The sequence below is a fragment of the Vibrio sp. SCSIO 43097 genome (genome assembly GCF_023650755.1).
Classification (GTDB): Bacteria; Pseudomonadota; Gammaproteobacteria; order Enterobacterales; family Vibrionaceae; genus Vibrio; species Vibrio alginolyticus.
In genome coordinates this window covers 230,686-461,371 of sequence record NZ_CP071841.1, presented here as the reverse complement: position 1 = coordinate 461,371, position 230,686 = coordinate 230,686, and the positions used below count along the sequence as shown (strand labels likewise).

Annotated in this window: 221 protein-coding genes and 6 tRNA genes (2 of these 227 running past the window's edge); 88 read left to right on the top strand and 139 right to left on the bottom strand. The window is 43.8% G+C overall.

The features are described from left to right. Positions 1-425, top strand: partial view of a site-2 protease family protein gene (locus J4N40_RS18530; RefSeq protein WP_240703691.1) — the final stretch only. The gene continues 604 nt to the left of window position 1, outside the view; 425 of the gene's 1,029 nt are visible here — the last part of the coding sequence; its start codon lies beyond the left edge, outside the window; it ends in the stop codon at positions 423-425. 74 nt (positions 426-499) lie between these two features. On the opposite strand, the gene J4N40_RS18525 is transcribed toward J4N40_RS18530, so the two are convergent. Next, positions 500-1,288 (bottom strand): M48 family metallopeptidase, encoded by a 789-nt coding sequence (locus J4N40_RS18525; protein ID WP_017634168.1) that lies wholly within the window; start codon positions 1,286-1,288, stop codon positions 500-502. Between the two features lie 201 nt (positions 1,289-1,489). On the opposite strand from J4N40_RS18525, the gene J4N40_RS18520 reads away from it, so the two are divergent. The 5 genes from J4N40_RS18520 (at position 1,490) to cutA (ending at position 4,535) form a co-directional block, all read left to right on the top strand. Then, on the top strand, positions 1,490-1,924 hold the full coding sequence (locus J4N40_RS18520; RefSeq protein WP_005376340.1) for a hotdog fold thioesterase: 435 nt from the start codon (positions 1,490-1,492) through the stop codon (positions 1,922-1,924). A 6-nt stretch (positions 1,925-1,930) separates the two neighbouring features. Further along, positions 1,931-2,164, top strand: coding sequence for a DUF3389 domain-containing protein (locus J4N40_RS18515; protein WP_005376338.1), 234 nt, complete (start codon positions 1,931-1,933; stop codon positions 2,162-2,164). A gap of 79 nt (positions 2,165-2,243) precedes the next feature. Beyond that, positions 2,244-3,953 (top strand): SgrR family transcriptional regulator, encoded by a 1,710-nt coding sequence (locus J4N40_RS18510; protein ID WP_005376336.1) that lies wholly within the window; start codon positions 2,244-2,246, stop codon positions 3,951-3,953. Then, positions 3,937-4,188 (top strand): hypothetical protein, encoded by a 252-nt coding sequence (locus J4N40_RS18505; RefSeq protein ID WP_005376334.1) that lies wholly within the window; start codon positions 3,937-3,939, stop codon positions 4,186-4,188. The genes J4N40_RS18510 and J4N40_RS18505 overlap by 17 nt, the downstream gene beginning before the upstream one ends. A 14-nt stretch (positions 4,189-4,202) precedes the next feature. Continuing rightward, on the top strand, positions 4,203-4,535 hold the full coding sequence (cutA, locus tag J4N40_RS18500) for a divalent-cation tolerance protein CutA (protein WP_005376332.1): 333 nt from the start codon (positions 4,203-4,205) through the stop codon (positions 4,533-4,535). Here cutA and J4N40_RS18495 read toward each other — a convergent pair. Further along, on the bottom strand, positions 4,497-5,093 hold the full coding sequence (locus tag J4N40_RS18495) for a DUF2238 domain-containing protein (RefSeq protein WP_005376330.1): 597 nt from the start codon (positions 5,091-5,093) through the stop codon (positions 4,497-4,499). The genes cutA and J4N40_RS18495 overlap by 39 nt on opposite strands. Before the next feature lie 242 nt (positions 5,094-5,335). On the opposite strand from J4N40_RS18495, the gene J4N40_RS18490 reads away from it, so the two are divergent. Together J4N40_RS18490 and J4N40_RS18485 are read left to right on the top strand one after the other, a co-directional pair. Continuing rightward, entirely contained in the window at positions 5,336-6,175 is an 840-nt protein-coding gene (locus tag J4N40_RS18490; RefSeq protein WP_005386285.1) for an isopenicillin N synthase family dioxygenase, read from the top strand. A gap of 128 nt (positions 6,176-6,303) precedes the next feature. Further along, complete coding sequence (locus tag J4N40_RS18485; RefSeq protein WP_005376328.1) at positions 6,304-6,924, top strand: DNA-J related domain-containing protein; 621 nt, start codon at positions 6,304-6,306, stop codon at positions 6,922-6,924. A gap of 79 nt (positions 6,925-7,003) precedes the next feature. Here J4N40_RS18485 and J4N40_RS18480 read toward each other — a convergent pair whose 3' ends face one another. From J4N40_RS18480 to J4N40_RS18465, 4 genes are all read right to left on the bottom strand, one after another. Further along, positions 7,004-8,659 carry an ABC-ATPase domain-containing protein gene (locus J4N40_RS18480; protein WP_017821933.1) on the bottom strand — a complete coding sequence of 552 codons (1,656 nt, stop codon included), beginning with the start codon at positions 8,657-8,659 and terminating at the stop codon, positions 7,004-7,006. Positions 8,660-8,730: 71 nt separating this feature from the next. After that, positions 8,731-10,644 (bottom strand): bifunctional diguanylate cyclase/phosphodiesterase, encoded by a 1,914-nt coding sequence (locus tag J4N40_RS18475; protein WP_047101140.1) that lies wholly within the window; start codon positions 10,642-10,644, stop codon positions 8,731-8,733. 180 nt (positions 10,645-10,824) lie between these two features. Further along, a complete protein-coding gene (gene fabV / locus J4N40_RS18470) occupies positions 10,825-12,024 on the bottom strand; it encodes an enoyl-ACP reductase FabV (protein WP_250654643.1) in 1,200 nt (399 codons plus the stop codon). 82 nt (positions 12,025-12,106) lie between these two features. After that, on the bottom strand, positions 12,107-12,709 hold the full coding sequence (locus J4N40_RS18465; RefSeq protein WP_250654642.1) for an arylesterase: 603 nt from the start codon (positions 12,707-12,709) through the stop codon (positions 12,107-12,109). On the opposite strand from J4N40_RS18465, the gene J4N40_RS18460 reads away from it, so the two are divergent. The 3 genes from J4N40_RS18460 (at position 12,708) to J4N40_RS18450 (ending at position 17,648) form a co-directional block, all read left to right on the top strand. Then, the gene (locus tag J4N40_RS18460) at positions 12,708-13,400 is read left to right on the top strand and encodes an ABC transporter ATP-binding protein (protein ID WP_033907076.1); all 693 of its coding nucleotides are present in this window, start codon (positions 12,708-12,710) and stop codon (positions 13,398-13,400) included. The two genes, J4N40_RS18465 and J4N40_RS18460, sit on opposite strands and share 2 nt — an antisense overlap. Further along, positions 13,400-15,856, top strand: coding sequence for an ABC transporter permease (locus J4N40_RS18455; protein WP_213987619.1), 2,457 nt, complete (start codon positions 13,400-13,402; stop codon positions 15,854-15,856). Before J4N40_RS18460 ends, J4N40_RS18455 begins: the two co-directional genes overlap by 1 nt. Positions 15,857-16,208: 352 nt before the next feature. Continuing rightward, positions 16,209-17,648: an FAD-dependent oxidoreductase gene (locus J4N40_RS18450; protein ID WP_005376318.1), complete on the top strand. Its 1,440-nt coding sequence runs from the start codon at positions 16,209-16,211 to the stop codon at positions 17,646-17,648. 28 nt (positions 17,649-17,676) lie between these two features. Here the strand turns inward: J4N40_RS18450 and J4N40_RS18445 are convergent, their stop codons facing one another. The 3 genes from J4N40_RS18445 to J4N40_RS18435 are packed head-to-tail and all read right to left on the bottom strand — an operon-like array spanning position 17,677 to position 20,047. Then, complete coding sequence (locus tag J4N40_RS18445) at positions 17,677-18,612, bottom strand: 5-oxoprolinase subunit C family protein (protein ID WP_005376316.1); 936 nt, start codon at positions 18,610-18,612, stop codon at positions 17,677-17,679. After that, complete coding sequence (locus J4N40_RS18440) at positions 18,609-19,292, bottom strand: 5-oxoprolinase subunit B family protein (RefSeq protein WP_005376314.1); 684 nt, start codon at positions 19,290-19,292, stop codon at positions 18,609-18,611. Before J4N40_RS18440 ends, J4N40_RS18445 begins: the two co-directional genes overlap by 4 nt. Next, positions 19,292-20,047, bottom strand: a complete 756-nt coding sequence (locus J4N40_RS18435; protein WP_005376312.1) for a 5-oxoprolinase subunit PxpA — start codon at positions 20,045-20,047, stop codon at positions 19,292-19,294. Before J4N40_RS18435 ends, J4N40_RS18440 begins: the two co-directional genes overlap by 1 nt. Positions 20,048-20,366: 319 nt before the next feature. On the opposite strand from J4N40_RS18435, the gene J4N40_RS18430 reads away from it, so the two are divergent. Continuing rightward, the gene (locus J4N40_RS18430) at positions 20,367-22,325 is read left to right on the top strand and encodes a diguanylate cyclase domain-containing protein (protein WP_005376310.1); all 1,959 of its coding nucleotides are present in this window, start codon (positions 20,367-20,369) and stop codon (positions 22,323-22,325) included. Positions 22,326-22,379: 54 nt separating this feature from the next. Further along, entirely contained in the window at positions 22,380-23,396 is a 1,017-nt protein-coding gene (gene galE, locus J4N40_RS18425) for a UDP-glucose 4-epimerase GalE (protein WP_005386320.1), read from the top strand. A gap of 334 nt (positions 23,397-23,730) precedes the next feature. Here galE and J4N40_RS18420 read toward each other — a convergent pair whose 3' ends face one another. Further along, on the bottom strand, positions 23,731-25,869 hold the full coding sequence (locus J4N40_RS18420) for a TonB-dependent hemoglobin/transferrin/lactoferrin family receptor (RefSeq protein ID WP_053303617.1): 2,139 nt from the start codon (positions 25,867-25,869) through the stop codon (positions 23,731-23,733). Positions 25,870-26,100: 231 nt separating this feature from the next. Here J4N40_RS18420 and J4N40_RS18415 point away from each other — a divergent pair, with 231 nt between their 5' ends. Next, complete coding sequence (locus tag J4N40_RS18415; RefSeq protein WP_017634152.1) at positions 26,101-26,988, top strand: LysR family transcriptional regulator; 888 nt, start codon at positions 26,101-26,103, stop codon at positions 26,986-26,988. A gap of 77 nt (positions 26,989-27,065) precedes the next feature. On the opposite strand, the gene J4N40_RS18410 is transcribed toward J4N40_RS18415, so the two are convergent. After that, positions 27,066-29,699 (bottom strand): bifunctional acetate--CoA ligase family protein/GNAT family N-acetyltransferase, encoded by a 2,634-nt coding sequence (locus tag J4N40_RS18410; RefSeq protein ID WP_250654641.1) that lies wholly within the window; start codon positions 29,697-29,699, stop codon positions 27,066-27,068. A gap of 236 nt (positions 29,700-29,935) precedes the next feature. On the opposite strand from J4N40_RS18410, the gene J4N40_RS18405 reads away from it, so the two are divergent. The 7 genes from J4N40_RS18405 to J4N40_RS18375 all read left to right on the top strand — a co-directional run bounded on the left by J4N40_RS18405 (position 29,936) and on the right by J4N40_RS18375 (position 35,339). Beyond that, positions 29,936-30,505 (top strand): SPOR domain-containing protein, encoded by a 570-nt coding sequence (locus J4N40_RS18405; protein WP_005390018.1) that lies wholly within the window; start codon positions 29,936-29,938, stop codon positions 30,503-30,505. A 149-nt stretch (positions 30,506-30,654) separates the two neighbouring features. Beyond that, on the top strand, positions 30,655-31,644 hold the full coding sequence (locus J4N40_RS18400; RefSeq protein ID WP_017821896.1) for a D-alanine--D-alanine ligase: 990 nt from the start codon (positions 30,655-30,657) through the stop codon (positions 31,642-31,644). A gap of 128 nt (positions 31,645-31,772) precedes the next feature. Then, the gene (locus J4N40_RS18395; protein ID WP_005376294.1) at positions 31,773-32,159 is read left to right on the top strand and encodes a DUF3319 domain-containing protein; all 387 of its coding nucleotides are present in this window, start codon (positions 31,773-31,775) and stop codon (positions 32,157-32,159) included. A 1-nt stretch (position 32,160) separates the two neighbouring features. Beyond that, entirely contained in the window at positions 32,161-32,472 is a 312-nt protein-coding gene (gene yciH / locus J4N40_RS18390) for a stress response translation initiation inhibitor YciH (protein WP_005376292.1), read from the top strand. Between the two features lie 496 nt (positions 32,473-32,968). Beyond that, positions 32,969-33,391: a phage protein gene (locus J4N40_RS18385; RefSeq protein ID WP_069495727.1), complete on the top strand. Its 423-nt coding sequence runs from the start codon at positions 32,969-32,971 to the stop codon at positions 33,389-33,391. A gap of 88 nt (positions 33,392-33,479) precedes the next feature. Continuing rightward, positions 33,480-34,595, top strand: coding sequence for an AAA family ATPase (locus J4N40_RS18380; protein WP_169629165.1), 1,116 nt, complete (start codon positions 33,480-33,482; stop codon positions 34,593-34,595). After that, complete coding sequence (locus J4N40_RS18375; RefSeq protein ID WP_238975290.1) at positions 34,596-35,339, top strand: DUF4435 domain-containing protein; 744 nt, start codon at positions 34,596-34,598, stop codon at positions 35,337-35,339. A 170-nt stretch (positions 35,340-35,509) separates the two neighbouring features. Here the strand turns inward: J4N40_RS18375 and J4N40_RS18370 are convergent, their stop codons facing one another. The 21 genes from J4N40_RS18370 to J4N40_RS18275 all read right to left on the bottom strand — a co-directional run bounded on the left by J4N40_RS18370 (position 35,510) and on the right by J4N40_RS18275 (position 45,724). After that, entirely contained in the window at positions 35,510-35,695 is a 186-nt protein-coding gene (locus J4N40_RS18370) for a hypothetical protein (protein WP_025543506.1), read from the bottom strand. Beyond that, the gene (locus tag J4N40_RS18365) at positions 35,676-35,903 is read right to left on the bottom strand and encodes a hypothetical protein (protein ID WP_025625168.1); all 228 of its coding nucleotides are present in this window, start codon (positions 35,901-35,903) and stop codon (positions 35,676-35,678) included. The genes J4N40_RS18370 and J4N40_RS18365 overlap by 20 nt, the downstream gene beginning before the upstream one ends. A gap of 61 nt (positions 35,904-35,964) precedes the next feature. Next, positions 35,965-36,435, bottom strand: coding sequence for a structural protein (locus tag J4N40_RS18360; protein WP_250654640.1), 471 nt, complete (start codon positions 36,433-36,435; stop codon positions 35,965-35,967). 2 nt (positions 36,436-36,437) lie between these two features. Next, a complete protein-coding gene (locus J4N40_RS18355) occupies positions 36,438-37,562 on the bottom strand; it encodes a TasA family protein (RefSeq protein ID WP_062730602.1) in 1,125 nt (374 codons plus the stop codon). A gap of 3 nt (positions 37,563-37,565) precedes the next feature. Then, positions 37,566-38,306, bottom strand: coding sequence for a hypothetical protein (locus J4N40_RS18350; protein ID WP_169628974.1), 741 nt, complete (start codon positions 38,304-38,306; stop codon positions 37,566-37,568). Further along, positions 38,303-38,818, bottom strand: a complete 516-nt coding sequence (locus tag J4N40_RS18345) for a hypothetical protein (protein ID WP_029826361.1) — start codon at positions 38,816-38,818, stop codon at positions 38,303-38,305. The genes J4N40_RS18350 and J4N40_RS18345 overlap by 4 nt, the downstream gene beginning before the upstream one ends. Then, positions 38,819-39,205, bottom strand: a complete 387-nt coding sequence (locus J4N40_RS18340) for a hypothetical protein (RefSeq protein WP_031380915.1) — start codon at positions 39,203-39,205, stop codon at positions 38,819-38,821. After that, entirely contained in the window at positions 39,190-39,387 is a 198-nt protein-coding gene (locus tag J4N40_RS18335; protein ID WP_005457419.1) for a hypothetical protein, read from the bottom strand. The genes J4N40_RS18340 and J4N40_RS18335 overlap by 16 nt, the downstream gene beginning before the upstream one ends. Beyond that, positions 39,384-39,527 carry a hypothetical protein gene (locus J4N40_RS18330; RefSeq protein ID WP_017636141.1) on the bottom strand — a complete coding sequence of 48 codons (144 nt, stop codon included), beginning with the start codon at positions 39,525-39,527 and terminating at the stop codon, positions 39,384-39,386. Before J4N40_RS18330 ends, J4N40_RS18335 begins: the two co-directional genes overlap by 4 nt. Further along, on the bottom strand, positions 39,527-39,835 hold the full coding sequence (locus tag J4N40_RS18325; RefSeq protein WP_025627790.1) for a hypothetical protein: 309 nt from the start codon (positions 39,833-39,835) through the stop codon (positions 39,527-39,529). Before J4N40_RS18325 ends, J4N40_RS18330 begins: the two co-directional genes overlap by 1 nt. 9 nt (positions 39,836-39,844) lie before the next feature. Next, on the bottom strand, positions 39,845-40,672 hold the full coding sequence (locus tag J4N40_RS18320; RefSeq protein ID WP_169628973.1) for a major capsid protein P2: 828 nt from the start codon (positions 40,670-40,672) through the stop codon (positions 39,845-39,847). Next, positions 40,672-40,800 (bottom strand): hypothetical protein, encoded by a 129-nt coding sequence (locus tag J4N40_RS24565; RefSeq protein WP_005457441.1) that lies wholly within the window; start codon positions 40,798-40,800, stop codon positions 40,672-40,674. Before J4N40_RS24565 ends, J4N40_RS18320 begins: the two co-directional genes overlap by 1 nt. A gap of 112 nt (positions 40,801-40,912) precedes the next feature. After that, positions 40,913-41,671 carry a hypothetical protein gene (locus J4N40_RS18315; protein WP_169628972.1) on the bottom strand — a complete coding sequence of 253 codons (759 nt, stop codon included), beginning with the start codon at positions 41,669-41,671 and terminating at the stop codon, positions 40,913-40,915. Continuing rightward, the gene (locus J4N40_RS18310; RefSeq protein WP_169628971.1) at positions 41,643-42,098 is read right to left on the bottom strand and encodes a hypothetical protein; all 456 of its coding nucleotides are present in this window, start codon (positions 42,096-42,098) and stop codon (positions 41,643-41,645) included. The genes J4N40_RS18315 and J4N40_RS18310 overlap by 29 nt, the downstream gene beginning before the upstream one ends. Then, entirely contained in the window at positions 42,088-42,621 is a 534-nt protein-coding gene (locus J4N40_RS18305) for a hypothetical protein (protein WP_169628970.1), read from the bottom strand. The genes J4N40_RS18310 and J4N40_RS18305 overlap by 11 nt, the downstream gene beginning before the upstream one ends. Next, positions 42,614-42,925 (bottom strand): hypothetical protein, encoded by a 312-nt coding sequence (locus J4N40_RS18300; protein WP_005457413.1) that lies wholly within the window; start codon positions 42,923-42,925, stop codon positions 42,614-42,616. Before J4N40_RS18300 ends, J4N40_RS18305 begins: the two co-directional genes overlap by 8 nt. A gap of 3 nt (positions 42,926-42,928) precedes the next feature. Further along, positions 42,929-43,123 (bottom strand): hypothetical protein, encoded by a 195-nt coding sequence (locus tag J4N40_RS18295; protein WP_169628958.1) that lies wholly within the window; start codon positions 43,121-43,123, stop codon positions 42,929-42,931. A gap of 17 nt (positions 43,124-43,140) precedes the next feature. Next, complete coding sequence (locus J4N40_RS18290; RefSeq protein WP_169628969.1) at positions 43,141-44,958, bottom strand: replication endonuclease; 1,818 nt, start codon at positions 44,956-44,958, stop codon at positions 43,141-43,143. Positions 44,959-44,970: 12 nt separating this feature from the next. Continuing rightward, positions 44,971-45,273 carry a hypothetical protein gene (locus J4N40_RS18285; protein ID WP_169628968.1) on the bottom strand — a complete coding sequence of 101 codons (303 nt, stop codon included), beginning with the start codon at positions 45,271-45,273 and terminating at the stop codon, positions 44,971-44,973. 2 nt (positions 45,274-45,275) lie between these two features. Continuing rightward, positions 45,276-45,536, bottom strand: coding sequence for a hypothetical protein (locus J4N40_RS18280; protein ID WP_025627686.1), 261 nt, complete (start codon positions 45,534-45,536; stop codon positions 45,276-45,278). Beyond that, the gene (locus J4N40_RS18275) at positions 45,533-45,724 is read right to left on the bottom strand and encodes a hypothetical protein (RefSeq protein WP_005455288.1); all 192 of its coding nucleotides are present in this window, start codon (positions 45,722-45,724) and stop codon (positions 45,533-45,535) included. Before J4N40_RS18275 ends, J4N40_RS18280 begins: the two co-directional genes overlap by 4 nt. Positions 45,725-45,871: 147 nt before the next feature. On the opposite strand from J4N40_RS18275, the gene J4N40_RS18270 reads away from it, so the two are divergent. Further along, on the top strand, positions 45,872-46,135 hold the full coding sequence (locus tag J4N40_RS18270; protein ID WP_005390085.1) for a helix-turn-helix domain-containing protein: 264 nt from the start codon (positions 45,872-45,874) through the stop codon (positions 46,133-46,135). Positions 46,136-46,756: 621 nt separating this feature from the next. Here J4N40_RS18270 and J4N40_RS18265 read toward each other — a convergent pair. Next, positions 46,757-46,957, bottom strand: coding sequence for a hypothetical protein (locus J4N40_RS18265; protein WP_250654639.1), 201 nt, complete (start codon positions 46,955-46,957; stop codon positions 46,757-46,759). A gap of 81 nt (positions 46,958-47,038) precedes the next feature. Between J4N40_RS18265 and J4N40_RS18260 the strand changes: the two genes are divergently transcribed. After that, complete coding sequence (locus J4N40_RS18260) at positions 47,039-47,878, top strand: LysR family transcriptional regulator (RefSeq protein WP_005376262.1); 840 nt, start codon at positions 47,039-47,041, stop codon at positions 47,876-47,878. 296 nt (positions 47,879-48,174) lie between these two features. Further along, the gene (locus J4N40_RS18255; RefSeq protein WP_005376260.1) at positions 48,175-48,387 is read left to right on the top strand and encodes a hypothetical protein; all 213 of its coding nucleotides are present in this window, start codon (positions 48,175-48,177) and stop codon (positions 48,385-48,387) included. A gap of 90 nt (positions 48,388-48,477) precedes the next feature. Here J4N40_RS18255 and J4N40_RS18250 read toward each other — a convergent pair whose 3' ends face one another. The 10 genes from J4N40_RS18250 to J4N40_RS18205 all read right to left on the bottom strand — a co-directional run bounded on the left by J4N40_RS18250 (position 48,478) and on the right by J4N40_RS18205 (position 58,327). Continuing rightward, positions 48,478-48,867 carry a universal stress protein gene (locus tag J4N40_RS18250; protein WP_005376258.1) on the bottom strand — a complete coding sequence of 130 codons (390 nt, stop codon included), beginning with the start codon at positions 48,865-48,867 and terminating at the stop codon, positions 48,478-48,480. An 872-nt stretch (positions 48,868-49,739) separates the two neighbouring features. Further along, positions 49,740-49,901 carry a YoaH family protein gene (locus J4N40_RS18245; protein ID WP_005376257.1) on the bottom strand — a complete coding sequence of 54 codons (162 nt, stop codon included), beginning with the start codon at positions 49,899-49,901 and terminating at the stop codon, positions 49,740-49,742. Between the two features lie 41 nt (positions 49,902-49,942). Continuing rightward, positions 49,943-51,064 carry a conjugal transfer protein TraF gene (locus tag J4N40_RS18240; RefSeq protein ID WP_170890095.1) on the bottom strand — a complete coding sequence of 374 codons (1,122 nt, stop codon included), beginning with the start codon at positions 51,062-51,064 and terminating at the stop codon, positions 49,943-49,945. 60 nt (positions 51,065-51,124) lie between these two features. Then, complete coding sequence (locus tag J4N40_RS18235) at positions 51,125-52,006, bottom strand: DUF2861 family protein (protein WP_054700914.1); 882 nt, start codon at positions 52,004-52,006, stop codon at positions 51,125-51,127. A gap of 6 nt (positions 52,007-52,012) precedes the next feature. Continuing rightward, positions 52,013-52,675, bottom strand: coding sequence for a response regulator transcription factor VxrB (vxrB, locus tag J4N40_RS18230; protein WP_005376251.1), 663 nt, complete (start codon positions 52,673-52,675; stop codon positions 52,013-52,015). Next, positions 52,650-54,104 carry a sensor histidine kinase VxrA gene (vxrA, locus tag J4N40_RS18225; RefSeq protein WP_025767766.1) on the bottom strand — a complete coding sequence of 485 codons (1,455 nt, stop codon included), beginning with the start codon at positions 54,102-54,104 and terminating at the stop codon, positions 52,650-52,652. Before vxrA ends, vxrB begins: the two co-directional genes overlap by 26 nt. A gap of 155 nt (positions 54,105-54,259) precedes the next feature. Next, on the bottom strand, positions 54,260-55,636 hold the full coding sequence (gene pntB, locus J4N40_RS18220; protein WP_005376248.1) for a Re/Si-specific NAD(P)(+) transhydrogenase subunit beta: 1,377 nt from the start codon (positions 55,634-55,636) through the stop codon (positions 54,260-54,262). A gap of 8 nt (positions 55,637-55,644) precedes the next feature. Next, positions 55,645-57,201, bottom strand: a complete 1,557-nt coding sequence (locus J4N40_RS18215; protein ID WP_136976384.1) for a Re/Si-specific NAD(P)(+) transhydrogenase subunit alpha — start codon at positions 57,199-57,201, stop codon at positions 55,645-55,647. Between the two features lie 434 nt (positions 57,202-57,635). Then, positions 57,636-57,917, bottom strand: coding sequence for an HlyU family transcriptional regulator (locus tag J4N40_RS18210; RefSeq protein ID WP_170896981.1), 282 nt, complete (start codon positions 57,915-57,917; stop codon positions 57,636-57,638). 41 nt (positions 57,918-57,958) lie between these two features. Then, positions 57,959-58,327 (bottom strand): late competence development ComFB family protein, encoded by a 369-nt coding sequence (locus tag J4N40_RS18205; protein ID WP_005376241.1) that lies wholly within the window; start codon positions 58,325-58,327, stop codon positions 57,959-57,961. 253 nt (positions 58,328-58,580) lie between these two features. Here J4N40_RS18205 and J4N40_RS18200 point away from each other — a divergent pair, with 253 nt between their 5' ends. Then, positions 58,581-59,819, top strand: coding sequence for a GGDEF domain-containing protein (locus J4N40_RS18200; RefSeq protein ID WP_025998618.1), 1,239 nt, complete (start codon positions 58,581-58,583; stop codon positions 59,817-59,819). Positions 59,820-59,985: 166 nt separating this feature from the next. Here the strand turns inward: J4N40_RS18200 and J4N40_RS18195 are convergent, their stop codons facing one another. Further along, positions 59,986-60,945, bottom strand: coding sequence for a GGDEF domain-containing response regulator (locus tag J4N40_RS18195; RefSeq protein WP_005376234.1), 960 nt, complete (start codon positions 60,943-60,945; stop codon positions 59,986-59,988). Positions 60,946-61,218: 273 nt separating this feature from the next. On the opposite strand from J4N40_RS18195, the gene J4N40_RS18190 reads away from it, so the two are divergent. Next, complete coding sequence (locus J4N40_RS18190; RefSeq protein ID WP_005376232.1) at positions 61,219-61,656, top strand: DUF3069 domain-containing protein; 438 nt, start codon at positions 61,219-61,221, stop codon at positions 61,654-61,656. A 76-nt stretch (positions 61,657-61,732) separates the two neighbouring features. Here J4N40_RS18190 and modC read toward each other — a convergent pair whose 3' ends face one another. The 4 genes from modC to J4N40_RS18170 all read right to left on the bottom strand — a co-directional run bounded on the left by modC (position 61,733) and on the right by J4N40_RS18170 (position 65,829). Beyond that, positions 61,733-62,839, bottom strand: a complete 1,107-nt coding sequence (gene modC, locus J4N40_RS18185) for a molybdenum ABC transporter ATP-binding protein ModC (protein ID WP_054575980.1) — start codon at positions 62,837-62,839, stop codon at positions 61,733-61,735. Further along, a complete protein-coding gene (gene modB, locus J4N40_RS18180) occupies positions 62,836-63,525 on the bottom strand; it encodes a molybdate ABC transporter permease subunit (RefSeq protein WP_054575444.1) in 690 nt (229 codons plus the stop codon). Before modB ends, modC begins: the two co-directional genes overlap by 4 nt. A gap of 27 nt (positions 63,526-63,552) precedes the next feature. Beyond that, on the bottom strand, positions 63,553-64,308 hold the full coding sequence (gene modA / locus J4N40_RS18175; protein ID WP_054700905.1) for a molybdate ABC transporter substrate-binding protein: 756 nt from the start codon (positions 64,306-64,308) through the stop codon (positions 63,553-63,555). A gap of 69 nt (positions 64,309-64,377) precedes the next feature. Further along, positions 64,378-65,829: a cobyric acid synthase gene (locus J4N40_RS18170; protein WP_170896982.1), complete on the bottom strand. Its 1,452-nt coding sequence runs from the start codon at positions 65,827-65,829 to the stop codon at positions 64,378-64,380. A gap of 155 nt (positions 65,830-65,984) precedes the next feature. Here J4N40_RS18170 and J4N40_RS18165 point away from each other — a divergent pair, with 155 nt between their 5' ends. Then, complete coding sequence (locus tag J4N40_RS18165; protein WP_005376220.1) at positions 65,985-66,359, top strand: YgiW/YdeI family stress tolerance OB fold protein; 375 nt, start codon at positions 65,985-65,987, stop codon at positions 66,357-66,359. A 154-nt stretch (positions 66,360-66,513) separates the two neighbouring features. Further along, positions 66,514-67,050 carry a hypothetical protein gene (locus tag J4N40_RS18160; protein ID WP_017634623.1) on the top strand — a complete coding sequence of 179 codons (537 nt, stop codon included), beginning with the start codon at positions 66,514-66,516 and terminating at the stop codon, positions 67,048-67,050. A gap of 129 nt (positions 67,051-67,179) precedes the next feature. Here J4N40_RS18160 and J4N40_RS18155 read toward each other — a convergent pair whose 3' ends face one another. The 3 genes from J4N40_RS18155 to J4N40_RS18145 form a co-directional block, all read right to left on the bottom strand. Next, a complete protein-coding gene (locus J4N40_RS18155) occupies positions 67,180-67,863 on the bottom strand; it encodes an ATP-dependent zinc protease family protein (RefSeq protein WP_005388032.1) in 684 nt (227 codons plus the stop codon). 11 nt (positions 67,864-67,874) lie between these two features. Then, the gene (locus J4N40_RS18150) at positions 67,875-69,062 is read right to left on the bottom strand and encodes an amino acid aminotransferase (RefSeq protein WP_025767759.1); all 1,188 of its coding nucleotides are present in this window, start codon (positions 69,060-69,062) and stop codon (positions 67,875-67,877) included. A 155-nt stretch (positions 69,063-69,217) separates the two neighbouring features. After that, on the bottom strand, positions 69,218-70,075 hold the full coding sequence (locus J4N40_RS18145) for an AraC family transcriptional regulator (RefSeq protein WP_025767758.1): 858 nt from the start codon (positions 70,073-70,075) through the stop codon (positions 69,218-69,220). Between the two features lie 120 nt (positions 70,076-70,195). On the opposite strand from J4N40_RS18145, the gene J4N40_RS18140 reads away from it, so the two are divergent. Next, positions 70,196-71,581, top strand: coding sequence for an MATE family efflux transporter (locus tag J4N40_RS18140; RefSeq protein WP_250654638.1), 1,386 nt, complete (start codon positions 70,196-70,198; stop codon positions 71,579-71,581). An 84-nt stretch (positions 71,582-71,665) separates the two neighbouring features. On the opposite strand, the gene nrdG is transcribed toward J4N40_RS18140, so the two are convergent. Both nrdG and nrdD read right to left on the bottom strand, forming a co-directional pair. Further along, entirely contained in the window at positions 71,666-72,136 is a 471-nt protein-coding gene (gene nrdG, locus J4N40_RS18135) for an anaerobic ribonucleoside-triphosphate reductase-activating protein (protein ID WP_017634628.1), read from the bottom strand. A gap of 84 nt (positions 72,137-72,220) precedes the next feature. Continuing rightward, the gene (nrdD, locus tag J4N40_RS18130) at positions 72,221-74,341 is read right to left on the bottom strand and encodes an anaerobic ribonucleoside-triphosphate reductase (RefSeq protein ID WP_213972174.1); all 2,121 of its coding nucleotides are present in this window, start codon (positions 74,339-74,341) and stop codon (positions 72,221-72,223) included. Positions 74,342-74,650: 309 nt separating this feature from the next. On the opposite strand from nrdD, the gene J4N40_RS18125 reads away from it, so the two are divergent. Beyond that, positions 74,651-75,514 (top strand): endonuclease/exonuclease/phosphatase family protein, encoded by an 864-nt coding sequence (locus tag J4N40_RS18125; RefSeq protein ID WP_213972173.1) that lies wholly within the window; start codon positions 74,651-74,653, stop codon positions 75,512-75,514. Between the two features lie 36 nt (positions 75,515-75,550). Here J4N40_RS18125 and J4N40_RS18120 read toward each other — a convergent pair whose 3' ends face one another. The 3 genes from J4N40_RS18120 to J4N40_RS18110 are packed head-to-tail and all read right to left on the bottom strand — an operon-like array spanning position 75,551 to position 76,715. Then, positions 75,551-75,991 (bottom strand): YeeE/YedE family protein, encoded by a 441-nt coding sequence (locus tag J4N40_RS18120; protein WP_053307706.1) that lies wholly within the window; start codon positions 75,989-75,991, stop codon positions 75,551-75,553. A 14-nt stretch (positions 75,992-76,005) separates the two neighbouring features. Beyond that, positions 76,006-76,419, bottom strand: coding sequence for a YeeE/YedE family protein (locus J4N40_RS18115; protein WP_503054846.1), 414 nt, complete (start codon positions 76,417-76,419; stop codon positions 76,006-76,008). 5 nt (positions 76,420-76,424) lie between these two features. Next, positions 76,425-76,715, bottom strand: a complete 291-nt coding sequence (locus tag J4N40_RS18110) for an ArsR/SmtB family transcription factor (protein WP_005376206.1) — start codon at positions 76,713-76,715, stop codon at positions 76,425-76,427. Positions 76,716-76,874: 159 nt separating this feature from the next. Between J4N40_RS18110 and J4N40_RS18105 the strand changes: the two genes are divergently transcribed. Next, entirely contained in the window at positions 76,875-78,578 is a 1,704-nt protein-coding gene (locus tag J4N40_RS18105; RefSeq protein ID WP_017820173.1) for an FAD-dependent oxidoreductase, read from the top strand. 67 nt (positions 78,579-78,645) lie between these two features. Here the strand turns inward: J4N40_RS18105 and J4N40_RS18100 are convergent, their stop codons facing one another. Both J4N40_RS18100 and J4N40_RS18095 read right to left on the bottom strand, forming a co-directional pair. After that, positions 78,646-79,344, bottom strand: a complete 699-nt coding sequence (locus J4N40_RS18100) for an aspartate/glutamate racemase family protein (protein ID WP_115386653.1) — start codon at positions 79,342-79,344, stop codon at positions 78,646-78,648. 139 nt (positions 79,345-79,483) lie between these two features. Beyond that, positions 79,484-80,284 (bottom strand): PhzF family phenazine biosynthesis protein, encoded by an 801-nt coding sequence (locus tag J4N40_RS18095; RefSeq protein WP_017634635.1) that lies wholly within the window; start codon positions 80,282-80,284, stop codon positions 79,484-79,486. 147 nt (positions 80,285-80,431) lie between these two features. Here J4N40_RS18095 and J4N40_RS18090 point away from each other — a divergent pair, with 147 nt between their 5' ends. After that, a complete protein-coding gene (locus J4N40_RS18090) occupies positions 80,432-80,881 on the top strand; it encodes a YkgB family protein (protein ID WP_005376100.1) in 450 nt (149 codons plus the stop codon). A gap of 208 nt (positions 80,882-81,089) precedes the next feature. On the opposite strand, the gene J4N40_RS18085 is transcribed toward J4N40_RS18090, so the two are convergent. Both J4N40_RS18085 and J4N40_RS18080 read right to left on the bottom strand, forming a co-directional pair. After that, complete coding sequence (locus J4N40_RS18085; protein WP_005376099.1) at positions 81,090-81,566, bottom strand: DM13 domain-containing protein; 477 nt, start codon at positions 81,564-81,566, stop codon at positions 81,090-81,092. Positions 81,567-81,761: 195 nt separating this feature from the next. Continuing rightward, positions 81,762-84,086 (bottom strand): FdhF/YdeP family oxidoreductase, encoded by a 2,325-nt coding sequence (locus tag J4N40_RS18080; protein WP_250654636.1) that lies wholly within the window; start codon positions 84,084-84,086, stop codon positions 81,762-81,764. A 666-nt stretch (positions 84,087-84,752) separates the two neighbouring features. Here J4N40_RS18080 and J4N40_RS18075 point away from each other — a divergent pair. The 10 genes from J4N40_RS18075 to J4N40_RS18030 all read left to right on the top strand — a co-directional run bounded on the left by J4N40_RS18075 (position 84,753) and on the right by J4N40_RS18030 (position 98,187). Beyond that, a complete protein-coding gene (locus tag J4N40_RS18075; protein ID WP_017820178.1) occupies positions 84,753-85,637 on the top strand; it encodes a LysR family global transcriptional regulator AcsS in 885 nt (294 codons plus the stop codon). Between the two features lie 53 nt (positions 85,638-85,690). Then, a complete protein-coding gene (gene fdhD / locus J4N40_RS18070) occupies positions 85,691-86,521 on the top strand; it encodes a formate dehydrogenase accessory sulfurtransferase FdhD (protein WP_053349912.1) in 831 nt (276 codons plus the stop codon). Positions 86,522-86,927: 406 nt separating this feature from the next. Continuing rightward, positions 86,928-88,322: a hexose-6-phosphate:phosphate antiporter UhpT gene (gene uhpT, locus J4N40_RS18065; protein WP_021707729.1), complete on the top strand. Its 1,395-nt coding sequence runs from the start codon at positions 86,928-86,930 to the stop codon at positions 88,320-88,322. Positions 88,323-88,460: 138 nt separating this feature from the next. Next, positions 88,461-89,069, top strand: a complete 609-nt coding sequence (gene uhpA / locus J4N40_RS18060; protein ID WP_005388005.1) for a response regulator transcription factor UhpA — start codon at positions 88,461-88,463, stop codon at positions 89,067-89,069. Further along, positions 89,069-90,571 (top strand): signal transduction histidine-protein kinase/phosphatase UhpB, encoded by a 1,503-nt coding sequence (uhpB, locus tag J4N40_RS18055; protein WP_053349913.1) that lies wholly within the window; start codon positions 89,069-89,071, stop codon positions 90,569-90,571. The genes uhpA and uhpB overlap by 1 nt, the downstream gene beginning before the upstream one ends. Positions 90,572-90,577: 6 nt before the next feature. Then, positions 90,578-91,918 (top strand): MFS transporter, encoded by a 1,341-nt coding sequence (locus tag J4N40_RS18050; protein ID WP_115386655.1) that lies wholly within the window; start codon positions 90,578-90,580, stop codon positions 91,916-91,918. Between the two features lie 123 nt (positions 91,919-92,041). Next, positions 92,042-93,259 carry a mannose-6-phosphate isomerase, class I gene (gene manA / locus J4N40_RS18045; RefSeq protein ID WP_115386656.1) on the top strand — a complete coding sequence of 406 codons (1,218 nt, stop codon included), beginning with the start codon at positions 92,042-92,044 and terminating at the stop codon, positions 93,257-93,259. A gap of 354 nt (positions 93,260-93,613) precedes the next feature. Then, complete coding sequence (locus J4N40_RS18040) at positions 93,614-94,876, top strand: hydroxymethylglutaryl-CoA reductase (protein ID WP_250654635.1); 1,263 nt, start codon at positions 93,614-93,616, stop codon at positions 94,874-94,876. Between the two features lie 407 nt (positions 94,877-95,283). Further along, a complete protein-coding gene (locus J4N40_RS18035; RefSeq protein WP_042520959.1) occupies positions 95,284-96,852 on the top strand; it encodes a DUF1800 domain-containing protein in 1,569 nt (522 codons plus the stop codon). 9 nt (positions 96,853-96,861) lie between these two features. After that, on the top strand, positions 96,862-98,187 hold the full coding sequence (locus J4N40_RS18030; RefSeq protein WP_054730250.1) for a DUF1501 domain-containing protein: 1,326 nt from the start codon (positions 96,862-96,864) through the stop codon (positions 98,185-98,187). A gap of 86 nt (positions 98,188-98,273) precedes the next feature. Here J4N40_RS18030 and J4N40_RS18025 read toward each other — a convergent pair whose 3' ends face one another. Further along, a complete protein-coding gene (locus tag J4N40_RS18025; RefSeq protein WP_250654634.1) occupies positions 98,274-99,368 on the bottom strand; it encodes a ketoacyl-ACP synthase III in 1,095 nt (364 codons plus the stop codon). Positions 99,369-99,530: 162 nt separating this feature from the next. Between J4N40_RS18025 and trxC the strand changes: the two genes are divergently transcribed. After that, a complete protein-coding gene (trxC, locus tag J4N40_RS18020) occupies positions 99,531-99,965 on the top strand; it encodes a thioredoxin TrxC (protein WP_005387991.1) in 435 nt (144 codons plus the stop codon). Between the two features lie 176 nt (positions 99,966-100,141). Next, positions 100,142-101,302, top strand: a complete 1,161-nt coding sequence (locus tag J4N40_RS18015; RefSeq protein ID WP_033907039.1) for an MFS transporter — start codon at positions 100,142-100,144, stop codon at positions 101,300-101,302. Between the two features lie 49 nt (positions 101,303-101,351). Here J4N40_RS18015 and J4N40_RS18010 read toward each other — a convergent pair whose 3' ends face one another. Further along, on the bottom strand, positions 101,352-101,741 hold the full coding sequence (locus J4N40_RS18010; protein ID WP_104980715.1) for a nitrous oxide-stimulated promoter family protein: 390 nt from the start codon (positions 101,739-101,741) through the stop codon (positions 101,352-101,354). A 14-nt stretch (positions 101,742-101,755) separates the two neighbouring features. Then, complete coding sequence (locus tag J4N40_RS18005; protein WP_054865303.1) at positions 101,756-102,265, bottom strand: GNAT family N-acetyltransferase; 510 nt, start codon at positions 102,263-102,265, stop codon at positions 101,756-101,758. A 136-nt stretch (positions 102,266-102,401) separates the two neighbouring features. On the opposite strand from J4N40_RS18005, the gene J4N40_RS18000 reads away from it, so the two are divergent. Then, the gene (locus tag J4N40_RS18000) at positions 102,402-102,593 is read left to right on the top strand and encodes a DUF2986 domain-containing protein (protein ID WP_005376066.1); all 192 of its coding nucleotides are present in this window, start codon (positions 102,402-102,404) and stop codon (positions 102,591-102,593) included. A 49-nt stretch (positions 102,594-102,642) separates the two neighbouring features. On the opposite strand, the gene J4N40_RS17995 is transcribed toward J4N40_RS18000, so the two are convergent. Together J4N40_RS17995 and J4N40_RS17990 are read right to left on the bottom strand one after the other, a co-directional pair. Continuing rightward, entirely contained in the window at positions 102,643-104,814 is a 2,172-nt protein-coding gene (locus J4N40_RS17995) for a TonB-dependent receptor (RefSeq protein WP_017634648.1), read from the bottom strand. Positions 104,815-104,903: 89 nt separating this feature from the next. Next, the gene (locus tag J4N40_RS17990) at positions 104,904-105,641 is read right to left on the bottom strand and encodes a siderophore ferric iron reductase (protein WP_042520969.1); all 738 of its coding nucleotides are present in this window, start codon (positions 105,639-105,641) and stop codon (positions 104,904-104,906) included. 419 nt (positions 105,642-106,060) lie between these two features. Here J4N40_RS17990 and J4N40_RS17985 point away from each other — a divergent pair, with 419 nt between their 5' ends. Further along, positions 106,061-107,392, top strand: coding sequence for an anaerobic C4-dicarboxylate transporter (locus J4N40_RS17985; RefSeq protein ID WP_250654633.1), 1,332 nt, complete (start codon positions 106,061-106,063; stop codon positions 107,390-107,392). Positions 107,393-107,477: 85 nt separating this feature from the next. Here J4N40_RS17985 and J4N40_RS17980 read toward each other — a convergent pair whose 3' ends face one another. Then, on the bottom strand, positions 107,478-107,966 hold the full coding sequence (locus tag J4N40_RS17980; protein WP_005376059.1) for a LabA-like NYN domain-containing protein: 489 nt from the start codon (positions 107,964-107,966) through the stop codon (positions 107,478-107,480). A gap of 119 nt (positions 107,967-108,085) precedes the next feature. Between J4N40_RS17980 and J4N40_RS17975 the strand changes: the two genes are divergently transcribed. Beyond that, positions 108,086-108,526 (top strand): DUF4174 domain-containing protein, encoded by a 441-nt coding sequence (locus J4N40_RS17975; protein ID WP_005376058.1) that lies wholly within the window; start codon positions 108,086-108,088, stop codon positions 108,524-108,526. A 16-nt stretch (positions 108,527-108,542) separates the two neighbouring features. On the opposite strand, the gene cobA (J4N40_RS17970) is transcribed toward J4N40_RS17975, so the two are convergent. From cobA (J4N40_RS17970) to nirB (J4N40_RS17955), 4 genes are all read right to left on the bottom strand, one after another. After that, positions 108,543-109,301: a uroporphyrinogen-III C-methyltransferase gene (gene cobA, locus J4N40_RS17970; RefSeq protein WP_115386658.1), complete on the bottom strand. Its 759-nt coding sequence runs from the start codon at positions 109,299-109,301 to the stop codon at positions 108,543-108,545. Between the two features lie 173 nt (positions 109,302-109,474). Beyond that, positions 109,475-110,326, bottom strand: a complete 852-nt coding sequence (locus tag J4N40_RS17965; RefSeq protein WP_025767739.1) for a formate/nitrite transporter family protein — start codon at positions 110,324-110,326, stop codon at positions 109,475-109,477. Between the two features lie 194 nt (positions 110,327-110,520). Next, positions 110,521-110,844 carry a nitrite reductase small subunit NirD gene (gene nirD, locus J4N40_RS17960; RefSeq protein WP_025767738.1) on the bottom strand — a complete coding sequence of 108 codons (324 nt, stop codon included), beginning with the start codon at positions 110,842-110,844 and terminating at the stop codon, positions 110,521-110,523. A 13-nt stretch (positions 110,845-110,857) separates the two neighbouring features. After that, positions 110,858-113,422 carry a nitrite reductase large subunit NirB gene (gene nirB, locus J4N40_RS17955; protein ID WP_115386659.1) on the bottom strand — a complete coding sequence of 855 codons (2,565 nt, stop codon included), beginning with the start codon at positions 113,420-113,422 and terminating at the stop codon, positions 110,858-110,860. Positions 113,423-113,948: 526 nt separating this feature from the next. Here nirB (J4N40_RS17955) and rnk point away from each other — a divergent pair. The 5 genes from rnk (at position 113,949) to J4N40_RS17930 (ending at position 119,335) form a co-directional block, all read left to right on the top strand. Further along, positions 113,949-114,356, top strand: coding sequence for a nucleoside diphosphate kinase regulator (rnk, locus tag J4N40_RS17950; protein ID WP_005390213.1), 408 nt, complete (start codon positions 113,949-113,951; stop codon positions 114,354-114,356). A 238-nt stretch (positions 114,357-114,594) separates the two neighbouring features. Continuing rightward, positions 114,595-115,554 carry a GGDEF domain-containing protein gene (locus tag J4N40_RS17945; RefSeq protein ID WP_025767735.1) on the top strand — a complete coding sequence of 320 codons (960 nt, stop codon included), beginning with the start codon at positions 114,595-114,597 and terminating at the stop codon, positions 115,552-115,554. Between the two features lie 227 nt (positions 115,555-115,781). Beyond that, on the top strand, positions 115,782-116,768 hold the full coding sequence (locus J4N40_RS17940) for an ABC transporter substrate-binding protein (RefSeq protein WP_005376042.1): 987 nt from the start codon (positions 115,782-115,784) through the stop codon (positions 116,766-116,768). 133 nt (positions 116,769-116,901) lie between these two features. Next, a complete protein-coding gene (locus J4N40_RS17935; RefSeq protein WP_226977227.1) occupies positions 116,902-118,107 on the top strand; it encodes a GGDEF domain-containing protein in 1,206 nt (401 codons plus the stop codon). 235 nt (positions 118,108-118,342) lie between these two features. After that, positions 118,343-119,335, top strand: coding sequence for an LLM class flavin-dependent oxidoreductase (locus J4N40_RS17930; RefSeq protein ID WP_005376038.1), 993 nt, complete (start codon positions 118,343-118,345; stop codon positions 119,333-119,335). Between the two features lie 5 nt (positions 119,336-119,340). On the opposite strand, the gene J4N40_RS17925 is transcribed toward J4N40_RS17930, so the two are convergent. Both J4N40_RS17925 and J4N40_RS17920 read right to left on the bottom strand, forming a co-directional pair. Next, positions 119,341-119,414: transfer RNA gene (locus J4N40_RS17925), tRNA-Cys, on the bottom strand. Positions 119,415-119,450: 36 nt separating this feature from the next. Beyond that, positions 119,451-119,537, bottom strand: a tRNA-Leu gene (locus J4N40_RS17920). Between the two features lie 301 nt (positions 119,538-119,838). Between J4N40_RS17920 and J4N40_RS17915 the strand changes: the two genes are divergently transcribed. Both J4N40_RS17915 and J4N40_RS17910 read left to right on the top strand, forming a co-directional pair. Further along, entirely contained in the window at positions 119,839-120,768 is a 930-nt protein-coding gene (locus J4N40_RS17915; RefSeq protein ID WP_025767733.1) for a CHAD domain-containing protein, read from the top strand. A gap of 69 nt (positions 120,769-120,837) precedes the next feature. After that, the gene (locus tag J4N40_RS17910; RefSeq protein ID WP_005375991.1) at positions 120,838-121,626 is read left to right on the top strand and encodes a lipase family protein; all 789 of its coding nucleotides are present in this window, start codon (positions 120,838-120,840) and stop codon (positions 121,624-121,626) included. Between the two features lie 74 nt (positions 121,627-121,700). Here the strand turns inward: J4N40_RS17910 and J4N40_RS17905 are convergent, their stop codons facing one another. From J4N40_RS17905 to J4N40_RS17890, 4 genes are all read right to left on the bottom strand, one after another. Beyond that, complete coding sequence (locus J4N40_RS17905) at positions 121,701-121,955, bottom strand: hypothetical protein (protein WP_005375990.1); 255 nt, start codon at positions 121,953-121,955, stop codon at positions 121,701-121,703. 130 nt (positions 121,956-122,085) lie between these two features. Further along, positions 122,086-123,609 carry an alpha-amylase gene (amyS, locus tag J4N40_RS17900; RefSeq protein ID WP_250654632.1) on the bottom strand — a complete coding sequence of 508 codons (1,524 nt, stop codon included), beginning with the start codon at positions 123,607-123,609 and terminating at the stop codon, positions 122,086-122,088. A gap of 307 nt (positions 123,610-123,916) precedes the next feature. Continuing rightward, positions 123,917-123,990 (bottom strand) — tRNA-Cys (locus J4N40_RS17895). 36 nt (positions 123,991-124,026) lie between these two features. Then, positions 124,027-124,113 (bottom strand) — tRNA-Leu (locus J4N40_RS17890). Between the two features lie 550 nt (positions 124,114-124,663). Here J4N40_RS17890 and J4N40_RS17885 point away from each other — a divergent pair. The 4 genes from J4N40_RS17885 (at position 124,664) to J4N40_RS17870 (ending at position 129,074) form a co-directional block, all read left to right on the top strand. After that, positions 124,664-126,295: a methyl-accepting chemotaxis protein gene (locus J4N40_RS17885; RefSeq protein ID WP_005375988.1), complete on the top strand. Its 1,632-nt coding sequence runs from the start codon at positions 124,664-124,666 to the stop codon at positions 126,293-126,295. Between the two features lie 201 nt (positions 126,296-126,496). Then, on the top strand, positions 126,497-127,726 hold the full coding sequence (alr, locus tag J4N40_RS17880; RefSeq protein WP_225455652.1) for an alanine racemase: 1,230 nt from the start codon (positions 126,497-126,499) through the stop codon (positions 127,724-127,726). Positions 127,727-128,037: 311 nt separating this feature from the next. After that, entirely contained in the window at positions 128,038-128,769 is a 732-nt protein-coding gene (locus tag J4N40_RS17875; protein ID WP_017820197.1) for an AzlC family ABC transporter permease, read from the top strand. Then, on the top strand, positions 128,766-129,074 hold the full coding sequence (locus J4N40_RS17870; protein ID WP_017820198.1) for an AzlD family protein: 309 nt from the start codon (positions 128,766-128,768) through the stop codon (positions 129,072-129,074). Before J4N40_RS17875 ends, J4N40_RS17870 begins: the two co-directional genes overlap by 4 nt. Before the next feature lie 140 nt (positions 129,075-129,214). Here the strand turns inward: J4N40_RS17870 and dld are convergent, their stop codons facing one another. The 6 genes from dld to J4N40_RS17840 all read right to left on the bottom strand — a co-directional run bounded on the left by dld (position 129,215) and on the right by J4N40_RS17840 (position 135,962). Beyond that, a complete protein-coding gene (gene dld, locus J4N40_RS17865; RefSeq protein ID WP_053303669.1) occupies positions 129,215-130,921 on the bottom strand; it encodes a D-lactate dehydrogenase in 1,707 nt (568 codons plus the stop codon). Between the two features lie 382 nt (positions 130,922-131,303). Continuing rightward, entirely contained in the window at positions 131,304-132,206 is a 903-nt protein-coding gene (locus J4N40_RS17860) for a LysR family transcriptional regulator (protein ID WP_017633645.1), read from the bottom strand. 239 nt (positions 132,207-132,445) lie between these two features. Beyond that, positions 132,446-132,521, bottom strand: a tRNA-Gly gene (locus J4N40_RS17855). 37 nt (positions 132,522-132,558) lie between these two features. Continuing rightward, positions 132,559-132,632 (bottom strand) — tRNA-Cys (locus tag J4N40_RS17850). A 204-nt stretch (positions 132,633-132,836) separates the two neighbouring features. Further along, positions 132,837-134,291, bottom strand: coding sequence for an ATPase RavA stimulator ViaA (gene viaA, locus J4N40_RS17845; protein WP_250654631.1), 1,455 nt, complete (start codon positions 134,289-134,291; stop codon positions 132,837-132,839). 9 nt (positions 134,292-134,300) lie between these two features. Further along, complete coding sequence (locus tag J4N40_RS17840) at positions 134,301-135,962, bottom strand: ATPase RavA domain-containing protein (RefSeq protein WP_250654630.1); 1,662 nt, start codon at positions 135,960-135,962, stop codon at positions 134,301-134,303. Between the two features lie 269 nt (positions 135,963-136,231). Here J4N40_RS17840 and J4N40_RS17835 point away from each other — a divergent pair, with 269 nt between their 5' ends. From J4N40_RS17835 to J4N40_RS17815, 5 genes are all read left to right on the top strand, one after another. Continuing rightward, complete coding sequence (locus tag J4N40_RS17835) at positions 136,232-136,747, top strand: NUDIX hydrolase (RefSeq protein ID WP_017820203.1); 516 nt, start codon at positions 136,232-136,234, stop codon at positions 136,745-136,747. A 22-nt stretch (positions 136,748-136,769) separates the two neighbouring features. Then, entirely contained in the window at positions 136,770-137,774 is a 1,005-nt protein-coding gene (ltaE, locus tag J4N40_RS17830; RefSeq protein ID WP_054578964.1) for a low-specificity L-threonine aldolase, read from the top strand. A 78-nt stretch (positions 137,775-137,852) separates the two neighbouring features. Next, on the top strand, positions 137,853-138,173 hold the full coding sequence (locus tag J4N40_RS17825) for a c-type cytochrome (protein WP_017633643.1): 321 nt from the start codon (positions 137,853-137,855) through the stop codon (positions 138,171-138,173). Between the two features lie 212 nt (positions 138,174-138,385). Continuing rightward, positions 138,386-139,918: a putative basic amino acid antiporter YfcC gene (yfcC, locus tag J4N40_RS17820; protein WP_005387492.1), complete on the top strand. Its 1,533-nt coding sequence runs from the start codon at positions 138,386-138,388 to the stop codon at positions 139,916-139,918. Between the two features lie 110 nt (positions 139,919-140,028). Next, complete coding sequence (locus J4N40_RS17815; RefSeq protein WP_250654629.1) at positions 140,029-141,024, top strand: succinylglutamate desuccinylase/aspartoacylase family protein; 996 nt, start codon at positions 140,029-140,031, stop codon at positions 141,022-141,024. A gap of 207 nt (positions 141,025-141,231) precedes the next feature. On the opposite strand, the gene J4N40_RS17810 is transcribed toward J4N40_RS17815, so the two are convergent. Further along, positions 141,232-141,765 (bottom strand): lipocalin family protein, encoded by a 534-nt coding sequence (locus J4N40_RS17810; RefSeq protein WP_017820207.1) that lies wholly within the window; start codon positions 141,763-141,765, stop codon positions 141,232-141,234. 304 nt (positions 141,766-142,069) lie between these two features. On the opposite strand from J4N40_RS17810, the gene J4N40_RS17805 reads away from it, so the two are divergent. Then, positions 142,070-142,450, top strand: a complete 381-nt coding sequence (locus J4N40_RS17805) for a cystatin family protein (RefSeq protein ID WP_172563844.1) — start codon at positions 142,070-142,072, stop codon at positions 142,448-142,450. A gap of 59 nt (positions 142,451-142,509) precedes the next feature. On the opposite strand, the gene J4N40_RS17800 is transcribed toward J4N40_RS17805, so the two are convergent. The 22 genes from J4N40_RS17800 to tagH all read right to left on the bottom strand — a co-directional run bounded on the left by J4N40_RS17800 (position 142,510) and on the right by tagH (position 171,464). After that, complete coding sequence (locus J4N40_RS17800; protein ID WP_250654628.1) at positions 142,510-145,566, bottom strand: AAA family ATPase; 3,057 nt, start codon at positions 145,564-145,566, stop codon at positions 142,510-142,512. A 9-nt stretch (positions 145,567-145,575) separates the two neighbouring features. After that, on the bottom strand, positions 145,576-146,709 hold the full coding sequence (locus J4N40_RS17795) for an exonuclease SbcCD subunit D (RefSeq protein ID WP_005375971.1): 1,134 nt from the start codon (positions 146,707-146,709) through the stop codon (positions 145,576-145,578). Between the two features lie 364 nt (positions 146,710-147,073). Continuing rightward, positions 147,074-147,913, bottom strand: a complete 840-nt coding sequence (locus tag J4N40_RS17790; protein ID WP_115386667.1) for an NAD/NADP transhydrogenase subunit beta — start codon at positions 147,911-147,913, stop codon at positions 147,074-147,076. After that, positions 147,914-148,204 (bottom strand): PAAR domain-containing protein, encoded by a 291-nt coding sequence (locus tag J4N40_RS17785; protein ID WP_005375969.1) that lies wholly within the window; start codon positions 148,202-148,204, stop codon positions 147,914-147,916. Between the two features lie 11 nt (positions 148,205-148,215). Continuing rightward, positions 148,216-150,051: a type VI secretion system tip protein TssI/VgrG gene (tssI, locus tag J4N40_RS17780; protein ID WP_250654627.1), complete on the bottom strand. Its 1,836-nt coding sequence runs from the start codon at positions 150,049-150,051 to the stop codon at positions 148,216-148,218. A gap of 49 nt (positions 150,052-150,100) precedes the next feature. Further along, a complete protein-coding gene (locus J4N40_RS17775) occupies positions 150,101-150,580 on the bottom strand; it encodes an Hcp family type VI secretion system effector (RefSeq protein WP_005375967.1) in 480 nt (159 codons plus the stop codon). 208 nt (positions 150,581-150,788) lie between these two features. Continuing rightward, positions 150,789-153,356 (bottom strand): type VI secretion system ATPase TssH, encoded by a 2,568-nt coding sequence (gene tssH / locus J4N40_RS17770; RefSeq protein WP_017820212.1) that lies wholly within the window; start codon positions 153,354-153,356, stop codon positions 150,789-150,791. A gap of 10 nt (positions 153,357-153,366) precedes the next feature. Next, the gene (tssG, locus tag J4N40_RS17765) at positions 153,367-154,332 is read right to left on the bottom strand and encodes a type VI secretion system baseplate subunit TssG (protein WP_005375963.1); all 966 of its coding nucleotides are present in this window, start codon (positions 154,330-154,332) and stop codon (positions 153,367-153,369) included. Next, positions 154,329-156,152 carry a type VI secretion system baseplate subunit TssF gene (tssF, locus tag J4N40_RS17760; protein ID WP_115386669.1) on the bottom strand — a complete coding sequence of 608 codons (1,824 nt, stop codon included), beginning with the start codon at positions 156,150-156,152 and terminating at the stop codon, positions 154,329-154,331. Before tssF ends, tssG begins: the two co-directional genes overlap by 4 nt. Continuing rightward, entirely contained in the window at positions 156,149-156,613 is a 465-nt protein-coding gene (gene tssE, locus J4N40_RS17755; RefSeq protein WP_017635621.1) for a type VI secretion system baseplate subunit TssE, read from the bottom strand. The genes tssF and tssE overlap by 4 nt, the downstream gene beginning before the upstream one ends. A 7-nt stretch (positions 156,614-156,620) precedes the next feature. Further along, entirely contained in the window at positions 156,621-157,415 is a 795-nt protein-coding gene (locus J4N40_RS17750) for a type VI secretion system accessory protein TagJ (RefSeq protein ID WP_017635622.1), read from the bottom strand. Between the two features lie 10 nt (positions 157,416-157,425). Then, the gene (gene tssC / locus J4N40_RS17745; protein WP_025767712.1) at positions 157,426-158,937 is read right to left on the bottom strand and encodes a type VI secretion system contractile sheath large subunit; all 1,512 of its coding nucleotides are present in this window, start codon (positions 158,935-158,937) and stop codon (positions 157,426-157,428) included. Positions 158,938-158,989: 52 nt separating this feature from the next. Further along, positions 158,990-160,483 (bottom strand): type VI secretion system contractile sheath large subunit, encoded by a 1,494-nt coding sequence (gene tssC, locus J4N40_RS17740; protein ID WP_005375950.1) that lies wholly within the window; start codon positions 160,481-160,483, stop codon positions 158,990-158,992. Beyond that, positions 160,483-161,013, bottom strand: coding sequence for a type VI secretion system contractile sheath small subunit (gene tssB / locus J4N40_RS17735; RefSeq protein ID WP_005387524.1), 531 nt, complete (start codon positions 161,011-161,013; stop codon positions 160,483-160,485). Before tssB ends, tssC (J4N40_RS17740) begins: the two co-directional genes overlap by 1 nt. A 15-nt stretch (positions 161,014-161,028) precedes the next feature. Beyond that, a complete protein-coding gene (gene tssA / locus J4N40_RS17730; protein ID WP_115386670.1) occupies positions 161,029-162,144 on the bottom strand; it encodes a type VI secretion system protein TssA in 1,116 nt (371 codons plus the stop codon). Then, complete coding sequence (locus tag J4N40_RS17725; RefSeq protein WP_250654626.1) at positions 162,137-162,931, bottom strand: PP2C family protein-serine/threonine phosphatase; 795 nt, start codon at positions 162,929-162,931, stop codon at positions 162,137-162,139. The genes tssA and J4N40_RS17725 overlap by 8 nt, the downstream gene beginning before the upstream one ends. A gap of 9 nt (positions 162,932-162,940) precedes the next feature. Then, a complete protein-coding gene (tagF, locus tag J4N40_RS17720; RefSeq protein ID WP_115386672.1) occupies positions 162,941-163,636 on the bottom strand; it encodes a type VI secretion system-associated protein TagF in 696 nt (231 codons plus the stop codon). Further along, complete coding sequence (gene tssM, locus J4N40_RS17715) at positions 163,618-167,136, bottom strand: type VI secretion system membrane subunit TssM (protein WP_115386673.1); 3,519 nt, start codon at positions 167,134-167,136, stop codon at positions 163,618-163,620. The genes tagF and tssM overlap by 19 nt, the downstream gene beginning before the upstream one ends. A 16-nt stretch (positions 167,137-167,152) precedes the next feature. Then, complete coding sequence (gene tssL / locus J4N40_RS17710) at positions 167,153-168,445, bottom strand: type VI secretion system protein TssL, long form (protein WP_033907010.1); 1,293 nt, start codon at positions 168,443-168,445, stop codon at positions 167,153-167,155. 11 nt (positions 168,446-168,456) lie between these two features. Next, positions 168,457-169,782, bottom strand: a complete 1,326-nt coding sequence (tssK, locus tag J4N40_RS17705; protein WP_284694806.1) for a type VI secretion system baseplate subunit TssK — start codon at positions 169,780-169,782, stop codon at positions 168,457-168,459. A 21-nt stretch (positions 169,783-169,803) separates the two neighbouring features. Further along, on the bottom strand, positions 169,804-170,259 hold the full coding sequence (gene tssJ / locus J4N40_RS17700; protein ID WP_005375933.1) for a type VI secretion system lipoprotein TssJ: 456 nt from the start codon (positions 170,257-170,259) through the stop codon (positions 169,804-169,806). A gap of 11 nt (positions 170,260-170,270) precedes the next feature. Continuing rightward, complete coding sequence (gene tagH, locus J4N40_RS17695) at positions 170,271-171,464, bottom strand: type VI secretion system-associated FHA domain protein TagH (RefSeq protein ID WP_005375931.1); 1,194 nt, start codon at positions 171,462-171,464, stop codon at positions 170,271-170,273. Between the two features lie 312 nt (positions 171,465-171,776). Here tagH and J4N40_RS17690 point away from each other — a divergent pair, with 312 nt between their 5' ends. The 3 genes from J4N40_RS17690 (at position 171,777) to J4N40_RS17680 (ending at position 174,935) form a co-directional block, all read left to right on the top strand. Beyond that, entirely contained in the window at positions 171,777-173,927 is a 2,151-nt protein-coding gene (locus J4N40_RS17690; RefSeq protein ID WP_165439090.1) for a serine/threonine-protein kinase, read from the top strand. A 446-nt stretch (positions 173,928-174,373) separates the two neighbouring features. Further along, positions 174,374-174,709, top strand: a complete 336-nt coding sequence (locus J4N40_RS17685) for an Hpt domain-containing protein (protein ID WP_115386676.1) — start codon at positions 174,374-174,376, stop codon at positions 174,707-174,709. Positions 174,710-174,743: 34 nt separating this feature from the next. After that, complete coding sequence (locus J4N40_RS17680) at positions 174,744-174,935, top strand: hypothetical protein (protein ID WP_025767706.1); 192 nt, start codon at positions 174,744-174,746, stop codon at positions 174,933-174,935. Positions 174,936-175,005: 70 nt separating this feature from the next. On the opposite strand, the gene J4N40_RS17675 is transcribed toward J4N40_RS17680, so the two are convergent. The 3 genes from J4N40_RS17675 to J4N40_RS17665 all read right to left on the bottom strand — a co-directional run bounded on the left by J4N40_RS17675 (position 175,006) and on the right by J4N40_RS17665 (position 177,801). Beyond that, complete coding sequence (locus J4N40_RS17675; protein ID WP_115386677.1) at positions 175,006-176,676, bottom strand: SpoIIE family protein phosphatase; 1,671 nt, start codon at positions 176,674-176,676, stop codon at positions 175,006-175,008. 29 nt (positions 176,677-176,705) lie between these two features. Beyond that, a complete protein-coding gene (locus tag J4N40_RS17670) occupies positions 176,706-176,966 on the bottom strand; it encodes a hypothetical protein (protein WP_017820228.1) in 261 nt (86 codons plus the stop codon). 220 nt (positions 176,967-177,186) lie between these two features. Beyond that, the gene (locus J4N40_RS17665; protein WP_005375905.1) at positions 177,187-177,801 is read right to left on the bottom strand and encodes a glutathione S-transferase family protein; all 615 of its coding nucleotides are present in this window, start codon (positions 177,799-177,801) and stop codon (positions 177,187-177,189) included. Positions 177,802-178,085: 284 nt separating this feature from the next. Here J4N40_RS17665 and J4N40_RS17660 point away from each other — a divergent pair, with 284 nt between their 5' ends. Both J4N40_RS17660 and J4N40_RS17655 read left to right on the top strand, forming a co-directional pair. Then, a complete protein-coding gene (locus J4N40_RS17660) occupies positions 178,086-178,661 on the top strand; it encodes a TetR/AcrR family transcriptional regulator (protein WP_005387553.1) in 576 nt (191 codons plus the stop codon). Between the two features lies 1 nt (position 178,662). Next, on the top strand, positions 178,663-179,067 hold the full coding sequence (locus J4N40_RS17655; protein ID WP_042604124.1) for a PPC domain-containing DNA-binding protein: 405 nt from the start codon (positions 178,663-178,665) through the stop codon (positions 179,065-179,067). Between the two features lie 98 nt (positions 179,068-179,165). On the opposite strand, the gene nirD (J4N40_RS17650) is transcribed toward J4N40_RS17655, so the two are convergent. The 12 genes from nirD (J4N40_RS17650) to J4N40_RS17595 all read right to left on the bottom strand — a co-directional run bounded on the left by nirD (J4N40_RS17650) (position 179,166) and on the right by J4N40_RS17595 (position 192,616). Beyond that, complete coding sequence (nirD, locus tag J4N40_RS17650) at positions 179,166-179,501, bottom strand: nitrite reductase small subunit NirD (protein WP_017634206.1); 336 nt, start codon at positions 179,499-179,501, stop codon at positions 179,166-179,168. Further along, positions 179,502-182,021 carry a nitrite reductase large subunit NirB gene (gene nirB / locus J4N40_RS17645; protein ID WP_065275352.1) on the bottom strand — a complete coding sequence of 840 codons (2,520 nt, stop codon included), beginning with the start codon at positions 182,019-182,021 and terminating at the stop codon, positions 179,502-179,504. Between the two features lie 10 nt (positions 182,022-182,031). After that, the gene (locus J4N40_RS17640) at positions 182,032-182,868 is read right to left on the bottom strand and encodes an ABC transporter ATP-binding protein (protein WP_005450080.1); all 837 of its coding nucleotides are present in this window, start codon (positions 182,866-182,868) and stop codon (positions 182,032-182,034) included. 11 nt (positions 182,869-182,879) lie between these two features. Beyond that, the gene (locus J4N40_RS17635; protein ID WP_213972162.1) at positions 182,880-183,845 is read right to left on the bottom strand and encodes an ABC transporter permease; all 966 of its coding nucleotides are present in this window, start codon (positions 183,843-183,845) and stop codon (positions 182,880-182,882) included. A gap of 72 nt (positions 183,846-183,917) precedes the next feature. Beyond that, on the bottom strand, positions 183,918-185,282 hold the full coding sequence (locus J4N40_RS17630) for a CmpA/NrtA family ABC transporter substrate-binding protein (RefSeq protein WP_053349948.1): 1,365 nt from the start codon (positions 185,280-185,282) through the stop codon (positions 183,918-183,920). Beyond that, positions 185,221-185,394, bottom strand: coding sequence for a hypothetical protein (locus J4N40_RS17625; protein ID WP_172677725.1), 174 nt, complete (start codon positions 185,392-185,394; stop codon positions 185,221-185,223). Before J4N40_RS17625 ends, J4N40_RS17630 begins: the two co-directional genes overlap by 62 nt. Positions 185,395-185,547: 153 nt before the next feature. Further along, positions 185,548-186,129 (bottom strand): ANTAR domain-containing response regulator, encoded by a 582-nt coding sequence (locus J4N40_RS17620; protein ID WP_012842515.1) that lies wholly within the window; start codon positions 186,127-186,129, stop codon positions 185,548-185,550. A 73-nt stretch (positions 186,130-186,202) separates the two neighbouring features. Then, positions 186,203-187,120 carry a dienelactone hydrolase family protein gene (locus J4N40_RS17615; protein WP_009704599.1) on the bottom strand — a complete coding sequence of 306 codons (918 nt, stop codon included), beginning with the start codon at positions 187,118-187,120 and terminating at the stop codon, positions 186,203-186,205. A 229-nt stretch (positions 187,121-187,349) separates the two neighbouring features. Continuing rightward, a complete protein-coding gene (locus tag J4N40_RS17610; RefSeq protein ID WP_250654624.1) occupies positions 187,350-188,303 on the bottom strand; it encodes a glycosyl transferase family protein in 954 nt (317 codons plus the stop codon). After that, on the bottom strand, positions 188,300-189,205 hold the full coding sequence (gene cobA, locus J4N40_RS17605; protein WP_213972158.1) for a uroporphyrinogen-III C-methyltransferase: 906 nt from the start codon (positions 189,203-189,205) through the stop codon (positions 188,300-188,302). Before cobA (J4N40_RS17605) ends, J4N40_RS17610 begins: the two co-directional genes overlap by 4 nt. A gap of 20 nt (positions 189,206-189,225) precedes the next feature. Further along, entirely contained in the window at positions 189,226-191,889 is a 2,664-nt protein-coding gene (locus tag J4N40_RS17600) for a nitrate reductase (RefSeq protein ID WP_250654623.1), read from the bottom strand. 292 nt (positions 191,890-192,181) lie between these two features. After that, positions 192,182-192,616, bottom strand: coding sequence for a GNAT family N-acetyltransferase (locus J4N40_RS17595; protein ID WP_031781129.1), 435 nt, complete (start codon positions 192,614-192,616; stop codon positions 192,182-192,184). Positions 192,617-192,995: 379 nt separating this feature from the next. Here J4N40_RS17595 and J4N40_RS17590 point away from each other — a divergent pair, with 379 nt between their 5' ends. The 5 genes from J4N40_RS17590 (at position 192,996) to J4N40_RS17570 (ending at position 199,626) form a co-directional block, all read left to right on the top strand. Beyond that, positions 192,996-194,252 carry an aromatic amino acid transport family protein gene (locus J4N40_RS17590; RefSeq protein WP_005375868.1) on the top strand — a complete coding sequence of 419 codons (1,257 nt, stop codon included), beginning with the start codon at positions 192,996-192,998 and terminating at the stop codon, positions 194,250-194,252. A 612-nt stretch (positions 194,253-194,864) separates the two neighbouring features. Beyond that, the gene (locus tag J4N40_RS17585) at positions 194,865-196,778 is read left to right on the top strand and encodes a tetratricopeptide repeat-containing diguanylate cyclase (protein WP_115386683.1); all 1,914 of its coding nucleotides are present in this window, start codon (positions 194,865-194,867) and stop codon (positions 196,776-196,778) included. A 10-nt stretch (positions 196,779-196,788) separates the two neighbouring features. Continuing rightward, positions 196,789-197,130 (top strand): hypothetical protein, encoded by a 342-nt coding sequence (locus J4N40_RS17580; protein WP_025998581.1) that lies wholly within the window; start codon positions 196,789-196,791, stop codon positions 197,128-197,130. A gap of 249 nt (positions 197,131-197,379) precedes the next feature. Next, positions 197,380-199,158, top strand: coding sequence for a S8 family peptidase (locus J4N40_RS17575; protein ID WP_250654622.1), 1,779 nt, complete (start codon positions 197,380-197,382; stop codon positions 199,156-199,158). A gap of 12 nt (positions 199,159-199,170) precedes the next feature. After that, positions 199,171-199,626: a serine protease external chaperone gene (locus tag J4N40_RS17570; protein ID WP_025767689.1), complete on the top strand. Its 456-nt coding sequence runs from the start codon at positions 199,171-199,173 to the stop codon at positions 199,624-199,626. Between the two features lie 146 nt (positions 199,627-199,772). On the opposite strand, the gene J4N40_RS17565 is transcribed toward J4N40_RS17570, so the two are convergent. The 3 genes from J4N40_RS17565 to J4N40_RS17555 all read right to left on the bottom strand — a co-directional run bounded on the left by J4N40_RS17565 (position 199,773) and on the right by J4N40_RS17555 (position 202,721). Further along, positions 199,773-200,702, bottom strand: a complete 930-nt coding sequence (locus J4N40_RS17565; protein WP_115386685.1) for an SRPBCC family protein — start codon at positions 200,700-200,702, stop codon at positions 199,773-199,775. 137 nt (positions 200,703-200,839) lie between these two features. Continuing rightward, positions 200,840-202,081, bottom strand: a complete 1,242-nt coding sequence (locus J4N40_RS17560; RefSeq protein WP_054576761.1) for a sensor histidine kinase — start codon at positions 202,079-202,081, stop codon at positions 200,840-200,842. Continuing rightward, the gene (locus tag J4N40_RS17555; protein WP_250654621.1) at positions 202,053-202,721 is read right to left on the bottom strand and encodes a response regulator transcription factor; all 669 of its coding nucleotides are present in this window, start codon (positions 202,719-202,721) and stop codon (positions 202,053-202,055) included. Before J4N40_RS17555 ends, J4N40_RS17560 begins: the two co-directional genes overlap by 29 nt. An 89-nt stretch (positions 202,722-202,810) precedes the next feature. Between J4N40_RS17555 and J4N40_RS17550 the strand changes: the two genes are divergently transcribed. From J4N40_RS17550 to J4N40_RS17535, 4 genes are all read left to right on the top strand, one after another. Then, positions 202,811-204,010: a DUF5666 domain-containing protein gene (locus J4N40_RS17550; RefSeq protein ID WP_115386686.1), complete on the top strand. Its 1,200-nt coding sequence runs from the start codon at positions 202,811-202,813 to the stop codon at positions 204,008-204,010. 149 nt (positions 204,011-204,159) lie between these two features. Continuing rightward, positions 204,160-204,456 carry a hypothetical protein gene (locus tag J4N40_RS17545; protein ID WP_115386687.1) on the top strand — a complete coding sequence of 99 codons (297 nt, stop codon included), beginning with the start codon at positions 204,160-204,162 and terminating at the stop codon, positions 204,454-204,456. A gap of 271 nt (positions 204,457-204,727) precedes the next feature. After that, on the top strand, positions 204,728-205,360 hold the full coding sequence (locus tag J4N40_RS17540; protein WP_225473152.1) for a hypothetical protein: 633 nt from the start codon (positions 204,728-204,730) through the stop codon (positions 205,358-205,360). 3 nt (positions 205,361-205,363) lie between these two features. Next, a complete protein-coding gene (locus J4N40_RS17535) occupies positions 205,364-205,642 on the top strand; it encodes a hypothetical protein (RefSeq protein ID WP_080996836.1) in 279 nt (92 codons plus the stop codon). A 476-nt stretch (positions 205,643-206,118) separates the two neighbouring features. Here the strand turns inward: J4N40_RS17535 and J4N40_RS17530 are convergent, their stop codons facing one another. Beyond that, on the bottom strand, positions 206,119-207,168 hold the full coding sequence (locus tag J4N40_RS17530; RefSeq protein ID WP_115386688.1) for a Preprotein translocase subunit SecY: 1,050 nt from the start codon (positions 207,166-207,168) through the stop codon (positions 206,119-206,121). A gap of 439 nt (positions 207,169-207,607) precedes the next feature. Between J4N40_RS17530 and J4N40_RS17525 the strand changes: the two genes are divergently transcribed. Both J4N40_RS17525 and J4N40_RS17520 read left to right on the top strand, forming a co-directional pair. Further along, positions 207,608-208,069 (top strand): hypothetical protein, encoded by a 462-nt coding sequence (locus J4N40_RS17525; RefSeq protein WP_005388493.1) that lies wholly within the window; start codon positions 207,608-207,610, stop codon positions 208,067-208,069. 93 nt (positions 208,070-208,162) lie between these two features. After that, positions 208,163-208,636 carry a copper chaperone PCu(A)C gene (locus J4N40_RS17520; protein ID WP_005375841.1) on the top strand — a complete coding sequence of 158 codons (474 nt, stop codon included), beginning with the start codon at positions 208,163-208,165 and terminating at the stop codon, positions 208,634-208,636. Positions 208,637-208,976: 340 nt separating this feature from the next. On the opposite strand, the gene yegD is transcribed toward J4N40_RS17520, so the two are convergent. The 4 genes from yegD to J4N40_RS17500 all read right to left on the bottom strand — a co-directional run bounded on the left by yegD (position 208,977) and on the right by J4N40_RS17500 (position 212,310). Continuing rightward, positions 208,977-210,329, bottom strand: a complete 1,353-nt coding sequence (yegD, locus tag J4N40_RS17515; RefSeq protein WP_115386689.1) for a molecular chaperone — start codon at positions 210,327-210,329, stop codon at positions 208,977-208,979. 121 nt (positions 210,330-210,450) lie between these two features. After that, positions 210,451-211,074 (bottom strand): hypothetical protein, encoded by a 624-nt coding sequence (locus tag J4N40_RS17510; RefSeq protein WP_005375837.1) that lies wholly within the window; start codon positions 211,072-211,074, stop codon positions 210,451-210,453. 324 nt (positions 211,075-211,398) lie between these two features. Continuing rightward, positions 211,399-211,719 (bottom strand): DOPA 4,5-dioxygenase family protein, encoded by a 321-nt coding sequence (locus tag J4N40_RS17505; RefSeq protein ID WP_115386690.1) that lies wholly within the window; start codon positions 211,717-211,719, stop codon positions 211,399-211,401. A 396-nt stretch (positions 211,720-212,115) separates the two neighbouring features. After that, the gene (locus J4N40_RS17500) at positions 212,116-212,310 is read right to left on the bottom strand and encodes a hypothetical protein (protein WP_147289583.1); all 195 of its coding nucleotides are present in this window, start codon (positions 212,308-212,310) and stop codon (positions 212,116-212,118) included. A gap of 65 nt (positions 212,311-212,375) precedes the next feature. On the opposite strand from J4N40_RS17500, the gene pdhA reads away from it, so the two are divergent. Genes pdhA through J4N40_RS17485 form a run of 3 tightly spaced genes read left to right on the top strand, consistent with a single transcriptional unit; the run spans position 212,376 to position 215,591 of the window. After that, positions 212,376-213,470, top strand: coding sequence for a pyruvate dehydrogenase (acetyl-transferring) E1 component subunit alpha (gene pdhA, locus J4N40_RS17495; protein ID WP_025998586.1), 1,095 nt, complete (start codon positions 212,376-212,378; stop codon positions 213,468-213,470). Further along, positions 213,463-214,446 (top strand): alpha-ketoacid dehydrogenase subunit beta, encoded by a 984-nt coding sequence (locus J4N40_RS17490; protein ID WP_017634235.1) that lies wholly within the window; start codon positions 213,463-213,465, stop codon positions 214,444-214,446. Before pdhA ends, J4N40_RS17490 begins: the two co-directional genes overlap by 8 nt. Then, positions 214,443-215,591 (top strand): dihydrolipoamide acetyltransferase family protein, encoded by a 1,149-nt coding sequence (locus tag J4N40_RS17485; protein ID WP_005375831.1) that lies wholly within the window; start codon positions 214,443-214,445, stop codon positions 215,589-215,591. Before J4N40_RS17490 ends, J4N40_RS17485 begins: the two co-directional genes overlap by 4 nt. A 67-nt stretch (positions 215,592-215,658) precedes the next feature. On the opposite strand, the gene J4N40_RS17480 is transcribed toward J4N40_RS17485, so the two are convergent. Then, the gene (locus tag J4N40_RS17480; RefSeq protein WP_005375829.1) at positions 215,659-216,624 is read right to left on the bottom strand and encodes an electron transfer flavoprotein subunit alpha/FixB family protein; all 966 of its coding nucleotides are present in this window, start codon (positions 216,622-216,624) and stop codon (positions 215,659-215,661) included. Positions 216,625-216,761: 137 nt separating this feature from the next. Here J4N40_RS17480 and J4N40_RS17475 point away from each other — a divergent pair, with 137 nt between their 5' ends. Next, on the top strand, positions 216,762-218,423 hold the full coding sequence (locus J4N40_RS17475) for an electron transfer flavoprotein-ubiquinone oxidoreductase (protein WP_186585234.1): 1,662 nt from the start codon (positions 216,762-216,764) through the stop codon (positions 218,421-218,423). Positions 218,424-218,482: 59 nt separating this feature from the next. Here the strand turns inward: J4N40_RS17475 and J4N40_RS17470 are convergent, their stop codons facing one another. After that, positions 218,483-219,367 (bottom strand): LysR family transcriptional regulator, encoded by an 885-nt coding sequence (locus J4N40_RS17470; protein WP_186585232.1) that lies wholly within the window; start codon positions 219,365-219,367, stop codon positions 218,483-218,485. Positions 219,368-219,484: 117 nt separating this feature from the next. Between J4N40_RS17470 and J4N40_RS17465 the strand changes: the two genes are divergently transcribed. Next, positions 219,485-220,156, top strand: a complete 672-nt coding sequence (locus J4N40_RS17465) for a type 1 glutamine amidotransferase domain-containing protein (RefSeq protein WP_005388562.1) — start codon at positions 219,485-219,487, stop codon at positions 220,154-220,156. An 84-nt stretch (positions 220,157-220,240) separates the two neighbouring features. Here the strand turns inward: J4N40_RS17465 and J4N40_RS17460 are convergent, their stop codons facing one another. Further along, entirely contained in the window at positions 220,241-220,888 is a 648-nt protein-coding gene (locus J4N40_RS17460; RefSeq protein WP_250654620.1) for a glutathione S-transferase family protein, read from the bottom strand. Between the two features lie 118 nt (positions 220,889-221,006). On the opposite strand from J4N40_RS17460, the gene J4N40_RS17455 reads away from it, so the two are divergent. Beyond that, positions 221,007-221,837 (top strand): LysR family transcriptional regulator, encoded by an 831-nt coding sequence (locus tag J4N40_RS17455; protein ID WP_250654619.1) that lies wholly within the window; start codon positions 221,007-221,009, stop codon positions 221,835-221,837. A gap of 9 nt (positions 221,838-221,846) precedes the next feature. Here the strand turns inward: J4N40_RS17455 and J4N40_RS17450 are convergent, their stop codons facing one another. The 5 genes from J4N40_RS17450 to artP all read right to left on the bottom strand — a co-directional run bounded on the left by J4N40_RS17450 (position 221,847) and on the right by artP (position 225,462). Next, positions 221,847-222,419 (bottom strand): dioxygenase family protein, encoded by a 573-nt coding sequence (locus J4N40_RS17450; protein WP_017634242.1) that lies wholly within the window; start codon positions 222,417-222,419, stop codon positions 221,847-221,849. Positions 222,420-222,557: 138 nt separating this feature from the next. After that, positions 222,558-223,226: an arginine ABC transporter permease ArtM gene (gene artM / locus J4N40_RS17445; RefSeq protein ID WP_053303703.1), complete on the bottom strand. Its 669-nt coding sequence runs from the start codon at positions 223,224-223,226 to the stop codon at positions 222,558-222,560. Then, a complete protein-coding gene (artQ, locus tag J4N40_RS17440; RefSeq protein WP_005388570.1) occupies positions 223,223-223,912 on the bottom strand; it encodes an arginine ABC transporter permease ArtQ in 690 nt (229 codons plus the stop codon). The genes artM and artQ overlap by 4 nt, the downstream gene beginning before the upstream one ends. A 1-nt stretch (position 223,913) precedes the next feature. Further along, positions 223,914-224,645, bottom strand: a complete 732-nt coding sequence (locus tag J4N40_RS17435) for an arginine ABC transporter substrate-binding protein (RefSeq protein WP_054579000.1) — start codon at positions 224,643-224,645, stop codon at positions 223,914-223,916. Positions 224,646-224,733: 88 nt separating this feature from the next. Beyond that, positions 224,734-225,462 (bottom strand): arginine ABC transporter ATP-binding protein ArtP, encoded by a 729-nt coding sequence (artP, locus tag J4N40_RS17430; protein ID WP_284694805.1) that lies wholly within the window; start codon positions 225,460-225,462, stop codon positions 224,734-224,736. A gap of 424 nt (positions 225,463-225,886) precedes the next feature. On the opposite strand from artP, the gene J4N40_RS17425 reads away from it, so the two are divergent. Both J4N40_RS17425 and J4N40_RS17420 read left to right on the top strand, forming a co-directional pair. Next, positions 225,887-228,121 (top strand): hypothetical protein, encoded by a 2,235-nt coding sequence (locus tag J4N40_RS17425; RefSeq protein ID WP_250654617.1) that lies wholly within the window; start codon positions 225,887-225,889, stop codon positions 228,119-228,121. Positions 228,122-228,262: 141 nt separating this feature from the next. Further along, positions 228,263-229,258, top strand: a complete 996-nt coding sequence (locus J4N40_RS17420; protein WP_138940348.1) for an ABC transporter substrate-binding protein — start codon at positions 228,263-228,265, stop codon at positions 229,256-229,258. A gap of 82 nt (positions 229,259-229,340) precedes the next feature. On the opposite strand, the gene J4N40_RS17415 is transcribed toward J4N40_RS17420, so the two are convergent. The 3 genes from J4N40_RS17415 to J4N40_RS17405 form a co-directional block, all read right to left on the bottom strand. Beyond that, on the bottom strand, positions 229,341-229,718 hold the full coding sequence (locus tag J4N40_RS17415; RefSeq protein ID WP_031777276.1) for a nuclear transport factor 2 family protein: 378 nt from the start codon (positions 229,716-229,718) through the stop codon (positions 229,341-229,343). A gap of 142 nt (positions 229,719-229,860) precedes the next feature. Further along, positions 229,861-230,592 carry a DUF3726 domain-containing protein gene (locus J4N40_RS17410; RefSeq protein ID WP_161441452.1) on the bottom strand — a complete coding sequence of 244 codons (732 nt, stop codon included), beginning with the start codon at positions 230,590-230,592 and terminating at the stop codon, positions 229,861-229,863. Continuing rightward, positions 230,589-230,686, bottom strand: the final stretch of a protein-coding gene (locus J4N40_RS17405; RefSeq protein ID WP_054576781.1) for a hypothetical protein. It continues 1,639 nt past the right edge of the window; 98 of the gene's 1,737 nt are visible here — the last part of the coding sequence; its start codon lies beyond the right edge, outside the window — the gene reads right to left on this strand; its stop codon occupies positions 230,589-230,591. The genes J4N40_RS17410 and J4N40_RS17405 overlap by 4 nt, the downstream gene beginning before the upstream one ends.

Genomic DNA, 230,686 nt, shown 5'->3' with positions numbered 1-230,686 from the left:
TTTATTGGATGACTGGTGAGGTGATCTTCGCTGGGCTTGCCGTGTTTAACGCCTTGCTAAACCTATTTAATCTGCTGCCTATTTTACCATTAGATGGTGGCCATGTGCTCAAAAGTATTACCTTCTCAATGAATACTTGGGTCGGGTTAGTTGGCAGTATTGCGACCGCTTTATTAGGCATTTTTATCAGTTACTATTTCGGTCTGACGTTGCTAGGGTTTTTATTGTTAATGGGAATGTTGGAAGTGGTGATGGAATGGAGAGCTCGACATCAAAGCCATTTATTGCCATTAACCCGTTATGGGCAGCTATTCTCACTGGCTTGGTACTTGGTCTCTGTCGGAGGTTTTGTTTCTATCATCTGGTATTTTGCCACTCTCGGAGATAGTTTGTTAAGTTTGCCGCTACAGATATTGGGCACTTGATTAGAATCATTAAAAGCTCCCTAGGGAGCTTTTTTATTTGGCAAGCTTAAGTAGTAGACGATAGTAGCAATGAATTAGCCACATCTTGGTGCTTTCGCGTTATACGCAGGCAGCTTATTTATGGTTGCTTGTAAATCTTTAATGCGCGTACTGTGCGATGGGTGGGTTGAGAAGAATTCAGGTGGTTGAGAACCACCTGATGCAGCACTCATATTTTTCCATAAATCGACACTTTGACGTGGGTCGAAACCTGCTTTTGCCATGAATTCCAGCCCGACAATATCAGCCTCAGATTCCTGAGTACGACCGTATGGCAAAATAACACCGTATTGGACACCGACACCAAGTGCCGCCATCGTCATTTGTTGATACTGTTTGTACTCGGAAGCTCCAATGGCAACGTTTGCTAGAGACAACCCGGCATTTGCTAACTGACTTTGTGAAAGACGTTCATTACTGTGGTCAGCGAGGACGTGAGCGACTTCGTGACCAATAACTGTTGCCAACTGATCTTGGTTTTTCGCGACATCTAAAAGCCCGGTATACACGCCGATCTTCCCACCTGGTAGAGCAAACGCATTGACTTGTTCACTATCAAAAACAACGACTTCCCAGTCTTTAAATCCAGATTGAGCGGGAATGGTGTCAGTGATGTGTTTGGCAACGCATTGAACGTAGGCATTCGTTTTGCGATCTTTGCTGATTGGGATATCTTTCTTCATTTGTTCGAAAGATTTAGCGCCAAGCGATGACATTTCCTGATCTGAAAACATCAGGATCTGGTTGCGACCCGTCGGTGATGCGCTACACGCTGTTAAACCCGCGATAGTTAAAAGAGCAGAGGCTTTCATCCATACCTTCATAACAGGCTCCATTTAATTTTTTGTTTTGAAGCAATAGTATATACCCAAATAGTAACATGATGCATGGATCAAGTTATTCATCTGATTAATAAAGAGGGTGAGATGTTACGTCTTGAAGTTATGCCCAAGTAGCGTCTATGCTAGCTTCCTAGCACATCGTTACAACCTAACAAACCAGTTTGTGAAACTAAGAGTAAAACAATGAGTATATGGAAAAAGCCCGTAAGCATAGAGATTCTGAATGCCACGTCAAAAAATACCCTGATCGAGCACCTACAAATTAAATATACAGATTTCACTGACGACTCCCTTACAGCAACCATGCCCGTATGCAGCTTTACTCATCAACCTTTAGGAATGCTTCACGGTGGTGCATCAGTCGTGCTCGCAGAAACATTAGGCTCATTGGCTGCAAACTTCTCTGTCGATGAAGGCAGCTACTGCGTCGGTTTAGATATTAACGCGAACCATGTGCGAGCCATGCGAAGTGGTCATGTGATTGGTACGGCAAAACCGCTTCATCTGGGTATTTCAACGCAAGTGTGGCAAATCGATATCACTGATGAGCGAGGCCGTTTAGTGTGTACCAGTCGCTTGACCATCGCTGTGAAACAACACAAAACAAAGTCGGTATAAACTAAGATGGTGATTGAGTTTTCATTAGGAAAAATCATTGCAACCCAGCGTGAAATAGTGATTAAGCTCTCCGGTAGTGCAATGGTAACCTTGCAAGCGCAAACCGATGCAATTCAGTTGCTGGGTAGAGGAGCGAACGTTGTTTTATCTCATGGAGCAGAGTGCAAATGGTCTATCAAGCTGGACAACGAGGAACAACTGGCTGAACTTTCGCGAGAAATTGGTATCGATATTCAATAATCTATAGTGTGATGTTTGCACTTTTTGGTAAAAATGAGGAAACTTAGCTTATCGACAACAAGATAAGAATTTCCTCTTTATGAGTAGCCCTCGTTTACGTGTTCAGTTCGAAACACTGTTTGAAAAATTTTCCGGTCACGATACGGACGTTCAGCTCGAAGACATCACCGAAGCGTTGTTTTGTACACGTCGTAATGCTCGTATTGTTCTAAATAAACTTGAAGAAGAGGGCTGGATTGAGTGGCATCCGGCAGCGGGTCGAGGAAAGCTTTCGAAACTCGTTTTTAAACGTAATCGAAGCGACGTCAGCGAAAACCTCGCCAGGCGTTATCTCGATGAAGGGAAAATCGGTCAGGCTCTAGATGCGCTTGATAACGATGCGGCACGATTGACGCAGGTTATCCAAGGTTATCTAGGGCTTCAACATCGACAGGGCGAGCAGGTCGTGCGTTTGCCTTATTATCGACCATTGTCGATGTTAAACCCGCAGAAACCGATGCGGCGTTCTGAACAGCACATCGCCAGACAAATTTTTAGCGGACTCACTCGCCTTGATGAAAATGAACAACTTCAACCAGATTTAGCCCACACGTGGGAAGCAATTTCTGATACACATTGGCGTTTTTATCTTCGTCGTGGAGTACGCTTTCATAACGGTGAACCGTTAACAACTAGTTGTGTTCTTGAAAGTGTGCTTGCGTTAAATAGCTTGAACTTGTTTTCTCACATAAAGCGGGTGTCTTCACCACAAGAGTGGACCGTTGATATTGAGCTCGTCCGTCCTGATCGCTACCTTCCTCTGGCTCTGAGTGAGTCGCAAGCAAAAATTTTGCTACCGAGTGCTTTGCGTTCTGAAAGCTTCGATAGACAACCGATAGGGACAGGGCCGTTCCAAGTTAAAATGAATGATGATAAGCGTCTTATTTTGACTGCTTTTGATGGCTACTTTGGTTTTCGCCCTTTACTTGACCAAGTGGAGGTGTGGGTAATCGATGAAGCCTATTCTTCAATGGTTTATCCAAGCCTGTCAAAGCCGAAGATGGATAAACAAGGTTCATCCGATGAAGTCGAGCTGGACCCTGGCTGTACATTCCTATTACTAAACAAAAACACCGGAATTGCAAAAGATCCACGTTGGGCAGAGTTCCTCTCGCAAACCCTCAACAGTCACCAGATTTACGCGCATGTTCCACAAGATAAAGTGATGGAACTGGGAGTATTGCAAGCCTTTGGCCTTAAGCCCGGTTGGATTGATCTCAGGCCAGCGGAAGCGGGCAGCGTACCACAGGCTAATAAGGTAATTTCCGTAGCGTATCAGAAAAAGCATCCGATGTTTCCAGTAGTTGCCAAGGCCATCAAGACACTCTTAAAACCGCACGGTATAGAGGTTGAGTTTATTCGTTATGATTCTCAACCGCCCGCGCCTGGGGAAGTGGATATCTGGGTGAAAGCTATGGGCATTGCAACGAACCGAAATGACGCGTTGGCGGGCTGGCTCCTGGATTACAGTGATATTGAGAAGTTCAGTTCAGGTTACGATTTTAGTGAATGGGCTAAACTTGTCGATCAATGGCGTGCCGGCATGCACACAGACTTTCCTGCGCGTGAGCTAGGACGACAGTTAGTAAAAAGCTGTCAGGTGATTCCTATGTTTCACTGCTGGCTAGGCGTGAATAAAGACCACAGCGGTGCGTTACAAAATGCAAAGTGTAATGCCTTAGGTTGGTTTGATTTTAATAATGTATGGGTCAAACCGGATATAGAAAGTAACCATGGCGAAACCGAATAAAAAACAACCGACGAAAACCGTCGATATCTTTTGCTCTAAATGTAAAACTCAACTATTTAAGTACCGTAAAGGCGGGAAAGGCGCACTGGTTAAATGCTTCAAAGAGCGCATTGTTGACGATTTCACACAAACCCCATGTATTTGCCCCGCTTGCGGACAAGAGTTTGCAAGAGATACTTTAGTAAGAGGAACCCCCGCTTACAAAATGATTGGCGGCAAAGTGACGATGAAATAATAAAGGGCTAGAAAATGAGTATGAAACATGACTATTGCATGGTTTTAAGTACAACCAGTAATGAAAAAAATCGAGATCAGATCATTAAAGGTTTGCTAGATGCTCAATTAGCCGCGTGTATTCAAACGATGCCTATTGAAAGTCACTATGTGTGGAAAGGGGAGATTTGTACTGACAACGAATGGTTGCTGGTGATCAAAACTCGTCGAGAACTTTATGAATTGGTGGAAGAGAAAATAGAAAACCTGCACGAATACGAGGTCGCTCAAATCGTACAGGTTCCAATTGTTGATGGGTTTAACCCTTATTTAGAATGGTTGAGAGAATCGACGTTGAGCCGACATTAAGAATAACGACAACACTGCACCAACGGTATCGCACAACATATCTTTCTGGGCGTCCCATATGTCACCTTGCGAGCCCAGAAAGGCAATTCCCTCATCGCCACCAGCCAACTCCGCATACCACCATTCGATAATCTCATAGCCAGCAGCAAGTGACATGATAGCAAACAAAGCAAACCAGCAAGAGAACGCTTTGTTGAACCGTTTTTTGTTTATCAAGTATTCAGCGATCGGATATGCGTAAAGGCCAATTGAAAAGTGCGCAACGCGATCAAAATTATTTCGCTCTGAACCAATCATGTCGTTAAACCAGTCAAACGGCACTTCGGAGAACGTATATTTCGCACCGATAGTGTGCAAACAGAGCCAGATGAACATTAAAAAGTAAGCCGTATTACTGAACTGATAGCGAATCGAAATCGCCCAAATAGCAACAAGAATACCAATCGCCGGGATAATCTCCGCAAACCAAACTGCGCGTGAGTTAGGTTCCAACGCAGAAAATAAAAACACGATGGCATAAAAAATCGTTAATCCTAAGAGTGTCGAGGTGCTTTTCATAGAGTTATTTGATCCTTCAATTTATCTTACAGTGGGACTCCATAGATTGTGTTAATGATTGCACTTAATTGAACGGTGTGCAATTGATATTTTAATGGGTTTTTTGATCACTGAAAATGTTGATTTATTGGCAAACTGCTCAACATTAAAACGTTTGCGCGTGCACTTTTCATTAAAGTTTGATTTACAACATGCCCATCCATAGAATCCATGATTCAGTCTAATAAAAAAGAAGTAAAGCCATGAAACTGGAAACTGTCGATTATCTTGCTGACGATGCTGCTCAACAGTTCGTTACCTCTCTACGCGAAACGGGGTTCGGTGTGTTGAAAAACCACCCGATTCCACAAGAGCTTGTAGAGTCAATTTACAAAAACTGGCATGAGTTTTTCTGTTCAGAACAAAAGAATGATTTTCACTTTAACGTAGACACCCAAGATGGCTACTTCCCACCTTCTGTGTCTGAAGTGGCGAAAGGGCACAAAGTGAAAGACATCAAAGAGTACTTTCATGTTTACCCTTGGGGTCAGATCCCAGAGCAGCTTAAAGCTGAAATCTTAGAGTACTACGAGCGTGCCAATGCGTTTGCTCAAGAGCTATTAGGCTGGGTTGAAGCGTACGCACCTAAGGACGTTCAAGAGAAGTTCTCTATCGCGTTGTCAGAAATGATCAATAACAGTGACAAAACATTACTACGCGTGCTTCACTACCCACCGATGACAGGCGAAGAAGAGCCAGGCGCTATTCGTGCTGCTGCGCATGAAGACATTAACCTGTTAACGGTTTTGCCTGCTGCTAATGAACCTGGACTGCAAGTAAAGAGTAAAGAGGGTGATTGGATCGATGTACCATGTGACTTCGGGAACTTAATCATCAACATTGGTGATATGCTTCAAGAAGCGTCAGGTGGTTATTTCCCTTCAACGACTCACCGTGTAATCAACCCTACGGGTGGCCGTCAAGAAAAGTCACGTATCTCATTACCGTTGTTCCTGCATCCAAAGCCGGAAGTGGTGTTATCTGAGCGCTACACTGCACATAGCTACCTTATGGAACGTTTACGTGAGCTAGGGGTTATTTAACCTTTACGTGATCTCCTTACAAAGGCCGATGGTGAATGACTATCGGCCTTTTTGCATTTATGCTACAAAGTGGAAACTATGTTTTTTGTGCCGTGAATGGGGCCCTAAACTCGTGTCAGAGAGGATGAATGGAAGGACAACGTACTGTCAATAGTATTGAGCCTCATGCAATAGAAAATCCGCTGCTTTGGCCAATGTTAGAAATTCTGAGAAAACAGCCCTCTAATTGGAAAGTGCACACCTTGGCAAGCTCGTTGGGTGAACAAGGTTATATTTCAAAGCTGGACGACTCTCCCGATAAGGATTTATTCAAAAGAAACTTCCTGATCATGAATGCATTATATCAACTGCAAGACACTCTGTATCCGGATAGCTGGCTTCAAGTCGAAGCCATGGATATTCAGCTCATGTCTTCGATGGAAGCTTTGAGGCATAAGATCGATATTCATGATCCTTTGCGTGAGTATTACTTAGATTGGCGCAATTACGAAGCGGACGAAGATGAAGTGCGTCGACTGTTGAATGAATTTTGGACAACTTATCAAAAGTTCATCGGTGGTTCGTCAGTAGCCAGCGTAGATAAGACAAAGGCACTGTCACTATTTGAACTTAACACTGACGCTACGCCTGCGGAAATTAGAAAACAATGGCGAAAACTCGCGCTTCGTTGGCATCCTGATCGAGAAAATGGCGATGCAGAAAGATTTAGAGTTCTTTGTGAAGCGTGGAATGTACTGAGAAACGAATGATTCGCTAAGAATAAAGATAAAGGAAGGCAGCTAACTATAGCTGCCTTTTGATTGAACTGTCTCTGTCAGCGTATCAAAACTAGCATGATGACTTAAACTGAGATTTTCGCATGCGGTTGAGGGCAGCCATAACGTCTAGTGTGCGTGGTTTGGCTAAGTCGCCTTGTTTAGGAAGAGCGGCATGCCACTCACCAGACAGCATTTCTTCAATCTCCTTCGCCGGATGATTACACCAACCTGGAAGTTGAGCAATTTGGAACCATAACCAGCCAATTGTGTTGACTTCATCGGCTGACTCTATCTGTTCCAAAGCGCTAAGATCAGTAAACTCTTTACCAAATCGAAGTGACTCTTTGCCTTTCGCATTCACACGGAACTTGCCGTCAGTCAGAATATTCATCAACGCAACGCGGTTCAGTGCTCGAGGTGGGAAGGTCTGTAAACGTTCTTCTGACTCGTTATGGCGTTGAGTAGGGTGCTGAGCGATAACTTCTTTCGCTTTTTCAGTCACATCAACGGCTTGGTAGTCGTGCATTTGAATGACGGTATCGGCAACGTCTAAGTAGTCGCCCGACCCACCCATAACGATAATGGTAGAGATATCAAGATCATCTCGTAATTGACCAATGCGGTCGACGAGAGGAGTAATTGGCTCATCACCTTTTGCCACCAATGCCTGCATACGCTCATCTCTAATCATGAAGTTGGTAGCAGAAGTATCTTCATCAATCAATAATGTGCTTGCACCCGCTTCAATAGACTCTTGAAGCCAAGCGGCTTGCGACGTTGAGCCTGATGCGTCTTGAGTAGAAAAGTCCGCCGTATCTTTACCCATCGGTAAATGGTTGATGTAGTTTGACAGGTTCAAGTGGTGTACGCATCGGCCATCTTCGGCACGAATCTTCATAGCCTTGTTATCGGCAACAATGTATTCGCGACCATCTCCTGGAATATGATCGTAAATTGAACGCTCTATTGCATTTAATAAGGTAGATTTACCGTGGAAGCCACCACCTACAATCAGTGTGATACCTTTTGGAATTCCTAATCCTGTGACATGGCCCTTGTTTGGCGCATGTAAAGTGACTTGTAGAGATTCAGGGGCTTTAAACTCAACGGCTTCTTTCATTGGAAGGTCGCAATTACCTGCAATTCGAGGAAGAATACTGCCGTTTGCGACAAACGCGACTAAGTTATTGGCCTCTAACTGTTCTCGTAGGGCATCTTGGTCTTCAACAACTTGGCAGTGCTTAATTAAAGCGGCTTTGTCGAGTTCACGCTCTAAAGTTGCTCGACGGATAAACTTAGGCAGGTGGAAAGTCAGTATATTGTTGGCTTTTTTCCCCAATACTGAACGACCTTCGGCTGGTAAGTTAACTCGAAAACGCAGTTCAATACCTTCTTCAGTAAACAACACCGCGGTGCTATCCAGTACAGTTTGGCCTGTCAGTGAAATTGATACTGAGTTTTCTTGTTTAGCAAACTGTTCAAAACTACGCGCAATAAAATCACGTGCAGCTCTTTGAAATGCAGGAGACTCGTCTCTTAGCCACTCAAGACCAGTCAAAGACCATGCGCGAGTCGCACGAAAACGTGACGCCGATGCATAAGGGTCACCCTGTACATGATCGATAAACAAAGTGAAATCAGTGAAGTCGTATTGACCTTTGATTTGCTGATAAGCTCGGTAGTTCTGCTTTTCAATTTTCTTAAGCGTGGCAGTCAACTGATCCATGAAGATATTGGCCTTTTAATAGAAGCGGGCGGCGATTATAGAAACCACCGCCCTCATAGTAAAGAGAATGCTTAGGAAGAGTAGGCGTATTGCCCGCCAGAAAGGCGCTGATTAAACAAACTTTGCTCAAATTCATTACAAGGCATAGGTTTACCATAAAGAAAACCTTGTCCGATATCACAACCCTCACCAATAAGAAACTGCTCTTGTTGGTGGGATTCAATGCCCTCGATCACTACTTGGAGTTCCAGTTTTTTTGCAATGTGTATGATTGAACAAATGATCTCGCGATCATCATCTGACTTTTCCATTTGCTGGACGAAGCTTTTATCAATTTTGATGGCATCAAACGGATATTTCTTTAAATAGCTGAATGAGGCATATCCTGTACCAAAATCATCAAGTGACAATGTCACACCTAGTTTGTGCAACTTATTTAACGTTGTGCGTGCTACTATTTCATCAGCAATTAGAGCGCTCTCGGTTACTTCGAGTTCGAGAAAGTGTGCTGGCAAATGGAAAGTGTCGAGTAGGTGTTGCACTTGTTCTGCAAAATTTACGTTTTGTAATTGAATGGGAGAAACGTTGACGGCAATTTTGAAGTTATCGATTAACTCAGACCATTGTTTCGCTTTGTCTATCGCGGTACGCAGAACAAAAGAGCCAACTTCAAAGATAAGCCCGTTTTGTTCGGCCATATGTATCAATGCTTCGTTGGAAACGTCGCCAAGTATTGGATGTCTCCAGCGAAGCAAGGCTTCTGCGCCAATCCATTTACGTGTTTTGGAGTCTACTTGAGGTTGAAAGTACAACACTAAATCGTCGTTACGCACCGCTTGTAAAAGGTAACTTTCCAGTTCATTGTGACTATTGAGATCCGCCGAATGATTTTCTCTAAAATAACTAAAAGGTTCGCCGGATTCTTTACATAGAAGCATCGCGTAACATGCATGTTGAAGGATACGCTTAGCATTGCTGCAATCTTTGTAAGCTTGAACTATACCGATATACGTGTGCAAATGTATTTCTGTTTTGTTGAAGACAAATCCATCTACGCTAATTTTAGTGATATCATCTAATAGTTGATTTAACCGAGCTTCAATATCCTCTCCCCAAATCAATAAAACCATGTCATTCGAACTTGGTCTACCAGTGATAAATCCGCTAGCACCGTGTCTGGTTAATCTGGAGTGAAATTCTTTTAAAATGTTGTCAAAGACCTCGAACCCGTGCCTGGTCTGAATACTGCGAGCGTTACTAAAACCAATGTTGATGACCACAAGCGATTGCTGATCACTATCAAGGGACTGTAAGGTGTATTGGACAATGTTCTCAAGTGCAGAACGATTTAGAAATCCAGTTCCCTGATCATGTGTTTTTTGGTAGCTCACTTGTTTTTCCGCGGCTTTACGGCGATCAATCTCTTGTGTTAAGGAGTAACTTAACTGGGCTAAATCCGTGGTACGATTTTCAATTCGACTCTTTAGCTCGGTGTTAAGTCGCTGAAGTTTATGTTGTTGGTACACAACTGAAAGCTGTGCTTCGATTGAATCTTTGAAAGTTTCAAGCAACTGACGGTAACTATCGTTGTACTCGTTTCTCTCAGAGTCAAGCATACAGATTGTTCCAAATGTCTCCCCATTTGGCCAGAATAGCGGTAAGCCGCAATAAGAAATCATGCCTAGTTTGATGTCTGGGTTATTTTGCCATTCTTCATCTTCAAGCGCATTGGGGATTACAAGCTCGCCTTTCTGTTCTATAACTTGCTCGCAATACAAACCGTTACCAAGCTGCTCTGCATCGCCAGTACGATAAGGATTACCTAGAGTTTCGCTAGATGTATTTACTTCTATGCGATCCGGATGGATACGCATAATTAATGTGGTGGGTACGTGTGTTATTTGAGCCAGTAAGTTGACGATTTCTTGCCAACTTCTTCGCATAGACTCAGGGATTTCGTAGTCTAATGTTTGCAATCTCCCCATATAGGTCATCCTTTACGTGGTTTCACTTCCTGTGAATTAAAAATGCAGACTGCTCTATTTTGTTCTCGCTTTTTAATTAAGTATAGGGTGGCTAGGGCTCGAAACAAAAAAAAGTCCTGAAAAGTGTTCAGGACTAGGAATAGTTGTCACATATCTCATCCTTGAAACAGATAACAAGCATCAAGGCTTAAGCGACATTAACGATTCAATAGAAATGTCTTGCGAATAGTCGACATCCTCAAAGTTAAAGCCATTGAGCTTCATAAACTCATCTTTAAAACCTTGGTAATCACCAATCTCTTTAAAGTTATCAGCATTCATTTGTTCTAAAAGAGCGTGGACTTCTTGTTGAACTTGCGGTTCAAGTTCCAAGTCATCTATTCGAATCAAGCGTTCACCGTCAACTGGCACTTTCTCTTGATCGTATAACTTCGTAGTAAACAGCCGCTGCATTTGTTCAATACAGCGTTCGTGAGTACCTTTTTCCTTCATCACTCGATAAAGCGCTAACAGGTAGGGACTTAGCGCAGGGATGAATACACTGGCTTTCGTCACCAACGCCTTACACACGGTTGCGTAAGCACCGCCGTCAAAGTTGGCGAGTTTGAGGTTTAATGAATGACTGGTTTGGTGTAAATCGATTTTCGCTCGACCTAACGTACCATCGAGATAAATTGGGTGCGTAATGTCAGGGCCCATGTAAGAAAAGGCGATGGTTTTGCAGCCGTTTGCAATAGAGTCGTTATTGATGAGTGTGTCAATCCAGCTTTCCCAGTCTTCGCCGCCCATTACTTTAATGGTGGCGTTGGCTTCTTCTTCTGTTGCTGGCGTTAAGGTGGTTTCTATCCACTTATCGTTCTCCAGCATGATAGAAGCGCCAGTGACAGGCTCACCAATCGGTTTAATGACACTGCGCCAAAACTCATCAGATTTAGGTTTAGGTCGAACACCGGTTGCCAAGCTATAGATGACTAAGTCAACTTCACCCTCAAAGTACGTTTCAATGGCTTCAATCACTTGATTGCGCACCGAACCAGAGAATGCATCACCAACAATATTTATTGCGGTATGCCTGGCTTGATTTGCTTCTTGCTTAAAAAAGACGTTGTTATACCAACCCGCACTCCCAACCCCTTTCTCTGAAGGGCCACGCTCAAATGAGACGCCAATGGTATCGGCGTTAGCGCCACCGAACGTTAGGGCGATTCGGGCCGCTAGGCCGAAACCAGAGGAGGCACCAATAATCAAAACCCGTTTTGGGCCTTTTTTGATCTGTGGGGCGCGTTTTACGTATTCAATTTGCTCTTTAATAGATGCATGACACCCTTTGGGGTGCGCAGAGCGAGCAACAACACCTTGAATTAACGGTTCTATTCGCATGTTGTTATCTATCCTCGATGAGTGGAATTGAAAATAGATTAACGTAAAGTTACGTAAAACTTATTGAGCTAGACCATTAAAATTAGAGATGTTTAATTAATTCTTGAGCAACGAAACCTGCGATCCAAGGTTGTGCATCTGGTTTTGGGTGAAGGCCATCATCCATCATCCATTCTGGTTTGGTGACAACATGCTCTAAGAAGAATGGCATCAAGGCAACTTGTTGATGCTGTGCAAGCTTAGGGTAGATATCGTAAAACATATCGCTATAGCGCTTACCATAATTAGGTGGAACCCGAATTTGCATCATGACAACGTCCGCACCAGAATCTTTTATCATGGTAATCATTTTTGAAAGATTCGACATAATAAGTTTAGGAGGGAAACCTCTTAGGCCATCGTTGGCACCTAACTCAATAAGTACCATGTCAGGGCTATGCTGAGTTAGCAACTGAGGTAACCGTGCTAAGCCATTGCCAGTGGTATCGCCAGAAATACTGGCATTAATAACTGTTACATCTTGACCATGTTCTGACAACGCATCAGGGAGTAAGCTAGGCCAACTCTCTTCGATCGGCATCTGATAGCCTGCACTCAAGCTATCACCCAAGACAAGTAGCTTTTCGCTCGCATGTGCAGTAGCGGAAAAACAAAAAAATAGAACTAAGGAAAGTATACGAATCATGCAAACACCTGTACTTAATGCACCTATTGTTCAAGCCAATTTGGTTTCTAAACAAGTCTCTACTAATCAAGAACAATTAACAATCCTCAAAGACGTAAATGTTGACATCCGAAAAGGAGAAAAAATCGCCATCGTCGGAACTTCCGGTGCAGGTAAGTCAACATTGATGACGTTGCTAGCTGGTCTTGATACTCCGACATCAGGCGAAATTACTTTATTAGGTCATGAATTATCAAAACTGGATGATGAAGCACGTGCGAAAGTTCGGGCTGACTCTTTAGGTTTCGTTTTCCAAAGTTTCTTGTTAATCCCGAGTTTGAGTGCATTACGTAATGTCACGCTTCCTTGTCTTTTACGTGGTGAAGCCGAAGATGAAGCAAGAGCAGCGGAATTATTAGCTTCTGTTGGATTGGAAAAACGTGTCGACCATCTACCAAGCCAGTTATCTGGTGGTGAACAACAGCGAGTTGCACTAGCGCGCGCATTTATGACACAACCTGAACTGTTGTTCGCAGACGAACCTACCGGTAATCTTGACCATCAAACCGCAGACAAAGTGATTGAGCTGCTATTCGATCTTAATGAACAGCACGGGACAACTCTGATTTTAGTAACACACGATGGTCATCTAGCAAGCCGATGTGACCGTATTTATCGTATGGAGGCGGGTGAGCTTAAGGAGGAGATGTAATGTCTGCAGTATCATCAAGTGAAGCAACATCCACAGAGCAAAACAGTACAACACAGCACTCGTCGAATAAAAGCTTGATACGCTGGAGTTTCGGCGAAATAAGGCAGGGGAATCTTTGGCCTATTAGCGTTGCTCTTATTCTCGTGATTGCGAGTATCTTTGCGCTTTCTGCATTAGCAGAACGAATGGAGCAGGTGATCGTCAAGCAGGGGAAGGACGCATTAACGGCAGATGCGGTGTTTGTGTCTGCTAATCCCATTCCGGACACGTTGTTAGCCTCGACTGAAAGCCTTGAACGTTCGACGATGACACGCTTTGCCACTATGGCATTTAGCGATAATGGTATGCAGCTTATTTCTGTAAGGGCGGTGGATGATAATTACCCTTTAATGGGAGAGCTCGTTCTTGAAAATAATCCAGCCGGTCGCGTTAAAGAGAACCAACTCTGGCTTGATGAGCGGATTATGACTCAACTAAGCGTAAAGCCAGGTGACAGTGTCACGATAGGCGATGCCGAGTTTACTGTATCAGGCGCAGTATTGATGGAACCAGGCTTGAGCTTTAATCCATTTCAGCAAATGCCTTCTGCATACATTCATCAAAGTGACGTAGATAAAACAGGAGCAATTCAAGTTGGGAGTCGAGTTCAATACCGTCTATTTTTACAAGCCGATGATAAAACACTAAAGAGCTTACAAGATGATACGCAGCTTTCTCCGAGCGATCGCTGGCGCACGCAAGATACTGCCAGTCGTAGTAATGAGGTTTTTGAACGCACGACGCAGTATCTGTCGTTGACAGTAGCAATTGTCATCATTATGGCGGCGACAACATTGGTTCTTACTTGTCAAAATTACGTGAACAGCCGGACACAAACTATCGCGATGTTGAAAAGTCTTGGTGCGAGCCGCCGATGGATTGAAAAGTGGTTATTTATTCAAGTCACAATCCTTCTCATTAGTGCCAGTGTCGTCGGTCTATTGTTAGGGAGCGGGCTAGAATATTTATTACGCATTCCACTCAAAGACTTATTACCCGAGCCACTCCCTAGTTACGGCGTCACACCATTTTTGGTGGCATTTATCTCAGCAGTCTTGATTACGGTGCCTGCTCTCGGTATACCATTGTTAGGCTTGATTAAAACTCCCGCGTTAGAAGTGCTACAGCAGGGTAAAGCGCAACGTTCTTGGAAGCGAATGTTACTTGTTCTAGTTCCCGTTGTTCCACTGCTTTTACTGTATGCAGATAACACCTTAGTTTGGATCGTGCTCACTGGTATAGCGGTACAGTTTGTGGTACTCGCAGCAGTTAGCGTCACACTCACAAAGCTGTTTGCACGTGTGTCAACCCATCCTGCAATGAAGCTTGCGTTGAGTCGTATCAACCGGACGCCAGTAACCAGCGGCCTACAGTTTGGTGCTTTGGCATTATCTTTGATGTTGCTGTCTATCATTTGGCTTGTGCGCAGCGATATTCTCGCGGATTGGGAGAGAACCTTACCTGCAGACGCGCCAAATGTGTTCGCTTTGAACATTGGTGATTATGAGCTCGATAACTACCTAGAAACCCTAGATAAAAATGGAGTTACGCGGTCACAAGCTTATCCAATAATTCGTGGACGACTAACAGAGATTAACGGTCAAAACGTCAAAGAGATTGATTACGAAGGAGAAGGTTCTGACGCGATACGTCGAGAGCTAAACCTGACATGGGGAGATACCCTACCAGAATATAATGATGTGCTTTCGGGTGAATGGACAAACAAAGGGAGTGTATCTGTAGAAGCGGATGTAGCAAATGACTTAGGCATAAAACTCGGTGATACGCTGCGCTTTGTAATAAACAGCCAGAATTACGATGCAGTAGTAGATACCATCCGTTATGTCGAATGGCGTGACATGAAGCCTAACTTTTATTTTATTTTCTCATCTGACGTGATGGCTAATTTACCTGGTTCTTACCTCATCAGTTATAGGATTGAAGAAGGAAATGAAGCGTTGTTGACGTCAATGTCACGTGCTCACCCAACGGTCTCTGTTTTAGATATCCGAACTATGGGCGAGAAAATTCAGGCTTTGATTCAGCAAATCGTATCAGCAATCACCATCCTTGCTCTTTTAGGCGTTGTTGCTGGTCTGCTGCTCATCTTTACGCTACTGAGGTTAAGCTTGTCCCAACGCCAACAAGAGATTCGTTTGTATCGCACATTAGGTTCAAGTAAGAAACGGATCAACACAACCCTGTGGGCCGAATACGGAATTATGGCGTTGATTGCTAGTGGTGTTGCGGTATTTGCTGCGGAAGTTTGTGTGGCCGCAGTCATGACATATGGATTCGATCTCAATGCACAAATTCACCCCGAATTGTGGATAGCTTTACCGCTTGTAACATTTGTTACGTTGGCACTTGTAGTGATGAGTTTGTTGAAAAGATTGTTAACGCCAGTAAACACTTAATCGCAGAGAGTGTTATCAAGTTTGGAACACTCCATGACACTTTTATTTTAGTTATCCACAAAAACAGTGGATAACTTTTGGGATAACTAAATGGGGTAAAAAGTGGGGTGTTTCTGCAGGCTTTGCGCCATGGGTCTTACAGTGAAATTCTTATTCACATAGACACAAAAAAGTGTCTTCTTAACCATGTCGTCAAGTACTTTTTCGCAAATTTTTTCTACTTTAATGCACTTTACAGGCGCTGTTGGATATTTCGCAAACCCATGAACTTTTTGTGATTTTAATCAAGTTCAAACACGAGTAGAATCCACCGTTAGTAAAGAATTTTCCTTATAAAATTTTTAGTGAAGCAATGAAGTCTGAGTTTCCAAGTTATAAAGATAAGCATATCGCTGTTGTTGGTGGCGGTGTAGCAGGTGCAACAGCAGCAATTCATTTTGCGGAGCTGGGTTTTAAAGTTTCCGTAATAGAGAAGGGCGTATCACTAGTAAATGGTCCACCCATTTGTCATTTGCATGCTGGTGGTAATTTATATCGAGAGATTTCCGAGCAACAATGCTTAGACTTGTTAGCACAATCTATTGATACTGTTCGCCTGTATCCGCTTTCACTGAATATTCGTCCGACAATCATCGCGGTTCCTCATTCCGATGGTGGAGACCCATCCACACTAATTCCGCGATTAGAGGTTGTGAAAAGTGCTTATCAGACGCTCGTTGATAAAGATGAGAGTAATAAAGTGCTCGGCGAACCAAGCGAATACTACAAACTGTATTCAAAAGCGGAGCTAGAAGCTCTCGCGCAACGTACTCAACCAAGTCATCCTACAAACTTCGATGAGTGGTGTATTCCTTTTGCTCAACATGCTGATCTTGAAGCGCTAAAGTATCCTGTTGTCGCAGTTCAAGAATATGGTTGGAGTGTTTTTCGCCTCGCCGCAATTGCCAACTTAACACTAGATACGCTTCCTAATGCTTCAGTCTTCACACAAGCAACGTTCAAGCAAGCCGATTGGATGGGGGAACACTGGCAACTTGGCTATGAACGTGAAGGTATCGATTACCTTATGACATGCGACTACTTGGTTAACGCGTGTGGCTTTGAAACAGGTTCAATTGACAACACAGTTGGTGCCAAGCGTGACAGGTTGGTGGAGTTTAAAGCCGCTTACGTTACGAGGTGGGCAGACTGTCAACAACAATGGCCAGAAGTTATTTTTCATGGCCCGCGTGGAACCGATAAAGGAATGGCTCAATTGACGCCTTATGGCGATGGTTACTTTCAACTTCATGGTATGACAAAAGGAATCACGCTGTTTGAAGATGGTTTAGTGGAGAGCACGAACTCATCTGCTCAACCTGAACTGCCTATGCCTTTACTCTCGAAGATCCGTAACGGCTGGAGAGAAGAAGTGTTAGAAGAGCGAACGAACAACGCCATCAAACACATGGCGCAGTTTATTCCCGACTATCACTCTGCTGTAAAAGGAGGAAAAGCATTATTTGGCGCTCAGCAAATTCCCGGAACAGATCCAGTACTCAGAGCGGCAGATGTGACTTTTGAAGATAACCACTACGCGAGAATAGAGGTGGTAAAAGCGTCATCGACACTACTCGCAGCGCAAAAAATGCTTCAATTCTGGTTTGACATCGATCCTAACCAAAATGTGGAAACACAGCATCCGGTCGCTGTAAAGTGGTCTGAACAAGAGGTCGAGCAGTACGCGATTAAACTCACTCAAGAGCGAGGCTATCCACAAGCTTTAGCAGTGCGTTATGGTATGCCTGCATAATCGGCTGTGTTTGGGCTCAGTGGTTGTATTAATACCCAAAAAACTGAGCCCATTGGCACCATACTTCTTGCAAGCCTAGTCTATCTCCTTTCACAAAATTGACTTTTTGTCCGGGTTTCGCCTGTGCCAGTCTAGGTAAGTCAATACGAGCTACGCAGCCAAATTTAGGATACCCGCCAATAGTCTGGTGATCGTTGAGCAGCACAATAGGGTTACCATCGCTAGGTACTTGAATTGAACCTAATGCAATTCCCTCTGATAGGACGCCTTCGTAAGGTGGACGAATGTTATTGCCCTCAAGACGGTAGCCCATGCGATTCGAATTGGGGGAGATGATGAATGCTTTGTTGTAAAATGCTTGGCGAGCGTCTTCATCAAAGTCCTCGTTCTGATAGCCTTCAATCACTCTCAACTTAATGGGTAAGTTGTAATCTGGCTTAAAGCGAAACGTCATTTGCCTTGGTTTACGTTTCGGTAAGTTATGAGGGACAAAGGGAAGAATATCGCCAGCTTTCAAAGCGCCACCATTTGAATCATAACCACCTAGAGATTCTCGCAAGACGGTCGATGCGCTTCCTAAGTGCTGAGCAACATTGAACCCACCTTTAACCGCTAGGTAGGAGCGAAGTCCATTCCTTGCGACTCCGAACTGAAGCTTCTGTCCTTTTTTCAACGTAAAGTCAGACCAATTTGAAATAGGTTCACCATCTATTTTTGCATTTAAATCACCGCCACATATAGCAAGGTGGCAGTTATGCAATGCAATAAAACAAGCGTTACCCAGAGTAATTTCAATCGCAACGCAATTGACTACGTTACCAAGCAAATGGTTGGCCCAACTGTAAGCATAGTCGTCGACCGGGCCACCTTGAGTCACACCGACATGCGCTAAGCCAAAACGACCAAAGTCTTGAACTAAAGAGAGCGGTCCTGGCTTTTCCACCAGTAATCCACCGTAACTCATAGTACGCCTCCTAAATCGATAAACTCTTGTTTTGAAATAGCATTAAAGGTGACCTTGTCACCCACTTCAAACGGTATAAAAGGAGGAGAGTCGGAGAAGAGCGCAAGCGGGCTTTTACCAATAATGTTCCATCCGCCAGGACTATCTGATGGATAGACGGCCGTTTTAGAGTCTGCGATTCCTACACTTCCGGCCGGCACTTGAGTTCTTGGTGTGGCAAGCCTTGCCATGTGCAATTGAGTATCAACGTCAGAGAGAAATGCAAAGCCTGGAGCAAAGCCAATTGCAGAAACCGCGTACTCGGTTTTCGTATGCAGGGTAATAAGATCGTCTAATGACAGACCTCGCTTTTTAAAACGAGATAGATCTAACGCGGTTTCTTCAGAGTAATATACAGGGATAGTAATGTGATTCGGCTGGGAAAGCTTAAGTGATTGAGTATCAAACTGGCTCACGATTTGTTGCAGCTCATTGGCTAAGTTCTTTTCGTTGATTCGAAAAGGTAAGTAATCAATGAGAATAGTTTGATAGGAGGGGACAACGTTCATAACAATTGAAGCGAAAGTTTCTCTTATGCTGCGAGCAAGCTCTCCGACTGCATTTTCAGAAATACTCTCATCAAACTTAATGAAAATACTGCACTCGGAGATCAAAGAGATATTAAATTTCTCTTTATGCATTAATTTCCTCCAGCGTATAGGCTTTGGCGGATCTTTTGGATCAGCGCGATCGACTCTTCATTGTCACCATGAACACAAATTGTGTCGGCTTCCAATAATATGTAACCGCCTGAAGCGGTTTTGACACGCCCAGAGTCAGCTAAGGTCCGGACTTGCTCAAGTATCGCGTGCTCGCTTTTTAACACGGCATTGGGCTGTGTTCTAGGAGTCAGTAAGCCGTCATCTTGGTACAAACGATCTGCAAATGCTTCAAATAGCAAGGGAACATCATAATCGTCTGCGATTTCTAAGTATTTTTCGTTTTCCTGTGAAGCTAGGATCATTAACGGTACTTTGAACAGTGCTGCCGCCTTTACTACCGCTCTAAATATCGCATCACTTTTCATCATGTCGTTGTATAGAGCGCCATGAGGCTTTATGTAACTGATGTCTGTGTATTGCGCCCGGCATAATGCTTGTAAAGCACCAACCTGATATATAACCATGTTCGTAATTTCATCACCCGTCATGCTTATGCTTCGTCTGCCAAAGCCTTGTAGGTCGGCGTAACCTGGGTGTGCGCCAATATCAACATCGTTGTCATTCGCTAGGGTGATGGTGTCGTGCATGACATTAGGGTCGGAGGCATGAAAACCACACGCGATGTTCGCCATATCAACATGGGGCATCACGTCTTCATCTGCGCCCATATTCCAAGAGCCAAAGCTCTCGCCCATATCACAGTTCAATGTAAGTTGCTGTTTATTCAATGCCATACGTTTTATTTCTACACAAGCAATGGGTTTACGATGCAGGAAAATGCATCTAGGTTCAGTGACTCACTTCATTCTTCTATCATGAAAACGAAGCTTTTTGAGCAGATAGCTGACGAAAAAGATCACGTTAGTCCATAAAGATGTTGCCGTTATTTGAGTTGATCCGAATTTTAAGGTATTTCGTTTCTTTTCCATCCAATTTTTGAGAATTTAAGGTTATTTTGCATTAGCATCGTGTTAATCTTGTCGCCCTTCATGGGTGATAGATTGCATAATGGTTCTTCTGTCATTTTTGTGGTTGTCTGCGACAGGAATATATATGTCATTACGAGCGAAGCTTATTTGGCCTCTTCTGGTCTTTTTAACGGCTATCTTTGTTATCTCAAAAGGTTACACCTCGTATACTGTATACCAATCGTCTAAGCATGAACTGGTCGAGCAGACAAGAAAGTTGATTAACAACGTTTCTTTCTCAATTAAAGATGCGCTGACGACAAAGGACAAGCAAAAAGCTCAAACTATTCTCGCCAACTTTTTAAACCAGCCAAATGTAACTCGGGTCAAACTTTATGACCAAGATGACCAACCATTCGCTGTTATGGAGATAAGTGGGGCACTGGCACCCGTTCCAAGTCAAACCGAAAGAAGTAGGTTGCACGCTCTAGGCTATGCCTTATCAACCAAATTTCTTTATGTTCTAGAGCCGATTATCCATGATGGCTATGTCATTGGTAGCATTAGAGTTACGCTTTCTCATCGCCCAATTGTAGAAGCCATACAATCTTTACTTCAAGATGGCGCTTTACTTCTTCTGTTTCTGATCGCTGGTGGCACTGTTTTTTACATAAGTATCGAGAGGCTTGTTCTCAGGCCCGTGATGGAACTCAACCGCGTAATAGAGAATGTGACACACGGACGAAACACGGAAAATCAAGCTCGCTATTACGCCAAGGATGAAATTGGAGACCTCGCGCGCTCTTTCAATCAAATGATGAATAGGTTAACAGTACGTGAGAAGCAGCGGCAACATTCGCTAGACACACTAGAACAAAAGCGCGCATTTTCAGAAGAGGTTATCGAATCTGTTCAGCATGCATTAGTTATTACCGACAATTCCGGACGTGTTATTCATTGTAATACGGCGACCCAGCAAATATTTCAAAAAAAATTAGATGAACTTAAATATGCCAATATTCGTGATCTAATTAAAACCAAAACACCGAATGAGCTGAGTCAGATCCTGAGTCGAGGCCTAGAGTGCGATGATATTCACCTCAAAAATGCAGATAACGAACAGCAGTTGAGCCTAACCAGTCGTCGCCTCTCGACACATGAATACTTACTGTTTTCGATTCAAGATATCACCGAAATTGAAGAAGCCATAAACCGGCAACGTGTTGCGGGACGCGTTTTTGAAAGCAGCCAAGATGGTCTCATTGTTCTTAATCATCGCGGTGTCATTACGATGGCAAACCCTGCCGTCACTAAATTAGTCGGCTTAGAGGTGGATCAGCTTATTGGGAAGTCATTCATCCAAACGCTAAAGTGGCGCAAGTTACAGGAAATGATGCCTAGTATCATCGAGTCGATAGAAAATTATGGCGTTTGGCAAGGTGAAGTTATCGAGAAGAACCATATTGGTCAGTTTGTACCGATGTTTGCTCGAGTCAATCGTATCGTTAAGTGTGAAGACTATGGTTTCTATGATCTGGTTATTGTTCTTACCGACCTTTCCGGCGCAAAAGAGATGGAACGATTGGAGCATTTAGCTCATCACGATGCTTTAACGGGGTTAGCCAATCGATCTAAGTTCCATTTAGAGTTGGAACAACTAGTACAACGCTCTGGATACTTGCGTGACGAATTTGCAGTTTTGTACCTCGATCTGGATGGATTTAAAGAAGTTAACGATACCTACGGTCATGATGCAGGTGATGAAGTTTTGAAAAAAGTTTCCGAGCGTCTAACATCTGCGACGAGACATAGTGATTTAATCGCAAGACTTTCTGGTGATGAATTTGTCATGTTGGTAAATCCCGCCAATCAAAAAGTGGTCACCCGAATAGCAGAACAGTTGCTCGAGAGCATATGTGCTCCAATTGAGTACAAAGGTCACTTACTCAAAGTTGGCGTTAGTATCGGCGTAAAATTAGTCGGCGTAAATGAGCGCGATGCTACTCGAGTTTTAAAAAGTGCGGATACGGCAATGTATCAAGCAAAGAAAGCCGGAAAAGGCCAAGCAATATTAATGGGATGCGAATTACAAGAGACAGTTTAAATCGTAACGTCAAAGCTTTAAACTAACCCAATTCGCGTCAGAAGGAATAATAAAATGAAAGTACTCGTTACGGGTGGTATGGGCTATATCGGTAGTCATACGTGTATTCAAATGATCGAAGCTGGCATGACGCCAGTGATTCTAGACAACCTGTACAACAGTAAATCTACGGTATTAGATCGAATTGAAAAGGTATGTGGTGTAAAGCCAACCTTCATTCAAGCCGATATCAGAGACAAATTGGCGATGGTAGAAGCACTAAAGTCGCACAATATTGAAGCTGTTATCCATTTTGCAGGTTTAAAGGCCGTCGGTGAGTCTGTAGCAAAACCTCTAGAGTATTACGACAACAACGTTAATGGCACGTTAGTATTGGTTGATGCAATGCGTGAAGCCGGAGTTAAATCGTTGGTATTTAGTTCATCAGCGACTGTATACGGTGATCCTGCATCTGTACCCATCACTGAGGACTTTCCAACTAGCGCAACTAACCCATATGGGCGCAGCAAATTAATGGTAGAAGAGTGTTTAACCGACTTCCAAAATGCGAACCCTGACTGGAGCATTACACTTCTTCGTTACTTTAACCCGGTAGGTTCACATCCAACAGGCGAGCTAGGTGAAGATCCTCAAGGTATTCCCAACAACTTAATGCCGTTTGTTTCTCAAGTTGCGGTAGGGCGCAGAGAGTTCCTTTCTGTGTTTGGTAGTGATTATCCGACCAAAGATGGCACAGGCGTACGTGATTATATTCATGTAATGGACTTATCCGATGGTCACGTTGCTGCATTAGAAAAAGTAGGTAGCAAAGCTGGCCTTCATATCTATAACCTCGGTACTGGTAACGGCTACAGTGTACTGGACATGGTGAAAGCATTTGAAGCCGCAAGTGGTAAAGATGTCCCATACCAACTTGTTGAGCGTCGTCCAGGTGATATTGCAGAGTGTTGGGCGGATCCATCAAAAGCGATGAATGAGTTAGGTTGGAAAGCAACTCGTACTCTAGAAGAAATGACTGGCGATACATGGCGCTGGCAGTCTACTAACCCTCAAGGTTATCCAGATGCCTAATCTTTAATTTACATAATAGTAACAAAAAGGCGCATAATTGCGTCTTTTTTGATCCAAATCGGAAAAAATCGTAAATTACTGGTTAAAAGGTAGCAAGTATATATAGAGCTGTTAAACTATGCCCGACTCTTAATTTGGGTTATAAATTTTCTCGTAGCTATTGGGGTAGTTCATGGAACTCGGTCTGATCATCACTTTCATCATTGCAGCAGCAGTAATGGTGAAAAAAGAGATGGCAAAACAGTAAACTTTCATTTTTCATACTTTTCTTTACATTTTTGAAATGAAAGCCATAAAAAAGCCAGCATTACGCTGGCTTTTGTGTTTTTAAGGTTTAGAACTCGTATTTAACACTAATGTTGTAATTACGCTCAGCTTGCGTTTTGTCTCGACTTAACTCAGTCTTACCGCGAACATCGTTCCAAAGATGGTATTCTTCATTCGTTAGATTCATAACACCAGCACGAATGGTTATATCTTTCATTGGTTTGTAGTACGCCGTTAAGTCAACGACTGTCGCAGACGGCAAAGCAACTTGGTCTTTGATTCCGCCTTTATCACCATCAGAGTTGATATCACTGTTCGATTTCTTAGCCGTGTAGTTTACTTTTAGGCTTGTCCCCCAAAGTGCATTTGGTGAATCGTAATTTACAGCAGCTACGGCATTCCATGGGTTTACACTGTTCAAAGGATTACCATCACCATCTTCACCTTCTGTGTATGCTGCAACAAAGCGAGTTGTCACGCCTGATGGAAGACCAGCAATGGCATGCCAATCAAGACGGTTAGAGAGCTCAACCCCTTTAATGTTTGCTTCACTAATATTGATATTTGTGAATTCAGTTAAACCACCATTGTTTGATGACGTTTGCTCAATAAAGTCACTGTAATCACTGTAGTAGAACGCTACTTCAGTTGCAGACGCTGCAGTGTTATGACGGTAACCAAGTTCATAAGACAAACTCTTTTCAGATCCCAAATTTGGGTTAGGGCGGTTGGTATAGCCATGAGCCGGATTATCGTAGGTGTAGTAAAGCTCGTCGAACGATGGCGCTCGGAACCCTTGGCTCACTTGCGCGAAGATCGTGCCAGGTTGCGATACAGAGTAAGTTGCTCCTAAACGACCAGTTAATGCAGAGTCGCTAAACTTCTCGAATGACTCTTCAGAAGTATTTGAAGGATTAGTAGAGAAGTAATCGTAACGCACACCTGGAGTCAGAATTAGCTTGTCATTAAGAAGCGAAATTTCATCTTGCAAGAATAAACCAAAGCTTTCTTCTTTTGCATCCGGTGTGTAAACGTAAACAGTATCTGGCGTGCCAGGATCGGAATTAAACTCGCGATTGGTATTACTGATGTCACTATGTTTGTACGATATTCCGTAAACAATATAGTGATTTTGAATCTCTTTATCTAACTGAGTTTCGAATTCAAATTTGTCTTCAGTATATTCGTAATCTTTTTTCTGTTGGTTGTCACCACTAGGCGGTACGTAAGGTGGGTAACCTGGGCTGGCTTCGATAAAGCGATTAGACACGCCGTTTTCTTCTTTACCAATCCATGTAAGCTTGGACGTGATCGTATCCGAGATAGCTGCATCTGCAAACCAAATGTGCTTGAGCCCAATGCGATTTTGCTTGGTTGTGTCTTCAGCGTTGAAGTTTTTGTAACTTTTATGTGCGATCTCTGAGTCAGTCTCGTTGTAAATAACTTCTCCCAAGAACTCCAAGCGATGAGCGTCATTCAATTGAGATTGAAGTTTTACCAATAGATCGTTTTTGTAATAATCTTGGTTGTCCACAGAATAGTTATCGTAAGGCGCCTTAGAGAAATTTTGTAGCTCTGCACCATCACGGCGTGTAAAGGCTATAAGTGCTTCTGTATTACCGAAACGCTTTGCTAAAGCTACATGCTCACTAAAAGAGTTATCTTCCGATGAATAAGAGAGTTTAGCTTGACCACCAAAGTCTTTACCATCTTTGAGGAAATCCTTCGGATCTTTTGTTTCGAATGCGACAACACCGCCAATTGCATCACTACCATGTAGGCTAGAAGCTGCTCCTTTAACAATTTCGACACTCTTTAGCATATCGGGGTCGACAGTAACGGCACTAGAATTGATAAACGAATATGGTCCACCGCTGAATACACCTGGTTGAGATGCACCGTCTACTAAGATTTTAACTCGTTTACCTTCCATCCCGCGAATGTTAATACTTTGGACGCCTTGGCGTTGAGTGCCATTAACAGTAACCCCTGGCGTATACTCGAATAGATCATTCAAGTCCTTTACCATGTTTTCTTCGATGTCTTTCTCTGATACAACAGCAACAGAAGCAGCAACAGTGTTTATGGTTTGGTTGGTACGGGTGGCCGACACAACGACTTCTTCAAACTTAGAAGCTTCTTCCGCATAAGCAGTATGGGAAAGGGCAACTAAAATGGAGGCTGACAAAATTGATTTTTTATACATTGGCTTCAATACCTTAGATCCATAATAGGTAACAACACGCGGATATTAATGGATCTAAATGGTAATTACTATCATTACCATTGTCATTTATTGATTTGTATTGAATCTTCTTCTTAGGCTATGAGCATTCCTAGTCTTTAGTTATCAATATGTTATATTATTTGTCGTTAGTTCTTGATAAGTTCATCCAAATACAACGAATGTGATGAATGTCACATTAAGAGAGGCCATGTGCAGAGTCCAATTACGTTAGAAGCACTCCATATTCTAGATGCTATTGATCGAAGAGGGAGTTTTGCTGCTGCTGCGAATGAGTTAGACAGAGCCCCGTCATCGCTGAGCTATCAAATCCAGAAACTCGAGCAAGACTTAGACATTATTATCTTCGATCGCTCTGGTCACAAAGCCCATTTTACTGAAGCAGGTAAGCTTATTCTTGAAAGAGGAAGAGCCATTTTACAAGCCAGTGAAAAGTTAGTGAACGATGCAACGTTATTGGCGAATGGCTGGGAACTGGATATTACCATTGCCTTCGATGGCATTATTCCTATATCCAACTTTTTCCCGATGGTTGATGCGCTGGCCGAGGTCAGCTCAACTCGAGTCAGGCTGCAAGAGGAGATTCTGGCTGGTAGCTGGGAGTCGTTGAATACGGGGAGAGCTGATTTACTGATTTGCCCATCACTGGATACGCTTCCTCAAGAAGTTAAGTCAGAAAAAATTGGTAAAATGAGTATGTATTGGGTAGCTTCCGCTGATCACTATGTTCACAAGCGTAGTGGTAAGTTTGATGAAGCAGCGCGAGAAAAGTATCGGATTATTGCTATTGCAGATACCGCACGTGAGCAACCAGCGCTCTCAATTAATATCATTCAAAAACAGCCTCGCTTGACCGTCACCAACTTTACGGCAAAAGTAGAAGCGCTAACTGCAGGTTTAGGCATTGGTACATTACCAAGCCAAATTGCACAACCTCTTATTGATAGTGGTGTATTGAAACGAATCGAAGGCACTGAAGAACAGCCGATGGATATTATTTTGGCATGGCGCCGGAACACTATGGGTGAGGCAAAATCCTGGTGTATTCAGTACTTAAAAAAGAATTGGAAACTAAAGTAACAACGTAACTTTTACTTCTTAGATTCCCATTGATTATCGAATGTAAGAAGTAAAAGTCATCGCTAATGCTGCGCTTTTCAATTTAAAGGGAGCACCATATCTGCCGTACCGTCTGCAAATTGGACATCGATCTCAAACCCCAAGTTCTGAGCCAACATCAACATTCCTCTGTTTGTTGGCATGGTCATTCCAGACATTTGCTTTGTGCCTTTAATTTTGCAATAGCTGATTATTTTCTGCATCAGCACTTTGCCTAAACCTTTTCCTTTCAAATCTGAACGAACCAAAATAGCAAACTCAGCGTCACTATTGTCTGGTGTAATCAATGCGCGGGCTACCCCTATGATAGACGGTCCGTCAGTATTAAACGCTACCGCAACAAACGCCATTTCGCGGTCGTAGTCTATTTGAGTAAAGTTTGCCAAAGCCTCATGGTTGAACTCTCCAACTTCAGAAAAGAAACGCTTATAGAGATCTTCTTTCGATACGCTATTAATGAATTGAGCATGCAGCGGCTCATCCTCAGGCAAGATAGGGCGAAGCAGGATAGGTTGGCCATCTCGAAGCGTCACCGTTTCGACAAACTCTGCCGGGAAAGGGCGAATCGCTAGCCGTTTTTGGGCGTCTCCTTCGTACTTACACAGTGTGACATCTGCATCAAGGATAGTTAAATCGCTTCCGGACACTAGCACTGGATGGATATCCAGTTTTTGTATTTCTGGTAACTCAACTGCCATTTGGGAGATACGAACCAAGAACTTCGACAACTCAGTAATATCGAGCGCATCTTTGTGTTTCTGCAGGCGAATCTTTCCAGACTTTAGGGCAACAACGACAAGGTAGCGCGCAAGCGTCATGTTCAAAGGAGGAAGTGCAGCGACGGCATCTTGGGCGATATTCCACTCAGAGCCGCCTTGACCAAGCAAGATCACTGGTCCAAAGACTTTATCTACTGCAATACTAATCCGTAGCTCTTCAGCGCTGCCGAGCTTTGCCATCCCTTGTACCAACAGCCCATGTACATTGGCGGAAGGGTAGCTGAGCTTTACGGTATCTAAAATGGATAGCGCTGCGTTGGAAACTTCTCGACTGTTTCTTAAATTTAGAGCGACACCGTGAACATCAGATTTATGAGGAATGTCTGGAGAACGCAATTTAACCGCAACAGGATATCCAATATTTTCTGCCATATGAACGGCTTCAATGTCGTCAGATGCAATCCACGTCGGCAAAACGTTAAACCCGAACAGCTTAAATAATGGGCTAGTTTGATGCGTATCTAAGGGGACTGTGTTTTTATCCAGTAGTCGTTCGTTTACCCATTCTTTTGCTGAACTCACACTTCCTGAATGTAATGGCTCTGCCGTCGTTGGCGTTTCCATTAGTTGTTTCTGGTTTCGTCTGTATTCGACCAAGTGCATGTATGCTACAACCGCACTTTCAGGTGTTCTATAGGTTGGAATGCCTGCTTGAGTAAAGGCCAGTCGCGCTTCTCTCGACGTTTGTTCTCCTGACCAGTTGGTCAAGATATTAAAATGCTTATGCCGAGGGTGAGATTTGATTGCATTAATAACGGCTTGAGCAGTTTCAAGAGGATCAGAAACAGCAGAAGGACTATGCATAATCAATATCGCATCTGCACAGTCGTTATTCATCAGTGCGTTAATGGTATCAATATAGCGTTTTTGGGTTGCGTCACCAGACAGATCAATTGGATTTCGAGCACGCCAGTTGGATGGAAGTACTGCTTGTAATTGCTCAATGGAAGCGTCATCAAGCGTTGCGAGTTGGCCACCACGTTCAATCAAAGTATCAACGGACATAACAGCAGGGCCGCCGCCATTGGTGATGATCGCTAAACGCTCTCCACGAAGTGGCACAGAATGCGTGAGTGTTTCAACCGCGGCAAAAAGCTCATGCGTATTGCTGACTCGTAACATACCAGTTCTGCGAATAGCAGAATCGTAAATTACGTCAAGTGTATCTCCGTCTTGCTGCTTAAAAGTATTCATCTCTTTAGAGCGGCCCGCTTTTAGCACCAATATACGTCGGTTACGTGAAGCGGCTCGCGCAGCAGACATAAATCGGCGAGCGTCTTGGATATTATCAACATAAAGCAGAATAGCTTCTGTGTTTCCATCCATACTCAAATAGTCGAGCAAATCTGCAAAATCGATATCCTGTCCACGCCCAATTGAAATGAACGAAGAAAAACCAATGTTCTTATCATTTGCCCAGTCTAAAACCGTGGTACAAACCGCCGCGGATTGTGAGATGAAAGCAATTTTTCCGGGTTTAGCTGCGACAGGGGAAAACGTGCAGTTAAAATTGTGCCAAGGAAGAATGATACCTAAGCTGTTTGGGCCTAAAACTCGAATGTTCAATGATGAGATATCTAAAGGCTTAGGGTCATCAGAGATAACAATCGCAAACGGTGTGCCTCTCTCATCTAGCTCTTTAAGCAATTGCTCGTTACGTGAAACGTTCGTACACAAAATTGCAATATCTGGCGTATAGGGCAGGGAAGCTACATCAGGGTAAGCGATCACGCCAGATACGGCTTTATATCGCGGCGTTACTGGCATAATCGCGCCACCAAATCCACTTTGTAGAAGGTTGCGCATCACAACATGTCCTGCTCGCAATGCTTTTTGAGATGCCCCAATAACGGCCACAGAGTTGGGTTTAAAGAGTTTATTTAGTTTATTCATGCTGACTCCTAGCCGTTTGTAAGTCACGTTGGCTTCTCGGTTTCATATCAATCATAAACGAATAATTTACTGATAAAACATCTTCAGACCAGACATTGCAGAAAATGTGTACGATGCTTATGGAGTTTGTGTTATTCATCACATCAAAATCACAGATTATTGTATTTGATGCTTGATAAACGGCCCTGCTATCGGCATGATTTATCGTAATATTTATCCAGAGCATTTGTTACTTCATGAAAAAAATCGCAATCATCGGCTTGTCAGTTCTGCTTTCTGCTTGTGCATCTGAAACTTACATCACGGATGTGACCTCAGAAAGTTACCGAGAGGACTACAAATCAGATCGTATCTCTAAACCAATTATGGCGTCTGAAAACGCTGTAGTAGAAAAAGACGTACAACCAACTGTTGTGAAAATGACGGCAAAGCCTGAAGAAAAGAAAGTAGTCAAGCTAACGCCAAAAGAGCAGGCGAAGCCAGTTAAGATCGTACCACCAAGTAAAAAGCAAGCTGGCATTCAACGATTCGGCTATACCATTCAAGTCGCAGCTGTGGGTAGCCAAGCTAAAGTCGATCAGTTTGCAAATAAGCTGCCACAGAACGGTCAGCCAATTTGGGAAAACTACAAAGTTGTAAACGGTACTAAGTGGTTCTCAGTTTTATACGGAGACTACGCAACAAGCGCAGAAGCCAAGCAAGCGATTTCGACTTTGCCAGCTCAATTTCAGCAGTTAAGGCCATTTGTTAAAAGCATTGATGCAATCAAAAACTCAGCTTACCCAACGCTTAACAAATTAAATTAACACATAAAATAAGGGAGCGAATAGCTCCCTTATTTATTTGCTCAAATCCTATTCGAACAACATTCCTCACATTAAAATTACTGTACGTCACACTTCAAAGGTTTATCATAATAAATAGTATCTTTTGTAGGTCACGGAAAGATGGATTCATGATTAAAAATATTCTTTTACTATGCGGCGGTGGCTCTTCTGAGCACGAGATTTCATTATTGTCTGCAAACTTTGTCGAACAACAACTAAATCTTATTGAAGACGTTCACGTTACACGCGTAGAAATAAAAAACGAAGGTTGGATGACCAACCAAGGTGAGTTGGTTTACCTGGATCTCAATACCAAGCAGTTGTGCTCAAGTGAATCTAATCAAACCATTGATTTCATCGTGCCTTGTATACATGGTTTTCCTGGCGAAACAGGCGACATTCAATCTCTGTTTGAAATCGCAGGTATTCCTTATCTTGGCTGCGGGCCAGAAGCGAGTAGCAATAGTTTCAATAAAATCACATCTAAGCTTTGGTACGACGCTATCGGCATACCCAATACGCCATACTTATTCTTAACGCGAAACGATGAAGAAGCTCACGTTCAAGCTCATAAAGCCTTTGAAAAGTGGGGAAAAGTTTTTGTTAAAGCCGCTCGCCAAGGCTCTTCCGTTGGCTGTTACAGTGTCACAGAAAAAGACAAGCTTTCTAATGCAGTAAATGATGCTTTTGGGTTTTCTGACCAAGTGTTGGTTGAGAAAGCAGTAAAACCTCGAGAACTTGAAGTTGCTGCATATGAGATGAATGGCCAACTACATATCACTAAGCCAGGCGAGGTCATCGCGCCTGATGGTGCTTTTTACTCGTACGATGAAAAGTACAGCAGTTCAAGTCACTCGCTCACAGAAGTTGAGGCGAAGAATCTAACTCAAGTACAATTAGATTCCATCCAACACGCGTCAGAGACGGTATTTAAACAAATGAATCTTCGTCATTTATCTCGTATCGACTTTTTCCTAACGGAAGATGATGAGATTTACTTAAACGAAGTAAACACATTTCCAGGAATGACTCCGATCTCAATGTTCCCTAAAATGCTTCAAAACAACGGGCACAAATTTCATGAGTTCTTGGAAGATTGTATAAACAGTGCAAAGTGATTAACGTTATCGAGACGCGTTTTATGATACAAGTTGTTTTCTAGAGCAAGGATTATTCAAGCCGTATTTGAATATTGCTCAGTAGCAATTATGATTATATCAACGCATTAAACAGATGACTCAGTGGTATGGCGATTTCAAATTATAGAGGTTTTAACCTGCAGTCAGTCGGATCAGATGGCAGTGTTTGGAAGGTTAAAATCAAGAACCACGTTTTACAGGGCAGTTTGACGGCGGTAAAGAAAAGCATTGATTGGTGGTGTGACACCGCATCGATTATTGATCCCAAAGAGTTTGCTTCACTCGGGCAAAGAGTGCAGCAAACTGGTGTTGCAAAATCAGAGGTCTTTAACGGCTATACTATTCAAAACGATACAGGCCAACCTAACTCTTGGTACTGTATGTTTAATGGTAAACTGATTAAGGGCAGTAAAGCCGCTATTCAACGCCATATCGAAGCTTATTTGGTTGCAAAGCAAAAAGCGATGCAAGCTCAACAACAAAAGAAACAATAGAATGACTCTGGTATATTCAACAGAGACCGGTCGAATTAAACCGGAAGAAGAAAAAGTATCTCGCCCTAAAGGCGATGGTGTTGTTCGGATTCAGCGCCAAACGAAAGGCCGTAAAGGTAAAGGCGTATGCATTGTTACAGGTTTAGACTTGGATGATGCACCTTTAAAGTTATTAGCGGCAGAACTCAAAAAAGTCTGTGGCTGTGGTGGCTCTGTAAAAGATGGCAATATCGAGATTCAAGGTGATGCTAGAGACAAGATCAAGGCACATCTTGAAAAGAAAGGCATGACAGTCAAATTAGCCGGTGGCTAATTTAATATTTCCAGTAAACAAAAATGGCGTCTAAAGAAATAGACGCCATTTTTTATAAGTTGCTAATTGAAGGGCAAGCAATCGTAGATTGATAGATCGATATTAGCTATTTTATGGTAAATAACGATTATGTTTAATGCTCACAGTAAGGCCCTTAAATTTAAAATCTGCAGGGGAATAGGAGCATACTCAGACAGCATTTAGCGTACGACGACATACAATTTAACATAACACATATAATGCGCACTAAGGGGTGTTTTGTTAACAAAGTCTAACTCTTTGATTAAGCCTTTCATAAGTGTCTGATAACCAAGCCGTAAATTTTAATTTTGTGAGTTTTAAACGTTTAAGTCGTTTGTACTATTACTGACGATTGTTTCCCGCAATCTACAAAACTCGCCCAAAACCCGTACCGCCACATTATGAGGCGTTCGGTTAAGGCGAAAAAACAAGAAAAAAATAATTTTAGTCTGTTCATCAAATTGCGAGCGTTGTCATGTTTCACGAATCATTCTGCACTTTATTCTGGCGCGAATTTAAAACCCTTAAGCAAGGCGCCGAGTTTTTTCACGTTACCAAGCCGACGGTTGTTCGTTGGTTAGATGGCACCGTTCCGGTGAATCCGATGGCGGAAAAGCTTCTACTCATCAAGTCACTTGGCTATTTGCCTAATGACATCCGTTGGTCAGGTTTTCGAGTTTGTGAGCAACGAGCTGTGTTAATCACACCATCCGGTCGTGAGTTCAGCCCTAAAGAATTGGAAAGTTTTGTGTTTTGGCGTGACGAACATCGTCAGTTTGTAGAAATGTACGGACACTTTGAATACCCCAAGGTTTATCCTGCGAAAGAAAATTTGCTGCCGTTTCGTGGCGGCCGTCGAATGAAATCGGCTGCTTGGCTGCCCTCGCGACAAAAATAACCACTCATACATATGCTAATCATTTACATGCCTATAGTGTTATATGCTATCATGACGCTATTTTTTAACGCTATTTATAAGTTAATGTATGAAAATAGAATCACTAATAATTCATGGTTTGCATGGTACTGACAGAGTATTAAATATCAAATTTTTCGATGATGTTAACATCATCACTGGTTCAAATGGTGTTGGCAAGACAACCGTACTTAAGTCTGTTTGGTACATAATAAGTGGCAACATTGAGCGCTTACTTCAAGAAGTTAGGTTTGAAAGTTTAAAGTTAGTAACAAACAAATATACATTTTTAATCGATACTATAATTGCGAAGAATAATAAGTTTGTGTTTGCTTTGTCTATCAAGGGAGTGGATGGTGAAACAATTTATACAAAACAAGTAACTGAAGATAGGTTAGAACTTGCAAACGAAGCGAATAAGAAGGTAATCACGCTATCAGAACGTTCGATATACTTCCCTACTTTTAGGCGAATCGAGGGTGGGTATACAATTACTAGCAATGCAGGAAACACTAATTACAGCAAATATTTGAGAAATCGCTTTCCAATAGAAAGTGTTCTTGATGATATTTCAAAAGAAATCTCCGTTGATGGTCATAAGTTCGTCTCATCTGTATCAACTAAAGACATAAAATCGTTAATCTCTCAATTGTTTTCTGAGGCGAACGACCAGTCTGGTAAGCTAACAAAAGAAATGATAGATAAAATTCTTACCCTTACCGAGAACCGTGATGTAATGGCAAAGAAAGATTCCATTAGTGATTTTCTGTCTGCTAATGAAAGCCTTGAGTATATAAGCGAGAGTGTGAGAATTTTTAAGCAGCGGCGTGAAGAAGCGTTTGGGGCAATTAATTATCTGTCGGATTTGGTAAGTACGATATTCAAGCATTCAGGTATTAATTTTAATGAAAACTTTACCTTGGGTTGCTCGGTTGATGCTATTGATTCAGATGCGCTCTCTTCAGGCGAGAAGCAGATGCTCAGTTTCCTCTGCTACAATATGGTATATACTAATTGTCCATTCTTTATTGATGAACCAGAGCTAAGTCTTCACATAGATTGGCAGAGATTGTTATTGAGTCTAATGCTTCGTCAGAAGAGTAACAACCAGTTTATCATTGCTACTCACTCCCCATTCATTTATACATTATTTGAAGACAAAGAAGTTATTATAGGTGGCAACTAAATGGCCAGAGCCCAATTAACAAAAGATGAAATTGTTGCTTCATTGAAAAGAACAAATGTTCCAACTATTCTAGTTGAAGGTAAAGATGATATTCATGTATATAGAAACTTGATTAATGCTATTGATGAACCTTTGTTGTCTATAATTGCTTGTGGCGATAGAGATGTATTATTTAAAGTCTTTAGGGAAATTAAAGAGCTAAATTTGTCAGAAAAAAAGATTGTTTTTATTGCTGACAAGGATAATTACCTATACATGGGAGTTCCAGATGAGTATGAAGATATTATATTTACGAACGGGTATTGTATGGAGAATGACTTGTATGACAGGAGTGACATAAAAGAAAAACTGATGTCAGAAGGTGAAGTTGACGAGTATAGGCATTTGATTGACTTAATTTCTATTTGGTATTCTTTTGAAATTGAGCAGCTAAAGAAAGGATTAGAGGCAAAAACGGGAACTCATATAAACAATGTGGTTCCTATTAATACGACCTCTTTGTGTTCCGACTTTTTATCATCTATAAACTATTCCCCAGCAGATCCTGATTTAGTGGAAGAAATTAAAAAGGAATACTCTAAGAAACTTCGTGGAAAGCAAATATTTCAATGCTTGGCTAGAGTTTTAACAAAGCCGGGGCGATTTGCCAAATATAACGAGAATATTTTAATTGATTTGGCTCTAAACTTCGGTAATGAGAATTTAGAAAGCTTGAAGAATCAAATCTCTCAAAAGATTGTCTAAATAAAAAAAGCCGAACCCCATCGCTAAGGGTTCGGCTTTTTTAGGCTTCTGCTTTGGTGGCGTCATTTGAAGCCTGTCGAGGTCAATCGACCCGCCAAAAGTATCGGCTCCCTACTCGCTGTGTAAATCGTCATTAGTAACGCTTCGAACCAGTTCGCAAGGTTTAAGCCTTAGCTTTCATTGTTGCGCGTGGCCGTTAGAACCAAAACACTTTCTCGTACCTCTTGCAGCCCTTGGGTTAACTGCTTATTGATAGCAATCTGGTATTTCAAGTTCATACCCATCAAAGCAAACAGGACGAGCGATTCAGACGAAAAGCCCAGACCAGATAAGGCGTTAACTAGGGCGCTCTCCATCCAAGCCCCCTACTTTTTTGCTTGGTTTCCACTTGTCCGGTAACGCTTCATAAGCACCAATCACGGCAGGAATCGCTAAGCCAACCGCACCGCCAAAATTGACACCCGTATCGGTCAATTCCACGCTGAATAAATGGCCGTAGCCCGTCGCCGCAGCAATGACCGAACCCAATAACGCAAAGCCTTTTAATGTTGAACGTTCAAACATACTTTTTCCTTAATATAGTTAAACGTCATATGACGCTATCAATGACGTTTTCAACGACGCTTTAAGCTAACTCGACACCTTTCAGCACCGTGTGTTTGCTGTAATGGCGACCCACTTCTATGATGCTCATGGCGTGAAGCACTTCGACCAGCAACGGCTTGTTGTTCACCAAATCAATGCGCTCATCCATACCGACGCCAACGCGACCCGCGACAAAGCGTGCATAGTTGGCGGTGTGGTTTTCGTTTGGTGGCGCAAAGCGGTGAATGATTTCGGTCAGCGTGTGCAGTTCGTGGCGTAGCTGATAGTTACGCAGCAAAATGGCTCCGGCACGAAAGCCCCATTCGGGCGCTTTAAAGGTTTCAAAGGCTTTATCGCGTGACGGCGTCACCTTGCCTTTCCATGCATTAGAGGCAATGCGAATGTTTAGCGGGTTATGAATGCGAATCCCGCGAACGCTTGATGTGGTTGAGGTTGTCATAGTAAAGGCTCCCATCCCTAAGAGTATGATGACAAAGATAAATAGCGGCATAGCTACACCGCTTGATAGTTGGCTGAGCTGAAGTAATTCAAGTGCACAGGCGATTCCGAGTAGTACGCCATGATGACAGTGGTTGCATCAGCAACCGCTCCGCGCACACTGACTTGGTCATAACGGGTTTTCACCACTTCGGCGGGCAAGTTCTGCACGGTGTAATATCCTGGCGTGCCTTTTAAGCTCGCAAAGATAAGGTGCTTTTCCATGCCAAACGGCATCAAAAACTTACTCACGTTGAGGTGGACGCCCGCTTCAACATCTGCTTTGCTGAATTCGCCAAACGACTCCGTTAATCGAAAACGGCGTGTGGCGGTGTCGCTTGGCGTCAAGTCTGGAATGATGTCCAGTTCATCAGGGTTTAAAAATACGCCCGCACTGACTGGGCTTGAGGTGAACTCGCCCAAACTGGTATCTGACTCCACAAAGTAAGCGTACAAACCGCCCGCTTGGAGCTTAATGCCGTGCAACCATGCTTGTGAAAACTGGTTAAACCCTGCTTCGGCAGGAATCTGCGCTTGTGCCACATACCCGACGAAATCGCCGTTTGCATCAAGTTCAAGCAAACCAAAACGCACGGCGGTGTTCTTTTCACCACGGAAAAACAAGCTATACGATTGATTTTCCGGCACCCACGCGGTGCCCTCATCGTTGAGTGCTCGTAGCTCTCGGTCAAAAGGCGCACTGAACACACTGAAATGTAATACTCGGCTGTTTGAGCCTGTCGCCAGTAGATAGGACGCTTTGGCCGTGTAGTCGAACTTCTCAATATCACCGCCAAGGCTTGAGTACGCCACGCTGTGATAATCGCTCACGCCATCAATCGGCACGACTTCGACGCCCCAACCTACGGGAGCCGGACGGCCAAAGCTGCGCCCAAGGTGCATTTGGTTCGCGGCTTGGTCTTTGTAGGTGTAGGCATTGGTGAGCCAACGCAATTGATGCGGTGAACCCATCGCCAAATCAACACCGGAATGCGATAACTCAGGGTTTACCAATAGGTTTTGCGGTGCGTCGCTTGCGCTCTCTGCACTCGCGGCCTTGGCGTCGTCGATGCAATCGGCCAAGTATTCAATTTTGTTGCGTGGGTCACCGTTGGGTAGGTTTTCTCGTACTTGTCCCATGCGTTAAATCTCCATAGTCGTGACGGCGTCACCCGCCGTGCCTGTTAAGGTCATGTCGGCCGTGCTTTCAATGGTGATACGCTCGCCCGCTTCCAGTTCAAACGCATCAATAAACACCGAGGCGCTATTGGCTTTTGCGGCCTTAATCGTGATGGCTTTGCGTGTGGCGTTTTGCGCAATGTTGTGCGGGAACACGCTCACCGCTTCGGTGATGAGGTTTCCACTGACTTGCTCGTTAACTTTGACCACTTGCGCAGCTTCGAGCGTGACCGCGGGCAGTGCGGATACTTCCACCGATGGCAATGATTGAACATTCACGGGTTGCGGCGCTTTGAACTCAACAGGCGGTAAGGCTGTCACCCCCAACTGTTGATTGGCGGCCAACTCAACCGCGGGAAGCTGATTCACTGCCAGTTGTTGATTGGGCGCAATTTCTACCGCGGGTTGCTGTTCAATCACCACGTTCGGCAGTGCTTGAACCACGACGCTTTGACCCTCAACAGGCGGCGTAAACGTTCCAAAACCAAATTGAATTTCAATCTGGTTGTCGGTGCGACTTGAGATAAGCAAACGCCCAAGGTGCTTACCCTCGCCCACGTTAAACACCGACGACTTGCCAAGCGTGACGCGCTCACCGGACGATTCACGATAGATTTCAATCTCAGCTTGCGCCGCTTTCAGATACAGCCAATTACCATCAGGTGTTAGCGGGATGGCTTGACCCGCGATTAGTTGCGTGTTCATCGTTTCTTCACCATTACGTAGCCAAGCACCAACACAAGCACGATTGCCAGAACGACCATCATCTTGCTTGTTTCGACTTGCCCGCCGTCTTGTTTGAATTTCGCCAAGTCCATCATGGCTTGTAGATTCTTCGAGTTTTGTGCCGCTTGGTTGCCCGCCAGTCCCGCCAACATATCGAGGTTTTCGCTGTTGGTTGAGGCATAGGTCGCCAAGGAATCGCCCGCAAAGTCGGCCACTTCATCAATGGCGGTTTCGGCAATGTCGTGCGTGGTGTCCATCGCTTCAAGCGAAATGCGCTCATTGCTGTTGAGCATCTCGCCACCAAACTCAAAGGCCTGTTCGCCAAGCTCCATGGCGGCATTGACTGCGCCGTGGTCGGTCATAGTGGTGTTGATGGTCGAGTTATTAACCCCCGAAATCGCTACACCGAGGTTATCGCCACTAATGGCATTCTGACCGCTGACGTTAGTGGTGTTACTGGTATTACTCGATTTTGATTTAGAACTACCCATTTACTGCACTCCCAAATCCAAACGAATAAAGTCGCCGTCTTGCTTGGCGGTCACGCCAATTGAACGCACTAAACGCGCCACACCTTGAAACGCCGTATCCGCAGATAGCGATTGCATCCCCGCCGCTTTAACGACATTAACCAGTTGTTTGATGCCCGAACGCAGACCACGACCCGCGACGCCCCACAAAAAGTAGTTATCCCCATCACGCTCACCCGCAATGATGAGATCATTTTCATTGCTGATTAGGCGATACAAACTCACGCGGCCATCCTTGACCGCTTTGCACAATTCAACATACGCATCAGGGCAAGCGCGAAACGCGGGCTTGAGTTCCCCAAGCGCACGTTTCGATTGCGTCACGACTTCAATTACTTCTTTTTCCATAGCAACACCGCCGCAATCACAATCACTACAAGAATCATCAACGTGGTGGAATTGCCCCCGCCCATATTGATATTGCCTACCGATAGGCTGCCACTTGATTCGCCATCGGCACCGCTGACCGCGGGACCACCGTTGGCGCTAATTGGCATCGAGCCGGAATTGCCTAAAAGCCCACCAATCATAATTTGAATCCTTTCTTGTACAGGACATAACACACCAGAAGCAGACCGAGCACCCATCCGATGCGGTCAAAACCGCCCGAAACTTTGATGCCCGCCCATACGCCCACCGCACCTGCAATCAGGTATGGAATAAACGGCATTACTTCTTCCCCTTAGCGACGTAGAACATCGCCAATAACAACAGTACGAACAGCATTCCCATCATTAGGTGCGTGGTGGTCACCCCCGCAAACGCGGAGGTGTACACAGGCTCACCCGTGGGTTGTTGGTAGTCGTTATTGTGCTTTCGCTGTTCATCTGGATTGCTGGATTCGACGCGTTGAGCTTCGTTCTCAATCTTCACGCCGAGCCAGTCTTTGCCCAAGTCGGTGACGTCGGTCATCAGCTCGCCGCCCGTTTCTAGGACGCCGTCCCAAATGGAACCCCACATGCTTTGCTCTTGCGCCATAACGCCCCCTTACTGCGCGGTAGGCACCGCCACTTGTTCAATGGCTTCAATCAGTACCGGAATGCTGCCCGGTGCTGTTTTTTCCACTTCAAACGCCAGTTGTTTCATGGCCGCCGTTGGTAAACGTGCTTCGCTACCAAAACCGCAACGCGTGAAGTCCATCGAGAAGAAGCCCGCATTCTGCTCACGACCTGCCGCGGCTAAGTCGTAGGCGTTATCGGCCTTGTTCACGTTGAGTTCTTCACGCTCATCACGCAGGACGCGAACGCGTTCAATGGTGTTGTCTTTGAGGTGCAAACGCTTGATAGACAGCGCCGCGCTACGCTCGGCAAAGTCAAACGGTGTGCGACCACTCGATGAGGCGTACCACGTTTGGGAATAGATGCGCGGCATGTAGATACGTTGGCTTTGTGCCGCCGTGGTATGAGCACGAGCACGAATCATTGGTGCCGCGGCACCCGTTTTAGCTTTTAGCTGGATGTACATGAACCAGATTTCGCCTTGCAGCGTGACTAGCTCACCTGTACGGATACCCAGTTTGGTACGCATCGACAAATCCGAGAAGTTCAGCACGTAGCGACCCGCTTGCACGTATTCTTTCTTGTGCTCTTGTAAGTCGATAAGGTCTTGACCCGTCACGTTGACGATTTCACGGCCGTTCACTTTTACCGTGATGCGCTCGATGTCTGCCGCGTCGAGAATGTCCGTCACCAGTTCAATGTTTTGGTACGTTGGACCCGATACCAAACGCAAGGTGGCTTGGTTGCCCCAGTTCACACCCTCAACAGGGTCAAGCTCACGTGGACGCGGGTTAAAAGGTTGTTTTAGTGCTTCCATTAGAACCACCCATTTTCGCCGTTAAGAGTTTCACGCACTGGGTTTAGCACGCTGATGTTGTTGATAGCGGCAATCACGATTAACGTGATAATCAGCGCCATCAGTAGGTTTTTGTGTTGCTGTTTCATGTTGTCCCTTTCGGTTGTACACGGTTAAAAAGTGATTTCATGAAACAGGGAAACGGACAGGCTTGGAAGTGAGAGCAACCTATAGGTTAAGTGGTTAACCTATAGGTTGGATTTAGCGTTGAAGTGCTCCGGTTAGACAGTTGAATGCGCCTTTTTCGACGTTGCCGATACCGTCACGAACGAGCATATATTCGGCAATGGGTTTGCCAATTGCGGCTTTGTTGTTCTTGGCTGACTTCAAGCCCGCCAAGGTATCGACGCACAAGCCTTTTTTATCCGCGAGCCATCGTGCATCGGCCATCGAGTTAACCGCGCCAATCCACCATACAGGCGATTGCTCGGTCACGGTTTTGGGGACTTCCTGCCCGCGTTGGAAAATCGAATGCAGCACAAGCCCATATTGACGCCCACCGCGCCACAATTCGCCCGCCTTGCCTTTGAGTTTGCCGGACGTTTCCACGCAGCTTGCAAGCTCTTCGATGATCACATGCAGTTGTTTGGCGTCGCCATTACCGACAGCCCACACCGCTGCACTAAAAAATTCAAGTTCCTCACTACACGCGCCATCTTTAGGAATGTACGCCAGTTTGAACGACTTGCCGCGTTTACGTGCCATCACCAAAGCTTTGACGAACGCCACGCGAGAACTGGTTTCAAAGCATTGTTGGCCGCGGAATTTCGCCCCCGCGTAGTTGCGGTAAGGGTCAAAAAAAACCGCTTGCGCGGCTTTTGGCACCAAACCTAAGTGCTTAACGGCGGAGGTTTTACCCCCGCCCGTGCCCGCCACGTAGATGACATGTTCGGCATCGTGTGACGGGTTGGAGTTGACCGGATTGGGGAATTTAAGCGGCGTCTTTTTCTTTTTGCTCACGCTGTTTTTCCTCCTCGATGGCTAATAGCTCTTTTTGATATGCCATGGTTTTCTTGGCACTGTAGACCAGCGACAACACCGCCAAACCGAGCACAGCCTCTTGCATGTAATCACCAAACAGCGACGACACGCTATCACTGTGTTTTTCCAACACAGGCAACGCGGCATCAATCACCGCCGCTTTGCCTTTTTCATCAAACTCAAAATCGACACCGGAAATAATCGACGTCGCTTGTTCAGCAATGGTGAACAGTACCGACAATGCGCCCTCGAACATTTCACCCGCGGGTTGGTTGTTGTCATCGTTGGCCGCTTCGGTTGGTAAGTCGGTTAGTTCGCTGACTTCGGTTTGTTCCAGTCCACTGATAACCGCGGAAAAGTCGCCCCAATCATCTAGCTCTGGTTGGTTTTCCATTTCATCCTGCATTGATTGGCTCTCCCTGTTCGGTTGGTTGTTTGGTTGGCATCAGTTGACGAATCGCCCAAATCAACAAGGCGACAAAGGCTATCCCCGCTAAGACTTTTTTAACCGGAAACGGCGGCTTTTTAACGGGCGTTGGTGCGGGTTCCGGTTCGGTTACTTGCTCGGTTTCAACGCTTGGCGCTTCCACTTGTTCAATTACTTCAACGCTAGGCGTATCAGTGCTTGCAACGGTTTCGGGTACTGGTTCAACCGTTGGCGATTCAGTCTCAATTGTGACGGCGTCACCCACCTCTAACTGTTCAACCGAGTCAACCATGTTGGTTTCTACAAAAGCGTTAATGCTCTTGCTCATTGGGCTGTTGCCACAGCTTGGACACTTGTAATACAGCAGTCCTAAGTTGCGCCCGTTTTTGGTTGGCTCGCCCTCAGCAATCAGCTTGCCCTCACCGACACGATGCACGGTTGAGGGACTTTGGCAAACGGGACACGATACGTGCCCGCGAATTGGGTTTGGGTGTTTACTCATCGGCGGCCGCCTCGACTGTTTCCAATTGCTGCATGTTGCCTTTTACACAACCACGATACTTTTCACGCACCTTGTTGTTGAGCTTGGTAAGCTGCTCGATTTGGTCGAACAGCGTCGGATTTAACCCGAACGCTTCAAGCGAAAAGTTACCCGTCATGAGCATCTTGCTTGCGCGCTTGATAATCGCGTTGGTGTCCATGTTTTTAAATTGGCTCAACTCCTTTTCCACACTGGCGTTGAGTTTGTCGGCCGCATCGAGCGCGGCCATTGCTTGCTGACATTCTTTAAGAGATAGCATTTCCATTGTTTAAGCCTCGGCTAGTTCTTCATCGGTGTTCGGTTTGTTCTGAATCTGTTTGTTGACTTCCTTCATCCAGACCAACATGAGACGCCAAAACACGCCGCCTTTGCTGCGCTTCACTTCGGCTTCCATTTCTTGGGTGATTTTGTCGATGTTGCTCATTGGGTTGTCCTTACCTAGTTGCTGAAATCGTTGTCGCAAGCAATATCCCAAACGGGTTAAATCAGTCGTAATGTGTTGTTTTGTAATTTGATTGAACAATATTGGTCGATGGAAACCGTCGCCCCATTCGCCAACGGCTCTAATAGACATTTCACTCCCTCAAAGCTCCATCCGGTGAGCTTCTTCAACTCTGTAATGAGTGGGGAGTTACAGTTATTTTCAGTGCTCCAAGACGTCGCTCCGCGACTTTTTAAAAGACGCTTTACGTCTTTCGTTTGAACGAGCGAATAGCACTCGCTAGCGGTTTCGATGACTTGACCGCACCACTCAAAACCAATGATTTTTTTGATTGGTTCGCCGTAGTCGTTTTTGTTTTCTTTGTAAGCCAACTTAGCGCCCTTAGCTAACTGACAAAACAGCGCCCATTTGGATGAGTCTGCCGCTTGTCTCAGTTCTTCTAGTTGATCATCTTTTTGGGTTTGTTCGGCTGTCGCTCGGCGCAAACTGCGCCACAAAGAAACAGGCTCACCACCAAATTGCTGAAACTGGCGAATGCGATGCACGGACGCCCAAGCGCGCACTTTAAATGCGCTTTCTTCGGCTTCAGTGTCTGGCATGTGTTTACCGTTGATGTTCTTCGAGACGTACTTGGCAATGTACGCCGTTGCGCCGCCCTTGCTTGGGTCGGCTTCTTTAACGTCGAAGCGTGGCGTGATGTCGTCGCCCAGTTCCTCACGGTCTGGCGCAATCGCCTCACCGCGGAGAATACGAATGATGTTGGCTTTGTCTTTGTGAGAGCAAAACAAGAAATAGTGCGCATGACTGGTTGCGTCTTTGTGTGGCTCGGCTACACGAAAGCCAAAGTATTCAATCTCCAACTTGGCCAACTTAGCGCGAGCAAGTGACCATTGGCGCATTAACTCAGCGTGTCCGTCTTTGACGCTTGAACCGTCCCACTTTGGAGAATTGCGGTGATAACGGCTTGGCAGTGTCCACGTAATGAACAGCGCGGTGTATTCCAGTTCGTCGGCCAGTTCTTCAAAGCCACGAGAGCGAACCATCATTTCAATGCGGCGGTTCTCAGGGTTAGCAATGGTGCGCTTTGCCACTTCCTCTAATGGAAAGTGCTCGCCTGTTTCCTCGTTGTACACGCTCATCGACTTCATGTATTTCTCGGAATCGCGTTGCTTGCGCTTCCAGTTACTAAAGGAAATCTCTGACACGTATTTACTTTGATGGCCTTTGTCACCCACACGGCTCATGGTGATTTGGGCGTACTCGATGTAGTCACCACGCAGACGCAGCAAACGACGTTCGACCCACTTTTCCGACTGCATTTTGAGTACCGCGGCTGTTAGCATTTGCTCTAACACTTCAACGTCTTTCACTTTGAAATTCACGTATGGCGGCTTGATGTGAATGGTCTTAAGTAGCGATTTTTGCTCAGAATAAACCGCGGCCAACGCCTCAACAAAAGAGGCGTAACCCTCGGCATTTAGGCTTGATAAAATCTCGACGCATTGGTCGGCGTACTTCTCCGCGAACTTGGTCAGCGCGTCGTCACGCATCAAGATGTTGTGCGTCAATGGCTCGCTATGCGCGCCCTTTCGACTGTCAACAAACGAGTAACGATTCTCGATATGGTGTGCGCACTTCAGGCCAAATTTCACCGCATCCTTGGCGGTTTTAATCACGTTTTCACGTGTGGCGTTTTGGCGTTGTGTGCGCGCCTCTACTTTACGGCGCACATCGTTGCGAACTATCGCGGGTAAGCGTGGGAAGAATCGGCGTGAAAAGGCACTTTGATGAATGGCATCATTGGCGAACGTCTTGCCCGCCATCTTGATTTCTATGGCTTTGGTGTCGAAGTCCATGCATCCCCCCGATTAAAGGGAAGAATCCGCGCCCACTTGGGGCGCTTCATCTTGCTTGCGGATTTTAAATTCGATTAATTTGCTAGCCAGTTTTTCCGAGCGCAATGCCATCATGGATTTTTCATCAAACGTCAGAAGCCCACTTCTGTGATGAATCCAGCGCCCAATCAATATATCTACCGCATCCTCACGCTCACGATTGTCACTTGCCAATCTCATTGCAAAATTGACCAACCCAACATAGCTGCCTTGCTTCATCAGATTTTCCACATAAAGCATGGCGTCTCTAAAATCTCGGTTACTTGAAATCTTCATGATTACGCCCCCTCAACTTGAGCCAGTGACTCACCGTTATTTTGCGCGCCAAGCGTCGCCATACGTTGAGCCGTGGTGGTAATGTCAGTTAAGGTGTTGTTTTGTGCTTTGATACAAGCGACAAGCGTCATCCCTTGGTAAAGCCAAAGCGAGGCTTCAACGGTTTCAAGTTCGAAACTGTCGAAGTAGATATGAGTTCCATTGTCTTGTGATGCAACAAGTTGGCGCTGATTGCGGCGCGATTTCCAGATACTAAGATTCATGCTACAACCCCCTGACGAAAACGTGTAGGAATGTACGTCTGTTTCTTCTTAGGGAATTGCTCGGCGAACTTCTCGCGTAATTCTGCGATTTTACGCAGTGATTTAGCCGTTTTAATTGGGTCTGGATTTGCACACCCTGCCATATCAGGGCAAGGTAAGTGAATTGGGTTTGAGATTATACGTTCCATGTTCATAGCCTCCGCAAGCTGTCTCTTTTTTGAACATGGCAACCGTAAACGAATTATTTTAAACGTACAAACGAGTTAAACTACTGAAATAGCACGTAAGATGCTCTACAATTTAACAATCTTGTTTCTTTTTTAAACAGTTACTAAATGAACTACACAAACATACTTTTAGACAGAGTAAAAGCTAAGTACGAACTGGGCTCAGACTACAAACTAGCTCAGAAACTTGGCGTTGGTCGTAGTCGCGTAGCCCATTGGCGCGCAGGTAGCTGTTCTATGGATTGGGAAATAGCCTTTAAAATCGCTGACTTACTGGAACTAGATGATCAAAATTTGGTGTTCGGTTTGATAGATGACAAGTACAATAACCCCCGTTTAATCAATGCCTTACAAGCAGGCGCCCCTGTCTAACCTATATTAACCCTTTCACATATAATGCGAACTTAAGGGTTAGAAGATTAGCATTGGTGAAGTCAGTTTAGTTACACCGTATTTGGCTTTTGCTTCCTTGCAAGCTTCATCAGCTGTCTTGTATGGGCCATGAACTTCGATTCCACCACAGCGACCACTTGAACTGTATCTTTGGTTACGTCCGACACCATGCACGTTGGTTTTGCATCTTGCTCATTCAATATGAGTCAACATGGATACGCGTTTGCTTAACCCTAACGTGTAAGTACTAGATTATCTTTATAGGAACAAGGAATCTAACAGATGTAAACTCTCTACTTTTCAATCTATACCTAGATCTTTCTTCATATGTTCACTCAACTCGTTAGTGGTTCTTACATTAATCTTATGTTTGCAATGATGGATTCTCAACTCTTCACCAAATAATTTTACTAGTGATTTGGTATACAAAGTACTAATATTATTTATTATTCTATACAATGTATCTTTCTGATAAACAGATCTTTTCGAATTTTGTACTGCAGTCTTCATATTTAAATATCCTCACACTTTTAACTTTATAATTTAAAGAATCAATTTCAACTTTTATTATTACTTTTTCCGATATGGAATGAGTCATTATCAATGATGCACAATCAACATTAAATCACCCGAATCCAACTTAGTAAGTTCACGAGACAAATTTTTTATTTTTAAATCTTTATTTTCTATATTTAATCCGGTTGAGTTAATTCCTTCAGGATATCGGTTTAACTTAATATCCAATATGGTTTTATTAAGATAGTAGTCTGCCATTATTTCATGACGGCTTTTAAATATCATTGTCCCCCTCCGATGATGCAAGTTATACTTTCCCACCAGTTAAAAGACAACGTGACTCAGAGTTGCAAAAAGGTAACAATCATGGAATTGATGAACAATGAGCTGATCTGCTTTGCAGCCATTTGTAAACGCCTCTCTCTTACAGATGCATCAAAAGAACTTGGAAAGTCTAAAGCTCAAGTCAGCAGGCAGCTAGCAGCATTAGAAAAACAACTTGGCGTAACACTCGTCCACAGAACAACAAGGAAACTCGTTTTAACTGATCATGGCGAAAGCATTAGAGAGCTTGCTATCAAGACGTTAGAGAGTTTGCACGAGTTAAATTACAGAGCTAGCTCGTTGAGTGAATGCATTGATGGAAAGTTTAAAATCACAATGCCCAACTCTATAGCCTCTTCTATTTTTGGTTCTGTTCTTAAAGACTTAAAAGAACGATATCCAAAAGTTGATTTTGAAATATCGTCAAGTAACAATGTAGAAAATTTATTAGAAAGCAATGTAGATTTAGCGATTAGGCTTAATAATGTTATTGATGACACTCTTATTGCACATAAACTTGGTGATTATAGTGATGTTTTGATATCTAGGGTAAGTAATGCCAACCACAAAACACTATTAATCTACAAACATCATTCGAATAAGGAATCAATTAAAAGTCAATATACTGATGTTATCGAAGTTGATAACACCTCTATTTTAATAAACTTTGTTTCTGAGGGAGTTGGGGTTGGTGTCATTCCAAACTATCTTGTTAAAAGTAACTATATAGACAAAAACATCCGAATATCGCAAACTTTTGATATAGAACGTTCCATGTATATGGCCTACCCTTATCAAAACCCTTTGCCAAGAAAGCTAGCCGAGATATCTACTTTTATTAGGTCTGAGTTATCACAAGTATTGAAGAGTGAGTCATTTTAGGGCGGTTGTTCAGATTTAGAATTTTGCGTTGTCTACTCAACTAGGCCTAACGCTAATCTTTGTAACATATTGTTTCGGCGGTATTTATTAACACCCCCATCTTTATGCTTGCTATCACAATGTGAGGTGCTCTGCCGTCTTGTTATCAAGGTTTTGCGTGGAATAAATCACGTGGGGTAAACGATAGATTGACTTACATTAAAATTTTCATCAAAAGCAACTTTATATAAAATTGATTTCATACCAATCTATGTGTATCTTCTACCCATATCCCCACAATAACCAAGGAGAATGCCATGGATAAGCTACTCGCGTCTGCATTAGAAATTAAGCAGCGAACTATGGTGACTGGCTTTTTTGCTAGAAATGGATTCAAAATCGCTATGACCGATTTTGATGATGTCACTTTTGAGCGAGAAGGCGTGCAAGTTAACGTACATTTTGATCTGCAGTCAAACGCGGAGTCTGCATCTGTTTTATCTCATGAGGCATCAATCATTCCTGGCTAAAAACTTTTATTATCACCGATACACCAAGCCGAACATAAAAGTTCGGCTTTTTAGTGACAAAAAATGATGAGTGCGAACAAGAGTTGTCGATCACTCGTCTAAATAGACGATTAATAAATCAGCTTCAACTTCGTTCACAACCTTTGGTATCGATGAAAAAAAGCGACTCAATAAGTTGTGATGATGACCACAGACAACTAAATCTATCCCCTCTTTTTTGACGATTCCCGATAGTTTTATATGAAGATCGCCGATTACTACCATGGTCTCGTTTACTGGGCATAAGCATTTATCAGCGAGCTCTTGCAGCCTTCTTTCCAATTCTTGCTCTTCCTTCGCTTCCATGACTATACGATCAACATCTACGTAAACAAATGAGAGTTTGCTGCTTGAGTTATCCGCTTGCATTATTGCTTTTTCGATAACGGCTTGGCTAGATTTAGATAAGTCGACAGCAACCAAAACGTGCTTGTAACCCATCATTCCTCCCTTGGTTAGTTTTTGTTCTCATATTAAGTCTAGTCCACATAGAGCGAACACAACATCAAAACTACTGCTACATGATAGTTAAAGGAGTTTAGTGTAAAACAGGCAAATAGTTTTCATTACAACCTTGTTGCTTCCTCTCATCCAAAGATCAACGATGTTTTTCCAATTTCTTCTCTAATTATCGGACTATTTAACAGGAAGGACGTCAGGAAACGTTACGTTGTAATAGGCGTTACTGCTCTTGATTTCTACTACTCTTGAGGTTTCATATTACCCACTTCAACGTCGCCTAGTTTAGTAAAACTACTTTAGGTTAAGCGTGTTCAATATGTAACGCTCCGCTCAAATCCAGGAGACGTATTTCGGCTAAAAAAGCAGCTCAATAAGATGAATTTCGATTCATCTATTACATATGTCTGCGAGTGCTTACTGTTCTTATATCGCTTATTTAATAACTCTAGTTTAATTATCGTTATAAGTTACGGTGTCTCTTTTTTCTTTTTTTAGCATAATCTTCTGTCTGAGAGCGAAGCTCTCTTGGGCTTTGTAATTAAATTACAAGATCAATCGCGACCAATATGGTTGGCAGATTAAAAGACCGAGGTAAACAATTGATATTATTGAGTTTAATTTGTTAGTTCTTTAAAAATGCCTAATTACCTGTGCTACGAAAACTAAGGTTAACACGATTAGGTAAAATTTTACTAACTCGCTATTTAGTCTTAAAGGCAATTGAACAAGATTAAAATCATATAGGTATAATAAATTTTAGTTACAGCGTAACCAGGGTGGTGTTTGGGAGTGTAAAGGAATAGAAAATAGAAAGGCAAAAAAACAGGGCGTATGCCCTGTCCATGAATTGATTAGTTTTGTTGCTGTTGTTTTTCTGCGTACTCAGAACGAATCCGTTCGGCAACAATTTTGATAGCTTCTGCAGTGCTTGTGCCCTTCGCCATCAATTCTTGAATTCTCTCTACAGCTTGTTGTTGCTCTTGGTGAGATAGAGGGGGTAAATCGTCAAACATAAAAAGCTCCTCATTTTGAGGAGCTGACTATAACGATTCGATTAATAGGTAGCAAGGAAATTAATGGATGCACCCATAGCGTTCTCGTTTGTGTACTGAGCTGCGATATCCAATTCGAACAACTTAAGTGGAGACAACCCGATACCAGCAGTAATGGTTCCTTCGTCATTACTTCGAGCTAAGTTCTTCATATACCCTGCTCGTAATGCCATTTGACGCAAAATATCAAATTCAATACCGGCTCGAATCATTTGCGTATTATCATCAAAGGATGAAAAACGTTTTTCTTCGTTAAGATCGTAGTCAACACTCATCGTAAAGTAATCGGCAACAATCCCTGCCCCAACGGTGTATACAGGACGCATGCTATATTCGTATGATTTTATCGTATCGCTGCCATATTGGAATGATTTTGTTTTAACGTCTCTTCCGATCAAATTTTTCGCTGAAATACCGAGACGATATGGGCCAAAGAACCAAAGTGCGCCGGCGTCTAAGTTAAACATCGTTTCCGCGGTCTCATTTTCACGTAAGTCTTTAGTATCAAAATTCTGAAAACTCGTGGCGTATGAGTATGTGTATATACGCTGAAGTTTAGGAGTAACACCAAAAGAAAGGTGTTGGTTCATGAAATTAGTGTATTTAGCAAGTGAAATACCTGCTTCAGCCACGCCAATAGAAACACCTTGTACATAGCTATCATCTAATGGATTAGTACCTGAGGTATCAACATTTGGTTGTACGAATGATTCAGTGTATAGCTTACCGTATGCAGTTGCAGATAAGAATTTGTTGGGAATACCAATGGCAACGACACCACCAAGATCAAAGTCTGTCTTTTTCCCATCGATAGCATCCATCGATTTTTTGATTTCATCGACGTCTGTCAATTTGCTGATGCGTTCGATCTCATCAACTAGATCATATTGATCATCGTAGCTGCCACCAAAACTTGGCACGATCATGCCTGCATCGTCATTTCGACGATAAATCGCAGTAAGAGCGGGGTTGAAAAAAGGCGCAGTTAGATAAGTTGCTGATACGGTACCAACGCCACCCATTGCATCACTACGAGCCTCTATCGCATAAGTAGCAGCAGAGGCAGCATTAGCGAAAAGAATAGTAGCAATAGAAGTGGCAAGAATTTTATATTTGTTTTTCATACTACACTTGTGATTTTAGTTCGTCCTGAACCTTTATCGGCACAAGTAGTATTTCTTTAACTATTCTTCCTGGGAAAGATCATAGGTTCGGCTAATAGTTTGAGCCTGCTCAACAATTATATCGCCCTGCCAACGGCGACTATTGATACTTACCGCCAATACGTATCTATCGTTTGGGACACCCGCTAGCTCCAATGAATTTGGATAGTTAGACTCATAAGTCTTTTTCCACATTTGCTCGTACTGACCATCAATGTAGTCATACAAACCAACTTCAAGTTGCGGTAATGGACAATGGGGATTACGAAGTGCGCTCTTTTCTACTTTCCAATTCTCTTTAGATGTCCAACGAACATATTGAGAAGAGTTTGAATCTCCAAGTATTACCCAAGTTCGATACTCTTGTTTATCAGTAGAAACAACGGTTAAGTGATATAAACCAGCTTCAAGCTTGCCTGTTAAGTTATAGCGTTTCGAGTAACTACGCTCGTTGGCAAGTTCTGTCCCGTTCGGCTGTTGTTCATAGCTGAATGAACTGTCCGCGGATATAGAATCATCCACCCATCGATTAAATGAAATATTTTCGATGTCAGTTGTAGCTCTTAGCTTGATCACCAATCTAAATGTATCTCGCCCAGGGCTTTGAATAGTCTGACGAATAACGTTCACACCACTTATCCAATCAGGCAGCGTTACACCAGTGAGAGCCTTGCCACAGTTTTTAGATAGTGACTGACCAAGAAGATCATTAAGGTGAGGAGTCAAATCTTTACTTGGTTCCGTTTGCCAGAGTTCAACAAGAGAGTTGAACATACCCGTAAGATCATCTTCAAGTAAGTGTTGATGTGCCTGTGTTAAAGGCGTGTTAGTTTGAAACCAGTCCATCGCATGGACTGGTTTCACTAACGCTAATGAGACAACTACAGGGAGTAGTATTTTCATTACGACTTATGCTTTCATCTTGTAGCCAACACCACGAAGTGTTTCAATTTCCAGTCCTGGCAGTTTTTGACGAAGCTGTAATACATGTGTATCAACCGTACGTGTTGTCGGGAAGTGATTGTAACCCCAAACGTGGTCAAGTAGCTCATCACGAGTAAACACGCGACCTAAGTTTGACGCCAAAAATAGCAGCAAATCAAACTCTGTTCGAGTAAGCGTAATTAGCTCGTCTTTATAAGTCACTTCACGAGTCGAGCGGTCAATCTCTAAGTCTTTTGTAATCACTTTATCAGCGTTGCTTTGTTCTGCTGAATCCGGTGCTCGTAGCTGTGCACGGATTCTCGCAAAAAGCTCCGCTTCAGCAAAAGGCTTTGTTAAGTAGTCGTTCGCGCCGGAATCAAGGCCTGCAACTTTATCTTTTACGGTAACAAGTGCCGTTAACAAGATAACTGGTACGTCTTTAATCTGTTTCCATTCTGGGAGACATTGTACAGAGTCACCATCTGGGAGTTGGCGATCGAGAATTACCAAGTCAGCTTTTTTCCATTGTGGCTCTACGTCTGCAATACGCTCCACATGTAAACACTCATATCCTGCTTGTTCCAGGCTTACTAACAGGCCGTCAGCCAAGTTTTTATCGTCCTCAACGAGAAGCAGTGTCTGTTTCACAAGGTATCTCCAATATAAAAGTTGTAGGTGGTCCCATTAAGGACATTTTTCCGCCCATGCGGCCTACCATAGATTCAACGATTGTTAATCCAAGTCCTAACCCGCTCTTACTTACGAACGGTTTCTTCAAATTTGCCCAATCTTTAGCCGTTAGGCCTCCTGCATCTCGGACTTGGAATACTATTTTTTCTTCACTAGTTGAGACATCCAATTCAACCGGTGCGACACCGTACTTAAGCGCATTACGAAGCAAGTTATCGATACAAGTTCCTAACCAGTACACATTAACTTTAGCAGCCACATCTTCATTGATGTTAAAAAGCACGGCACTATCAAATTCTTCTTCGATCTTAAATTCTAACCAATCTGCAACGGATGGTACCCAGTCTGTTGCAAGCATTTGGTTATCAGATTGCAAATAATCTTTACTCGCTTCTGCCAATTGACGCAGGCGGCGTGTATCTTCACACAATCTGCGGAATTCGTCATACACACTTTCAGGCAAATGCTCGAACTCTCGACGAAAGCCCTCAACCGTTAGTGATAGAGATGCAATCGGTGTTCTGAGCTCATGCGTTAAAATTTGCAACACGAGCATTCTACTACGTAGTTCTTCTCGCTTGCTATTCCAACGGTACACCGCCCAACCAATCACCAAAAGAATATTGGCGATTACCAGTATGATCATACTGATCCGCAAAACTTGCGAGTGATCTTCTACATCCCAACAAATATTGCCTCGTTTAACAAAGCAACTTTTGCTTTGAGAGGCTAGAGCGTATGACAGACCCGCATTCGCTACGTTCTCTTGCCAGATATCTTTCTCGAAAACAAAGTAACGGTCACCACGTCTTAGCCAAAGTTCGTTACCTTCAATAAACATGCTCGCGCCTGCAATCAAAGCATTAATGGCGTCGTCATCCATGTTTTTCAAGCTTTCTAGCAACTCATCCCCTTCCTCGTTATCACGCTCTTTTATATGCATGTACTGAGATAGTTTGGGTTTGAGTTCTGGATACTTATCCACATAACGTGCCGCGTACGTCCCACCACCAGGGTGAATGAGACCACTACGCGAGAACCAACGAGGTGTCAGCTGCGTCCCTTTGCAAATCGCTCTTGTAAATACCAAAGGCTCAGTAATTAAAGGACTTAATGGTAATTTGCCACGACAAGTATTCGCCAAGCTGTAAAGCTGTTGGATATCTTTTAACGGATAGTCAGACGTTTGCGGCAGAAGCGAATCTGGCGCAAGTAACTTGGTAGGATAATTTGATTGCAGAATACGAATATCGTACGACTTAAGAGCTACTTCATAGTTAAATAGCTCTGTAAACGTATCTATTCTTTCTGGTAGTGAATCGGAAAATGCAGGTGCCGAAAAAAGCGGCAATACAGTTGCAAAACCGAGCAAAAACTTTTTAATCAAACTGTTACCGTCACTTGTTACATTAGCCAAAACTATACATCAATCTACAAGCAATTGACATCTGCTAACAGAAGGATTTGCATTACTATAACATTGAAACGGAACAAAAAAGGGCCAGCGATTGCTGACCCTGTATAGTTTTAAATCAAGAATGGTTAAAGTGCTTTAAAAATAGACTCAACACTTTCTTTCGCATCACCAAATAGCATTGATGTATTTTCTTTGAAGAACAGTGGGTTCTGTACTCCTGCGTAACCAGTATTCATTGAGCGCTTGAATACCACTACGTTTTTCGCGTTCCATACCTCCAATACGGGCATACCAGCGATTGGGCTGTTCGGATCTTCCAGTGCGGCTGGGTTGACCGTATCGTTAGCACCGATAACCAATACGGTATCGGTTTCTGCAAAGTCATCATTGATTTCATCCATTTCAAGAACGATATCATACGGTACTTTTGCTTCAGCGAGTAACACATTCATATGCCCCGGTAGACGACCCGCTACTGGGTGAATCCCAAAGCGAACTTCAATACCTTGTGAACGAAGTACATCAGTAATTTCATGAACAGGGTATTGTGCCTGAGCTACTGCCATGCCATATCCTGGAGTGATGATTACTGATTTTGAGTTCTTCAACATCTCTGCAACTTCTTCAGCCGTTGTTTCACGATATTCGCCCTGCTCTTCGTCACCTGAAATCACTATCTCTTGACCAAAACCACCGGCAATAACACTAATAAACGAACGGTTCATTGCTTTACACATGATGTAAGAAAGAATCGCACCTGATGAACCTACCAAAGCACCTGTTACAATCAATAGATCATTTGCGAGCATGAAACCTGCTGCCGCTGCTGCCCAACCTGAGTATGAGTTCAACATAGAGACAACAACTGGCATATCAGCACCACCGATTGAAGCGACTAAATGGTAGCCGAATGCGAACGCGATCAAAGTCATCACAATAAGAGCGAACATGCTGCCATCTGCTTTTACGAAGTAGATCATAAGAAGCGTAGAAATAACAACCGCTGCGAGGTTCATTTTGTGCTTATGAGGCAGGTTAAGTGGCGACGAAGAAATCACACCACGCAGCTTACCAAATGCGACAATTGAACCGGTGAAAGTTACGGCACCGATGAACACACCCAAGAATACTTCTACAAGGTGGATAACATGCTCAGCATGTGTTGCTGCTTCTGGCGCATCTAGGTAACTGTTGTAGCCAACTAAAACCGCAGCTAAACCTACAAAGCTGTGTAGAATCGCAACCAGTTCTGGCATCTCGGTCATTTCTACTTTCTTCGCATAGAAAATACCGATCGCACCACCTATCGCCATCGCGATAATGATCCAACCAAAACCTTGCGCATCTGGACTAAAGATCGTCGCTATTAGCGCGATCGTCATACCAGCGATACCGTAGTAGTTACCATTACGAGCAGACTCTTGCTTTGAAAGCCCCGCCAAACTCATGATGAAAAATAATGCAGCAACAATGTAAGCTGCTTGTACTAATCCTGCAGACATTGTGACTCCTATTTATCTTTTCGGAACATTTCAAGCATACGCTTGGTAACGGTGAAACCACCGAAGATATTGATACTCGCGATCAATACGGCAATAAAAGATAGGAATGAAACGACGCCATTACCTTGTCCAATTTGCAGTAATGCACCAACGACAATAATGCCAGAGATAGCATTCGTTACTGACATTAGTGGAGTATGAAGTGCATGGGTAACATTCCATACTACGTAGTATCCGACAACACACGCTAGAACAAATACAGTAAAGTGAGAAAGAAACGCTGCCGGAGCAACCGATGCAACCCATGCAAAGGCTCCAACAGCCGCTGCCACACCAATAATTTTCTTCGTTGGAGACGTAGGTTCTTCTATTTTAGGCTCTGGCTTTACAGGCTGTTCTTGTTTCACTTGCGGCTGAGCTGAAACCTGAATTGGTGGAGCTGGCCAAGTAACTTCACCTGCTTTCACCACGGTAACGCCTCGGATAACAACATCTTCAAAATCAATATTGATGTTGCCATCTTTCTCTTTACACAGCAGTTTTAGAAGGTTAACAAGGTTTGTCGCGTAAAGCTGAGAAGATTGTGTAGGCAAACGACCAACCATGTCAGTGTAACCAACAATTTTTACCCCGTTATCCGTCATGATAACTTGGTCTTTCACTGTATATTCACAGTTACCGCCATTAGCGGCTGCCAAGTCAACAATTACACTGCCCGCTTTCATGCTGTCGACCATTTCTTTGGTGATCAACTTCGGCGCAGGTTTACCAGGGATGAGCGCGGTCGTAATAATGATATCAACATCTTTAGCTTGCTCTGCGTATAACTCTGCCGCTTTTTTGTTGAAGTCATCAGACATTTCTTTTGCGTAGCCATCCCCAGAGCCTGACTCTTCTTGAAAGTCAACGGTCAGGAACTCAGCGCCCATCGATTCAACTTGCTCTTTTACTTCTGGGCGGACGTCAAACGCACGGACAATGGCACCTAAGCTACCTGCAGCACCGATAGCCGCCAAGCCAGCGACGCCAGCACCCGCAACCAATACTTTCGCTGGAGGTACTTTACCGGCAGCCGTAATTTGACCTGTAAAGAAACGACCAAACTCATGAGCTGCCTCAACCACTGCACGATAACCAGCGATATTAGCCATCGAAGATAGCGCGTCTAAGGCTTGTGCACGTGAGATACGAGGAACGGAATCCATGGCAAGAACGTTAATGTTCTTACTTGAAAGTTGTTCCATCAACTCAGCATTTTGAGCCGGCCAAATAAAGCTAACCAGTGTTGCTCCATCTTGCAGTAACGCAATTTCGTCAATGCCTTGCTCATCATCCACAATTGGCGCATTAACTTTTAAAATAAGGCCAGATGCCCAAACTTCTTCACTAGAAACGATTTTCGCACCAGCTGCTTCATAAGCGGCATCATCGAAACTCGCTAGCACCCCCGCTTGGGATTCAATCGCGACATCGAATCCCAATTTTATTAACTGCTCAACCGACTTCGGCGATGCAGCCACTCGCGATTCACCCGCGAGTATCTCTTTAGGTACACCGATTTGCAAAACGCATACTCCTTGTATACATATCAATAAATTAGTCCCAAAACAGAGCGTCGCTCTACTCTAATTCTTTTTTATTTCTATCTGTTTACCACGCAAGACAATTGCAAACGAAAGATGATGTTTGGGGACACCCATTTGCACAATAACACCTTGACTAACAGCCCTGTTATTATTCTGTTTGTATCGAACGCGTCTCATTACTTCAAGTGTTTTGTAATTTAAATACTAAATTTCATTACATATAACGCTAAGTAATGAATGATTGTCGCTCTGTGCTCGAAAAATAACAACGCAACACCGTACTAGACTGAGGTCTAACCAGGTAACGATTAAATACTGACTTAACAGAGATTTAAGCGTTAAAAAGAAAGAGCCACTAGCATATACACTAATGGCTCTTTTTAAGATGACTGGAATCAAATTGCAGTAAATTGCTAGTCGAAGATTTTATCGCCCATTTGATCAATAAACATTTGAGATTTCTTCAACATAAGGTCATTGGCATCTTGCTCTGAGCCAAGTAAATCGGAGCGAATAAACCGATGTGTTTTCACTTCATCATTGTCATGCTTTTCTATTCGACCAGCGATGCGATATTGTCCGCCCTCTGAAAGGCTCTCTGGGTAAATAAAGAAACCTTTATACTCAACTGGTTCGATAGTTTTAGCTTCAACCGTTTTCTCACTACCACCAAACAAACGCGAAAAAAATCCCACGATTCCTCCTTGGGTCAACTCACTAGTCAACTGAGCGACTCTTACTTGATATTAACGTTAAGGATCGGTTTTTCATACCAATCCAACTCTTTGTCATCATCATAACTAGTATGGGAAAAAATTACAGGCACATCATACTCTCGGTTCTTGCGCCTGTCTTCTTTCACCATTTCTGCGGCGTTTTTCACCGCTATATCCGCGCTTTGCTTAAACTGGCTTAATTTTTGTTCAGGAAGTGAAGACAAAAAATCAATATCATGACGGATATAGACAGGCTTGAGCTGGATAAGCGCAAGGCAAGCAATATCGGCTAACTGTTCGTTGTCATACTGTTCTAAAAATTCGGGCAAACTGAGAACCTGGCCTACTAATGTTTCCATGTAATTGTGCACATCTGAGCTTATCTGCATCTGTAAATCTCCTTTTTCCTATGAAATGAGTATAGCAACGACTTGTTTATAACAACTTATTGATTGCTCTTAATTTAATCAATCTCTCTCTTTTTGCCATAATGTCTTCCAAAATACTTGGGAAAAGGAACAAATAGACGTATTCTTGCTAGTTCTCAAAGTTCGAAATTCAATAACGGATAAATATCCATATTGATAAAACGATTTACCTAACCAATTATATAGTCAACTATTTTCAGGCAGTTTGTAATAGATGTCCTCATCGTCAATGACTTCATCAGGCTTCAGATTCTTATTCCCTTTTTTGCTACTGGGCATAGTGAGTTCGGGCATGGACAGCATTATTCAGATGACTCAGGCAAACTGGGGCATTGCCGCAAACTTGCCGTACATACTATTAGGTTGTGCGCTACTCCTTTGTTATTCATTTAAGCAAGGCAGAGAGTCCATGGTGTGCTTGGCAATGTTGCTAGCCTACTTCGTGATACAGCACCGCCTACAAGTCCCGCTTCAAAGTGGTACCGCTTTACTTGAGCTAACCATTTTAGCCACGTTACTTCCTGTCTCGTTTCTTACGGTATTTTTGTTTAGTAAAGAAGGTTTTGACTCTAGAGCCATGTTGACTTACATCTTGATGTTAGCAATGTTCGTTCTTTGGTCTTATCTAACGCTAGCATATTACGTTGAAGGAGGGTTTGAACAATGGACAAGCGGTATTTTATTTATTGTACCGACCGTCTCTAAACTGCCTTTAATTCTTGTTTTATATTGCGTGGGTATTGTCTGTTTTCTTGGAATCCTTGTTTTAAAGAAGAATGAAATTATCCATGCGATGACCTACTCTGCCATGGTATTGGCGTCTGCGACGTTCATTTTCTTTGATGTGCAGTACATATCAAGCACCATGTTTACGCTAACAGGGCTGCTTATCATTATTTATGCCGCTTCCGCTAGCCATCAACTGGCTTTCACCGATAGCCTAACGCTGATTCCAAGCAGACGTGCACTTGATCTCGATCTAAAACACATGGGTAAGAAGTTCACGATTGCAATGCTTGATGTTGACCATTTTAAAAAGTTTAACGACACCTACGGTCACGATACTGGTGATGACGTTCTAAAAATGGTCGCTTCGCGCCTCACTAAAACCCCAGGCGGCGCAAAAGTTTATCGATTTGGCGGAGAAGAATTTACCATCGTTTTTAAAGGCAAATACGCTGACGAATGTAAGAACTTTTTGGAAGAAGCTCGCAAATCGATTGCAGAATACGAGATGATATTACGCGATGAAGAATCTCGCCCTGAGAACCATAAACAAGGACAAAAACGTCGTGGTAGCAACAGTTCGAAAAGAAAGTCGGTTTTTGTTACCGCAAGTTTCGGAGTTGCTGATAGCCGGAATGGGCAAGCTCCTCTGGACGTTATTAAATCAGCGGACGAAGCACTTTACAAAGCGAAAAAGGCCGGACGTAACTGCATAAAGCTTCGTTAGACCCTCACCAATCGTGAAAGTTAACAAGCTTGTCTGGGTTTAAAACAAAACCGAACTTCCCCATCAGCATAATAACTGCACTGATCGTTGCCACTATCCCGATGTTATCTATCTAATCAAAGGTATAAGGTATACGCCCGATTGTGACATTCATAAAATTTTGTTTTTAAAGAGAATTAACTAAAGTATGTGTGTTTCTTCCCAAAGACTTCGAGGTATATAGCGCTTTATCAACGGTTGCATACAAGTCTGATTGCACTTCTTTCCCTGTCGGTTGAAAAACAAAAACACCCTGTGACACTGTCACTCTATTTGACACACTAGAATACTCATGTGGGTAATCGAGAAAATACATAGCCTCTTGTATACGCTCGGCTTCTCTTTCTGCTGTTTGAGTGTCGGTACACCCTAGCAACACGACAAACTCTTCTCCACCATATCGACCTACATATTCCCCAGAGCGACAAAAAGTAGCCTTGAGTTGATTCGCAATCGCTTGCAAGCAACGATCGCCTTCAATATGACCGTAATTATCATTAAACGGTTTAAAAAAATCGACGTCCAATAGAATCAAAGCCATTGGCATATTGTGACGACCATGCCATGCAACCATCGATTCCAACTTATGGTCGATATAACGGCGGTTATAGAGTTTGGTTAGGCCATCTTCATTCGCTTGCTGAGTCAAAAGTTGATTAACCTGCTCCAATTGAGCTGTCGCTTGCTTAAGCTCTCGTCTCATATGAGCAATACGCTGCATTGCGATAAGTTTAGAGTTCAGTACCAGTTTATCTACCGGCTTAATTAAATAGTCATCACCGCCCGCATCTATGGCTTTAGCAATCATTTCTGGCTCTTCGTGACTACTCAAGAAAATAATTGGGATCCAATCCGGAAACGTTTCTCTTATATGAAGAGAGACTTCAAAACCGTTCATATCTGGCATTGATATATCGAGTAACACCAGCTCCGGATCAAAACTCTCGTAGGTATTTAACGCCTCTAGTCCACTACCTACGGCTTTTACAATATGTCCAAGTTGCTTTAGACGAATAGCCAACTGCATCCTGTCTAGCTGAACATCGTCAACCAGAAGGATTCGCATCGATGTCCCTGTCGGTTGCATAACGCGTTCCATTTTTAATTATGTCTTTATTAAACATATACCATACTCATAGAGTTGTTGCATTTGACTCATAATTAAGTGCTATATTTTTGTTTGAATATCACGGAATCCATTGCATAAAGCAGTTAGACTGAACGTTACCCTATCTAATCATGGCCTGTGAGCAGAAGCTCAACAAACTCATTCACTTTGGTCATCTTGCGGACTAATGGGTATAGCTATTTGATGCATTTGGTATTAATATTCCCGCCTTTTTGTAATGAGAGACACACCATGTCAGAAGCAACTAACAGCGAAAGCAAAAAAATCGATCTAGCCAGCATTTCTCCAGAGCTACGTAAAGTTATCGAATTTGACGAAGTTCCAGAGCAAATGTTCGAAATGGTTACCTCTATCCATGAAGTGTCTGAAGAAGCGGTACGTGAATCATGGGACGAAATGCCAGCAAGTGCACAGAACATTCTAGACAACTTTGAACAGTTTCATGCTCTAGTTTCTGTAGGCCAAGCATTCGCTGGTATTAATGTGATGGAAGAGTTCCCTACTCTTAATCTGCCAGAAAACATGACAGATGAAGATAAAGAAGAATACCGTGCTCAACTACTTGATAATGTGCTTCACAACTGCGTGAAAGACATGGTTAAGCAACTGAAGAAAGCACGTCGTGACCCACTTCTTAAGCGTGAATTCAAAGAAGTATTCGCGAAGTAATTCCGGCATTCTTCTAGTAAAAAAGGCCGCACTTTGCGGCCTTTTTTGATCATGAAGCGTAAATCAGTCTAAACGGTTAATGAGGCGCTAGTGCCATATCTTTTTGTGTCACACTGACACCTTTAATTTGTGCAAAAACACGGCTACCAACTTTTAGGTTGAGATCGTCAAGGGCCCACGGTGTGATCGTTGCCCACAAATAACATTTCTCGTCTAGCTTGAGTGATACATTAATACTCTGTTTGTCATCGGCTGCGTTAAACACTTCGATGGAATCGACAATAGCAGGCAGAATATTTCGAATCGACGTCGCCTTGGGCTGCTCGAGCGTGATAGAAACGTCATTGGCACGCACTTGCAAGCGTATTGGCGTGTCTGGTGTTCCGTCAATCTTTTGCACCCACAGGAATACATTAGGTGCAAGGTTGATACAAGTCAGTGCATAACGTTCATGATGTTCAGCAATCCGGCCTTCAAATAAGCTGCTTTGGTCTGAGAAAGATTGCCATGGACGCATAGCATGAGAAGCCCACACTTCCTCAAGCTTACCTGAACTCGAAATTTTACCTTGGTCAATAATTGCAAGGTGCTGAGCAAGCCTTAAAATTTCCTGGAGACTGTGTGTGACATAGATAATAGGGATATTTACCTTCTCCGACAACTCCTCGAGAAAAGGCATTACCTCACGCTTTCTTGGCATATCGAGTGAGGCAAGTGGCTCATCCATCAAAAGCAAATTGGGCTTAGATAGCAATGCGCGCGCAATCGCAACACGTTGCTTTTCACCACCAGAAAGTGATACCGGAAAGCGCTTTAGTAACGGTTTGATAGACAAGAGTTCGGTGACTGCATCAAAATACTCGTCATCTTTTTCTTTAACGCCATACAACAAATTGCCTTGAACCGAATAGTGAGGAAACAAACGTGAATCCTGAAACACATAACCAATGCCACGCTTGTGCGTTGGTAGGTTTATTCCCTGTTCACTGTCAAACAAAACATGCTCACCAACCGCAACATACCCTTGCCTTGGAGTGACCAATCCGCTGATGATGTTAATCAACGTCGTTTTACCTGCACCAGATCGTCCAAACAAGGCACTAATTCCATTACAGGGTAACTTAAGTTTGATGTCGAAGTCAGTCTCACCAAGCATTTGTTTAAATTGGACTTTAATCGTCATTGCTTCGCACCCAATCTGCTTGCCGCTTTACGATTTAGCCATTCAGAGATCATTAATGTAGACAAGGCTAACGCGATAGAAATGATACACAGACGAGCCGCCTGCATTTCTGCACCTGGCGTTTCAATAAAGTTGTACATTGCCAGCGGAATCGTTTGGGTCTCACCCGGAATGTTAGAGACGAAACTGATCGTCGCCCCGAATTCGCCAAGACTACGAGCAAATGACAGCATCGTGCCCGTAATAATTCCGGGAATGGTCAGTGGTAACGTGATGGTGAGAAACACTTTTAAAGGAGAAGCGCCTAACGTAGAGGCTGCGTGCTCCAATTTAGGGTCGACGCTATCTAAGCTTAAGCGTACTGAACGAACCATCAAAGGCAAAGCCACGACAATACAAGCGACTACTGCCCCTTTCCAATTAAAGCTAAATACTACCCCTAAGTTTTCATAGAGCCACTTTCCAAGGACCCCTTGTCGTCCTAAAGAAATCAACAATAAATAGCCGATTACCACTGGCGGCAATACCAGTGGTAAATGAATTAAGCTATCGAGAATCGATTTACCAAAGAACGTTTTTCGAGAAAGTAGCCAAGCAAGAAAAACGCCGAGAGGAATCAGCCAAAGTACTGCGTACGCGCCTACTTTGAGGCTTAACATTAAGGCTTGGTATTCCAGTTCTGTCACGCTTCGTTCCTATAATTGAAGGCCGGTTTATTGCTGAAAGCCATATTGAGCAAAAACGCGTGCGGCTTCGTCCGATTTTAGGTATTGGAAGAACTGCTCCGACTCAGTAGAATCATTCACAATTGCAGCCGGGTACACAATAGCCGCATGCGTATCAGTCGCAAATTCGCCGACAATTTTGACTTTATCAGTTAACTGAGCATCGGTTTTGTAGACCACACCTAAAGGCGCTTCTCCACGTTCAACCAACGCCAAAGCTAAGCGCACATTCTTTGCTGGTGCGACGTGAGTTTGAACCGCTTTCCATACACCCAGTGTAGTCAATGACTCTTTCGCGTACATACCAGCAGGTACTGACGTCGGATTGCCTAAAGCAAGACGATTTCCATGCAATGCCTTCTCCCATGCCTTTGCATCAGAAAAGTTAAATGAGGTTAATTCTGAAGACTGGGGAGCAATCAACACTAAGCTATTGCGCACTAGATTTGTGACATTGTCACGAAAAATGACGTCTTTATCGACCAAATAATCCATCCATTTCGTGTTCGCAGAAATGAATACATCCGCTGGTGCGCCATTGATAATTTGTCGAGCGATAGAAGAAGAACCACCATAAACGGGAGTGATAGAAACGTCATACTTTTCTTCAAAGTTTTGCGCGATCTCGTTAATCGCATTCGTCATAGAAGAGGCTGCATACACTTTTAGGTTCGTTGCTGCGTTTGCTGAAAATGAAATGCTTAATACTGCCGCAAGGCAAGCATGCTGTTTCCATGCTTTCATAGAGATACTCCAATACAAGGCAAGCGAAAGAACAGGTTATTTGAATATAAAGTTCAATCAGTTAATGTGCTATTTAAACAAAAAATCAAGGCGCATATGTTGTTCTATCGCATCTGCGATGCGATTAATGCCTTGCTCCTTTAACTCTTCAAAGTCTTGTTGTTTGATTTGGGTGCCGTTTACCCATTCTGATACCAGGCTTAAGACATCTGCCTCGTCAAAGAACCCGTGAAGGTAGGTTCCCATGATTTGGCCACACTCGCTGATCGCCCCCTCCGCTTCACCGGAACTGAATGTAAGAGGTTGCAGGCCCCGTACTTCACTTCGCCCTACGTGGATTTCATAACCCTTTACATTGGCTGTTTTGCCGTTAAGAGAAAGCTGTGCTTGTGTGTTTGTAAGCTGTTTGCTGTTAGTTAGCGTCGTAGTGATATCAAGCAACCCAAGTCCTTCGCTTTGACCTGGTTGGCCTTCGACGCCGTTTGGATCATCAATCAAGTTTCCAAGCATCTGGTAGCCGCCACAGATACCAATCACTTTTCCACCAAGACGAATATGACGCAAGATATCGTTATCCCACCCTTGGCTTCTTAGATACTCCAGATCGTCTCTCACTGATTTGGTCCCAGGCAAAATAACCAGGTCGGCTTTATCTATTTTTTCGCCTTTACCTACATAACGTAGATTGATGTCTGGATTCAATCGCAGCACATCAAAATCAGTATGATTACTAATCCGGGTTAAAACAGGCACAACAACATTCAGTTTTACCTCAGAGTGCAACTCTTGCTGCGCAGTGATCGCGTCTTCTGCTTCTAAATTCAAACCATGGAGAAAAGGAAGTACACCAAGTACAGGTTTACCTGTTTTTTCTTCTAGCCAATCGAGGCCCGATTGCAATAAACGAATATCACCTCGAAAACGGTTGATAACAAATCCTTTTACTCGCGCTTGTTCAGATTCAGAAAGTAGCGCAAGTGTTCCGTACAAATGTGCAAACACTCCACCACGATCAATATCAGCAACAATGATCACTGGTACATCAGCGGCCTCAGCAAAACCCATGTTTGCAATATCGCCTTCTCGTAAATTGATTTCAGCAGGACTCCCCGCGCCCTCGATAATGATCGAATCAAATTCTTGAGTCAGACGAGAGAAGGAATCTAACACCGTGTCCATCGCCACTTTCTTGTAATCATGAAAGCCAGCCGCATCCATATTGGAAATCACCTTACCCTGCAAAATGATCTGAGCACCTGTATCACTGTTAGGTTTAATTAAAACCGGATTCATATGTACGGTTGGCTCAATATTACACGCCTGTGCCTGAACGGCCTGTGCTCGACCTATTTCACCGCCATCTTTGGTTACCGCACTATTTAGTGCCATGTTTTGTGGCTTAAATGGGGCAACATTTATCCCTTTTCGTGCTAATACACGGCATAAACCTGCCACAAGGACACTTTTTCCGGCATCCGAAGTGGTGCCTTGAACCATTAAAGATGGGATCGCTGATTTCATGAACATTTGTAAGGAATAGAGGAAGATGAACAATCATAACGTCATCGTCCCCACTTACTCAAGCAAATGAATAGAATATGAATGTTGAAATCATCATTGGTTCAAACAAGCCCTGCTTTAATGACCCCATCAAAACAAACCGATGAGGATGTAACATGAAAAAGAATACAATTATCGCAACAATCGCCGCCTTAGCTATTGCTCCTTCTATCGCGTTCGCGAAAGATAACGCTCAAAACCAATCAAACTTGCAGTTTAACGGTCCTGTCACTGTGGAAAAATTGGATGCCTTGCTAAACGACTCCAATATGTTTACTGAAAAAGATGTGGTCGTTGAAGGTAACTTATTGCGTCAAGTTCGCGCGGATAAGTTTGTCTTTAGCGATGGTTCCGGTGAAGTGATGGTCGAACTCGATGACGATATTCAGCTAAATACTCCGATTGATCACACGACTAAAGTCCGTCTGTTTGGCGAATTTGAAGGCGGGAACAAACCAGAGATTGAAGTCGAACAACTCGTGGTCATGTAAAACAAACCCCGATTGCTGTGCATATCAACATGATGTAGTGACGATTACAGCTAAATAGTGACGGCAAGCACTTAAAATGATAGCTTTATCAATCTTGGTCTGCTTTTTGCAGACCATTTTTTTGTTCATTTTAATCATCTTGCCCGGAGACACCATGCTAGGTAAAGCTCTAAAGGTTGCAGCCTTTGGTTTGTGTGCTATTTTGCCACTTTCCGCACACGCAAATAATTTCAACTACAACACGATGGAATTTCGCATGGGCACTAGCCCTGGTACATTTGGTGGCGAGTTCAATACCTACTTTACAGAGAATACCCATTTCATTGCTCGCGCAGACAGTGAATTCAGCGGAGACTGGGACATTGCTGGTGGTATAGGCTTTAATGGGCCAGCAGGCCAATTTGCAGATATTTATGGCCAAATGTTGGTACACAACATTAAAGAGAACGGCAGTGATAAAGTGGGCGACGAGTGGCGCACGGAAGTGAATATTGGCACTCGTATTTGGTTTATGCAAAATGTTGAGCTACATGGCCGTATCGGCCAAATCATAGATAATGACGATTCGAACACCATTTACAATCTGGGCGCACGATTCCACTCAACTCAGCAACTATCGCTTGGTGCAGATTTCAAAAATAATGGTGTCTATGGCCAGCAAATTGTAATGTCTGCTCGTTTTGCATTTTAGTGGACATGACTATGACTACCAGGGCATCACAAGCAAGCATATGATTCAATAAAAATGGCCTCCAATTTTGGAGGCCATTTTTTGTTAATCACGAATCATTAGCTTGTAGCAGAAACTAGCTGTAATACATCAGTTTTTAGCGGTTTTTTTAGGTTTATCTTGCACATATTTTTTCGATACATCTACAACGGCGATATCTCTAAAAAAGCTTCGACCAAGCAAAATTGGAAACGTCATATGTCCGCGATCCGCTAACGTAAACTCTGTCTTTTCTTTGTGATCCCCAACGGTAATGTAGGCTTTTACCACCGCTCGTTTATCCACCTCTTCTGACGAAGACTGCTTAACTTTAGCCCAGCGCTCAACGGGTACTTTAAATTCTTTGGTGTCTTTGTCACCTAAATCTATCTTAAATTTAACCCAGTCTTTACCATCACGCTCAAACGGAACAATGTCAGTCGCACTAATTGATGATGTTGTCGCACCTGTATCGACTCTAGCCTTGAAAGTCTGGTCAATTTCAGGAACATAAACCCATTCTTCAGAACCAAGAATTAACATGCCATCGGGTGTTTTTGTGACCTTGACTGGCTTCTTAGGCTTTGGTTCCGGCTTTTTCTCAGGTTTCGCTTCTGGTTTGGGCTCCACCTCTGGCTTTGGATCTACATCAGGTTTCACTTCTGGCTCGACTTTAACGGGCTCTTCGACCTTTGGCGACTCTGGCTCAACAGGTTCCTGCGTCGTTTGAGTTGACGTACAAGCAATTAAACTGCCGCTCATCATAAGCGGCAGAATCAGTTTCCAGTTTTTCATCCACACTCCAATTAAGCTTGAGATACTTTCTTAATTGCGTCCGCTACGTATGGAATATGAGTTTCGGTAAGTCCGGCAATGTTAATTCGACCATCGCCAACACCATAAATGCCATAATCTTCACGCAGTTGCGCCATTTGGTTTCCACTAAAGCCTAGCACAGTAAACATGCCTTTGTGACCCTCAATGAAATCAAATTGATCTGTATTATGGTTGTTTCTCAACTCGTTACACAAACTTTGACGAAGGCTAACCAAACGATGTTGCATTTCACTCAATTCTTGCTTCCAAACGGAAGTGAGATTGTCATCTTGCAGAATGGTCTTAACTAAAGCTGCACCATGGTCGGGTGGCATCGTGTAAGTCGAGCGAGCTAGAGTGAGGAGTTTACCTTTTGCATTGGTTACATCATGCATGTTCTTACCAACCACAATCGCTGCACCAGTTCGTTCACGGTACAGACCAAAGTTCTTCGAACATGAAGTAGTAATCAACATCTCTTCAACGTTATCTGCCATAAAACGAAGGCCTTTTGCGTCTTCTTCTAGGCCATCACCGAAGCCTTGGTAAGCAATGTCCACAAATGGGATGAAACCGTTCTTCTGCGACAATTCTGTAATGGCTTGCCAAGCAGAGAAGTCAATATCCGCACCAGTTGGGTTGTGGCAACAACCATGAAGAAGTACCACATCTGAAGGCCCAGCTTTCGCAAGATCATCCATCATTTTTTCGGTGTCTACTTGTTTCGTTTCCGAAGAGAAATAGTGGTAGAACTTAACTTTAAGGCCTGCTGCTTCCATCACTGGCTTGTGGTTTACGTAGCTTGGGTTGGAAATCCAAACCGTCGTATCTGGCTGTGCGATCTTCATTAGATCACCGAGCATACGCAGCGCACCACTTGCACCTGGCGTTTGAATAGCTGCAACACGATCCATTGCAGACGTTCCCGTCAGTAGCAAATTGATCATGCTTTTATTAAATTCTTCGCAACCTGCAAGACCAACATAAGACTTGGTTTTTTGAGTTTCAACAACGACATCCTGCGCCATTTGAATGGCTTTCATAATCGGCGTTTCGCCTGCGCTGTTTTTGTATACGCCAATGCCAAGGTCAACCTTGTTTGGACGTTCATCGTTACGGTATGCAACGGATAGAGATAAAATAGGATCTAATACGGGAGTTGGGAGATTAGAAAACATGAAAGTCATAACCCTTTGAAATTCAAGTACCGAACCTCACGTTAACACCATCGCAAAAAATGACGAAATGATTTTTCACTTATTTCATCAATTAGAGAACAAAATTCTGGATTGCGGTGAGTTTTGTGCGCTCTATCGTTCAGAAAAAGAACGATTCACTCCTCGTTGTACCAATCCACTCTACCGTTTTTTCTAAACTCTCTTGGTGTCATGGTCGACCACGCTTTAAAACGTGTACTAAAGTTAGCGCTGGTCGGATATCCGACTATTTCTCCAATATGCTGAATTGGCCATTCTGTTGAACGAAGTAACCTAGCAGCATATTCCATGCGCATACGCGTTAAATGTGCCATTGGGCTTCGACCAAACTGCTTTTGAGTCAGTCGATGCAAATGAGGCTCCGAACATGGATATAGAGCCGCCACCTGCTCAACGCTCCAATCCTTATGGAGCTGACGTTGGACAAGGTCAAATACACGCCGAAGCCTCAATTGGCTGCGTGATATCGACTCTGAGGGCGGCATGTTTAACATCAGCTCTAACTGAGCCACACTATGCTCACCTACCGCACCACCATAATCGATTGGAAGGTTAATGCTGCGTAGTAACGTTTGGATACATGCATACATCACTTCAGGTGTAGATGAAAGCTGGTAGCGAACATCGCATTCTAATATCGGCCACTCTCTATCAGGAGCAAGAAAAAGCCACGCGATCTGCCAAGGTTCTTCTTCTATACCAAAACCGTTTTCAACACCTGCGGGTACTGTAATCAACGAGCCCGGTTCCAAATCGTATCGATAAGTCCCACTCTCTAGCCACCCTTTACCACGCACCGTATAGAGCAGCATGTGTTTCTTTTGGTTTTTACGATAAACAGAGAAGAAGTCACGACAAGTGGCAATGCCGCACTGCACAATGCCTCTCTCCTCAAGTGCTAATACTCGACTGTGATCAATAAACTCTTGATAAGTTTTTTCTGAAATCGCGTAGCGTTCTTGTTTATCTTCCATGATTTATTGGCTCACATGTGCGTTAGTAGAGAGTTTTACAAAGGTTTTGGATTCCTTTGAAAAATACACCGCCAAATCATGAGGATAAACTACTCGCATTAATCTTTAAGGAGAAATGCGATGCTCTTAACACGCGAATACATCGATAAAGCATTTTGGCAAAAGCTGATTACGATTGGCCTACCTGTTTCACTTCAGTCCATGCTTTTTGCTTTGCTCGGCGTCGTGGATATTTTCATGGTAAGCCTACTCGGAGAATCTGCAACGGCAGCAGTTGGAGTTGGAAATCGTATCTTTTTCTTCAACCTAGCGGTTGTCTTTGGCCTGTGCGGTGCAGTTACCGTACTTGCTTCTCAATACTACGGCTCAGGAAACCTAGCCGGAATTCGCAGTACGTTGGCGCAATCTTGGTTTATTTCCATTTTGGTGACGCTGCCGTTTATCGTTCTTTATGCGATTTTTGATGAAGAGATCGTCTCTTTTATGTCAGACGATCCTGAATACGTCACTTATGCACGTGATTATCTTGTGGTTACGGGCTTTAGCCTCATTGCTACGGCGATAGTAGTACCGATTGAAGCGGTATTGCGCTCCGTGGGCCAAACCAAACTGGCAACCAACGTTAGTATCTCCGCCATTGTCGTTAACGTCGCGCTTAATTATGTTTTGATTTTTGGTTTATTTGGTTTCCCTCAATGGGGCGTATTTGGTGCAGCCGTAGGTAGTTTTGTTTCTCGATTTTTCCAAACCGCCGTCTTGATTTATTTTTTCTACAAACGATATGCTTACCTAATTCCGACTAAGTTCGATTGGGTACAAGGCCGCTTAAAACAGTATCGAAAAAAGTACTTTAAGGTTTCTTTACCCATGTTGGTCCACGATGCGCTTTGGACTGGTGGATTGATCGTTTACAGCATCATCTATGGTCAATTGGGCGTTTCAGAACTGGCGATCATCTCATTCTTATCACCGATTGAAGGGGTACTGATTTCAACCTTTATGGGATTTGCGGTCGCTGCATCCGTTCTTCTTGGGAATGATATTGGTGCAAAACATTATGACCGAGTCGAGAAAACGGCGTGGTGGTATGTGTTAACCAGCGCAATCTTAGCCACCTTGCTGTTTTTCCTAGTGTGGTTGAGCTCGCCCATGATTCATCACCTATTGGTACTGAGCCCGTTAACCGATGCAGACATGGCACTTAACGTATGTTTAGTCATGGCGCTAGGTATGATTTTGAGGGTGTTTAACATGGTTGGGATTGGCGGCGTACTAAATAGTGGCGCTGATATTCGCTATAGCATTTTCATCGACACGTTCGGTCAGTGGGCTATTGGCATCCCCCTTACTTATTACACAGGCATGGTGTTAGGGCTGCCTTTGCATTTTGTCTTGATGTCTCTGCTCGCGGAAGAGTTAGTGAAAGGCGTACTGACGACTTACCGTATTCAATCTAAACGTTGGATAAATAATATGGTTGAAGATGATCAATCGGTGACAGCGTAACCAAAAAGACATTAACGAACTCACACCAAAAGGGCTCACCCGTTATGCACGCGAGAGCCCTTTTTATGTGCGGAGAATGCTTGATTAGATGTCCGTAAAGCGATGAATGATTTGGTTTGAACTGCCACGCCATTCGAGATTGAGGTCTTTCTTGTCTTGTTCAAACTTACCATCAATCAAAACATCGATGTATTGCACCACTTCCCTTTGCGCGTTATTCAGTTCCGTCAGCGTGTAGCCAGTCCAAACCCAAATGTCTTTACCTGGGCACTCCTCTCTCACCCTTTTCACTATCTTCAAAATATGAGGCACATTAGCAGGGTGAAGCGGATCTCCACCCGACAACGACAAGCCACGGCGTTTGATACGCGTGTCGTTTAAGTCAGCGATGATTTTGTCTTCCGCTTCTTGCGTGAAAAGTACACCAGAATCCAAACGTTGCGTCGACTGGTTATAACACCCACGGCACTGATGCACACAACCCGACACAAACAGCGTGCAGCGCGTACCCGGTCCGTTAACAACGTCAATTGGATAGTATTGGTGGTAATTCATAATGCGTCTCTGTGTTATCGCGAAAGAGAAAATCAACCTGTTTAAAGTTGATTTTCAAAGTGTTAAAACGAGTGGTAGTAAACCTTACAGGTGTTTAACTCGGCGCTTCACTTCTTCTTGCTTACCGAAGTTAAACGGGCGTGCATCTGGGCTGCCTAGGTAGCCACAAACTCGACGTGTTACTGATACTTTAGTTGAGTCATGGTTACCACAGCTTGGGCAAGTGAAGCCTTTACTTGTACAGTCAAACTCGCCGTTGTAGCCACACTCGTAGCACTCATCAATTGGCGTGTTTGTACCGTAGTAAGGCACTCGGGTGTAACTGTAGTCCCATACGTTTTCTAGTGCTTCAACGTTGCGTTGCATGTTCGGGAACTCGCCGTAACAGATAAAGCCGCCACTTGAGATTTCTGGGTAAGGCATCTCAAAGTCGATCTTGTCGTACGGGTTCACCTTCTTCTCAACATCTAGGTGGAAGCTGTTGGTGTAGTAACCTTTGTCTGTTACGCCTTCAATTACACCGAACTCTTTCGCATCGATTCGGCAGAAACGGCTACATAGGTTTTCACTTGGCGTTGCATATAAGCTGAAGCCATAACCTGTTTCGTCAGCCCATTGATTCACAGCATCTTTTAGATGCTTGATGATCGCGACCGCTTTTTCACGCAAAACAGCGTCATCATAAACGTGCGCTTCTGTACCGAATAGCGCGTTAATTGTCTCGTGTACACCGATGTAACCAAGAGAAATAGACGCACGACCGTTCTTGAAGATATCTGCGATTGAGTCGTCTGCTTTCAAGCGAACACCACATGCGCCTTCCATGTATAGGATTGGGGCCACACGTGCTTTCACGTTTTCAAGGCGAGAGATACGTGTCTCTAGTGCTTTACGAGCAAGACGTAGGCGGTCATTTAGAAGCTCGTAGAATTTATCTTCGCTTCCGTTTGCACGGATAGCGATACGAGGAAGGTTCAAGCTCACGACGCCAAGGTTGTTACGACCTTCGTGAATCAGCTCACCGTTTTCTTCGTAAGTACCAAGGAAGCTACGGCAACCCATTGGCGTTTTGAATGAACCGGTTACTTCCACTACTTTGTCGTAGTTAAGAATGTCTGGGTACATACGCTTAGACGCACACTCAAGCGCAAGTTGCTTGATGTCGTAGTTTGGATCTTCTGATTTGTGGTTCAAACCATCTTTGATGCCGAATACAAGTTTAGGGAATACCGCTGTTTTACGGTTCTTGCCTAGACCTGCAATACGATTCTTCAGAATCGATTTCTGGATCAGGCGTGATGCCCAGCTTGTACCAAGACCAAAACCGAACGTAACGAATGGGGTTTGACCGTTCGCTGTATGCAGCGTGTTTACTTCGTATTCTAGAGATTGGAATGCGTCGTAACACTCTTTCTCAGTGCGCGCTTTTGCGAACTCTTCTGGCTCAGCAATGTTCCACTCTTTTGCGATCTCTCGGTGTTTCTCGTAGCTTGTGATTACGTACGGTTCTAGAACCTCATCAATACGGTTGATGGTTGTACCACCGTAAATGTGGCTCGCGACTTGAGCAATGATTTGCGCTGTTACCGCTGTTGCAGTCGAAATTGATTTTGGCGTATCAATCTCAGCGTTACCCATTTTAAAACCATGCGTCAGCATACCTTTAAGATCGATAAGCATACAGTTAAACATTGGGAAGAACGGTGCGTAGTCTAAATCGTGGTAGTGAATGTCACCCACTTCGTGCGCTTGAACCACATCGCGAGGAAGAATGTGCGTCTTCGCGTAGTGTTTCGCTACGATACCAGCCAACAAGTCACGTTGAGTCGGAATTACTTTGCCGTCTTTGTTCGCGTTCTCGTTGATTAGATCCAGATTACTTTCTTCAATCAAACCTTCGATTTCGCGAGTTAGTGCACTTTGCTTCTCACGAGCGATGTCGCGATCGTGGCGATATTCAATGTAAGAACGCGCTAGGGCTTTGTAAGGACCTTGCATGAGTTCATTTTCGACTAAGTCTTGAATCTCATGGATGTGAACTTCATCGTGTTCTCTTAACTGTAACTCGACAGCAAGAGCCACATTAAGAGCATAAATAGCGACATCTTTATCTTTGTTTTCCGCTGCTGCTTCAACTGCTGCTTGGATACGATCCCTGTTGAACGGAGCTCTTGATCCGTCGCGTTTGATTACGATTGGTTTCACCTTGTTCTCCTTACCCGAGCATACTCACAGAGTTATCCACAAATACACTATATGGGGTTATTTTTTATTCTAGCAACACAATATATTGTGGCGTATTTAACGAAAAGCACCACTCGAAAACATTGATTTTGATCAATAAAGATTGGCTAGCGAACAAGAAGAAATCGATCTTATTGGCGTTGATCTCAGTTGCGAAGAAAACCATGAAAATTGCAAAATTGGTACTAAATCTACTTGCTATTTTTGGAGGTCTTGTAGGATAAAGGATGGAAAGGAATACGCTAAAAGATAGGAGTGCAACAGGCCAAAATGCGATCACTTTTTGTTACGTTAATATTACTTTTTAGTTCTCTTTCATTTGCTCAAAACTCCATCAATCTAACCAGTTGGAACATAGAATGGTTATCTATAGATGGTGGAAAAGTGTCGAGAACACCGCAAGATTTTGAAAAACTGACCCACTATGTGGATAAAACACAAGCCGACATTCTTGCTTTTCAAGAAGTCGAAAGTGCTGCTGCCATCCAAAAAGCCGTTGGCAATGACTTCACTATTTATCTTTCCGATCGTTCAAACGCCTCCAACCGACACCTTCAGTTTAACGACACCAACCAATACACAGGCTTTGCCGTGCGCAATGGCGTAAGCGTATTAGACAAGCCAGACTTCTCTATCACACGAGGCAACAGCAAGCTGCGCTTCGCGAGCTACCTTGTTTTAAATCCAAACCAAGAAAACGAGACTCACTTACTCTCTGTACATCTGAAAGCGGGTTGCAGTGGCGCGTATCGTAATAACCGCGATTGTAAGATAGTGAAACAACAAGGACAGGCACTAGCTAAGTGGATAAAGGCGCGCGAGGACAACAAACAACATTATGTCGTGCTTGGCGACTTTAACCACAACTTGGGTTATCAAGGAGATTGGTTGTGGGACGTGATATCGGACAATACTAGTGCAAAGCTAGTGACTAAAGACACTAAAGCGGAATGTAAAGTGCGCTCTAATCGTAATCCGAATAAAACCCACCAATTCCGCTCGGTGATAGACCACATCATTGCGAGTGGTGATTTAAAGGCGTCGTCTGGTGTTCAAACCGTTTTCAAAACACAAGATGTACTCGACTATAAACTGAGTGACCATTGCCCGGTTTCTACGACACTCACTTTTTAGCGTTTAAGTACTATTTTTAACGTTGAAGTACTTTCTTTATTGACGAACCACTCTTTTAGCGGTGAATGACCCAGCCGCCATTGCCACTATAAAGAGCAGAACTTGTGTGTTGCCAGTGAAAAGGCTGGCAACCGCAGGACCAGGACACACACCCAGTAACCCCCAACCAATACCAAACAGTACAGCACCACCGACTAACTTTTTGTCTATCGCTTTAGAAGTTGGGCATACAATCTCATCACCAAACACAGATTCGCTTCTTGGCTTTATTAATAAAAGATAAGCTGGAACGAACACCGCAAGTGCTCCGCCCATTACAAAGGCTAAGCTTGGATCCCATGCTCCAGTAATATCGAGAAAGCCAATCACTTTTGCCGGTTCAGCCATACCAGAGACCACCATACCAATACCAAAGAGCACACCAGAAAATGCAACAACGGACATTTGCTTAATACTTTTCATTACATGAGTTTTCATAACGGCACTATTCCTCACGATACTAGCAAGACGGTTAACATGGCTGTGGCCATAAAAGTACACGTCGCGACCACAGAACGGATTGAGAAACGCCCTATCCCACAAATGCCATGACCACTAGTACAACCATTGCCGATACGCGTACCGACACCGACTACCAAGCCAGCAACGATAACTAAAACAACAGAACCGCTGTACTGTTCTGGTACATGCCCGCCAAGAACATAAACAGCAAACACGCCACCTAATACCATCGCAATTAAAAAAACAATGCGCCAAACGCGATCTGCGTTCTCAACGGCACCGTTTAAGATCCCACTGATCCCAGCAGTCTTGCCAGTAAATAGCATCAGTGTTATCGCTGATACGCCAACTATTATGCCGCCCAACAGCGACATCCAAGGAACTTCAAACATAGCAACCGCCAAACTAATTACTTACAGAAAACTTGCTTAAAGGCCTCAACCAGCGGACCAACTCTTTCATCAGAAATTGAATAAAATACCTGCTGAGAAACTTTTCTAGCTTTAATAATGTCGTGCTTTCTCAATACGGTGAGATGTTGTGAAAAAGCAGATTGGCTTAATGATGAACCTTCAAACAGTTCACCGACCCCTTTCTCGCCTTCAATCAGCTTACACATCACGATTAGGCGCTCTGGATGAGCCATAATTTTAAGCAGCTCACTCGCTTCGGTCGCACTTTGTAGCATACTGTCGCCCATTCTTATGCCTCTTCATTACTACATTACTACATTACATTTTATTAGATATTACTAATTAATATTATTAAGTCAATGCTAATGTAGATTATATAACATTAGACTTAGCTAATTTATTTAAGTAAGGTGTAGGCGTTTTCGATCATTCAGCAGGAGAAATCCATGAGCAAAATCGTGATTATTGGTGGGGTTGCTGGCGGTGCATCTGCAGCAGCTCGCGCTCGTCGTCTTAGTGAAGACGCAGAAATCATTATGTTTGAACGCGGTCCATTTGTGTCATTTGCAAACTGTGGCTTACCCTATCACATTGGTGGCGATATCCAAGAGCGCAGCAAACTGCTTCTTCAAACGCCTGAGAGCTTTCTAGCGCGTTTCAATGTTGATGTCCGTGTGATGAACGAAGTGGTTTCTATTAACCGTCAAGACAAAACGGTTACGGTTAACAATTTGCTTGATGGCTCGGAATACCAAGAGAGCTACGACTTTCTTCTACTTAGCCCTGGCGCAGGTCCAGTTGTGCCGCCTATTCCGGGTATTGATAACCCGTTAACACACTCGCTGCGCAATATTCCAGATATGGATCGCATCATTAAAACGATCGAAACCAACAAAGTTGAACACGCTACGGTCGTTGGTGGTGGTTTTATCGGTTTGGAAATGATGGAAGCCTTCCACCAGCTAGGCATAAAAACCACATTAGTTGAAATGGCGGATCAAGTGATGACGCCCGTTGACCGTGAAATGGCTGGCTTCGCACATGCTGAAATTCGTGAGAAAGGCATCGACCTTAAACTTGGCGTCGCACTTGAGTCGGTGAAATTCGTACCTAACGAGCACGTGGCAAGTTTCGACTCTGGTGAAAGCGAAAAACACCAACATCTAGAAGGTGAATTGGAATTAACACTAAACAATGGTGAAAGACTCACCACCGATATTCTGATTATGGCAATTGGTGTTCGCCCCGAGACCAAATTAGCAAAAGAAGCTGGCTTAGAAATCGGCGCTCTTGGTGGTATTTATACCAATGAATACATGCAAACCAGCGATCCTTCGATCTACGCTGTCGGCGACGCGGTAGAAGAGAAAGACTTCGTGACTGGCGAGCAAACTCTAGTGCCACTTGCGGGCCCGGCAAACCGTCAAGGCCGAATGGCAGCAGACAACATGCTTGGCCGCCAAGAAACTTACCAAGGTACGCAAGGCACGGCGATCTGTAAGATCTTTGATTTAGCCGTCGCTTCTACTGGTAAAAACGAGAAACAGCTGAAACGTGAAAACATCGCTTATGAAAAAGTGTATGTGCATACAGCAAGTCACGCGAGTTACTACCCAGGTGCAGAAACTGTGTCGTTCAAAATGTTGTTTGATCCAGTAACAGGTAAAATACTAGGTGCGCAAGCAGTAGGTAAAGACGGTGTTGATAAACGTATCGACGTAATGGCAGTTGCTCAGCGTGCTGGTATGACGGTAGAGCAACTGCAACACCTCGAGCTAACTTACGCGCCACCTTATGGCTCTGCTAAAGATGTAATTAACCAAGCGGCGTTTGTGGCAAATAACATCATCAAAGGCGATGCGACCGCGATTCATTATGATGAAATGGATTCACTGACAGAAGACCAACTGTTACTTGATGTTCGTAATCCTGGTGAATTGGAGTCCGTTGGTTATCTTGAAGGTGCAATTAATATTCCTGTCGATCAACTACGTCGTCGCATGCACGAACTTCCTAAAGACAAAGAGATCGTGATTTACTGTCAAGTTGGGTTACGCGGTAACGTAGCATACCGTCAGCTGGTCAACAATGGTTACAAAGCCCGCAACTTGATTGGTGGATACAGAACACTCAAATTTGCTCGCTTATAACTTGATAATAAAAAAGAGAAAACCTTGTGCTTGGTTTTCTCTTTTTTTGCAGGAAAGAAAGCGTAGATCATTCACCTTCAATTGCCAAACGGACTGCTGCTTGAGCATGGATAGAAGTGGTATCGAGTAGTGTAACATCGGTGTGACTTTGGTTTACAAGTAAGGCAATTTCAGTGCACCCGAGAATCACAGCTTCAGCTCCGTGCTCTTTTAGTTTTTCAATAATTTGCAAGTATATCGTACTTGACTCCTCTTTGATTTCACCTTGGCATAACTCTTTATAAATAATGTTATGTACTTTAGAGCGGTCGTCTTGATCGGGAATGACGACATCAAGCCCATAACGGTCGGAAAGCCTTCCTTTATAAAAGTCTTGCTCCATTGTGAATTGAGTACCAAGGAGTCCGACCTTTTGAACCCCTTTCTCACGAAGTAACTCAGCAGTCGCGTCTGCGATATGTAGTATGGGGATATTAATACTGGCTTCAATTTGAGGCGCAACTTTGTGCATTGTGTTAGTACAAATAAGAATGAAGTCAGCGCCCCCTTTTTCTATTGAAGATGCAGCATCAGATAGAATGCTTGCCGTTTCTTCCCATTTACCTTGATGTTGAAGTTTCTCTATCTCCGAAAAATTCACGCTATACATACAAATTTTTGCGGAATTTAAGCCGCCTAACGTCTCTTTGACTCCTTCGTTGATCAATTTGTAATAACTAAGCGTCGACTCCCAGCTCATACCACCTAGAAGACCGATAGTTTTCATATAACTCTCCAATCGTTATACACCACCGTGCCAGGGGTGTTTTTACAAAAAAAATCAGCCACTTAAATAAGCAGCATTCAAGCGTCTTCACTATTGAGCATTGGGTAACACGAAAATAAAATCATTCCCACAAGGACCGCTACGCGATTCTCATATATCCTCGCAATATCGTTACTGCATTTCCAGAAAGCTTAACGTGCTCAGTGCTTAACAACTCTGTATGGACGACCCCACTTCTCTCGGAGGCTTGGAAGCCTTTCAGTTGCTTTTTGTTGAGCTCTTTAGCCCAGTAAACACATAAAGCGCAATGTGCAGAGCCTGTAACTGGATCCTCATTAACACCTACCCAAGGCGCGAAGTATCGAGAGACAAAATCGGCGTCAGTACTTGATTGAGCAGTGATGACGACGCCACGGCCCTTTTGTTTAAGCAGCGCACCAAAATCAGGGTCGAGCTGTTCAAGCACAAATTCATCATTAATGACGATCAACTGCTTATTATCAAACTGACCGTAGGCGACTACATTGGCGGCATCTAGCCCCAAGCCATGAAGTAAGTCTTTGTTAATACTCGCTCTCATATCTAAAGTTGGCGCAGGAAACACCAAATGAATTTCTTCATGATCGAGTTGTGCAGTTAAAACCCCAGATAGCGTAACGAACTCAATCGTATCTCCAGTATTATATAACCCCTGCTCTTTCAGAACGTGCGCCGTTGCAAGTGTGCCGTGTCCACACAAAGCAACTTCCGTCCTCGGTGTAAACCAACGAAGTTGCATTGTATTGAGTGACAGAAATGCCGTTTCAGATAACGACATCTCGGCCGCGATGGCCAACATCGTTTCCTCATCAAGGCTTGACTCTGTGATACAAACACCCGCGGGATTACCTTTGAAAACCTCTGATGTAAACGAGTCAACCTGAAAAATTTTAACTTCCACGAAATATCCTTAAGTTCTATCAAACACGTAATTCTGTATCACGTGATTTTTAATATCTGTTGTTTGAGCGAAAAAAACCTATGAAATTTTCTACCAACCTTATAGGTCTTGTTGGAAGCGCTAACAAACAGGAGAATGTAGTTAATTATGCAAAACGTAAAAAGCCATCATCAATGTGACTCAATTGGATATCTTATCGGAGTTTTCGGCGTTTCTTTAGTTCTAATATGGATTGGTATTTATAAATTCACACCTACAGAGGCCAAGCTTATACAACCGCTCGTTGAAAATCATTTTCTGATGAGTTGGTTGTATGATGTGATGTCAGTTCAAGCCGTATCAAACATCATTGGCGCAACAGAAATCATTGTCGCTATTGGATTAATCGTTGGCCTTAAAAACACACGAGTCGCTTATTTTTCTGGCATAGCCGCCGCAATTATTTTTCTTGCGACACTCAGCTTTCTAATTACGACACCGAATACATGGAAAGTGTCTGATGGGGTTTTGGTGACAAACTTCTTTTTAGTAAAAGATATTCTATTTTTAGCCATTGCGATTAGCGTCATCGAACGAAACAAGCCAAACAGAGAATAACTCTAAATAGTTCGAAATCTTGTTTTTCCAGAAAGTAGCCTGAAAGGTGCAAACGACTTACAAGTCGAAACAAGTCGAATGGTTCTGTCAATAACTCTAAACAAAGGCTCTTAAATTTAGAATGTTTAAGAGTCTTTGCCTCTTAATTATGCGAAACAACATCTTAGCGTAAAGTGAAAAGAAAAGCCTTTTACTCTACTGCTAAGGTTTATTGATACTTTGCCGAAGTAATGAACTCACCGAATGTCTCGCACCATACAACAACCGTATTGTATTCAGAAATTGAAGTGCTTTGAGGAACCTCAACAACGAAGTTATCGAACGTTTTTACATCACCAATTAAGCTCATTTCAGATTTAAGGTCATTAAACTCTTGTTCCGTTTCGACAAACTTAGGAGATAGATAGAGTTTATAGTCTGGTCCGGGAGCGAGTTTTCCTACCAACGTAATGACTTCAGAACTCAAATGAATCTCTCCCTCTCCCCAATGAAAAGCATCGCTACCTTTGAGTTCCCTCTTAAACACTGCGCTGTATTCTGCACCTTGCTTGCTCTTAGCAACTTGTTCATCGGTCGGCGCAGGTGGTGCAATAAGGATCGGTAAAGTATAGATACCTATCGCAATGCCAATAGAAACTGCCACTAAGTGACTGATTGTTAATTTAATTATATTTTTCAAGGTCATAAGCATCTTCTTATTAGTTTTACTACTTGAAATTAGATTCAAATCGGCCTTATCTGTCTATTATCGAGCAGCATAATGTCATTAACATTATACACAAGCTATGCGCACTAAATGCAGACTGAGCGCAATTAAAAACGGCTGATAATTAATATCAGCCGTTTGCTTATCGGAAATGTCGTTGTGCCGGTTTGGTCACTATTCCGCTTCCACCAAAGCGATCTTATCGGATGTCGATTTTTCCAATTTTATCGCAATAAACTTAGAGGTTGGCGTAAACGTTCTATCCCCATAACTGTCCAAAGGAACTAATGGGTTTGTTTCTGGATAGTAAGCCGCCGCCTGACCTGCTGGTACATCATAGGCAACAAGCGTAAATCCGCTCACACGGCGCTCAACGCCATCTTCCCACAATGACACCATGTCCACTTTGTCGCCCGGTTCAAAACCGAGTTTACGAATATCCGCTTCATTGATAAACAGCACTTCGCGCATACCAAATACTCCACGATAACGGTCATTCAAGCCGTAAAGTGTCGTATTGTATTGGTCGTGTGAGCGCATGGTTTGCAAGATCAAATCTGGCTTTTGGCCTTTTTCGAGTATCGCTTCGCTGATCAACTGTTTCGGCAACTCACTAGAGCTGAACTGTGCTTTGCCGCTTGGTGTATTCCATCGACGCTCAGCAGCTGGGTTTACCAAGTGGAATCCACCCGGGTGTTTGAGCTTATGGTTAAAGTCGGTAAAGCCCGGAATCGTGTCGGCAATCAAATCGCGAATACGGTCGTAATCTTCAATCACCCACAACCAATCAATTGGTTTTGCCCCGAGTGTAGCATTGGCAATACCTGCAATAATCGCTGGTTCTGAACGCAAATGCTCCGAACGCGGTTTTAGCTGACCAAATGAAATATGTACCATGCTGAAGGTATCTTCAACCGTCACGCCTTGTGGGCCAGTCGCTTGCTGATCAATCTCAGTACGGCCTAAGCATGGAAGAATAAGCGCATCTTTACCTGTGACAAGGTGAGAACGATTTAACTTCGTCGAAATGTGTACGGTTAAATTACAGTTTCGCATCGCGTTGTGCGTACGTTCTGTGTCTGGCGTTGCTTGTGCAAAGTTACCGCCCAAACCGATAAATACTTTCGCTTGCCCTTCTTCCATCGCTTTAATGGCTTGCACAGTGTTGTGGCCTTCACCGCGCGGGACGGCAAAGTTAAATCGACTTTCAATGCGATCCAACAACAGATCTGAAGGTTTTTCATCAATGCCCATCGTACGGTCGCCCTGAACGTTACTGTGACCACGTACTGGTGAAAGACCCACGCCCGGCTTACCAACGTTACCTCGTAACATTTGCACGTTTGCGACTTCTTTAATGGTTGGTACAGAGTGACGATGCTGAGTCAACCCCATCGCCCAACACATGATCACACGTTCTGCACGTCGATACATGCTCGCCACCATCTCGATTTCACTTAAATCAAGACCCGATTGTTCCGTGATGTGTTCCCAAGCGGTTGCGTCCACTTCAGCCAAATAGTCATCTATACCTATCGTGTGCTGCTTGATGAATTCACGGTCAAATACCGCTTTGCCACCGTTTTGCAATGCCTCGCGTTCCCATTGCAACAAGAATTTCGCGATGCCACGAAATACTGCCATGTCTCCGCCCAAAGCAGGACGCAGGTACGCCGTGTTTGTAGGCTCTGAGCCGTTACTCAACATCTCAATCGGCATTTGTGGGTTTTGGAAACGCTCTAATCCGCGCTCTTTCAGCGGGTTTAGACAGATAACCTGAGCACCACGTTTTACCGCTTCGCGCAGAGGTTCAAGCATTCGTGGGTGATTCGTGCCCGGGTTTTGACCAATCACAAAAATCGCGTCGGCTTCTTCAAAATCATCAAAGATCACTGTGCCTTTACCAACGCCAATGGTGTCTTTCATCCCGATTGCACTGGCTTCGTGACACATGTTGGAACAATCTGGGAAGTTGTTGGTACCGAATGCGCGCACAAATAGCTGATATAAAAACGCCGCTTCGTTGCTTGCACGGCCAGAGGTATAAAACTCAGCTTGGTGTGGTGAATCCAATTGATTGAGATGTTTCGCGACAAGTGCAAAAGCCTCATCCCAAGAGACTGGCACGTAGTGATCGGATTCAGCATCGTATCGCATTGGGTGCGTGATACGGCCTTGGTATTCCAACCAGTAATCGGTTTGAGTTGAGAGAGAAGAAGCGCTGTGATTGGCAAAAAACTCAGGATCAACCAGACGATTGGTCGCCTCCCAGTTTACCGCTTTCGCGCCATTCTCACAGAAATTGACTTTACCACTATCTGGCGACTCACCCCATGCACATCCCGGGCAGTCGAAACCGCCATTTTGGTTGGTTTTGAGCATAGTGCGAATGTTTTTAACTGCATTTTCACTGCCCCACCAACTTCTGGTTACGGCTTTCAGTGCACCCCAACCACCAGCTGGACCTTTGTATGCTTTTATTTGTTCTTTTTGGCTCACGACTTTACTCCTCGCAGATATACCAGCAAGCAGGGTGCCCGTGAAAACAAGCGCGTTATTTATTGAGATAATGCGGAAGTATTGAAGGGCTTAGTTTCTAATCCATGTATTTTTTAATCCAAATAAGTAACCACTCAACATGCTCTCAACTGTCCGAGCGTTTACTTATCTAGATTCTTGATATCGGATACCCGCCTACTGTTTCTATGACTGGTAGATTCAATTCGCATTGTTGCGTCTTGATCTAAATCAAAGATTAAGTCGTTATTCAATATGCGTCCAATTGATAATCCTGACCGAGTGATAAACAAAATCTATGACGAATTTTTCCACTGACGGTCATCACATTTTTAATCAATACAATTTATGAGGTTAATCGTTTTCCCATTCGATTCCACCTAGTTCGCTTAACGAGCTCAATAAAATCGGTACTCTTGATAATAGATAATATCTATCACACTATAGATACTTTAAATTTGACCCTAATTAATATCAGGAATAGCCTTGATTCAGATCAACTTTGAGTGTGGTTTTATTCTTGACTTGGTTTTGGTTTTTCATTCCCCAGTTAAAACGCTCCAGCGCTTAAAAAGTACGGTAGTGCTGTGCCCTTTTTAGGGAGTTCCCCCGTACATGTGACTCACAACGCAAGGTTAACAAGCCATTATGGATATCAAACAACTTAAATATCTCATCGCACTTGAACAGACCAAACACTTTGGTCAAGCCGCCGCATTGTGCCACATTACGCAGCCTACTTTGTCCATGAGAATCCGAAGCTTAGAGGAAGAGCTCGATCTCGAATTAATCCAAAGAAGTCAAAGATTTGAAGGATTTACTGAAGCCGGAGAACGCATTTTAGCTTGGGCAAAAACCGTCTTAGCAGCTCATGATGGATTGCAAGCCGAAGCCGCCAACTGCCGTGGTCAGTTGGTAGGCTCTCTTCGGCTTGGAATGGTGCCACTCGCCAGCCAAAACCCTATGCAATTGCTCAAACCATTAGCTCAACAGTTCCCTGAGTTACGCTTTCAAATACTCTCCATGACGACCGAACAGATCATAGACCAACTCAATCGCAATCAACTTGATTTGGGGATGTGTTATGTCGATCAAGTCAACACCGCTTACTTCGATGTTATCGAACTAGATTCAACCAAACTTGGCGTTTTATTCGATGAGCGTCATTTTGATTTTGCCGAATCTGAAGTGTTGTGGGAGTCACTCAATAACATTCCGCTAGGGCTGCTTTCGAAGGGCATGCACTATCGCCACTCCATTGATCTTAGCTTTGTGAGTAAAGGGCTGGTTCCGCAAACCGTCATTGAAAGTAACTCCACCTTTCACTTGATCCAAGCAGTAGCCAGTGGCCTTTGTTGCGCCATTATGCCGCTGAATTGTGGATTGGAAGAGTTGAACGATACGCTTCGCATTATCCCTATCGAAGAAGCCGCCGTTCACGCCCCTCTAGGTTTGTTAAAGCGAAAACAAGAACCCTTCTCCGCGCTAACCGATCAGTGCTTCGCAGAAGCAAAAAACATATTCAATCGATAACAAGAATCCACACGTCAATTTTTGGCATACATAACGGCTTATGAGGTGATTTCATGAGATGTACTACTCAATCTTATTTAGAACTGTCCGATTTCAATCAAGCACCACCTCAACCAAGTGCGTTCAATTACCGAGAATTGATTGATGGCCGCCCAGTGCAACAAATGTCGCTGGCGAGTGAATCCGCCTTAGCTATCAGCTATAACGGCATTAGCCAAGCGGTCATGATGGTGACGCCAGGCCATCTGGAAGACTTCGTGAAAGGATTTAGCCTAAGCACAGGCATCGTCCACGATTTCAAAGAGATTAAAGACATTGAAATTGGTGGCGATCACGAATCTCACTATGCGGAAGTGGAAATCAGCAACCGCGCTTTCTGGGCGTTAAAAACACAGCGCCGAAATCTTGCCGGCACAACCGGATGCGGCATTTGTGGTGTAGAGGCTCTGGAACAAGCTTTGCCTGATTTGGCACCGCTAACACCGTCTCTTCCTCCGCGCTCCGATGTATTCGAAGGGCTGCGAGACAAAGTCGCACTGCATCAAGAAGCCGCACGTGAATCTGGCGCGTTACACGCCGCTTTATTTGCAGATTTACAAGGCAACATCAAGTTGTGCCGAGAGGACATCGGCCGTCACAACGCGCTAGATAAGTTGATTGGCGCATTGACCAACAATCACATCGAGCCTCAAAGTGGCTTCGCAATCATGACAAGCCGTTGCAGCTTGGAGTTGATCCACAAAGCCGTTCGCGCGCGTATCCCCACTCTGGTTTGCTTATCTGCGCCTACAGCGTTAACTGTCGAATGGGCAAGAAGAAACCATTTGAACCTAATTCACTTGCCAAAACACGGCTCGCCGCGTCTATACAGCCCCGCGCCTTAACACGTCAACCTAATCGAATTCATAATATTTCTAACGGAGACCTCTGGGTCTCTGTTGTTTGCTTCTCGTTCCCAATTGATACTTAGCGACAAGACACTATTCTCTCCAACCAAACGTGCTCACCCCTTGTCAGCACTAAGCTTGCGTATATTAACCTGCTTGCATTTGAACGCTTTCCAACCCGATAAGAACCCTGTCAAAAACCCATAAATTAGTAAGGATTTTGTGTGACTCTTTTCACGCTTTTCCGCCTTCCTAGGCATTTCTAGGAATTTTTCCTAGCCGATCTAGGCAACCATCTCATGTGCCTTACAAAACCACTCTCTAGAATTCCGCTCAGTCAAAGGTAACAAGAGCGCATAACGGCCGCCGTTGTGTTTCTAAAACAATTACAAGAGAGTTCATCATGTTAAAATTCCTCGAACAGGTGCGGAAGCCGACCCTCGATCTTCCTGTCGAAGTTAGAAGAAAGATGTGGTTTAAACCGTTCATCCAATCTTACTTGGTCGTATTCATCGGCTACCTAACCATGTACTTGATTCGTAAGAACTTCAATGTCGCGCAAAACGACATGATCTCAACTTACGGTTTGAGCATGACAGACCTAGGTCTTATTGGCCTTGGCTTCTCCATCACATACGGCATCGGTAAAACCGTTGTGTCTTACTACGCTGACGGTAAGAACACCAAGCAATTCCTCCCTTTTATGCTGATCCTTTCTGGTCTTGCAATGCTTGGTTTCAGCTTCAGCATGGGCGGCGGTAGTGCAAGCCTGTTCTTGATGGTGGCTTTCTACGCTCTAAGTGGTTTCTTCCAAAGTACTGGTGGCCCTTCTAGTTACTCAACCATTACAAAATGGACACCTCGTAACAAGCGCGGCTCTTACCTAGGCTTGTGGAACATGTCACACAACGTTGGTGGTGCGGGCGCAGCGGGTGTTGCTCTTTTCGGTGCCAACTACCTATTCGACGGCCACGTAATCGGCATGTTCGTGTTCCCTTCTATCATCGCGATCATCGTTGGCTTTATCGGTATGCGCTTTGGTAGCGACTCACCAGAAGCTTACGGTCTAGGTAAAGTAGAAGAACTTTTCGATGAAGCAGTGAGTGAAGAAGACACCGCCGCTGAAGAAAACCAGATGACCAAAAAAGAAATCTTTGTTGAATACGTTCTTAAAAACAAAGTTATCTGGCTACTTTGCTTTGCCAACATCTTCCTTTACATCGTGCGTATTGGTATCGACCAATGGTCAACGGTATACGCGTACCAAGAACTTGGTCTGTCAAAAGAAACGGCAATCTCTGGCTTTACTCTATTCGAAGTCGGTGCGCTTGTGGGTACTTTGATGTGGGGTTACTTATCTGACTTAGCAAACGGTCGCCGCGCATTGGTTGCTTGTGTGTCTCTTGGTTTGATCATCGTATCGCTTGAGTTCTACCAACACGCCACTAGCGAGTTCATGTACTTAGCCTCTCTATTTGTATTGGGCTTCTTGGTGTTTGGTCCGCAACTTCTTATCGGTGTTGCCGCGGTTGGTTTTGTCCCTAAAAAAGCAATCAGTGTAGCTGACGGAGTAAAAGGTACATTCGCTTACCTAATCGGTGACAGCTTCGCGAAACTTGGTCTCGGTATGATTGCAGACGGTACACCTATCTTCGGCTTAACAGGTTGGAAAGGTACCTTCGCAGCCCTAGATACCTCCGCCATGATTTGTATTGTTTTGCTTGCTTTCGTCGCTATCGCGGAAGAGAAGAAGATTCGACACGCGAAGAAGCTTCAACTTGCACAAAACCAAGCCTAACTTCTCTGCGCGCTTTACTTCGGTAAAGCGCGCAAGATCATTAAAAAGCATGGCTCAATTCAGTATCATTAAAGATTTTTCTATTGGCTCCTGTTGGAGCTTATTGTTGTTAGTCGTCTGCTCTATTTGGTTGTAATAATGATTCATGTTGCTCTAGTTGATGATCACGTCATCGTGCGTTCGGGTTTCGCACAATTATTAAATTTAGAAAGTGATATTACCGTTGTTGGTGAATTCGGCTCTGTCGCCGAAGCGCGAAAAGGGTTGCCTGCGGTACACCCACATGTCGTCATCCTAGATATCTCCATGCCAGATGAAAGCGGCTTAAACTTTCTCAGCGAAATACCAACTGGCATTGCCTGCGTGATGCTTAGCGTGCATGACTCCCCTGCGATGGTGGAAAAATCACTAAAGCTAGGTGCAAAAGGCTATCTTAGTAAACGCTGTAGCCCAGACGAACTTATTCAAGCCGTAAGAACCAGTGCTTCTGGCGGCTGTTACCTCACATCAGATATTGCACTTAAACTTGCAACGCCTAGCGACAACACCACCTCTCTATGCCAACTGACAAAACGTGAAAACGAGGTATGTCAGCTACTTGCCAATGGGTTGGATGTGAAGTCTGTCGCGGCAGAGCTTGGCTTGAGCCACAAGACCGTGCATGTTCATCGTGCGAATGCCATCGACAAACTCGGCGTGAAAAACAACGTTGAGCTCGCCAAACTATTTTCTCAAGAGTCCTTTTAATGCGAGCTTATGCTGTTACCACCATTTGCGGACTTTTTGTTATGGCTTGCGCCTGGTTCTGCTTATGGGTGATTGCCTATTACTTTGTCAATGATCCCGAGCTGGCGATCTTATTGTTTCCTTTCGCTTTACGATTAGGTGTCGCCCTTCACACTCGCACCGCTTATTGGCCGACGATTTACCTTTCGGAGTGGGGACTTTCCATCGCACTTGCGATGTTACTGGGTCAACCGCAGTGGCTTACCGTGCTGATTGCGAGCATTGCCAGTATCCCGGTCACACTGATTGCGAAAAAATACTACTACGGTGACCAAAACCGCCACTTAGCCGTCATGGGCATTGTGATCATCATTACCGCCTTCATCAACGTAATGGCGGTCGGATTTCACGTGCCTTCTGTTTACATGGTATGGCTGGCTAGCATTTCTGGAGGCTTGCTCGTGGTGCCTATGTGCTACCTGTTGTGGAGCTACTTGTTCCAAAGTCGTTGGTCTCCGCTTAGCTCTCTCCTACTTAGTAATGCCGTTGTATTTCAGGTGCGTCATATCGTGCTTTATGCGCTGCTTTTGATCGGCAGTATTTTGGTGCAAACCAGTTTGCCTGAAGAGCTAAAACGATTTGCGCCGTTTTGTATGGCGATTCCAATCATCGTGCTTGCTCTGCGTTACGGTTGGCAAGGTGCTCTGCTCGCCACCATGCTCAACAGCATAGCGCTGATTGCGGCTCGTAGCGGCGTATCGAATCTAGAAATCACCGATTTGTTATTATCTCTCTCGGCGCAAACCATTACTGGCATTATGCTCGGTTTAGGGGTTCAGAAACAAAAAGACCTCAATCACAAACTGCGCGGTGAACTTGCGCGCAATCAGAATTTGTCTCGCCAGCTTATCAAAGCTGAAGAGTCCGTAAGACGCGATATTGCGCGCGAGCTACATGACGAAATTGGACAGAACATCACGGCAATCCGCACACAAGCCAACATCATTAAACGAGTGAACAACGCAGAAACACGCGTTGGTTGCGCGGACATGATCGAAGGGCTTTCGCTCAACGTGTACGACACCACTAAGCGACTGTTGAGCAAACTAAGACCCAAAATGCTGGATGATTTGGACTTAAAAGAATCCGTCGAGCAACTGACGCGAGAGATGGAATTCGCCAATCACGGAACAACTGTTCAACTGAACTGGCAAGGCGATTACACCAGCCTGAGTGACACACTCAAAGTAACCCTATTCCGTTTATGCCAAGAGTCATTAAATAACGCAGCCAAGTACGCAGAAGCGCAGTTGATCAATATTGAACTGACAATTGGAGAAGCTGCGGTGTCACTGATGATTCACGATGATGGTATCGGTTTCAAAGTTCAGGACAGCATGAAAGGCATGGGCGTTCGCGGCATGCAAGAACGTGTGCACGCGTTAGGTGGAAAAATGGTTATCTACTCCACCAGCGATCAAGTGATCGGCACACAAATCAGCATTACTTTACCTAAGGTGTAACTCAAGATGTTTGGATTTTTACGTTCACCTAAATTTACTCAACCGAGTCTGAGCAACGAGCAAATCGACCAGCGTTACCGCCATTGGCGTTTGCACATTATGTTGGGGATGTACATCGGCTACGCAGGTTTCTATTTTACCCGTAAGACCTTTAACTACGCAGCACCAGCGATGATCACCGACCTTGGCTTAGATAAAGGCGATTTGGGTCTTATCGGTACATTTTTCTACATCACCTACGGCTGCTCGAAGTTTATTTCTGGCACGATTTCGGATCGCTCTAACCCTCGTTATTTCATGGGATTAGGATTGATTGCGACAGGTCTGGTCAATATCGCGTTCGGTTTTTCTAGCTCACTCGCGGCTTTCATTACTCTGTGGATCTTAAACGCCTGGTTCCAAGGCTGGGGCTGGCCTTCATGCTCCAAGCTGTTAACCACTTGGTATTCACGCTCCGAGCGTGGCTTCTTATGGGCGATTTGGAACACCGCACACAACGTTGGTGGCGCGCTGATCCCTATTTTGGTGGGCTATATAACGTTGCACTACAGCTGGCGTGAAGGTTTTATTCTACCCGGCATCATCGGGGTATTGCTCGGACTATTCGTTTGTTGGCGATTGCGCGACAAACCCACAACAATGGGTTTACCAAGTGTCGGCCAATGGCGCAACGACGCATTAGAACTTGCGCAAGAAAATTACGGACGTGGCCTCACCTACCGCGAAATTCTGAAATCGTACGTATTTAACAACAAATACATCTGGCTGCTCGCGTTCAGTTATGTGTTGGTTTACATCGTCCGAACCGCAATCAATGACTGGGGAAACCTGTACTTGACCGAGCAGCATCACTATAGCCTGATTAATGCCAACGCTGCTCTGTCGATGTTTGAAATCGGCGGTTTTGTTGGTTCATTGGTTGCGGGTTGGGGCTCAGACAAACTCTTTGGCGGTAACCGTGGGCCAATGAACTTGCTGTTCGCTATTGGGATTTTCTTATCTGTCTCCGCGCTTTGGCTGATGCCTCTGACCAACTTTGCATTCCAAGCGGCGGGATTGTTCTCCATCGGCTTCTTTGTCTTTGGGCCACAAATGCTGATCGGTATGGCGGCGGCTGAGTGCTCTCACAAAGATTCTGCCGGCGCGGCAACAGGATTCGTGGGCTTGTTCGCCTACATGGGCGCAGCATTGTCTGGCTATCCACTGGCATTAATTCTTGAAGAATATCATTGGACGGGTTTCTTCATCACCATTTCAGTTTGTGCAGCCGTCATTGGCCTTTTGTTGCTGCCATTTTTGCAAGCGCAACCATCACGAAAACCACTCGAACCAAAACCTCGGTTGTAAATCGACTTATCGCCCTCGGGCAAATTGGCGAGTGACCTAACCGCGCTCGCCCTCCTTATTTAACGTATCTCTGCTCAATTTTTCTTCCGATTCAGTTCGGAGGGTTAACTATGGGAAAAATTCATGAATTTGAACACTATTTCATCGCATAGCTTCTTTCAAATGAACAACAAAATCCAAAACTACGCTTGGGGAAGCACCTCTTCTATTCACGATTTGTTTGGCTTTTCTAACGAAACGAATGAGCCTCAAGCAGAAGTATGGATGGGTACTCACCCAAACGGCTGCTCTGAAGTTCAGGTTGAGCAAAACACGCTGCCTTTGTCTGAACTGATCAAACAAAACCAACCCGCTTACTTATCAGCAGAAACCGCAGCAAAATTTGGCGACCTACCCTTTCTGTTTAAAATCTTAGCGGCCGAACACGCACTGTCGATTCAAGTTCACCCAAGCAAGCAAGATGCCGAAATAGGCTTCGAAAAAGAGCAAAGTGCCGGGATCCCACTAAACGCAAGCCATCGTAACTACAAGGATCCAAACCACAAACCTGAGTTGGTGTACGCGCTGACAAGTTACCAAGCCATGAACGGTTTTCGCTCGTATGCCGAGATTATTGAGGCATTTAGCCTTTGCGATATCGATGAGCTACGCGCGCCTCTTGACACATTCAAACGCGAAATCAACTCACAAGGTTTACGCGATTTCTTTGTGCACATTCTTACCATGGAAGGAGAAACAAAAGAGCGAGCACTGAAACAGCTTCTTGCCCACGCTTCACGTCAATCGGAGCAAGGCACTGACAGCGACGTTTTCCAGCTCATCTTGGATCTATCCACTCAATACCCCGGCGATGTCGGCTTGTTTGCGCCATTACTGTTGAATGTCATCACGCTGCAACCTGGCGAAGCGATGTTCCTGAGCGCAAGAACGCCACACGCTTACATTAAAGGAACGGGATTAGAGATCATGGCGAACTCAGATAACGTTTTGCGTGCAGGACTCACGCCGAAACATATGGATGTTGAAGAACTGGTTAAATGCACAGACTTTGTGCCTAAGCCGTTTAACGGCCTTGTTCTAGAACCCAATGCCAATGGTTGCCAAAGCCTTTACCCCGTTCCAGTGGCAGACTTTAGTTTCAGCATTCTTAACGAACCGAACAATGAAGTGATTGAGGCTAACAGCGCAGAGATTTTGATGGCGATTGATGCCGACCTGACACTCATCAGTGATAACGGTGAGACGTTAACCGCCGCGAAAGGACAATCGGTATTTGTTCCTGCTTACGTTGGCCATTACCGTATTCAAAGTGCGGGACGTGTGGCTCGCGCCTTTAACTAACTTCTGGATAACGGATTCAAGCTAGCGTCTGACCCAAGGGACTGGGTTAGACAGCTTATTCCTCTCATAGATTGAGCCTGTCCGGTTTTAAGACACTCATTCTTACACCTTATCGACTCAAAGCCGCTGCGGTCTAAACCATCTAAGTTCTCTAAGAACCATAGATTCCTCTATTCACTGCAACATTCATTGTCAAAACCCATTTATTTCCAGTAAATTCGCCGCTCCAATATCAAATCACTTGGATAATAAAGGCGCTTGCACAGTGGTATTTGTTGCAAAACGTATAATCAACGTTGTAATCAAAGCCTCAATCACTACAATCTCTGGTTCGATTTTTCAGTTAACGTTTGTATGCCGAAGTTAAACCAAGATAACCCTGTTCAAAGCTCCGCCCTTTCCGATATCGAAACCAGCAGTAAGATTCAATCGGCATTAGAACCGAAGTTTCACAAGCCAGAGAAACGTCTCTGCTTAAGCCCTGGCCTATCGGATAAGCATTTGGCGCGCCGTTGGCAAGTATTGGAACAAGTGACCAATAAAGATCATCTTCTTGATCCTTTCACACAGTCACATTGCGACGCTTACTCCAACAACATCGAGCACTTCATTGGTACTGTCAATGTGCCGGTCGGCATCGCAGGCCCTTTGCGCGTCAACGGTTTGTATGCGAACGATGACTTTTTGGTTCCGCTCGCAACGACAGAAGCCGCGTTAGTCGCTTCCTACAACCGTGGCGCAAATCTTATCACCGCCGCTGGTGGCGCGAGCGCATTGTTACTAAGTGAAGGGGTGAGCCGAACACCAGTATTCGCCTTTAATCACCTTGCTGACGCCGGCCAGTTCGTCAGTTGGGTTGTGACCCAGTTTGACGTATTTCGTCAAATTGCGGAATCCACCACCTCACATGGCAAACTCAAAGACATCAATGTAAATATCGAAGGAAACCACGCTTATTTGGTCTTTGAATACGTGACTGGTGACGCTTCCGGACAAAACATGGTGACCATCGCAACAAACGAAGTGTTCCATCATATTTTGGCGACCAGCCCAATCAAACCAACTCAAGCATTCTTGGATGGCAACTTATCAGGCGACAAAAAACCAAACGCGCACACACTGCGCTCGGTACGCGGTAAGAAAGTATCCGCCGAAGTGACCATTCCTGCTGAGTTGGTGGAAAAATATCTGCATACGACGCCGGAGTCTATGGTTCAATTTGGCAAAATGACCACAGTGGGCGGTTTACTCAGCGGGACAATTGGCGTCAACGCGCATTACGCAAACGCGCTTGCCGCGCTGTACATTGCTTGTGGTCAAGATGCCGCTTGCGTTGCAGAGTCTGCCATTGGAATCACTCGTATGGATGTGGACGCTCAAGGCAACTTGTACGCGTGCGTGACCTTGCCAAACATCATGGTGGGGACGGTTGGTGGTGGTACTGGCCTTCCAACGCAAAAAGCATGTTTGGATATTTTGGGTTTGCACGGCAACGGCAATGCGAAAGCGTTAGCCGAAGTCGCAGCTGCGCTTTGTCTGGCTGGCGAACTCTCGATCGTGGGCGCATTTTGTGCCGATCACTTTTCTCGTGCTCACCATAAGCTTGCCCGAAAATAACCTTTGTTGCTTTGTACAAGAGAACATCCGTGTGGTTTTCTCTTGTGCAAACCAATGGACTTTATTTATTGGCTCAATAATTTCTTGAAACTAACTTAAGCCTTAACAAACATACCAATCTCTTGTTAACAGTACTTTAGCTGTCCCCCTTCTATATCCATTGCGATATCTCTGCTTGTTACTCTTCATTGGCCATATTTAATATCAGTATCTTAGAAAAAATAGCATCAAAAACTTCTAGCACTATAGTACCAAATTCATCGTTTGAGTTTTTTGTTCACCACTTATAGCTACTATACTCGCCTATGCAGCTGCTTGATTTTCATAAATTTACTAAACAGCTCAAAAGAGCTTAATAACTCCCGTTAAATGGACTTAAATCGTTACTTCGGGTAAGCGAGTTAACTATGAGACGTCAGAAGCTAAATAAAATCTCTGCTTGGGTACTAGGATTGGCTATCTTATTGCTGAGCCATGTGCCTAATGTATCAGCACAAATACAGCAATCCCCATCCGATCAAACCGTTGCGCGTTTTCTCTATCAAACCTCTTTTGGACCAACTCCTGCGTTAATTAATGAGGTTAGGGAAAATGGGTTAGGGGACTGGATACAGAAACAAATCAACCTGCCAGCAACCTACCATCAACCACTTTATCAAACGCCTTTTTCTAAAGGCCTACAGTCAAACCGAGAAAATGCTTGGTATCAGATTGTTGTTACTGCTGAAGATCAGCTCAGACAGCGAACGGCTTATGCATTGAGTCAGATCGTAGTCGTTTCTCGTTATGGCGGCGTTCTTTCCAGCAAACCTACAGGGTTAGTGAATTACTACGATCTGTTGGTTGAGCATGCGTTTGGCAACTACCGAGACCTGTTGTATGACGTTTCCATCCATCCAGTCATGGGGAGCTATTTGTCTATGCTCGGTAGTGCAAAAGAAAATAGTGCGACAGGAACGCTTCCCGATGAGAACTTTGCTCGAGAGTTAATGCAGTTATTCACTATCGGTTTGTATGAACTCAATTTAGATGGCAGTAAAAAGCTAAACCACGCAACAGGCAAACCTATCCCCACGTACAATCAAACTGATATTCAAGAGCTCGCGCGAGCATTAACTGGATGGAAAAATTCCGACATCGCATTCGTGAAACCGATGCGAGTTATCAGTCAAAGACACGACACCGGCGAGAAGCGATTTCTAGGGAACGTGATCCCATCGGGTCTAACCGCACAAGAAGAGCTTTCAAAAGTGATTGATATGTTGATGTCTCACCCAAATGTTGCTCCATTTGTTTCAAAGTTACTTATCCAACGTTTGGTCAGTTCAAATCCAAGCCCAGAGTACGTCGCGCGTGTTGCTACGATATTTAACAACAATGGGGAAGGAGAAAAAGGCGATCTAACCGCCGTTGTTCGAGCCATATTGCTCGACCCTGAAGCATTAGGGATGACGGATACCCCGCCTATAAAAGTGAAAGAACCGATACTGGTCCTGACTAATTTTCATCGAGCATCAGGTTTTACGGTTAAAGGATCACGTTACGAAGACGCAACAACGATGATGAACATCGCTAATCAAGGGCCGCTTCGTTCTCCTTCCGTGTTTAATTTTTACTCTCCAGACTATCAGCCGTCTAACGAGTTTACGGAGTCTGGTATTAACTCTCCAGAGTATGAACTTCTCAATTGGTCTGTTTATACCGATTTGGTCAACTATATGTTAACCAGCACTCGTAGAGGAGGTGGTGATTCCTACCACTTCGATCTTAACGAGCTTTATCTTCTTCTAGACGATCACCATGCCTTAGTCGAATTGGTTAACGAGCGTTTCTTTGCTGGAACGGCTTCTGCTGAATTGAAAGAGCTCATGCTCACCGCGCTGAATGATTATCGTGAGGACTATGTGCCAACAACAAAACTCGCTCTAGTGATATTTACCGCCATTTCTGGCGACGAATTTTATATTCAGGATTAGGAGTGAATTATGGATATTTCACGACGACATTTTATACAAAGCACGCTATCGATGGGCGCACTAGCCTCTCTTAGTCTGCCAGGTTACTCTCTCGCAGCGCCATCCAATGACTTTCGAGCATTAATATGTGTGTATTTAGCAGGCGGAAACGATGCATTCAACACCATACTGCCATTATCGGAGGCGCACTATCGTCAATATTCCAAAGTCAGAGGGCCACTCTCTGTCGCCAAAGAAGACATACTCCCTATCAATTTAAGTGCTGTCGATAGCTCAAATCACCCAGTGAAGCTCGGCTTACACCCAAAGTTAAATGCGTTAACTTCCGTTTTCGAACAAGGCGATGCCAGCATCGTGCTCAATAGTGGCATTCTCAACCATCCCGTCACCAAACAAGCTATTGAGCAAGGTGAAGCATCACTTCCCGAGCAACTGTTTTCTCATAATTCTCAAACAGACGCTTGGTTACTTGGTGGAATGAGCGAGTCTAAAAATCTTGGTTGGGCTGGCAGAATGTTGGATGTATTAAACTCTGAATCAGAAATAACACCGCTATACAGTGTGCATGGCAACTCGCTTTGGTTACGGGCAATGGAACACCGCCAAACCGTCCTGAAAAAAGATCGCGCAGTTCAGCTTACCGCGATTGATAACCCGCTATACAAGGGGATCTATGATCGCCTTCTCTCTCATCAAACTGACAATCCATTTAATGGTCATTTTAATTTGATGGTTGATGAGTCGATGGTAATGAGTAGTGTACTGAGCGAGCAACTCAACCACATTGCTGACGAGCCGCTGTTTACGTCATCGACGCTCGGCAAGCAGATGCAAACCGTGTACAAATTGATAGCAAGCCAAGATGTCCTGAAGCAGCAACGACAAGTCTTTTTCGTTAAACACTCTGGGTATGACCTGCACGATTCGCAATTGGCACGTCATCCAGTGTTACTTGAGGATCTCGCGACAAACCTTTTAGCAATGTATCGTGCGGTCGAACGGTTAGGGCTAAACAAGCAAGTCACCTCTTTCACTATGTCTGACTTCGGTCGACGGATGATGAGCAACGGAAATGGTACCGATCATGGCTGGGGTGGCCATCAACTATTAATTGGAGGCGCGGTAAATGGGAAACAACCTATCGGTACATGGCCGGAACTAATACTGGGCGGAAACGATGATTACTCTCAAGGCCGACTCATACCCAAAATTGCCGCTGATCAAGTTGGTTCAACACTAGCACAGTGGATGGGCGTGAGTGATAACGCTGCACTGGAATACGTGTTCCCGAACATCCGTAATTTTACTCATTCAAACCTGGGTTTTATGTCGTAAGATATTTTACAGGTTAGCTGTAGAACGCATCATTAAATAAGGGAGCCTCGCGCTCCCTTACTCATCTTATGTTTGCAAAGTGTCCATTACACCTCGTCGCGACGGCGTTCGTTACACAGCTTAATGGCACGCTCAAGTAATTCTAGCGCGGATTGCTCACATTCAGGCAGAACCGCATCACTTTCACCAATTGGCGTTACGCGGTCACCCCATTTCAATACTGCCGCACCCCATGTCAAACCAGCACCAAACGCAGCGAGAAGCATGTTATCACCTGGGTTAACTCGACCTTGCTCTACCGCTTCACACAATGCAATTGGCACCGTCGCAGCTGAAGTATTGCCATAGTTTTGAATGTTAACAAACGCTTTGTCGTGTGGAATTCCAGACAGGTCACACAAGGTTTGAATAATACGAATATTCGCTTGATGCGGAATCACAACATCGATTTGTTCCGTCGTTAACTGTGATGCTTTCAGTACGGTTGTCGCAGCTAGCCCCATGCCTTTTACTGCACGTTTGAAAATTTCTTGTCCTACAAAGTTGAAATCCCAGTAACCGTTGTCTTCCGCAAAGCGATCCATACAAGTACCAAACTTTGGTACGGACAGAATATCGCGGCCTTTTGCGTCACAACCGATTTGAGACTGTAGTAAACCCGTTTCTTTTTCCGTTCTTGATAACACAACGGCGCCCGCACCATCACCAAATAGAACAGCGGTATCTCGCATTGCCCAATCGATGTAGAAAGACAATCTTTCCGCACCAATAATGATCGCGTTACGATAGTTACCTGATTGAATCAAACGTGTGCCCGTTTCTAGGCCATAGACAAATCCCGTACATGCGGCATTTAAGTCAAAGGCAGCGGCTGCACGAATACCTAGGTTCTGCTGTACCTTAGACGCGATATTTGGAATCAATGAATCTGGTGAACAAGTCGCCACAATGATTAAATCCACGTCTGCTGCATCGACACCTGCTCGAGCTAATGCATGTTTAGCAGCAACGGTCGCCATGTCTGACGTGTTTACATGACTAATACGGCGGTTTTCGATACCAGTGCGGGTACGAATCCACTCATCGGAAGTATCGAGGAAAGTGCTAAGATCATCGTTAGAGAGCACGGCTGGCGGAACACATTTCCCCCAACCTGTAATTTCAGCGTAGTAATTTGTCATCGCAGACCTATTTATTGTTGTATTTTAATAAAATTTCTTAGAACCTTAGGCTCAAATACAAACCTGCGCTGCGTTATTTCGGCAGGTTAAAAAATAAGTATACAAATAATGAGGCTGACTGGTAAGTCATGTTTTCATCAATACGTAATAAAGGAAGAAGTCATGTCATCGTTTAAAACTCGCTGCCCTTCGTGCGGCGGTCTAAATCGTGTCCCTAATGAGCGCGTTGCCGAATCTGCAACTTGCGGTAAATGTAAAAGTGCACTTTTAGACGGCTCGCCTATCGAAGGTACACAAGATAACTTTTCTGCTCTATTACAAAGTGATATGCCTGTTGTAGTAGATTTTTGGGCCCCATGGTGCAACCCGTGCGTTGGTTTTGCTCCTGTTTTCTCTGATGTTGCTCATGAGCAAGCCGGAACGGCTCGTTTTGTTAAGATTGATACCGAAGCTCAACAACAACTTGCGACGCAATTTGGTATTCGCAGTATTCCTACCATTATGGTTTTCAAGAATGGTCAACGCGTTGATATGATCAATGGTGCGTTACCTAAAACTCAATTCGATCAATGGTTAAATCAAGCACTTACTAAATAATCTTCCACGCCAACCTTGTTTGTAGGTTGGCGTTTTTATGCAACTTATCAACCTATCTAGTTAACAAATATTATTTATCGAAACGACTTAAATTTATCATTTTACTTGCCTAACTATTAGCCTCATATTCGCGCCGAATAACCCTTAGATTTCATTTAACTTATAGGCGCAAAACAGTGGAAAACACAGTCGTTCCTGCAGCATCACCACGAGTTACAGTTCCAGTCGTCGCACTGTCTCTTTATGCGGTGGCTTCGGGCTATTTAATGAGCTTGATCCCTCTCATGCTCGGTGAATACAACATCTCAGCAGATTACGCGAGTTGGTTGGCGAGTGTGTTTTATGGCGGCTTATTAACCGGTGCTATTTTTATTGAACGTATCGTACGTCAAGTTGGTCACCGTAACGCGTTTATTGGTTGCTTGGCCGTATTTTCGCTAACTATCGTCACACTGCCCGTGTTTGCTAACGGATTGATGTGGCTTGCCGCTCGCTTTATTGCGGGTATCGCGGTTGCTGGTGTTTTTGTCATTGTTGAGTCTTGGCTAATGTCTGGAGACGAAGCATCGCGTGCGAAACGTTTGAGCTTGTACATGCTATCGCTTTATGGTGGTTCAGCATTAGGCCAGTTTGGTATTGGCGTGCTTGGCGTAAGTGGCGGCGTTCCGTTTATTGCGATCACGACGTTGATCCTAATGGCGATGCTGGTGCTAATGTTCATTGAGTGTGAGCAGCCAAACAGCCATGAATCAACCGCTTTATCATTTAAGCAAATTGCCAAACTAAACCATGCAGCAATTATTGGTTGTGTTGTTTCAGGTTTGACCTTAGGCGCGATCTACGGATTAATGCCAGTTGAGTTAACTAACCGTAAAATTAGCCATCAAGACATTGGTACATTGATGGCGCTAGTGATTCTAGGTGGCATGCTAGTTCAACCAATGGTGACCGCGTTAAACAAATACATGAGCCGCACAGTGCTAATGGCGTTTTTCTGTATTTTGGGTATTTTTTCGATCGGTATGACCTTTATTTCCTCGTCAGCCGTGGTATTGGCTGCTGCATTATTCTTTTTAGGTGCAGCTACTTTTGCTTTGTACCCGATTGCAATCAACTTAGGTTGCGAAGGTCTTGATGAACGCTTTATTGTCTCTGCGACACAAGTCATGCTGTTTAGCTACAGCATCGGCTCTGTTGCTGGTCCTGTTGTCGCTGATAAATTCATGGGCCAAGAACACGGCTTGCTAGGCTACTTGTTTGCCGCTTTGGTTGCGACTGGCGTATACATGCTACTTGCTGCGAGCAAAACCAAGCAGCGTATGGCCGCTGGCCTCTAACCACGCCGCTTCTACTCAACGAAAACGAGGGCATGTCGCCCTCGTTTTTTTATTCTTCGCATTTTTGTTTAGATAAACGCTTGTGACGGTTTGACGCGTTCGCTGCAGGGTTTTCCGGTACCATGCGCTTTTCATGAAGCAAATGACGAACCGCCAAGATGGGATGTTTCAGTAACATTCTGGGGCCAGAGTAACGCATGACCAAACGCATTTGTTCTTTCGGCTCTGGTTTGTAGCAGTGAATCGGACATTTGTTACACGTCGGTTTATTCTCTCCATAAGGACAGCGGTCGAGGCGCACTTCTGCGTATTCAAGCAGCTCACGACATTCTGAGCATAAGTCACGTTTTGTTCCATGATGGTCATGACAGTAAACCTCTACCATGGCTTTTACTGTCTTAAATTCAGTGGCGAGTTTGCCAAGTAAAATATCGCTCATGCGCTATCCAAAAATCACAACATCATTGTGTAAAGTTCTAACGTGCGGCCATTATCATATTGCTGCTCAACTCGTTCAAACTCAAAGCCCAGTTTTTTGAGCAAACTTATACTACGAATATTGTCATTATTGGTGATGGCAACCAAATTATCGAGTTTCATTTCCTCTCTAGCGTATTCCAGCACTGCGGTTGCAGACTCCGTTCCGTAGCCGAAGCCATAAGCGGAAGGTAAAAATCCATATCCGAGATCATAGTGTTGTAATGTGTCACGTTTAACCAACCCACAAATCCCGATGGGTTGCCCATCTTCTTTCTTCTCTACAACGAGTAAACTCACGCCTTTAATTTGTTGCATGCGTAGCATGTTTTCTTTTATGTAACGCGCCGCTTCATATTCGGTACGAATTTGTTTGTCTCCGACAAAACGGTAGAAGTCTGGGTGGTTATAAAGTTCTAGTATAAATGGTGCATCATCTACACTCACAAGACGCAGTATCAAACGTTCGGTGTACAGTGTTTTCATTTGGGCTCCATTAAAACGCGATAGATGATTGGACATAGGAACGTACTTGAATTTTGCGACCGATACCGGCGCTTATTTAGTTGTAACTTGATAAAAAAGTAACTATCCTGCCTCGCTAAATTAAAGGACCACCACCATGAACCGCAAGAAGAAAATCAATCAGATCTTGAAAGCGAAGCAGAAGAAGCATAACGCTAAGCTACATAAGAGCAATAAGCCGCGTTATATCTCCAAAGCTGAACGCGCGAAAATGGAAGCTGAAGAACAAAACCAAGCTTCAGAACACACGGAAAACGTTGTAGACACAGCGCAGACAGATCAAGCCTAAAAGAAAAGCCGCTTCAAGCGGCTTTTTTGATATTTGGAGCGAGTTAGCTTTAGTATTCAACACTGTAGTTCAGTGTGAATGTGCGACCTCTTCCTTTGTAGTCGTACGCTGCTGCATCGTAGTGTGCTGCATAAAGAATCTGCGCACGTTGTCCCCAAGCGGTTGTGTAGTCTTCGTCAAATAGGTTTTGAATACCAAAACCTAACTGCCCGATAGGTAGTGTTACGTTACCAAGAAGATCAAACGTAGTGTATCCATCTAGTTTGTTGTTTGCGTCATCTTCGTAATCAAACATCGTCTGGCTTTGTAGACGTAGTGAATAGCCATCCTGATAGTAAGCCGCCCACGCGTTCGCTTTTGATGTACTTGCTTTACCCGCACTTAGATCTTCCCACTTACCGTTGGTTTTCAGCTCAGAAACCACATAGTGACCTGATGCACCTAACAAAATATCACGGTTTACCCAGTAGTTAATGTTTGCTTCGGCACCGTATACACGTTGCTCGTCATCAACATTGGTGATTAGGAGCGTCTTCTTGTCATACTTGATTGAGTTATCCGACACCGAGTAGTAACCCGCCGCTTGCAGTGCGACAGTATCCGTATCTAATCGGTAACCAATTTCATAGCTGTCCGTTTTGATGCCCGACATTTTTGAGTCAGATACGTTAATGCTATTGTTCAACGCGTAGTGACCATTTGCATCCGCGGCATCGTAGCTACCTTGGCCGTAGTACTTTGCAGGATCAGCGAGTTCGAAACCTTGAGAGAAGTTCGCCCAAAGCTGAGATTCATCGTTAAGCTGATAAATGGTGCCCAAATTAAATAAGCTCACAGAGTAGTCAGTGCTGCCACCTGGTACCGCATCCGCTGATACACCATTACCCGATGCGATCTTCTTTTGTATACTATAGGCAACAAAATCATCAATCTTATTGTCCATGTATTGGTAGCGGTAGCCTGCTTGTACTGACCAATCTTGATTGATTTGGTAATCCCCTTGGACAAACATTGCGTAAGACGCCACATCAACATCTGGGTAACGCCCCACTTCGGCATAGGTTCGATTAATTAAGTTCCCAGAGCTGTTCGCAATGGTTGGATCGAACAGAGCCTGGTTACTTTCAAAACGGTCTAAGTACGCATCGACACCATAAACAAGTTTGAATGACTCCCAGCTTTTAGCTAACGCTAAGCGCCCAGCAAAAACTTCTGTTTTTTGTTGAGAGGCACTTTGGTAATAAGGAGTAAAGGTTTGGTCTTCACTACGGTAAGATAACTCGCCTATCAGTTGATGACCGAATACGCTGTCGTGAGCGTAGTTCGCACTTAAGAGAACTCGCTCTGTACCATGTTCACGGTCGGAATCGAACCCCTCTCGTACATCAACAAATTTATTGTTAACAATGTACAAACCGTATGGCGAATCTTGCTGGCTGTCATAGTATTGTGCGACAAGGTTTAACTTGCTGGCATCGGAGATTTGAATCTCGGTCGATCCCATAACATCGAGCGTTGAATTATACTGCAAAGAGCCCTGTGAAATGTCTGGGGTGACAATGTCGCCATTTGCGTCAAATGCACCTTGTGTCTCGGTGTACACAACCGAACCTCTAGCGGTAATTCGCTCATTACCACCCGAGATAGACTGAGCGAGTTTGTAATCAAAGTCATCGCTGCTATTAAAGCCTGTAGTGCCACTCACGTAGGATTCAAACGACAAGTCATCCGAGTACGCTTTCTTGGTGATAATGTTAATAACACCACCAGTAGCGCCTGCACCATAAATGGAGGTTGCACCAGATAGTACTTCAATTCGCTCGATGTTGAATGGGTCTATTGCATCTAACTGACGACTAATCGGGCGAGAAGACTGTAACGAGACACCATCAATCATTACCAACATTGCTCTACCGCGAAGGTTCTGACCATAGTTAGTTCGACCACCGGTGCCGACGTCTAAAGAAGGGATGGTTGCAGAAAGAATATCACCCAGTGTCTTGCCCGCACGATATTGCTGAGCAATCTCTTCTTGGCCAACAAACCAAACCGTTCCTGGAATATCGGAGATCGATTTCGGCATCACACTGCCTACAACAACCAATTGCTCATCGCTCGGAGTCGATGTTTGTTGAAGATCTTCTGCTGCTATTGAGCTAACTGCGTATCCACTGCTCATCGCAAGTACGATGAGATTGAAAGAAAACGTCCTTTTCATCATTGTATTTATCTTTTTGTTGTCAACAAGAGCATGCAATGATACTTATTCTCACTCTCAAATCGAGCACTGTTACACAAGTTAAATAAATGTTAATTAAGAACCTTCTTGCTCATAAGCTGTCGATTTTCCTCTAAACGAGGACAATCTGCACAAAGCTTTCTGCCTTCACACTTATAGACTAAACAACAACTTTTTCTTACTAACTTTAGCGGCTGATCAGATTCCGTCTCATGAAGTGAGCGGCTATTATCAACATCCAAACCCATTGCGCTTAGCCACAAGACCGCATGCTCCTGAAGTGTCGAGTTAGTCATTTGCGGAAAGCGCTGTTGGAGACGAATTAAACAAGCCATGATTCCGTCCGACATCAATTGATGGGTGAAGCCAGGACGAATGCGTGTCCATTGACTCATCTCTTGTTGATAGAAGTCGAACAGTTCTCGGATTTGACGCCCCGCCTCTTTTATCAACGCTTCTGGCTCGCCATGTATATGCGCTTCGTCGGCGAATCGGTACCCAGAAACAAAACAAGGTTTGAGGTGCTGCGCTATCTCGCGAATGTTTGGCAACGTGTGGTAACCGTAAATAGAGATGAATGCGACATAAACTGGCTGCCAACAAAGTAAATCCCACGTTCTTGTCAACCAATATGCTTTTCCCGCTTCCGGATGAGCCTCCGAGATTTGCTGGTAAAGGCCTTGGATGATCGGGTTGATATCATTCTCGATATGGATAGCTTCTTGCCCTATCTCGCCGATATCACCGTGTAGATAAGGTGTAATCTCACTCGAAGTTTGAAACAGTTGCGGGAAAAATTGCTCAGACATGATGGCTTATTGTTGGTGTAGTCATTCTGACACCTTTATACCCAAGCACCAATCGCAATGCAAACTATTATCCTTTGCGTTTTCATAACAAAGAAGCACCTTTAGGGTTAGTTATGACTGTATTTCCGCGTTCTGTGAAACTGTAAGGTCTGGTTACGTATGCGATGAATAGCAACAAACTCTTAAACCTCTTCGCATTTAACGCTCACATGATCGCAAAAATACACAGCATAAAAACACCCTGATAAAACTGTGTTAACAGTTCCCCTGTGTAGCGTGAGTTATTGCCAATAATTGAATATTGCTGTTTCTTATCCAGCGGATTGTGAACAACATGAAGTATTTTCTTTCTGAATATCGAGACAATACAAAGAGGTAATTTGGCTATGTAGCCCTCTGTTTTGAATAAGGAAATCCACATGTTGTATCTTGAGTTTCTATTTTTGCTCGTGATGCTGTATATCGGCTCACGTTATGGTGGTATAGGCCTTGGGGTCGTATCCGGAATTGGCTTGGTGATTGAAGTCTTCATCTTTAAGATGCCGCCAACCTCTCCTCCTGTCACCGTCATGTTGATCATTTTAGCGGTGGTAACATGTGCTTCCATTCTTGAAGCCGCTGGCGGTTTGAAATACATGCTGCAAGTTGCCGAGCGTGTGCTTCGTAAGAACCCAAAACGCGTCACCCTTATTGCTCCGTTCGTGACTTACTTTATGACCTTCCTACTTGGTACAGGTCACGCGGTTTACTCTATCATGCCAATCATTGGCGACGTTGCACTTAAAAACGGCATTCGTCCTGAGCGTCCTATGGCTGCCGCTTCTGTCGCCTCTCAAATCGCAATCACGGCATCACCAATTTCAGCGGCCGTAGTTTACTACTTGGCGCAACTCTCTGATATTCAACACGAGATCACTCTGCTCTCAATTCTGCTCGTTACTGTACCTGCAACGCTATTCGGTACGTTGTTGATGTCACTTTACAGCCTAAAGCGTGGTAAAGAGCTAGACGACGATGAAGAATACCAAGAGCGTTTGAAAGATCCTGTGTGGAGAGAAAAAATCCTCAACACAACTGCAACGTCTCTTGATGAAGTACTACCAACAAGTGCTCGTAACTCTGTATTGCTGTTCATTGCTTCTATCTTGGTTATCGTCGTTATCGCGATGTGGCCAGACATTCGTACCATCGTAGATGGCTCGAAGCCAATCAGCATGGCAGTTGTGATTCAAATGATGATGCTCTGCTTCGGCGGTATCATTTTGCTTGCGACCAAAACTGACCCGCGTGACGTACCAAATGGGGTGGTATTTAAATCTGGTATGGTGGCGGCGATTGCTATCTTCGGTATTGCATGGATGTCAGATACCTACTTCCAGTACGCTATGCCTCAATTTAAATCTGGCATCGTTGAGATGATAACCAACTATCCTTGGACATTCGCGCTTGCGTTATTCATTGTGTCGGTTGTGGTGAACTCTCAAGCTGCAACGGCTCGCATGATGCTGCCTGTTGGTCTCGGCTTAGGTTTGGAACCTGCGCTGCTTATCGGCTTGATGCCAGCGGTATACGGCTACTTCTTTATTCCAAACTACCCTTCAGATATCGCGACTGTGAACTTCGATACCTCGGGCACAACTAAGATTGGTAAGTGGTACTTCAACCACTCATTCATGTCTGTGGGCTTAATCGGCGTGATTGGTGCGTGTTGCTTGGGTTACTTGCTAGGGCAAATGATCATTCCTTCGTAACTAGCCAAATCAACGATAAATTAGAGGCGAGTCATTGTACGTTTCGTACAGCCTGAGTGACTCGCCTTTCTTTATTGCACTATTACTACAGCAAGAAATCGTCATCAATCGCGACAAAATTGTCGGCACAATCAATCAGAGTTTGGGATGTTAGCTTAGGTACACCATAAACGGTCACCGTGTTATTGAAGCGCTGCTGAATTCTCTCTACTAGCAGACTAAAGTCTCCATCTCCCGAAACTAGAATCACTTCCTCAACTTCGGGAGCAATTTCAATTGCATCGAGAGTAATACCCACATCCCAATCGCCTTTCGAGCTACCATCACGACGCTGGATGTAGGGTTTAAGCATCACCTCAAAGCCAACACCCCGAAGAATATGGTGGAACTGACGTTGCTTGGGATCATTGCTCGCAATAGCATAAGCACGAGCACTTACCACCTCTTTCCCTTGTGTGGCAACATACCAAAACTGGTTGTAATCAAAATTGCTTCGATACGCTTCGCGACAGGTGTAATACACATTCTGTACATCAACCAAAATGGCGATTTTTTGTTTGCTTTCCGAACTCATCTATTTCTACGCTCAATTTATTTGCTGCCTACCCTATGCCAGTTTTGGAAAAAGCACAATGAGCCAATTCCACTAAACTTAACGTATAAAAAGTTATTTGGGTTTCTAGGGGAACTGTCATGGGCGGAAAGTTACTAGTGATACTGCTTTCTTGTATCTTGTCATCGACAGCATTTGGTTATCCAGCGCACTCCAAATACTGGCCACATAGAAGTGTGCTCTACTTTGCGCCAGAAAATGATGAATACGTCAAACAATTCTTGCTAGAAACACTTATGAATGAGTGTGAGTTGGAAGACAGAGATGTCGTCACGCTGGTCATTACAGAACAAGGTTATACTTTTCCTGCTTGGCTTAAAGAAGAGTTCGACCTAAAAATGCTAGCTCGTCTTTATGAGGTCGAAAAAGGTTCTCATACCGCTATTTTGCTTGGTAAAGATGGTCTAGAAAAGCACCGTTGGGGCGCAGAAACAGACTGGCCGTTTATCAACAACCTCATTGATCAAATGCCTATGCGTAAGCAAGAAATGCAGAGGCAACAAAGCCCCTGTAAAATATAGTCACTTCTGAGCAGTATTACTTTGCGAACCAATCCAACTTGTTGTGAAGTTGAGTCACGCTGCCAACCACAATCAATGCTGGGCTCACGGCTTGCTCTGCCATGATCGATAGCTCGTTCAACTTTCCTTGGAACACGCGCTGCTCTGGGCGCGTACCGTTTTCAATAATGGCGCATGATATCTCAGGATCTAACCCGTGAGTGACCAGCTTATCCATAATATGGCCGCTTTGCTTCAAACCCATATAGAACACAAGTGTGTTGTTGGATTGCGCTAGTGAATGCCATTCAATCTCACGACCATCTTTTTGTACATGACCAGTGATAAATTGAACGCTTTGTGCATGGTCGCGGTGTGTTAATGGAATACCAGCATAAGCCGTCGCGCCCGCCGCCGCCGTAATACCCGGAACCACTTCGTATTTGATGCCAAATTCGGCTAGCTCTTCTAGCTCTTCACCACCACGGCCAAATATAAATGAGTCACCGCCCTTCAGACGTACAACACGCTTACCTTCTTGCGCTTTCTGCACCAAGATTTGATTGATTTGATCTTGAGGCACGCAGTGAAAGTCCAATTTTTTGCCAACGTAAATCATCTCTGCTGATGCATGAGCCAATTCAAGAATATCTTTCGACACCAATCGGTCGTACACCAGAACTTCAGCCGCTTGAATGGCTTTTAAGCCTTTTACTGTGAGTAAATCAGGATCACCAGGACCTGCACCAACAAGAGAAACAAAGCCGCTGTTTAAAGATGAGTTAACAGTTGTCATATCAACGCCTATCGAAAATTTGGACATAAAAAGTAACACTCAAGTCATTAACTCAAGGTTAAAATCACCCCAAGGAGTTATTACTTTTTATAGCTAAATCAATACAATACTTATCGAAAGTTAAATGAGTTGAACAGCCCTACCTACCATAGGTAGGGCCAGATAAAAGCGGTTTATTTTGCGATTGCAGGCTCTGCTTTTACTTCTTCTTCAACTACGTTGATAGAAGGCGCTGTTTTCGCGTGAGTTAGGTACAGTGGAATACAAGTCATTACGAGACCACCAACAATATTACCTAGAATGGTTGGAATAAGGTTGAAGTTCAACCAAGTCGCGATACCAAAATCCGCACCTAGTATCATACCTAGTGGGAATAGGAACATGTTTACTACAGTGTGTTCAAATACTAGCGCAAAGAAGATGAAGATTGGGAACCACATCATTGCTACGCGACCAGACACCGAACGTGCCGTCATGTTGCCGATAACGCCTAGACACACCATTAGGTTACAGAAGATGCCGCGTACGAAACATGTGATCCATCCGTCCATACCCATGTTTTCAAAACCAAGGCTACGCGCGGTAGAAACAGCGACAAATTTCTTCGCTACTGCGTTCAGTTCTAGAGAGAAGTTACCTGTTAGAGAGATAGCCACTAGGTAAGCAACGATCAGAGAACCGATAAGGTTACCCAAGCCCACAAGACCCCAACAACGGAAGATACGACCCCAAGTGATGCCCGGACGGTTCGCAAACTTAGCCAGAGGCGCTAGACCAAAAACACCGGTTACTAGGTCATAACCCATCACACTTAGAATTACGAAACCAACGGGGAAAACAAGTGCTCCTACAAGGCCGATACCCGTTTGTACAATCGCGGTAATAGCAACCACCACCGCAAGCGAAAGAATAACGCCAGCCATCGTACCGCGAAGCAGAAGATCTCGCGTGCTTGTATTGGTTTTCGCTTCACCAACATTGATCATGGTTTGCACGAATTCTGCAGGCTTAAAATCAGTAGACATGAATGTGTCCTTATCCAAAATTGAAAGTTAAAAAGTTAAAGATTGAATAGAGAAAGGCTTCCCGTTGACACCTGAACGCTGTCTACAACACCTCGCTTCCCTGTTCCCCTGAGTTGATGCTTGGAAAGCCTTTGTCTATTAAATCTAGGTTTCAGTTCATTCCCTCCCCTAAGAGGAGGGAATGAAAACCAAGCTTACGCAGAGATTTCTACTTCGCCGCTTGTTACGCGGGTTTTGTACGCTTTCACGCTAAAACGCTCGTCTTCCATGCACGCACCTGTTGTCAGGTTAAAGCGTTGCTTCTTAAGTGGGCTAGCCACCCAAAGCTCGCCTTGGTGCTCACAGATCAAACCGCGAGAAAGCACGTTTGATTGGAAGAACGGGTCTGTGTTGCTGATCGCCAGCACTTCTTCTGCTTTTGTTGGGCGGAATACCGCAACTTGCTGACCATCAACCAAAGCACAAACACCCGTGCCCGGTACGATATCGCTGATTTGGCAAATCTTTTCAAATGACATAATCAACCTTCCCTTATGCTTCAGTGATCGCTACGTGTAGGATGTCGCCTTTCGCTTCAGGGTGCTTTTCCGTGAAGGTTGCTGGGCGGTGCTGTTCGCGCTCTTGTACAAACACGACGTTTTCATCGCGCTTGTCAGAGTTGATGAAGTGCGCGAAACGAGTCAGTTGTGATTCGTCGTTGATGGTCGCAGTCCACTCACACTCATACTCGTCTACAAGCTTCGCTACGTCTGCTTCTAGTTGAGCGTTGATGCCAAGTTTGTCTTCAACAATCACTTCGCGTAGGTAGTCAACGCCACCTTCCATGTTTTCCATCCAAACTGATGTGCGTTGTAGTGGCGCAGCAGTACGGATGTAGAACATCATGAAGCGGTCGATGTACTTAATCAGCGTTTCTTTATCTAGGTCACTTGCAAGTAGGTCTGCGTGACGAGGCTTCATACCACCGTTACCACATACGTACATGTTCCAACCTGCATCAGTCGCGATAATGCCAAGGTCTTTACCTTGTGCTTCCGCACACTCACGAGTACAGCCAGAAACACCGAACTTCATCTTATGAGGTGTACGAATGCCTTTGTAACGGTTCTCGATGTAAGAACCTAGACCAACAGAGTCTTGAACACCGTAACGACACCAAGTAGAGCCCACACAGGTCTTCGCCATACGAAGTGCTTTTGCGTACGCTTGACCTGTTTCGAAACCAGCGTCGATAAGCTTGCGCCAGATCTCTGGAAGATCGTCTTTTTGAGCACCAAACAGACCAATACGTTGAGCACCGGTTACTTTGGTGTATAGGTTGTATTCTGCTGCAACGTTCGCTAGTGCACTCAGTGCTTGAGGTGTTACTTCACCACCCGCCATACGTGGGATAACAGAGTAAGTACCGTCTTTTTGGATGTTACCTAGGAAGTTATCGTTCGTGTCGTGCAGCTTAACCAGTTGTGGCTTAAGGATGTGCTCACCCCAGCAAGAAGCCAAGATAGAACCAGCCAGTGGTTTACAAACTTCACAGCCGTAACCTTTACCGTATTTCTCTAGAAGCTCATCAAACGTTTTGATCTCTTCAATACGGATTAGGTGGAACAGCTCTTGGCGTGAGTATGCAAAGTGCTCACACACGTCGTTCTTCACTTCGATACCAGATTTAGCAAGCTCAGCATTTAGAACAGACGTCACTAGAGGAATACAACCACCACAGCCTGTACCCGCGCCCGTCACGGCTTTGATGTCGCCCAATGTGTGGTGACCATCAGCAACCGCTTGTGTGATCTTGCCTTTGGTTACGTCGAAACAAGAGCAGATCACTGCACTTTCTGGTAGAGCATCTGCACCTAGTGCTGGTTTCTCAGCGCCTGCGTGTGCAGGAAGGATCAACGCATCTGGGTGTTCTGGTAGGTCGATTTCGTTCAACATAAGTTGAAGCAGGTCGCCGTAGTCAGACGTATCGCCAACCATAACCGCGCCAAGCAGTTTCTTGTTGTCTTTAGAAACGATAAGACGTTTGTAGACTTCTTGTTCTTCGTTCTGGTAAACGTAACTCTTACAACCTTCAGTACGACCGTTCGCGTCACCGATTGAACCTACTTTTACACCTAGAAGTTTCAGCTTCGCAGACATGTCAGCGCCTTCGAATTTGCTTTCTGTGTTACCTAGTAGGTGATCAACGGCAACTGTCGCCATCTTGTAGCCAGGAGCAACAAGGCCGTAGAACATTTCGTTCCAAGACGCACACTCACCAATCGCGTAGATGTTCTCATCAGAAGTCTGACAATGATCGTTGATAGCAACACCGCCACGAGGTGCCACTTCTAGCTCCATTTGGCGTGCTAGTTTGTCTTGTGGACGAATACCTGCAGAGAATACGATGAAGTCTGTTTCTAGTTCTGAACCGTCAGCAAAACGCATAACGTTGCGTGCGTTTGTGCCTTCTGGCGCAATCTCAAGCGTATTTTTGCTGGTGTGAACGTTCACGCCCATACGCTCGATCTTTTGACGAAGCTGGTTACCACCAGCCAGGTCAAGTTGCTCAGCCATTAGTTTTGGCGCGAACTCAACAACGTGCGTTTCTACACCTAGTGCTTTCAGTGCGCCTGCTGCTTCAAGGCCTAGCAGACCACCACCGACAACAACGCCTGATTTGCTCTTCTTCGCACACGCTTCGATCGCTTTAAGATCTTCGATAGTACGGTAAACAAAACAGTCTTTGCTTTCGTGACCTTTGATAGGTGGAACAAATGGGAATGAGCCAGTAGCAAGAATCAGCTTGTCGTATTGAACTTCACGGCCAGTGCTTGAGTAAACAATGCGGTTTTCACGGTTGATGTTAATCGCGCGTTCGCCGATCAGCATGTTAATACCGTGTTTCTCGTAGAAGCCTTCTTTTACTAAAGAAAGTTCATCTGCAGTATGGTGAGAAAAGTAAGAGGAAAGGTGCACACGGTCGTATGCGACACGAGGTTCTTCACAGAAAACCGTAATGTCTATATTAGACATATCAGCTTTCTCGACTAAGTCTTCAATATAACGGTGCCCTACCATACCGTTACCGATGACTACTAGCTTCAACTTGCTCATTATAATTCCTAAGGGTTAGGTTCTTATCACTGAGCTCATTGTTAATTGTGAAAGAAAATTAATACATGATGTAAATCAATTACAATTTCAAACTACCCTAAAGGGGTAGATGAACGTATTTATCTGACTATTGCGAAATAAAAAGTAATTTATTAACGGATATTGGTAGTTTTAACAAACTGAGATAACCGAAGCCATGCTAGCAACGGACTATACCGTTTTGCTTTATGAAGTAAGACTGACCATCGAAACCGAGCACACCTACGATAAATCCTGTTTTGCTTCTAAACGACGCACTCACTTGACTTCACCGTTTCAAGGTGATCAGAGAACAATATCTGAAGTGATTGAAAGTTTTAGAAAAATCAAGCTTCACAATAAAAATTTTTTACTAGCTAAGTCGCATTATAAAGACTAAAATCAGGTTTAGTTCATATGGAATAGCGTCCATATGATTGATACCGTAATTGACATATAGAGTGCCGTCCCATTTTTGTGAGGCGGCCTTTTATTTGGGAGTCATAAAATGTCAGAAAACAATTCTATCTACATCTCAAGCTTAGATATGAACCGAATCACGGCCTTGTTGGATAAAATGCCAAACATCGCAGCGGAGCTTGTGGAATTAGAAGCAGAGCTCGACCGAGCAACAGTTCTTGAGCCAGAACAAATGCCAGATAACGTGGTCACGATGAACTCGACTGTAGAGTTTAAATTTTCAGGTGAAGATAGAACCATGACAAAGACACTGGTTTACCCTTCTGAACTGAAAAGCAGTGATGATATCTCTATTTTTGCACCCGTAGGCAGCGCACTGATCGGTTTGTCTGTCGGCCAAAAACTTGACTGGCCAATGCCAAATAATCAAGTGAAGACAATTGAAATTGTCGATATCACATACCAACCTGAGCGTTGTGGTGCACTAAACCGCTAACCCTCAGTAGTCCCGGTGCAAAGGCCTCCATTTAAGACTTTGCACCAGGAGAGCCCCTCGCTTACCCCCTATTTCCTTCTTTGTTTTCCAAGCATTTACTTTACTGCTCTTAAGTAACATCACCGATTCTTTATTATTTACCGCATATTCAATATTTATATCTCCAAGCTCAATCATAGAAATTGCAAAGTATTTTTCGTATATTGTCGCTCCGAAAACGACGTAAATTATGCGCAAAATGGAAGAATATCTAACTCGAATTGCCTGCTTAGAAAAAGAAAATGAAGAGCTGAAGCGGAAGAATGCGCGACTACAAGAAAAGTTGAATGCTGCACTCGACAGTAATGGACTGTGTTTGTGGGAGCAGCATATTCCTTCAGGTACTTTGACGATATTCAATATGCAGTGGGGAAAAATGCTAGGTTATCAGCCCCATGAGTTAACCGCGACGGTTGAAACGTGGAAAAACAATCTCCACCCTGAAGATTATGATCTTGCAGTGGGTGCATTTGAAGATCACCTAGCAGGCAAGACCGACCTTTATGAGGTAGTACATCGCATGATTCATAAAGACGGCAGTGATAGCTGGGTCTACGATCGAGGGCGCATCGTCGAGTATGGTTCTGATGGCGAACCACTACGGATGATGGGTACTCATATCGATATTACAAAAGAAAAGCGTTATGAGCAGCAACTGGCCAAGTTGGCTTCGAGTGATCCATTGACTGGATTGTTAAATAGAAAAGCAATTGAGGAAAACTTTAATCATCAACCTCAAACCGAACCGTCTCAGCAGTCTGCTTTAGTGTTTGTTGATATAGATAATTTTAAAGCAGTTAACGACCAGCTAGGCCATCATACTGGCGACACCCTCCTCATCAATATCGCCAATAGCTTAACAGAGCTTGCGTCAAGCAAGTCTCAAGTTGGACGCATAGGAGGCGATGAATTTGTTATCTTAAACTGGCATTCAAGTCGAGAGGAAATATCCCAACTTTGCAATCAACTCTTAGATTCAATCATTCCAGCGATAAATCAAGACTTACATAAAGTAACGATAGGAATGAGTATCGGTGTTTGTCTCTTTAACAAAGGAAAGCAACCGTTTAATGAAGTGTATCAAAAAGCCGATCACGCAATGTATGAGATAAAGAAAAATGGCAAAAATGGAGTACAATTTTTCAACTTAAAAAGTTGATATCTCTCCATAAATCATCATGTTATGAAATCAGTTATTTGCTACAACTTGAACTAACTCAAGATAAATTCTTTATATCTAAGCCAGTTACCGAAATTACCCCTAGGTACTCATAAATTTGGCACGATACAAATAAATCCTCTCCTCTCCTAGCATCAACCCAATAAGCAACTACACTCATTTAACTGATAGATTAATTACTACTATTATGAAGGGAGTTGTTTTTGATGGATACAAAACAGATTTCTACAGTTATCATAATTTTAGTTCTTTCTGCATTAGTAGTTGCTTATTTAAAATTAACAACGGTATCAAATGCTATCCACAAACCTACAACAATCGGTATATCTAAGACGCCTCTGTCAGCCCCTTTTATCATTGCAGAGCACATAGGTGCGTTTGAAGAAAACGATTTAAACGTCGAACTTATCATGTGCTTTGGAGGGGTCGAATGTTCAAACCTACTTCTAGAAAACCATGTTAATTACGCCACTTTTTCTGAAAGCGTACTGATGTTTAAAAGCTTTGAATACAAAGATTTAGCATTAATCACTTCTTTTGCATCTTCTACGAATGATATTAAGCTGCTAACTAAAAAGCGGTCTGGCATAGAAAGTATAGATAAATTACCAGGAAAAAAGGTTGGTGTAATAAAAAAGAGCGCTAGCGAATATTACTTAGACTTGTTGCTACAGGTAAATGACATTGATTTAGAAAAAGTAGAAAAAATATCATCAACAACGCAGGTTATTATAAATCATTTAATGCAAGGAAACGTCGATGCAATATCTACTTGGGAGCCATACGGATTTATGGCCAAGAATAGAATAAATGAAGAAGTAAAGAACATAGGAATTATTGGCGTGTATAAACTTTACTTTTTGCTTGTATCAAAAGAAATACACATTGAAAAATCAGATCAAGAAGTAATGAAAATAATAAAGTCACTTCATCACTCAATTAACTGGATGGATAAAAACCCTCATTTAACAATGAAAATACTATCACAAAAACTTAACACAACAGTTGAAGAAATATCTTGGAGTTGGGATGATTATAACTTTCGATTAAATTTAACGAATTCTTTATTATTTACATTACAATCAGAAGCTAATTGGGCATTAAAACAAAACTATGTAGAAGGACAGATTCCAAATTACAGAAAAATATTTAAAGAAAACTATATCAATTCATATTTTGATGGTCTAGATTAAAATGCATCGTTCGTTAAACCACTATTTAGCATCACTATTCAGTCTAAGCGTAATACTATGTATCAGCGTTATAGTATACATAAGCTTCATAAAAATAGAAGATTATAAAGCCAAGAAACAATTAAACCAAATAATGGACATACAAATATCATTAGAGTCATTAAGTAGTTATCTTTGGGCTTACACTCAAAATAGGGGAAAAAACAATTTCACACAATTCATGATTTCTCATAACAAATTAAACGAATTATTATCTCAAAATGAAGATGTTTTATACCTTACTAAAGACCTAAAAAAAATGAATCTCGAACTGTATTTTTTAGTTCAATACGAAAATAATCATTTACTAGACAAAGATCGCCATTATGATTCAGTCGTAAATTATAATAAATCAAATCCTGTCATACAATCCAGAATAAACATTGTATCCCAGGATATGAATAATGAAATAATATATATTTATAAAAAAATACTTAATAATAAGTCTACAAAACTACAAAATTTAAATTATTACACTCAAGCAGGTATTATTTTTATCTCTCTGGTTGTTATGCTATTATGCTTTTATATAAAAATAAAGTTCAAGAGAAGCTTTCAAAGGTTTATAAATGGAATAAAACAATTAAGCAGGTCAAATTTTGACTATAAAATCCCTTCAGAAAATCAATTCACGGAATTTGAAAATCTGTCTTGTTACTTCAATAAAATGGCGGCATTGTTAAACCACACAACAATATCAAAATCAAAACTTAAAGAAGAAGTAGAGAATCAAACTTCAGTTCTAAATCGTCAAAAAGAAAGTTTGGTATTTTTGTCTGAGCACGACTCCTTAACTAATATCTACAATCGTCGAGCAATAGAAAAACATTTGATCCAGCTTACGCGTAATTTCAGAGGCAGTGAGAATAGTTTTAGTTTGTTTTTTATAGATTTAAATTTATTTAAGGATATTAACGATAGCCATGGCCATGAGGCAGGTGATGCAGTGTTAAAATCTGTAGCTAGTAGATTATCAAGTATTATCGACGAATCAGACATGGTAGGCCGCTTTGGTGGAGATGAATTTATTATTATTCATCGTTCACACACAACAGGTACGTCTCTGTCTGCATGTGCACTACGCTATATCCAAGAAATAGAAAAAGTAATTCATTTTAAAGGTAAAGAGTTATGCGTCGGAGCTAGCATTGGTATTGCACTCTATCCTGAGCATGGGTCGAATGTACATGAATTATTAACAGCGGCAGACAAGTCTATGTATCAGTCAAAACGTTCTAAAGCTAGCTCGTTCACTATTGTCGACAACAGCAGTTCGCTGTTAAAGAGGCCTATGTTTTAATCTAAAGTAGCTGTGGAAACGTTCTACATGCGAATATTCAACGACATCGACCACTGTGGCCACTTACAGTAATAAAGCCGCTTTTATCACATAGCAAAAGCTAAACTCGTAAGCTAAACGCTCTCCAGGCATTGAAGAAAAATAATCCATTGTGAATGGTTAATCCTCCCCTTTTAAACGTCAACTTTCACCACCATATGATAGTTAAGATTCATTAACAGGCTATAACTATCCTATGTCTTTTCCTCGTTTATCTGTTCTGGATTTGGCACCCGTGTCCGACGGAACAAACTTCACCGAAACGTTCGAACGCTCCGTTGAATTAGCTCAATCAATCGAGTCCTGGGGCTATCATCGGTTTTGGATGGCTGAACACCATAACATGCCCGACATCGCCAGTGCCGCAACCAGTGTATTACTCAGTCATATTGGAGCGCACACGAACTCGATCCGTTTAGGATCAGGTGGAATCATGTTACCTAACCATGCACCACTAGTTATTGCAGAGCAATTCGGAACGTTAGAGGCATTATACCCTGGTCGTATTGACCTCGGATTAGGACGCGCACCAGGCACCGACTACCAAACAATGCATGCATTAAGGCGGGAACCAGAGCATATGGATCCTGACTTTGAAGAGCTGTTGGAGGAACTTAATTTCTTTCTTGGTCCCGTATCTCGAAATCAACCAGTCGCGGCTTATCCAGGTAACAACACATCTCTGCCGATTTGGCTTCTGGGGTCGAGTACATACAGCGCACGTTTAGCAGCTAAGAGAGGCTTACCTTTCGCATTTGCTGCACACTTTGCTCCAGATGCAATGTCTCGTGCTCTAAACTTTTATCGAGATGAGTTTGTCCCATCCGAGCATTTAGCTCAACCCTATGTGATGATTTGTGCCAACGTTATCGTAGCGGATACTCAGTCACATGCAGATTTTCTCGCGACAACAGAGAAGCAAAAATTCTTAAAAATGATTCGCGGCAATCGCGAAAAACTTCGCGCACCAGTGAAAAGTATGGCACCACTATGGTCAGCACAGGAAAAGCTTCACGTTGAAACTCAATTACGTGAATCTATCCATGGTGATCAAACATATGTAAGACAGAAAATTGAGAAACTTTTGGAACGCACTGGGGCAGATGAAATTATGGTAAACACGATGGTGTTTGAACAATCTGAGAAGTTGAGATCCTACAGGTTACTATCGGAACTCATGGACAAGTAAAAGAATGGAGGCGCCTCCCGGAGTCGAACCGAGGTCCACGGATTTGCAATCCGCTGCATAGCCACTCTGCCAAGGCGCCTTTCTGATTTTGTATCTCTGTCACCAAAGATTTTGATGGTGCCCCGGGCCGGACTTGAACCGGCACAGCGCGAACGCCGAGGGATTTTAAATCCCTTGTGTCTACCAATTCCACCACCAGGGCAACGCAATCATGCGATGGGTTAGACACCATCTATCTCGCGACCTTTGCCGTGAGAACGAGGCGTACTTTAACGGATTAATTTATCTGGTCAACAAAAAATTAGTCTTTTTTATTCAAATGGTTAAAAAGACGACTCTAACGAACAAGGGGCGATCATTTTGCTTATTTGATCATCAATACGCTTTGCTTTCGTGCCTTTTAACCTTCTCATTTTATATCAATGAAGAGCCAACAAATCGCGCAAGTTAACAGTATGGGTATAAACTTAACGTGTATTTCAGAGAACAAAATAGCGCTCATCATGTTTCGAAAACCATCATTTCACTTACCCTTACATGCCGACTCCGAACTCGACTTCGTAGTGCCCCACTTCTTCCTTACTGAATTTGATTATGCACGCTCTCTGGAGCAGGGAGTCATCGACGACTTGGATCCTGAATATACACACCAATATCGCGTCACACTGAGGCGCATACGCTCACTATGCTCACTACTTCGCGAACTGATCCCTCCTTTTGAACAGCGTATTTTGAAACCTCATTTAAGAATAATGATGAAGAAAACAAACAAGCTGCGTGATTTGGACGTATTTATCTTGGACAAAAACCAATACATTGAAATGCTCCCAAATCACAAATCGTCTCTTGAGCAACTTTTTTGCTTTATAGAATCTGAACGTGCTTACGAACAAGCAAAAGTTACGCGTTGGCTAGCTACACAAGAATACACAACGCACTGCACTTTGATCAGGAATAGTATGTTGCGAAGTACGCAACACGAACCAGTGGATAGCAACGTACCTGCGTTACTTTTCGCAAGCCAAAAAATCTCCGTTCAATTTAAAAAAGTTGATAAAGCACGACGCAAAATCTCGGACAAAAGTCGTGACAGCGTGATTCATTCGATGCGGATAAAGTGCAAAGCGCTTCGTTATTTGTTAGAAGGATTTTCCACGCTCTATCCTTCCCAACAGCACAAAAACAACGTGAAACAACTAAAACTATTGCAAGACAAGCTCGGTGACTTTAACGACACTTCAAGTCAAATTGAATTTTTCGCACAACTCAAAGAAACAGCAAATCTCAATAAACAAGATCGTAAGGCTTTGAAAAAGCTAATTAACGTACTTAGCGAACATCATGAACTCTCTCGCCAAACCATCTTGACGCATTTAAGCCAGTTTGAGTCTTTCATTCGCGATTCCAATACACAAAATCTCTACCGACCCTAAATCAAGGTTCACGTATTCTTAATATTCATTAATTACAGTCAATCGTTGGGCTCCACTAAGAAAGATAACGTGAAACCATTAAAACGATACCAATACGAGCGCTATGCGGTGCTTTGTAATCTCGCCTACCCTCGCGTCTTCAGACAAACTCAATATGGATTCGATCCTAATGGGCAACGAGTCATTAGAAATGAACACGGTAAGATTATGATTCGCGTGCTCTGGAGTAAAAAACAGAGTGAAGTGGTCGTAGTGATTAAAGGCTCACACAGTATCAGTGATTGGTTGTTGAACTTCGCGATGTGGACGAGAAGTTGTCGAAGGTTGGGACTAAACTATCGCATTCACGCGGGTTTCTATCATCTGTTGTTCCAAGAAAGTTTACCGAGCCGGAATGAAGATCGGTTAGGGTTGACCGTGATCGAACGCCTCGAAGGTATCGTTGTACCACTTATTCTCAGGGGAAAAAGAATCACTATTACTGGCCACTCTTCAGGTGGCGCGATTGGCAGTGTTTTTGCTGACTATATTGAGAAAAAATACCCCAAAAGCATTAAACGCGTGGTCACTTTCGGACAGCCCGCTGTCGGAGATTGGACGTTTAAGAAACGCTACCGTTTGGGGCACAAAACATACAGGATTTGTTGCGACATCGACATCGTGACCTTTATGCCGCCCGTACCTTTTTTGTATTGGCATGTAGGCAAAATGCTATGGTTATATAACGGGAGAATATACGAGAACACCCCAACGCTCATACGGCTTGGGCGCTCCTTATTTAGTTGGTTAATGCGACCGTTCTCTTATCACTTTATGAGTAAATACATTCGCGACAAAGACTTTTTTGATGAACGCTGAGTTAAACATCCGAAAGGTATGACGTACAGACACCAAAAAGCCGGACTTCGCCGGCTTTACGATTAAGTGGTGATCTACAGAGAGGCGATTTCTTTTTCAAGTTGATATTTGTTATCTGTGACAATTCGCTCTAACACTTCAACACGTCGCTTCAAGTCACCAATTTGCTTGTTAAGGTTATCTTGTTCTTCTCGGCTCATCGTATTACGTTCAGATATCTCCAACGCTCTTACTTCTTTACGATGGTTCAAGATTAACTTTATTATCCCGCCCCCAAATATGGCACCGAACACAATAGCCACAACCAATACATCAGCAATAGATTCCATTCTTTATCTTCCTCTAGATTATGCTCAACTATAAGTTACTCATTTGTCGAATGAATATCAAATAACACATTGATTCATTGAAGAGTTTTATCAAGAATTGCCTACTCTGTATCAAAATCACAGGAATGGATTATTCAACGCCAACCCAAACCGAGACAGATCCGCCGTTTACTGGGAACTCAGCCCAACCATTCGCATCAGTCCAAACTTCTTCAGTTCGGATACCCAACTTGTCTACGTAGCGAGCACTTGGTTTACCCGTATACATCCACTTCGAGCCGCCAGGTCCATCACTCATGATCACGGCCATTGAATGTGGATGCTTTGCATCACCTTCTCGAGTCCAACCAATTACGTCCCAGTGGTCGAGATAAGAATGTTGTTTGCCATACGCATAATCTTTACGCAGTGTTACTAGCTTTTCAATGTAAGGCACTTTGACCATATTGATGTCATGCCCTTTATCACTGTACTGCGCGCCGTAGTAATCTGCATAAAACACGGATGGATAGCCTTCTTCACGCAATAAGATAAACGCGTAAGCGAGCGACTTAAACCACCAATCAACCGTCGACTCCAAAGCCTGCAAAGGTTGAGTGTCATGGTTTTCTACTAAGGTTACCGCTTTGACTGAATTGTCCTTCATCAGCGTACCATCCATGATTTGACGCATATCGTAGCTACCACCCGATTTAGACGCATTGTAGAAGTTCATATGTAACGGTGCGTCGAATAGAGACATGCTGCCAGAAGTTTTGGTGATAAAGTTATGCAACTGATTAACATCGTAGTTCCAGTACTCTCCGACCGTGAATAGTTCTTTCCCTGTTTTCCAACGTAGGTGATCAATCCATTCTTGCAGGTATTGATATTTGATGTGCTTCACCGCGTCCATTCTAAACCCATCCACACCCGTCATGTTGATATACCACTCGCCCCAGTCTTTCAGCTCTTGCTTCACTTCAGGGTGATCCATGTCTAGATCAGCGTACATAAGGTAATCGTAGTTGCCTTTTTCCGAGCTAACTTCCCAATCCCATGCCTTACCCTCACCTTTGAATTTGAAGATAGCTTTTTCTTCGCCAGCATCGTCCCAATCCACGCCATCAAAGTGGTACCACGTCCAATGAAAGTTTGAGTACTTGTCGTTGCGCCCAGGGAAATCAAACTCTACCCACGCTTCAATCCATTTATCACCAAGTTCAATATTTCGGTTGTTCCAATCTACTCGCTTGGTATCAACCCAAGACTTTCCATCCGCACCACCGCGATGGTTGAACACCACATCGCCATAAATCTGGATATTGTTTTTATGGGCAGCATTGATGGCGCTTAGGTACTGATCTTTGGTGCCATACTTGGTGCGCACCGAACCTTTTTGATCAAACTCTCCCAAATCGTACATATCATAAACGCCATAACCGACGTCCTTGCTACCACCAGCACCTTTATAGGCGGGCGGTAACCATAACGCAGTAAAGCCGTTGTCAGATAGTGCCGAAGCGTTGTTTTCAACTTGTGTCCAGAGTGCACCGTCATTTGGCACATACCAATGGAAATACTGCATCATGGTGCCATTTTGTGCCGCCATTACAGGCGAACTGAGCAGCAAAGTTAAGGGTAAAAGTGTAGGTTTAAGGTTGAATGTTTTCATTATTTTTCTCTCACGTTAAGGACTAGAATCCTCCTTTCTGCATATACGCACCAAGCGATACTAACTATGACGCTAGCTAGGTTGCTGCCTGTAATACAAAAAGTTCGGATTACAATCGAAGAGAAACTATCACCAATCACACTATACAATTATTGAGTTGTCTAACATTTATAAAATCAATGATTAGCGCGTTAAAAATATTGAATGGTGATCAAAACATGGGAGACTTTAGGAAAGCGCGAAGGGTTACGAAAAGGCGGACTAAAAACGAAAAAAGCCAGTCATTTAAGACTGGCTTTCGAAATAGTGGAGGCGCCTCCCGGAGTCGAACCGAGGTCCACGGATTTGCAATCCGCTGCATAGCCACTCTGCCAAGGCGCCTTTCTGATTTTATATCTCTGTCACTAAAGATTTTGATGGTGCCCCGGGCCGGACTTGAACCGGCACAGCGCGAACGCCGAGGGATTTTAAATCCCTTGTGTCTACCAATTCCACCACCAGGGCAACGCAATCATGCGATGGGTTAGACACCATCTGTCTCAGCGACCTTTGCCGTGAGAACGAGGCGTACTTTAACGGATTAATTTATCTGGTCAACAATAAATTTTATCTTTTTGATTTAAGTGCTTAAAAAGCGATCTGCCTAGTATATTTGGCATTCAATTAGACCAATAAGCACCCGTTCCCTTTCATTGTCTATTAAGTCATACGCATACTAGTGCCCGTAACTGCTTCGAGGTAAACACGCGACTATCACGTTATGAACGCTGATCTTTTCACCGCTGTAACATCTGTAACAATTTGATTCCCTACTCTTGGCACGACTGCGTACAGAACATCATATTTTGTTACCGATAACTTTATATCGAATGTGGTCGTACCTTTATAAAATCATTGACTTTTTTTATTTTCAAACAAAGCTCAATTCATTATCGAAAATATCAATAAATAATGGTACGTTACACGAGTTGCAGTAATTTAATGGACATATATCACATATAAGGATGTGGTTTACTTTGGCGACACAACATAAGAAAAACAAGGTATATCACTAATGTCTATCAAGAATCTTTCTATAGCGAAAAAGATATCGCTATCGTTTTTACTCATTGCCATCGTCAACATTGCATTTGGCGTGTTTTTATCTACAGAGCTCAAAAGCATCAAATCTGAGCTTTTAAACTATACCGATGATACGCTTCCTGCAATGGAAAGGGTCGATTCGATTCGAGATCATTTGTCTCGCTGGCGCCGAGCTCAATTTGCTGCGTACACTTATGAAGACGCAGACCAAGTCAAAACTAAAATTTCTAACAATATTAGAGAACGCGAAAAGATCACTAGAGAGCTCAACGCTTACGGTGAAACTATCTGGCCTGGCGAAGAGCAGCAAACTTACCAGCGTCTTATGCGTCAGTGGAAAAAGTACTTGGTTACTATGGACCAGTACAATGAAGCGATGCTAGCTAACGACAAAAGCAAGGCCCACCCTATTTTGGCGAACTCTTTGTCTGCTTTCGAAGCGGTTGACTCAGAGTTAGGCGAACTAATCCGTCTCCTTAAAGAAGCTATGGATAGCAACAAAACTCATATCCTGTCCTCTGTAAATGGATTGAGTAATTCTTCAATTGCAAGTAACGTGATTATTCTACTGATCATGGTAGGCATGACCTACGTGCTGACTCGCCTAATTTGTGGCCCACTTAAACTTGTTGTTGAGCAAGCAAATGCCATCGCGACAGGTGATCTATCAAGTGACATTGACCGTAAAGCAATCGGCAATGACGAGCTTGGTGAACTGGCAGACGCGACCACTAAGATGCAAGATGACTTACGCCAAGTTATCGATAACGTGATTGCTGCAGTTACTCAGTTAAGCAGCGCTGTCGAAGAGATGAACCAAATCTCCGATATTTCTGCGTCTGGTATGAAAGATCAACAGCTGCAAATTACGCACATCGCAACAGCAATGACAGAAATGAAAGCGGCCGTAGCCGATGTTGCTCGTAACACTGAAGACTCAGCGAACCAAGCTAACGAAGCAAACCGACGCACACAACACGGTGTTCGTGAAACCCAAGGTATGGTTGACGCGATTCAAGAAGTTTCAAACGTAATTGGCGCTGCAGGCGATACCGTAGCAGAGCTTGAACAGCAATCGAATAAAATTAACGTGATCGTGGATGTTATCCGCGACATTGCCGATCAAACCAACCTACTTGCACTTAATGCAGCCATTGAAGCGGCGCGTGCTGGTGAGTCTGGTCGTGGCTTTGCCGTCGTTGCAGACGAAGTTCGAACTCTTGCCGGCCGTACGCAAGATTCAACGAGTGAAATCACTTCGATCATTGAGCAGCTACAATCACTTGCAAAAGACGCAAAATCAGCTACTGAACTTTCTAGAACCAGTATCTCAGAATGTGCAGAACAAGGCATTCAATCAAAACAGCTGATGAGCGACATTGAGCATTCGATTTCGGACATCTCAGACATGGGTACCCAAATCGCCACGGCTTGTAACCAGCAAGACTCTGTTGCGGAAGAGCTTAACCGCAGCATTGAAAACATACATTTGGCATCTCAAGAGGTCTCGCAAGGTTCGGAGCAAACCGCACAGGCGTGCCGCGAACTAAGCCAGCTATCCATTTCTCTTAAAGATGTAATGAGCCGCTTTAAACTGAGTTAAACTCAGTGGATACCTTAGTAGATATCAAATCAATCCCGATTTGCTTAAATTGAATGTCATCACTGAGATATATTTAGGTATATATTAAATCACTATCTTAATAAACGCTCCAAAGCACCACTTGGAGCGTTTTACTTCGTCAGGTACTTTCCCCAAGTACTCAATAACATAACCAATACAAAAAACGCGTACGGAGACTTTATGCGCTTAAATAAAACCTTACTATCACTGACTATCGCTGCTGCAGTCGCGGTTCCTGTAATGCAAGCCACTGCCGCTCCTCTTCAAATTAGCAATACAGCAGCAAAAGCAGAGCAAGTTCAAGGTGCTAACGCTTGGCTAGAAATAAACTTAGGTCAGTTCCGCGATAATATTGAGCAGTTTAAATCGCACATGGATGGCAAAACGAAAATCTGCGCCGTGATGAAAGCCGACGCATACGGCAATGGTATCGCAGGCCTGATGCCGACTATTATCGAGCAACAAATTCCTTGCGTTGCCGTTGCAAGTAACGCCGAAGCACAAACTGTTCGCGACAGTGGCTTTAAAGGCCAACTTATGCGTGTACGCTCAGCGGATATTGGCGAGATTGAAGCCGTAATCGACCTAAATGTCGAAGAGTTGATAGGCACAGCAGAGCAAGCTAAAGCACTGTCTAAACTAGCCGAGAAAGCTGGTAAAGAAATCAAAGTTCACCTTGCTCTGAACGACGGTGGTATGGGACGTAATGGTGTTGATATGACGACAGAAGCAGGCAAGAAAGAAGCGCTAAAAATCGCTCAACAAGCTGGCGTAAATATTGTTGGTATCATGACTCATTTCCCTAACTACAATGCAGACGACGTGCGCCAAAAGTTAGCTTCATTCAAAGACAGTTCTGCATGGCTGATTAAAGAAGCGAATCTAAAACGCGACAACATTTTACTGCACGTAGCAAACTCTTACACCGCGCTTAATGTTCCTGAGGCGCAGCTTGATATGGTTCGTCCTGGTGGCGTTTTATACGGAGACTTACCAACTAACCCTGAGTACCCTTCTATCGTGTCTTTCAAAACACGCGTGGCATCCGTTCACCACCTGCCAAAAAATAGCACAGTCGGTTACGACAGCAGCTACACAACAAGCAAAGAAAGCTTAATGGCGAACATTCCTGTTGGTTACTCTGATGGTTATCCACGAAAAATGGGGAATACGGCAGAAGTTCTGATCAATGGCCAACGTGCAAAAGTTGCGGGCGTTGCTTCAATGAACACTACTATGGTAGATGTTACAGGTATCAAAGATGTTGAGCCTGGTTCTGAAGTTGTTTTGTTTGGCTCCCAACAAGGCAAAACGATTTCAGCTGCTGAGATGGAAAAACACGCAGAAGTCATCTTCCCTGAACTATACACGGTTTGGGGAAGCGCGAACCCTCGTGTCTACGTAAAATAAACCTATTCAGTTATTCGTAACAGAGCGAAAAAGCGAGCCTCGTGCTCGCTTTCTTTCTTATTTACTAATCTGTACTAGCTCGTGATGTTATCAATTAAACAGAGCTTACTATTTCTGTTGTTTTATTCTCCTTTAGCACTACCAAGCGCGACTCTCTACACTCTGTTTCTTAAAGCCGCTTGGATGGCTCAATTTTATATAGCACTTAGAGTTTGAAAGCCCCTCCAATTGATGTTAAACATGAAGTTTACAAAAGAATAACAAACACACTCGTATGGCACTGCCCCTTTGCCTGCTAGCTAGGTATCTCTATGACAGAAAATACTCAACATCTTCAACGCTCCTCCACTGAGTTGCACGAATTTAATCGGCTTGACGTCTGGAACGGCTTCACCCAACTTTTACCCCTCTCTATGTTCGTGGTCATATTTGGCCTCGCTTTCGGTGTTGCTGCGGTACAGACTGGACTAGATGTATTTCCCACTATGTTGATGAGCACACTGGTCTTCGCCGGTGCTTCACAATTTGCCACGTTAGAAATGTGGGGAGCAGAAGTCCCTCTCATTCCAGTTCTTATTACTGTATTTGCTATTAATGCTCGTCACCTCTTGATGGGAGCTACACTTTATCCATGGTTACGACAACTCCCACCAACAAAACGTTACGGTGTAATGCTGGTAGCATCAGACGCTAACTGGGCAATGGCACTCAATGCATTTGGTAGAAAAGAACCAGGCTTTGGCTTGCTTGTTGGTGGCGGCTTAGCGATGTGGTCTTTTTGGATTGTGGGCACCTGGATCGGCATTTATTTTGGTAGCGCAATCAAAGATCCGGTGGGCCTAGGGCTCGATATGGTTATGGGATGCTTCCTGCTGTCTATGGTGGTGGCCGGGCCGAAAGACTTAAGAATCTTTGCTATTTGGGCCATAGCAGCAGCCTCTTCTATGTTGGCGTATTGGTATTTGCCAGAGAATAGCCACGTAGTGGTTGGCGCCATTACTGGCGGAGTCTTGGGTGCTTGTTGGAAGGAGAAGAAAGCATGAACATCGAAACAACCTTAGGTGGCACACTGCTTATCATTATCGCTATGGCGTTAGTCACGCTCATAACCCGCTGGGGCGGAGTGTATGTTATGTCATTCATTCCAATTAGCGAACGGGTTCAACGTTTCATTACTGCGATGTCAGGCTCCGTATTGGTTGCCCTTTTAGCTCCGCTAGCAGTAGAGGGTGATAACGGTGCTAGAGCAGCACTGTTTTCTACTGCCGTTGTCATGTTCATCGTGAAAAAGCCTCTACCCGCAATCGCAGCAGGCATCATCGCCGCCGCTGCAGTACGTGCTCTTTAGTCGTTGTTTCAAAGCCGATACCAGTCATCAATAAAAGACCCAAAACACAAAGCCCTGATGTCACGAGTGTCATCAGGGCTTATCTTATGCTCATCATTTTAACGATGAACAACGATTATTAATCATGGTGAGACAGCACATCACGCACAGCAGTTACAATTGCGCTTATATTTGTCCATTTTACCAATACCAGGGTTAAAGGTATTGGTTGGGTCTAATTCGTGGTAAAACTTCTGCAACGAGTTTTCGGCTTCATACAAGTGACCCACGTTATGTTCTGCTGGGTATTTGGCACCACGGCTATTGAGGTGCTCTAGCATCAGCTTTTTCATCAACTTCGTGTCAGTCCCTTTTTTGAAAATGTAATCTTGATGGAAGACGTAACACATAAAGTGACCATAATAGAGCGCTTGAACAAGGTTCTTACTCACCTCTTCAGGCAAAGTTTCTAGCCACTCTTCATCATTACGTCGCAAAGCGATATCAAGTGCAACGATGTCTTCTACGTCTTTTCGGTGAATCGTCTCGTAACGAATTGCTGCTCCTGCTGCTGCAAAGCGATGTAAATAAGCTTTTTTACCCTCTTCCGGCGTACACTCGAAGAAATCACAGTCGTCTTCAACAGCCCAAACTTCTTTGAGGTATTTTTGTGCTTCAGCAATACCACCATCACTCATTTTCAATACCAGGTGATGCTCATACTTGTCACGGAAATCCAGCATTCGCTCTGGTAAGTGTTGTGGGAACAACTTGCTCGCGTAGTACAAAATGGTGTCTGGCAGATATTTACTGACAAACGGGATGCGCTCTAAGAAGTTTTCTACCTTAGCTTTAAGTGCGAACATTTTTGGCAGCTTATCTGTGCCTAACAAGTCGATGGATAAGAACACATCCTTGCCGTACTTCTCTGCCATGTTGAAGATATCTCGATGCAAGTATTCTCCCATCTCAGGCAAGTTATCAAACGTAGATAAGAAGTCTTTTCGCAACTTCGTTAGTTTCGCAGGGTCATTGGTGCCAAGGTAAAAAACCTGCTCTTTTTCGGGTACTGGGTAGCTGTCAACCCGAACGGCAAAAACACCCAACTTGCCAGCGCAGCCACTAGCTTCAAATAATCGGCGTTCATCGGCATTAAAGCGAGAAGGAATGTCAGAAGTCACGTCTCGAACACGTTCATCGTATTCTTTGTCTGACGCCATTCGCTCATCATGAATGATCTTCGCTGGGTCAAAGTTCCCTTCTTGCAGGTTTGTTAGAATTTCTTCTGGCGTTTCACCTAATCCTTCAATACCAAGGTGGTTCACCAAATGTAACTGGCCTTGCTTATCCACCTGCGCATAGATCGCCAGTTCCGTATAAGCAGGACCACGCTTAACTAGCGCACCGCCTGAGTTATTGGCGATACCACCGACCACAGTGGCACCTAGCGATGAAGAGCCGATGATAGAATGCGGTGCTCGGTTCACTGCCTTCAACTCTTTCTCCAAAGAGTGTAAGCTCGCACCAGGCAAGCAAACCGCCTGCTTACCACCATCTAATAAGTGAATCTTCTTGATTTTGGTAATATTGACCACAACCACATCGCGATCATAATCATTACCACTCGGAGCCGAGCCCTCTGTTAAACCTGTTTTAGCCGCCTGCATGATAATGATGCAGTTTGCTTCAACACACTGTTTAATAATCTTCCATTGTTCTAGAAGAGTGTTAGGAAACACGATAGCAAGCGCATTACCACTACCCGAACGAAACCCCGAGCGGTAATATTTCGTTTTAACCTCGTCGGTTAGAACATTTTCTTCCCCCACGATGGTTTTAAATTCTTCAATCAGCTGCTTTTGTTTCATATCCGTATCTCTAGTTATTGTACTTCGCTCACAACACCGCTTAGCGGCAGGCATGGCGTTTGAGCCACTATAAGCAGTCCATTTCTCTGCGTCTATGTCAGGCGGACGAACAATACGTAATCAATAAACAACAAACAAAATAATTCTTTATTTTTCTGTTACTTATCTTTCACATTTGAGAAATTTAACGTAAGAAACAGACCGTTTCTTAAAAGAAACAATAGCAAAACCATTTGTTAACAGTTGTGCGGGGTATCTTGTTATCAATATTAGTGAAGAAAACGAGGAGAAGCGTAAGCTCCTAAATTTAAGAGGACTCTTAGAAATGAAGATGGAAACATAAGCTCAACACCAACATAACGATCGGTGTTGAGTTATTGGCTTAAAATCGATGGTTTTGACTTTGAAAGCTTGTGTATAGATGATCGATAAAGATCTTAATTTTTTCTGGTTGCTGACGAGTGTAAGGGTACACCGCATAAATACCCAAACATTTGGCTGTTTCGTCTTTAAATAACTGAATCAGACTGCCTTGCTTTAAGTCTTCATAAACCAATACACGCGGCACATAGATGATTCCCTGCCCTAACAGCGCCACATTTCTCAATACAGAAGAATTGTTAGTACAGAGGTTACCGTCGACGGTGATTTGATATACCTCGTCTCCATCTTTAAACGCCCACTCATGCGCTCCGGTTTCTTGGTAGGAATAGACTAAACAATTGTGTTTAGCCAAGGCTTGAGGTTGTTTAGGTATGCCATGTTTAGCTAGGTATTGGGGTGACGCGCAAATGATCCAATTTGCATCCACCAGCTTTCTTGCAATCAGACTAGAATCTGGCAACACACCCGTTCTAATTGCCAAATCAAAACGTTCATTCACGATATCGACGAAACGATTATCTAGATCCATATCGATATTGATGTCTGGGTATTTCTGATTAAATTCATTAATCACTTGAGGAAGAATTAATTCACCAGAGATAGTAGGCACCGAAATTTTAATGTTTCCAGATAAGTTTTTACCTAAACCCACAATGGATTCTTCCGCCGTTGCCACCGCTTGATAAACCGCTTTTGCATGAGTAAAAAACGCTCGTCCTGCTTCAGTCAACGTTAGCGTTCGCGTTGTTCGGTAGAGAAGCTGTACACCAAGCTCTTGTTCAAGCTTGGCAATCCGTTTACTGACGACCGATTTGGTCAGTGACATATGTCTCGCGGCAGCACTGAATGAACCTTGCTCGATCAAGTGATAAAAAATGATGTAATCGTCGGTATTTCTCATGCGTCTTCGTCAAATCCTTTGGAAGCCCGTATTGTAAACTGAAATTGGCTGAGGTGCGAAACATCGGGTCACACTTAATATCAGAAACTCGTGACAGAGATGGGGTTGCTAAGCTCACAGGTAATGAAAAAGAGATGGTGTGAATTTATCAGTCTTCAGATACAAAAAAACCAGCTTTCGCTGGTTTTAAGTTGATGCACTTGGCATCGAGATACCGCCATGGCCATATCTGAATAATTTGGAGCGACACACGAGGTTCGAACTCGTGACCTCAACCTTGGCAAGGTTGCGCTCTACCAACTGAGCTAGTGTCGCATTTATTCTCGAAAGCCATTCGCTCTCAAAAGAATAATGGAGGCGCCTCCCGGAGTCGAACCGAGGTCCACGGATTTGCAATCCGCTGCATAGCCACTCTGCCAAGGCGCCTTTTTATTACGCTTCAGGGCTCTACCCCGTTGCGTTGGTGGCTACTTTACGGATTGAGAGAAGATAGTCAAACAAAAACATTTCATTTTCTGTTCGTTTGATTTCTTTTAAGTCAATTCGACCAAAGTTCGATCTTATTGGCTTAAAACGAAGCAATATAAATCTCGCTTTCAGTTCGTTTTGTCCCATGAAACATTAAGGCGTTTAATAGTTGCTGACCCTTTTTAGCAATCTTCCCACAACATTAGGGTGATAAGACCAAGTGTGATCAAACATCGACATTAATGCAGGATTTCCGTATTTCGATAAGCTAATCGCGTGAAAACGGTTTTTCTTCGCTTTGAGCGCATCCACTTTGGCCAGTAACTCGTCTTGTTGTTTTGGCGCGATAAAGTCGGAAATGACTACCATGTCTGCGTTTTTATATTTATCACCGCTCATCAAGTCGATAGATTTAATCAAAGTTGGCTCTAAGTCTGTACCACCATGGAAGCTATAAGTTAGAAAGTCCGCCGCCTCGCGCAGACCATCTTGTTTGGTTAGTTCGTAGGTAATGTGTTCCGTAGAAAAAATAATGACATAGCAATCACGTTGCTCCGCTAGTGCGATTTGCATCAGAGCATAAGCCATGGCTTTGGCGCATTGCTCAGGAAAGCCACTCATGGAACCGGACGCGTCCACACAAACAATGAAGGGGCCTTTTTCGATATCTACCGCTTTATGGTCAGGTCGGTGAGCTTTAACTTTACGTAACGTGCGCGATTTGCCTTGTGTACGATAGTTCATGAGCCGTTTATCAACTAAGTGTTTATAGAACACAACTTCAAGTTCAGGATACGCCAAAAACATCGTTTCGTTGGGAAGTAGCTTATTTAGATCATCGCTTTCGTGAATACCGACAATATCATCCGTCGCCTCATCACTTTTCTCTTCGACCAATTGAAGTTCTTCAGTGGGCGCACGATTTAGTTCAGGATCATTTACTTGCCCCGCCATACGACCGAGTTGCTCCGCAATTTCTTGCAAGCCTTGGTGCTTCTTCAGAAACTCAGCATGGCGTTTCATCACCGTTAAGTCTGTTTTACTCAACTTGGCAGATGCCATATCCCACAGGCGCCCTACACTTTCAGCGTCACCCGACTCCGTGACTTTATCCATATTACGCATGGTTTCCATACGTTGATACAGGTCATTCAGCACCTTTTCTTTATTGGCTTCAAGCTCGCTTACTTGCGCTTGTTTTATAGCATCGGTGAGGCTTTTGTACCATTGATCACAAAAGTAATGAGGGAACATAGGGTTATTCATCCCTTTGTTCTTTTCCATCATTCGGCGAGCTTGCATGTAAAACGCAGAGTGCCATTCCAGCTTTTTAATCACATCTTCGATGTTTTCAAAAAACGCCTCTTCATCCCAATGAATAACCTCTTGATATAAAGACAGCTCTTGTTGGAAACGCTCTGTCTCACATACCTTGGTGATCCGTTTTTTGACGCTGCCTCGCCACTTTAACAAGTGACCTTTGACCGAAGATTTAATACCTCGGTTTTCTGCCATCATCATGACTTGTGAACGAGCCATCAAATCATTAACTGCGCTATCGATGATGCCGGAGTCGGCCACCATCAGCGCGAGGTTAAGTCCGTCTGCACCTAGCATGTCGTCTCCTTATGAGAAAAACTGATTTAAGTTTTTAAAGCGTTGGATAACTTTTTCACTTTCTGCTTGGATTGATTCAAGTCTCTGACTGACCTGTTGTAGACTCGACTCCATAAGGCGGGGTAATTCAGGATCAACAAAGCTATGCGGAAGCGCATCATGAAAGTTCGCTTTCACCTTACGCATATGGTGTTCTGCCTCACTAAGCTGATTTACGGCTTTTTCGCTCTGCGTTAACCACTTTTGGTAAAGCTCTACATCCAAGCCCTCTTGAGTCACTAGACTAACCAGAATGCCTCGGTTCGCGATATCACGGATAACTAGGTTGTTCGTCGCGTCAACGTCAAATCGTAAACGGCACATGTTGGTGTTTTGATTGACGTAACCATACACATCACCGCTTCCCTCTTTAATGACTCGATCTAACTCATCTTTGGGTACATAAACCCAGCGGCTATCACCTTTTTCTGATTCTGAAACCGACATGTTGCTTTGCAAGACAACCAATTTAACTAAGTTAACGGCTGCGCCAACTTTGTACATCTTGGCTTTAGAGGTATCAAAGCGCATGGTTTCTTTACGCAAAATACCCGTTGCCGCTTCAGACGTTAACGTCATGCGGTAGGCATCTTCAAGTTCATGTTGAACATCAACCAAAGACTCACGGCAGTACTCAATTTCCTGCTCCGCGTCTTGTTGATCAAATGCATGTTTTAAGGCGAACTCTTGAACCACTTCACGTACCACATCTCGCGATTCAGGACTGTTCCATAAACAATCTTGCAACAGTAGAAGGTCAAGCGGATTTATTTCATCGCGACCATTAAAAAACGCGCTCGCTTTTAACAACTTCACGGCTTTCTTCCAGCGGCGGTCAGAGACATACATGTCGGTATTGGCCACATCACCAAACTGAGCTTCAACTTTGCTTTCTAACATCGTTTTAAGCTGGAAAAGCTTTTCGAATGCATTGTCGGTTAGCGTCAATTTGTCGAGCTGTTGTTGCCATTGATGATATTCTTCATCAGTTATCGCTAGGCCTTCTGGTACTTGTGCCTCTTGCGATGTGCCCACAGTCAACATCGACTTAAAGTTTTGTTTATTCTGAATTCGATTCACAAACACACGTACCAACATGCGGTCGTAGAGCGCATCCAATCCACTATCTTCATCGGGTAATTCATTGGAAGCCGATACCAACAAGCGCATTGGCACACGCTCGATATCGCTGCCATTTTTGAATGTTTTCTCATTAACCACTGTCAGCAATGTATTAAGAATTGCAGGGCCCGCCTTCCAGATTTCATCCAAAAATACGACTTGTGCAGTTGGCAAATACCCTTTAGTTAAGCGAACATAACGGCCGTTGTCTTTTAGCTCTTGGATACTCAGTGGCCCAAACACCTCTTCAGGGGTTGAGAAGCGCGTCATCAGGTATTCGAAGTAACTGCTGTTATCGAACGCTTGGATGAGTCGTTTGGCAATTAAGCTTTTTGCAATACCAGGGGGGCCTAAAAGAAAAACACTTTCACCAGCAAGTGCAGCAAGAAGGCAGAGCTTGATCGTATGTTCACGCTCATAAACGCCATCCGTTAACGCTTTCGCCAATTTATTGATGCGTTCTGAGAGAAGCGCTTTTTCGGCATTTGAGGCAAATAAGGTTTGTGTCATACGTTCTCCGGCTACTGAAGTGGTATTGCGTTAACATTTTTATACACTTGTTATAACTTTGTTACAAATGTATTTTGTCGAATTCCCCTTATAGCAGATGCTTTTCCCCATCTTGACGAAGCAATCAAAGTTTCCATTTATGAGACATTGCTCACTTAAAGTGCAAACGCTTTCGTCGTGTTGCAGTATTTTTTGCTTTTGTTTCCCACCATTTGTGGTTAATGTCGAAAAACATCAAAAATGCGGTAACAGCTAGGGTTCATAACTGCATGAGCAAGATAATTCATAAATGGAAGCAAATTTCTCTGATTGAAGAAGACGTTATGCTTCCTACAGGACAGGCAATTACGCACACCACAATCCATCATCCGGGCGCTGCAGTGATTCTCCCTATTACAGCGGAGGGTGAGATTGTCCTTGTCCACCAATTTCGGCCTTCACTTAATAAATGGCTATTGGAACTTCCTGCTGGTACCAGGGAAGGCAACGAAGAGCCACTCTGCTGCGCCAAAAGAGAGTTAGAGGAAGAAACTGGGTTTAGTGCAGAGAAATTCACGTCTCTCGGCCAAGTCACCCCTCTTGCCGGATTTTGTGATGAGATACAGTATCTATTTGTTGCCGAAAAGCTCAACAAAACAAACCGTTACGAGTGCGATGAAGACGAAGTGATTGAGGTCGTCACCTTGTCAATCAAGCAACTCGAAGAAAAGATTGTCGATGGCACGATCACCGATGCCAAAACGATCGCTTGCTTAAGCAAAGCGCGCCTTTGCGGATATATTTAGGACTTTGACCAAGGAGACATTCATGGATTTTCGATCAGATACCGTTACACAGCCCACCCAAGCCATGCGAGAAGCCATGTTTAAGGCCCCCGTTGGGGATGATGTTTATGGTGATGACCCTACGGTCAATGAGCTTGAAAAATTTGCTGCGCAGCTTGCTGGTTTCGAAGCAGCTTTGTTTACCACTTCAGGCACTCAAGCCAATCTGCTCGGTTTAATGGCGCATTGCGAGCGGGGAGATGAATATCTATGTGGGCAACAAGCACATAACTACAAATACGAAGCTGGTGGCGCGGCGGTTTTGGGATCAATTCAACCTCAACCAGTCGAAAATAACCCAGATGGCACGCTACCATTTGATAAACTGGCTGCTGCGATTAAACCAGATGATTGTCACTTTGCTCGCACTAAGCTTCTCAGCTTAGAAAACACAATTAATGGTAAAGTACTACCTCTGTCTTACTTAGCAGAAGCACGTGACTTCGTGAATAAACATAACTTGCAGATGCATCTAGATGGCGCTCGCGTTTTTAACGCAGCCGTTGCACTTGATGTTCCGGTAAAAGAGATCGGTCAGTACTTTGATTCAATGACGATCTGTCTGTCGAAAGGTCTGGCTGCCCCTGTTGGCTCGCTACTGCTTGGTAGCAAAGACTACATCGCAAAAGCACGTCGCTTAAGAAAGATGGTCGGCGGTGGTATGCGTCAATCGGGTATTCTTGCCGCAGCAGGCAAACTTGCCCTTACCGAACAAGTGGAACAGCTAAAACAAGATCACATCAACGCAAAAACCTTAGCGGAAGGTTTAGCAGAACTGCCTGGTTTTTCAGTCAACCCTGAATTTGTTCAAACGAACATCGTGTTCGCGAAGCTTGATCCTCAAGTGGACATAGTAAGTATCGCTGCGAAACTAAAGGAACAAAACATCACGATAACCCCTGGAAATCCAATTCGTTTTGTAACTCATAAAGATATTTCAGCGAAAGACATCGACACTTTCTTATCAAGTATAAAATCTCTACTTTAATTTGATTTTGATCATTGAGCTTCCCCTAAGGGGAAGCTTTATTGTATCGGCATGATTTTTAGCGAATAGATAACCTCCATGCTCAGATTTGTACTTCTAATCTCTTTTATTTTCTCTTCCGCTATCCATGCCGAGCCGTTTGGTGATGCTGATAAAGGTAAAATCAAATCACCTAGCTGTGTCTATTGTCACGGTGTTACAGGCATCGCAACGAACAACACCTATCCAAGCCTTGCTGGTCAAAATGCTCAGTACCTTTACAATGCAATGAAATCTTATCAAGCCGGTGAGCGTAAAGGGCCACTTGCAGAAATGATGGCAGCACAGTTAAAAATGTTAAATGATGAAGACCTTCGTGATGTCGCTGCTTTTTATGCAGAACAGACAGAAATCAAGTGATTAGATCACCTGTAGATGTACTATGAAAGCTCGTGAATCATCCAAACTCAACGCATATTGAAACATTAACCCAACATTTGACCACAAAACAATCAAATTAACTTCACTTCAAATATTTGATGAATTTATAGTTCAACATAAGCATTAATATTGACTTTTTATTCTATTTTATCGATATTTCATGCTTTATTGAATTTGACGTGAAGTAAGTTATGTCTCACACACATGCGCAACCAGCAGACTCGGTTGCTACCCCTAAGTCGTGGCAGATGCCAGATACCCTCATTTTGATCTTCATTGTTGGTATTCTTGCTGCGATTCTTACCTACTTAATTCCTGCTGGTCATTTTGATAGCCAACAGGTGACCTACATGGTCGACGGTGCAGAAAAAACTCGCACAGTTATCGATCCTTCTTCTTTCTCTTATGCAACCGACGAAAACGGTGAATTGGTTTACAACAAGGTCGGCCTGTTTGCTTCTGGTGGTGGCATTGGTCTGATGAACTTCCCTTTCGAAGGGCTAGTTTCTGGCTCTAAATGGGGCAGCGCAATCGGCGTGATTATGTTCATGTTGGTTATCGGCGGTGCTTTCGGCGTTGTAATGCGCACAGGCACAATCGATAACGGTATCCTGCGCCTTATCGATAAGACCAAAGGTAACGAAGCGCTATTCATTCCAGTGCTATTTTTGCTGTTCTCGCTAGGCGGTGCGGTATTTGGTATGGGTGAAGAAGCCGTAGCATTTGCGATTATTATCGCGCCGCTTATGGTTCGCCTTGGTTATGATGGTATCACTACGGTAATGGTTACCTATGTTGCGACTCAAATTGGCTTTGCTACTTCTTGGATGAACCCTTTCTCCGTCGCTATTGCGCAAGGCATTGCGGGTGTACCTGTTTTATCCGGCATGACAGTGCGCATGGGGTTATGGGCTGGCTTTACGTTAATCGGTATCGCTTTCACAATGATCTACGCCGCTCGTGTGAAGTCAAATCCTAAACTTTCTTACAGCCACCGCACAGACCAGTATTTCCGTCAGCAAGAGCTTGGCAATCAAGATTCTCGTTGGAACCTAGGTGACACACTCGTTATCCTTACGGTTATTGCGACCACGGTGTGGGTCGTTTGGGGCGTAGTCGCTAACGCATGGTACATCCCAGAAATCGCTTCTCAATTTTTCACTATGGGCTTTGTTGTCGCGATCATCGGTACGATTTTCCGCCTGAACGGTATGACGCTAAACTGCGCAGCTGATGCATTTAAAGAAGGTGCAGCTATTATGCTTGCACCTGCCCTATTAGTGGGTTGTGCAAAAGGTGTATTGTTGATCCTTGGTGGTGGTACAACTGATGAAGCGAGTGTACTGAATTCAATTCTAAACAGTGCTGGCGGCGTGATTAGCGGGCTTCCTGACGTGGCTGCGGCATGGTTAATGTATGTATTCCAATCTATCTTCAACTTCTTCGTCACTTCGGGCTCTGGACAAGCGGCACTAACGATGCCTCTACTGGCCCCTCTGGCAGACATTGCAGGCGTTACACGCCAAGTGGCAGTTTTGTCATTCCAACTTGGCGATGGCTTTACTAACGTTATCGTCCCTACTTCGGCATCTCTGATGGCAACGCTTGGTGTCTGCCGTATCGACTGGGGTGACTGGGCAAAATTCTGCTGGCGATTTATTCTATTACTCTTTACCCTATCAAGTATCGTCGTTATCGCAGCTCATATTATGGGTTTTGCGTAAAACGAAACCAATTGGTAATTAAGGCGAGACATGTTCTCGCCTTATTAATATTCATCGTATGACGACGCTAAGGTTTTAGATTAGCTTATGGTTTTGGAGTGGTAACTTTAATGGCAACACAATTTCTCGATGACATGATTCAGGGTCATCAAGTGATTCAATCTCTCAATGTAGCAGACCTAAATTCGGGCGAGCATAAGTTTTGGTTTCGCATCGCAACGAATGCTCTCTCTCAGTGGCAACACCTACCTGTGCTAGTGTTCAAAGGTGAAAAACCTGGCAAGAAGATCATGATTACCGCAGGGGTTCATGGTGATGAGTACAATGGTGTGTTAGCAGCGCAGAAAACTGCTCGAGAGCTCATCGGCACTGAAGTCGCTGGTACTGTCACTATTGTTCCAACCATTAACATGCCAGGTATGCTAAACCACAGCCGCGATTTCTATTCCGCAGACCCTGACGCGTCTCCTGCAAACTTAAACCGCTTTTTTCCTGGTGACCAAAACGGCAATGAGGCCCAACGTTATTTATATGCATTGTGGAATGATTTGCTCAAGCCAAATGCTGATTTAGCCATTGACCTTCACACTCAAACCAGTGGTGCGGCCTATCCACTTTACGTGTTTGCAGATTACCGAATCGAGCAATCATTAGAAATGGCTCGCCTCATTAATCCTGATGCGATTTTAAATGATCCTGGAGATGCTGGCGTCCTTGAAACGGTTTGGAATAACCATGGTGTCCCAAGCATTACTGTTGAAGTAGGTATGGGGCGATACACCGAGCAAGAACTCATCAGTCGAACTGTAACAGGCATTTTTAATGTGCTGAAAAAGCATAACATTGTTGAAGGTGATATGGGCCCTATTAGGTCATGCTTGGAAGGAAACGAAATCGTCAGTGTGAAAGCGACACACGGCGGCTTTGTACTGCCTCATGTCAGTTTGATGAATTTTGTCGAGCAAGGCCAACTTCTTGCGATTCAATACGACAGCTTTGGCGCTGAGATTAAACGCTACACCGCCCCAACAAGCGGCACAGTACTTAGCCACAATGTTGAATCTATTCGAGCACCAGGTTCCCTGGTCGTTCGTTTGATTAAGTAAACCATAACCGTTTGTTGATAGATCAACCTTTCGACGCTCACTCAAATTTATATAAGCCCCATCACGAGTAATCACAAATGATGGGGCTATATCCATTTTGACCACATTAAGTTACGCGGTAACAAATTACTGTTAAGCGAAATGACAAACTGAGCTCTTAATTAGGAAGCTTCCCCTCTGTCCGCTTTTTCAGCCACGCTGATGAACTTAAAGCTGTCTTTGTTTCTCTTGTTCAACAAAAATGAGCTCGTCGATAGCGAAACCTTTCTCTTTAGCTACGTACTTAAAGCGCTCCACTACTTTCTCATCAACGTTAGGCGTTCTAGACAATAGCCACAAATAGTCGTGGTTGTAACCGGAAACAAACGCATAGTCATAGTTTTCACCTAGCTCAAAAACAATGTAAGAAGAGTATATTGGCCCAAAAAAGGAAACCTTTAAGTGTCCAACCGTTTTATCTTCAACAAAATAAGCTTTGCCTTCAGCTTCTGACCACTGTCGCTCTTCTTCGGAATATCCACGGTTTATCACCTTAACCCCACCATCCTCGCGAACCTGATACTCAGCGGTAACGTTGGATAAGCCTCGCTCAAATGAATGGTCTAGGCGTGCAATTTCGTACCACTTACCTAGATATGGCTCTAAATCGAAATTATTGACGGGTTCCACCCCATCCGGCTTCGAGGTACAACCAAATAAAGTTGCAAGTGACAAAAGTAAAAATATTTTTATCGATTTCATACAACACCTAAATTTTAATTAGTGATTGATTTTACTCTAGAAGATAACAAATCGATCACTAAGCCGCACCATCACCTTCATAGGTACACATCACAATTCTTCATCAATAGCGCACTGAACACCGAAACCTCGTCATCTCAGCAAATCGTTAACAAGATTGCTCTATTTTTGACTTACAAGCTGACCATGCTTGTACATTTTGTCAGCATTTAACCCTATGCATATAGAAACTTTGCACAACATAGACATTCGTAGGCATATCACCCTCCTATAATACGTTGCGTTATAGACAGAGGTTATTGTTATGAAATTAAAAACAGTGTCAGTTTGTGCACTTTTGGTGTTACTTGCAGGTTGTCAGCAGGAAAAGCCGAGCGAAACGACACAATTAACGACCTCGGCAGATGTATGTAATGCACAAGGAAACATGCCAGGTGGGTGGAATGAGTTTAACGCGACCCCTGATGCACAAAAGGCAATGGCCTTTGTTTTAGAGAAAATGGACACAATAGCGTCGTTTAAACAAATACTGAATGTTCACGCGCAAATCGTTAGCGGCGTCAACTATGCTATTGAGTTTGAATTGGATGATGGCTCTGTTTGGAACACGATTGTTTATCGCAACCTCGATGGCGAATATGCGATTACCCAATCGCCAAAAGAAGGCTACTTTTGCGAACAGTAGCGACTTAGTCAGAAAGCCCCTAACAATAGGGGCTTTTTGATCTAACAGTAGTCACTGAATTAGACAGCGAAGCGACATTGAGATTTAATCGACACCGTTGAACCAAGTCTTGATGGTTCAACATCAATCCTCTGCGCCATTTGCTCTTTCAGCTCAGAAACGTGAGAAATAACACCGATCATGCGCCCAGTCTGTTGCAGGTCCACTAGTGTTTGAATAGCAAGATCTAAAGACTCTGGGTCTAAACTACCGAAGCCCTCATCAATAAATAAAGTGTCTAAACGGATACCGCCACTATAGGATTGCACAACATCCGACAAACCAAGTGCCAGAGCAAGCGCTGCCATAAATGATTCACCGCCGGAAAGTGTCGCAACATCACGCGTTTTTCCTGTGTAGCCATCTTCAACCATTAAATCTAAGCCGCGACCCGCAGCGCCTTTGAAGCCCTCTGTTTTTCGAGCAAGAATATAGCGCCCTTTACTCATAAGGCTTAAGCGTTGAGAGGCCTGAATCAGCACATCATCCAACAGTACACCAAGAACAAAACGATGTAGGCTAACCCTGCTGCCTGTTTTACCGCTAGCAACGTCGTACAACGTACCAAAGACTTTGTATTCTTCTTCTAACTTACTATTTTTCTCATGCAACACGGCAATATCTTTACGAACCTTTTCAAGACGTTCAAATATTGAGCGTGTGGTATCAAGTTGATTCCTTACTTCAATATATTGCGCCTGCAGAGTGGTTAACCTATCGTTAAACGACTCTAAATTAGGCCTTTCAAGATCTTTCAATGCATGATTTAAATCATGTAGTGTTTGCTCAAGCTTGGTTTGTGCCTGTTTGAAGCTGTCTATTTCTTGCTGCCAGGCTTGAAGTTCATCATCTCCCACTCGACTACTTAGATAATGGCTTTCATCCTCAAATTTACTCGCCTGTAGTGCCTCATTCCACGCTAATTCTGCTTGGCTAAGTTTTTGCTCTGACTCAGATAACCACTGCTTGTTCGTCGCTAAGTGACTTTCCGCATTTGATTTCTCCAATATCGCTTGCTGCAAAGCGGTTTGCGCCTTTTCTAAGCCTGTGTTCAAACTCAGAATTTGCTCTTTTGTCAGCAAAATTTCACGTTCAAGCAAGTCAGCGGAACTGTATTTTGGGTCAATAGAAGCTTGTAATTGAGCCAATTGTTCTTGGTTCGCTTTAACGGTTGATTCATTTGCCGCCATTTTATTCTGCAGCTCATGAATTTTATTTTCACCCACGACGCAGCGTTGATTAAGCTGTTCAACGTTCTTTTCTAGCTTTTCAATATCAATAGCTTGTAGACGTAGGAGTTGAGCATTGATCGCTTGCAAATCATTTTGAACCGTCGAGATCTCAGATGTAGCATACTCACCCAACTCCTCTTTCAACTGGTTACACTGATTCTGATACTGACTAATGACAACGTTATGTTGTTCTAGCTGATTGCTTAGTTGGTTCAACAAGGTTTGAGCTTCTCGCTCTTTAGCTCTAGCCGCCTGAACTTGCTCTTTTGTAACGGCTTCTTCAACAAACGTTGCGGGGTTAGGATGCGTTTCGCTACCACACACCGGGCATGCTTCACCTGCTTTTAGTCGCTGCGCTAATACTGCCGCTTGAGCGTTGTGCCACTTAAGCTCTATCGTATCAGCGGCTTGTTGACGCTGCATATAGCGCTGACTGGCTTCGTGTAGTGACTGCTGCTTGCCTACAGTTAGCGCATTGAGTTTAGAGAGCTCTAAAGTAAGATCATGCAGCTTTTGTAGATCCTGTAACAGCCGTTGTTTTTGTTTTATTTCCGCATCGATGCTGCCAATAAGCGCAACATCAACTCGTGCTTTCTCTAGCTCCTTCTGTCCCTGCTGGGCCTGTAACGTTAATTTATCTTTTAGTTCTATGTACTGTTTTAACGTTGCTTCAAATTGTTGTTTTTGTTGATAACCCGCCGTTATTTTACTTTCCAAATTGTCTTTCTCGACCAACTTGTTTTTCATACTTTCAAGTTGATACTGCAGTTGCGTTAACTGCGGGACCTTTGCCGCTGCCTTTTTTGCACTTTGCTGCAAGTTTTCTTGTTCTCTCGCAACGACATTAGCTTTTTCGAGACTCTCTTCCAAAGCTACGATTTTTTGCCTAAGCTCTTGCGTTTGAGCTTTTGCATTTTGTAATGAGATGTAGGGCAACTCTATCTTATTGGCATTTTTAGCGTTTTCTAATTGCTGTTGACGAGCTTTTATCGAATCTGCGTGTTCTAGATTCAGCTTGAGTGCGCTTTCTGCTTGCTCTCGTTTCGAAAACTCTCCATTCAAGGTTTCCGCTTTTTGCAATTCAGATTTAGCAGTATTGAGCTTATCTAACGCTGCTTGCTCATTCTTTTTATCAGACTCTAATTGCTTAGTTACTTGTTCCAGTTGTTGTAATAGTTCTTGTTCAGAACTCGCTTCTGCAACTTGTAAAGCACCTCGAATTTGATTATCAAATTCGCCTTTCGCTTTACTAATTGCACTCGCTTTATCTTTGAGCGCGTACTCAATTTTTTTATATATGTCAGTTTGAAAGAGCTGGCCAAAAATTTCTTCACGCTCTTTAGAGCTAGCAAGCAACAGTTCTCGGAATTTTCCTTGAGGCAACACCATAACTTGACGAAATTGAGTTTCATTCAAGCCAATAATATTGCTAACTTCAGTTTTAACCTGAGTCGTCTTGCTGGTGATAAGCGTTTCAGTCTCACCGAGTTCATAAAGAGCCGCAGTGTGCTTTTTAATCGTCATCCCTTCACCACGGGCCTTGGGCGCTTCCTGCTCAGGGGATCGAACAACTCGGTATTGTTTGCCGTGTAACGAAAATTCGAGAACTACTTCGGTTGGTAAGTCTTGCGCGGATAAGTCACACCGCATCTGAATACCTTGTCGCTCATTACCTGTGGTTTCACCATAAAGGGCGAAGCAAATGGCATCTAAGATCGACGTTTTACCGGAACCTGTAGGACCATTAATCAAAAATAGAGGGTTACTGCCAAGCTTCTCAAAATGAATGATTTCAGTTTTTGCAAACGGACCAAAGGCTTGCATGGTTAGTTTAATTGGTTTCATCTTTGGTCCCTATTGCTGTGATAATTGCTTAATAATGTCAGTAACAGCTTGCTCTTGCTCTTTAGACAACTGGCTATCTTGCGCCTCAATAAAAAAATCTCGGAACATATCAATTTCGCTTCGCGCCAACTTTGCTTGCGCCATTTCCTGCTCTACCCCAATTAACATGCCAGGTTTCTCAAGGTGTAAAACGTTTGGATACACTGAACGAAGTTTTTCCATTGGGTTTAAAATCGCATGTTTATCCATCAAACGAACTAACAAATAATCTTCATTCTTGGGGTCTGTTTTCCCTTGCTCAATAACTTTATCCAGCTCGCCCTCTACAATACGCATTTCATGAGGAGCCGTAAGATCAATATGCTTTGCAGAAACGAATCCTTTCTTGTCCAGTTCAACTAACGTGAAACCTTTTCTCTGGTTCTGTTCACCAAAGCTATACTTCATGAGAGAGCCAGAGTAACGGATATGCTCTGCGCCTTTCTTTTGAGGCTGATGCAAATGACCAAGTGCGACGTAGTCAAAATCTAAGAAGTGTTCATGACTCACGCGATCAGAACCACCAATAGATAATGGTCGTTCAGAGTCTGACTCGATAGCCCCATCAACAAAACAGTGACTCACGAGCACGCGCTTTTGCTTAGAGATAAAGCGCTCTTTAATTTGCTCAACAAGCAATTGATGAGCCTCATCATGAGTGGATACCGAGGCTTTGTAGGCAAACCTGACCTGTTCAGGGTCGTTATAAGGCATACCATAAAACGCGACCTCGTCCGCAGAGTCCGTTTTTATGATGATGGGAGTGAGCATCTCTTCAAAGTTGCTAACAATATGGAGACCTGCATTTTTCATTTGCTCTGAGCCGAAACCTAGCCTTTCTGCACCATCATGGTTGCCAGATATCAATATCATTGGTGTTTCTAACTCGGTACAAATGCGTTTCACGACTCGATTTAACAGTTCTATTGCAACCGTTGGTGGCACCGAACGGTCATAGATATCTCCCGCCACTACAACTGCATCGACGGGGTTGCGTTCAATATAGTTAATCAGTTGTTCGAGTACTGCTTGTTGATCTTCGAGTAGTGATACGTTGTGGAATTGTCGACCAAGATGCCAATCTGAGGTGTGGATAAACTTCATTCGAATTCACTTTCCGCCAATTCTATGAGTAGGCTTGCTTCTGTCAGAGTCCATGTACCGTTTATAAAAAGGAATGCGTCACGGGTGGGATCTCGAACAAGCCAAAACTCAAGTTATTTTATTTCGGTAAGGATATCTTGAGTCGAACAGCTTTTCATGTGGTTTGTGTTCTATGGCTGGCTATTTAATCAGAAAGCGAGAAGAACACTGTAAAAACGCGGTGAGCAAAGCTATTTTGAAAAGCAAGCTGCGCCTAGTCATTGTCCAAACATCATTAAAGGGCCAGTTTCGAGTCAATCCCCCATAACATTTGCATCACTAAAACCTCAGCTACTACTACTAGAAGGAAAAGCAATAGCCAGACCTATTCACTACGCCAATTGTATATTACTCCTACCGCATAGCCATCTGACTCGATGTCCGCTTGCAACACGTGAAAGTCTGGGCAGGGGCTGCTTCTTTGAAGCTCATCAATCACTAACGCTTTTAAAACGCCGCCACATGCACCCAATCCGCCAAGTTTGATATCAACAAATTGATACTGAGTTTGATCGGTCACCCACGGAGACAAGAATTGCATTGAGTTTAACCATTGCGGTTCTTCCTTATTAACGGATAAATACAATTGACTGAGTGGATGTTCACAACTTACTCCTAATTGCTTAAACACCTTGTCCACGGCGATGCGTTGTTGTTTGGCATCTAAATCAATTCGAACAACATCAGGCACAAGACCTGAATGTCGAAAAAAACACTTGGTTAAAATGATAGAGCTTTGAGGTTTGACATGCCCTTCTACATCACTCGTAACCTCTATAGCCAGTATCCAAGTCGCTTGCGTTTCATTAACTTCACGATTTATCCGATTTAGTGCCATCAAAAATGCAGCTTGGCCATAAGGATAAAAGTAAATTTCAGTATTGACAGTTTGGCCAACGAAAATAGAAAGCTCGCTTATCAATGCTTTAAGCAAGCGTTTGTCTACCGAAGATGGTAAAAGAACACAGAGATTCCCCTTGATATCAGCTTGCTCAAGACTCTCGCGCTCAGAGCGCACGAGGCTTAATATATGCTCATCTATTGATTGAGCAAAGTCTTGGGGTCGGATTTCCTCGGACAATCTAAAAGAATCATCAGCTATCTCGCGAACGGTGTGTGAACGGCCATTAAAGGATAGAAGATGCGTTTGAAATGCGAGTGGCATCTAGCCTCCGATTAAAACCGTAGGCATACCAGATAGAATTTTGCCACCATGAGACGTTGAATCGCCGACTCTCGCGGCTGGTTTACCGTTGATTGTTACGCTAGAAGAACCTGCTGAGATACTATCCGGAGGACCGATACAAATAAGCTTGTCGCCTTGTCTTGCCGCAGGTATCCCGCCAATCGTTACGTTTGGTGAACCAACAACGACGGGACCACCGACATGCGGTATCTTTCCTGTTTTTTTAGGGCAAAGATGAAAGCTGCCCAAAATTGCGGCTGGTTTACCCACTTTAAATCACCTTAGTTCAATGAAATTTGCCCAGCTTTAAGAGCAATAGCTGAGCCGTTAATGGATATTTTATTACCTTTGATATTGATTTCTCCAGAGCTAGACATCTGAATAGAAGCACCACCTACTTTGATCTCGACGCTCTTTCCTGCATTAAAAGACAGTACTTCACCCGTTTCATTCGAAAAGTTTTTACCTACTTTCAAGCTCGCGTTCTGACCAACCTCTTGATTAACATCATTGGTCACTTTTTCGGTTTTACTGTTTTCAACGGCGATATCAACACAGTCTTCAACTAGCATTTGGAACAGTTTTTCAGCATGAAGATAAATGTGCTCTTCACCAGGCTTATCATCGAAGCGCAACTCATTAAAATTGGATGTACCTTTTTGTACAGAGCGTGATTTATAACCACTCTGAGAACTTTGCTCTGGTAAAGCGTAAGGAGGGAGTTGACTACCGTTATATAGTGACCCCGTAACGATTGGTTGATCAGGGTCTCCGTTGACAAACTCGACGATGACCTCTTGTCCGACTCTAGGGTGAAACACCGACCCCCATCCGTTACCTGCGATATTTTGCGCAACACGAATCCAACATGAACTATTTACATCGTATTTACCAACACGGTCCCAGTGAAACTGAACTTTGATACGGCCATGTTTGTCTATGTAAATTTCACCATCTTTGTTCCCCGTAACTACTGCGGTTTGCAAACCTTTCATCTGAGGTTTCGGGTAGTTAACTGAAGGACGCAGGATTGTCTTTGAGTCAACACAACTAAACGAGACTTTGACACCTTGCGCACCGGTCCCACCTTGACCAGTCTGGTTATAAACAGCAGCAGACAAAAAAACAGAAGACAGTACATATTCTTTGCCGACTCGAGATTTATCTTCATGCTTTTTAAACTTGAAGCACTTGCCCACACTGAATGTTCTGCACGTAGCCTCGCCACGACACAAATATGCATTTTGCTGTAGTGCTTCTATTGCATGCGTGTTTCTCAGTGCGTATTGATCATTGCTCTCCATTTCACCCATGTATTCAAAATACTCGCTTCCAGGTACTGTAAAAAAATCACTTTCACCCTTTGCAGTATTTTTAGGATTCGAAGAAGGCTTGAGCATGTTATAGCCTGACTTTTGACTCGCTTTAGTAGTCAGAATTTGCGTTTCATGCCAAGAAAAAATGTGGCTAGATTTCGCCGTACCTGTATCAAAATCGACTAAAAACTCAGTACCCGGCTTATAAAAACTGATGTCATCAAAAATATTGAGCGTATGGGCAGACTTAGTATGTGTAAAACAAAATGATAGCCCCTCTTCCGATAACAGACGTCGAACAAATTCAAGATCTGATTCTTCATATTGTACTTTGTACGTGTATTTAGGATAGGACTTGGTTAGCTCAAAACTAAAGGCAACACTATGCTCCGATAGTACTTCAGAGATAATTTCCTTTATATCTTTATGCTGAAATATTCTGCAATTTTTTCGATATTCAGCGAAACGTAATTTAGGCTCTATTAATAATTCTATGTTTTTATAATTTTCGCCTTTATGTGTATTAGAAACCCTTTTCCCTTCTAATCTTGCAGCAGAAACGTAACCATGCATATAACGAGGATTTGAAGAAACATCCTCATTATTTTCAAGGGTAATGGTAACTTCCTTACCAATAATTTCGTTTAACTCACTTCGTTGATCATTAAAGTAAGCTTTAGCACGCAATGAAAAAAGTTCTGAGATCTCTTCTTTATACTCAAACGAGTTTAGTATGATGGCATCTTTACCGAATGGGGAAGAAATTCGGATGAAATTGTTATCTTGAGTTGCTCTTTTCATTAAATACTTCTTTCAAAAAAATGCGGAGGAATACTCCCCCGCATGAAAATTACATTTGTTGACCTTTAACACCGCTGTAGCCGTATACCAATGGAGCAGAAGTGTTGTTCTTATCGTCAGTAGGAGTCACTGTCATCATCATTTCTGTGTAAGAAATTGTGATAGTTTCAACTGGACGATCGTCTTGGATAGAAACGGAGTAGTTAGAAATCATCGCATCAGTCAGTTCGATCTTCATGATCTCTTCAACCTTCTCACCCTGCTTAGTAATATGGAAAACCGCTGGTTTACCTTTACCAATCGTCGCTTCTTTAAATAAGTCAGGAGAAGAACGGTCTTGAAGTTTAGTGATAGTCAAATCATATAGACGAGTAGCGCTCGCTTCACGGTCCATCGCTGTACCAGTGTATGATGAGATCTCACGACCTACACTCCAATCTACAGATAGTAGTGTAATCAAATCTTTGTATTGCTCGGCTGTTGCCTCACCCTTAATATCTGCGTATTTAAGATACGTATTAGACTGCATGCTAATCTCCTATAGCATTATTAATTGACATATATCGTAGTAATTTAATTATCTGACGTTTGGTGATAATTAGTGATTAATGTATCAAAAACTTCATTTTAAATACGCCCTGTTATATCTTTAAATAAGATTTAATTTAAGCGTTTTTTATAAAAAATAATAGTTAATATGAACCAACTCCCAATTATTATTGAGAGTGTAAAGGATGTTAAACTATTGAGACATCAAGTCCACTAGTTGTACCTTTAACAATAATTTCATCAAACGTCTTATCATTAAGAATTGCATGCAATATTTCATGAGAAATCTTCGGAAGCAATGTATTTTCTATGGTTGTTTGTACCACACGCGCACCACTGCCAGACTCATTGCTATTGTCTACAATATCATTAATTAGTTCCTCATCAAAAAACAGGTCAGCGTTATAGTGCTTACGAATACGAGTCGTAATTTTATCCAACTTTAATTTTGTTATTTCTATCAATACTTTTCTTGATAGAGGCAAATAAGGTAATACGTTCACACGCCCTAAAAATGCAGGTTTAAAGTCGACCAACAAATCATCGCGTAAAGCATCTTTTAGTGCTGACGGCTCAGGAGATAAATCAGGATCAGAATACAAAGACATCGTCGTTTCGGTCCCTGTGTTCGCGGTCATAATAATAATAGTGTTTTTAAAGTCTATATCTCGACCTTCACCGTCTTTAATTGAGCCTTTATCAAACACCTGATAAAAAATATCTTGAACACCAGGGTGCGCTTTTTCCATTTCATCGAGGAGAATTACACTATAAGGTTTACGTCTAACAGCTTCAGTCAGTACACCTCCTTCTCCATAACCGACATAACCAGGAGGAGAACCTAATAGCAATGAGACTTTATGCTCTTCCTTAAATTCCGACATATTGATAGTCGTGACATTTTCTTCACTACCATAGACTTTCTCTGCAATCGCCAAAGCCGATTCGGTTTTACCCACTCCGCTTGGTCCGGTTAGGAGAAATACACCATTTGGTCGTGTCTCATCCGTGAGCTGCGCACTCGCGGTTTTTATCACTTCAGACATGAGCTCTAAAGCGTGATCCTGCCCGACAACTCGCTTACACAAACTTTCTTTCAAACCCAATACTGCTTGGATTTCATCATCCTGAAGTTTACCTAGCGGTATACCGGTCCAATCCGAAATAACTTCTGCGATTAGCGCTTCATTTACATGCGAAAAAACTAAGGGCTGTGAGTTAGCGGAAAGGTTATTTTCAAGCTCTTGTAACTTGTCTCTAGCAGTTTCAGAACCCTCCTGGATTATTTGGGTTCTAAGTGACTTAGCTTCATTTACCCATTCTTTTTCTTTTTCCCAAAGTACTTCTAATTCAATAATGTCATTAGATAGCGCATCAATCTCTTTTCGGACACCTTGCAGCTGCACATCAAGAGATGCTCCTAGCCGACTCTCTTGGCTAAGATGCTCATACTCAGCTTGCTTTGCTTTAAGTTTGTTTCTTTTCGCATCTAGGCCTCCCGGTGTAGATGACTGACTTAACGCAACTCGAGAACAGGCCGTATCCAAAACAGAAACCGCTTTATCTGGCAGTTGACGACCATTAATGTATCGAGCTGACAGTTGGACCGCTGCATTGAGAGCTTGGTTAGTGATATGAACATCGTGGTGTTGTGCCATTACATCAAGTAAGCCTCGTAACATTTCGATCGCGAGTTCAGGGGCAGGCTCATCAACCTTTACGACTTGAAAACGCCTAGTTAAAGCTGCATCTTTTTCAAAATACTTTTTATACTCTGCCCACGTTGTTGCTGCGATCGTTCTGAGTTCACCTCTCGCTAATGCTGGCTTCAGAATATTCGCCGCATCACCTTGGCCCGCTTGCCCACCACCGCCAATTAGGCCATGAGCTTCATCAATGAACAATATAATAGGCTGTGGAGCGTCGTTTACTTCCTTAACAAGGTTCTTAAGCCTGTTTTCAAACTCACCTTTCATGCCTGCGCCGGCTTGCAGTAACGCCAAATCCAGAGACTTAATTGCCACATTTTGCAGAGCGGGAGGTACATCGCCATCAATGATCTTTTGCGCCAAACCTTCAACAACGGCTGTTTTTCCAACACCAGCTTCTCCCGTAAGAATCGGGTTGTTTTGTCGGCGTCTTAATAAAATATCGATCATTAGGCGAATTTCATTATCTCTACCAATCACCGGATCTATTTTACCTTCCCTAGCTTGCTCAGTAAGGTCTGTTGTAAATTGATTCAAGGCGGAATTCGCGTTTGACTGCGCTAAGTCATTCGATCTTGATTGAGGCGCATTACTTTCTTTAAAGTTCAATAAGCGAGATGGTTCTATCTTGTTTAGTTCAGGACTAATCGAACCAGCCATGTTGACTAACGTATCATCAGACAAGTAGGCAAATAAAAGATGGATGCACCCCAACTGTTCTTGATTGAATTCAATGGTTGCAGACAACAAGGCATTTTGCATAACAGTCACCGTATGAGCTGATAGCCCAGGCACCGACTGGCATCCTGTTTTGTATTTTTCTAATGCCTTTTGAATATCGGTTTCAACCTTGATTTTATCGACATCAAATTCGTCAAAAACTTCAGAGTAAATATCGTCAGGATGGCGGATAATCATCATTAACCAGTGAGACATTTCAATACTGTGATGAGTTCGGGAGCTTGCCATCGCAGCTGCCTGTTCAAGTGTTTCCTTAGCCTGAGGAGACAATCTTTCGACCAACGCTGAAAGTGAGAGTGAAGCCATTACATTTCCTTTAAATAGTAATTGTTATAGTTCGATCTTTTGTACGTTCGTGTTTTTTAAGCACAGAACCAATACCTAACTGCCCCTGCTGTTTCGATAAACAAGCTTGTGGTAGCAAACTATGTTTGGTGGTGAGCTGCCACTTCAGTTGTTTATGTTTTCCAATCAACTCATAAGCAGCGTTCTTAATGATTGCTATATTGGGTTGGTTAGGAAGCAATTTACTAACTAGCTGTTTATCTTTTGGCAGAAATTCTATTGTTGTCCCCGCGTTGATGTTCCATGCTTTCGAACCCAAAGACGCTCCTAAACCAAGTTGAGCAAACTGCCCTTCAGGCATAGTTCGGGATGCAAGGCGTGTTTGCTCTTCTTTCGTAAGGTGTAACCATTGTCCTTGAAATTCATGAACTTTTACTTGGCATCCAGATAAACATTCAAGAATACTTTTTAGTCCACCTTTACTTCTCACTGGTGAAGCAAACACACCACCATAGTGCCGGGACAGTGAACTCCCTTTCCCAGTTAATGCCGATTTACAGCTTTCTAACGGCGAACGCGCGCCCTGCGCATGCGCACGAGACTGAACAGTCAGCTGACTCAGTTGCCAACATCGATAATAAAGAGATAATAAGCGATGATTGAAAATATCGTAGAAGTCCACCATAGCCGTATCGCCTTCTTTTTGGCGATGTAAAGCTAATTCACTATAGTGCTGGGGAAGCACACCTTGCTCACCCGTTAGGCCTATTAAATTGGTCTCAATCTCTAACTTGCTGTCATCTATATTTTTCAGTTCACAAAGCTGAGCATTTTCAAAACCTAATGATGGATTAACCTTTAAGTTTAGCTTTTCATGCTTCGGTAACGCATCTGTTCCTATTTGCGCCTCTGCTTGCAGAACTTCATGTTCAATAAGATGAATCGCTTCAAACAATGGATGTTGCTTTAATTCTCGATAAAATTGTTCCGCGCTCATAGCAACACCTTATCGCCAGTTAATACGGGCCATAGGTGGAAAGACTTTCCCGTGGACTTAAGTCTTATTTCTAACTGCGTAAAAATGTTAATTTCAGCATATTGCGAGAAGTAAACAGATAAAACACTACCTAAGAGAAAGATCTGCTCTTTAGGTAAAATTTGATCAGAAACCGTCAAAATAATTTTTATACCGTGCGCAAATCCAACTTTACCTTTCTGACTAATTCTTCCTGTAGTAGGCTTAAACTCTAACTTAGTTAAAGCATCGATTACCGCTTTCGTTTCTGCTGTCCCAGAAAATGCATAGAGATTAAGGGTCTGCTTCAAAGTTGCTAAACCATCTTCCTCGGTAAAATGGTTTAAAGTTAAAAGCTTAGTTAACTGCCATCGTGTGCTTTCATCCATTTCTGGCCGAATGGTTTCTGATAAAGAAACTAAACAACGAACAGATTCGAAATTGTCATTTACCTCCGGTAAAGATACTTGCGGCAGCCCACCTCCAAATGGAAGTTTCTGCGCTAAGTTGCGGTTACAGCACTCAGCTTCCACGTACATTAACCAGTTTTCCCGGCTATCCGGGCTGAACAATTGATGTTTTTTATCAACAAAAGAAATGTAAGTTTCTCTACCTGGCTCATCATACCCACCAGCCCAGTTCTTATCCTCACGTCTCATCAACCAATAAATCTCACTAGTGTTCGTATAATGCGTGTGCTCACCAGCGTGATAACATGGTAAATTGTGGTACGTTTTGTTCCAGTTTCTCAACGTTACGTCAGAAATTGAGACAACCTCATTACTTTCAGCTTCTTGGTATTGTGGAGACAAGTGGTAATCGTATTCAGTTGGTAGAATACGCTTAGGCTCCATAATACTTTTAAATAAGTTGATCACAGGCACACAGCCTACCATTAAGCTTTCTTCGTCCACTTGCTTTGGAAGCCAGTCATCGTTGGTATCAAAGTAAAAATACAGTTCGACTTGCTCTCTAAGATCTAGCTCTGATAATCCAAGTTCGATGATATCAAAGAACATAAACTTCTCAGGAAAGTGCAAATACTCAACAAGTAATCTTGCTCCTGAAAAGCTTCTTTTACTGTATGGCACAACTTTCTCATCTTCTGAAAATCCTACTTCAGAAAGATGTCTTTTGGTTAAAGGACGAACTTCTTTGCCATCCACAACAACAGATAAACCAATTAGGTTTTGAAACAGCATTTGGTAGAGCTTAAAAGTCAATTGAGATTGACCGTTTAAATAGAAGCGCAGCCGTTCTATCCCCATTTCACCAAGAGGAGTCTCTTCATCTTGAGCCGTGAGCTGTACTTTCAAAACTGAATGAGCATTGCTTTCCCATCGTGAGCCAACTGGCTTGAAAGGCGCATTTTTAAAAACGCCAGAGGTCACATCAACAGGATACATTCTGACCGGATAACAAGTTCTAAACTCGCATTCATGATATCCAGTAGCACCGATAACAACTCGCTCGCCTTCTTCTACATCAAAATAAGAGGAAGTGGAGTTAGAACAGCTCATTTTAATGACTGACATTGACGGGATTGGGGCGTGAAAATCCGGATATAACTGTCCCATCAAAGACTCTGTAAACTGAGGGTAACTATTGTCTAAGCTTTGTCTAATCCTTGCTGTTAGAAATGCGCAGCCTTCTAACAATCTTTCTACGTGTGGATCGTCAACCTGTTCCTCACTAATACGAAGTCTCGCGGCAATCTTGGGATACTGCTCACCAAACTCTTGCCCTTTGTGACGCAAATAAGCTAACTCGCGATTATAGTACTTGAGAAACTCTTCACTCATTTTGCTCTACTCAGTTTCATACCTAAATTTACCGGCTCTACTTCAGAATTGAATCGCACTTCATGAATACTGTTATCAATTAAGCAAGTGGCATTTATCTGTAACCTCAATACCCTATCAATAGCGTTTTTCTCGTCCGAAATCTGGACATGAGGGTTCCTTAACCTCGGCTCAAACTCTTTAATTGCATCATGAACGATGTCGCAAAGCTGATTCTGCCCTTCTTGGCTGCTATAGGGCATTGAGGAAAAATCTGGCAGCCCATAGTTCAATATTGAATAACGAACCTCTAGAAGATCATCAGGAATATTTTTCCATCCAATACGACTATTCAGCATCGACTCTAGATCTCTAAGTAAGCTGCTCAACATCTGTTGCTGGCTTGCAGGGAAGTCTTTCTCATCTCGAGTGAGAGGATCACTATCTATCAATTTGTCGAGCAGAGAAACGGTTAACGACATGATATTTCTACGCTATTTGTTTCTGTTCTAATAATGTAGTCAAATCACAGATTGGAAGCGCTGAGTCACCGACTAACCAACATTTTTGACCCAAGCCAACAAAAGATTCTTGCTCACCAATCTGCTTCCAATCCGTTTCTCGACCTAACTTTTGCGCATCGGTCTCTGAGTCAACATATGTCAACGGCATATGGCCTTCGCCTTCACCAAGTCCATCGATATCAAACTCGACAGGTCGCCAAATACTCTCTAACAAAGAAGTAGGTGCTTTAACTTCTAGCGTATGGATGCTCGATATGGGTACAAGAAAATAGTTACCTGCTGTAGAAAACAGTTCAATGTAACCACCTAAACGATCATCAATATCTCTAGCATCTTCGTAGTTTGTGCCGTTTACGTTAAACCCTTTAATAGTGCGATGCTCTTCAATGCGATGCGATAGACGTGACGCTTCTTCGTACTCTTGATTTCCGAGAGCAAGATTAAATCGAACAAGCTCTTTAGTTAATTCCTCATCACCTAATACTTTGGCACTAGCCGCACCATTGATAAAATCCTTTCTAGCTTGAGCTGCTTTCACTAAATGTCGTAGCTGACTTGCACCAGGCAGATACTCAGGAAACAATTTAATCGATTGCATGAGCTGAGCGTCCGCACGCTCGAAGTCCCCATCAATGCAAAGAAGCTCAATGAAGGAACTTCTCAAGCTCGCATCTTTAGGGGTTGCTTTAATTTCATCAATTAATTGCTCTAGAGCGTGTTGCAATAGGCCTTGGGACAAAGCATTTTTCCATTGAGTCATTGTTATTTCCTTACACCATGTGCTCTGGTGATAATTCGGTAATTAATTTAATGCTAGATACCATTTGATCGAGTTGAAAATGCGGTCGCAAATGGATAACTGAGTAATAATGTCCAGGAGTTTCTCTTTTCTCTCGAACTGTAATTTTCGCTTCATTTAGGGGGTATTTAGCTCGAAGCTCATCAGACGCTTCATCTGATGCGGTAGTGTACTGATGTAACCAGCGTTGAAAGTCACGCTCTAGGCTTTCTGCGTCTTGATACCCACCAATTTTGTCACGCCCCATAACCTTGAGATAATGTGCGACTCGCGATACACACAATGTGTATTGCAACATCGATGTCAGTTTTGCATTCGTTGAAATATGCTTTTCTGCGTATTGTTTGGGCTTGTAGAGAGATACATTCGAGGTCATCCCCACCATATCGGTCTCAGGTATTGGAGAAATAGAAATAAAACCGCACTCAGACAATTCTTGTTCTTTTCTCTCAGAGATTTTCAAGTTTAACGGACATCTTTCACGATCATTCTTGCCATTAACACGCATCTTGCTCCTTGTAGGAGCGACGATAATACCCTGACTGTAATCGCCTTGTTTAATCCCTCGCATATGCGTGAACCAACCATGTTCCTGAAATGCTCTAATTGATACGGCAGCAAAACAGTACGCACTACTCCCCCATAGCAAATCTCGGTTGGAGTCGTAGATGTGTTCTTGAAAATTGAATTTATCATTCCGCGAGCCATCACTTTTGTATGGCTGACGGAACAAGACGTTAGGTGCAGTCAAACCAATAAATTTAGCGTCATCGTTGTCTCTCAAACTACGCCACTTTGCATAATCTTCCTGTTCAAATTGGGCCGCTATATCTCTTATCGCAGAGAGTTGAGCGAAACTATCAACACCAAACATCTCTGGCGATGCAGACATGATAAATGGGCTGAATGCTGCAGCTGCAGACTGAGAGATCTTACTCAACACAGACAGATCTCTATCAAAATAATTTTTACTAGGATCACAGCGAAGCTGATAATCTCCAACCACCACACCAAAGGGTTCTCCCCCTGCCATCCCATATTCATTTTGATAGAGCAACTTAAATAGTGCTGATTGGTCAAACTCGATGGCTTTTAAAGCATCTTTACTGATTTCATTCCATGTCGCCGTTAAAACCTTAACTTTTACAGAATCCGATGAACGAGAATCAACCTGTTCACATAAATACCTAACTCCAACCCACCCCCTTTCGAGCTGTTGAAACTCAGGATGATGTAATATTTCATTTAGTTGAGATTCTAATAGCTCATCAATGCGGTTAATTGTGTTCATCACACTATGACGAAAGCTGTCCAAATCTCTTGAACGTGTACCTTCTAGCCAAATTCGAGCTGACGATACAAGATCAGAAGATTCATTGAATCGAGTCAACCACGGGCTATCAAGTTCAGCGTAGCCTCCGGTACTGAACTCATGTTTTAGCTTGCTAGGGTCGCGAAAGTTAAGTGACACTGCTAATTCCATCTAGAACATAAAGATTGGTCATGGCTGGCCTTTCGACCAGCCAATTCGTTTCTTATCCACCTGACTGAGGGATCTTGGCCACAAGTCGCAAAGATGTCGTCAGTTCTTCCATTTGCAACCAAGGTTTCAGCCATGCTACGGCATTGTAAGAACCAGGTGCGCCAGGAATTTCCTTAACCTGAACACGAGCGTCTGCTAGAGGGTATTTCGCTCTGATCTCTTGACCACCGCCTTCAGAAGCATTGACGTAACCTAGGATCCAGCGGTTCAGCCAAGACTCAACGTCTTCTGCTTCCATAAAGCTACCAATTTTATCTCGAGCCATTACTTTCAAATAATGCGCAAAACGAGATGTTGCCATCATATAAGGTAGGCGGGCAGAAATGGCCGCATTGGCCGTTGCTTCAGGGGATTCATGGTTCGCTGGTTTTTGACAGGTTTGCGCACCAAAGAACACTGCATAGTTGGTGTTTTTGTAGTGACAAAGCGGTAAGAAACCAAGCTTACCAAGCTCCGCCTCACGTCTGTCGGTAATACCAATCTCTGTTGGGCACTTCATATCAGGGTCGCCATCATCACTCATGAAGAAATGCGTTGGCAAGTTATCCACTCGACCGCCGCCTTCTGCACCACGGATGGCAGTACAAAATCCATATTTTGAAAATGCGTCGGTTAACTTAACACCAAGAACATACGAAGAGTTCATCCAACAGTAGTCGTTATGTTCAGCGTTAACAGCAATACCTGAAACAGGATCTACTTCGAACTCTTCAAACCCAAACTCTTCGACTGGAGCGGTAGCTTGTCCGTATGGCAAACGAGCAAGGACTTTTGGCATCGTCAGACTAACGAAGCGCGAATCGGCACTCTCGCGGAACGAACGCCATTGGGCGTATTCTAGTGATTCAAATACCTTATCTAGGTCGCGTGGTTTTGACAGCTCAGTCCACTCATCAAAGCCGAATAGTGCTGGTGAAGCCGCGGACAAGAATGGAGAGAAGCCAGAAGCCGCTACATTTGACATTAGGCGTAACGACTCAATATCTTCTGGGTGGTTGGTAAACTCATAGTCTCCAATCAATGCACCATACGGTTCACCACCAGCACTACCAAACTCAGACTCGTAAACCTTTTTAAAGATCTGGCTTTGATCAAACTCAACAGCTTTGCTCAAGTCTTTATGTAGCTCTTTCTTGGTCATGCTCATCATGCGAACTTTCAGAGTAGAGCTGGTCTCTGAATTCATCACTAGATAATTTAAGCCGCGCCAAGAACCTTCGAGTTTCTGTAATTCTGGGTGATGCATTACTTCAGACAACTGATCAGAAATCTGCCTATCGAGCAAATTAATCGCTTCACGAAAAGTTACTGTTAGGTTTTTGTTCCAAGTAACTGTCCCTTTCATTGCTTCTTCAGCGAGCGTTTTAATCAGCTCCTCAGCACGAGAAGCTTCGGTCTGCTTAGTCGCACCAATAGCTTGATCTAAGAATGAAGTTGTCTGTTCATTAACTGTTGGATCTAACTGTTTTTCAGCTTCAGTCGTCATTATTCCGCTCCTTCAGTACTGTCTGACTTCGCTTTCTTGTCAAGATCTAACTCGCCTGCAAGTCTTGCCAGATTGTCTGTATTGTTCAAAACATCCTCTAGGATATTTTCAAGCTCTTCTGAGCGGTCAACTTTTGTCATCAAATCACGCAGTTTATTACGCGTTTCCATCAATTGGCGTAGTGGATCAACTTGATTTACGATCGCAGCAGGCTCAAAGTCTTGCATTGATTTAAAGTTTAAATCGACCTCAAACTGTGAATCGTCATTCGCAAGCTTATTCGCAACTTTAAACTTCACCGATGGATTCATTTTTTTGAGTACATCGTCAAAGTTATCTCGATCGATCTGAATAAAACGGCGGTCTTTTAATGGCTTCAACGCTTCTGTGTTTTGACCAGCGAAGTCACCCATTACACCTACAACAAAAGGCAGTTCTTTCTTAAGAGTCGTACCTTCAGTTTCAACATCATAGGTAATGTGGACACGAGGCTTCCGTACTCGTGATAGTTTCGAGTGGATACTCGTCATACCATTCTCCCTTTATTAATTTTCATTTTGTTCTGCTATGCCAACCAAACGGAAGTAGCTTTTCTTTGCATCCCCGTCGGAGATAAGTTCCGCCAGTAACTCCGGCAGAGGCATCCCACACCAACGAATAATCTGTTCGATGGAGTAAGAAACTGGTGAGTGAGGTTCACTCTCTCGGAAGAAATCAGCTACTTGCTGCAATTGTCTAATTGCCTGCTCTCGTGATTTCATGTTTGTCGCTAATAATGCATCACAACTTTGTGCACTTAACAGTTGTTCAGAAGAAGATTCATCAAGATCCTCTAGCTCTTCAATCACTGCTTGTGGTTGATCAAAACGATCTCCAAGAAGGTGCTTTAATGCCGAGTGTATTGATTCAAGTCTTTTTGATATATAAGAGCTAGGAGTCACATCACCGACCGCTTCATCTAATCGCTGACTGAATTCATTAAATGATTCCGTAGCGAACTCCAAATCCGTGATTAATTCTCGATAAAACGTATCAGAAGTCGACTTAACCGTAGTTGTAATTTCAGATAGCTCCACAGCCCCAAGCTCGACTCGATTTCGGCGCTTATCTTCGTCTAAGCGCTCAAGCTCTATAGCTTGCTGATATTCCCAATAGGCATAAGCTTGCTCCACGCCTAAGTCAGTCAATGGTATACAAGCAATTGGAAAAATAAGTGTTCCTTCACTATCGATACCATTGAGGCCAATAATCGCCGATATTCTTGTCTCAATACCATCTTCATCAGGCATTGGGTACAGATCATCCCAAAAGTTCTCAATTAAACTGGTTGCGAGTTTGTAGCCAACGCCCATACCACGAAAACCATACAATCGAGTTAGGGCTTCTATAAGCCAGGCAACAAATTCCAAATCTTTAGACTGATTCGTGAGTATTTCTGGGACATCTTCAATAAATACTCGCCATAAATTACTGTGGGTATAGATACTTTCTTCTTCTATAAGAGCATTACGTTCAGCGTTGCGGGCGGCCATACGCTGATCTTTCAACCGATAGTAAGCAGACTGTGGTGATACATCCTCTCTAGGATCAACACCTGTAGGATTTTCTTGAGATATAGGAGCCAACGCTTGTTCATACCAATAAAACATTTCATTACTCATAAGCTCTCCCTCTTAGAAAGACAGGTATTGTTGCGTCTTCTCTAGTTACTGTTTCGCACTCCGTTTGCGTTTGGCGAACTTTGATCAAAGCACAAGTTACGTTATCACTTGCGCCCCGAACCAAAGCCGAATGCATGAGCGCTAATCCAGCTTGGTTGACTGAGTCTGCATACAATGTCCGATGAATTTCATCACTCGTAAGTTCCTTAGAGAGCCCATCGCTACAGAGTAAAAACTGATCGCCGTCAGCCAACTGCCCTGAAACTTGATCAATAGTGACACTTTCGTCGACCCCAACAGCTCTGGTAATAACATTTGCAAGAGGGTGAGATTCGGCATCTTCAAATGCCAATAAGCCCTGATCCACTAAGTCCATGACTTGACTATGATCACGTGTTTTTTGGACAAAATTACCACTTCTAAGCTGGTAAATTCGGCTATCACCCACCCAAAGACAGTGGTAATACCCATCCTGAATAAACAACAAAACAAGTGTTGTTCCAATCGTTTTACCGTCTAAGTGATTTTGTGCGTATTGGTAAATTTCTAAGTTCGCTTCTTGAACCACTCTTCGGATATCATCGATATTAGTATTGGAGACATCCTGCATGTGGCGCGCGACTCTATCCACTAGCATCTGGCTTGCTATATCGCCAGCACTGTGTCCACCCATTCCATCGGCAACCACCCAAATATGCTGTTCTGTCATATCCAACAGAGCATCCTCGTTATAAGGGCGTACTTTTCCTGCGTGCGATTTAGCAAAGGTAAAATAGTTCCAATTCATTCTTCTATCCTACCAATTCCACTTTTTCCAGCCGCCATCAAGCATGGCTGAAAACTGACCAATTGAAGGAAATCCACTAGTAATGAACATGCATGGTTCAACCTTCGTTGAACCTTCAGTCCACCAAAAACATGGTTTACTCAATTTTTCTTTAATGAGGTAATTCAAAAGCGCGTTTTGATCAGTATTGCCGTGATCATGAAAAACTGTAGATATTTGGCTTTGATAAAGAAACTCCAGAGGCCTCACTTCACTTGTTACATTCGCAACGAGGTCATTTTTTTCTTGAGTACTCTTATGCCAAACATCAAAGACAAAGTCGTCCTCAAGTACTGAAAGAGCAAGAGCGGCACTGTCCTCAGTCCAAGCTCTGTCACCCCAATATTGCGCAGCTTCACCTTTTACGGCACGAGCTATAGTAAAGAAAAAGTATCTACCGCATGCATCAACACTAGGAATCATGCTACCAATGTAGGTTGAGTCTTCTAAATAGCTAATATCCAAAGCAAAGTGCCACACAGGAGCCGTTAAAAAGTGCTCATTCCAGCTTTCACCCAGTTGTTCCCTGCTGACTGCAATAACCGCCTGTTGCCAATCATGCCAACGCTCCGAGAAATCTTGTGATAAACCATCTTTCACAAAGTCCCCTTTTGCAGGCATTTTACCGATATAGCCCCAGCCTGATGTTATAAGGTTCGTGGACATCTGAACCTCTCCATTTCATTTGACCAAAACGGATTAATGGCACTAGAAGGAATAAGCTCTAGCTGCACCTTATTTCCCTTTAAATCAATCATAACTATATTGTCTTTACGCGATTCTGGCCTTGCTTTAAGTGATTGATCCAAAAGCTTGAATATGCCCCACTCACCTTCATAGGTATGCGCAATTTCGCGTTTAGATTCAGGTGGTGTGAACACAATTCGAGTCTGATCTTGACCGGCAGGCCAACTCAACGATTTAGCTCTTGCTGGTCCATGCTTATAAACCAAATCTTGTCCACCCAACTCTAAGACAAATCGAGTAATGTGCTGGTCTAGATAAACAGGCTTCATCCCAAACTCTACGCGCAATGAATTATCAGATTCAAAGAAAGACTGCCTGATACGTTGCGCTCTTTGAAAGACCATTAGTGTTTCTGGACGAACTCCAATTTCCTTTTCTAATCGCCAACGACTTTTCGAAGTATCCACAAACGGTTCGAGGTATTCTTGGAAGAATGCGTCAAGCGTACCTCCATAACCAAAGAATCGCTTAAAGTCTTTCAATCTAACTTCTCTGCTCGCGTTGGGCTCGAATGGATATCTGCCAGCAATAGTCCGCTGATAAGGGCGGACCACCTGTGTTACCCAAAGTTGATTTAGATGATCCTTCGAACCGCTCTCCGCAAACTTAACCGACTCTTGAGAAAGCTCACCTAGCCATTGATTAAATGGTCTCGGCAAAAGTTCTTTAGCACGAGCGAAGGAAGCTGCGACATCTTGTGTAACGGTTCCATCTAAAATACTTTTGTAGGCAATTTTCTGATTGTTACCAGAGCTTGATAAGTCACTTAAATACGAACGCAAGTTAACCATTGCTTGTTGAATATCATCAAAGTCTTGCTCACCAAGGCGTAAGATCTCTGAAAAATGCGATTCGACTTCTTTACCTGGCAGAGCAACATTGAAGCCGTTTTCTTCAGGTAAATACATGTCTAGTCTATCTGCCGTATTTGAAAACTTAACTTTGGCAACTTTACCAGCAACTTCAGAAGCGGCTTTTTGATTTTCTGACAATGATACTTTTGATAGAGCAACCTCTTTTTGGATTGCTCTCAACAAAGATTCGATTGGTCTTTCAACTCCAGATAAAACCCTCGCTTGCTCTGTCGCAAGTTCTAGGCTCGGAGCCTGCTTCAATTGAATATCTTCGATCAACGTTTTCCATTCATTAACATAATCTTGATAGTATCGAGACTGAACGCCTTGGATGGCACTATCTTGATCAATTTCATGAGCCTTAAGATCGTCACCATAAACCCAGTTCTCTTCCATTAGGCTTTTTACTGTACGGTTGATCTGAATCTGAAAAATGCTATGAAAACCATTGTACGTGTAGAAACCCGAAATGCCTTGTGATAGCGGTTTTCCACTAGCTCGCTCGAACTGCTCAAGCCCTTTAGGTCCCAATACATCAGTCAAGCGAAATGAAGGTACATGACTCTTAGAAAATTGTATTTTCATTCGCTGATAAGCACGTTCAGGTAGAGACATTTGAGTCAACACTTCTCGAGCACTCGTCACGGCAGCAGTGTTGTAAGTAAAGCCTTGTCCATCGTTGCCTAATAAATATTGAGTGTGCTGTAGCAAACGTCTTCTTAAGTCTGCGTTTAGCTCACCCGGATATTGACGTTCGAAATAAAAGTTAAACCAAGCCAACACTTCATCTTGTTGATATTTGTCTGGATTGAATAACATCAAATACGTTTTTAACGTTTCGTACAAATACTCACGATGCTGTTGATTGCTCTCCATTTCTGACACCAAGCTATCAAGAAGCAGAGGGGCGTAATATTGGGTCAAAGCATCAGAATATGCATTGTTTGCCGCCTGAGACACTTTGTCTCCCTGATAGAGACCAAACCTCTTTACAGAGTCGGCATCACCGTAGTCGCTTTGCTTTCCGAGAGGAAGCGTCATCAACTTATCTAATGTTTCTACAGCTGAAACAATATCCGCTTCAAAATCTAAACTTTGAGCGCCAATCATTGCATCAATATGGCTCGCTTGTTCATTGGTATCGACAATTAACTGTGAGTTCCACTTATAACTCATAAACCAAAGCGCAGAAGCTCCTAGCAGTAGCGTTGTACATCCAATGTAAACACCTCGACGCATCCAACCTGACTGCTTTTGATAGTGACGATTAACTGTTCCTAACAGTTGCTCTTTGAAAATAACCTTGTCAAAAAGATTCTTTACGAAATAACTATGAGAACCAGTCTGACTCTTTGCTAGAGCTAAACGATTTAACCCAAGTCCATTGGTTGATTCATTCATCAGCTTATCGACTGGTAAGCCTTCTTGAACCGAACTCAACATAAACACACCACGAATCAAGGCAGGCTCTTCAAAACTGTTTTGTGCAAAAATTTCAGCTAAAAACTCGTCAAGATTAGCTTGTAGCACTCTTAATTGCTTTGGAAATTCAAAGATAAGCGCGCGTTTATCTAAATCGTCCTCAGTTTCAAGTATTCTAAGCATACGGGCATCAAGGCGCTCCAACATGCCATGAAATTCTTTGTTGAATAGAGAAATAACGCCTCTTTCATCATCCACTTCACGAGGGAACATGAAACCAAATAAATCATCTCGTTCTTCCTTACTTAAATCGGCAAAGAATTCATTGAAACCGGCAACTAAATCCATTTTGGTGAGCAATACGTAAATCGGAAACTGCATGCCTAACTGGTTTTTCAGTTCTTGAAGTCTCGACTTAATTGCTCGAGCATGAAGACTTCGCTCGGTTCGAGTCTGAGACATCACGCTGGCTAAACTTATCGTAACAATCGCACCATTAATTGGTCTTTGCGTTCTATACTTTTTCAACAATCCTAAGAAACCATGCCACGCTTTAGAGTCGACCTTTTCTTGACTGTCTTGTGTCGTATACCGGCCAGCCGTATCTATAAGAACTGCTTTATTTGCAAACCACCAATCACAGTGGCGAGTGCCACCTACACCGGCAATAGAGTCAGAGCCAAGGCTGTCTCCTAATGGAAACTCTAACCCCGACTGCTTTAATACGGTTGTTTTCCCCGTTCCAGGAGGGCCAATCAACACATACCACGGTAAGTCATACAAGCTTCTCTTGCCTTTGTGTGTTTTCGTCACTACTTTGACAGCTTGCTCAATACGCTCGCGCATTAAGTCAATTTCACTTGCTGCTTCTTTATCTGATTGGCTATCAACCTCAAGCAACGTTTGAATACTTTCGTCTTCTTTCACCTTTTGCTTATGCTGCTTGGTAACGTTAAATATCGCCCAAAGCAACACCAACACTAGAATAGTGACTAGCCGTTGAAAGTCACTCTTTAGGGGCTCATATCCCGCTATCGCAATAAGTGGACCAACAACCCAAATGAAAATAGAACAAGCAGCGACACCGATAAGACCGAGAAACCATCTTTGAGTAAATATTCTGCCAATTTCTTTAATACGCATCTCTATCTACCTATTATTAATTCGCGACAAGAAGGTCGATTTCAATCCGGCGGTTAATAGCTCGGTTTTCATCACTACTGTTTTCAACTAATGGTCTTGCATCCCCCAATCCCTCGGGTATCACTCGCCCTTCTAATGCACTATTCGAGATCAGTTGTTCAGACATAGCAGTGGCTCGAGCTAATGATAGGTGCCAGTTCGAGGGATATTTACTCGTGAAAATAGGCCTATCGTCGGTGTGACCAGTAACAATGATCTTGCCTTGGGTCGACTCCAATGTTCTCGCAAGCTTAGAAATAACGGGTTGGATGTAAGCGACAACATCAGCACTACCTGATTCAAATAGATCTTGAGACTTTAACGAAATTCTTACCCTGTCTTGCAGCGGCTCAACATTGATTAGCCCCTTACCGATCTCAGTTGCTAGATACATTGAAATCTTTTCTGCAATTGGCGCTGATTTTGATTCTGACGTTGCATCTTGGTTAAGTTGTTGCGGTTGAATCAAATTGACTAATTGAGAAAAGGTGCGATTGGATGCCTTATTTAGCTCATAGCTAAAATACATATATATGCAGACCAATAATGCCGCCGTTACAGAACATACAACCCAAAGAGGGGCTCTATCAGAAGCCTTTGAGCCATTCAAAATGTGTTGGTCGATACTATTACTTAGCTCCTGAGGGACTCCTCTCCCATAAGACTTAAGAGTAGCAATAACCTGTCTTCTCAATTTCCGGTGCGATTCCAGTCCATTTTTTTCTAAACGGTATTGACCCAGAAACCCGAGAGATAAGCACACATACATTAGTTCAAGCAAATCTAAGTTCGCATCTGGTTTCGCCATGCACTTATCAAGATGCTTAAAAAACGCTTCCCCACCTTGACTGCTAGCATAGAAGGAGCTAAGTAATGAATCGTGACTCCAGAATGAATGCCCACCCCAATTGGTGTTAAGGACAACTTCATCTAGTGAACAGCATAAACAATAACGAGCTGTATCAATGGTATCCAAATCAACGTCATGCTGACGTAATCGGTTCTCATAATCTCTAAGCTTTTGTGCCAATGTCTCTTTTAGAAACAACGGATCGGAATGAGTCGCTGTCGACCGAATTTGACCGATAATAGATAACAGGCCATTCGCCTCTGCTAGTAGAGAGTTATTCCCATAAGCGACCACTGAATCATTGTTCACCAATTCAGGGCTTTTTGAGATAACTACGGTATTATCCACAGACTTTTCTGATTGTGGTTTCGATGCGGGTGCTCTTCCACCCGGTGTTGGTTTTACTATCGTTTGTTCCATACAGAGCGCGCCTATTGATTAATACTCCAAAGCTCAAGTTCAGCATTCGGAAAATGCCCTGATAGGTGAAGCGCAATACCGCCACTATCTTTTAGCCTCATCCAAAATGGCCCTTTCTTGACAACTTCGAAATAAACATAGCCCGTTTGGTAAGGAATCTGTCTCGGGACGACACTCAACGGCACTACGTTTATACCGTTGATCTGATTATTAATTAGATCGCGAATCTGTTCTGCCGGGCCAAACTTGAGTTGCGCTGGGACCAGGCGTCTTATTTCATCTGTTGTGGTGTCTGCTTTAATTGCTAGCACAAATTGGCATGACTCAAGCACGCGTTTATCTGGAAGCGGCGTCACTTGAATACCGTATTGGCGAGGCTCCAACGGAAGTTTGGCCGCAGTTTGGTCAAGGACAACACTGAGGTACTGACTGAGTATCTGATTCAACTCGCTATAGACACTTGATACATCTAAGTGATCATACGCAAGCAAACTTGGGACTCTTTTAGTTTTATTAGAAAAAGTGGCTAACTCACCAATGTAACCTTTAAGTGTCGTCGCTAATTCCAGTGGATGTAACCTATCTAACTCACTGAAATGCTTTAACTTCGCCTCATATCGGTTCAGCATTTGGAGCATGATGAAATCAACAGCAGATGCCGATGCAGATTTACCCTTAATCAAGCGCTGTGCAATAACGTCAGCACGCATCTTTGTCATCGCGATAACGTTACGTAGATAAGCTGACATAACTTTGTCGCTAAGGAGGTTGATAAGCGGAGGAACGTACTCATCGTCTAGTATAACTTCCCCTTCAGGAGTTACCTCTTTGATCCTTAAGATAGGTAACTCCACATAACCCGCTAATTTGTCATTACTCGCTTTCAACTCTAGGTTAAGGGCTGCAACTTGGATGGTTTCTTCATCTTGTCCTGTAAGGTTATCTATCACGTCGATATCTTGAAGTACATAACGAGAGACGATCGATTCGCTTACATCCGAAACGTTTTTACCTGTAACACTTGAAAGAGGGAGAGTTATTTTTACTAACGTATTTTCAGTGTTTTTATCAATAAGTAGAGGCGAAACTGAATCGTTGGATATTAACGTATTAACCAACGTCATATCTGGCAAAACAGCTTCAAGATGCTCAAGTTCAATAAGACCATCTTTTAGCGCGTGTTTTTTTACTCGACATTTCCAAACTCCCCAATTGTAAGCCCCACCTAACTGATGTAAGCCCTTGAATTCTTGAGAGGTTGCGCGTTCTTGTTGTTGGAAGTGCTGGGGACGTAAAAACATTCCTTCGCACCAAGCCGTCTTGGAGTATTGCGTCATTTATAATTAGCCAACTAAACGTTATTTAACGACCAAAGACAGATCTTCTAACAATACTTGATATGTGTTGTAACCGGTCTTATCCACTTTAATGACTTGTCGCCAATTTGAGTTTTCAATATCTCGAAACGCTACGACAATGCCTAAATATTCTGTCTTTGGAGACATACTTGCTTGATATGTTTCTTTCTGACCTGGAGTTAATGAAACTTCATATTTATTCACTAAATCAGGTCCTAAGACTTTTTCACTTTCTTCATAAATAGAAAAAAAGTCCTGGCTTTCGAAAATGGTATTTGACGTTAATTCAAATACATACACCACTACAGGAGAAGGCCTGCCGTTTGAATCAGGATTAATGTTATGACTTGCTGCTATTTCTAAATCTGAGTATGGATCAACAACTAGGTTCGCTGCTGAGCACCCAAATAAAGCTATTGAAATTAATAACAAAATATATTGGTAAAACTTTTTCATCACCCTAATTCCTAGCCTTTGTTTTTTAATGCTAATTCATAGTGCTTAGCGAAGTCTTCTAAATAGAACGGAGACTCTTTATTGATAATATCATCGGATAGCTTTTCATGAATATCCTCAAACCTCTTCCAACTTTGAGCATATTTCCTAGCTGGAATAACCTTATTAATAACCGTGTCTTTCGCTAAAGCATCTGAGTATATAGAAGTAGGTTCAACAAGTGACATAACACTCGAAACCGTACCTTCAACACCTTTCATTAAGGCTTGCTCATGACTTTCGATGTCATTAAATGCTTCTTTAATGGCTGCATTTGGCTTTAAGAAGCTAGCGGTTTGACGGTTATATAAGTTATGAATCGCATCTTCTAAGTTTGCAGAAAACTTTAAAGGGTTATTTTCTGACTTACGAAATGCGGTATGACTAAGTCGATTTGTTTGTTTAAACACTGCTCTGTTATGCAGTGTTTCCATTAAACCAACTAGCATCAAAGAAAATGACTCCCCCAGTTGTTCGAACCATTCCTCTCGGTTATCGCTGGGAATCATCATTGGATCTATACCCACCCCTCTAACAAAAGCCGCAAGTTCACCCCCATTGGTATCAAAGTTGGGAGTCGATAGGTGTTCTGATTGTCGGTTAACTTTCGGTAAAGTTTCAGATACGGTGCTCTGTTTTTCGGGCTTTGGAATATCAATAAAATCATCGACTAAACCAATATCTAGCTGAAAGTCAGAAGGAACACTTTCGTTTAAGAGTTCACTAGCACTAAGGCCTAGGTCAACAAATTCTGCTTCCGATGGACTTGAGACTACTTCAGGGGGTGCGCTAGAAAGACTTTTACTTGTCTCAAGACTGAATACATCTGTATCTGTTTGAATAGAAACTGAAATTTGATAATCCCCTAAGCTAACCATATCGTCATCGCTTAGTGCTATTTCATTTCCTTGACCCACAGGAGTTACAGCATTATTTACAAAAGTACCATTAGTTGAGAGGTCTTTTATCAAGTATTTGTCACCAAACTTAATCAGTTCTCCGTGGGTTCCGGATACCACTCTTTCAGGATCTGGTAGTGTCCAATCACATTGTTCAGACCTACCAAATGTAACCTTGGCATGTTCATCACTTGATTCAAACACGAACTCACTCTCAATCTCTGGAGTAAATTTGTGAAAACTTGTTATGGTTAAAACCAACTTCATGTAAACCTCGCCAAAGACCTGCTAGATATTATTTTTAATTTTATTATTAACTGCTTTTTTATTAACAGTAAGATTAATAAAAATCTTAATACTGCCATTGAAAATCATGCACGGAATAATGAATCATTTTTTTATCAAAGCAATCACGTATTGTTCAACAATTTTAATTATCCAACCAAGTTCAAATTTTTGACACTTAGACTTTCATCAATAAAAAAACGAATGTTAGTTTGGCCGAGAAATTCTAACATAATGACTTTTCATTGAGCAGAAAGGTATATATTCCCCCATCATTTATACGGAGTTCTTGTGATGGAAGACAGTAATAAAAACAATTCTATAAATAACGAAGAAAGCGGAGATAAAACTAAAATTGTAAAGACTCAAAAACGAGACAACGCAATTAAATCAACCAAACTCACTAATAATGAAACCTCCGTTAAAAATAAAAATGAAACAAATACAAAACTGTCTCAAAAAGAAAACACTCCGTTAGTTAATAAGAAAAAAAACAATAAAGATGACTCATTAAATAATAACAAAGATGTTATTAACGAAAGCTTAATAGGAGCGACCGTTAAAAATCGGTATGAAATTGAGTCGGTTATTGGGCATGGTGGGCTTTGCGATGTTTACTTAGCTAAAGATAGGATTCTTGAATCTTCAGGTTCAGAAACACCCTACGTTGCGTTAAAAATATTACAGAAAGAGTTTGCTTCTCAACCAGAGACTGCACGCATGTTAATACGTGAAGCTCAACAAACTCAAAGGTTAAGCCACCCTAATATCATTAGGGTTTTTGATTTTGGTGTTGATGGCGAAATATACTTTTTAGTTATGGAGTATATTAACGGAGAAACATTAGAGAGTTTAATACAGCGTTCTAGGCCCCATGGGCTGAAGTTTAATGCAACTTTATCAATCCTAAATCAGGTACTCGATGCACTCTCATATGCTCACTCTCTTGGTGTAGTGCACGCCGACCTAAAGCCCGCTAATGTGATTTTAACGTCTGAGGGTAACGTTAAGTTGCTTGATTTTGGTGTATCTAAAACTCATCAATTAAAGCAGGATCAATATGCGGCTAAACGTAAATCCGAAAATGTTGAAACGCTTGGTTATACTCCCAACTATGCATCACTCAACCTGTTATCCGGTAAGGAACCGAACTTAAGCGACGATATGTTTGCTCTATTTTGTATTGCTTACGAGCTATTGAGTTGCAAACACCCTTACGCAAGAACTCCAGTTAATGAAGCTCTCAAAAAGAAGATCAAGGTCTCTAAACCAACTAACATGCCTGCATCTAAGTGGCCAATATTTTCAAGCGTATTTTCAACTGGCATCATTCCGAACGAGCTGACCCCTGAGCAGTTGAAACGCAAATTGAATATGCGCTATTGGCCTATCGCTAGCGGCGCGGCAGCGAGTATATTATTAGTTAGCGGCATTGTATTTGGTTATCAGCAGCAACAAGAAACCATCGCCAATTTGGAAACCGTTATTAGCAAGCAAAATGATCAAATTGCCGGACAAGAGTGGCAGCTTGATACGCCAGCAGAAAAAAGTTTGGCACTGATTGATAGTGAAAAAAGCTTACATCCAGTCGTTAAGGCTGGCTTATTACGCTTACACAAGACCTATATTCTCAGCGAGTTTGAATCTGAAATTGATCAGGTTTTGAATTCTGATGCCAACAACTACCCGAATTATGATGAAATTGAGTCCATACTTGATAAAGCAAAAACCTACTACCCTGACTCACATAAAATAGAAGTTCTTGCCTTAGATATTCAGTCAAGCAAGCACTCCACTTTACTTTCGATAGCAAGGCAAATCAACAGTCAACTTGAAAAGTCTCGGTACAGTAAAGAAGACGGCAGTAAATCCATCTATGAGCTCAAGGATGAGTTAAATCAGATTCATCAAGGTTATCCTTTCACGCCAAGTTCGTTATCTAGCGATGTTTTCGGTCAGCACCTCACTGAAGCACTCCAAAAGAAAGACGCAGCTGCACTTGTTGCTCTTATTAAGGTTGGGAACACCTTCTTTTCAAACGTAGAAGAGCATCAAGAGAACTTACAGATAAGTAATGCGATGAAAGATGCAGTGCTGGAAATGAAATTATATGAGACAGCGCTAGATTCCAACAGCCCTCTACCGTTTCCAGAAGATGCCGCTAGAATCCTGTTCCAAAAAGAGTTTGAAAACTTTTATTCTCGCCTAGAAAAGGCAAGGACGACAACTCATCTCGATAACTTGGTGAAGGATGTGGATCTGTTCTCGAAAAACTTTCCTATTGGTTTTCAGGATGTTAACGATTTAAGATTCAAAACTGCTGATAAATACTTACGCTTCTCCGATATATTACTTAATAAGCGAAGGACTTCAAGCGCAAGACGCGCTATGAAGAAAGCCAACGAGCTTATGAAGCAAATAGAACAGGACTCTAAGCAAAGCTAGTAATACAAAAGGGACGCGAGTCCCTTTTTTGCCGCAGATCACTTGCCAATATGCAACTAGATTGCTAATTTATGCTTGTACTTAATGAGGAGAGTTAGCCTTGACTGAAGGAATAGTCAAAGTTGGCGAACGTCGGGCGTCCGTATGTAACGATAGCCTTAAACTAGGACTGCAAGACACTTACCGACTCGGCGTTTTACTTGGAAACGTCCCCTTTGCTACTTGTGTTAAAAACACGCGAGTTGAAGTTTTTTCATCCCTACATTTCGACCATTGCCGTTTGGATATAAGTCAAAATATCTTTAACAATGACTTTCTTTTTGTAAGTTTATCTCAAGCGACAAGCAAACTATTTCTGCTCAAATACTGGTTATGCCATTCATACCTTCGGCTAAGCCTTCATTATCCGAAACATTCCTCTACCGCAACGTTTAATAGGGGTATACATGATTAATTTTGATGTTCTCAATACATACATGGATAACGACGTAGATCTGATCGTCACTGTTTTTTCTACATACCTTGAAGATCACACGAATGATATAGAGCGTATAGATGAGCTATATACAAGCAGATGTTGGTCAGAACTCTATCTATTAGCGCATAGTTTAAAGGGCATTCTAGAGAGTTTCGGAGAAGACACCGCGGTCATTGCGTTTCAAAGAATAGAAGAAAAAACCAGAAACGATACAGCGCCAGATAGCTCAGATATAGCTATAGTTACTAAAGAGCTAGCTGCAATTAATCAACAAATCTTCGCTTACTTGAAGAATATGCAATAAAGAAATTCAAGGCTTAACTGGGGGAAATATGGCAATGAATAATAGCAATTTCAGGGAGTTGATTGAGTCTCTCAAAGACCTAACACCAACTCAAAAAAGGTACTTACTTAGCCGTACAAAGATGGCGCTAGATGATGAAAGTAATATGTTAAACATCAGTGATATTCTAACACCAGAAGAGTTGGAGGCGTTACTATCACCGGCACCAACAACGAATACAAAATAACAATGATATACAACGCAACCGTCAGATTAACGCTAGGGACCAAGTGAAGGAAATCGACTTTGCTTGGTTGTTAGTTTCTCTCCCTATTCCTTTTCACTACAACAAACGTATTGTTTTCGAAACCTTTTTCCAATTTAAACAGGTCAGATAATTGAGCGACTAACATCAGTCCGCGACCAGAGGAGGACCAACTATCGTCATCCATTAAGTTAGGTGCCTCAATCTGTTTGTTTTTATGTTGGATGAACGTCTTTTCATTGATCGGCGCTCCGCAATCAGAGACTCTCAGTTCCACGAAACCGGACACTTGGTCATCCCCAACCCTACACTCCACTTCAATTGGCAGGCCTTCTATTTCACTGTAAGAATGAATATAAGCGTTATTCATGAGCTCAACGACACAAAGCTCCAATGATTGAATTGCATTTAAGGGGATTTGATGACCCATCAAAAACCGAACAACGTCTTTGCTCGCACTTCGTGAGTGAGTAAGGGAGCTCCCGTAAGTTCGTTTAAATTCGCTCTTTGACATTCTTTTCCTTAAATCGAGCCTCTCACCATGCCATTTTACCTGTAAAAGGCTGGCATCATCATCAAACTCATCTTCGTTATGCCAAGATTGTACTTTTTTAAAGACGTCTCCCACTTGGTCTTCAACTGTCAGCGTGCAAACAACTTTTATACTCGATGCCAATCGTTGTAGTGAAAACATCTCCTCACCCTGCCTCGCTTCAATCAAACCATCCGAATAAAGCCACAATGCATCGCCCTCATCCAGACTAATTTGGTTACCGATATATTCCATCGGCTGCATTGCACCAACGATAAAGTTATCGTCACCTATCTGTTCCATCGTTTTCGTACTCGTTCGCCAAACTAAGATCCTGGGGTGGCCAGCCGTGCAATAGCTAAGTTGCCCTGATTTTGTGTTAAGAATGGCGTAAGCCATAGTAAAGTAAAGTTGACTGTTTCTAGTTTGCTGATAACGCCGATTTAGCCGTTCAATCACAGATGCAGGCTCACTTACGCAATAGCCGTCATCTCTCAACTCCATCGTGATCGAATCAGGCCCCTGACTTTGAGATAGCGTCTGTTGAATAGAAAAAGCCATCAAAGCTGAAGAAATACCATGACCAGAAACATCAAATACATAAAACGCAACATGTCGTTCATCGAGCTCCAAATACCCCAACATATCACCACCAATCTGGGAGCATGGTTTGTAGACATAGCTAAAATTTACATTCTGAATAGTTGATTCAGCAGGGAGTAGTTGCTCCATCAGATGACTAGCAGACTGTAGGTCTTGGTGAATTGTTTGATAGGCCGCATCTAGCTCTTTATTTCTCTCAACGAGTTTGTTGTGCAGTTCTAAAGTACGAAACCCCGCACGGATTCTGGCCTGAAGTTCCTCTACAGACGTCTTCTTATCTACGAAATCATCTGCGCCAGCATCAATGCCTTTCACGATCGAACTTTGGTCATTTCTAGAAGACAGTAGAACAAAGAAAATGTAACGTTCGCTAACTTTAGATTTTAATTGGCGACACAATTCAATACCATTAATTCCAGGCATCATTAAATCACTCAGCACAAACTGAATATCAGGGCGGTGGGTTAGCACCTCAAGCGCAGCTCTTCCGTCTTCAACTGCAACCACTTCATAGCCCTGCTTTTCCAATGCACTGCTGATGTAAAGCAGTACTGTTTTACTATCATCGACCAAAAGAATGGGTTTCATCTTCCTCCTTAATACGGTTGCTTTACTGGCTAACGCAAAACACTAGTCACTGACTGCTCATTTCTAAAACGGCTGTAGTCTTCGGCTAATAATTGGTGTTGATATCGAGTGTAAGACAACGCTTCATTAGAAATTAGTATCTGATGCTCTTTTTCGATTAACTGACTTTGCAGCCTTTCAATCTGTTCATTCTGCTGTGTGTAATTGAGGTACAGTGCGAATAGACCAAAAACCGAAACCATTAACAGGGCGATTAGAATATTATTGATAGTTTTCACTTGAATACTCATGACCTCTCCTTGTCTATTATTAGACTTTCCATGATGAAAGAGAGCGTCTACGGACCAAGAGCCCAAGGCTCTAAAACGCAACGAAGCAAATTGAGGTTGTTTTTCCAATTATAGGCGATAGGAGAAAAAATAAGAAAAATATGAAAAAATTTGAATATCCTGCTGAGTTAAGAATCGGTAAGGTGGTAGCAGCGAGCTATCATCCACTCGCTGCAATACATTAACTCTGAAATGCAGGTCTAGCTAAAATTTGGTTATACCATCGAGCAATGTTTGGCGACGTCGATAGCACATCAATTTCTAGGCCTTTAATTGCGAAACTGATCAAAATAAAGCCTGTTATATCGACGATAGTAAAATGGTCTACGGCGATAAAATCATTATGTTCAAGGCGCTTGTCTAAGACAGGCAGAAATTCGTAGACGCGTTGTTTTGATTCTTCGCCCCATGCTTCAACGCAACGTTCTCTGTCTCCATAAACTCCGGTCATGTTTCGAAACGCCTGAAATGCCGCATTTAGTCCTTGGAACTCCACCACACGATGCCACATTTCCACCTGAGCACGTTCGAGCTGGTTAGCACCAAACAGCGCCAGATCATTTTCAAACGCTTCATCTAGGTAGCGACAAATCGCCACGCTTTCACAGATCGTCGTACCATCATCCAGTTCCAGCAGAGGCACTTTGCCATTCACGCTTTTCGATTTAAACGGTTCAGATAGGTTATCGCCCTCACGAACGTTCAGCGCAATTCGCTCAACCTCGCCACCGATTTCCTTCAGAAAAATGCTAACTCGCTTACAACTTGGAGTCATTGCGGTTTCATAGAGCTTCATTTCACATCCTTTTATCTTTTTCTAACCGATTGGTTAGGATATACTGTAGTCAGTTTATAAACGATCAGTCAAGAACTTCACTATCAAAAATTTTCAAACAGTTGTGGGGCTGTTTGCTGAGCGAGATTTTTGATGCCGTTTGTGAGTTCACATGAATTTGGAGGCTGATACCCAAGAATAGATGGGTATTCATCATATTGGTTCAGTTCGAACGCTAGAGGTTCTCTGTACTATCCCTCCAAAGCAATTTAATTACCCGATAAGCAGGCCCAGGCAGGTAATTTATGGCAAGAAAAGCCAACTTCGACCGAGATGAAAAGCTTCTCGTGGCTATGGATGTGTTTTGGCGCAAAGGCTTTGCGAACACGTCTATCTCAGATCTCACCGACGAGTTGAACATCAACCGCTTCAGTCTTTACAACACCTATGGTGACAAGCAACAGCTCTACTACGAAGCGCTCGATACTTACTTAAAAAAGGTCTCGCTACCGTCACTGAATGATTTAGAAAAAGACGATGCGTCTTTACCTGAGTTGGAATCGTTCCTTAAATCTTTTGCTGAGCTGCAACGAAAACGCAGCTGCGGGTGTTTTATCCAAAATGCGTTGATTGAGCACGCTGGTGAAGACGATGATGTACTGCGTAAAGGGCATTTCTTATTTGACCATCTTATCGACATCATTGCAGATGCGCTGACCAATGCACAAAAAGAAACCTTAGTGCCGAAAACGCTTAAACCAGAAGAGCTTGCTCGTTTTGTTCTCAACAACATGCAAGGCATGCGCGTGCTTGGCAAAGCCAAACGTTATGCCGATTTGGATACGGCGCTTTCCTGCTTGCTGGTTTTGATTAGGAAGTGACATGTCGATTGAAGTGATAGCGGTACGTCTTACCAAAGGCATGGACTTAAAGCTGAACCTAGCGAAATTGGTCGAGCAGTATGGTATCAAAGCAGGCTCGATTGCTTCATGCGTTGGTTGTGTCTCTGACCTCAACCTTCGTTTGGCAGGTGCAGAGAGTACGTTAACCAAACAAGAGCCATTTGAAATCGTCTCTGTGATGGGAACCCTAACGCCTGAACATCAGCACGTTCATATCTCGGTGTCTGATCGTGAAGGACGAGTCTGGGGCGGGCATTTAATGGAAGGCACGGTTATAGATACCACCGCAGAATTGATCATCCATTCTTACTCAGAACTTGAGTTTACCAGAACGATGGACGACTCGACCGGCTATACCGAACTGCAAGTGAATCCTTCCAAATAGTAAAAAGCTCCAGAGCCATACTGTGCTGTCTCTGGAGCTCTATTCGCTTGTCTCTTACGCTAAAAATTCACTCATACAGAGCAAGCTAATTTCGAGGATCATTCTTCGACTATATGACAAACCTGATTATCGTCGACCGTTACTTGCCAAGTTTTTAGACCGTGCGCTTCGTCTTCTAAACACTGCCCGCTCTTTAAACTGAAGTGCTGTTTATACAGTGGTGATGCAACACACATCTCACCATCAATATCACCGACAATCCCTCGACTCATCACATTAGCCTTACCAATTGGATCCCAATCTTGAACGGCGTAAACACCGCTATCTGGAATGTAGAATAGCGCAACGTGCTCGCCTTCAATCAATACAGTAGCACCGATAAACGGCATTAAGTCATCAAGCTGACACAATTTCACTTTGGTTAAAGCTGCCATTTACACCTCCTGTTTCACTGGAATACGCTGACCGCGCACACGTTGGTACGGCAAGACTTTGCTGCCCGACGTGCTGTTCAAGAAAGGACGGAAGCGTTGCAATTTCTGAGGATTATCCAACGTACTCTTCCACTCACATTGATACGTATCTACGACTCGTGCCATTTGTTCATCCAAAGAATCACATAGGTTGAGAGAGTCATCCAAAATCACTTGTTTAAGGTAATCTAGGCCCCCTTCCATGTTCTCCATCCACACCGACGTGCGCTGCAAGCGATCTGCGGTGCTGACGTAGAACATCAATACTCGGTCGATCATGGTGATCAACTCTGATTTGGATAAGTCAGATGCAAACAAATCAGCGTGTCGTGGTCTCATGCCGCCATTACCACAAACGTATAGATTCCAGCCGTTTTCGGTGGCGATCACCCCAATGTCTTTACTTTGCGCTTCTGCACACTCGCGAGTACAGCCCGATACGGCAAACTTAAGCTTATGGGGCGCTCGCAATCCTTTGTAGCGGTTCTCTAACTCAATGGCTAACCCAACCGAATCATCAACACCATAACGACACCAAGTAGAACCGACGCAAGATTTCACGGTGCGCACCGATTTGCCGTAGGCGTGCCCTGTTTCAAAACCAGCATCAATCAAGGTTTGCCAGATTTCAGGAAGCTGTTCTAACTGCGCACCAAATAAATCTACGCGCTGACCGCCAGTGATCTTGGTGTACAGATCGTATTGCTGAGCAACTTCACCTAGCACGATAAGTTTGTCTGGTGTGATTTCGCCGCCCGGAACACGAGGCACAATCGAGTAAGAACCATCTTTTTGCAGGTTTGCCATAAAGGCATCATTAGAATCTTGCAGAGATTGATGCTGTGGCTCCATGATGTGTTCATTCCACAAAGAAGCAAACACAGATGCCGCTGTCGGCTTACAGATATCACACCCATGCCCTTTGCCATGCAGTGCAATTAAGGTGTCGAAGTCTTTGATCTGTTCCACTTGGCAAATATGGAACATCTCTTGGCGACTGAGCTCAAAGTGCTCACAAAGGTGGTTGTTAACCTCTACCCCCATGGCTGCCAGTTGAGTATCCAATACCGACTTCACCATATTGCTACAGCCACCACAGCCAGTACCGGCTTTAGTGTTGGCTTTAAGGTCCGTCAGGTTGGTAGTGCCAGCTTGAATCTCGGCAACTAAGTCGCCTTTTGTGACGTTGTGACAAGAACAGATGATGGCGCTGTCTGGCATCTCTCCATCTAACATTCCGGTATCAAACAGCAGGTTCGCCGCGTGGTCTGGCAGGACCGTTTTGTTCAAATAACACTGTAAGAGCGCATCGTAATCGCTGTTGTCACCAACGAGAATCGCACCGAGCAATTGGGTACCGCTCGCATCAACCACCAGCTTTTTGTAGATACCTGCAACCGCATCTTGCAACACCATTTCCTGTGCGCCTTCAGTTTGCATTTGTGCATCGCCGATAGACGCCACATCCACCCCAAGCAGCTTGAGTTTGGTGCTCATGTCTGCACCTTTAAAACCTTCGCTCGGCATACCAGTCAAGACATCGGCAGTGGTTCTCGCCATGGTGTAACCGGGAGCGACCAAGCCAAAGATCTTCTGCTCCCAAAGGGCACATTCGCCAATCGCGTAAATGTTCTCATCGCTGGTTTGGCATTGGTTATTAATCACAATGCCGCCTCGCTCGCCTATTTCTAGCTCAGCCAGCCTTGCCAACTCATCTTGAGGACGAATGCCTGCGGAGAAGACAATCACATCCACTTCGAGAGGATCTTTGTCTTTAAACACCATACGATGCTTAGCCGTTTCACCATCACAGATTCGTTCCGTACCCGTTGAGGTGTGAACGGTTAGCCCTAGCGCTTCAATCTTCTCTTTTAGCACTAAGCCAGCACCATCGTCTAACTGCACGGGCATCAGGCGGGGAGCAAATTCAATAACGTGAGTTTCTAACCCCAATAGTTTAAGTGCGTTTGCCGCTTCTAAACCCAACAAGCCGCCGCCAATCACTGCGCCCGTTCTTGCGCCTTCACATGCTTTTTTGATTTGTGAAAGGTCATCAAGCGTGCGATAGACAAACACGTTGTCTCGGTCTTTACCTTCAATTGGAGGCACAAACGGGTAAGAACCGGTCGCGAGCACAAGTTCGTCGTAACCCAGCACATCTTCACCATCAAGGAGAATGCGCTTTTGCTCTCTGTCGATGCCTGTTACTTGGCTGCCAAGTACGAGTTGGATGCCATGCATGTCGTACCATTCTTGGTTACTCAGCATCAAATCATCATGAGACTTACCCGCAAACAAAGAGGACAACTGTACACGGTCATACGCGATAAAACGCTCTGCACCAATCACGGTAATTCGGTGCTCCAAATGCGCGTTTTTCTGCACTAATTGCTCGACGAGGTGTTGCCCAACCATACCGTTACCTACCACAACGATGTGGCTCAATGCGTTCTTTACTGGAATCGTTAAAGGACTGTTCATCGCTGCCTCCTTATGCCGTTTGCGCTGCGGTTTTGGGTTTGTCTTCTTTCGAAGCAGGAATCTCGACTTTGGATTGCTTCTCGTAAAGGAACTTCAGCACGGCTTGTCGACACTTCTGATACTGCGCATCATCTGCCAGTGCGACACGCTCGCGAGGACGCGGTAGATTCACTTCCAACACTTCACCAATGGTCGCTGCCGGACCGTTAGTCATCATCACGATTTTGTCGGATAGCAGCACCGCTTCATCCACGTCATGTGTAATCATGATGACGGTATTGTTTAACTCGGCTTGAATCTTCATCAGTGCATCCTGTAAATGCGCACGAGTTAACGCATCCAACGCGCCAAATGGTTCATCCATCAGTAGAACCTTTGGTTGAAGTGCCAGTGCTCTGGCGATGCCGACTCGCTGCTTCATACCGCCCGAGATTTCATCCGGCTTTTTGTGCGCAGCATGCTGCATTTGAATCAACTCCAAGTAGTGATTCACTTGTTCCTGAATCCACGCTTTGCCCTTTTTGCCGGCAATTTGTTTTACTGCGAGCTCAACGTTTTGATATACGGTGAGCCAAGGCAACAATGAATGGTTTTGGAACACGACTGCGCGGTCAGGTCCCGGTCCTGCTACTTCTCGCCCATCGACTATTACGCCGCCGTCTGTTGGCATGTGCAGCCCTGCAACTAAGTTCAATACCGTTGATTTACCACAGCCAGAGTGACCAATTAGGGATACAAACTCGCCTTTATTGATTTGTAAATCGACGTTCTTAAGCGCGATGAACTCGCCATCTGGCGTTGGGAATCGCATCCCTAAACGCGTCAGATCTAATAATGCTTTTTCCATGATCTTTTCCCTTATCTCAACGCTTGTTGTTTATTCCAAGACAGCCACTTTTGAAGTTGCAGCATGCCTCTATCGAGCATCAAACCGATAAAGCCGATGGTGATGACAGCCACCATGATGCGCCCCAATGATGCTGAACTGCCGTTCTGGAACTCATCCCAAACGAACTTGCCTAACCCTGGGTTCTGAGCGAGCATCTCTGCCGCAATCAACACCATCCAAGCGATACCTAAAGAGAGACGTAAACCTGTGAAGATCATTGGAATGGCAGAAGGTAATACGATCGTGCGGATGTGCTGCCACCACGAAAGTTGGAGTACTTTGCTCACGTTGATTAAGTCTTTATCAACGCTCGTTACACCCACAGCGGTATTAATCAGCGTCGGCCATAAGCTACACAGCGCTACAGTGATCAGAGAGTTGATGAACGACTTAGCAAACATCGGGTCATCACTCACATAAGTGGCACTTACAACCATGGTAACGATGGGTAGCCAAGCTAAAGGTGAAACAGGCTTAAGCAATTGAATGATTGGGTTGAACGCTTGATACAGCCCTTGATTAAGACCCAGCACGATGCCAAGTGGAATCGCGATAATCGTCGCGAGCAGAAAGCCCGCGGTTACGGTCACTAAGCTTGTTATGATTTGGTCGAAGAACGTCGGCTTACCTGTGTAGGGACGAATCTTCACTTCCGCGTCTGGATTTTTGGCTAATTTTGCAGCATTGCGCTTTTCCTGACGCTCGATAAACGCTTGTTCCTTTTCTCGCTCTTGCCAATGGTCATCGACAAGGTTGCTGAACTGCTGAAAAGTTTGCACAGGTCCCGGTAGCGTACCTAATGAAGTTTGCACTTCTCTCGCTGCTAAGTGCCACATTGCCAAAAAGAGCAGCAAGCCAATGACGGGCAAAAGCACCAGCCGACTTCGGTTCACTACCTGCTTAGCAGGAAAAAGGGAAATGACATTACTAGACATACTCACTCCTAAGAAATTTACATCCTTGTTGCCACAAGCGAATCCCCTCGCCTGTGGCGTTTATCGTTATGGTTAAACCTTGTCTTTTCCTTTAAGCCCGATAGAGAACTTCTCTAGATATTTATTTGGCTCACGACCGTCATAAACGATGTTGTCGATAAAGTGTGTTTGTGGCGCACGGAAACCATCTTCAGCACTGAAATCTGGGAAGTCTTTTTTGCTCAACACACCATCTTCAATCAGTGCTTGAGCCGCTTGTTGGTAAATGTCCGGACGGTAAACCTCTTTTGCGACATCCATGTACCAATCATCGGATTTCTCGCTTGAGATTTGTCCCCAACGGCGCATTTGGGTCAGGTACCAAATCGCATCGCTGTAATACGGATAAGTGGCGTTATGACGGAAGAACACGTTGAAGTCTGGCACGTCTCGTTTGTCGCCTTTCTCGTATTCAAATGTGCCGGTCATTGAGTTGGCGATAACTTCAGCATCGGCTCCAACGTATTCGCTTTTTGATAGCATCTTCACTGCGTCTTGGCGGTTGGCATTGTCGTTTTCATCCAACCAATGTGCCGCTCGAATCAAGGCTTTCACTACGCGAATGTGCGTGTTTGGATACTTCTCAGCCCAAGCTTTGGAAACACCAAACACTTTCTCTGGGTTGTTCTTCCAGATCTCGTAATCGGTCACAACTGGCGTACCAATGCCTTTAAACACAGCTTGTTGGTTCCATGGTTCGCCAACGCAGTACCCTTTGATCGTGCCCGCTTCCATTGTTGCTGGCATTTGTGGTGGCGGTGTAACACTCAAAAGAACGTCAGCATCCAACTGACCACTGTTATCGCCTGAGTCTGGCGCGTAAAAACCTGGGTGAATCCCACCTGCCGCTAGCCAGTATCGCAATTCATAGTTGTGCGTCGATACAGGGAACACCATACCCATGTTGAACGGTTTGCCTTTATCCAGATAGCTGTCGACCACAGGCTTCAGTGCATCCGCTTTGATTGGGTGAACAGGTTTGCCATCTGGTTGTTTTGGAATGTATTGCTTCATCTGCTCCCAAGTATCATTGGAAACCGTGATTGCGTTGCCGTTCAAATCCATACTGAACGCAGTAATCACTTCTGCTTTTGTGCCAACACCAATCGTTGCGCCCAATGGCTGACCAGCAAGCATGTGCGCACCGGCAAGTTCACCGTCGATGACTCGGTCTAGAAGCACCTTCCAGTTTGCTTGAGCTTCTAAAGTGACGTACAAGCCTTCGTCTTCAAAAAAGCCTTTCTCATAAGCAACCGCCAGCGGTGCCATATCGGTTAACTTAATAAAACCAAACTTCAGGTCTTCAATTTCTGGCTCACCCAACTCTGCCTTTACGCTAACCGTGGTGAATACCGATAACGAAATTGCTGACACTTTCAGCATCGAACTCCATTTCATTGGTTTGCTCCCATAAAAAAAGCGCCACTACTCCGAAGAGCAGTAGCGCCGTTGCTAAGTCTACAATTACCGCCGTTGATAATTGAGATAAGCGATTCAACAATAAACCCATACCTAGTAATCCAATTACTGTGCCAACTTATTTTTCACAGTAAATACAATGAATTAGTTTATTCCACCGTTTCTTATTCCCTGTTATTGCTTGCTGATAGTGCAACACGCACCACGTTAGAAAATGCACCCTAACCCCAAAGTGGTAGAGCGACTAATCCAACACTTCCAAAGTAGTTATCAAATTCTTGGCAACTTGTGCGAGCGTTTGGCTCGATTGCATGGCTGAATTTCTAAGTGCTTTATAAGCCTGTTCTTCATCAACGCTGTGCATCTTCATCAGCAGACCTTTGGCTTTTTCCACCAGCTTGCGCTCTTCAATCTTATGGGTCAGCGATTCAATTTCCGATTGCATACTTTCGAATTTCGCTCTCACTAGTGTCGCATGTTCAATCCAAGGCTGAAGCGCAAACTCACTATCGTGCGGCATGAGCACATAGTCCATTTTTTCTGATAACCGATTGATATCATTAGATGATAACTGCTTTAAGACGATAAGAAGTGGTGCCGATTTTCTGCGGCAGAAATCGACGATCAAACGCAGTTCTGCGGTTGGTTGCTGCCATCCAACCACAACGCTTGCTGACGGTTCTCGCTGCATAAGCGTTTCTAGCTGTGCCAATTGGCAGCCGATGATGTTGTCGTAATCTTTGCTCAATAAACCGGACAATCGAGCCTGCTCTTGGAGGCTATCACAGCATACTATGATGGGTGTTTTTGACGTTGATTGAGTCATGCACATTCCTTGTTTATATCTCACTCACTAAGAGAGACATAACAAGGAATGTGCCAACTAAAGTAGAAGCCTTTTAACTAGAGGCGAGATGTTCTTTGAAGAAGCCGAGTGTGCGCTCCCAAGCGAGTGCTGCTTCTTCCGGTGCGTAGCGTGCTGTTGAGTCGTTATGGAAGCCGTGGTTGACGTTCTCATACATTAACGCTTGATACTGTGCGTCGGTTGCGATCAATTGCTGCTCATAAGCAGGCCATGTGTCGTTAACACGCTTATCGAGCCCTGCAAAGTGAATCATCAACGGCCCTTTGACTTGCTTTTGGATCTCTTGCGCAGCTGGTGTTCCATAAAAAGGCACACCTGCATCGAGCTCTTCAGGCATTACCGCTGCAAGCATATTGACAATGTATCCACCGAAGCAGAATCCAACCGCGCCCAATTTACCGTTGCCACCCTCGTATTGTTTGAGGAAGTTAGCGGCTGCAATAAAGTCTTGTTCGATCTTGGCTCTGTCCATCTCTTTCTGCATGGCGCGACCTTCATCGTCGTTCCCCGGATAGCCGCCGAGTGGATAAAGTGCGTCTGGAGCGAAAGCAATAAAGCCATCTTTTGCAAGTCGTCTTGCGACATCTTTGATGTATGGGTTTAGACCTCGATTTTCATGAATCACCAACACAGTCGGCGATTTTAAGGTCTTCTTCTGTGGCATCACCAAATAACCACGCCCTTCTCCATGTCCATTTGGAGATGGAAAGGTTTCGTACGTTGCCTTGATGTCAGGATCGTTAAATGAAACTTGTTCTGCGAGTGCGTAATTAGGGGTTAGCGCGTCGACCAGTGCTGTCATGCTAAAGCCAAGCACAGCAAGACCACCCAGCCTATTAAGAAACTCACGGCGCGAGATTTTTCCGTGGGCGTATTCGTCGTACCAATCGAAGGCTTCTTGCGGGATCGGGTGAGAAGCCTTTTCACTAGGAGTGGTATGCTTTAGAACCATTATCCATGTCCTCTGTGTCTTACCATATGGGATTTTCTCATTCTCAAAAGCGCAGCGAGAAACGAACGCGATTGAGGCTAAAACTGCGGTTTCACCACTCTGATACGGAGCAAGGTGGTGAAACACATCATTGGCGAGCTAGGATCTTTTACCTTCTTCAAACAATAGATAATGGATTCAGATTCAACAACTTTGCGTCGTTGGTTTTACATTAATTGACAATAGTGCGTTATTGCTGGCCACAATAGGCTTGCCAGTAGGAGAAGGCGCGTTCGAATGCTTTTTCCCTGTCGTGCATTTGTGCAAACAAGACCACTGTCATCGTAGCGAGAACCGTATTCGCCATTTGGTTCATGTCATCTTCTGACGTCCCAAACGGGCAGTTCGCAGGCATTGTCACCTCAGACAGCATTTGCTCCGTCCAGTAGTGCGATGTCACGCCGCTTGTTTGGCTTAACCAGACCGTTTGGCTTACTTTCGGGTTGTATTCTGACTCACCCGATTGTCCTTTGAAGGACACAACAGCATGAGCGGTTTGACCAATCTCGTATTCGACTTCAGCATGAAGTTGTTGGAATCCAGGATGGAAGCTACCACGAATACCAACCGTCGCCTGCCCCGGATTCAATGCTCGAACCACAGTATTAATCGGCGTTCTAAGCCCATAACGATTCTTCCAACCGATCATGGTTTCTGCTTGAGGAGCGAACGCACTGAGCGGCAGATACACGATGTTTTGTGTGTCTAAGACACGTTTTGCGTCTTCGGCTGATTCCGCTTTCTTGATAGCAAACTTGTCGAGGTAATCTTCAGCATGCAAACGACCAGATTGACGGTCGTGATAACCATGCATCAGCACTTTATGGCCATTATCGGCGAGGATCTTCGCTGCCAACAGGTGCCAAGGTTGACCTGCCGCTTCACGTTTACCTGCATAACATGGCCAGTCGATGTCTGCACCAATAGCAGGCATGCGGGATTGGAATGCTTTCACAAAGCCGGCGATTTCTTGTTGAGTCTCGTTCTGTACACGAATCAGCATCAATAACATTGCCATCTGATCGTCATCGCACTCACCGTTTAGGTATTCATCCATAACTCGAAACGCTTGGTCAAAGTTCAGTGGTTTTCTACCACGTTCGCCACGACCGACTGTTCTAATACATTCCAAAATGCTGCTCATATTCCCTCGTATTTCGTCACTGACTGTACGGTTTCTATTAGTTGTTCGCGCAGTTTGACAACTTCTCCCATCACAATCAATGCTGGACTCACGCCTTTAAGTGTAATCGATAAATCATTGAGCTGATTGAGTTGTGTAACGTGCACTCGTTGTTGAGGGCTGCAACCATGAGTGATGATCGCGACAGGGAAATCTTCTCTCAAACCGGAGCCTAATAAACCCGTTTGTATTTGCGATGACTTTTCTAACCCCATATAGAAGACTAACGTTTGTCCGCTTTGCATCAGTTGGCTCCAAGCCTCAAATGCGCCTGTTACCACTTGCCCTGTCACAAAGGTAACGCTGCGAGCAACGCCACGATGAGTCAGCGGAATCAAGCTGTTTGCGGAACACCCAATCGCAGCAGTAATACCGGGGATGACTTCGTAAGCGATTGAGTGTTTGACGAGTGCTAACGCCTCTTCACCTCCACGGCCAAATACAAAAGGATCTCCCCCTTTTAAGCGTACAACTCGCTTTCCTTGTTGAGCGAGCGACACCATCAAATCACAGATTTCTTCCTGACCAATACTGGGTTGTCCGCATCGTTTGCCCACGTAAATCCAATCGGCTTGTGGCGAAGCCAACTCCAAAATATCTTTGTTAACCAAACGGTCGTACAACAGAACCTCTGCCGACATAATCGCTTTCACTGCCTTTACGGTTAACAAGTCTGGATCGTGCGGCCCAGCTCCGACAATCGAGACAAAACCTTTGTGGTTCGCGTCCAGGTCTAGTGAATGGTCTTCTAAAAGTTGGTTCAGTTTGCTTGCTTGATCATGCTTAGAAAAGCGAGACGAGCGTTCTTGTTTCTGACTCGCTTGTCCTTTCTTAAACCAAGACTTTTGATAAGGCGCTTCCATGTGCTTATCCTCTTTATGACTTACTTTATTTGAATAGCCAAACTTTGCTGGTTCGCTTGCTGTTTGCCCTTTTGATGCTGATGGCTGTCGACCATTTGTTTGATTTGAGAGACGCACGAGCCACAGTTAGTACCGCATTTGAGTTTGTTTTGAAGTTGGGTCACTGACGTGCAGTCTTGTTTCTCCATCGCGTCATGTATTTGTTTATCGGTAACGCGGAAACAACTACAAACCAGTTTGGCGCTACTTTGCGATTGAGTGATGGTAAGCAGTTGCGATAGCTCCATCGGTTTGCCAATCAAGCCGGTAAAGTTGGTGTAGTCGGTTTGAATCGGTTCACTAGACACCACTAAAACAGAACGAATGATACGAACCTCTCCAACAAGGTCGTAATCCACTGCTAACCAACCTTGGGCAATATCTATCGTAATTCTGCGGCTCTTTTCCGTTCGACAAAAACTCTGCTTCTTTGGTCGCTTATCGTGTGCAAAGCGCCAAATGCCCAAATTGCTTTCTGCTTGAAATGCGCTGTAGAGAAATTTACCGGAATCAAACTGTGTACCGATGAACATACCGTAGGTTTTTACCGCCGCATCTTGCACTTCAACATAAGACGACTTAAACGCAGGCTGCCCGGAAATAGGGTCTTTTGCGCTGTTTACTATCGCGTTAACACTGCTTTCACCGCCATATCGACCCGCCCAGTGCATTGACATAAATAGCTCTTGAAAACCCAAACCTTCATCAATTGCAACTTTGGCATAAATACTGGTGTTTGAAGTAGGCTGAAACAGCTTGGTGAGTTGTCCTGCTTTTAAGCGATTTTGAGTAGCAGAGAGTGTGTTCATGTACACGGTTGGTTCTAACTCAGAGGCGGCAAGGTGTGCGATATGACCTGTGCGCGTCATGGTATGCCATTGATCGCGTTGCCTGCCCGTATTGAGCCACCAGCCTTTTGTTCTTTCTAAACGCGTTGGAGATTCACTGGTCACGACAAAACGCGCTTTACCATCTGGGTGCGAATAGACGCCATCAGCAAAAGGACGCTCTCCTCCCCATTGTGTTGGCACCCACTCTTCGTATTCTTGCTCGGTTAAGTTGGCGTATTGAGAAAGATCTAGCTTCAATGGCGAATCTGCATTCATACCTGTCATCGCCGCATATTCCCTGAATACCGCCCGCTCAGAAGTAAACGCAAAGCCATTTTGTGTCTTTTCCAATGCACACAGAGCTTGTCCGACTTGGCATATCGCCCACCAATCTGATTTTGCTTCACCCGGAGGCGTTTGAAACTGGCGCTGCCTTGAAAGTCGACGCTCAGAGTTGGTCACCATGCCTTGCTTCTCCCCCCAACCAGCGGCGGGCAGCAATAGGTCCGCGTAATGCGCAACATCCGAATCCGCTGTGATATCGGAAACAATCACAAACGGACAAATCTCTAGTGCTCGTTTTACCAATTGGTTATCTGGCAAAGAGACAACAGGATTGGTTGCCATGATCCACAGAACTTTAATCTCACCACGTTCTACCGCCTCAAACAGTTCAACGGCTTTTAAACCGGGCTGAGTGGCAATTTCTGGTGAATCCCAGAACGCCTGCACTTGCTTAATAGACTCTGCGTCAAAAGCACGATGAACCGCTAATTGATTTGCCAAACCACCCACTTCTCGTCCACCCATCGCATTCGGTTGACCTGTAATAGAAAATGGCCCGCAACCTGACTTGGCAATTTTACCTGTCGCCAAGTGTGCATTAATAATGGCATTGCCTTTATCGACACCATTTTCGGCTTGGTTAACCCCTTGGCAAAACAACGTGATTGCGGTTGGGCTTTGTGCAAACCATTGGAAGAATGTCGTGAGTTTTTCTTCTGAAATCCCAATGGAAGACGTTAGATTAGTGACATCGTAACGCAAGTCAGAGACTTCTTCTTTAAGTGTATCAAACCCGTCGGTATAGGAATTTATGTATTCAGAATCAATACATTGCTGCTCAATAAGAAACTTAAGCAGCCCATTAAAAAGTGATACATCCCCATCGTTTTTAATCGATAGATGCAAATCCGCTTGCTGCGCGGTGACCGTTTCACGCGGGTCAATGACCACCAGCTTGAGGTTAGGATTGTTTTCTCTCGCTTGTTGAATACGTCGGAATAAAACAGGATGCGTCCAAGCGGTATTAGCACCGCAAATTATCAATAGCTCAGTCTTATCAATATCGTCGTAATTGACGGGAACGACATCTTCACCAAATGCTCGTACATGAGCCGCAACCGCCGAAGACATACACAAACGGGAGTTAGTATCGATGTTAGCGCTGCCAACATAGCCTTTCATGAGTTTGTTGGCGACGTAATAGTCTTCCGTTAACAACTGCCCTGACACGTACATCGCGATGGAATCCGGTCCAAACTCCGCTTTCGCTTGATGAATCTTTTCAGCAATCAGATCCGTGGCTTGTTGCCATTGCACCTCTTGCCCTTGAGGTCGCTGCTTGGTGACAAGCTTTGGATACAACAAGCGCGAAGGCATATTCAAGCTCTCTGCCAGCGCGACACCCTTCACGCACAGTGATCCCGCATTTGCAGGATGACACGCATCCCCAACGATTCCTTTCGCATTGACCTCGACACCACATCCAACACCACAATAGGGACAAGTGGTTTTTTTGCATCCTTGCGACATAACACCTCCAGTGCGATTCAGCCCAACTTACTAGCAAAAAAAAGCCTCTCCCGAATCGAGAGAGGCAGCAATGCCTTTAACGCTGTTAGTACATTTTCAAAAAGTAATACCCTATACCGCTCTCGCCTGCTATTAAGAGCGGCGCATCGAGTTATCGATGAACGTTTATGTAAAGCAAGTGAGGTGCCAAGATTAAAAACCCTTACCATACAAAGGGTTAGCTTAAAACCAATTATAGCAACGTAATGCTACGCACTGATTGTGTGCAAATTTCGGTCATTATCGTGCAGTATTACTTTACTAATTCCATAACTAACCTGGATTCTTCGTCACCAAAATAATGCGCTTCTTCTTCTAACGTTTTAAAGCCAAGGGAGAGGTATAAAGACAATGCAGGTTGGTTCTTAGGATCGACAGTCAATTTCACGCTTGAGCCTAACTTCAACGGCGCAATAACGTTTTCTAGGAGGGAACGCGCAATACCTTTACCTCTATGTTGAATATCGACGGCCAATGACATGATCCAATATTGATGTGCATTTGTGCTAGTCGTTAGCAATATATACCCTGCGACCTGCTCTCCCTCTTTTGCTACCAGTAAGCTCTCTCCCCAACAATCAAAAGCTTGCCGAAAGAAAAATTGAGGATAGGCGTGTTCTCCAAATAAAGTATTTTCGAGCTTATATATGGCAAATAAGTCCTCTTTTTGCGCAGACAAGATGTCCATTCAATGACTCCTTCTTTAACATGAATGGCAGCAGTATACCTAAATCTCATCTAAATGACGGGACACAAACATCTCAATTAAGTGCTTAAGAAATGTAATATTCTTCCTGAAAATTAGGCCTAACTCACTTAGAACATACATCCGTGATTAAGTTTTAACCGCAAAATCAAAAACCACACAAGATGAAAATTTCAATACATACAACCATTAAATACATTAAAATTAAGAACTTTATTCTGGTTTATTGAAAAATTCATAGTTGGATAATTTACAACCACCCCAAGTCCACAGCATTATTCACCAAGCTTCGCATGTGATAATAAACACTAAAACCTTTACCATTTTCAGCATTATTATTTTTATAAAAGCGAGTTTTAAAGTGAAAGAATCTCGAAATGCCTTAAATCCTAGTGAAATAAACACAACCACAGCTTGGTCAAAACATGATACACATTGGGTTCTTAGCCTATTTGGAACGGCCGTTGGCGCAGGCATCCTGTTTCTGCCAATTAACCTTGGGATTGGTGGTTTTTGGCCTTTAGTCGCGATGGCAGTACTTGCTTTTCCAATGACCTATCTTGCGCACCGTGGCTTAGCTCGTTTTGTACTATCTTCTAAGATCAAAAACGCAGACTTCACTGATGTAGTGGAAGAGCACTTCGGCGCAAAAGCAGGCCGTTCTATTTCACTGCTGTATTTTCTTTCGATCTTCCCGATCCTGTTGATATATGGTGTTGGAATAACAAACACAGTAGATAGCTTCATGGTAAATCAGGCTGATATGGCTTCTTTACCTAGACCTTTGCTTTCTGGCGTACTAGTGTTTGCACTAATTGCTATTATGATGGCGGGTGAAAAAGTAATGCTACGGGCCTTTGCCATTATGGTGTTCCCACTTGTTGCCATTCTTGCCTTTCTATCATTTTACTTAATACCGAACTGGACCATGCCTGTCATGGATGTGCCAGAAGCGTCAGCTTTTGCTAGCACTATGTGGTTAGCAGTTCCTGTAGTGATTTTCTCGTTTAGTCACGCAGCTGCAATTTCAAGCTTTGCAAATGTACAACGTCGCCATTACGGTAAGCAGGCAGATGCCAAATCCGAAGTTATTCTTCGCCGCACTAGCATCATGCTGATTGCCTTTGTTCTTATTTTTGTATTTTCCTGTGTGCTAACACTGTCACCTGAACAATTGGCTCAAGCAAAAGAACAAAACGTATCCGTATTGTCTTACCTAGCGAACGCAACCGATAATCCATTTATTGCAACACTTGGTCCTTTAGTAGCGTTTGTTGCTATCACTTCATCTTTCCTTGGGCATTTTTTAGGTGCGCGTGAAAGCTTAAATGGTTTAATTACCAAGCATTTTAACCTATCTGAGAAGCGTGTTGATCGTATCAGCGTGGCAGCACTGTTCTTCTCAATCTGGGCGGCGGCGATCATGAACCCAAGTATTCTTGGTATGATGGAAGCATTGTCAGGGCCTGTTATTGCAATGATCTTATTTATTATGCCAATGTTAGCGGTGTATAAAATCGAGGCGATGAAACAATATCGAGGAAATGTCTCTACTTACTTTGTTCTAGCAGCAGGCATTGTGGCGGTAAGTGCATTGATTTTTAGCTTCTTCAGCTAATAACTAAAGACTAGCTTGGATTTTCAGGGGAATACCTTACACAAGGTTAAGGTGATTCCCTGAATTTTCTTACTCTTTAAAAGGTAATCATCGTTACCCTTGACTCTTAAATAAGAGCGAAAACACCCGCAATCATAAGTACTGAAGCGATGCAGGTACGGCCGATAATGCCGAAGTGCGAAGGTTGAATCATTTCATTATGCATAGTTAATCTCCTATTTATTATAAATAGCCATTTTTTATTGGCTTAATAACACTATGTCTAATATCCAGTTTTTTAACAACCCATACAAACATTAAATATTTATGACAGAAACGTAATTTTTTACACTTCACCCTGATTTCGAGCGATGAATCCGCGGCTTAAATCATTAGATTGAGTCCACCGAATATGCTCACTTACCTTCCATCGTTACCCTACCTATGCCATCTTCCAATCATTACATAAGTTTTCAATAGATTTTGTTTTTATAAATCATAATATTATAGAGATCCTTCTCGTATCTCACTCCCAAAACACTTTGCCACTGGGAATCCATCCGCACTTAACCAACAAGAAATGGTAGACTTAACTGGTATTCGGTTAAGAGATCACATTTTATTAATACGCTCATGCACTTCTCAATTAAAACACTGGCTTGCGCACTTTGTACTGCACTTGGACTTTTCTTGCATCCCACCAACGTACTGGCGAGTACCGAAAAGCAAGCTTATCTGGAAGAACACATTTCAGCAGAAAGCAAGCCCATGTTAAAACTCTACTTTCGCTCGATGGGTAAGCCGCGATCAATTCAAAAAGATGAGTTAAATACGCCACAGCATGCATCAGCGGAGTCTCTTGCTCTGTATTACTTTGCACGAAAGTACCTTAAGCGTTACGAAGGCGTTCCATTACCGAAAGATATGCCCGATTTAATCGAATTCGGTAAAAAGCACCATTTGGAATGGGTCGTCGCTGAAGCACAGCTCAATAAAGCTGTAACAATGATTGAGCAAGACGATAACTGGAACGCAGAATTGTTACTCCATGACGTTGTTTCTACAGCCCGTGATCTTGGTTATCTAGCATTAGAAGGCCGTGCTTACCGCTGGTTAGGCAATCTAGAAGTATCTCGAAATCAACTACGCAGTGGCCTAAAATATTATCGCAATGCCTATGAGTTATTAGAAAAAACAGTATTTGAAATACAAGTCGCGATGACACTGAACAACATTGGGACGGTCTACATCGACGCATCAGATTGGGCTCGGGCCAACAGTTACCTAACGCAAGCCCTCGACACTTACCTAGAGAGCGAATATCAATACGATAATAGCTTTTTTATGGGTGTTATCTACGCAAACCTTAGCATCGTTCACTCGAGCCTCGGAGATAACAAAAAAGCGGAATATTATTTCAATGAAGCCATTCGACTTTCAATGCAAACGGGGTCGGACACAGTCAAGCACCACTCTTTATCCAGCTTTTCACAAATGTTGAGCTCGGTAGGAAAAATTGATGATGCATTAATGGTCGCACAGCGTTGCGTAGACCTGCCCATTCCAAAAAATCTAGAAATGCTAAAAACGTCTTGTTACGAGGCATTTGCAGAGGCTTACCTCGCAAACAAACAATACGATAAAGCTATTACAACAGCGCTTAACGTTCTAGAACAAACCAAGTCAACCAGTGAATTAGAGCTGCGGCAGCGTATTGATATGCTTTCGGTACTGGTAAACGCTCATCAAATTCTTAATGACTATGAAGCTGCTTTTCATTATTTAACCCAATTAAGAGAGCTAGAGGCTGAGTTTTCTCATCATATTCATGGTGAAGAGATGATTAACATTAAGTTTGATCTCGAAGCTAAGTTAGCCCAGAAAGAACTCAAATTGCTAGAAACAAAAAATGCGCTACAAGCGTCTGAACTGCGTTCGCAGCGCTATCGAGAAATGTTCTACTTTATCGCTATTACGGCAATTGGTGTCGTTGGTTTTCGTTACGTACTGCGCGTTAGACGTATTAATAAAGCACTCACTCAAGAAAATACTACCGATCCGTTAACTCAACTGCATAACCGTCGCTATCTTCACATTTGGCTGGACAAAATGGCTCGTAGAAGCCCAGATAGAACATTTGCCTTAGCAGTTTTAGATGTTGATCATTTTAAAACCTTTAATGATCAATATGGACACGATATTGGCGATAAAATGCTGACTCATATTGCCACGCTATTTAATGAATCCACTCGCTCTGGTGACCTACTCATTCGTTGGGGTGGAGAAGAGTTTGTCCTATTATTCGAAGTACAGCGAGCTGAAGATTGCGCTAAGTTTTTGGAACGATTGAGATATACTGTTGAAAACACGCCATTGGTGGTTGACTCTAAACCATTAAGCGCGACAATTTCCCTTGGAGCAGTGGACAAACTGTCGGCACAAACAATTAAACAAGAATGGGATCAGTGGTTTTTCTTGGCAGACCAAGCTTTGTATGATGCGAAGCAAGCTGGTAGAAACCAGTTCATCATTCATCCTACATCATAAAAAAGCACACATGAAAAAAAATCTAATCATTATTACTTTTGCGCCTCTATTTCTTATGGCGTGTAGTAATCAGCAAGCATCTCAACTGGGAATGCGCAGCAGCAGTGTCAATGTATATGCCCAGCAAATGAGTAACACTCAACTATGTGAAACTCTCTACTACAACCGTGCAACCAACCAAACCAAAGTGGCGATTGGTGCTGAGTTCAATCGACGTGGATTAAACAAAAAGTGGTGTGATAAAGAATTCGATAAGTTGTACATTAAAAAGTGGATTGATAACGTGCTGCCTAAGAAAAAAGCCGAACCCAAGAAACCAATCGCAACTATTCAACCCGCTTCAACTAAATAACCCACCATCTTGAAGCAGACGGTACACTCGTATTTTCTGCTTTTCATTTTTCATGCATGTTCGATGCGACATATAAAAACCTCATGGTTTCAGTAAATTAACAAAGACTTATGTTGTCCATCGAACTTTTAATGTAAACAAGTTGTAAATGGTTTTCGTCCTTATTCTTTGTCGTTAGCTTTGTTTGTTCCTGTTAGCGGAATATGAAACAGGAACTAAAAAATTCCAAACAAAGACATGAGGTCAAAAATGGAAATACGCATTAATCGCCTATTTGCTGCTATGTTGGCAGTAGGCATTGCACCTGCCGTCTCGGCGTTTGATCCACTCTATTCTGAACAATGGCACTTAGACAACACGGGGCAAACTGCGTTTGCGGCTAATCCTGCTGTTGCTGGGAACGACTTAAACACTAGGCTCACTCAGGCAATGGGGATTGCAGGTGTTGGTGTGAAAGTTGCCGTCATTGATTCTGGAGTTCAGATCGATCACCCCGACCTTGCAGGTAATATAGTTACAGGTAGCAGAAACTTCGTCGAAGACTCTTCATTCCCACCAAGTTATCCGGTTGATACTAATGGTCATGGCACTGCTGTAGCCGGTTTGATTAGCGCCGTCGGCAACAACGGTGAAGGCGGACGCGGTGTCGCTTCTCACTCTTCCCTCATCGGTTTTAACTGGTTAGCCAACCAGACATTAGAAGGCTGGTTAATCTCCCATGGCATGGACCCAGCAACACGCGATGTTCGCGTATTTAACCAAAGTTACGGTTTCAGCCCTATAAACCCGATTACTTTTGATGAAAGCGACCCTCAACTAAAACTTGAAATGGACGTGATGAAAAACGTCAGCGAGAGTAACGCCTGGGGTCGAGGTGCTGTATTTGTAAAGTCAGCAGGTAATGGTTACCGCTATTTCAATACAGGGCGATTCTTCGTATTGCCAAGTAACTTCTTTGCTGGTGGAGACAATCAAGGCTTACCGATGCACAACTCTGCTCAGTCTTATGATAACGCCAATTACTTCAATTTAGTCACTAGTGCACTACGAGCGGATGGTACGCGAGCGAGTTACTCATCGGTGGGGTCGAACGTGTGGGTTGCAGCACCAGCAGGTGAATATGGGCAAGATTTCCCTGCTATGGTCACCACTGATTTAATGGGTTGTGAAGAAGGGCAAAATACCAGTGAAGGCCTTGGCATTAATGGGTTACACGGCGGAACGGAGCTCGATCCGAACTGTAACTATACCAGTACGATGAACGGAACCTCATCGGCTGCGCCAAACACATCGGGTGCCATCGCGGCAATCATGTCAACCAACCACGCTCTTTCTGCTCGTGATGTACGTGCTTTACTAGCGGAGACAGCAAAAGTAACGGATAAAGCGCATCCAGGCGTACAGCTTGAATTTACTAACCATAATGGTGAACAGGTTAGCTACGAGGCTATTGCTCCTTGGCAGAAAAACGCAGCAGGCGTAGATTTCCATACTTTTTATGGCTTCGGCGCTGTAGATTTAGATGAAGCGATGCAACGTGCTCGCATGACGAATCGTGTTTTACCAGCTCAAAGCATTACGCCATGGGTTCATAACGCTACAGAAGTAAGTGTACCCGATGCAAGTCTAGTTGGTGGTTCTTCAAGTATCGCCATTGCCGATGAGCTGACAGTAGAATCCGTTCAAGTGACATTGACATTGGACCACGCTCGTCTGCCCGACTTAGCTATCGAGCTCATTTCGCCATCAGGGACTCGTTCCGTTTTGCAAACACCGCGCAATGGTCTTGTTGGTCAATCTCTTGATCCAACGATTACAGGCTACAAAGATCAATTAATGTTGTCTAACCAATTTTATGGCGAAGATGCAAAAGGCGAATGGACGTTGCGAGCAATAGATACGAACGGCGATGAAGTCTATTCTTACATTGCATATTTCAACTCTTCCACCATCTATGACGTTCCGATGGCAAACAACGCTCAGCCCGGTGTTATTAAGAACTGGTCGATGCGCATATTTGGACACTAAGGAGTCAATAACATGAAATACAAATCATTTTCTATGCTGGCTCTCGTTATCATGACGTCGAGTGTATACGCTGAGCAACAGCTCTCTCAACAACCTGCACCAGAACTGTTTGTGCCATCAGAAGCGGTTGAGATTAATGGCCAAGATTATCGAAAAGTGCAAACTGGCACTGTTAGAACCCTATCTGAAGACGTAAAACTTCAAGCGGGTGATGAGGTGTTTAAGAATGCGTTTAGTAACGTATCCAAAGCCACTGGACTGGTTTATATCACCGTAAACAATCCTAACGAAGCGAAAGCAGTCGCCAAAGAGTTAAAATTAGAAGTTATCTTCGCAGAAGGGGAATCAGCGGTGTTAAAAGCATCTCAAGATCAAGATCTGCTAAGTATTAGCGACTACCTAAACGCAGACAGCCGGGTAAAAGCGTCTAAAATTGAACTAAACAGCGGTAAATACCGTGCACAATAATTCTCTAACAAGAGAAGTTGGCCTGTAAAACCATGCCTCAGCGATTGCTGAGGCATTTTTATGGGTAGGAACAGATACGCTATTATTCTTTAGTAACATTTCGCATAACTAGTATGATACCTAAACACCCTACTCGCCTGCGCCTGTCATTTCTTAAACAAAATAATTTCCGTTCTTAGCTCTTCTTCCGTGGTTTCCTTCGGACTATTCAGATAGCGTTCGATTCCTAAAGGACTGGTTTTGACTTTCATACCACTCTGATGAACCAAGTTCATCGCTAAAGCCCATGCATTTCCCAAAAACTGATATTCACCTCGGTGTTCAACGACAAATGTTTCACTCTCAGGAATGGTACCGGTAACCGCCCCTTGAGGCGCTGGTACTGAGTTATGAAGAGGAAAGCAAGTGATAAACTCGAATGTACCTTTCTGCATATCCATCGACTGGTAATAACAAAACAATTCACCATTCACGGATAGGGTTTCGTCACTAATTAACTGTTCTAGTTGCTGAACATGCTTATCAATTACCGAACCTAATTCCTGCAAGCTAGCCACACCCTTGATCCCAATATAATGAATTTGAGGCAACGTTCGGTTCCCAATTTCGACTAAGTCTGAATGCACTCTTCCGGTTTCAAGCTTACTTTTAAGCATGCGTAACCCACGTTGATAATCCATCTCTATCATCGACTTAAACATACTTTTCAGAAAGAACAGATACCAAGGGACGCGAGATTGCATTTGCCATTCGACTAAACAGCCATTTTGTGACGGCGTCACGATTAGAGTCACCTTTCCATGGCTCTTGATTGGACGAAAGAAATGCAGCTCCATATCTAATCGATGCTCTTGAGTACTTTCCAGTACAATCGCGCCAGTCCCAATACGCTGACCATTCCATTGATAACCAGCTCCAACGTGGCCCTGATTATCACTGAATGTCAGCTCGCAGCTTGGTTCAAGAATGATCCATGGTGACCAGCTGGGCCAGTGTTTGAAGTTCTTGAGATAGCCAATAATTTCACTTTGATTCTTATTAATTTCAATACTTCGGCTGACCTGATAAGAGAGCATAACGGTTCCTCGAGTTTCCGCTTCACTAACTTCAGTCTAATTCAAATTCCAGTTTTTTCTTGTTTGACTGCGGGTTAGATGCGTACGACAAGAAAAAGCCAGAGCGTTAAGTCTCACTTGAATCAATACGCACAAAGCTAAGAGCAGAACTCCACTTTTGCACTAAATCGAACACCATCATCGTCCAGTACTAACGCCCACCCCATCCGTTCACATATTCGTTGTACGATAACAAGCCCACAACCATAACCAGCGTTGTACGTCTCGTTGCCATCGTGACGGTTTAGGATCTTAAGCGCATGACCTTTCAACTCAATTTCAATATCTCCCACACTATAGCTAAAGGCGTTTTTAATCAGATTGTTGATTACAATGGTCACAAAACTCTCCGGTGCATTCACGACACCACTATGTTGTTCGTGCAAAGCGTAGTTCGAATCTTGCTTGGCAAATAAAGGAGCCAGCTCTTCCAGTTGTTTTTGTAAACAAGTAAGAAGCTGATGCTCTCCGTAATGCTGAGGCTCTATTTTCTCTTTACCAAGTAAGAGAAACGCTTCTGTCAGTACACGCATCTCGTCACAAGCTGACTGCATCCTCGTGATGGCTTTTTGCGCAACTCGAGGTTGATCAGGAAGACGCGTCAGAATGTCTGTTGAGCCTTTAATCACCATGATTGGCGTTCTCAACTCATGCGATGCAAAACGGCTAAATTCTTGTTCTCGTTTGAAGTAGCCCGCGATATCGTTCTTATTATCCAGCAAAGTCTGCTCTATCTGGCGTGTTTCGCTGAACTTAGTTTCAACTTGGAAAGCGGGTTGATCCGGTGACATTTGGCTAATTTTGTCTTCAATTTGCGCTAATGGCCGAGACAATATTCGCACCATGTAAATGCCATACCCAACCATGACAAATGAAAACAAACCACCGAGCAGCAGCGTAAACTGATGCAGCGAGCTTTCGTATTCGTCCAAGTAATCATCTGAGTCATCTTGAAATACAATGTACATAAGCCCCTTCCCTGAGGGATGGTTCAATACAACAAAGTGTTTATCTTCTTCACCAAGCAGGTATTCGTAAAAACCAGGTGAAGTAAAAGAGAGCAACCAATCCGGTGTCGGAGCTTCACTCCAATATGAGTTGAACTCCAATACGTTTGGCAATGGCGCATCCCAGCCCTGTTTCTCGAAATTCTCACTATAAAGCGCAGCTTCAGTATCGAGCCAGTGATGTAAACTCAGCACTTCCAGTTTGTTTTCTGCCACATAAATCAGCGACCAAAAAAGAGTAAACATCACAAACGTCATGACCCCAAAACCCCAACGGATCTTGCGATAAATGCTTGGATATTCGTTATGCTTTAAGTCGGTAACCTTGTCCATGAATAGTCTCTAATCGTGATTCTTCAAAACCTTTGTCTAGCGCGGTTCTTAAACCGTAAATATGGCTACGAAGTGCATCACTTCCGGGTGGTTCGTCTCCCCACACACTATCGATCACTTCTGTGCGCGAGACCGCTGCTGGAGCACGTTGGAGGAGCAATTTTAAAATTTTAGTTTGAATTCGACTCAGCTTAATTTCTTTGTCTTTTCTCGTTACTTTTCCTGTACGCGCATCTAAACAAATATCTGCAAATTTGAGCGCTCCGATATCTTGTCTTGGACCACGATTAGCCAAAGCATGAACACGCAAACTGAGATCTTCCATCGCAAAGGGCTTCATTAAATAATCATCTCCCCCCGCTTTAAAAGCCGCGATTTTGTCATCTAGCGTATCTTTTGCCGTTAGGAAGAGAATTGGCGTTCCACATAACTTATCTTGTCGAAGCTTCTGTACCGTACTGATGCCATCGAGCTTCGGCATCATGATATCCATGATGATTACATCGTAATGATTTTCCTCGATTAACTTAATCGCAGCCTCTCCATGAAACGCACAATCGATAATCATGCCTTCTAGCTCAAGATAGTCTGCAATCGTCTCCGAGACGTTATGGTTGTCATCTACAATTAAAATTTTCATAAAATCACATTTCTTCACGATCTCTTCACGATATGCCCAATAAGATACAGGCAATTTCCTAAACTCGCTCGTAAATTGAGGTTAATACAATGAAAAAACTCGCTCTTATTTCTGTAGTAGGTTTGGCATTGTCTGGTTGTGGTGGTTCAGGTGGTGGCAGCAATAGCGATAGCACATCAACTCAACCAGCAGTGAAACCAAGTGTAGCGATTGGCTCTGTTGAAGCGGTCAACGCTGAAGAAAGCACGTTAACCGTCAATGGACATACGTATCGTGTGTCTGAGGTGGTTTATGACGACACACAAGTGCAATTGGCCGATGTAAAACCAAAAATGGTGGTTCGCGTGGGGTCAGATATTCAGCAAGCTTCGGACAATGGCGTCCGAGTCACACTTGAACCAACCATTACAGGACGTGTCACAGCGATTGATCATGTGAAGAAAACATTTACGGTAAACGGCGTAGAGCTGCAGTTTGACGATTTAAGTGATGATATAGAAGTCAACGACTGGGTAATGGTGTCATCATTGCCAACTGCTGATGCGGGTTATCGAGTGTTGTCTGTGGTCGAACTCGACGTAGATAACGATTACCCAGTACTTGATAACGACTACGAACTGGAAGGCCGTATTACCAGTATCGATGAAAATGCTGGAACATTTAAGTTAGGTGGAAAAGTAACGGTGGCATATAACAACATTAGCCAACTTAGCATCGGCCAATGGGTGGAAGTAGAAGGTGAAATGCAAAACGGCATCTTCATGGCAAATGAGGTAGAAGTTGAAGGCTACGACGTCATAAGCAATGACAGCGATGTGGAAGGTATCGTGACTTGGGTTGCAAATGACTACAGTGAGTTCTCACTAAACTACCGAGGTGCATTCTTCATCGATAACGCAACACGATTTGAAGATGGCAGCAAAGCGAACCTAAAACAAGGCCAAGAAGTGGAAGTAACGTCTGTCGTGAAAAATGGCAAACGCATCGCTACCGTTATTGAGTTTGAGCAACCAGACTTTGACGATAACAACCAATGGCAAGGTAAAGAATTTGAATGTGAAGGATACGTATCAAACTACGATGCTGAAGCAAGAACATTTGAAATCGAGCATTGTGAGAATGATGCTGATCAAGTACTAAGTAACACCACCGTTGTGATTGATGCACAAACACGCTTCCAAGGCATTGAAGAACTTAACCTAAATGGTGCTCGTGTCGAAGTCGAAGGTGTGATCATTAACGAGCAAAATATTGCCCGTGAAGTGGAGTTAGACGTTTACGACTACTAATCCCTTCTACGCTTAAGAAAAAGTGTCACTTCGGTGGCACTTTTTCTTTTCACCTTACTTTGCTTCCCAAGCTCAAACCAACAAATTCTCAGCCAAAGCCTTTTCTCTCCGTTACACTTTACCTATGTTTCACAACATTGGTGACGAATATGAAAAAACGCAACCTCATTTTGTTAATCTTGTTTTTTGGTTCAGCCACGAGCTTAGCTAGCGTTATGGATCCTGACTGCGATGCAGAAAAGGCAGCTAAAGCCGCTGCGACAAAAGCCGTGGTTGGTGTTGGGGGTCGCTGTACGCCTAAAGAGGCACTGAAAGATACCGCAGTTGATGCAGGAAAAGACAAATTGCCAGATGAAGGGGTGGCGGGTAAAGCTGTTGATGCAATGACACCGGAAAAAGAGAAGAAAACGGTGAAAGACGTAACCAAAAAGCTCAATAACGATTGATACCTACATCATAGATGTTTGAGCGTAGAAAACATTTTCCTAGAATAAAGTGGCGATTTACCAGTTGTTTGAAGCACACGTCTAATCTTGGTTTTTCATATTCAAAAACCTGCATTTGACCACACACTATTTTTACTACACAAGTTCAAAAATTAGTAATAATTCCTCCTAACTTTGAGACTTTGAGCCTAACGAGAAATGTAACAACTTGCATACAAGTCACTTGGCTATATTGTACACATACTATATATCGAAGAAAGGAGGTTTAACGATGGTTAGAGGTTATAGTGAACAGACTCTAAAAGCCGAACCTGTAGTTCAATTGGCGGTACTGACAGGCTTAGATGCCGATTTGAACTTCATCAGAAACAACAGAGAAAAGGTTTTGCCTATAATCACAGGTGTCATTTTGTATCGACAGCTCAATAGACGCGACCAAAGAAAAGTCCTTGAGCAGGCACAGGCTTTAGGGAATTCGAAATTTTTCGGTAAGATTCAAATGCTGGTAGCGCAAAGTATTGCCAAGCCAATGTGGAACCCTTGGAGCCTATCAGATGGTGAGCTGCGCCAGTATTTTAATACTCATAAAGCAGTTGCAAATTTCCTTTCTACATGGTTTATCACCATCGATATTAAACTTGAGGTCGGCTTTATGGCAGCTGTTATATACGCACTATCAAAAGGTCAAGGGGCTGCATTGATTAAAGAAATGGCTTCAGTGCACATCGCTGAAGAGACTTTCAAAAAACTCAGCCTCTCATCAACTGCACAACAAGCTGGCGCGAGAGCATTTTTTGTAGCTGTTATTCTCGCTAGTGTACTCAAAGGCTTTAACGAGGCAGATGCGCTAGCTGCAAAGAAAGAGTTGTTACGACGTAACATGCTTGGAATAGAGGATTTGTAAGCTATGTTTTGGATACTGGGTCTTTTAGTTTCCTTGTTTATCATGTACTCGGATTACGCGCATTACTTCTATACCAAGCGACATGGAAAGAAATCTAGGGTTTCTCGCTTATTTAGCTTGTTGATCACGGTAACGCTTCCTATGATTGCGACTACCGAGATTTTGAACGATCTTAATGTAGAGAAAACCAGCTACCAAGTGTGTGTAGTTTTAGTCTCAGCTTTAGTTGGCCTTCTGGTCTGCTTGTCGGAACAGTATCGTTTTAAGTCAGAAAGAGATTAGTGGTATCGGGTTGTCCAGCTATCACCAAAGGCATCAAATTGGTGCCTATTTTATTATTGGTTTATTAATAACTGATCTGGCGAGTAAGGCCGGTTCGAATATCTTCTAACGTTCACCCTCGAGCACGAGACCGCTATCATGACTTCTTTAATGAAAAAAAGAGAGCCTTTTGACTCGGGGATTTAGAGCTCTTGGACGTCTGAATGCGCATAGTTCATACCCTCTATTGAGACGTCGGAATTATTCGCTGTACCGTGATAGAAAATTATTTATGTATTGAAACACATATACCTTGCTCGTGAATATCTAGCCGTCTCGGACATCTCAAATCTAACCTCAACTTATATCCAAATGAATTTGTAGTTTGTATCACCAACTGCTCATAGTTTATTTAACAATTAACAACGAGTTCATGGGGAGCTAATACAAAAAAGAGCGCCGATTGACGCTCTTTCCGAACTTTAATAGATAACCAATTATGCGGTCTCTGCTTCACCTATCCAATGATAATGGTGGTTGGCTTTTTTCCCCACTAAACCGAGCTCTGCCAATTCTTCAAATACCTTGTCTACCTCTTCCGCAGACAGCCTAAACTGTTTAGCAACGGCTTTTTTGGTGCACGTAATTTGATGCGTTTTAAGTGCATCGCTAACTTGCTCTAACAAGGTTTTCGGTTCCTTTGGTTCTTCTGGCTCCGGCGCTGCTGGTATTTCTTGCTCTACTTCCTCTTTTATATGAGGAAGATAACCCGCAGGCGCTGGGTCTATATCGCGAACTGTTTTCAATATCATGCCCTCATTTCTGCGATAGAAATATCGGAACCGTTGCTCTTCACCAATCAAGCCAACAAAAAATGCAGCAAAGAAGTCCAAAAGAATCGAAAGAAATACAACCAAGCCAAGCTGAGCTTGCTGAGAGGTGGTACCAAATGCGTTAGCTAGACTATCAATTAAACCAATCACTGAGCCTTGCGTCACCGGCGGTAAACTATCACGCTCCATAGCCAAGCGTTGCTGCTCTTCACGTAAGGTTTTGTTTTGCTCCTGGATGCGAGTTACACCAGTCGCGATACGTTCCATCTCGATGTATTTCTGCGCTGCCATATTGTTGAGCTCAATCTGCTTATCGATTGCCGCAATCTGACGATTAAACGCTTCCACTTTCGCCTGCTCTACCGAAATATGACTTTGTGCACTATTGGTTGCACTATTAATCCCACCAATACTACCGCCAATGGAAATCGCAGCTAAGACTAAATAAAACACGAGAGCGGTTGCTGCTCCTGTGTAGTTGCGATGGGCTCGGCGCTCACCGTATTCATACCAAGCGTAAAATTTACCTGCTTCAAAAACGATCGCTAAACCACCAAATAAGGTTTGCATCATCGGGTTTTCGTCGATAGACAAAAACAGCAATAGAGAAAAAATAGTCGATGCTAAAATCGCAGCACCGGTGAATGCATATACACTCACCATGGCAAATCGACCTTTAGGGTATCGATATCCAATCTGTTGTTCGTATTTCATTTGAGAAATTTCTTAAGATTAATCGCCCCTCCGACTAAGCAGGACGGACGTTTCTGGCATGTACAAAGGAGCGCAGAATACCGTATCCTTTATTAAATTACTGTCATAATTCCGTTAATGGAAAACAAGTGAAGATTCGGTGTGCATTTTGAATCGATATCAGCCAAATCTAGCACGTAAAAACACCACCACGACACCCACTAACCGAAGCTTCAGTGACATATAAGAGAGATTAATTCGGTATCTTCAGAAGCGACTAAGCAAGACTGACAAGTTGAATTGGAGGTTGTGAATGTCAGCCGAATCAAGACATTAAAGCGTTAAAAATAGGCAACAAAACAAATAATGCACACTTGCATCACCTTTTAGTAAACTGATAATTACATTGTTTGGTTAATTTGTTAGTATCCCGCGCCGAAGAAGATAAGCACTCAATTGTATGGAAAACACTCTAATACAGCACAAACACCATCGCTTGCACGCTATTGCGGTTATTATCGCGGTGTTGTTTCAGTTGTATTTAGCGTCCACAGCCGCTCTTAATCCTACACAAGTTCACAGCACAACTTGGCTCAACAAAGTCCAAAGTGAAAAGGTTTTACTGTGTACCGCAGATGGTTTCAAATGGGTGGATATCAATACGTTGATTGAGGCTAACGCTCAATCTTCTTCTAAGCTCATCCAAGATCTTAACTTACACGACGGCTTCCAGTTTGAATGCCCGCTTCTTCAAGCTGTTCAATTCTTTCTTTTAGTTGCGATTGGGCTTTACCTGACAACCATCCATTGGCTGCGCCGAGTAAAGTATGCACTGACGACTTATCACTTTTCAAAATGCGATAAGCTCGTTTACAAACACATCGCGCCTAAGCACTCTCCGCCGAGTGTTTTTCCTGCCTAACAGGCATCTAATCATTGACAACTTTATTCAAAAATAACGATGACTCTGTTTGTTGTCCATTCAGAGAAGCTATTAATTCAAAAGGAAAAACACATGCTTAAATCATTAAAAACCGCCGCTATCGCGCTTATTGCTGTCATCGCTAGCCCACTGAGTTTAGCGCACGATTATGAAGCAGGAAAAATTCATATCGACCATCCATGGAGCCGCGAAGCGCCACCAAACGCACCTGTTATCGGTGGTTTTTTTCAATTAACCAACCACGGTGACAGTGAAGATGCATTGATCGCAGCAGAAAGCCCAATCGCAGGGCATGTCGAAATTCACACGCATAAGAAAGAAGATGGTGTGATGAAAATGATTAAGATTGACGAAGTGCGCGTTCCAGCCAATGACTCAGTGTTGTTTAAGCCAGGCAGCTTCCATTTAATGATTTTTAACCCAACACAAACTCTTAAAGAAGGCGACCGCTTCCCTATGACGTTAACATTCAAAAACGCGGGTAAAGTGGAAGTAGAAATGGCGGTTGAAAAACAAGGTCACATGGAAAAACACATGCACCATTAATGACGTAAACAAAAGTGCCCGCTGATTTAGCGGGCATTTTTATCTCAGCTTAGTCAAAATCATTATTCCGGTAGATCCTAACTCGACTCTTCAGAATAATGGTGATGAATAACGCTCGGCGAAACGGGGTCACATATCATAACAGCGTGCTCGGGCAAGAGATTCTAAATCACGCTCGTCCCTCGCTATTCAGAATGACCTTGAAAGACTTAAGATCCTAAAAAGGTTCCCTACCCGCTTAAAACTCAACCTCTCGACAAAGTTCTTCAACCATCACTTGGCAAGCCTAAATGAAATCATAAGTTTGGCAACAAAGACCCACGGTTAATCAGCTTTCTTTCTACTTGAAACAAACCTCAGCCCAACGAGCTAAGCCGGCAGTTACTGAGCCAAAATAGTTTCCACTGACAACCGGAATACTTGGCAGTACGGTTTGCACCGCATCGCGCAAGATTGGCGAGCGTGCCGAACCTCCAGTCATAAAGATAGCATCGGGTTTAACTCCAGCTTGCTCTACCGCTTCTGTCACCAACGCCGTCATTTTATTCTTTGGCGACTGGATCGCTTCGATCATTTCGTCACGTTGTACATCAACTTCAATCGTTTCTGATAGTAAGTTGATGCCAGTTCGGTAAGAAGCTTGTTCTGAAAGTGCCACTTTTGCCTCTTCGGCACGGCGAACAATGTTGTAGCCTAAAGACTCATGATACACCTCTAGCAAACGAGCAAGTTTTTCTGGCTCTTGAGCCTGCTTTTGAAGCAACTTTAACGCTGATAGGTTCTCTCGCGAATAGAAGTCACTCTGCGCTTCTACATTATTGATTGCTATCGGGTTCCAGAATTGGGTAGTCGGCATCACAATGCCTGACTCCATTTTACTTCCCATGCCAAAAGGGAACATGAGCTGCTTAAATGCTAGCGCGATATCAAGATCATTCCCGCCGACACGCTGGCCACTGTGAGCTAACAAGCTTGCGGTCCTATCTGCTTTGCCGCGCCAAGACGGTCCCATTTGGATCAACGAACAGTCCGTTGTACCACCGCCAATATCGACTACTAGAATGATTTTATCTTCGCTGAGTGTCGCTTCATACTCTAGGCCCGCCGCGACAGGCTCAAACTGAAACTCCACATTTTGGAAGCCCGCACGTTTCGCTGCCCGCAACAAAATGCGTTCAGCCTGAATGTTAGCCGTTTCACCGCCACGCCCATGAAAGTTAATTGGTCTGCCGATCACAGCATCGGTAATACTTTGCTGCGCATCGTTTTCGGCTTGAGACTTAATATTGTCCATCATCGCGCAGACAAGGTCTTCGAAGAAAGCCAATTGCACATCACGCAAGCCAGATGCACTAAGAAAAGACTTCGGCGATTTCACATAATAGATATCGCGAGGATCTTCCAAATAGAGATTAAGTGCAGCCTGACCAAACGCGATGTCGTCGGATTCTAAGTCAATACTTTCTTCTCGGTTTAAATTGATTGCCCGGCGTAAAACCTGCTCACCAACTTGATCTAATGGTTTAATATCTCGATGGCGAAATAAATGCTCGGATACCGATTCACGAGTCGGTGCAGCAAGGGTGGAAGGAATAAAAGGGCTGTTTCCTTCTAGATTAAGCAGTACTGGATCACCCGATTCCATTTTAGCCACTGAACAGTTTGCAGTACCATAGTCAAAGCCGATAAACATTGTTTCTCCCACTGTCCCACTGATTAGTGGCCTTTTGACCGTTAAAAAGCTGGCAATGCTAACTTAATGGCATAAGAATTACTATCCCAAAATCAAGTGTAATTTAACGTGGAAAATCTATCTAAGGTACACTACTTTCTCTTTTTGCAGATGGCACAACAACCGCTACCAGTAAAGCTAACAACAGGAACACGGGGCTAAGCATTAATCCATGCCAGATTGAATACCCATCATGGAACAGCCAGAATATACCAAGCGTCAGTAGGTACGAAAAGTAGCTGCAAAACACCAAGCTAATCGCGACAAAGCGCTTTTGATTAATAATAAGAATCCGCACTAGATACTGGCTAAGAATACCAGAGCAGCGCATGGCAAGTTGCCAATTAATGATAAAGAAAGCAAGCGCAATAAACCCAGCTACGACCAGTGCATCATGCGTACTTAAAATGAAGTAGCTACCAAATCGGCTTATGATGACCGGATAATCGCCTTCGTATATCGTTGACCAAGATATTGCGTTCGCTGCTGCTACGTAATTGGCAAAATAAGCAATGGCGTAGAAAGTTGTTTGAGAACTGAACGGCTGAAATACATCCGTACAAAATCCTCGCCACTCTTCTTTGTTGGCGGTAGGCCCAACCCAGTCACGTTTTTTTTGGGCGGTACGCCCGGCAAACTCAGGCCCGTTGCGAAACAACAGCCAAAATATATAGAGTGCAAGTATAACCAAGAGTATTGAAAACATACCCTTCCCCCTCAGAAATTATCGGCGCCACTGCCAATGGCGTTGGGGTCGTAAACTGCACTTCCCTGCTATACCTATTTGATTTATCAAAGACTTATTATTTTATTACCACCAAAATTCATTCAACGGCATACTATACAGCGACATTTTCACGCTTTGTGTGAAGTTCGAAAGCCTACTTTTAGGTTTAGCACAAAAATAGCTACAGCAAAGCGTAAGAGAGGGATTCCGCACCCATCAATGAAGATGAGGCGTTAAGCAGAAGCTGTGACCGCAATGAGAAGAGAAGGATTCAAAGCGGCCATGCATGGGCAAGAGGAGCAACTATTTCTCTAACTTTTCTTCAAATACACCAATCTCTCTGCCCAACCAAATCGCGTGTTCTGTGTGATCGAGCAACTCTTCTTCGCTTACTGGGTGAATAAGCACAGAAAAATCGCCTCGAATCGTATCAAGCCACGCCAAGAACTCTTCACTCAATGATTCTAGGTGAATTTCAAACATCGGCATCTTGTGTGGGCCAACTAACCTTCCAACTAATGGAAACACACGCAGCACATCTTGACGCTCTTGACGGATGATCTCGTTCAAGGCTTGCGCTTTATCTTGTTCTCTTAGGGGAAAATAAACATGAGCGTGGTACATAACTTCTCCATAATCACTTCCACTTGAGCACCACCTACTTTGGATAAGCTCAAGGACTGCCGAGGGTATACATTTGTAATGCCGTCACCCTACCTTGATTCCACTCAGTTGGGAAGAAGTTATGCATTCTCATAAGGTCGAGGCTTCGAGCACAACAAAAATTTGCAATTCATCATATAGCAACTGTTTGAGTTGATTCATTAATAATGACTCACTTTGTCAAATTTTACAGCCAAATTTTGTTGCAAATATGTTTCATTAACCAGTAATTAAATTCGAGTTTAAAAATACCACCAACAAGATAGCAGCATATTACTCTGCAAAATCAGGGTGTAAGCAAAACTTTACTACTGAGCGAAAGTCAAAATGAAGCATAATTTAACAATTTGTTTACACTTATTGTATCTGGCTATACCACGATTTAGTTAGAGGGTTAGATACAGAAAAGCCTTTCTCTGTATCTTGCGGTGAAATATTCGCAGCGATGTTATCGACAAATAGTTTAAGGGACGAACAGATGCCTACCGCTATCGAAAGCACACGCAACCTTAGGTATGGCCTTTGCGCTGATATCAGAGTTTGAGTACCCATACAAACTCTGGTTTTGTATGAACAGCTGCAGTCCAAAAGACCCGCAGCGTCAAAAGGAGCTTGAGATGAACGTTCAGGCATTACCCATGCATCGGTTTATCGACCATCGTGGGGACCTAGTCGGCCAACTACCCAACTGGGCTGACACTGAAACATTGGTCGGGTTTTACCGAGATATGGTATTAACTCGCACTTACGACAACAAAGCAGTTGCCTTGCAACGCACCGGTAAGCTAGGGACCTATCCCTCACACTTAGGCGCGGAAGCCATAGGCATTGCGGTCGGCAGAGCACTTAAAGCCGATGATGTGTTTGTTCCTTACTACCGCGATATGCCTGCGATGTGGTGTCGTGGCATTGGCATGGAAAAGAACCTTCAATACTGGGGTGGCGATGAGCGCGGGAGTGATTTTGCTCCTGAAGGCAGTCCGGTTCCTAGCCGAGACCTTCCCTACTGTGTACCCATAGCGACGCAATGTACGCATGCTGTCGGGGTGGCTTCCGCGCTAAAAATTCAAGGTAACCATGAAGCTGCGCTAGTGATGTGCGGCGATGGTGGTACATCCAAAGGGGACTTTCTTGAGTCAATAAACTGCGCAGGTACTTGGAATATTCCACTTGTTTTCGTCGTAAACAATAACCAGTGGGCAATTTCAGTTCCGCGTAGTCTCCAATGTGCCGCCGATTTCTTATCAGAAAAAGCGCAAGGTGCAGGTATACCGGGTATTACTGTCGATGGTAACGATGTCGTCGCCGTTTATGATGCAACTAAAACCGCCCTTGAGAGAGCAAGAAAAGGGAAAGGTGCAACACTCATCGAAGCGGTGAGTTACCGACTGAGTGACCACACTACGGCCGATGATGCGACTCGTTATCGTAAAGAAGATGATGTTCAAACTGCATGGCAATACGAACCTATCGCACGTCTTAAAACGTACCTCCTTAATCAAGGCGCTTGGAGCGACGAACAAGAACAGCAATGGCTAGATTACTGTAAAGAGCAAGTAGAGTTAGCTGTTGAACGCTATCTGAGCTTACCGCCACAAGCACCAGAAACCGGTTTCGATTATTTGTATGAATCGCTACCTCAAGAGCTTCATGCACAAAGAGATGAACTCATCAACAAGGCAATGAGAATGCAGGGAGGCAGACATGGCTGAGCTAACGTTGGTTGAAGCAGTAAACCTTGCCCTGCACCACGAAATGCAACAAGACCCCAATGTTGTCGTACTAGGTGAAGACGTGGGCGATAATGGTGGTGTATTTCGTGCCACTGTTGGACTCAAGCAAGAGTTTGGTCTTAAACGAGTCATCGATACGCCACTCGCTGAAGCCTTAATCGGCGGGGTTGCGGTCGGTATGGCAACGCAAGGATTACGACCTGTCGCCGAATTTCAGTTTCAAGGTTTCGTTTTTCCTGCGATGGAGCACTTAATGTGCCACGCAGCTCGAATGCGTAACAGAACTCGCGGTCGGCTCACTTGTCCCGCGGTTTTTCGTGCGCCATTTGGCGGCGGTATCCACGCTCCGGAACACCACTCAGAAAGCGTGGAAGCGCTATTTGCTCACACTGCTGGATTTAAAGTGGTGATTCCTTCTTCTCCACAACGCGCATACGGCTTACTTCTCGCTGCAATTAGAAGCAATGATCCCGTCATGTTCTTCGAACCGAAGCGCATATATCGCACCGTTAAATCTGAAGTCGTTGATAACGGCGAAGCACTCCCACTCGACACCTGCTTCACCTTACGTAAGGGGCGAGATATCACGCTCGTTACTTGGGGCGCATGCGTCGTAGAGTCACTTCAGGCCGCACAAACCTTGTCTAGTCAGGGAATTGAAGTCGAGGTGATTGATTTGGCGAGTATTAAGCCAATTGATACCGCGACGATTTTCAGCTCACTAGAAAAAACTGGACGTTTACTCGTTGTTCATGAAGCGAGTAAAACTTGTGGTGTGGGCTCTGAGCTATTAGCTCGAACCGCTGAACATGCCATGTGCTTACTTAAAGCCCCACCTAAACGAGTAACTGGAATGGACACCATTATGCCTTATTACCGTAACGAAGATTATTTCATGGTTCAGGAAGAAGACATTGTGACCGCGGCGCGCGAACTCGTGGAGGATTGGAAATGAAGACGTTTAATTTACCCGATCTCGGTGAAGGTCTCGCTGAGTCAGAAATTGTCAAATGGCACGTTAATGTCGGAGACATGGTTAAATTAGATCAAGTGATCTTAACCGTAGAGACAGCAAAAGCGACGGTAGACGTCCCTGCCCCCTACTCGGGCCGTGTGGTCAGCCGTCATGGTGAGGAAGGTGAAATCGTCAATATTGGTGCATTACTGCTAGAGATTGATGAAACAGGTGCCGGGAGAGAAGTAACGGCAGAGAAAAAAGCCACTGCTGACGCCGCAACCGTCGTCGGTAGCGTTTCTCACCAAGCGCATCATGTTAACGTTGATGATTTCTGGATTGGTGGCAACCACAACACGACAGAAAGTAACCTCGTTACCGCCCTGCCTTCGGCTCGCTTGTTGGCACAAAAACTTGGGGTAGATCTTAACCTCGTGTCAGGTAGTGGCCCGAACGGACTTATCGTTGATGCCGATATTTACGACGAAGCCGGAAAACAGCGTCCAGGCACCGAAGTTTTGAAAGGTGCTCGACGTACCATGGTATCGTCTATGACCGAATCGCACGAACATGTTGCTGCCGTAACTATTACGGAAGAAGCGTTGTTGGAAGATTGGCTGCCAAACGAAGATATCAGTATCCGCCTTGTTCAAGCGATTGTTCATGCGTGTCAAGAAGAGCCTGCTTTAAACGCTTGGTTTGATGCCGAAACCATGACACGCTGTGTACACACAACGGTCAATGTAGGAATTGCAGTAGATAGCCGTCATGGATTGTACGTACCAGTCTTGCGCCACGCAGATGAATACGAGCCACAAGATGTTCGTCGTTGGCTCGATCAAACCGTTGAAGGGATCAGAGAGAGAAAAATCGGTCGTGAGCAATTGCAGCACGCGACGATTACGCTTTCCAACTTCGGCGCGATTGCCGGTATTTACGCAACACCTGTCGTCACACCGCCACAAGTCGCTATTGTAGGCGCGGGCCGAATACTCGACCGAGTTGTGATAAGAAATGGTCAAGCAATTTCGGTGAAAGCAATGCCGCTATCCGTAACGTTTGATCATCGCGCTTGTACTGGTGGTGAAGCTGCAAGGTTTACGAAAGTACTTGCAGAGCACCTGCAACGTCCGAGCGAAAAGTAACTTATAAAAATCAAATGATAAAGGCTTCCAGTCCGGAAGCCTTTTGTTTTAGGAAGCAAGACTATATCTACAGCTTCTCTAACAGCTCAGGCATTACCACAAACAAATCGCCGACCAATCCATAATCAGCAATGTCAAAAATAGGCGCATCCGGATCGCTATTAATTGCAACAATCACCTTGGAATCTTTCATTCCCGCCAAATGCTGGATCGCGCCAGAAATTCCGACGGCAATGTATAACTCCGGTGCAACAATTTTGCCGGTTTGCCCAACTTGATGGTCATTAGACACATAGCCCGCATCGACCGCCGCTCGTGACGCCCCTACCGCTCCACCTAGCTTGTCAGCCAATTGTTCTACTAAAACAAACTTCTCTTTACTCCCGAATGCACGACCACCCGACACTACTACTCTAGCCGCTGGCAATTCTGGTCGCTCACTTTCTGGCGTTTGTTGCGAAACAAACTCACTAAGTTTATTGATAATCACCGTGTCGACTTGAGTAAGCTTAGGGACAACTGGCGTGTCAGATAGCTCTGCGGCATCAAAAGCCGTACTTCTTATGGTCATCACTTTATAGGGATCATTCGACGTGACTCTCGCCAATGCATTTCCAGCATAAATTGGACGAATCACCGTATCGATAGACTCGATTGTCATCACGTCAGAAAGTTGACCAACATTAAGCAACGCCGCCACACGAGGCATCACATTCTTACCAAATGTACTGGCAGGAGAAAGAATGTGTGAGTAGTTTTTGGCTACTTGTGAGATCAAAGGTGCGATATTTTCCGCTAATCCATGTTCATATCCCTTCGCATCAACCCAGATAATTTCTGCAACACCTTGAACACAATTCAACTCATCCAAAACTGATTGGCACTGATAACCAATAAGCAACACAGAAACAGGAAGCGATTTATCATCATCCTTAATCTCAAATGCCGCTTTAATTGCACACAGCGTCCCTACAGCCAACGATTGGTTGTCATGCTCTGCGAGCACAAGTGTTGCTAATGGTCGGTCTTCCATGGTCATGCCTCATATAACACGTCAGATCCATTACTTGAGCTTAGTCCACTTCACGTTAACGTCAACTGAGCTATAGTTTTCTGTATAGAAACCAAAACCTGTCACGCAGATGACGATAATAGAAAGGAAGCATAAAGATGGAACGAGAATGCATGGAGTTTGATGTCGTGATCGTGGGGGCCGGACCTGCAGGCTTAAGCGCCGCTTGTCGGCTAGCTCAACTCAACCAAGACAGTGAAGGTGACGCACTTTCAATTTGCGTTGTAGAAAAAGGCTCAGAAGTGGGCGCACATATTTTATCTGGCGCTGTTTTTGAAACTAGTGCCTTAGATGAGCTTTTCCCCAATTGGAAAGAAATGGACGCCCCGCTAGCAGCCTCAGTTCAACGAGATGATTTCCTTTATCTTACTACTGAACAAAACCATATTCGCGTTCCCCACTTCCTTACACCGCGTCCAATGATAAATGGCGAGAATAATTACGTAATTAGCCTTGCCAACCTTTGCCGTTGGCTCGCTAACCAAGCAGAAAATCTTGGGGTGGAAGTTTTTCCGGGCTTTGCCGCTGCAAGCATCAATTATGATCAGACTGGCGCCGTGACAAGCATTAACACGAGCGATATGGGACTAGATAAGAACGGCCAGGCCAAACCTAACTTTGAACCAGGTATCGAGCTAAGGGCAAAATACACCCTTTTTGCTGAAGGTTGTCGCGGACATCTGGGTAAAGAACTTATTCAAAGGTTCGACCTAGACGCAGGAAAGCAACCACAGCACTACGCGCTTGGCCTAAAAGAGATATGGGAGTTACCCACTGACAGTAAGGATGTATCTGGCAGTGTTATCCACTCCGCTGGCTGGCCCTTGAGTGAAACAAATACCACAGGCGGCGGTTTTCTCTATCACATGGAGAACAACCAAATCGCCGTCGGGCTTATTGTCGACTTGAATTACAGCAATCCTTACTTGAGTCCGTTTGACGAATTTCAACGCTTTAAGCACCATCCTGCTATTGAAACACATTTGAAAGGTGCTCAGCGCATCGCTTACGGCGCAAGAGCCATTGCGAAAGGTGGGCTTTCCTCTCTGCCGAGACAGCAATTCCCTGGCGGTTTATTGATTGGTTGTGATGCGGGGACTTTGAACGTCGCAAAAATTAAAGGCAGCCACACAGCAATGAAGTCCGGAATCATTGCAGCAGAAGCGGTACATACGGCCCGACAAACTGGAGCTTCTGAGCCAGACTACCAGTCGTTGTTTGAATCATCATGGTTGTATGACGAACTCGCCGAAACGCGTAACTTTGGCGCGAACATTCATAAGTTTGGCAGCATACTTGGCGGTGCTCTTTCGACTTTTGAACACAACCTGTGGCAACCACTGGTTAAGAAGCCGTTACCTTGGTCTATCAAGGACTATTCGCACGATCATGAGCAGTTAAAACCTAAACAAGAGTGCCACCCAATTGCATACCCAAAACCAGATGGTGAAATCAGTTTTGATAAGCCTTCGTCGGTATTTTTGTCGGGAACACAGCACGAAGAGAATCAACCTTGTCACCTTGTTCTGACTTACCCTCACATTCCAATTGATGTGAATTTAGGTATGTATGACGAACCGAGTCAGCGCTATTGCCCCGCTGGGGTTTACGAAGTGGTGGAAGTGGACAATAAGTTGAAGTTTCAGATAAATGCCGCCAACTGCGTTCATTGCAAAACCTGTGACATCAAAGATCCTTCGCAAAACATCACGTGGAAAGCACCAGAAGGTGGCGGCGGACCAAGCTATCAAAACATGTAGATACGTTAGTATGTTGACGATCTAACAAATGGATAAACAAACCGATTGGCAGAGCCTCATTACTCCTGCCAATCGACAAAATGATCAAGCAAGAAGTCGATAGCCAATCGCGCTCGTAGTGGTAGAAAGTGACGATTCTGATAAACAATCCAGCTGCTGTTGCCGCTTCCCCAATACGGCTCTAGTATTGGCACCAAACGACCAGACGAAATAGCATCGTTGAAACTACTCTTCGGTAAGTACGCCACACCTAATCCTTCTGCACAGGCTTGCAAGACCGTGTGTGCGTTATTGCTCTTCCATCTGCCCTGCACTTTTACGCCATCTAAAGGCTTGCCGTCTTTTTCAAACAACCAAACGTCCTTATTGGCAATAATGCAGCTATGACGCTTGAGTTGCTCTGGGTGCGTTGGCAAACCATGTTCATCGAGATAACGCTGACTGGCTGCCGCTGCCATGGGACGATCCACCAGCTTTCTCGCAACCAAGCCTGAATCACTCAACCTGCCGTAACGAATGGCAAAATCGAAACCATCTTCAATAAAGTTGACCATGCTGGTGTTGAAGTTAATTTCAACCGTGAGATTAGGATGTTGCGTGGCAAACGCCATCAAGGCAGGCGCTACATGGTTCTCAGAAAACGCACCAGCGGCACTCACACGTAACGTACCACTCAATTGAGTTTGCTGCGTGGTGAGTTGCTCATTGGCTTGCTGAAGCCCAATCACCAACTCTTTACACTGTTGATAATACGCTTGCCCCGCTTCCGTTAGACTCACCATTCTTGTCGAACGTGCTAACAAAGCGACACCTAATCGCTCTTCTAGTCTTGTGACTTGGCGACTGACGTGACTGGTACTGCAACCTAACTGTTTTGCCGCTGCAGAAAACCCTAAGCTCTCAGCAACCGTAACAAACTCATTGATGCCTTCAAAACTGTCCATACTTACCTTTGCTATATAGCAATAATGTTTTGCCAATTAATCGTATTATCACTTATTTGATTAGCAATTAGTATGAAGGTGTTCAACAAATACACGTAAGCCAAAAAGGAAACCATCATGAAGAAAGTACTCATCATTGTGACGAACCATGCGACCCTAGGTGAAACTGACCAAGCAAACGGAACTTACGCGCCAGAGCTCACTCATGCCCTTAGCGAACTGCTGGGTGCAGGCTTCGATTACGACATTGCCTCTATCAAAGGCGGGCAAGCACCACTGTACGGAACCGACATCGAAGGCGACGCAGTGAACGAGAAAATTTTGGCGGATGATGATTTCCAGAACCGCATCAACAACACGATTCCAGTGTCACAAATCAACGGTGACAACTACGATGCGATCTTCTATCCGGGTGGTTTTGGTCTTCTTTCAGACCTAGCGAGCAACGAAGATTTTGCCAAGATTTCCGCAAAACACTATGAAGATGGCGGTATTGTGGCAGCAGTTTGTCATGGTCCGGGCGCTCTTCTTCCTATCACGCTTAGCAATGGCGAAAAGCTGCTTGCGTCTAAATCAGTAACAGGTTTCACTCGCGAAGAAGAGATCGACTTCGGCACCATCAACGATATCCCATTCCTATTGGAAGAATCTCTTGCACGCAGCGCAGCGCGCTACTCTAAAGTGCAACCATGGCAAGAGTTTGTAATTGTGGATGATCGTGTCATCACAGGTCAAAACCCAACGAGCGCACACGGCGTAGGCAGAGCGATTGTTGAACACCTAGCTTAAACGCACCGGAAACTACAACTATCCTAGAAGAGGAAAGCGTGCTTTGTCATGCTTTCCCTTGCTACAGGCGATCGCAAGATGCGCTTATACTTCTTCCCCTGCCTCGTCCTCTTCTACGATATCCGTTTCTTGGCTCGCCTCTTCCAACCATTGCTGTAAAGATTCACTTGCTAGCACCTTCTGTTGGTAAGCTTTGGCACCTTCGGATAACTCGATACCGTAAGTTTGGAAACGCAATACCACAGGTGCATACATAGCATCCGCTATCGACCATTCTCCAAATAGCCAACCGTTTGGATGCAGTTCTGCTTGCTCTGCCCAAATAGCGTCAATGCGAGCAATATCTTTACGTGCTCCCTCCGTTAGATCGACTTTTCTGTGTGCGCGGATGTTCATTGGGAGTTCGTTTCTTAAATCAAAGAAACCCGAATGCATTTCTGATGCAATGGCGCGTGCTTTAGCTCGTTCTGCGGAGTTGCTTGGCCAAGCTTTACCTTGTAAATATTGCTCGTTAACGTATTCCAAAATCGCTAATGAATCCCACACGGTTGCGTCACCATCCACCAAGGTAGGTACTTTCGCGGTTGGTGTAATACCTTCCAAGGTCTTATAAAAATCTTCTGTGAATAATTTGAGCTTGGTGACTTCGACATCTAGTTTGAATTGAGAAAAGATCAACCATGCGCGCAGTGACCAGCTTGAGTAGTTTTGATTAGCAATAAACAGTTTCATGACGCCTCCATGCGGTTCGTGTTTTGATTACCCATTCACAATATCTGATTGTATTTAAGGGGACTAACGGATAGTTTTGATGGAACACTTCAACAAAAACGATGGATGAGTTTTAGATATGGATATCGATGCGTTACGCAGCTTTCTGGCTTTTGTAGAAACGGGCAGTTTCACTCGTGCAGCCAAGCAGATTAATCGCACCCAATCAGCGTTCAGTGCACAAATGCGTAAGCTAGAAGACGAACTCAGCGTCAGCTTGTTTGAAAAAGAAGGCCGTAACCTCGTATTGAGTGAAGCGGGACTGGCACTGCGCTCTCACGCCGAGCAATTGGTCAGCTTGCACAATCAAGCACTGAAACAAGTGAGGCGCTATGAAAACAAGCGCCCTCTTCGCTTAGGTTGCCCCGAGGATTACAACGACAATATCTTGCCTAAAGTCATCCGCGTATTACAGCAATCTGAGCCCACATGTTCGATTCAAGTCTTTAGTGAGCCAAGCATCACCTTGAGAGAAAAACTTGATGAAGGAAAGCTAGACGCCGCTATTGTGACAAGAGCACCGGACAGTGAGGAAGGTTACTGGCTAGCAAGCGACAAAGGCGTGTGGATTGCTCACCCTGATTTTGACATTGAGAACGCCCAACCTCTCCCTCTCGCCCTATTCCAAACCGACTGTAAATACCATGCGGCAGCAGTAGACGGATTAACCAAACGTGGCACTCCTTATCAACTACTGGCATGTTGCAATACGGCTTCTGCACAACGAGCAATTGTACGTTCAGGCATGGCTATCGGTGCGATGGGCAGTATTAGCGTTAGCGAGGATCTTAAGATCTTAGACGATATGCCATCGCTACCTTCCGTGGATATCGTTTTGGTCACGGGCGTCGAGCCTCATCCGACACTGGATAAAGAATGCTTGGCACAATTGGTTGAGTTAATGGTTTAACCGGATTAGCTAGCCAATCACAAAGTTAAATTCGCCCGTTAACCGCCCGTCGATTCGTATAGTTTCAAACTGCAGATAATCACGGGCTTTGCCTCCCCACCATTCATCGCCAGTATTGCCTTTCAAGTACAACTGAGTGGTCAGAAGCTCTTGGTTATCCCGCCACAACTTAACGTGAATGTGCGGTGGACGAGAGGCATAAGGCACGGGGTACAAGGTCTGAAACAAGTAGTGACCATCCGATTGAGTTAAAACTGCACCAAAGCCAGCAAAGTGCGCATCAAACTTATCGTTATTTGGTTGCTTAGGATGATCGTAAATCCCCTGCCCATCGCATTGCCAGATTTCTACTTTGATGCCTGAAACTGGGTTTCCCGATGTATCTACTACTCTGCCTTGCAACACGATAGGTTCACCGACCAAGCCTTCTGATTGCAGAATCAAGTTTTGACGAAGAGGAATATCCACTACTGGATAAAATGGCCCTTCAGTTTGTGCTGGCGTTGGCCGCATTGGTGTTTTCGCTTTTAAAGAGGGGGCGAACAACAATGTCCACAGCGCTAAAAAGTGTCTTCTTTCCATGGTGCCACCAATACAATTGCGTTGAATTAAGTTTGGGGGAACTTAAGGAATTTGCCATGACGAATATAAAAAATGCCCCTGCAAGAGAGCCATTCGCAGAGGCACTGTGGAACTAAATGATGAGTGTTGATTGAAGGATTATGCGGCTTCGAACGCCAATGCTTTCTTCTCTACCTGACGGAAAATGAGAGTTAGCACACCATTTACCGTTAAATAAAATGCGCCTGCAATACCAAATACCGTCAACGTATCGTAGGTTTGTGCGTTAATGCGCTGCGCATAACCCATCAGATCCATGATCGTAATCGTGCTTGCTAGTGACGTGCCTTTGAAGACCAAAATCACTTCGTTCGAGTAAGCAGGAACAGCACGACGAATAGCGTATGGTAGCAGCACTTTTAGCGTTGCGGTTTTGTTCATACCCAGAGCACGACACGCTTGCCATTGACCGGAAGGAATCGCGTTAAACGCTCCTTTGAACAACTGAGTGCTGTATGCAGCGGTATTCAACGCTAACGCCAACATCGCACAGAACCAAGGTTGGCTTAACCATGTCCAGAATACACTTTCTCTTACTGCGTCAAACTGACCAGGACCGTAGTACACCAAAAAGATCTGTACCAACAAAGGCGTACCAGTGAACAAGGTGATGATGCCACGACTTACCCAATGCAAACCCGGAGTACGCAGGATCAGAGTCAGCGTCATCATCAAAGCTAAAAGACAGCCCACAACCAAGGAAGCGGCGGTCAATTGAAGGCTAGTGCTTAAGCCATCCAGCATTTGCCAAACGTGTTGTTCGTTCATGCTGTGGCCTCCTGTCCCATGCTCATACCTTGAATTGAGAACTTCTTATCAATCAGTTTGACGGCACGTTGTGTAATCAAAGTAATGCCTAAGTAAATCGCCGCAGCGGTCGCGTACCATGTAAACGCTTCATGCGTCGCTGCAGATGTTAGCTGCGCTTGCTTCAACAAATCCGTTACGCCAATCAGTGATACAAGCGCGGTGTCTTTCAGCAGAACCAACCATTGGTTAGTTAAACCTGGTAGTGCGTGTCTTACTGCTTGTGGTAAAACAATGCGAACGAAAGCGTGTGCTTGACTGATGCCGAGTGCACTTGCTGCTTCTCTCTGCCCTCTTCCAACGGCTTTTAATGCGCCACGTAGAGTTTGAGAAGCGTAGGAAGCGAAGATCAATGACAACGCCACCACGCCAGACAAGAACGGGCTAACTTCAATAAAGTCGCCGGTGATTAAAAACAGAACCTGCGTCGAACCAAAATAGATGAACAACACGACAAGGATTTCTGGCAAGCCACGTACAATCGTCACAAACGCCGTCATTGGCCATTTAACGAAAACGCGGCGAGACATTTCACCACTGGCGAATACCACTGCCAGAATCAAACCGACTAAGAGGCTTGTGAAGGCTAGCTGGACAGTCATCCAACTAGCTTGAACAAGCGATAAAGAGTAACCCGTTAGTGCCATATTACTTACCGAAGTATTTGTTGTAGATTACGTCGTATTCGCCGTTTGCTTTCACTGTTTTCAGTGCTGTGTTCAGCTTGTTCACTAGCTCGTCGTTACCTTTATTTACTGCGATACCGAAACCGTTACCGAAGTATTTAGGGTTAGTGATGTGCTCACCCACGTAAGCTAGGTTGTCTTCTTTCTTGAACCATTCTGCTACGACTGCTGTGTCACCGAATACAGAATCAATACGGCCATTTTTCATATCGATGAACGCGTCTTGGTAGCTTGAGTAAGGAACCGCGGTTACGCCCGGCATTTGCTCAATCAGGTAGCTTTGGTGTGTTGAACCGTTTTGAACACCAACACGCTTACCTTCTAGTGCTTTTTGATCAGCCACTTTTTCTTTGATAGAAACAAACGCTGCTGAGTTGTCATAGTATGCATTCGTGAAATTCACTTGCTCCAAACGCGCCTCAGTAATGTCCATTGCAGAGATTGCCGCATCGTAGCGCTTGAATTTTAATGCTGGGATCAGGCTGTCAAAAGATTGGTTGTGGAAGGTGCATTTTGCTTCGATTTCTTTACATAGTGCATTCGCCAGATCCACATCAAAACCTTGGATTTGGTTGTTTTCATCCATGTATTCGAATGGGGCGTACGTCGCTTCCATCGCAAATTTGATCTCTTCTTGTGCTGCTGCGTTCGCTGAGACAAGTCCGATTAGTGAAGCTAGTAGAATCTTTTTCATTGCAATACTCCGTGTGTACTTAGTGGGCTGACACTCGCAATGACAGCCGAGCTTATCTGTTAAATAGACTGAACTTTAAAAACGTGATTTAGTGATTTAAGTAGTCAGCAAACTGGGCGGTTTGCGGGTTAGAAAACGAATCATTTGTGCCGTGCTCAACGATGTGTCCTTTTTCTAAATACAGTACGTGACTAGCGATTTTCTTGGCGAAATCCACTTCGTGCGTCACAACTACTTGTGTAATTCCGGTTTCGCTTAAATTTTTAATAATCTTAACGACTTGGTTAGTAATTTCCGGATCAAGCGCAGCGGTCGGTTCATCAAAAAGCAAGACTTCCGGTTTCATCATCAATGCACGAGCAATCGCCACACGTTGTTGCTGACCACCAGAAAGTTGCATCGGCCATGCATCCGCTTTGTCTGCCAAATGCAGCGTCGCGAGAATTTGCATTGCCTGCTTCTTCGCTTCTTCTTTATCCATGCCAGCGACTTTTACCGGAGCCTCAATCAGGTTCTCCATCACTGTCATATGCGGCCATAGGTTGTACTGTTGGAACACCATGCCCACTTTACGACGAAGCGCTAAACCTTGCTTCTCTTTGATTTCAGTTGAAAAGTCGAATGCGTCATTAGCGATGTTTAACTGGCCGTTATCCGCTCCTTCAAGAAGGTTAAGAACACGTAGTAGAGAGCTCTTCCCTGCACCACTCGGACCGAGTAACACTAGTGTTTCGCCGCTTTCACACTTAAAGCTGACATCTTGAAGCACTTGTGTCTCACCGTAGGATTTATTGATTCCGCTTACCTGAATAGTCATGCTGACATACCGCATTAATTGTCACTTGGCATTTATATTACTCAAAAGGATTTTTTATGCAATAAAAATGTATAAAAATTAATTTTGTTAAATTTTTGTATGATAAGCAATCAATACAACAGAGAATGTGACTGGTTTAATCAGTTGGTTTTAACTGAAATTGTTGATGAAAATCCAACAATATGATGACAATCGAAACAAGGTTAAAATTCTGGTTACTTTTGTGCTTGTGTAGACGGAATTTTGAGTCTTTGAACGTACTACACCCGACGCAGACCTTCTCATTTTTGCCGGGCTTCCCCCTCGATTTCCGGTAAAACCTTCTATCGGCGGGTTCCTGATTAGGACTTTGTGAATAGACTATAATTTCTCTTTGTATTCTGGCCCTTAATTCGAGTCATCTAAGTATGAGTGAGATAACCCCATGTTGAAGTCGCATTGTTTTTCTCTCATTGCACTTGCTTCTCTGAGCTTACTTTCTATACCCAGCGTTTGGAGTAGAACAGCAATCGTGTTACCTGGATTGCATGAACAGGGTATTGATCTTCAAGATAAGCCTATCTCTGCTGCGGCTACACGTGAATGGGAATTGGATTATGCTGATATCTTATTCGGCGCTTACGAAAGTAAAAGTCATAATGAGCGTGTACAAGCACTTGGTTACATGTACAACCAAAAGCTGGAACTTAACTCTGGTTGGCTGGAAAACGATATACGTAACCAAGCAGAACTGAATGGAATTGACTACGAAGATTTCTTTCTCCACTTTTCTGAAGACACTATCCTAGCTGAAGTCGACTCAAGCCATGGTGAGAATACTCTACTCAATCGAAAACCGATGATCGTTGGCTATACCGCCAGCGCTGACCACGCCGGTTTTTGGCTATATCAACCACCGCCATGGGATGCTGATGTATTTGGCCAGGCGAATAATGGTGGAGCCCTCTATGTCTATCACTCAGAGAAGTTCGACCGCTTAGCCTTTACGTTCTCTCAGTTTGCTCAAGGCGGCAGCTTCACGATTGAATACCCTTCTGCCATCGACTCGTTTGGTCAGATATCGGAGTGGAAGCCCTTTGATATTAAGAAAGATAGAACACAGGGCATGACCAAAGACCAAACAGTAAACTGGTCTGTTCCTTCGGATTGGGTTCGCGCTACAACGCATGATGGTAGCGGAAAAACTTATGGTGGCGGTCAGTACTTTGGCTCCACCTTTTTACGCGACGGCGGCCGCCTTTACGTTGCGAAAATTACTTGGCATGACGACAACATAGAAAACCGCCCACGTCTCGAAAACATTCAACTCAAAGATAGCTTCCCTGCCGTCAATATCTCAGGAGCACCAACGGAGACACCTGAAGGTCAAACCATTCAACGCTGGCGTAAAATTCGTGGCTTCGACAAATCTGCAGATCGAAACCAAGACAATTATCTTTCTTGGCATGAATACAAAAACCGTTCGAATAAGAATGCAACCGCACGATTTCGTTGGGAGTCACGCGTTATTCCATTTGGTCGTATGTGGAATCAAACCTCTTCTTGGGCATTGACCAATCTCGGCAATCCCTTTTTTGCCAATACAATGCGCCACTCTTACCAAGCTAAATGGGCGAAACAAGGTTTAAATGGTGCGTACAACGACGATACGAATAAGTTACTCGGTGCAAATCAGTTCTACATATATTCCGGAGGCACAGTGGATGAACTTGGTTTGGTGGCGGGTAGCCAAGCTGCTGACGATGCTTACAAAGCGCAATTCTCGGCGTTCTTGAATAAACTGGCAACGCTGGATGAAGATGCGTTAATTGGCCTCAACATAGGTACGGCAAACTTATTCGGTCGTAATGGGCAAAACCACTTGGTTAACGCTGGCTCCTTGTACTTGCGCGAGCACTACCTTTTCCCTGCTACCGGCTTTAGTGGCTATGCTGGCTTGGCTAAATTTTGGGATAACTCTGCACTCGCCAAAGCTGGCCAGAAAGTGATTTATCAAGCGACCACGCGTTATGGTCGCGTTCAATACTTTGGTAACACAGAAAACAATTGGAAACAGGACCAATACTCTGCACTAGCGGTGTTCTACTTAAACTATCACCCTGAGCGCATTTACTTTAATCAGTGGAACAATGGCTACTTATATGGAAGTAATAACACAACAAGTGACAACTTCTGGAAGGCAGGCGTACCAAAGAATATTGCTTATCAACCTAGCGCCTTGCTTGCCGTTGATTTGGGAGAGCCTGCCAATCAAATACCAGAGGGGTATCAGGCGACTCCGCTAATGATGTCCACCAGCACGCCCTATTCCGCCGATTACACGGTGATTGGAGATGCTTCTATGAGCAAAGTGGCTCATCCTGACTTGCCTAAAGGCGCTATCGATTTGTTACCAACCCATACGTACTTTGCGTATCACTCAGACGATACGGTAGTGATGCATGGCCCTACAGAGATGGTGTTAGCCCGAGAATTCACCAAAGGCCGAGTTCTGTATCGAACTGATTTCTTTGGCAAGAATATCGATTATTTCACCTCACCGAAGATGACAATCGTGCTTCCAGAGCCTATGCGACCTGTAGATCAAGACGGTAACATCGGCGACTATGTTTCTCACATTGAGATCGGCGGCTACGAAGGAATGTTCTTGCTGTATTAACGCCCTTTAAACCCTTCTCACCAAACGCTTCATAAATCGCCGTTTTTATGCTTAACGTCACTGAAAAAAACTTGTTCACTGAATCTTTATAAACCGATGTATATACTGAAGTAAATGACAACGACAAGGAAATTCAGTCACATGAAGACGACACCTTCAATGCTCTCTGTTCTGCTGCTATCAGCATTATCTACTCATGCAAATGCGGACGAATGCGGAAAAATAACCATCGCAGACATGAATTGGAATTCGGCCAGCTTAATGGCGCACATCGACCAATTTGTCTTAAATGAAGGCTACCAGTGTGATGCGGAATTGATCCCTGGTGATAGCGTTCCTACAGGCACCTCTATGATTGAAAAGGGGCAACCTGACGTTGCGCCAGAGTTATGGACAAACGGCATTAAAGAAGCACTTGATAAAGGGATTGCGGATAAACGCTTGCGTATCGCTGGTGAATCGCTTGTCAATGGCGGTGAAGAAGGGTTTTGGGTTCCCGCCTATCTGGTAAAACAGTATCCAGAGCTCGCGACGATAGAAGGCGTCATCAAGCACGCCAAACTATTTGAACACCCAGAAGATGATGACAAGTTCGCGTTCTATAGCTGCCCTGCTGGTTGGACATGCCAAATCACCTCCGGTCACTTGTTTAATGCATTAGGGTTAAGTGAGCACGGCTTTGAGATGGTTGACCCAGGCTCTGGCGCTGCACTAGCTGGTACCATCGCCAAAGCCTATGATCGCAAAATGCCTTGGTTTGGTTACTACTGGTCACCAACACCCGTATTGGGCAAGTATGATATGGTCAAAGTGGATTTTGGTAGCGGAACAGATTTGGAAGAGTATCGCAACTGTACCACTCAGCCTGATTGCGCTTCACCAAAAGTAACAATGTACCCACCTTCTCCAGTTCGCACAGTAACAACTGAGGCGTTTGCGAGCAAAGAACCCCAAGCATTCGCGTACTTGCAGAAACGCGGATTTACCAACGAGCAAATGAGTGAAATGCTGGCCTGGATGGAAGATAACTACGCGGACGGTGAAGAAGCGATGTTTTACTTCTTTAATACCTACCCTGACTTGTGGAAAGGCTGGGTATCTGAAGACGTCGCGGTGAGAATCGAAAAAGCGCTTTGATGATTAATACTTAAAGTGCCACAAATCATTTAACCTCCCATGCCGTTTGAATAAACGGCATGGGAGACTCGTCAACGACTCGTTAATACATGGTGTGACCATTCAATGTTTCTTTGGGTATCTCTTGCAGAGCGTCCCAATGTTCAACGATCTTCCCATTGTGATCAAAACGAAAGAAATCCATCGTCACGTATTCAATATCATTAGGCCATGTTTGGTGAGTGTGTAGTGCCACCAAATTCCCTTCAGCAATGGCTCGCACAAACGTAATATCTTTATCGGGATACTCATTTTGCATCCGCTCAAAATACTCGATAAAAGCCTCGGGGCCATTTCCAACTAATGGATTGTGCTGGATGTACTCATCACCTACGTAGTCTTCAACTGCCTTTCTTGGGTTACCTCGATAGGCGGTTTCGTAAAACGCAATGGCATTTCTTTTATTCTCTTGCAGATCCATTTTTCTTACCTGTGTTGATCCATCTTGCGGATAACGGTAATCATAGTCTTTGAACTTCAGAAGTGACTGAACATCGCGCACAAAAAAGGCCGCTAAACAGCAGCCTTCATCACTTCTACTTGGAATCATCGCCTTTCATAGCTTAAACCACACCACCAGCACCGAGCATAGAACGCTCACTGTTCTCCACCAGCAACGCGGTTGCGGTTTGTTTCAGTGTTTCCCATTCTTGGTCTTCGACAAAGATACCATTTTGCCAAGAAGCTTGTTGCGTACGGCTTAACTCATCACCTTCAATGTGGGTGGTATACCCTTGTGCACTTTTCTCGATATCGAAATCGTTCACGGAGAGCTCGATAACCATACTATGCAAATCCGTATCATGCACATCAAACTGATCCGAGAAAAAGACTTCTGGTGCGATTCGTCCACGGTTTAACACATAAAGCGTTCGCTTGGGACTTGAGCCATTGACCCACTGTGCTCGACACGCAATGCCTTTCGCAGAGAGCTTCAACAACTCACTGAAACCCAGCCAACGGTTATGACACTGTTTCAACGTAATGGTAATCGACTTACGGTTGATCATTTTCTCGAGCGCGAAATCCAACACAGCGGGTAAATGACACGCTACACTCCCGTTGTGCAGTTCTACCTCTATGCTTGACGGTGTGCTGTTGGTCACCGATACGGCGCAGTCTGAATCTAACCCAAGAAACAGACTGGCGTTATTAAAATGGCGAACTCCATGTAAGCCAACCATTTGCAAGTCCGCCACCATGTTCGCAATGACGTCCGCCTCACCACAGTGACGGCGCATGCCAAGAAATGCCTTATTAACCGCGGCCACCAATTCGTTGTGAGAGACGATCATAATGCAAATCCTCCGTTGATTTTTTGATTGTCACTTTGCGCAATTTCGTCACGCGGCGGCATGCTAGGGAAAATCCACGTGTCTGCCAGTTTAG

Coding starts and splice junctions, on each gene's coding strand:
- J4N40_RS18525 (WP_017634168.1), bottom strand. CDS start 1,288: ATGAAGGTATGGATGAAAGCCTCTGCTCTTTTAACTATCGCGGGTTTA.
- J4N40_RS18520 (WP_005376340.1), top strand. CDS start 1,490: ATGAGTATATGGAAAAAGCCCGTAAGCATAGAGATTCTGAATGCCACG.
- J4N40_RS18515 (WP_005376338.1), top strand. CDS start 1,931: ATGGTGATTGAGTTTTCATTAGGAAAAATCATTGCAACCCAGCGTGAA.
- J4N40_RS18510 (WP_005376336.1), top strand. CDS start 2,244: ATGAGTAGCCCTCGTTTACGTGTTCAGTTCGAAACACTGTTTGAAAAA.
- J4N40_RS18505 (WP_005376334.1), top strand. CDS start 3,937: ATGGCGAAACCGAATAAAAAACAACCGACGAAAACCGTCGATATCTTT.
- cutA (WP_005376332.1), top strand. CDS start 4,203: ATGAGTATGAAACATGACTATTGCATGGTTTTAAGTACAACCAGTAAT.
- J4N40_RS18495 (WP_005376330.1), bottom strand. CDS start 5,093: ATGAAAAGCACCTCGACACTCTTAGGATTAACGATTTTTTATGCCATC.
- J4N40_RS18490 (WP_005386285.1), top strand. CDS start 5,336: ATGAAACTGGAAACTGTCGATTATCTTGCTGACGATGCTGCTCAACAG.
- J4N40_RS18485 (WP_005376328.1), top strand. CDS start 6,304: ATGGAAGGACAACGTACTGTCAATAGTATTGAGCCTCATGCAATAGAA.
- J4N40_RS18480 (WP_017821933.1), bottom strand. CDS start 8,659: ATGGATCAGTTGACTGCCACGCTTAAGAAAATTGAAAAGCAGAACTAC.
- J4N40_RS18475 (WP_047101140.1), bottom strand. CDS start 10,644: ATGGGGAGATTGCAAACATTAGACTACGAAATCCCTGAGTCTATGCGA.
- fabV (WP_250654643.1), bottom strand. CDS start 12,024: ATGCGAATAGAACCGTTAATTCAAGGTGTTGTTGCTCGCTCTGCGCAC.
- J4N40_RS18460 (WP_033907076.1), top strand. CDS start 12,708: ATGCAAACACCTGTACTTAATGCACCTATTGTTCAAGCCAATTTGGTT.
- J4N40_RS18465 (WP_250654642.1), bottom strand. CDS start 12,709: ATGATTCGTATACTTTCCTTAGTTCTATTTTTTTGTTTTTCCGCTACT.
- J4N40_RS18455 (WP_213987619.1), top strand. CDS start 13,400: ATGTCTGCAGTATCATCAAGTGAAGCAACATCCACAGAGCAAAACAGT.
- J4N40_RS18450 (WP_005376318.1), top strand. CDS start 16,209: ATGAAGTCTGAGTTTCCAAGTTATAAAGATAAGCATATCGCTGTTGTT.
- J4N40_RS18445 (WP_005376316.1), bottom strand. CDS start 18,612: ATGAGTTACGGTGGATTACTGGTGGAAAAGCCAGGACCGCTCTCTTTA.
- J4N40_RS18440 (WP_005376314.1), bottom strand. CDS start 19,292: ATGCATAAAGAGAAATTTAATATCTCTTTGATCTCCGAGTGCAGTATT.
- J4N40_RS18435 (WP_005376312.1), bottom strand. CDS start 20,047: ATGGCATTGAATAAACAGCAACTTACATTGAACTGTGATATGGGCGAG.
- J4N40_RS18430 (WP_005376310.1), top strand. CDS start 20,367: ATGTCATTACGAGCGAAGCTTATTTGGCCTCTTCTGGTCTTTTTAACG.
- galE (WP_005386320.1), top strand. CDS start 22,380: ATGAAAGTACTCGTTACGGGTGGTATGGGCTATATCGGTAGTCATACG.
- J4N40_RS18420 (WP_053303617.1), bottom strand. CDS start 25,869: ATGTATAAAAAATCAATTTTGTCAGCCTCCATTTTAGTTGCCCTTTCC.
- J4N40_RS18410 (WP_250654641.1), bottom strand. CDS start 29,699: ATGAATAAACTAAATAAACTCTTTAAACCCAACTCTGTGGCCGTTATT.
- J4N40_RS18405 (WP_005390018.1), top strand. CDS start 29,936: ATGAAAAAAATCGCAATCATCGGCTTGTCAGTTCTGCTTTCTGCTTGT.
- J4N40_RS18400 (WP_017821896.1), top strand. CDS start 30,655: ATGATTAAAAATATTCTTTTACTATGCGGCGGTGGCTCTTCTGAGCAC.
- J4N40_RS18395 (WP_005376294.1), top strand. CDS start 31,773: ATGGCGATTTCAAATTATAGAGGTTTTAACCTGCAGTCAGTCGGATCA.
- yciH (WP_005376292.1), top strand. CDS start 32,161: ATGACTCTGGTATATTCAACAGAGACCGGTCGAATTAAACCGGAAGAA.
- J4N40_RS18385 (WP_069495727.1), top strand. CDS start 32,969: ATGTTTCACGAATCATTCTGCACTTTATTCTGGCGCGAATTTAAAACC.
- J4N40_RS18380 (WP_169629165.1), top strand. CDS start 33,480: ATGAAAATAGAATCACTAATAATTCATGGTTTGCATGGTACTGACAGA.
- J4N40_RS18375 (WP_238975290.1), top strand. CDS start 34,596: ATGGCCAGAGCCCAATTAACAAAAGATGAAATTGTTGCTTCATTGAAA.
- J4N40_RS18370 (WP_025543506.1), bottom strand. CDS start 35,695: ATGGAGAGCGCCCTAGTTAACGCCTTATCTGGTCTGGGCTTTTCGTCT.
- J4N40_RS18365 (WP_025625168.1), bottom strand. CDS start 35,903: ATGTTTGAACGTTCAACATTAAAAGGCTTTGCGTTATTGGGTTCGGTC.
- J4N40_RS18360 (WP_250654640.1), bottom strand. CDS start 36,435: ATGCCGCTATTTATCTTTGTCATCATACTCTTAGGGATGGGAGCCTTT.
- J4N40_RS18355 (WP_062730602.1), bottom strand. CDS start 37,562: ATGGGACAAGTACGAGAAAACCTACCCAACGGTGACCCACGCAACAAA.
- J4N40_RS18350 (WP_169628974.1), bottom strand. CDS start 38,306: ATGAACACGCAACTAATCGCGGGTCAAGCCATCCCGCTAACACCTGAT.
- J4N40_RS18345 (WP_029826361.1), bottom strand. CDS start 38,818: ATGGGTAGTTCTAAATCAAAATCGAGTAATACCAGTAACACCACTAAC.
- J4N40_RS18340 (WP_031380915.1), bottom strand. CDS start 39,205: ATGGAAAAAGAAGTAATTGAAGTCGTGACGCAATCGAAACGTGCGCTT.
- J4N40_RS18335 (WP_005457419.1), bottom strand. CDS start 39,387: ATGATTGGTGGGCTTTTAGGCAATTCCGGCTCGATGCCAATTAGCGCC.
- J4N40_RS18330 (WP_017636141.1), bottom strand. CDS start 39,527: ATGCCGTTTATTCCATACCTGATTGCAGGTGCGGTGGGCGTATGGGCG.
- J4N40_RS18325 (WP_025627790.1), bottom strand. CDS start 39,835: ATGGCGCAAGAGCAAAGCATGTGGGGTTCCATTTGGGACGGCGTCCTA.
- J4N40_RS18320 (WP_169628973.1), bottom strand. CDS start 40,672: ATGGAAGCACTAAAACAACCTTTTAACCCGCGTCCACGTGAGCTTGAC.
- J4N40_RS24565 (WP_005457441.1), bottom strand. CDS start 40,800: ATGAAACAGCAACACAAAAACCTACTGATGGCGCTGATTATCACGTTA.
- J4N40_RS18310 (WP_169628971.1), bottom strand. CDS start 42,098: ATGCAGGATGAAATGGAAAACCAACCAGAGCTAGATGATTGGGGCGAC.
- J4N40_RS18305 (WP_169628970.1), bottom strand. CDS start 42,621: ATGAGTAAACACCCAAACCCAATTCGCGGGCACGTATCGTGTCCCGTT.
- J4N40_RS18300 (WP_005457413.1), bottom strand. CDS start 42,925: ATGGAAATGCTATCTCTTAAAGAATGTCAGCAAGCAATGGCCGCGCTC.
- J4N40_RS18290 (WP_169628969.1), bottom strand. CDS start 44,958: ATGGACTTCGACACCAAAGCCATAGAAATCAAGATGGCGGGCAAGACG.
- J4N40_RS18285 (WP_169628968.1), bottom strand. CDS start 45,273: ATGAAGATTTCAAGTAACCGAGATTTTAGAGACGCCATGCTTTATGTG.
- J4N40_RS18280 (WP_025627686.1), bottom strand. CDS start 45,536: ATGAATCTTAGTATCTGGAAATCGCGCCGCAATCAGCGCCAACTTGTT.
- J4N40_RS18275 (WP_005455288.1), bottom strand. CDS start 45,724: ATGGAACGTATAATCTCAAACCCAATTCACTTACCTTGCCCTGATATG.
- J4N40_RS18270 (WP_005390085.1), top strand. CDS start 45,872: ATGAACTACACAAACATACTTTTAGACAGAGTAAAAGCTAAGTACGAA.
- J4N40_RS18265 (WP_250654639.1), bottom strand. CDS start 46,957: ATGATATTTAAAAGCCGTCATGAAATAATGGCAGACTACTATCTTAAT.
- J4N40_RS18260 (WP_005376262.1), top strand. CDS start 47,039: ATGGAATTGATGAACAATGAGCTGATCTGCTTTGCAGCCATTTGTAAA.
- J4N40_RS18255 (WP_005376260.1), top strand. CDS start 48,175: ATGGATAAGCTACTCGCGTCTGCATTAGAAATTAAGCAGCGAACTATG.
- J4N40_RS18250 (WP_005376258.1), bottom strand. CDS start 48,867: ATGGGTTACAAGCACGTTTTGGTTGCTGTCGACTTATCTAAATCTAGC.
- J4N40_RS18245 (WP_005376257.1), bottom strand. CDS start 49,901: ATGTTTGACGATTTACCCCCTCTATCTCACCAAGAGCAACAACAAGCT.
- J4N40_RS18240 (WP_170890095.1), bottom strand. CDS start 51,064: ATGAAAAACAAATATAAAATTCTTGCCACTTCTATTGCTACTATTCTT.
- J4N40_RS18235 (WP_054700914.1), bottom strand. CDS start 52,006: ATGAAAATACTACTCCCTGTAGTTGTCTCATTAGCGTTAGTGAAACCA.
- pntB (WP_005376248.1), bottom strand. CDS start 55,636: ATGTCTGCAGGATTAGTACAAGCAGCTTACATTGTTGCTGCATTATTT.
- J4N40_RS18205 (WP_005376241.1), bottom strand. CDS start 58,327: ATGCAGATAAGCTCAGATGTGCACAATTACATGGAAACATTAGTAGGC.
- J4N40_RS18200 (WP_025998618.1), top strand. CDS start 58,581: ATGTCCTCATCGTCAATGACTTCATCAGGCTTCAGATTCTTATTCCCT.
- J4N40_RS18195 (WP_005376234.1), bottom strand. CDS start 60,945: ATGCAACCGACAGGGACATCGATGCGAATCCTTCTGGTTGACGATGTT.
- J4N40_RS18190 (WP_005376232.1), top strand. CDS start 61,219: ATGTCAGAAGCAACTAACAGCGAAAGCAAAAAAATCGATCTAGCCAGC.
- modC (WP_054575980.1), bottom strand. CDS start 62,839: ATGACGATTAAAGTCCAATTTAAACAAATGCTTGGTGAGACTGACTTC.
- modA (WP_054700905.1), bottom strand. CDS start 64,308: ATGAAAGCATGGAAACAGCATGCTTGCCTTGCGGCAGTATTAAGCATT.
- J4N40_RS18170 (WP_170896982.1), bottom strand. CDS start 65,829: ATGAAATCAGCGATCCCATCTTTAATGGTTCAAGGCACCACTTCGGAT.
- J4N40_RS18165 (WP_005376220.1), top strand. CDS start 65,985: ATGAAAAAGAATACAATTATCGCAACAATCGCCGCCTTAGCTATTGCT.
- J4N40_RS18160 (WP_017634623.1), top strand. CDS start 66,514: ATGCTAGGTAAAGCTCTAAAGGTTGCAGCCTTTGGTTTGTGTGCTATT.
- J4N40_RS18155 (WP_005388032.1), bottom strand. CDS start 67,863: ATGAAAAACTGGAAACTGATTCTGCCGCTTATGATGAGCGGCAGTTTA.
- J4N40_RS18150 (WP_025767759.1), bottom strand. CDS start 69,062: ATGTTTTCTAATCTCCCAACTCCCGTATTAGATCCTATTTTATCTCTA.
- J4N40_RS18145 (WP_025767758.1), bottom strand. CDS start 70,075: ATGGAAGATAAACAAGAACGCTACGCGATTTCAGAAAAAACTTATCAA.
- J4N40_RS18140 (WP_250654638.1), top strand. CDS start 70,196: ATGCTCTTAACACGCGAATACATCGATAAAGCATTTTGGCAAAAGCTG.
- nrdG (WP_017634628.1), bottom strand. CDS start 72,136: ATGAATTACCACCAATACTATCCAATTGACGTTGTTAACGGACCGGGT.
- J4N40_RS18125 (WP_213972173.1), top strand. CDS start 74,651: ATGCGATCACTTTTTGTTACGTTAATATTACTTTTTAGTTCTCTTTCA.
- J4N40_RS18120 (WP_053307706.1), bottom strand. CDS start 75,991: ATGAAAACTCATGTAATGAAAAGTATTAAGCAAATGTCCGTTGTTGCA.
- J4N40_RS18110 (WP_005376206.1), bottom strand. CDS start 76,715: ATGGGCGACAGTATGCTACAAAGTGCGACCGAAGCGAGTGAGCTGCTT.
- J4N40_RS18105 (WP_017820173.1), top strand. CDS start 76,875: ATGAGCAAAATCGTGATTATTGGTGGGGTTGCTGGCGGTGCATCTGCA.
- J4N40_RS18100 (WP_115386653.1), bottom strand. CDS start 79,344: ATGAAAACTATCGGTCTTCTAGGTGGTATGAGCTGGGAGTCGACGCTT.
- J4N40_RS18090 (WP_005376100.1), top strand. CDS start 80,432: ATGCAAAACGTAAAAAGCCATCATCAATGTGACTCAATTGGATATCTT.
- J4N40_RS18085 (WP_005376099.1), bottom strand. CDS start 81,566: ATGACCTTGAAAAATATAATTAAATTAACAATCAGTCACTTAGTGGCA.
- J4N40_RS18075 (WP_017820178.1), top strand. CDS start 84,753: ATGGATATCAAACAACTTAAATATCTCATCGCACTTGAACAGACCAAA.
- fdhD (WP_053349912.1), top strand. CDS start 85,691: ATGAGATGTACTACTCAATCTTATTTAGAACTGTCCGATTTCAATCAA.
- uhpT (WP_021707729.1), top strand. CDS start 86,928: ATGTTAAAATTCCTCGAACAGGTGCGGAAGCCGACCCTCGATCTTCCT.
- uhpA (WP_005388005.1), top strand. CDS start 88,461: ATGATTCATGTTGCTCTAGTTGATGATCACGTCATCGTGCGTTCGGGT.
- uhpB (WP_053349913.1), top strand. CDS start 89,069: ATGCGAGCTTATGCTGTTACCACCATTTGCGGACTTTTTGTTATGGCT.
- J4N40_RS18050 (WP_115386655.1), top strand. CDS start 90,578: ATGTTTGGATTTTTACGTTCACCTAAATTTACTCAACCGAGTCTGAGC.
- manA (WP_115386656.1), top strand. CDS start 92,042: ATGAATTTGAACACTATTTCATCGCATAGCTTCTTTCAAATGAACAAC.
- J4N40_RS18040 (WP_250654635.1), top strand. CDS start 93,614: ATGCCGAAGTTAAACCAAGATAACCCTGTTCAAAGCTCCGCCCTTTCC.
- J4N40_RS18035 (WP_042520959.1), top strand. CDS start 95,284: ATGAGACGTCAGAAGCTAAATAAAATCTCTGCTTGGGTACTAGGATTG.
- J4N40_RS18030 (WP_054730250.1), top strand. CDS start 96,862: ATGGATATTTCACGACGACATTTTATACAAAGCACGCTATCGATGGGC.
- J4N40_RS18025 (WP_250654634.1), bottom strand. CDS start 99,368: ATGACAAATTACTACGCTGAAATTACAGGTTGGGGGAAATGTGTTCCG.
- trxC (WP_005387991.1), top strand. CDS start 99,531: ATGTCATCGTTTAAAACTCGCTGCCCTTCGTGCGGCGGTCTAAATCGT.
- J4N40_RS18010 (WP_104980715.1), bottom strand. CDS start 101,741: ATGAGCGATATTTTACTTGGCAAACTCGCCACTGAATTTAAGACAGTA.
- J4N40_RS18005 (WP_054865303.1), bottom strand. CDS start 102,265: ATGAAAACACTGTACACCGAACGTTTGATACTGCGTCTTGTGAGTGTA.
- J4N40_RS18000 (WP_005376066.1), top strand. CDS start 102,402: ATGAACCGCAAGAAGAAAATCAATCAGATCTTGAAAGCGAAGCAGAAG.
- J4N40_RS17995 (WP_017634648.1), bottom strand. CDS start 104,814: ATGATGAAAAGGACGTTTTCTTTCAATCTCATCGTACTTGCGATGAGC.
- J4N40_RS17990 (WP_042520969.1), bottom strand. CDS start 105,641: ATGTCTGAGCAATTTTTCCCGCAACTGTTTCAAACTTCGAGTGAGATT.
- J4N40_RS17985 (WP_250654633.1), top strand. CDS start 106,061: ATGTTGTATCTTGAGTTTCTATTTTTGCTCGTGATGCTGTATATCGGC.
- J4N40_RS17980 (WP_005376059.1), bottom strand. CDS start 107,966: ATGAGTTCGGAAAGCAAACAAAAAATCGCCATTTTGGTTGATGTACAG.
- J4N40_RS17975 (WP_005376058.1), top strand. CDS start 108,086: ATGGGCGGAAAGTTACTAGTGATACTGCTTTCTTGTATCTTGTCATCG.
- cobA (WP_115386658.1), bottom strand. CDS start 109,301: ATGACAACTGTTAACTCATCTTTAAACAGCGGCTTTGTTTCTCTTGTT.
- J4N40_RS17965 (WP_025767739.1), bottom strand. CDS start 110,326: ATGTCTACTGATTTTAAGCCTGCAGAATTCGTGCAAACCATGATCAAT.
- nirD (WP_025767738.1), bottom strand. CDS start 110,844: ATGTCATTTGAAAAGATTTGCCAAATCAGCGATATCGTACCGGGCACG.
- nirB (WP_115386659.1), bottom strand. CDS start 113,422: ATGAGCAAGTTGAAGCTAGTAGTCATCGGTAACGGTATGGTAGGGCAC.
- rnk (WP_005390213.1), top strand. CDS start 113,949: ATGTCAGAAAACAATTCTATCTACATCTCAAGCTTAGATATGAACCGA.
- J4N40_RS17945 (WP_025767735.1), top strand. CDS start 114,595: ATGGAAGAATATCTAACTCGAATTGCCTGCTTAGAAAAAGAAAATGAA.
- J4N40_RS17940 (WP_005376042.1), top strand. CDS start 115,782: ATGGATACAAAACAGATTTCTACAGTTATCATAATTTTAGTTCTTTCT.
- J4N40_RS17935 (WP_226977227.1), top strand. CDS start 116,902: ATGGACATACAAATATCATTAGAGTCATTAAGTAGTTATCTTTGGGCT.
- J4N40_RS17930 (WP_005376038.1), top strand. CDS start 118,343: ATGTCTTTTCCTCGTTTATCTGTTCTGGATTTGGCACCCGTGTCCGAC.
- J4N40_RS17915 (WP_025767733.1), top strand. CDS start 119,839: ATGTTTCGAAAACCATCATTTCACTTACCCTTACATGCCGACTCCGAA.
- J4N40_RS17905 (WP_005375990.1), bottom strand. CDS start 121,955: ATGGAATCTATTGCTGATGTATTGGTTGTGGCTATTGTGTTCGGTGCC.
- amyS (WP_250654632.1), bottom strand. CDS start 123,609: ATGAAAACATTCAACCTTAAACCTACACTTTTACCCTTAACTTTGCTG.
- J4N40_RS17885 (WP_005375988.1), top strand. CDS start 124,664: ATGTCTATCAAGAATCTTTCTATAGCGAAAAAGATATCGCTATCGTTT.
- alr (WP_225455652.1), top strand. CDS start 126,497: ATGCGCTTAAATAAAACCTTACTATCACTGACTATCGCTGCTGCAGTC.
- J4N40_RS17875 (WP_017820197.1), top strand. CDS start 128,038: ATGACAGAAAATACTCAACATCTTCAACGCTCCTCCACTGAGTTGCAC.
- J4N40_RS17870 (WP_017820198.1), top strand. CDS start 128,766: ATGAACATCGAAACAACCTTAGGTGGCACACTGCTTATCATTATCGCT.
- dld (WP_053303669.1), bottom strand. CDS start 130,921: ATGAAACAAAAGCAGCTGATTGAAGAATTTAAAACCATCGTGGGGGAA.
- J4N40_RS17860 (WP_017633645.1), bottom strand. CDS start 132,206: ATGAGAAATACCGACGATTACATCATTTTTTATCACTTGATCGAGCAA.
- viaA (WP_250654631.1), bottom strand. CDS start 134,291: ATGCTAGGTGCAGACGGACTTAACCTCGCGCTGATGGTGGCCGACTCC.
- J4N40_RS17840 (WP_250654630.1), bottom strand. CDS start 135,962: ATGACACAAACCTTATTTGCCTCAAATGCCGAAAAAGCGCTTCTCTCA.
- J4N40_RS17835 (WP_017820203.1), top strand. CDS start 136,232: ATGAGCAAGATAATTCATAAATGGAAGCAAATTTCTCTGATTGAAGAA.
- ltaE (WP_054578964.1), top strand. CDS start 136,770: ATGGATTTTCGATCAGATACCGTTACACAGCCCACCCAAGCCATGCGA.
- J4N40_RS17825 (WP_017633643.1), top strand. CDS start 137,853: ATGCTCAGATTTGTACTTCTAATCTCTTTTATTTTCTCTTCCGCTATC.
- yfcC (WP_005387492.1), top strand. CDS start 138,386: ATGTCTCACACACATGCGCAACCAGCAGACTCGGTTGCTACCCCTAAG.
- J4N40_RS17815 (WP_250654629.1), top strand. CDS start 140,029: ATGGCAACACAATTTCTCGATGACATGATTCAGGGTCATCAAGTGATT.
- J4N40_RS17810 (WP_017820207.1), bottom strand. CDS start 141,765: ATGAAATCGATAAAAATATTTTTACTTTTGTCACTTGCAACTTTATTT.
- J4N40_RS17805 (WP_172563844.1), top strand. CDS start 142,070: ATGAAATTAAAAACAGTGTCAGTTTGTGCACTTTTGGTGTTACTTGCA.
- J4N40_RS17800 (WP_250654628.1), bottom strand. CDS start 145,566: ATGAAACCAATTAAACTAACCATGCAAGCCTTTGGTCCGTTTGCAAAA.
- J4N40_RS17795 (WP_005375971.1), bottom strand. CDS start 146,709: ATGAAGTTTATCCACACCTCAGATTGGCATCTTGGTCGACAATTCCAC.
- J4N40_RS17790 (WP_115386667.1), bottom strand. CDS start 147,913: ATGCCACTCGCATTTCAAACGCATCTTCTATCCTTTAATGGCCGTTCA.
- tssI (WP_250654627.1), bottom strand. CDS start 150,051: ATGAAAAGAGCAACTCAAGATAACAATTTCATCCGAATTTCTTCCCCA.
- J4N40_RS17775 (WP_005375967.1), bottom strand. CDS start 150,580: ATGCAGTCTAATACGTATCTTAAATACGCAGATATTAAGGGTGAGGCA.
- tssH (WP_017820212.1), bottom strand. CDS start 153,356: ATGGCTTCACTCTCACTTTCAGCGTTGGTCGAAAGATTGTCTCCTCAG.
- tssG (WP_005375963.1), bottom strand. CDS start 154,332: ATGAGCGCGGAACAATTTTATCGAGAATTAAAGCAACATCCATTGTTT.
- tssF (WP_115386669.1), bottom strand. CDS start 156,152: ATGAGTGAAGAGTTTCTCAAGTACTATAATCGCGAGTTAGCTTATTTG.
- tssE (WP_017635621.1), bottom strand. CDS start 156,613: ATGTCGTTAACCGTTTCTCTGCTCGACAAATTGATAGATAGTGATCCT.
- J4N40_RS17750 (WP_017635622.1), bottom strand. CDS start 157,415: ATGACTCAATGGAAAAATGCTTTGTCCCAAGGCCTATTGCAACACGCT.
- tssC (WP_025767712.1), bottom strand. CDS start 158,937: ATGGAATTAGCAGTGTCACTTAACTTTCGCGACCCTAGCAAGCTAAAA.
- tssC (WP_005375950.1), bottom strand. CDS start 160,483: ATGACGACTGAAGCTGAAAAACAGTTAGATCCAACAGTTAATGAACAG.
- tssB (WP_005387524.1), bottom strand. CDS start 161,013: ATGACGAGTATCCACTCGAAACTATCACGAGTACGGAAGCCTCGTGTC.
- tssA (WP_115386670.1), bottom strand. CDS start 162,144: ATGAGTAATGAAATGTTTTATTGGTATGAACAAGCGTTGGCTCCTATA.
- J4N40_RS17725 (WP_250654626.1), bottom strand. CDS start 162,931: ATGAATTGGAACTATTTTACCTTTGCTAAATCGCACGCAGGAAAAGTA.
- tagF (WP_115386672.1), bottom strand. CDS start 163,636: ATGTCCACGAACCTTATAACATCAGGCTGGGGCTATATCGGTAAAATG.
- tssM (WP_115386673.1), bottom strand. CDS start 167,136: ATGCGTATTAAAGAAATTGGCAGAATATTTACTCAAAGATGGTTTCTC.
- tssL (WP_033907010.1), bottom strand. CDS start 168,445: ATGGAACAAACGATAGTAAAACCAACACCGGGTGGAAGAGCACCCGCA.
- tssK (WP_284694806.1), bottom strand. CDS start 169,782: ATGACGCAATACTCCAAGACGGCTTGGTGCGAAGGAATGTTTTTACGT.
- tssJ (WP_005375933.1), bottom strand. CDS start 170,259: ATGAAAAAGTTTTACCAATATATTTTGTTATTAATTTCAATAGCTTTA.
- tagH (WP_005375931.1), bottom strand. CDS start 171,464: ATGAAGTTGGTTTTAACCATAACAAGTTTTCACAAATTTACTCCAGAG.
- J4N40_RS17690 (WP_165439090.1), top strand. CDS start 171,777: ATGGAAGACAGTAATAAAAACAATTCTATAAATAACGAAGAAAGCGGA.
- J4N40_RS17685 (WP_115386676.1), top strand. CDS start 174,374: ATGATTAATTTTGATGTTCTCAATACATACATGGATAACGACGTAGAT.
- J4N40_RS17680 (WP_025767706.1), top strand. CDS start 174,744: ATGAATAATAGCAATTTCAGGGAGTTGATTGAGTCTCTCAAAGACCTA.
- J4N40_RS17675 (WP_115386677.1), bottom strand. CDS start 176,676: ATGAAACCCATTCTTTTGGTCGATGATAGTAAAACAGTACTGCTTTAC.
- J4N40_RS17670 (WP_017820228.1), bottom strand. CDS start 176,966: ATGAGTATTCAAGTGAAAACTATCAATAATATTCTAATCGCCCTGTTA.
- J4N40_RS17665 (WP_005375905.1), bottom strand. CDS start 177,801: ATGAAGCTCTATGAAACCGCAATGACTCCAAGTTGTAAGCGAGTTAGC.
- J4N40_RS17660 (WP_005387553.1), top strand. CDS start 178,086: ATGGCAAGAAAAGCCAACTTCGACCGAGATGAAAAGCTTCTCGTGGCT.
- J4N40_RS17655 (WP_042604124.1), top strand. CDS start 178,663: ATGTCGATTGAAGTGATAGCGGTACGTCTTACCAAAGGCATGGACTTA.
- nirD (WP_017634206.1), bottom strand. CDS start 179,501: ATGGCAGCTTTAACCAAAGTGAAATTGTGTCAGCTTGATGACTTAATG.
- nirB (WP_065275352.1), bottom strand. CDS start 182,021: ATGAACAGTCCTTTAACGATTCCAGTAAAGAACGCATTGAGCCACATC.
- J4N40_RS17640 (WP_005450080.1), bottom strand. CDS start 182,868: ATGGAAAAAGCATTATTAGATCTGACGCGTTTAGGGATGCGATTCCCA.
- J4N40_RS17635 (WP_213972162.1), bottom strand. CDS start 183,845: ATGTCTAGTAATGTCATTTCCCTTTTTCCTGCTAAGCAGGTAGTGAAC.
- J4N40_RS17630 (WP_053349948.1), bottom strand. CDS start 185,282: ATGAAATGGAGTTCGATGCTGAAAGTGTCAGCAATTTCGTTATCGGTA.
- J4N40_RS17625 (WP_172677725.1), bottom strand. CDS start 185,394: ATGGGTTTATTGTTGAATCGCTTATCTCAATTATCAACGGCGGTAATT.
- J4N40_RS17620 (WP_012842515.1), bottom strand. CDS start 186,129: ATGACTCAATCAACGTCAAAAACACCCATCATAGTATGCTGTGATAGC.
- J4N40_RS17615 (WP_009704599.1), bottom strand. CDS start 187,120: ATGGTTCTAAAGCATACCACTCCTAGTGAAAAGGCTTCTCACCCGATC.
- J4N40_RS17610 (WP_250654624.1), bottom strand. CDS start 188,303: ATGAGCAGCATTTTGGAATGTATTAGAACAGTCGGTCGTGGCGAACGT.
- cobA (WP_213972158.1), bottom strand. CDS start 189,205: ATGGAAGCGCCTTATCAAAAGTCTTGGTTTAAGAAAGGACAAGCGAGT.
- J4N40_RS17600 (WP_250654623.1), bottom strand. CDS start 191,889: ATGTCGCAAGGATGCAAAAAAACCACTTGTCCCTATTGTGGTGTTGGA.
- J4N40_RS17595 (WP_031781129.1), bottom strand. CDS start 192,616: ATGGACATCTTGTCTGCGCAAAAAGAGGACTTATTTGCCATATATAAG.
- J4N40_RS17585 (WP_115386683.1), top strand. CDS start 194,865: ATGCACTTCTCAATTAAAACACTGGCTTGCGCACTTTGTACTGCACTT.
- J4N40_RS17580 (WP_025998581.1), top strand. CDS start 196,789: ATGAAAAAAAATCTAATCATTATTACTTTTGCGCCTCTATTTCTTATG.
- J4N40_RS17575 (WP_250654622.1), top strand. CDS start 197,380: ATGGAAATACGCATTAATCGCCTATTTGCTGCTATGTTGGCAGTAGGC.
- J4N40_RS17570 (WP_025767689.1), top strand. CDS start 199,171: ATGAAATACAAATCATTTTCTATGCTGGCTCTCGTTATCATGACGTCG.
- J4N40_RS17565 (WP_115386685.1), bottom strand. CDS start 200,702: ATGCTCTCTTATCAGGTCAGCCGAAGTATTGAAATTAATAAGAATCAA.
- J4N40_RS17560 (WP_054576761.1), bottom strand. CDS start 202,081: ATGGACAAGGTTACCGACTTAAAGCATAACGAATATCCAAGCATTTAT.
- J4N40_RS17555 (WP_250654621.1), bottom strand. CDS start 202,721: ATGAAAATTTTAATTGTAGATGACAACCATAACGTCTCGGAGACGATT.
- J4N40_RS17550 (WP_115386686.1), top strand. CDS start 202,811: ATGAAAAAACTCGCTCTTATTTCTGTAGTAGGTTTGGCATTGTCTGGT.
- J4N40_RS17545 (WP_115386687.1), top strand. CDS start 204,160: ATGAAAAAACGCAACCTCATTTTGTTAATCTTGTTTTTTGGTTCAGCC.
- J4N40_RS17540 (WP_225473152.1), top strand. CDS start 204,728: ATGGTTAGAGGTTATAGTGAACAGACTCTAAAAGCCGAACCTGTAGTT.
- J4N40_RS17535 (WP_080996836.1), top strand. CDS start 205,364: ATGTTTTGGATACTGGGTCTTTTAGTTTCCTTGTTTATCATGTACTCG.
- J4N40_RS17530 (WP_115386688.1), bottom strand. CDS start 207,168: ATGAAATACGAACAACAGATTGGATATCGATACCCTAAAGGTCGATTT.
- J4N40_RS17525 (WP_005388493.1), top strand. CDS start 207,608: ATGGAAAACACTCTAATACAGCACAAACACCATCGCTTGCACGCTATT.
- J4N40_RS17520 (WP_005375841.1), top strand. CDS start 208,163: ATGCTTAAATCATTAAAAACCGCCGCTATCGCGCTTATTGCTGTCATC.
- yegD (WP_115386689.1), bottom strand. CDS start 210,329: ATGTTTATCGGCTTTGACTATGGTACTGCAAACTGTTCAGTGGCTAAA.
- J4N40_RS17510 (WP_005375837.1), bottom strand. CDS start 211,074: ATGTTTTCAATACTCTTGGTTATACTTGCACTCTATATATTTTGGCTG.
- J4N40_RS17505 (WP_115386690.1), bottom strand. CDS start 211,719: ATGTACCACGCTCATGTTTATTTTCCCCTAAGAGAACAAGATAAAGCG.
- J4N40_RS17500 (WP_147289583.1), bottom strand. CDS start 212,310: ATGGGTACTCAAACTCTGATATCAGCGCAAAGGCCATACCTAAGGTTG.
- pdhA (WP_025998586.1), top strand. CDS start 212,376: ATGAACGTTCAGGCATTACCCATGCATCGGTTTATCGACCATCGTGGG.
- J4N40_RS17490 (WP_017634235.1), top strand. CDS start 213,463: ATGGCTGAGCTAACGTTGGTTGAAGCAGTAAACCTTGCCCTGCACCAC.
- J4N40_RS17485 (WP_005375831.1), top strand. CDS start 214,443: ATGAAGACGTTTAATTTACCCGATCTCGGTGAAGGTCTCGCTGAGTCA.
- J4N40_RS17480 (WP_005375829.1), bottom strand. CDS start 216,624: ATGGAAGACCGACCATTAGCAACACTTGTGCTCGCAGAGCATGACAAC.
- J4N40_RS17475 (WP_186585234.1), top strand. CDS start 216,762: ATGGAACGAGAATGCATGGAGTTTGATGTCGTGATCGTGGGGGCCGGA.
- J4N40_RS17470 (WP_186585232.1), bottom strand. CDS start 219,367: ATGGACAGTTTTGAAGGCATCAATGAGTTTGTTACGGTTGCTGAGAGC.
- J4N40_RS17465 (WP_005388562.1), top strand. CDS start 219,485: ATGAAGAAAGTACTCATCATTGTGACGAACCATGCGACCCTAGGTGAA.
- J4N40_RS17460 (WP_250654620.1), bottom strand. CDS start 220,888: ATGAAACTGTTTATTGCTAATCAAAACTACTCAAGCTGGTCACTGCGC.
- J4N40_RS17455 (WP_250654619.1), top strand. CDS start 221,007: ATGGATATCGATGCGTTACGCAGCTTTCTGGCTTTTGTAGAAACGGGC.
- J4N40_RS17450 (WP_017634242.1), bottom strand. CDS start 222,419: ATGGAAAGAAGACACTTTTTAGCGCTGTGGACATTGTTGTTCGCCCCC.
- artM (WP_053303703.1), bottom strand. CDS start 223,226: ATGAACGAACAACACGTTTGGCAAATGCTGGATGGCTTAAGCACTAGC.
- artQ (WP_005388570.1), bottom strand. CDS start 223,912: ATGGCACTAACGGGTTACTCTTTATCGCTTGTTCAAGCTAGTTGGATG.
- J4N40_RS17435 (WP_054579000.1), bottom strand. CDS start 224,645: ATGAAAAAGATTCTACTAGCTTCACTAATCGGACTTGTCTCAGCGAAC.
- artP (WP_284694805.1), bottom strand. CDS start 225,462: ATGACTATTCAGGTAAGCGGAATCAATAAATCCTACGGTGAGACACAA.
- J4N40_RS17425 (WP_250654617.1), top strand. CDS start 225,887: ATGTTGAAGTCGCATTGTTTTTCTCTCATTGCACTTGCTTCTCTGAGC.
- J4N40_RS17420 (WP_138940348.1), top strand. CDS start 228,263: ATGAAGACGACACCTTCAATGCTCTCTGTTCTGCTGCTATCAGCATTA.
- J4N40_RS17415 (WP_031777276.1), bottom strand. CDS start 229,718: ATGGATCTGCAAGAGAATAAAAGAAATGCCATTGCGTTTTACGAAACC.
- J4N40_RS17410 (WP_161441452.1), bottom strand. CDS start 230,592: ATGATCGTCTCTCACAACGAATTGGTGGCCGCGGTTAATAAGGCATTT.